Here is a 230686-nt window from a genome sequence, read left to right as displayed (position 1 = left end):
AGCTTCATCGGGAAGCCATATTTCGGCGGTAATATCGCGCCGTCGTAAGTCAGCGTCAGCTGGGTTTGCGGATGCAGCGCGGTCGGCATATCGATGCTGGTGTAGTAATCATCGCCACATTTAAAGCCGACATATTTAGCGCTCAGATCAGCCCCAATTTGCTTCAAAAAATAAGAGAATGGCACCCCGCCCCAGCGGCCGATGGCGCTCCATCCTTCTACACAGATATGGCGCGTAATCTGTTCGTTTTGCGGCAAACGATGCAAGGCGTCGAGTGTCCACGGACGCTTATTGCTGACCAGTCCGCTGACTTCCAGCTGATAGTCGGTGACGTCGATTTCAGGCACTTCGTCTTCGCTATAAAACGCATTAAACGGAAATGGTCGCGTGATCATCGAGGCCGGATAAGTCGGCGCTAATTTGTTTGGATCGAACAGCCACGCCTGCACGCCGTCATTCATCCGGGAAATTTTTGACAGCATCCGATTGACCGACGGCTCGTCGGTGATATTGCAGCCGGTAAGCAGGGTCAGGCCACCGAGGGTCAGCGCCCGCTTAGCGAACAGTCGGCGCGACGGCATTGACAACGCTAGCCGCGCATCTTTTAAGATCGACTCGGTATCGAGTTGCGTTGCGCCAGTGATCAGCCGGGATTTTTTGATCATGATGATTCTCCTTAGCGCCCACGCAGCATGGCCAGCAACGTGCGTGGCACGAGTGCGACCATGATCACGTGAACCAGAATAAATAAGACTAAAAAGCTCATTGCACAAAAGTGAACGACGCGGGCGTTATCAAATCCCCCCATCAGTTCGCGCAGAATCGGAAATTGCACGGATTTCCAAATTGCCAGGCCTGAAATTACGAGCAGTATTAAATCAAGAATGACGGATACATACGCCAGCTTTTGCACCGCGTTATATTTGTCCAGCGCATCGTGTTGCAGCTTGCCTGTGAGCGCTTTATGTAAGTCTTGGAACACCGCGCGCGGATACAATGGCAAAAATTTTTTCCATAGACGTCCGGTACCAGTATTGATCAGCAGATAAACCAGCCCATTAAAAAACAGCAACCACATCGCCGCAAAATGCCATTGCAATGCACCGCCTAGCCAACCGCCTAACGTCCAGTTGTTGGGAATGTGAAATGGGAATATCGGCGAGGCGTTATAAATGCGCCATCCACTCAATATCATCACGATCACCGCCAGTGCATTAAGCCAATGCGTGAGGCGTAACCAGACCGGATGGATAGTGACTTTATTAGTTGCGGAATTGTTCATTTCTGTCTCCCAACGTAAAAGAAGGTGAGGTCATCATGTTCATCATGCGCAATGATTTTCTGTTTTAAGGCTTTCATTTGCCGCGTCCAACATGCTTGAATGAAACATAGTCGTCGGGCGTAACGATTCCTTACACAGTAAATACATATGCTAGTACTTTTTTTGTAAAAGTATAAAAAGCATTTCTTTTGGGAAAGTTTTTGAGCGTTTTTCCGCCCTTAATCCATTCCACAGCCCGGACTAACAACGTCGACCGGTCAGCAACTGGCCGCATCAAAACCGATCAGGCCTGCACTGCTGATGGGAATGGTCAGCACGATAGGGATATCTGCCGTTGCAGTTCTGCTATCAGAGACTTATAAATATTGGCAGGACCCTGATGAGTTTGAGATTGACTTTGATGTAGCGCTCAACGAGAACGAATTTCAGGTTAAGACCGAGCCTATCGATTTGGGCTTGCCGGATCGCTATAAATTATCTTCTGCTTTAGCGAAGATCTGTTACGACCGTGGAGTAGTTGTATTTGATCAAGATGGGATTGCCACCGTCGGCATTATTGGTGCAATCGCAAGGACTGGGCCGCTTGTAAAGTTTCTACGGCCATCGAGAGGAGTTGGCTGATCTTGCAATGACGCAGTTTGCTAATTGCAAACTGCGCGCCGATTTGATGTCGAACGGTTTTATTCCGCCTCGGCGTAAGGGTTAGGCCACCCCAGCGCGGTCAGAATTTCAATTTCCAGACTTTCCATTTCAGTCGCTTCGTCGTCATCTTCATGGTCGTAACCTTGCGCGTGCAAAACACCATGGACGACCAGATGTGCAGTGTGTTCTTCGACTGACTTGTTTTGTTCCGCTGCTTCGCGTTGTAAAACATCGGTGCAGAGAATGATGTCGGCTTCGGTCGTTTCGGCGTCTTCATCTTCGGTATAGGCGAAGGTCAGGACGTTGGTGGCGTAATCTTTGCCGCGATAATCCCGGTTGAGTGTCTGGCCTTCTTCCGCATCGACAAAACGGATTGTCAGGTCCGCGGGCACTAGCAAGGCAGCTTTCACCCAGCGCCGTATTTGCGGGCGCAGGATGATTTCTTTCAAACGTGGATCGGGATATTGCACCGATAACGACAGCTTATTCGTGGCAGGTTTATTTTTTTGCGACATTGCGGCTGCGGGCTCGTTTGGTGATGCCCGTTTCGATAGGTTTAGGAAGTTTTACGGGTTTTGCAGGAACTGGTTCGTGATGGTCAATGACGCCGTGGGTCGATGCCACAGGCGTTGCCAGTTGCGCCGCTTCATATGCATCGACAATACGTGCGACCAATGGATGACGGACGACATCGGTACTGTTAAAGCGGGTAAAAGCGATGCCGCGCACGTCTTTCATAATGTTCATCGCATCGATCAAGCCGCTTTTTTGACCGCGTTGCAAGTCGATTTGGGTAACGTCGCCAGTAACCACGGCTTTGCTGCCAAAACCAATCCGCGTCAAAAACATCTTCATTTGTTCTGGCGTGGTGTTTTGCGCTTCATCGAGAATGATAAACGCGTGGTTTAAGGTGCGACCACGCATGTAGGCGAGCGGGGCGATTTCAATTGCCTGCTTTTCAAACATTTTTTGGGTGCGGTCAAAGCCCAGCAAATCGTATAGCGCATCGTAAAGAGGGCGCAGATAGGGATCAACTTTTTGCGCCAGATCGCCGGGCAGAAAGCCTAGCCGTTCGCCAGCCTCGACTGCCGGACGCGTCAATACAATACGCTTTACTGCGTCGCGTTCCAGCGCATCAACTGCGCAGGCGACGGCCAGATAGGTTTTGCCCGTACCGGCAGGGCCGATACCGAGCGTGACATCGTGTTCCAGAATCGCCCGGATGTATTCCATTTGATGCGGAGTACGTCCACGCAGATCGGCGCGCCGTGTTTTTAGGACCGGATTTTCGATCTCGGTACGCATGATGACATCGCTTGCCGCATGATTGTCGCCAACGCCATTGCCTGCCTCTGTCTGCACATGCGCTTGATTTGCCCGTTGCTCGACCAACGCTAATTGGATTTCATCGACTGAAATGACCCGATGCGCCAACGCATAAAACTGTTCGAGTATCTTGACAGCACGTTCGGCATTGGCCCCAGCGGCGATAAATTTCTCGCCACGACGAAAAAGGGTGACGTCTAACGCGGCTGAAATCTGTCGCAAGTTTTCATCCAGCGGCCCGCACAAATGTGCCAGTCGGGTATTGTCCAGCGGCTGAGGAATGAAGTATTGCGGTTGCGTGGGTGTTTTAGTTTTGGTTTTCAAACGAATGTTTGCTCGTCAGTTATTGCATCAAAAGTGTGGCAGATAAGCGTACCGCTTTTTGCCGCGAGGTGTGTCATGTTGCGTGTATAACTTATGCGCTCACTAAAATTTCGCCACGCAATGAATACTTGTAACTCTCGGTAATGGTGACGTCGATCAGTTGCCCGATCAGGCGTGCGCCTTGTTCTCCGGCTGCAAAATTGACGACCCGGTTATTCTCTGATCGGCCTTGCAATTCGTTGGCGTCTTTTTTAGATGGCCCTTCAACCAGTATCCGTTGCACAGTGCCGATCATCTCTTCGCTGATGCGAATCGTATTGGCTTCAATTACCGCTTGCAACTGTTGCAAACGCTGCAGTTTGACCTCATGCGGCGTATCGTCTTCGAGATTGGCTGCGGGTGTGCCGGGACGCGGACTAAAGATAAAGCTAAAACTGTTGTCGTAACCAATATCGTCGATCAATTTCATTGAGGCATTGAAATCTTCGTCAGTTTCGCCGGGGAAGCCAACAATGAAGTCGCTTGAGATACAAATATTCGGGCGTACTTTGCGCAGACGGCGGATCACCGATTTGTATTCGAGTACTGTATAACCGCGCTTCATCGCCGCCAGAATCCGGTCCGAACCATGCTGCGCTGGCAAATATAAATGATCGACCAGCTTTGGTACTTTGGCGTAAGTATCGATCAGGCGTTGCGTAAATTCTTTGGGATGACTAGTAACAAAACGGATGCGTTCGATGCCGGGCATCTCGGCAATATATTCGATCAGCAACGCAAAGTCGGCAATCTCGCCATCCGCCATTTCGCCACGGAAAGCATTCACGTTTTGGCCGAGCAGCGTAATTTCTTTTACGCCTTGCTCCGCCAGGCCGGCGACTTCGGTTAATACATCGTCAAAGCGGCGCGATACTTCTTCGCCACGGGTGTAGGGGACCACGCAATAGCTGCAATATTTGCTGCAACCTTCCATGATCGACACGAACGCTGTCGAACCGTCGACTTTGGCCGGTGGCATGTGATCGAATTTTTCGATTTCAGGAAAGCTGATATCGACTTGCGAATTGCCTGTCATGCGGCGTTGCTTGATCATTTCTGGCAAGCGATGCAGCGTTTGTGGGCCAAACACGATATCGACGTAAGGCGCACGTTTGACGATGGCCGCACCTTCTTGCGATGCCACGCAACCGCCGACGCCGATCAACAGATTAGGATTTTTGAATTTTAATTCGCGCAAACGGCCCAGATCGGAAAATACTTTCTCCTGTGCTTTTTCGCGCACCGAGCAGGTGTTCAGCAAGATGATGTCAGCGTCTTCCGGGCGATCGGTTTTGATCAAGCCGTCGGAGGCGTTCAGGACATCGACCATTTTGTCAGAGTCGTACTCATTCATCTGACAGCCGAATGTTTTGATGAAGATCTTCTTTTGTATCGTTTTTTCCATGACTACCATTTCAGATTGCTGCGTTGACTCTCGATCGACTGGCTTGCCTCTTCCGGCGTCAATATCCAGACCCGATCCACGTCACCTTGGGCATTTTGTGTGTAATTTACCAGATATTTAGCGCTGCCCAGCGACACTGGAATCTGGGTCAAATGGTTGGGACCCCAAATGCGAGAACCCGGGGAAAGCTGTAAATTAAATTTATCAATGGTGACTGCCGGATAAGCGGTAATCGTCATGTTTCCACGCAATACGGTGGACGGAAACGTGCGATTAAAAGCTAAAGCGGGCAGCGCCAGCAGCGCCAGTGTTAGTGCAATTAACCAGCGTTTAGTCCACTTCGTTGCCTGCATAGAAACTCCATTGCTTTGTTACGTGATGTCTAGTAGCGCCGGGCCCGTCGATGCGCGCAACGGGCGTTTGAGAAATATTGCTTTTTGTGACGGCGATCTCAAGGAAATAGTGTTTGCCTTAAACGCTGCTAAGAATGAAGAAAGCCAGCTTAAAAATAGCGCTTTAGATCACGGGCAGATACCAGAATAAGGGCCGGATTATAGCATTCTGGAATAAAAATTCCGCTTCAGGGCTTCTTTTCTGTGATAGAAATTTAATATAAAAGTTATTTTTTTAGTATCTTTGTGCCTAATTATTCTGTGAGAAATGCAGCCAAATACAGCAGCATGGAAATAAGAAAAGAAAGATTCACCATTCAAGGCATTTTTCTCCTGTTTCAGACGGCCTGAAAGATAGGGAATTATTCGCTATCCGGCACAGTCGAAACCGATTTTTGGGTGCAAAACATGCCGTACCGTATAGCATTATCGTCAAGCGCTGGCCTCTCATCGGCTATGCGTAGCAATCCAGAGAATCGCGTAGTTGGCGCGAAGGATGTAAAAGTTTTATCCGATGGCACGGTGAGTCTGTTAGCGCGTCAATTGCGCCGGGCTGAGAACCGCCTGATAGAAAGCCTGAATAAATACGGTGCAATCGATGTGCCGCAGAATACGCAGCCGTCACCCCGCGTGCGCCGACGCCTCGTGCGAGCGGTACCACAGGGTAGGTTGATCAAACCGACGGCATCGACGCAAATGACGACTGTTTCCATCGATGTGCCGCTGATTTCTGCCGTCGCGCATGAAGTGCGGGTCAAGACGGACTATACGTCAGGGCGCGTTTTAAACATATTTGGGACAGCGTTGAGCGAACCTTTTGCCGAGTTCTTTAAATCGGCGACAGAATTACATGACCGCCTTACCGGGCAGGAGACTTCTCCGGAGACGCTTGCCAAGATCGCGTTGGCGGGCGATATCGGTGATGGGCTGGTTAATGCTATCCCTAGTGTGCCGATCGCGATAAGGCAATTGCTGGGCGCGGCTGCTTTGGTGGGAGCCGATGCCGCTGATGGCAAAGATCCTTCGCTTCAGACGCTGAACAGTGCTGCTTCTAGTGGCGGCGTGTTAAGAGGTCTTGCCGGGCCTAAGCCGATAAATACCGTGGTGAAAAAAAGTCCGTCAAAGCTGGTTGAGCAGACGGTCAGGCAGCAATATCCTTTGGGTCAAATAAATCGTGACGGCACGTTTCCGTTGCGCGAATCTGTGATTTTCATCAAAGGGTCCTTTTATAACGTGCGAGTGCGTCCTGGGCCGCATGGGGGGTATGAGATATTTGGCAAAAATAATCGGGATATTCCGGGCATTCCGGTTCACTACGATCAAAAAATGGGGCAGTGGAAAAGTACGCTGAGAGAATATGCCGTTGCACCTTCGCATCAACATCCGTCTGCAGGGGACGATGGTCTGATGATGATGGGGGATAGACGGTATATCGAGATGAAGCAAAAAGTGTTTCCGGTAGTGCGAAACCATAAAACGCCGGCCGGATGGGAAATTGTGAATCCGCATAACGCTAACGCTGCCCATATTCCAATAGAGCGCAATCCGGCTACGAAAGTCTGGCAAAAAATTCGATTACCGCCGGAATACGCCGCCATCGAATTTGAGGGCGCGGCCAATCAAAATCAGCCAACGAATCAGGCAATCAATTACGTTGAAATGGATGGCCAAAAGTTTCCCGTTCGCTACGATGCAGCCAACAATACTTGGCGGATTTACAGACAGGATCGTCCGAGCGCGCCGGGAATACCGGTGAAATATGATCCCAAAAACGGCTGGCACATCCATATGAATGTCGGATTGCGCGGTGGTGGTGGGTTGCAGGCAAAGCAAGCGGAATTGGTGATTGTCGATCCTGGTCAAACGCGGACCGTCACCGGGGGCGAGGATCTGACGACTTGGGGCATGAGTGATTGCTCGACCGTGGTGCTGTTAAGTGGCTGGAATGCACAAAGCATGAAATGGGATGTGCGCCGGATGATGCACATATCTGGATCATATTTGAGGAGTCTGAACGCTGACGGCGTGACCCAGCAAGAGGCCGGAACAGTGCTGTTGGAGTGGAGCGACGGCGCGCAAGCTGGCGACTGCAAAGTGATTATCGGCTATGGCGTCAACAATTCCAGGCCGTACGGCAGATCGGCATTTTTAGCGCAGGAATATAAGAACCGTTATCCATTGCAGGAACTGATCAGCAAGGCGCAGGGCAAGGTTGAGATGTACAGCGATGGACCGAGTTTGACTGTATCGAAGAACGGCGAAGTAAGGCTGGATAAACATAGCGGCGATAAAATACATGTGCCATCTTCATTGAAAACGATGATGTGGTCGATGCTGCCGAATGGCGTGTAGAAAAGAGCGGCGGGTGCCACGCGATGAGAGGTTTGACGGCGAGTAAATGAAGGATGATTACTGCCGAACGCGCAGGTTCGGCAGTATTATTTTTGCGTTATCGTAACGCGCGATTTATTCGCAGATTACGGACTAAACCGTACAAACTGATGACGAACCAAAAGCATTCGATGACGAACGATGGCCAGTTGAAATCGAACAGCAACGAGAAGCCAATTAAGGCCGCGCCGGTGGCATTTGCCAGCGCATAGCGGGTGGAGTTACTTTTCCAGCGCTCGGTTTGCAACAAAAAATAGCCGCTGACGATCAGCGCCACGCCTACATATCCTACGATGTCGAACCATTGCATAACTTACCTCGTGAAGTCAGATCAAATGCTAGTACGTTCCTCAAAAAAAGAATGATGACGACGCAAGGATCGATGGTCCTCTGAAAAAAATGGTCACCGCGATGTGCACTTTTATCGCAAATCCGCTGCTGGTCGCGGGGGATCACGCACCCCGTTTGTGATCGATACATCTGTCGCGGGGTGGAACGAGTCTATCAAATAGTCTTTTAAAAAGCTGCAAAAAACGGGCAACGTTCATCTTCAGACGTCAAAACCGCAACAGCGGCAGGCTGGAAGCGGTTCCATATATGCAGAATTTTTCATGTAGGTTCGGTGTAAATCGACTTCGGCTTTCGACTGAAAATCTCGCGCACCATCGGCTCAAAGAAGGATAGCGGCAGCGTATCGTAATCGCGCATGAACGCCGGGCCATCGTACTTGGCGCAGAATTCTTCGGTGCGGTCGAACAGTGCTTGCTGGTCACGAAATTGATCGCGGGCATTGCGATCCAGGCCCAGATGATGGAAGAAATAATATCCCTGAAAAATGCCGTGATGCTGAATCATCCATAAGTTTTCTGCAGAAACGAAGGGTTTCAGGATAGCGGCGGCGATGTCGTAATGGTTGAAGCTTGCTAGCGTATCGCCGATATCGTGCAGCAACGCGCAGACGACATATTCGGTGTCTTTTCCTGCGCGATAGGCCAGTGTGGCGCATTGCAAACTGTGATCGAGCCGGTCAATCGGAAAGCCGCCAAATTCACCTTCGAGAAGTTTTAGATGGCTGATTACGCGCTCGCCGACTGAATAGTCGTAAGGCTTTGCCTCGCGGAGGATGACGTCCCAATCGTGCTGCGTGCTGTGGGCGATATCGGTGAAGAGTGTTCGTTCCCCTGTCGGTTTATCATCGTGCATGTTGCGTTATCCCTTGATTAATTAGTCGTTAAATGTGTTTGTTTAGTCCGTCAGCGCCAATGCAAAGTGAGGACATCACGGTGTTGTGAAAATGATCGCTGAATTATTAGTGTGTTTTTAGGTGGACTACTTTGCTTTGCTCTTGCATGTGCAGATGCGGGGTTAAGGCCGCGACGGTGGTTTCCTCGGTCTGATAACCAAAATAAGCTTTTTCCAGCGCCTGTCCGTCCAGTCCTTCTTCTGCAGACTGACTCAGAATGACGCGCCCATTACGCAACACGGTGATCTCGTCAGCCAAATCCAGCACGCGCGCGGTGGATTGTTCCACCACCAGCAGCGTCATTCCGCCTTCGTTGAGTTTTTTCAGGCTTGCATACACCTGATCGATCACCAAAGGGGCAAGGCCCAGCGACGGTTCATCAATCATCATCAGTTTTGGCTTCAGAAGAATGGCGCGTGCTATCGCCAGTTGTTGTTGCTCTCCGCCCGACAGATAGCCCGCCGCGCCTTTGAAGCGTTTGCCTAGAATCGGAAAAGTCTCGACCACCCAGGCGATATCTTTCTTAACCTCAGCGCTATCTTTTCGATGCATTGCCGCCAGTCGCAAATTTTCTTCTACAGAAAGTGTGCCGAAAATATGACGACCTTCAGGCACCAGCGCCAGTCCGCTGCGGCAGAGTCGTTCCGGCTGTTCCTTCAGAATTGATTTGCCGCAAAACGTAATCGTTCCCGAAGTAGGGCGCAGCAAACCGGACACGCACTTCAACAGCGTCGACTTGCCAGCACCATTTGGGCCGACCACGAACACGATTTCCCCCTCATTGACAGTGATATCAACGCCTTTTACGGCATTCAATTGCCCGTAAGAAGCATGTAGATTTTTGATCTCTAACATCGGTACTCCTCCTGTTTTACTGTGAGCCGCCCAGCAATCTGAGCCCTGTCAGACGTTTGCGCATGCCGCTAAAAACTCCTTGACACGAAAGATTATAGTTTTTATAGTTCGAACTGTCTACAGTCCACTGTCTTCAATTAAGCCAGATCAAGCGAACTGTGACAAGGCCGATAACGCCGCTAGTCATCTATACAAATAAAAGGAGACGAGACACATGCATCAGTTACTTAAGACGGGTTTGCGCGGACTTGCGCTATTCAGCCTTGCTGCGACGGTGGGGCTTTCCAGCGCCCGCGCAGCTGACGAACCGATCACGATCGGTTTTGCCATTGCGGAATCCGGTTGGCTGCAAAATTACGATTCCGCCCCTTTTAAGGCGGCTGTGCTAAAGATCGACGAAATCAATAAAGCCGGTGGATTGTTAGGCCGACAACTTAAATACCGTGTCATCGACACCAAAACCGAACGCGAACGCTCGGCCAGCGCGGGCGCTGAATTGATTCGATCCGGCGTGAATCTGTTAGTTGTCTCCTGTGATTACGATTTCGGCGCGCCTGCTGCACTGGCAGGACAAAAAGCCAAAGTCATCACGATGAGCTTGTGCGCAGCGGATCCAAAAATGGGCGTGCAAGGTGTTGGTGACTACGCCTTTACCGCCAATAGCGCAGCACAATCCGAGGGCGTTGCCATTGCGGAATATGCGCAAGAGAAATTGAAGTTAAAGACTACTTACGTGCTCGAAGACACCACTATCGAGTATTCAAAATCCGGTTGCGCCGGTTTCCGTGCAGCCTGGGCCAAGGGCGATGGTAAAGATTCAATTCTCGGCAATGACGTCTTCAAAAATAATGATCCGTCTATCGCCGCACAAATTACCCGCTTAAATAGTCTTTCCAAAAAACCAGACTCTGTATTTGTCTGTAGTTTCATGCCGGGCGGCGCTTCAGCCATCCGTCAATTGCGCGCAGCAGGCATCAATGTTCCGATTCTGGGCACGACAGCGATGGTCGATAACTATTGGTTAAACGCGGTCCCCAAGCTGAAAGATTTCTACGTGCCAGCCTTCATGTCCTTGTACGGCGATGATCCACGGCCTGCGATGAACACGTTTATCGCCAACTTTAAAGCGCGCTGGAAAGAGGCCCCGGTTTCTTCGTATTCGGTACTAGGCTATAGCCTGATTGAGCAGTGGGCCTACGCAGTGACGACCACGCACAGCACCGACTCCGACAAAAATCTCGCCGTGATGAACAGTTTCACCAATCAACCGTTTCTGGTCGGCCCGACGACTTATCGTAAAGACTTGCACATCCAGTTGAACCGGCCGTGGCTAATCTTGAAGGTAGAGAACGGCTCTTTCCACGCGGTAGAGATGTATCAAAACAAATTCACGCCAGACAAGAAACTCCTTTTCAGAATCGGTGGCTGACGCTAAACGCCCAGTAGAGAGCCACTTTTCAAGAATGGAAAAGAGATGAGAGCAATTCAAAATGCCAGTTTGGTCGTCGAAGACGTGCATGTGTCCTTTGGCGGTATCGCCGCCCTGACCGGCGTGAATCTCACGCTGAAGCAGGGCGAGATATTCGGCCTGATCGGCCCAAACGGCGCTGGCAAGACCACGATGGTGAACGTGTTAAGCGGATTTCAGCAGCCAACGCAGGGAAAAGTGCTGCTGAACGACGTCGCAGTTGCCGCCAAAGGTCCGCACAAAACTGCGCAAGCAGGTATCGGGCGGACCTTTCAGGCCGGGCGTTTATTCAAGGATCTGACCGTCGCCGAAAACCTGACGGTCGCCGCGATGGGCAGCGGGCTTAGCGCCCGTAAAGCAAAACAGCGTGCCGCCGAGATATTGGCATGGATGGATTGCGCAGCGATGAGCGACCAGCGCTGTAACAGCTTGTCATATGGCAACGAACGCCGCATCGGGATTGGCCGCGCATTAGCGCTTGATCCGGCTTTCGCACTGTTGGACGAGCCTGCATCGGGAATGAACGACAGTGAATGCGACGCCCTGATGCATTTGATTGCCGCGATCCCTGCCGACTTCGGTTGCGGTGTTCTTTTGATCGAACACAACATGGAAGTCGTCATGGGCGTATGTCAGCGAATTCATGTTCTGGATGGTGGCATTAGCATCGCCGAGGGCACGCCGGCTGAGATTCAACGCAATGAAACCGTGCTGCGTGCCTATCTCGGCAGCAAATCCGCCATCCAACCCAGCCTTTGCGAGGTCGCATAAATGTACTTCGTCCAAACTCTTGTAGACGCCGCCGCGCTGGGCAGTCTGTATGCGCTGGCCGCGTTGGCAATCGGCTTTGTGTTCGGCATCATGCGCCTGATCAACTTCGCGCAGGGTGATTACATTACGGTCGGCGCGTATTCGCTGATTATCCCCAGCGCCAGCGTGACACCAGCGTTGATGTTCGGTGCATTACCTGTGCCGCTAATGCTGGGCGCGGTCATTATATTTGTGGTCGTGGTGGCGTTGGTGACCGAACGGATTGCCTTTCGTCCGCTGCGGCAAACCAATCCCGCAACATTGCTAGTGTCGTCATTTGCGGTCAGCTATTTTTTGCAGCATTTGATCATGCTGGTCTACACCGGCAGGCCTAAGTCGATTGATATCAGCGGCGGTCTGAATGCATCGATCAGCTTTGGCGCACTGCGGATTCCCGGAACGCAATTGTTAACGATGGGCGTGTGTGCAGTCTTGCTGATCTCTTTAGTGTTCTTTCTGCGCCGTACGCCTATGGGCATTCAGATGCGTGCAGCCGCAGAAAATTTCCAGATGGCGCGGCTGGTCGGTGTGCCCGCCAATCGGGTTATCGCGGTTGCCTTTGCGATTAGCGGTGTCCTCTCCGGCGCGGTGTCTTTACTGTTTGTGATGCAGACCGGCACGCTGGATATCCGGATGGGAACGTTGCCGGTGATTTATGCCTTCTTCGCTACTGTCATCGGCGGAATGGGATCGTTGGTCGGCGCTGTGCTGGGTGGGTTCTTAGTCGGCTGCTTTGGCGTCTTTCTGCAAGCATATCTGCCGGTGGATCTGCGACCGTTTCGTGATGCGGGCGTATTTGGACTAGTTATTTTGATGTTGCTGGTCAGACCTAACGGACTAATCGCCAACAGCACCAATCGGGAGCGTGTGTGATGCTGAAAACAATGAAATCTCAAGACATCTGCGCCAACCGTACCATTACCCCCGCGAACGATGGCATGTTGCAGGCTTGGTGGCCGGTGATCGCGATTATTGTGCCGCTTCTTTTGATCGCTTTTGGCGTCGTCGCTTCTGGCAATCAAGAAGTCCAAAGCATGGTCACGCTAGCCCTGATCCGTATCGTCACGGTGGTTGGCCTGTATATATTCATCGGCAATTCAGGGATTGTTTCTTTCGGACATGTCGCTTTCATGGCAATTGCCGCTTATGCAACCGCCTGGCAAACCTGCTGCGAAGCACTAAAACCGATGGTGATGCCGGGGCTTCCCGCATTTTTGCTAGACAAAAGCATGCCGATCTGGAGTTCCGGCCTGGTCTCCGTCGCACTGGCCTGCATTGCAGCATTCATTGTCGGCCTGATATTAATGCGTTTGTCTGGCCTGGCAGCATCGATTTCGACGCTGGCGGCATTGTTTATCTTCAATACCGTGTATTCAAACTGGGATAGCGTCACGATGGGCACCGCTTCCATTGTCGGTTTGCCAGCGTTCGTGACCGCGCCGATTGCGGCGGGCGGCGCAGCGATTGCGGTGATCGTGGCGTTTGTCTACCAAAAGTCAAAATGGGGTCTTTTGCTCAGAGCCAGCCGTGAAGATGAAGTAGCTGCCAAGGCTGCCGGGGTATCGCTGTATTGGTCGCGTTTGATCGCCTTTACGCTCTCCGGCGCGGTCATGGGCATGGCGGGTGTGCTTCAGGCGCACTTTGTCGGCACCATTTCTACGGACTCCTTTTTCCTCGATTTGACGTTCATTACGCTGGCCATGCTGATCGTTGGCGGAATGCGCAGTCTGGCCGGGGCGGTGGTGGGGGTGGTCGTGGTGCAGAGTATTACTGAGATTTTTCGGCAACTTGAATCAGGCATCAGTGTGGCAGGAAACCAGTTTTCGTTACCCACTGGGGTGCAGGAATTGGTACTCGCAAGTGCTATGCTCTTGATTCTCATCTATCGACGCGATGGCCTGATGGCCGGGCGGGAATTTTCGATAGATCGAGTACTCCGAAAACTCCAGAGAATGAAGATATGACCAATCCTTTTTCCACTCCTTCCGATCAATCCAGCGGGCGCGTGATTGTCGATAGTCCGATGCTGTCCGAGCAGGTTGCCGAGCATCTATTCCGTGAATTAGTTAGCGGACGCTTGCGCGGCGGTCAGCGCGTCAACGAAGCCGAACTAGCACGCACGCTAGGCATCAGTCGTAACCCGATTCGGGAAGCAATCCGCATGTTGGAAGAACGCGGACTGCTCGTTTCATCGCCACGGCGCGGCACGTTTGTGCGGTCGTTTTCGAAGCAGGATATCGAAGATATTTTTTCGTTCCGCCAGCTGATTGAGGGCTTTGCCATCCGTCAGGCTTTGCCAAAGATGGAAGAAAAAGACCATGCCGGACTGGTAGCGATTGCCGAACGCATGGCAACGGCGGCCAAGGAGGGAAAAGAAATGGAATTGGTGCAGGCCGATATCGCCTTCCATCAACGTATTTGCGAACTGTCTGGTAACAGTCAGATTTTGCGGGCGTTTATGAATATTCATGCAGAAGTACAGATGTCGATCACGTTGGTCGAACATCGATTTGAAACGCTGGACGAGGCGGCGGCCGATCATTGGCCAATTGTTGAAGCCATCGCGACCAAAAATGCAGATATCGCAGCAGCAGCACTAGACGCACATATTAAGGATTCCTGGATGCGGATTTCTGCCGCATATCCAGACAATTAGTTGTTTTAACAGAAGGTTTGCTAAGGAGTGAGACAAATGCAGGGCATCGACATCATTGGCATTGACATTGGTGGTACTTTCACCGATTTTGTAGCGTACGACGCGGAAACAGGCACCATTAAAAACTGGAAAAACCTGACCACGCCGAAAGAGCCAATCGAAGGCGTTTTACAAGGGCTTGCGCAGCACGACAATCTTGCCGCAGTCAGCAAGATTCGGCTTGGCACCACTATCGCGACCAATGCGCTACTTACACGGCGCGGCGCTAAAGTGGCCTACGTCACCACCGCTGGTTTTCGGGATATCCCGTTTATCCAGCGCGGCGACCGCCGCAGTCACTACGACATTACCTGGATCAAAACCAAACCTTTGGTCAAGCGCGAAGACTGTTTCGAAATCCCGGAACGTCTGTCCGCAAAAGGTGAGGTTGTGCTGGCCCTTGACGAGAACGCTGTCGTCGAACTTGCCAAGAAAATCCGCGCAGACAAGTCGATAGAAGCCATCGCCATTTGTACACTTTTCTCCTACATCAATCCTGTGCATGAACGTCGTATCGGCGAAATTCTGAGTCAGGAATTGCCCGATATTCCGGTATCGATTTCTTACGACGTACTCCCTAAATGGAAAGAATACGATCGCGCATCGACCACGATTGCAGACGCGTATTTGAAACCCATCGTCTCGACCAATTTCAAGCGCATGCAAAAGCAGCTGGATGAACTTGGCGTCGGCAGCAGAGTCGGCGTTATCAAATCTAACGGCGGTGAATCGACCATGCGCGGCGCAGCGGAATCGCCGGTGCAAATGACCTTGTCCGGCCCGACCGGCGCGGTGGTCGCCACCCGTGCCGTCGCACAACTTACCGGCATTAAAAATCTGGTGACCTTTGACATGGGCGGCACCTCGACCGACTGTTCTACGGTCGTCGATAGCATGGAACACGTCACAACCGATTTCGAAATTGAATGGGGTTTGCCGATTCAGATTCCGATGATCGATATCCACACCATCGGTGCGGGCGGCGGTTCGATCGCATGGATCGACAAGGGTGGCATGTTGCGCATGGGACCGCAATCCGCCGGTGCCGATCCTGGCCCGGCTGCCTATGGCCGCGGTGGAAAGCACGCAACCGTGACAGATGCCAACGTCGTTTTGGGACGTATCAATCCTGAATACTTTCTTGGCGGCCGCATGAAATTGGATGGCGATGCAGCCCATCAGGCGGTTAAAGTAATTGCCGACCAATTAGGCATGGAAGTTGATGCGGCGGCCTACGCCATGATTCAGATTGCCAACAACAATATGTTAGGCGCATTGCGTGCGGTATTGCTGCAACGTGGACTTGATCCGCGTGACTTTACCGTCGTCGCCTCCGGTGGTGCTGGTCCGGTACATATTTGCGACATGATGGAAATCAGCGGGATTCCGCAAGGCATGGTGCCAAATTATCCGGGCCAGTTCTCCGCCTTCGGCTTCATCATGACCGATGCTCGCGTAGACCGGCATCGCACTGTGCAGCAAGTCTCGACCAACTTTGAATTTGAGCGCGTTTCTGCCGCAGCCAAAGAATTGGTCGAAGGCGCAGTTGCAGAGCTTAAAGAGCAGGGTCATGGCGCTAATATCGAGGTCTATCGCTCGGTCGAAGCACGCTATCTTGGCCAAAATCATGAGCTGGAAGTCATCGTCAACGGCGATGATTTCAACCCCGAATCGACGCAAGCGTTGTGGGCCAATTTTCATGAGCAGCACGAGGCACGCTTTGGTTTCGCCATCCCCGGCGAAACCATCGAGCTGGTCAATCTAAAAGTCATCGCCGTCGCGATTTCGGAAAAACCGCTATTGCGAAAGCTGCCCGAAGGCCAAGGCACGCCAGCGACCAGCGGTGCCCGCCGGGTTCGCTATGAAGACGGCTGGCTGGACACGCCGACGTACAACCGCGATACGTTTAAGCAGGGACAGGTAATCACCGGCCCGGCAATCATCGAAGAAAGCGCGTCTGTGACGATTCTTCGACCGAATCAAACACTCCGGGTTGACCAGTACGGCAATCTGATTATCACTGCTTGAGGGGAAATACATGGATATGGTCACTATGAACATTCTCGAATCGACGATGGTTTCCATCTGTCGTGAGATGGGCATCACCTTGATGAAAACGTCGTACTCCACCATTTTTAACGAAGCGCTGGATTTTACCTGCGGTCTGGCTAACGTTGAAGGCGACATGATTGCGGTTGCTGATTACTGCCCGGCACAAATCGGCGGTATGCCTTTGCTGGTCAAGTCCTGCCTAAAAGAAATCGATATGGCCGACCTCAGCGACGGCGACATTATTTTGCATAACGACCCCTATCGGGGCGGCTTGCATACGCCTGAGCATACCTTTTTCAAACCGATTTTTATCGATGGCGAAGTCATCGGCTGGGCGGTGGCCATCGGGCATCTTGCCGAAGTTGGCGGTATGGCCCCAGGCGGATTTTGCGGTGAGGCGACAGAAATCTTTCACGAAGGCCTGCGCATTCCGCCAGTAAAAATTAAGACTAAAGGCAAGGATAATCGGGATATCTGGAAACTGCTGTTAGCCAATGTGCGCACGCCAAGAACCAACTACGGCGACTTGCGTGCATTGATCGCCGCTGTGGATCTGGGTGAAAAACAGATGAAGATGGTGTTTGAAAAGTACGGCAAAGAAAAAGTACGCGAGACCGTAAACGATTTGCTGTTGTACTCAGAACGCCGCATGCGCGCAGAGTTGGAAGCGATTCCCGATGGCATTTATGCGTTCAAAGATTTCATCGAAAGCGATGGTATCGATGAGGGACGGATCCACGTCATTCAGGTTGAAGTGCATAAAACCGGCGGCGATGTCGTCATCGATTACACCGGCTCTTCTACGCAAGCGTCCGGCCCGATCAACGCGACATTGGGCGTCTCCACGTCGGCGGCATATAACGCGATTTTGCATATGACCGATCCGTCGATTCCGAGAAATAGCGGATGTTTCCGTCCGATCCGCATCGTCGCGCCACCGGGAACCATCGTCAACGTCGATTTTCCTGCACCTGAAGTCGGCGGCAATACCGAGACCCATCCACGTATCGTCGGCGCAATTCTCGGCGCAATGGCGGACGCTGTACCGATGCGCGTAATGGCCGCAGAAGGGGCGACCCATTGCAATTTCGTATTCGGCGGCGTCGCGGCCGATACCGGCGAATATTTCGCTTGCTACGATCTGGAAGCGGTTGGCTGGGGTGGTCGGGCATTTGCCGACGGCAATGACGCGGTTGATTCGATTAACGGTAACTGCCGGATTACACCGGTTGAAGTCTACGAAACGCGTTTTCCTTGGCGTATCGAAAGTCTGGCATTTAATCAGGATTCAGGCGGCGCTGGTGAATTCCGTGGCGGCGTCGGCTACTCTAAACAGATGCTGTGTCTGAATGAGAAAATTACCGCATCCCAAATGACCGATCGCCACGAACTGGCACCTTGGGGTTTGAATGGCGGCGAGGTAGGGGGACTGGGTGCGACGTTGGTGCAGAAGGCCGGTAAAACTGGCTGGGAAACCATGAAGGAAGCTTATGGAAAGCGTTCTTCAAGTCGCTATTCCAACGTCGAACTGTTGAAGGGCGACCGCGTAAGACTAGTCACCCCCGGTGGTGGCGGTTATGGCAAGCCTGCGGATCGCACCAAGGAAGCCGTTGCAGAAGATGTGCGTGAAGGTTACGTATCTATCGCTGCAGCGAAAAAATATTACCGTTATCAGGAAGTCTAATTATGAAATTCTCCCAGAATGGTCTTTACATAGAGCAGTACATCAAGTGCACCAACTGCGGCGCGCTGATTTACGAAAATGGCCCGGCGTCAACGCACGTAGATGGTCATGTATTTTGTTCGCAATGGTGCATCGACTGGTCGAAGGCACGCCAGGTACGCCGCGCGCAGCAAGAAGAACGCGCTAAAGCGTAGTCACTATTTATTGACGTTAATAGTGATAATCGGTTCGGGGAACATTTTCCCCGGGCCGACGCATAGGAGTTATCCCCTGTATTTCTAAAGCAGGTGGCGCAAACAGCCGTCACCTGCGAAGTCTTCAATTCAAGGAGAGTTTTGTGTATCAAAAAGATCGCGCGATCAGTTGCGACAGCGTGACCGACGAAGAATGGCGCACGCGCTGTGATTTAGCCGCCCTATACCGTTTGTTGGCGCATTTTCATATGACGGACCTCATCGATACACACATCTCGGCACGCATACCGGGCGAGCATGAACATTTTTTGATCAATCGCTACGGCGTGTTGTTTCATGAAATGCGCGCCTCCGATCTGATTAAAGTCGACCGCGAAGGGCACGTCGTTGGCGCAGAAGCTAACAGCAATAGCGTGAATAAAGCGGGCTTCAATATTCACTCAGCAATTCACACAGCGCGCGTTGATGTCGCCTGCATCGTGCATACGCACACTGCGGCAGGTATTGCCGTATCCGCGCAAGAAGAAGGTCTGCTGCCGATCAGCCAGCATGCGTTGAAATTCTATAACAGGCTTGGTTATCACGACTACGAAGGCATCGCACTGAACCGCTCGGAACAACAGCGGTTGGTCAACGATTTAGGGCCGCACATGGCGATGATTTTGCGCAATCACGGCCTGCTTGCGGTAGGACGCACGATACCCGAAGCCTTCAATCAAATCTATTTTCTGGAACGCGCTTGTCAGGCCCAAGTGCAGGCCGTCGCTGGCGGCAGAGAGTTGCGTTATCCGTTGGAACATGTGCGTGAATTGACCGCGCAACAGTCTGCGGATGAGATCGATCAGAACCTCGACGTGCTGGCATGGACCGCTGCTTTGCGCTTGATCACCAACACTGAATCCGATTTTCGTAGCTGATTTTCGACGCTAATTGCAGCGCCCATGATTCGGGCAATCTGCGAAATATGAGTGCGATAGACTGGCGCTGCGCCACGTCTACCGCGTTCACAAAATGTCTTTATGCGATTTCCGGTGGATTCAGATAAATTGTTTTTTCGCTCGCGAAGCTTTGCTTAACGGCTTTAGTGAAATCATCCACCAGTATCTCTTCCTTACCCTCTTCAATACCGGACAAGGCAGCCTGCGCGACATCCTGCGGGCTGGTTTTTTTCATCTCAAAGCCACTCGTCATATCGGTATCCATGAAGCTGACGTGCAGGCCTGATACTGCCGTATTCTGATTGCGCAATTCGATACGCAAGGCATTCGTAAAACTCCATACCGCAGATTTTGAGGCGGAATAGGCGGCCAGCATCGGACGCGAAAACCAGGTGGCGTCGGATAGCACATTAATGACTGCGCCGCCGCCATTTTTGGCTAGAATCGGCGCGAAGGCCTGACTAACCAAGATGGTTCCGTAATAATTGGTCTCGAAGATTTCTCGGCTAAGGTCGATCATTGATGCATCAAGACTGCTGCTGTTGAGGCGTGCAATACCTGCGTTGTTGATCAGCAAAGTTGTGTCGCCGCATTGTTTTGCCGCGGCAATGATCGATGCTGCATCGGTGACATCAAGTTTCACCTGCACGATGCCCGGCGTGTTGGTTTCAGTCGGATTGCGCACGCCCGCATAAACTTTTTTGGCACCGCGGCGAAGCGCTTCTTGTGCAAAGGCCAAACCAAGGCCGCGATTTGCGCCAGTAATAAACAGGACGGCGTTTTGAATTTCCATTTTTCTCTCTCTGATAAGCATAGCGCGTGGGGTTTCTGAAACGATCATAGGCGCACTTGCGTTGCGTCAGATGTCGTATACACGCCTTTTTAGGACATTAAGTCTGCAATTGGATGTTCATGCGGGTGGCCGTCATCAGAAAATAGTTGGGTCAGAGGTGATACTTTTTTTGATCTCGGCTGGCAAGGAGAGTGAACGGCTTTGCTTTTAGTACTGGCTTCGGGCTACCCATAATGCTCGCGGCAAGCAAAGATTCACGCTGAAGTCCCCACTGAAACACTGAAGGAAGTGCTGTCTATGAAAGCTGGTTTTGCTGTGCAGTTATGTACTCGCACCGTCGCTGCCGTATTTGGTGGCTACGCGCTGGCGTCGGCGATTGCCATATTTGCCGCTGGCGCTCTGCCGATACCGCGTGCCGAAGCTGTACTCAGCGGCACTTATCTTGGGTTTGTAGCTTATCCGGCGGTGGCGGTGTGGGCATTTGCGCCGCAATCGCAGCGCCGTATGTGGCAAGGCTTGCTGGCGCTGACAGTGTTGCTGGCGGCCGTAGGCTGGTTGTTATCAAAGCGAGGAATCTGAGATGGCGTCAAAGAAAACAGCGCCGTCTGCGATGGCGCGGGGTGGCATGCGGCAAGCCATGGCATGGCTGCATACTTGGTGCGGGCTGTGGTTTTCATGGTTATTGTTCGCCGTATTTCTGACCGGCTCGCTGGCGATATTTGACGATCCCATTACCGATTGGATGCGCCCCGTGACCGAGACTTCGACTCCGGCAGGGATGCCGACGTTGGAAGCTGCGAACGCGGAGCGCGGAAAGCGTCTGGCCCTAGGGATTGATTACATGCAGCAGGCACATGCTGGCGCGGATATGTGGGAACTCTGGCCGGTCAATCGTGATGCCGGGAATGCGCTCGACGTATTTTGGTTTAACAGCAATGGTGGCTATGAAGACATGCGGTTAGATCCGCGCACCGGGGCGGCGATTGTGCGCAAGAAAGCAGTCGGTAGCGAGACCCTTGGCGGTCATCATTTCGTAGATTTTCATTATGAGTTGCACGCTGGCACCATAGGACTCTGGATCATCGGCATCGCTGCCGTGGTCATGCTGGTGGCGCTGGTGTCGGGCGTGATTACTCATAGGCGCATCTTCAAGGATTTCTTCACTTTTCGGCCGAAGAAGGGGCAGCGCAGCTGGCTGGATGCGCACAACGCGGTGGCGGTGCTGACGCTGCCGTTTCAATGCATGATTGCGTTCACCGGTATTGCCATTTCAAGCCCGATTTTCATGCCAGCACCGATGCTGCTCAACTATGGCAGCGCCAAAGCCGATCAAGTCCAATTTACGAATGCACTTGATCAAACCGCCGGGATTGCGCGCAGCGGCCGTCCGCTGGTGGTGCCTGATTTGGAACCTTATGCTGCGCGTGCGCAAGCGATCATCGGGCAAACGGTGCGCGCGGTCGTCATCAATAACCCGGGCGATGCAACGATGCAAATTGGTGTTTATGGCTGGAATGAAGAGGCCGATCTGGTAAAACGCATCAACGGCACGACTGGCATGGTGTTATTTTCCGCTGCGAGTGGCGAGATATTGCGTGTGCGTCAGCCAGGTCAGGCGGATGGCGGCGTTGCATCACTGACTCGACGGGTGATCGGATCGTTGCACATGGCGACCTTTGGCGGTATTACGCTGAAGTGGTTGTATTTTGTTTGCGGACTAGCAGGCACCGCGATGATGGGTACCGGTGCCATTTTGTTTATGGTGAAACGACGTGGTAAGCACGGCACTGAATTTGGTAGAGTTACGCCGCGTATCTATGGTTTGATCGAAGCCCTGAATCTGGCGGCCATCGTAGGACTGCTGTTAGCTTGCATCAGCTATTTTTGGGCCAACCGTTTGCTGCCAGCAAGTGTAGAGCAGCGCGCAGTATGGGAATTGCGCGCCTTTTTCGGCGTCTGGCTGCTGACCCTGTTGCACGCCTGCGTGCGGTGTTCAGCCAATGCATGGCGCGAGCAATTGTGTGCACTGGCGACGCTATGTTTATTGTTGCCGCTGCTGAATTTGTTGACCAGCGGCGATTATCTGCTAGCGCAAATAGCGCGTGCCGATTGGGAACGTGCTGGCGTTGAGCTGATGGTGCTGACCTTGGGTGGGCTAACGTTGCTGACGCTGGTAATGCGCAATCGCAGGTCGGCGCGACCACTATGATGATCCTTCTGGTGGAGACTTTTTCCGCGACGTTGATCGCGCTGGGGCTAGCTTACGGCGGCATGACCAGTTTATGTCTGGCCATAGACCGGCATTATGGACAAGTATGGGGGCGGGCGCTGACCACCAAGCCGCGTCGATGTTTTCATGTGCTCGGCTGGTTGTTGCTGGCGCTGGCATTATGGCCTTGCATCGAAGCATGGAGCCCCACCGTCGGCGTTGTGGTGTGGATTGGCTGTCTGTCGGCGGCAGCGTTACTGCTGGCGCTGTTGTTGCCGTACGCACCGCGACTGGCGGTCCGGTTGGCGGTGGTCGCAGTCAGCGTTGCTGGCAGTTGTCTCTTATTCTTTAGTTATATGCCCTGATTTCAGTAGCTGGCAGTATCTCTCAGAAAACCCGCATTTCCTTTGGTGAAATGGGGGTTTTTTACGTTCCTGCACACTCAAAACGTCCGATGTCTGGTCCGATATCTACTAAGGCAGATTATCAAACGATGAACAACAACGCTTGTATCGTTCTATCAGAGCAACGATAAGTTGTAATTTCCCCTCTTTTCTTTGTATCGTTGCGAGAAGATAATTCACGCACGAAGCACTGCATTTCTATAAGAAATTATCCAGATTTTTTACCTAATTGAATTAAATGGGGCTATTGGCGCAGACAACAAAGTTGCACAGGGTTGTATGCAGTCGAATGATTATTTATGCATAAAAAACACCGCATTTCGAAGATTGTTGCTGGTCATGACATGCACATCGGTGCAGGATTTCAGGCGAAACATTTTGGCGAGAATTCTTTTGACGGTTTGGTCGATCCGCTTGTGATGCTGGACCATTTTCATATGCGCCAGCCGACTTTTGATCCACATCCCCACGCTGGTATATCCGCAGTCACATATATGTTTGAAGACTCGACCAGTCCGCATATCAACTATGACTCGCTAGGTAACACCGGTCCGATCAACCCCGGCGATTTGCATTGGATGGTTGCCGGCAGCGGGGTGGTGCATACCGAACAGCCTGAAGGAAAAAATCCTCTCGTACATGCATTGCAGATTTTCGTGAATTTGCCATCAAGCAAAAAGTTTATCGCGCCGCATGCGGTGCATGTCGATGCCGCTGACATTCCTGAATTTTCTGCACCTGGCCTCAGGGTAAGAGTTGTGACGGGGGAATTTCAGGGGTTGTGTTCGCCAGCAATACTACCCGAGCCGTATACGTTGTTGGATGGCTTTCTCGCCGCGGACGGAGTCTTTGAGCATACTCTGCAAGAAGGCTGGAATGCGATGGTTTATGTCGTGCAAGGCATCGTAAATCTGAACATCGGGGGCGAGCAGCTAGTGTTGACTGAAACCAATGCGATCGGTCTCAGCGGCGCGGCAACCGTAGTGCTAACAACGAACGATTCGGCCCATGTCGTGATTCTTTCTGGTCCTGCGCTAAACGAGCCCCTGATCAAGCACGGCCCTTTTGTGATGAGTACGACTGCTCAAATGCATGATCGTCTGCAAGCTTATCGAGACGGGAAATTCGGTGAATTGAATATGCCTGCGCCAGCTGTCGGGTGAACCTTTTCCCTGGACGAATGTCGATATTATTACTTTTAGATATTTGTCTAACTTAGGGGAATTACGTGGGGTATTCCAAAATCTTTTCTGGTACCGTTGCCAGCGCTATATTGTGTATGTCATTCGGTATTGCACACGCAGAAGGGATGCGGGTTTCCTCTACATCCTTCAAGGACAATGGCGTAATGCCATCGCTATATGCAGACAATACGGGCGGTTGTGGTGGTAGCGGTGTATCGCCGCAGGTTGCGTGGTCTAACTTGCCAGCGGGCACAAGATCCGTCGCCGTATTAATGGCGGACCCCGACGGAAGTAAAGGCTTGGGCGTGTCGCATTGGGTCGCCTACAATATCGACAGTAGCCTCGGCCAGCTAAAGCAAGGAGAGGCGCAGAATGACGGCGCGGGCGTTACCATCGGTAAGAATACCGCCGGTAAAAATGCCTACCACGGAATGTGTCCGCCAGTGGGCGATCAGCCGCATCATTACGTGCTCAGCGTGATCGCTTCCGACCTTGCACCTACAGTTCTGCCCAAGGGCCTGACGCGTGATGAACTGCTCGCAGCACTGAAAGGCCATGCCTTAGGTGGTCTGAGTGTCGTCGGCACATACGGACGCTAAAGAGACTGGAAGATAGCTAGATTATCACTGCCTGCTACCAAACAGGCAGTGATGTTGGTGCGTTGATCTGGACGCCAGCGTAGAGTTGAGTTGCGCTTGTTTCGTCACGCGGTTGATCCCGCCGCAGTAATCATCTCGACCCAAAAAACATACCGTTCTGCCCGGTCAGCGCCGCTATCCGCTCTACGTTGCAGAGGCCACGTTAATATGCAACATCATCCCAGAGTTTAGCCCCACTACAAAATATTTCTCCCCGTTGGTGCCAAGTCGCTGCGTCTTAATGCATTTTTAATTATTGGATGCCTATACTCCGTCTATGCGCGTAATTTGCCTGTCAGTTTATATGGCAGTTACCTTTTATTTAATCGATATTTTGGAGTGGTGGTGAGATGCATCTTAGTCAAACCCAACAGCTTCAAGGCACGAATGCGAAAGAAAATACGCGCTTATTCGCGCAGTTGCGTGCGCACGGATTACGTCCAACCAGCGCGCGTGTGTGGATTTTGCAAGTGCTATTAGATGCCGCACATTCTTCGCTCAGCGCAGAGCGGGTATTCCAGCAAATATTGAAGCATGGCGTGCGCGTAAGCCTCGCAACAATCTATCGCGTGCTGCAAGAACTTGTGCAATGCAAGTTGGCACAGCGCGAATGGCACGTTGTCGATTCGCTGGGAAAATCACTCTATCTGGTCGCACCCGCAGTTTTGCCACCATCATCGTATGCGTTTGCGTGCCGCATATGTCAGCGCCAGATTGTTGTCGCCGACCGCCAGCTTAATGATCATCTGCATCGACAAGCTAAAGCTGCTGATTTCGAACTGGAATTGGCAACGATCTCTATTCAGGTTACGTGTAATAACTGTGTTGCTGGGATGCCGGAATAGGTTGCGCGGTCTGTCTCTGTGAATAAAAATACCATCAACGCAGCACTGATCCCGGGGTTCGGTTTGCAGGTGTTTGTTTAACTACGATAACAATTTGCAACCGCCGCTTGCCCGCCGCAATCCTACTGCGTGTTGGAGGCGTTGCGCCTGGCTAAATCAGTAGAATTGACTGCCAAGCGGACAAGGCGGGTTACGGAGGTATAGCTTAGCTGGCCCCGGCGCGAATTGCTGCTATATGCGCCTCGCCGCCCTGCAATGCAGCAGACGTCGTATGCACCGAGTAATAACCGAGGACCAGATCAAACCACTCCCTTATCAGGCTGAAGCGGTCATACACCGCATCCTGAATTCTGCTCAGTGATGGTCAATTCTCAACTGGCAACGAGATTGCTTGTCCAGCGCCTTTGACTTCTTTCAGTACAAATGACGTATAGACTTCTTTGACGCCGGGTAACGAACCCAGCACGTGGCGAGTCAGTTCACCGAACGCTTCCAGATTGCGCGCAATCACGGTGAGTTGATGATCGTAGCGGCCAGAAATACAATGGCAAGACAGTACTTCGGGAACTTGCCTTACTGCATCCTCGAACTCACGGACGCTCTCCGCCCCCTTTTTATCCAGCGAAATATAGACGAAGGCGGTGACATCAAAGCCTAGTTTCTTGGGATTAATCTCCGCTCGGTATCCACGTATAACCCCTTCATCCTCCAGTCGTTTTACACGTCGCCAACAAGGTGACGGGGTGAGGGAAACACGTTCAGCCAATTCAGCACTGGAAAGGCGGCCATCAACTTGCAAGGCCGCCAAAATCTGCATATCGGTACGGTCGAAATTTTTACTTTGCACGATTATTCCAATAATTTTATATTTTTCAGATTTTCATTCCAAAATATTACATTTTACGACCAAAAAATCAAAGGAAATTTCTCTATTCTCCCTGTATCGTTGTGCTCATGTTAAGGGCTAATTAGATGTCGTCACGTGCCTTAAGCCTTTTGTCGCTATGGAGAAATCATGGGAAATGCAAACGTAATTAAACAAGCGCTGCTGGCTCTCGAACCTACCGAGGGATGCTGGCTGACCTTGGCCAGCCCCGCAGTGGCGGAAACCGTAGCTCACTGTGGATTTGACTGGTTAGTAGTCGACATGGAACACGCTCCCAATGACATAGGCAATCTGGTGGCGCAATTGCAAGCAATCGACGCGGCGCGGGTACATGGCGCATCGTCTAGCGCCGTAGTGCGGGTGACTAGTAATGACCCGGCACTGGTCAAGCGCGCCATGGATTGCGGTGTCCAGACGGTTATTTTCCCGAATATCGATAACGTCGAGGAAGCCCAGCGTGCCATTGCCTCTATGCGATTTCCATCAAACGGGAATGGCGGGACGCGCGGGGTGGCAGGTTTGGTACGTGCCGGTAACTATGGGCAAGATCCCGGTTTTGTCGCCATGGCGAACGATCAGGTTTGCGCAGTATTGCAAATCGAATCGGCTGAGGGATTAAAAAATGTAGAAGCTATCGCCGCGCTGCCGGGAGCTGATTGTTTGTTCATTGGTACGGCGGATATGGCGGCGAGTCTGGGACACCTCGGGGATACCGGTCATGCGGCAGTCCGTGAAGCCGTAGCCGCCGTCATCGCGGCTTGCCAGATAGCGAACAAAGCAGTTGGCATTTTTGCAGGCAGTCCTGATGAGGCGGCGGCCTATCGAAAGCAAGGTGTGCAGTTCATCGCGCTGCACTCTGACGTGGCATGGCTGGCCCGCGGCGCGCGTCAAGCACGTGCGCAATTCAAGGCTTTACTTTAATGCGTATGTACGTAGGTCTGTTCCCCACTCTTGTTAAGCAGGATAAGTATGACGTCAACTAACTCTCCGGATTGGCCCGGCCTGGGCGCACGGCCTGGCATACAGTCGCTGCGATCATCAAAGATTCGCGAGGTGGCCAATGCCGGTATGGGGCGCACTGATGTGCTGCCTTTCTGGTTTGGCGAACCCGATGAGCAAACACCTCAGGCATTCCGCGATGCCGCGATTGCGCACATCGCATCAGGCCAGACTTTTTATGTGCAAACGCTAGGCGTACCATCATTGCGCGAGCAGTTGGCCGCCTATGTCAGCGCCTTGCACGGCAAGCGTGAAGTGGACAATATCGCTATCACCAGTTCCGGTACTTCAGCGCTGATGACAGCGGTACAGGCGATCATTGGCAATGGCGACCATGTGGTCGCAATAACGCCGCTTTGGCCCAATCTTGTGGAGATGCCAAAGGTACTGGGAGCGCGGGTCAGCACCGTCGGCCTGACGTTTTCTGCATCGGGCTGGTGTCTGGATCTCGATGCTCTGTTAGCCGCGTTGACGCCCGGTACTCGGGCGTTGCTGGTTAATTCGCCGAACAATCCCACCGGATGGGTGATGTCTGCGGAAGAGCAGCGCACCGTTCTTGCGCATTGCCGATTGCACGGCATCTGGATTATTTCTGATGACGTCTACGAGCGTTATTACTATAACGGCGCGGTTGCACCAACATTTTTAGACATCGCCGAACCTGACGATCGGGTGATCAGTTGCAACTCTTTTTCGAAGGCATGGTTGATGACAGGCTGGCGCGTGGGTTGGCTGGTGGTGCCGCGCGACACGTTGCCGGAGATTGGAAAACTTATCGAATACAGCAATACTTGTACACCCGGATTTGTGCAATCTGCGGCGCAATGCGCGATTGAACAAGGTGAGCCAGTCATTGCGCGGACAGTATCCCGATTGCGTCTTGCACGCGACCACCTTGCTGAGCGACTGGCAGAAATACCCGCGGTCGAACTGGCGGGACCAGCGCCCGGCGCGATGTATACTTTTTTCCGCATCCACGGCGTTTCGGATAGTCTGCTCTTCTGCAAAGACCTGGTCGCTAATGGCGGTCTGGGTCTTGCTCCCGGTGTTGCCTTTGGGCCGGAAGGGGAGGGATACTTGCGCTGGTGTTACGCCAGTTCTCACGATCGTCTGGACGAAGGTGTCAAACGCCTTTCCCGGTTTTTGGCGAATACTTCCTTAAAAGTTGCTTGATTCGGTGCAAACTGCGCCGCAGTTTTTTCATTAGGAGTTTGACCAATGGATCTGATTGACAAGCCCGTGTCTCTGGACTGGATAGAACGGCTAGTGCGCTTCGATACGACCAGTCGTTTGTCCAACCTGGGTCTTATCGAAACCGTACGCGACCACCTGATAGCAGCAGGTCATTCCCCTTTGCTGATTTACGATGCCAGCGGGAAAAAGGCAAATCTCTTTGTCACGTTGCCTGCACACGATGGAAGCACCAAGGGTGGCGTTGTATTGTCTGGTCATACCGATGTGGTACCTGTGACAGGACAAGATTGGACAAGCGATCCATTTAATCCCACTGTCCGTGATGGTCGGCTGTACGGTCGCGGCACATGCGACATGAAGGGATTTCTCGGCGTGGCGCTTGCCATGTTGCCCGCTTTTGCAGCTACGCGCCTGCGCACGCCAGTGCATCTGGCGATGTCGTATGACGAGGAGGTGGGCTGCCTCGGCGCAGATGTCATGCTACGTGAACTGGCGCGCCAAGATATTCGTCCGGACAGTTGCATTGTCGGTGAACCGACTGATATGCGCGTGATTTCCGCCCACAAAAGCAGCAACCTGTATCGATGCACGGTGCATGGATGCGCCGCGCATTCCTCGCTTACGCCAGACGGCGTGAATGCAATTGAGTACGCTGCGCGAGCCATTTGTCATATCCGAGACATGGCAGATACGTACCGGGAAAACGGTCCGTTCGACAAAGATTTCGCGGTCCCTTTTACGACAGCTAATACGGGAACAATCTCTGGTGGACTATCCGTCAACACGGTTCCCGATCGGTGCCAATTCGATTTCGAATTCCGAACGATTCGAGGTGTGCTTGCACCGGATGTCATTGGTGGTTTGCGTCGTTATATCACTGGTGATTTGCGTGACCGTATTAAAGCCGAGAACCCTCTCGCCGATATCGTACTGGAAACGCTGGCCGAGGTGCCAGGATTTGATACCGCTGCATACGCTGAAATCGCCCAGCTGGCGCAGGCCCTGACAGGATCTCGCGGCACAGATAAGGTTGCTTATTGCACCGAGGCAGGTTTGTTTCAGAAGGCGGGTATGACCGCAGTCATTTGTGGCCCCGGCAGTCTCCAGCAAGCGCATCGCGCCGATGAGTACGTAGAGTTGTCTCAGATAAGCCAGTGCGAGCAGTTCATGAAAAAGCTGGCTACGCATCTGACTATTACCGAATAGCTAAACATTCGGAATAGTTCGGAAACAGTTCGACAATTAACCTTAAAACTTAAAATACAGGGGACAAAATGGGTTACATGAATAAATCTTTATTGGATAGCGGGGAGACCGCCACATCCCAAAAGGCCGATATCGCGTTGCGACGCGCCAAGGCCAGAAAAGCGGTGATTGCTGCGTCAATCGGCAATGCACTCGAATGGTTCGATATGATCACCTACGGCACCTTTGCTTTGGTCATTGCGAAGCTGTATTTTCCAACGACCAATGAAAATTTGTCGTTGCTGCTGGCCTTAGCCACGTTCGGGGTATCGTTTTTGATGCGGCCGCTGGGAGCAATTGTGATTGGTTCCTATGCTGACAGGGTCGGTCGCAAGGCTGCTTTATCGCTGTCGATCTTTTTGATGATGATCGGTACATTGATCATCGTGGTGGTGCCGACATATGCGCAAATCGGCGTCGCTGCTTCGGTGATAATTCTGATCGCCCGGCTAATTCAGGGGTTTTCCGCCGGTGGAGAATTCGGCAGCGCTACCGCATTTCTCATTGAGTATGCACCGGACCGGCGTGCCTACTATGCGAGTTGGCAAGTCGCCAGCCAAGGCGCTGCAATTCTGCTTGCTGCATTGTTCGGTGCCGTCCTCAATGCAACGCTTACCGGTGCCCAATTAGAGAGCTGGGGCTGGCGTATTCCTTTCATTTTCGGATTGCTCATCGCGCCGGTGGGCTATTACATTCGCCGTCATATGGAAGAAACACCTGAATTCAGTAAGGCCGAGATATCAGAGTCCCCATTAAGCGACATGTTTGCAGCGCAGAAGCTGCGTTTGCTGGTTACTGTCGGTTTCGTTGCGCTGGGTTCAGTGGGTAACTATCTTGCGTTATACATGCCGACTTATTCGATCCGCCAACTCGGGCTGCCGCCTACCGTTGGGTTCATAGCGACCTTAGTCACAGGCGTTATCATGACCGTCGCTTCGCCCTATGTCGGCAGCCTTGCAGACCGCAAAGGGCCTGCACGAGTGATGACGGTGGCGGCGGTATTGACTGCTCTGTTGTGTTATCCCTTGTTTGCGTTGCTGGTCGCGCATCCGACAATAGCTGTCCTCATGTTTGTGCAGGTTATTCTCGGCGCACTGGCGACCCTTTACTTCGCACCGATGCCAGCGCTAATGTCAGCAATTTTCCCGGTTCAAGTGCGAACGACCGGCCTTTCTCTGGGCTACAACATCGCTGTTACGATTTTCGGCGGTTTTGCACCATTCATCCTCACGTGGCTGATAGCAACTACCGGGTCCAAATTGTCGCCTAGCTATTATCTGTTGGCGATCGCTATTATGGCGCTATGTTCGCTCATCGTTGCACAAAGGAAATTCGGGCAGCGATAACATTTAATCCGGTTTCACACACTAGTAAATATCAGTTTTCAGGCGAGTAGAGTTCGGGGGGAAACCCCCCAATCTCTCTCGCAAAGTCATTAGTCCAGCAGTCTTATCAACGTGTCGTACTAGCGCTTCCGTCATCACGTTTTTTGCGCGATGCCTGATTGCGAAGCGCTAATGATTGATCTTCGCCCTCCATTGCCGCACCGTTCTGACTCCTTCAGGGCATCTCGCCCGCGATATCTGCAATGCGTTTAATGCTTAGCGGATTAGCTGTTGCCAACGCTGCAACAACGCTCCGCTATAGCAGCTTGCTCGCCGTCTTCATCCCCGCTGAATTTAATATAAAGATCATCATTCCTATTGGAAATTATTTCCTTTCGGATGCACGGTTTTGGGCGGTCACCCAAGCTATCGTCCAGCTATAGATCGCATACCCCGAAAAATGCGCCTGCCGATTACGCACGCTCATTTCAGTACAATTATTGCCATTTTTGCAATAAAGTGGCAGGAATTCAAGAGGGCCGTTTGGGTCAACTTTCTATTCCGTTTCAACAAAGCACCGCGTTTTTTCCCTATATATACTCGGTCGCGTCAACTCAAGAAATCAAGTCGACTATAAAAATTATTAAATATAAATGAAGCGAGGAGAGCGATGAATCACCAAAAAATGATGTATCTCGGCGGCCGTATTTTAGGCGCCTGTGTGGCCGCCGTTTTAGGCGTGGTTTCTCTATTAATTCCGTCCACTTCGAGTTGGGCCGCCGAAGTCAATCCGGGAGACTATGAACAATTTCCGGTGGGGGCCACGATTGGTGCAATGTATTACCAGCATGCCAGTACCAATGCTCTTTATAGTAACGGGAACAAGGCAAGTTCCGATTTCAATGTTCGTTCGGACGTAGGGATTGCGCGTCTGCTGCACGTCTATAAATTATCCGAGACGATGACGATTGATCCACAGTTTTTACTGCCGTTCGGACATATTAGCGGCAGCGGAAGCGCTGCGGTGCTAGGCAGTGCCTCCGGTGTCGGCGATCTGATTTTGACCGCACCGATCAAGGTCTTACTCAACAGTGCACGCGATACCCTTAGCGCCAATTTCTACGTGTACGTGCCGACTGGCACCTATAGCAATACCAGCGCCTTCAATCTTGGTGAGAATCGCTGGAAGCTGGATTTTCAGACTGCCTATATCAAGCATTTTTCGCCGCACTGGGCTGTTGATCTGGTAGCTGATGCCATTTGGTACGGCAAGAATACCCAGTACGGCGTAAACAATGCCACCTTGAAGCAAGACACCAGCTACGCCGGTCAGATTATGTTGCGTTATATGCCTGACCCGACCAGTTCACTGGCCATCGGCTTGGGTCAGCTATGGGGAGGAAGCGAGCGGGTCGACGGTGTCGATCGGAACAATGCCACCCGCTCCACGAACATGCGGCTGACGGCTTCGAAATTTATTACCGCTCAGGATCAAGTATTGCTGCAATTGGGACGCGACCTGTCGGTACAAAATGGTCCATCTGAAGACTTCCGCATGAATCTGCGTTACGTGCATATTTTCTAGTGCGTTTTCCATGCCGGTGATCGTCGCCAAACCGCATTGAATCCGCAGTCAATCTGCAACTAACTATGTGGCGCTGACCGGCTCTGTTCATCACTCATAGAAGCGCTATCCAGCTAACTCAGGAGAAATATATGGAATCTGCAATCGACAAGCATCTGATGTGTCCCCGCACGCGCACGCGCCGCATCGATGACGAATATCAACCGCCGTTCGAAGCATGGGTGGCGCGCGCCGATGCATCGGTCAAGCAAGTCGTTATGGGCTATTTTGGCGTACAGACACTGGGGCAGGCCAAGCTTGGCACCGCTTGCGCAACGTTGCGTCAGATAACCGAAAGTTTTATGGCAACGGATGGACCGGGCCACCACGATCTGGCGCATTACATCGATGCCGAAGGTTACGACAATATGGTCGCGACCGCGTACTGGGACGATCCAGAGCAATTTAAGCGCTGGGAAGCGCAACCAGAGATTGCCAACTGGTGGTTATCCGATGAACGTCTGAGCGATGGCGTTGGACATTTCCGCGAAATCATTCTGCCCAAAGTCGAGCAATTTGAAACCTTGCTAGCTTTTCCGGAGGGCATGGAGGGCGTTGCGGTGATTATGGGCGAACGTAGCGGCGAGATTCAGGAGCATGGCTATTGGGGTGGCATGCGCGACCGTATCGCCGACTCACAAACCGACGCCATGTTACCGCTGGGCGAGTTAAAAACGATCGCCCAGTCCGGACGTGTATTTGTGCAGGGACATGAAAATCTGACCGTGATCCGCTCCGGGCAGGACTGGAGTGAAACCGTAGACAAGGAACGCCATTTATATCTGACTCAGATGGAACCGACGCTACGTGCCGGTATGGATTTTTTACGTGACAAGGGTGCCGCAGTAGGTTGTTACAACAACCGCTACATGCAGCATGTCGATGCCATGGGTCAACGCATAGAGAAGGCTTTTTCTGTGAGTCATTGGCGTTCGCTGGGCCACCTTGAACGTTGGTCGGAATCGCACCCGACGCATATCGAAATCTTTGGTACTTTCATGCGGCTGGTGATGGAGCTTGGCGGTGAGCTCAAATGGAAGGGCTATCACGAAGTGTCTGTGCTGAAAGCGGATGAACAGCGCTATGAGTACATCAATTGCCATGCCAATACTGGCTTGTCGTACCAGATGCCGGGCTAACTATTTTTTCGGAGAATGACGATGTCTATGCAAGCAATTAAAGCTGTAGCTTCAGAGAGCGACCGTGCCTTTGCCTTGAATCAGGCGCTGGAAGAAAAGGCGCTGGTCCCGAATGGCTATGTTGAAAAATTCACGCATGTAATGGAAGAGGACTTCGACCCCACCAATGGCGCACGTGTCGTGGCGCGGGCCTGGGTCGATCCTGAATACCGCGCATTGCTGCTCAAAGACGGCACCGCAGCCTGTGATGTATTCGGCTATACCGGAGCGCAAGGCGAATATATCGTCGCGCTGGAAAATACCCCCACGCTGCAAAACGTCATCGTGTGTACGTTGTGTTCGTGCACCGCATGGCCGGTGCTGGGTTTGCCGCCCGATTGGTATAAGAGTTTCGAGTATCGCTCGCGGGTGGTGCGGGAGTCGCGCTCGGTATTGCGCGAGATGGGGCTGGATCTGCCAGAAAGCGTGGAGATCCGGGTTTGGGATACCTCTGCCGAGACGCGCTATATGGTGCTGCCGTTCCGGCCTGAAGGCACTGAAAAATGGAGCGAAGAACAACTGGCTGCCATCGTCACAAAAGATGTCCTGATCGGTATCGCCCGTCCTGAAATCGGCGTCACGAATCCGGCGCATTCCAGCTAAGTTAGCTTGCGGCATGTACTACGTCGAGATTCTGATGCGGCGGCATGCAGCAAGAATTTTACATTGCATCAATTTAAGTCAGGAGTATGCGTCATGGATGGAATTCACGATCTAGGTGGGGTTCAGGGCTTTGGCAGAGTACGGCATCGCAAGAATTCGGATACGTACACGCCAGTGTTTCATGCGCCTTGGGAACCTTTGGGATATAGCCTGTTATTTCTCGGCGCGGCGGAGTTGCAGTTGTTCACTATCGATGAACTGCGTCACGCCATTGAGCGAATGGTGCCACAGCAGTATTTGTCTTCCAGCTACTACGACCGTATCGTTGTCGGCGTAGCCTCGCTGTTTGTTGAGAAAGGCGCGATCACGCAGGCCCGCTTGGAAGAACTGGCCGGAGGCGCTTTCCCGCTGGCGCTACCGACCGGGCCGGGGCTGCCAGCAGAACCGGAGAAAGAGCCGCTTAATGTCGGTGACGCTGTCAGGGTACATAACGCATTCTTTTCCGGACATACCCGTATGCCAGGTTATGTCCGCGGCAAGCGCGGTGTGGTGGTGCATCGTACGACAGATAAATGGCCATTCCCTGAAGCCGCCGGACACGGTCTTTCATGCGAGCCGAAATCAACTTATCACGTGCAGTTTGATACCAAGGAGCTATGGGGTGAAGCCGCTGATGAGGCCACGGTAGTGGTCGATCTGTGGGGCGGATATCTCGACAAGGTCTGAGTTATCCCGACGCTTCCGCGCCACGTCCGGAAGCAATTTTGTACTCTTTTTTTGAAGGATTAATCATGGCTGTTGAGCGCCCAGGAAACGATGAAATCGCCGCAATCGCGACGGCCTTCGGCATGCATTTTTCGAAGACGAAAATTGATGAATATCGCCAAGCCTTGCAAGCGAATTTCGATGCTTACGACGTGATTGATGAATTGCCAGACTATATTCCCCCGGTGACTTATGCACGCCAACCGGGGGAGACCCCAGCGGAGCATGACAACAAGCTGGGTGCCTGGCACTACAAGTCGCGCATTCAGGGTGCCGCCAACGGCCGCTTAGCGGGTATGGAAGGGGTAATCAAGGACAATATTGCCGTCGCAGGATGGCCTATGGTGAATGGTTCTGCTACGTTGAAGGACTACGTGCCCGATGTTGATGCTACGGTTGTGACACGTCTGCTCGACGCCGGCGCGACGGTGGTTGGTAAGGCCGTGTGCGAAGGTTTTTGTTTTTCTGGTGGGTCCCATACTGCTGCCAGTGGCCCGGTGCACAATCCGCATCGGCAGGGATATTCGGCAGGGGGTTCCTCCTCCGGTTGCGCTGCGTTAGTCGGCGCTGGTGAAGTCCGGCTGGCGGTGGGCAGCGATCAGGGTGGATCGGTGCGTATTCCATCGTCGTTCTGCGGTACTTATGGCATGAAGCCGACGCACGGTCTGGTGCCGTACTCGGGGGCAATGCCAATTGAAACGACGCTTGATAATCTAGGGCCGATTACTGCCAATGTAGTCGACAATGCGCTAATGCTGGAGGTGTTGGCGGGTCCAGACGGCCTCGACCCTCGGCAGCTTCAGGGTGTCCTGCCAAGAGCCTATTCCGCCGGTTTGTCGCGCGGAGTCGCAGGCATGAAGATTGGTATTTTGCGCGAGGGTTTCGGTCATGCTAATTCGCAGCCAGACGTGGATCAGTCGGTCAGGGCTGCATGTGAAATACTGCGCAAAGCCGGCGCCTTGGTTGAAGAGGTCTCTATTCCCATGCACGCGCTGGGACCGGCTATTTGGTTGCCGATTGCTGCCGAAGGCGCGACCCAACAGATGATGAAAGGCAATAGTCACGGCTTCAACTGGCGGGGACTTTATCTGACCGGCATGATGGACCACCATGCCGGTTGGCGGCAGCATGCCGATCTTCTGCCGGATACCGTGAAACTGACAATGATTCTGGGGGAGTATTTTGTACAGCGCTATCAAGGGCGTTACTACGGTAAGGCGCAAAATCTCGCACGCAAGTTGCGCGCTGCATATGACGAAGCTTTACTTCGTTTCGATTTACTCGTGATGCCGACGTTGCCACTGAAGGCAACTAAATTGCCTGGCGCCGATGCGACGCTTGATGAGTATCTGGCGCGCGCTTTCGAAATGCTGTCCAATACTTGCGGCTTCAATGTCAGCGGCCATCCCGCCATGTCTATTCCTTGCGGTACAGGTGACGGCTTGCCTATCGGCATGCAACTGGTCGGCCGTTATTTCGAAGAGGCGGAAATTTATCGCGCTGCCTATGCTATCGAACAAATGGTTGATTGGCGGCGGGTGTAAATCGGGGCGACAAGTTCGGATCGGCCAGAGTTTATTTTCGGCAACTGTTTGTATGGCATCAAGTGTCTAGTGCTGCAACTACTGCAACTACTGCAACTGCGGCACTCTATCTGAGAAGAATGCTTCGGCGTATATTTGAGGCTGGCATCCGTTGTTAAAAACTGCTGGTACGAGATGCCACACCATGCAATATAAGTGCGACAAAAGGTGACCGTGTGGATAATTCGACTGATAGGGACCAGCGGGAATTGGCTTGTGACCATTCCCGCTTGACGCTGACGAGCGACTCTGATGCAACAAGCGTAGAGACAGACGCGAACCCGGACTGGAAAAGTCACTCTATCGAGCTCATGACTAAAAGTTGCTCGTTTGACGAACGCGTGGATTTTTGGCGTGAAATGGTGCTGCGTCTGTTTGCCGATGTTGATATCAGCGCCAAGCCTGCGTCCAATTTCTTCGGCAAGATGAAGTCGCAACATTGCAACGCTTTGCGACTCACCGACGCCAACGCAGCTGGTCAAATTGTCAATCGACGGCACCGGTACACCAGGTCTGAATACGAAGACCGTTATTTCGCCATTCTGATGCTGGAGGGAACCCAGTTCATGGAACAGGATGGCAACGAGGTACTGCTCAAGCCGGGAGATTTTGCACTATACGACGCTACCCGTCCGCATCATCTGACATTTCCGGCCGACTGGCGAGAGGTGATTGTTAGTGTTCCGCGCATCGCGCTTAACCAGCGGGTGACAGGGCTAGAAAAACGCATGGCAACGCGGATTCAGACCGACACCGGCGTTGGTCGTGTCCTGAGGGGTTTTTTTGAGGGGATGACCTCGCAAATCGGTACTTTCAATGCGATTGAAATGGAACGGTTGGCTGAAACCGCAACGAATCTGATTGCGCTGTCTTTGGGGACTATTCAGCCCGCTGATGCGACGTTGTCACGCACGCGCAATTTGGCGCTTATCCGGGTCAAAATATTTATCAATGAGCATCTTGGCGATCCAAATTTGAATACCCAGATGGTAGTGCAGGCGATGATGCTTTCTTCACGTTATATCAACAAGTTGTTTGAGGATGAGGGGTCGTCGTTGATGCGCTACATTCTCCGACGTCGACTCGAACGCTGCAGTGCGGATCTGCTGGACCCGGCCAATACGGTAATGCGGATATCGGATGTCGCACTGCGCTGGGGTTTCAATAATCTGTCTCATTTCAGCCGGGCATTTCGCGACCACTACGGAAGTTGTCCGAGGACGCTTAGGTATGAAGGTGCGGAAGCTTTATTGGCAGTTGTTAAAGGCGAGTTCACGGCACAGTAAATTGCCGCCGATGGGTTCCATCAATAAAAAATATAAAGGTAGGCGGTTACCGTTAGGCCGGAGGGCGAGATACATCTTCAGCCCCAGCTCTTCTGGGTGTCAGACGGGGTTATGCGTCAAACCGCACCCGTTCCGTGCCCTTATTCTTCGGTCGGACCACTACTGTCCCCGCCAACTTGTCATGCCATCCCTGTTTGCGCTTATCAATCCCAACCCAGATCAGGCCGAGGCAAAAGGGAATCGTCGAAATGAAATAACCCAAATATCTGATGAAATGTTGCTTGAAGCTGGGTGACCCACCAGTCTTTGCATCGACAATAGTCGCTCCTATCGCCATCTTCCCAGGCGTTGCATGCTTTGTAGTCCAAAATGCAATCACAGCGACCGCAGGCAATATATAGGAGAACAAAATATTTGTTGACCCGGTAAAAGTTACACCGGATGCCATTTCATCACTTCCATAAATGGCGAACATGACCGGAAAAATCACCATCATTACTAAGACAGTGTCAATGATGCTGGCCCAGACCCGCAACCAGAATCCTACGTATTCAAGTTCGGTCGATTCATCCGTTTGTAAATGTGTAAATTCCATACAGTCCCTACCTATCTAATTTGTTGAGCCTTGCAATGCGATCTTGCTGCGCAGCTCCAGTGGGTACAGGCAGGTTAGCCAAACCTATTTTTTGCTGGCCAGTACATTCCCAAGCGCATCAATCTTCCCATTGAGCACCTCTATTTTCTTCGCCATTGAAAGTAACAACGGTGAATCATTTTTCTCGCCGAAGCTTTACTGAATTCTGATGATCATCTCAAAGTTTAGGGACTGCCGCTTTGCTTTGCCGCATCAAGAATAAGGGCATGCAGCTACCGTGGAAGTCTGATTGCTGTCTTGAGGTAATCGTCTTGTTTTGCCATGACCGGATTGTATCTATAGAGCGGAAGGAGTGCCACTTAAAAAGCCTCAGAACATGGCCGAATAATTAATTCACAGCATGAAGAACCTACTTCGCTGACCGCTTACGCAGCGTTTGGTTAGCCGATCAAGTTGCGCTGTATCAACCCGGTATGGTCAATCCATTCGACTGAGCCTGCTGGCAGAGCAGAAACCGCGCACTAAGCCTGTTCGACAGTGCATCCTACGTTTTCATCAATTCCCTCACCGGTTGCCAGCCTCCTCGCGGTAGCGTTCAGCCTCATGAATAATCCATTGCAGGAATGCGGTGAGGACCGGATCGTCCGCCTTATGTTCGGGATAGATGAAATAATAGGACCGGTCGCTTGCCAGGCTGTGTCGCACCGGTTCCACCAGTCTGCCGTCTGCAAGTTCTGCTTCGACCAGGAAGCGCGGCACCAGTGCTGCACCAAGGCCGTGGATGGCCGCTTCGATGAGCATCGAGAATAACTCCATGCGCGCGCCGACAACATCGCGTTCGACGCTTAGGTTCAGCGAGCTGAACCACTGCCGCCAGACATAGGGCCGCGTGCCCTGTTGCAGTAAGGGCAGCAATGCCATCTGCGCTGGCGTCATCGTGCAATCCGGTACTAACGACGGACTACACACCGCGATCAGTGTTTCATGTAGCAATAGGCGCGCCCCGGTGCCCGGCCAACCCGCGCCCCCAGCCAGCAGCGCCGCGTCGAATGCCGTGTCGCTGAACATGAAGGGCCGCGTCTGCGGTGTCAGGTGCACGGTAATACCGGGATGGGCCTGCTGGAAGCGCGCAAGCCGGGGCACCAGCCAGCGCGTAGCGAAGGTTGGGACCACCGCCAGTTCCAGCGCACTGCTGGCACCGCCATTGGCCATGAAGGACAAGGTGTCGCGCTCCATGGCATCGAGTGTGGCGCGTACGGTTTTGCTGTAGCGCTCGCCCGCATTGGTCAGCAGCACGCCGCGACGCGAACGGCGAAACAGTTTTACGCCGAGAAACTCTTCCAGACTGTCGATCTGTCGGCATACCGCGCTTTGCGTGATCGAAAGCTCGGCCCCTGCATGTGTGAAGCTCTGGTGTCTGGCTGCCGCTTCGAACATCGTCAACGCGGCAGTGGAGGGAAGCTTGCGTCGCATGCTGATTTTTCCTTCATTATTACTACTTCGGAGTGCGTTTTTCACACAAGTGTGTGCAAACAAATCGTTTGTATGCAACGCATGAAAAATCTTAAAATATCAATCTCAGCATAGCATGGCCATAATCCACGCAGCAAGTGGAGCGACCCGCCAGGCAGCATAACTAATTGGAGATGTCATGACTTTATCGGACAACAGGACTGCTTTTCACTGGGATGACCCGCTGCTGCTGTCGGCGCAACTTACCGACGAGGAACGTATGGTGCGCGATGCCGCCCACACCTATGCTCAAGGGCGTCTCGCGCCGCGCGTGCTGGAAGCCTTCCGCCATGAAAAAATGGATATTTCGATTTTTCGCGAAATGGGCGACCTCGGCTTGCTCGGGGCCACCATCCCCGCCGAATATGGCGGCTCGGGCTTGAACTATGTTAGCTACGGCCTGATCGCACGCGAAGTCGAGCGGGTCGATTCTGGTTATCGCTCAATGATGAGCGTGCAAAGTTCGCTTGTGATGGTGCCGATTAATACCTTCGGCAGCGAAGCGCAAAAGCGTAAATACTTGCCGAAACTGGCGACCGGTGAATGGATCGGCTGCTTCGGCCTCACCGAACCCGACCATGGTTCTGATCCGGGCAGTATGATCACGCGGGCCAAAACGGTGGCCGGTGGCTATGCGCTGACCGGTACCAAAATGTGGATTACCAACAGCCCGGTCGCCGATGTATTCGTGGTCTGGGCTAAGACCGAGGATGACAAGATCCGCGGCTTCATCCTTGAAAAGAGCTGGGATGGCCTGAGCGCACCAGCGATTCACGGCAAGTTTGGCTTGCGCGCTTCGGTGACAGGTGAAATCGTGATGAACAATGTATTCGTCCCAGAAGAAAACCTGCTGCCGCATGTGACCGGTTTGAAAGGCCCGTTTACATGCCTTGATTCTGCGCGTTACGGGATTGCCTGGGGTGCGCTCGGTGCGGCCGAATTTTGCTGGCATGCGGCGCGCCAGTACACGCTCGACCGCAAGCAGTTCGGCCGGCCGTTGGCGGCCAACCAGTTGGTACAAAAGAAACTGGCCGATATGCAGACCGAAATCACGATGGCGTTGCAGGGTTGCTTGCGTCTGGGCCGGATGAAGGATGATGGCACGGCCTCGGTCGAAATTACCTCCATCATGAAGCGCAATTCATGTGGCAAATCGCTCGATATCGCGCGTATGGCACGCGACATGTTGGGCGGTAACGGGATTTCCGACGAGTTCGGCGTGATCCGTCATATGGTCAACCTTGAGGTGGTCAACACCTATGAAGGTACGCACGATGTACATGCGCTGATTCTGGGGCGCGCCATCACTGGCATCGCGGCGTTTTCCTGATGAGCGCCGCAACACCGGCATCGCGGCCCGCGCCGCTGACCGGCATCCGTGTGCTGGATTTGTCGCGCGTGCTGGCTGGACCTTGGGCGTCGCAACTGCTGGCCGATCTCGGCGCTGACGTGGTCAAGGTTGAGCGTCCGGGCGTTGGGGACGATACCCGTTCGTGGGGGCCGCCGTATTTGCGCGATAGTGCAGGCAATGACACCGCCGAAACCGCTTATTTCATCAGCGCCAATCGTAACAAGCGCTCGGTGACGATCGATCTGGCGCTGCCCGAAGGACAGGTGCTGGTAAAGCGCATGGCGATGGAGGCAGATGTTCTGCTCGAAAATTTCAAGTTCGAAGGCTTGAAGCAATACGGGCTGGACTATGCGGCGCTCGCCGCCAGCAACCCGCGCCTTGTGTATTGCTCAATCACCGGCTTCGGCCAGACCGGACCGTATGCGGCTCGGGCCGGCTATGATTTTCTGATCCAAGGCTTAGGTGGATTGATGAGTGTGACCGGGCGCGCGGATACCGAGGAGGGTGCCGGGCCGCAAAAGGTGGGCGTGGCGCTAACCGATATCATGACCGGCCTTTACGCCACCATCGCCGTGCAGGCCGCGCTGACCGAGCGCGAACGCTCCGGCCTGGGACAGCAAATCGACCTGGCGCTGCTGGATGTGCAGATCGCATCCCTAGCTAACCAGGCATCGAATTACTTGGCCAGTGGCATTGTGCCGCGCCGAATGGGCAATGCGCATCCAAGTATTGTGCCCTACCAGGACTTTCCAACCGCCGATGGCGACATGATCCTGGCGATCGGCAACGATAGCCAGTTCGCTAAATTTTGCGTCGCCGCGTCGCATCCCGAATGGGCGCAGGACAATCGATTTGCGACCAACCCGCAACGCGTGGCGAACCGGCTGATATTGATTCCCCTATTACGTCAGGCCACAGTCATGCGTACCACGCAAGAATGGAACGCGCTACTCGAAAGCGCCGGAGTGCCATGCGGCCCGATCAACCAGCTCGACGACGTGTTTGCCGATCCCCACGTGCAGGCGCGTGGCGTGCGAATCGAGTTGCCGCATCCGACAGCGGGAAGCGCGCCCATGGTGGCGAACCCGATCCGCCTATCCGCTTCGCCGGTGGAGTACCGCAACGCGCCGCCGACCCTCGGACAGCATACGGATGAAGTGCTGGCAGAGTGGCTGGCAATGGACGCAGACACGATCGCCGGGCTGCGTCGACAAGCCATTATTTGAAGTGGGCGAGTAGTGTTCTTCGGCGGTTTACCTTCGTCGCCCTGATTCGAAACACCTTGGCGGACGCTGGCTGCTTTGCCAGATGCGATCGCATATCTGCCCGAGTACCCGGCCGAACTGCGGTCGCTGGCTTGCCGACATCTTGCCGCTGACCCCTTCGTCCGAGAACCAAAAATCTACGTTATACCCGGCCCGTTCGATCTCGCTTTGTTGATTTTCCGTCGTCTGGTCTTTCGTGCTGACGCATCTATAAGCGAAGACTGCCATGTTCATCCCCCAGGTAGGTGTTAGAAAACGATGTCAGATATAACCTGGTGTCAGAAACTGATAACCCTAATTTATTAACATGGTTTGCTGGGCCTATCTGGCGTGTCAGAAATCGGTCGTTTTTGAACACGGCTGGGTAGTCATTTTTTGGCGGCAATCGATTGAATCATGTTATCCAGTAGTAATAGGTGGTACATTTTCTAAATACCAAAGTTTGTTGGATGAAAGGCCGATAAATTTGTTTAATTAGATGCTGGTCGAGACGTGCAGAGTGTAAGGATTAGAGAGGAGACCCCGTGCGTCGTGGTAAGCTATCGGGAATAAAGCGTGATGATCGCTAAAATATTTAGATACAATACCTTAGCTTTTGCTATATTATAGTGACACTTGACCAAGTTGATTCGCGCCTAAAAGGCGCGATATTTGCTTGTAAAGAACTTATATTGAAAGGGAAATTTTATGGGCGGAGATGCTTCGTAACAACACAACTTTCCACAATTTTTGAAGGCGCTATATGCGCCTTTTTTCTCGTCAAAACTAAAGCAAGGCAATTTATGTGGGCGTTTGTTGCAAATATTGCCGGACTCGCTGGGATACTTGGGATAAGTGTAACAAATTTTCTCACTGATAGTCTTAAGTCATGGATTGCGGTTGCTGCCTTCGTTGGTGTTTGCGCCTATTTAATCTGCCAAATTTTTATAATTTCCAAAAAAGTTTTAAGCCAAACTCATCCAAGTGGTTTTTTGCCATTATCATCGATTGCTAAATATGTAACATCAGATGGAAAAAATCTCGAATTTGAGACCCTTCGCCACCTTCAAATCAAAAGGCCTTTTCTACGGCATATTGATCACGCGTTCCATTGGACTGGGTCTAAAGAACCAAAGGTATCTTCAGAAATTCAAATAGTTCAGCCAGTGAAGAGGTCTCAAAATACAACCGCTAGTTCAGTAAAAATGATCTTCCCTAGGACGAGAATTTACAATGACGTCGAGGTTGTACATATAAAAATGTTGATTGATGACTCAGATGAAAAATCCGAAACTTATCTGTCCATGAGAGTTCAGGCACCAATCTGCCTAATATCCTTTCAAGTAGATCTATTGCACGTAACACAGCGCTACCATGGCGAGTCGGCAAAATTCACAAGATCCTTAATTGAAAATGGCAGTGCGGCAGTTATAGAAGATATTAAAATAATTCAGTTCAGCGCATCGACCAAATCATTTTTCCACATGGTGACAAACCCAGAACCAGGGTATGAGTACAAACTGTGGTGGCCAAGGCCTATGCTTACCAACGGTAAAGCGGCAGGAAAGCGTCAAGGGGTTAAAGTCCAATCTCCTTAGGCTAGCCTTCCAATCAGTGAGCTTTTTAGCGCTCGTCTTCCCGCCACAAACAACAGGTTTACCTCCGCGTTCAGGCCTTACTTGTCCGGACGAAGCCAGGTGCTCGGCGCTTATTCTGGCAAAGCTGAACGCAATTCTGTCTTTCATGTGGTGCCTTAATGCTGCCGTTATGCTGTAACGACACAACGCCAGTACAACGGCATTATGTCGTCCGTACAAACGTACCTGCAATGACCTTGCCGCTGACCACATTTGCCAAGCAAATTGGACGGGCCTCTTACCGGCTAGGAACGGCGTTTACCTCGTTCAATAGGCAAAGTCATCGCTATTTAAGCGATGTGAGCCGTAATGAACCTCATACTGTGAGCCTAACTTAGATGCAATTCTACGAGCATCTGTTTCCTCAGAATAAATACCGCCAAAATGCCAAGGCGAAGATTTAACTATGCCGAAACCAATTACATTTCCGCTGTTGTCTGGATCAACTGGAAGCAAGCCGAAGTCAGGCAATACCGAAATTGCGATACGCGTAAACGCTTCTTGTGCTTCTTCATGCGTAGCGAAATCAGGAGAGCTTGTGCGAAAAACCTGTGATGCATTTTCAGGATAAAAGACTTCGATAAAAACTCGGCCGGTCGCAGCGTCATCAACTGATTCGCATCGGTATTTCGTCATTTTTTACTCTCCACTTAGTATCGGCGTCCGGCCGGTTCGGGCGCGCGTGCGCGCTTTTTATTCACTTATTGACCAGCATACCAAATTGAAACAGATACTAAACTGTAAATAATATCAGGGCGTTGGGATTAGTAGTCATGAATCTATTTGGTATAAATGCTAGGCATCGGTCTTGCCACGGCGACAAAGTAACTAACGGTTACGAGCTCGGCAAAATCCTAAGCATTTATTTTTGACAGTACTTTTGACGGTACATTTTTACTTTCGAATATCTAGACCCTCTGTTTATAAGGATAAAAATGTGTTGTTATATTCCACCTATCCACAAAAGGGTTCTGTCGCGTTGAGCAAAGTCATCGAGCCGCTCAGGTAGACTACTGTCTTTGAAAAAAGGGCGAAGCGAGATGCTCAAAGCCAAAGGGATGCGATTTCCCATCGACGTGATTCTGGTCTGCATCCGTTGGTACGCAGCCTACCCATTGAGTTACCGTCACTTGGAAGAAATGATGGAAGAACGCGGCGTGGTTGTCGATCACTCATCGATCAATCGCTGGGCGATCCGGTTTCTGCCGTTACTTGAAAAGGCTTTCCGCAAACACAAGCGTCCGGATAGCGGAAGCTGGCGAATGGACGAGACCTATATAAAAGTCAAAGGCACCTGGAAGTATCTCTATCGGGCCGTGGACAAGGAAGGCAACACGGTCAATTTTCTATTAACGGCCAAGCGGGATAAGTGGGCTGCGAAACGTTTTTTCAACAAGGGCATGCAAGCTCATGGCATTCCTGAAAAAGTCACGATGGATAAAAGCGGCGCCAACAAGGCGGCGATTGATGAGAACAATGCCGGCATGGACATTCCGATGGTCGTTCGGCAGGTCAAATACCTCAACAATATCGTCGAACAGGACCACCGTGCCATCAAGCGCGTAACCAAGCCGATGCTCAACTTCAAATCATTTCGGTCCGCCAAACACATCTTGGCCGGCATTGAACTCATGCACCTGATCCGTAAAAGCCAGCTCATGGGGGAAGGCATTGATGAGATGACTTTTGCAGACCAATTTATGCATTAGCGGGAAAAATCCGTCGAGTTTGAAGGCCGGTGCACCCGCCAGCTAGAAATCCGACTTGTCCTTGCTAAAGCGACAGAACCCTATTTCTCATCGGAGGCAGCATTGGCGCTGATCATCTACTCCTTTTGTTGTTAAAACGATTGATTAATACCGACGTAAGAGCCAAGTTGCGTTCGTCCTGGAAGTGGGTTGTCCAGATTGTTATTGTTCAAACCAGGGTTGTTGGGTTCTAGCGAGAAAGTTGCATTTGCGCCGTTTTTCAGGTAACCAACGTTTGCGTATAGAAAGGTGCGTTTGGACAGGTTGTATGTGCCGCCAAGTTCAAACATCGTGGCGTGACCCTGACCGTCATGTGTCGCATTCGCATTACCCCTTCCGACGTCGATACGATAGACTCCTGCTGTCAATAACAGCGCTGGCGTCATGCCGTAATTAAAACCAAGCCAATAGTGATTTGCCGTTTTTGCAAGTCCAGTCGGCGTATCCGGTGCCACCATTCTGGTTACGGCGCCTTGAATTATAAATTTTTGAATGCGCAGATTGCCACCGATCACCAACTCCTTGGAGGAGGTAAATACGTTACTGAATTGACCATTGCTATCCCGCATTTCGTCATAAATAGCTCGGACGTCAAACAGCGCTGATTGATAGGTTAATTGGATACCGTCGGTTCGGCCGAATCCGCCCGGAGCGCCCGCATTGAAATTAGCTGTTTGGCCGGGCAGTGAATTTTGAAGGGCCACATCGAAGCCGTTATAGGATGGGCTTAAATAGGTGACGTTGCTATTTGTTTGCTGCCAGTTCCGGCCGCGCACTAGTGAAGCGGAGCCAAACAATTCCTGCACAAAAGGGTCGATCATCGTGACGCCGTTGCTGATGAAAAGATCGCGGCCAAGTTTTATGGTTCCCAAGTCGTTGCTTGAAAGGCCCACAAACGATTTTCGAAAAGAGGCACCCCCCATACCCGTCATGATTTTGACTGCATCGGATATGACGAAAATGGCCTTGTTTCCTCCCCCCAAGTTGTCCACGCCAGTGACATTTATCATGCCAACGCCCCAGTCTCCGTTTTGCGTACCAAACCGTGACGCAGTCACACCAGGGGATGTTTGCACCTGATTCAGGTACGCAAATCCTCCGTCAACGCGCCCTGAGAAGGTGACTGTTGATTGTGCTGCAGCGAGTCCCGTCGCTGAGGCAAGGGTCGCCAAGACTACAATTTTATTTATTTTCATGTCGTATGAATTGCAAGATTAGGGATAGGCAGGAATGCCGAAACTCTTTTCAATCACTGATTCTATTTGGAGTGCATGTTTGCGATGCGCCATAGATCAGTGTTTTTTCGAAATATATAGGTAGATATCTGACCTCTTATTTCTGAGTGAATACTAGCATTCGGAAAAAAGCACATGCAAGCATTTTTTATAAATTCATGTTGTTTTAGCGAGTTTTTTTGATTTTTGACAGCTATTTGTATAAATATAGCTATTTTTATGGAAAGAAAGTATCGCGCATGGCGCAATACAAAGTTGTCAAATCCACTTTGAAGTAAGATCACATAGCTAAAATTAAGCAGTTATCTTTCTGGCGTGGCATTGTCGTGGTGAGAAAACCCCTATGAAATAGCAATTTTTCACGCAAAATGTGTATTTTTTGAAAGAAGTGATCTATGTCGTTGTTATTGTAATTGATATTTTTTTATGGTTAATTCGATAATTCATATCATGTGGGTACAATTTTTATTTATTTAAATCGTTAATAATCAACTACTTAGTACTAAATATATGAATGGGAGGGATTGTTTAGTGGTCGTTTTGGTCACATGATGGGAATGGATTTCCATTAAATAATCATCGTTTAGATGTTTGACATCTGACGACTAAGGTGCAATACTTCGATTCAAGCTGACCGATTCAAGATCGGCGGCAATAGCAAGGTTGGGTGTAACGGTAAAGAGCGATTAAACGATGGGCTTACAAATAGTGTGTGATCAGGAGCTGAATAAAGACGTTGCATGGCCATCCTTTCCAGTGGTGTTGCGGGAGGCAGTTGGCGCGCAGGTAGGGACCGTGCTTTATGCTGGTTTGGGCACAGCCGGTCATGCGTGGTTTGGATTGGATATGCGTCTAGCGCCGAAATCATGGCAACGCCTAGCGGATTTTCCCGCTGCGGTACCCAGTGGTGCAGTGTCAGTAGTCGTCGAGGGTAAAGTTTACGTGTTTGGCGGGGCAGGGCGTATTAGTGCATCGGATAGTTTGGCGCAATTCGATGTTGTCCATTGTTATGATCCGCTATCCGATAGCTGGACCTGCCTGTCGACTCATTTACCGTGCGGTTTGTTGGGGGCATCTGCGGCGTGTGTGGACGATCGACATATTTTGTTTTTTGGCGGTTATAACGCCACGCAATTTAATGCATTATTTGCACGCTATAAGGCACTTGCGCCGTCGCAACAGCCGCAAGCGTTAGAGGCGTTCATGGCCCGGTCGGCGCAGGACTACGCGTGGAATGGAAGCGTCTGGCAATTTAACGTGGTTACGCTAAATTGGAAAAATCTCGGTGCTGTGGGGCATCTGCCAAATTGCGGCAGTAGCGTGATTCAGCATCAAGGTCAGATCTATTTATTGAGTGGTGAAGTGAAGCCTGGGTTGAGATCCGACTCTGTGAAGCGCGCGATGTTTGCCGATGGCAGTGTGAAGTGGATTGACGAGGCAAGGTTACCGCCCGTAAGTGCGCTAGCGCCGCAAGAAGGTGTTGCCTGTGGGTTTTCAGGTTGCTGGGGTACGTATCCAATTTTGGCCGGCGGCACCAATTTTCCGGGCGCAAGGAGACGTTACGATGCGGGGGAATTTTACGCTCATCAGGGTTTGCCGAAAACCTGGCGCAACGAAATATATGTTTTTCGGGATGATGTCTGGATAATGGCTGGCAGATTACCTGTTGCACGTGCAAACGGGCTTTCCTTTCAAGTTGCAGCGGGGCTGGTGTTTGTCGGTGGCGATACGCAGGATGGCGTTCCTTGTATGGACACCCTGTTTTTAGCACATCCGGATACAACAGCGCCGTCCACCGTTCCAGACTTTTTTCAGAGAGATTCAAGTGACAACTAAAGTTCCGGCATATCGCCAAGTGCAAATTGAAATCAAGAAATACATCAAAAGTAATCACTTGAAATTTGGAGATTGCTTACCTCCAGAGGCACAGCTCGCCAAAAACCTAGGAGTGAGTCGTCCTTCGTTGCGTGAAGCTGTTAAATCGCTGGAGTCGCTTGGTATCGTTGAGTCACGACATGGCGAGGGGATTTTTGTTAAAGAATTTTCATTCGATTCAATTGTAGAAAATCTGCCTTATTCAATGAATGAGGGAGACGAGAATGTTAAAAAGCTTTTGCACGTTCGCAAATACCTTGAACTTGGCGCGATACCCGCAGTGGTTGAGCGCATCGGGCCCGAGAGCATTCAGCGCCTGAGAGCGCTAGGCGAACGCATGTTGAGCAAAGCGCTGGATAAGCAGACTTTTGAGCAAGAAGATCGCGACTTTCATGCGGAGATGTATAGCTGCCTGAAGAATGACTTTCTCCTCTCATTGATCGATTTATTTTGGAAAGTATTTAATGAGATGAATCAGTCGGCTCGCTCCGTGGATCATTGGGCGCTGGAAGCGACCGCGAGAGATCATTTACGCGTTGTCAACATGCTGGAGAAGAAAGACGTTTTCGGCGTGTTATCCGCACATCGCGAGCATTTTCAGTCGATTGTAGATAGTTACCCTGAAGACGCTAGTAGTGAGTTGCAAGTTGCAGAAAAGATAAACGAATAGTTTTATAGCGCGTTTTTTTGAATTTTTCGAAAATAAGTTGATTGAAATATTTCGGGGTATTGCATGTTGAAATTCAATAACAAACTTCTGACGTTAGTAGCTGCATTAGCATTATTGGCTCAAAGCGGTGCTGCTTTTTCGGCGGAGAAGACGTTTGTTGGCGCTTTTGATGTGGGGCCAAGCGGTAATGCCCAAAAATTCAATCCTTTAACTGCGAGTGCCGGATTTAGTTTCTACAACAAATATTTTAGTACGCTAACTTTGTACGACGCGGCACTTGAAAAAATCAATGGCGACTTAGCTCAAAGTTGGTCTTTTTCAGCCGATGGCAAGAGCATGACAATCAAGTTGCGCAAAGGGGTGAAGTGGCATGACGGCGCGCTCTTCACGGCGAAGGACGTAAAGTTCACATTTGATTTAGTCAAAAACCCCGATATGGCGAGTAGCTTTTCTGCCCGATTGAATCATGTGACCGATATTCAGATCCCGGACGAATATACCGTCGTGTTGACGCTGGATACGCCGGATGCTTCGTTACCGGATGCGTTTACCAGCATCATGATTGTTCCCGTACATCTGCTGGGGAACATGCCGGTTAAAGAGTTGCGCAATGCTGACTGGTGGAAGCAGCCAGTTGGCACCGGCCCTTTTAAATGGCATGCGTACTTACCGGATCAATACGTTGAGCTGGATGCCAACAAAAACTTTTATCGTGGTCGGCCAAAGCTCGACAAGCTGATCAATCGTTATTTCAAGGACGGCAGTTCGGCATCAATTGCGTTACAGGCAGGGGAAATTCAGCATACTTATCTGACGCTGGATCAGGTCAAAGAGAGTCGGAACAATAACGTATTCAATGTTATTGCAGGCCCGTCCAACGTACTCAATTACATTGGGGTCAACAATAACGATCCGCGTTTTAAAGATGTGCGCGTTCGTCAGGCCATTCTGCTAGCCATTGATCGAAATGCCATCATTAAGTATATCTATGGCGGTCAGGCAAGCTTGAATAACTGTGTGTTATCGCTGCCTAAATACGTACCGGCGGATATCAATCAATATGCAATGAATGTGAAAGCAGCAAAACAACTACTGACAGACGCCGGTTGGCATAAACTGAATCATGATTTACCCATTGAGTTGCTGACTTATTATGGCGATCAAGTATCCAAAGATGTGGTCTCTTCCCTGCAAGCCATGTTAGGCGATATCGGCATCAATATCCGACCGCGTTTTGTTGATGTGGCGACATTCTCGCAAACGGTGGAGGCAGGAAAATTCAGCATGGTGTTTGCTGGTGGTGGGAATGGCCCCGATCCTAGCGTATTGGCACCGTTGATGGCGTCAACCGACGCGCCGCCAAAAGGGGCGAATCGAATGCGAGTAAATTTGCCGGAGCTTGATAGGTTGTTTCAGGCGGGTCAGATAGAAGCAGACGACGCCAAGCGCACGGAGATCTACAAAAACGTCTGTCGGTTAACTAATGCAAAGTTACCCTGGATTCCATTATGGATGACCAACCGTTTCGGTGGCGTCGCCAAGAATGCTGAAAATGTCATCTGGACGCCAGCGCCCAGCGGCGGACGATATCAGGACTTTCCGGAAAACTGGTCACTGCGTTAATCTTTAATCCTTAATTTGTCGTCATTAATCTGAAATAAATTACGCACCCTTAGGGGAGCGTCGGGGTAACACATGCTGAAATATTTATTTGGTCGGATTCTGGTGAATATTCCGACACTAATTGCCATATTAATCGCGATTTTTGTGATGATTAATATGGCTCCAGGAGATCCCGTTGATGCCTTCGTGCCTCCTACACAATCATTAACGAGCCAGCAAAAAGATATCTTGCGACACGACTTGGGGCTTGATGCGCCTATGCCCGTACGGTTTTTTGTCTGGATTAAAAAAGTCGTGCATGGGGATTTGGGGTATCGATATAAAGACGGACAAAAAGTAACGGACGCGATTGCCAGCCGTATTCCGGCGACGTTCATGCTGACGTTTATCGGTCTAACCTTAGGCTCAGTGCTCGGGATACTTGCCGGTATCGTTTCGGCGCGACATTACAATAAAAAGACTGATTATGTTTTGTCTGTCCTCGCCTATCTGGCGATCAGCTGCCCCGCCTTCTTGGTTGGCATTGCCGGGATGTATATTTTTTCGCTGAAATTGGGATGGTTTCCGGCGGGAGGTTATTCCATTCCCGGCGATGGCAGCTGGACTGATATTTTGCATCACCTGATATTGCCCTCGATCGTACTCGCGGTGCAATTCGTTGCGATCCTGATGCGTTATACCAGAGCCGGTTTGCTAGAAGTCATGACGCAAGATTATGTGCGCACAGCAACCGCCAAAGGATTGTCGCCGTATAAGGTGATGGTGCGACATGCGCTGCCGAATACGCTCATTCCGATTGTTACAGTGATTGCCGCCAATTTTGGTGCATTAATTGGCGGCGCGGTCTTTGTAGAAGTCGTGTTTTCCTGGCCCGGTATGGGGATGCTGTTTCTGGATGGCATTGAGAGCCGCGACTATCCGTTGATTATGGGCATCGCATTATTCATGGCGCTAGCAATATTAGCCATCAATATCATTACCGACATTATCTATTCGTGGATAGACCCTCGGATAACGCTCAAATAAATGCTTATTTTCCGAGCGTTGGAAGATGCACATTTTTCTGAACGGCCCATAACTTTTTTACTAATTCAAGAGTGATGACATGAGTGGTAACAATCTGAAAGCGAGTAAATGGCAGAAGTTTCGAGCTAATAGGATTGCCATGTTGGGTGTGTGCGTGTTTCTACTGGTAACCGTTATCTGCCTTTTTTCTCACTGGCTATTTCAATTTGATCCGAATGCGATCGATTTGAGCTCCTCGCTGCAAGGACCTTCGCGCATGCATTGGCTTGGTACCGACCAGACCGGCAGAGATATGCTGGCGCGAACCATGGCCGCCGGGCAGATTTCAATGTTGGTTGGTGCGTGCAGTGTCGTCCTCGCGGTGGTCATTGGTACGGTGCTGGGAGGACTTGCCGGTTATTTCGGCGGCTGGCTGGACAATCTGATCATGCGCTTTGTCGATATTGTCATGACATTTCCAACCATTATTGTGTTGATGACGCTGTCTGCAGTGATTGGGTCCGGTACTGGTAAGACCATCATGATTATCGGTTTGCTTTCCTGGCCGCTGGTGTGCCGTCTGGTACGAGCCCGCATATTGAGTGTGCGTGAGATGGAGTTTGTTGCCGCCGCTAAAACGTTAGGGGCAGGGCACGGCTATATCTTATTTAAACACTGTTTGCCAAACACGACCGATGTGTTGGTGGTGTTTTCATCTCTTGGATTTGTTAGCGCCATTATGGCCGAGGCTGGATTGAGCTTTCTGGGCCTTGGAGTGCAATTGCCCGATGCAAGCTGGGGGAGTCTGCTCAGCATCGCACGCGAAGCATCCATTCTTCAGCAATACCCCTGGATCTGGTTGCCATCCGGTGTGCTAATTGTGATCACTGCTCTTTCTGCAAATTTTATTGGCGACGGGTTACGCCAGGCTTTTGACCCTAAAACTATGAAGGAATGAATACGATGTCTACTTTGAAATTGCACGGCATTATCCCCCCGGTTGTTACGCCGCTGACCCATGATTATAAGGTCGATAAACCTAGCTTGCGGCGCGTTATCCGTCACCTGCTGGATGGCGGCGTGCATGGCCTGTTTTTGCTGGGCTCGACCAGTGAAGTGGTTTTTTTGAATGCGCAACAGCGCGCCGATGTCATGGAAGTTGCGGTGGCAGAAGCAGGTGGTCGTGTGCCTCTGGTCGCTGGGGTCATTGATCCAACGACTGATCGTACAATCGAGTATGCGCGTCAGGCTAAAGAGTTGGGTGTTGATGGTCTCGTTGTGACATCACAGTTTTATACCCGTACCAGTCAGGCTGAGACGGTCGATCACTTTTCATACATCAAAGACGCAGTAGATCTGCCGATCATTGCCTACGATATCCCGGTCTGTGTGCAACTCAAATTGGCACGCGAAACCATTCGTGAACTATATGATCGCAAGATTATTTGCGCGGTGAAAGATAGTAGCGGTGACGATGGCAATATGCGCATGCTGATGCGTGACTTTGCGGAGCAGCCGGATTTTGCGATTTTGACCGGTTCCGAAACGATGGTTGATTATGCTCTGCTGGGCGGCGCACACGGTAATGTACCAGGCTTGGGTAACGTTGATCCGGCCGGTTATGTCCGTTTGTATAACGCTGCGAAAGCAGGGGATTGGGAAACTGCGCGCGCCGAACAACATCGTCTGATTGCACTGTTCGATATTGTCTTCCAGGGTGTACCGCATACCAGTCCAAATGCCTCTGGCGTGGGTGGATTTAAAACAGCGATGCATTTGATGGGCCTGATTGAAAACCGCCACATGAGTCGTCCGAATCGCGTATTGCCTGATGCTGCGATTGAAAAAATACGCGCTATATTAGTCAGCGCCGGACTGCTATAACGCGTGATAGCGTGGTCTGCGAGTCACTCTGGGACCACGCATCTCTGGAAAATGTTGGCGATATGGTGCTAACTGAACGGCACGATGAATAGCATAAGAATAGGTGATGAATATGCTTGGTTCTGATGTAATCCTGGATGTAAAAGGGCTAACGACGACCTTCCGGACGCCCGCTGGCTTAGTGAATGCTGTCAATGATCTGGACTTTCAACTGCGGCGCGGGGAAACGCTGGCGATTGTCGGCGAATCCGGTTGCGGTAAATCGGTGACGTCATTTTCGCTCATGCGTTTATTGAGTGGGCAGGTCAGGATTGCTGGCGAGGTATGGCTGAAAGATCAGCAGGATCAACCGGTCGATCTATTGTGTCTTCCCACTAGTGACATGCAACGGGTTCGCGGTAATCGATTAGCAATGATTTTTCAGGAACCGATGACCTCGCTGAACCCTTTACATCGGATCGGGGATCAGATAGCCGAAGTCATGATGACGCACGGGCGGTGCTCCAAAGAAGAAGCGTATGAACATGCGTTAGCACTATTGACGTTGGTTGGCATCTCGGACCCGGAGATACGTGCCAGACAATATCCGCATCAAATGTCTGGTGGCATGCGGCAACGGGTGATGATTTCGATTGCGCTTGCTTGTAAGCCTGCGGTGTTGATTGCAGATGAGCCGACCACGGCGCTCGATGTCACTATTCAGGCCCAGATTTTACGTTTGATACGCAAGTTGCAGCGCGAAGTAGGAATGGGTGTTCTTTTTATTACCCATGATATGGGCGTCGTTGCACAGATTGCTGACCGTGTCGCAGTAATGTATGCAGGCCAGTTGGTCGAGCAAACCACAACCAGAACCTTGTTTAAGTATCCGCGACATCCTTATACCAAAGGCTTGCTCGCATCGATCCCAAATCCCAATGTGGAAGGACGTCTGTACGGCATTCCCGGACAGGTAGAACCTGTATTTGGAGAACCGGTTGGTTGTCGATTTGCGAATCGGTGTAATCAGGCAACTGACCTCTGCCAGACGACTAATCCACCGTTAATGGATATAGATGGTCACCTGGTCCGTTGCCATTTTGGGGACCAACCATGAATGTAAATGTAAGCCTGAACCCGAACAATCGGCAAACCACCGACAGTATTCTCTCCTTTGAAAATGTCGGTATCCAGTTTTCTATCAAAACCGGCATGTTTGGAAAAACGCGTTCGTTACACGCTGTGCAAGACGTTTCTTTCACCCTCAAGCCGGGCGAAATTCTGGGTATCGTCGGCGAGTCCGGTAGCGGAAAATCAACGCTGGGAAAGCTAGGTATGCGCCTGTTGAAGCCGACCACAGGGGCGATCAGATATCGGGGAAAATTGCTTCAGGATTATCGTGGTGCTGAACTCAAGCAATTATGCGGTGACGTGCAGATGGTGTTTCAGGACCCAAATGCCAGCCTGAACAGTCGCCTGACGATAGAGCAGAGTTTACGCGAGCCATTTGTCCTGCATAAGCGCGGTAGCAAGCAAGAGCAAGGTCAGGAAATTTTGCGTTTGCTGGATATTGTTGGTTTGCCAGCCAGTGTGTTGCATCGCTATCCACATGAGTTGTCCGGTGGCCAAAAGCAACGCGTCGTGATCGCTCGCGCATTGGCACTCAAGCCAAAGGTCATCATTGCCGATGAGGCTGTTGCAGCGCTGGATGCCTCGGTTAAAGCGCAAATTATCAATTTGCTGCTCGACCTGCAAAAAGAATTTAATCTCGCGATCATTTTTATATCGCACGATTTACCGATGGTGCAAGCCGTTTGTAACCGCGTATTGGTATTGTATCTGGGCCGCTTGATGGAATATGCACCGCGCGAAGTCATTGTTCAGGGCGGAAAGCATCCCTATACCCAGGCGCTTTGGAAAAGTTCGCCCATTGCCGATCCGGATCTGGTCTTCTCTGACGATGAGCCATTGCAGGGTGAAATCCCCAGTCCGTTAAATCCGCCCAGCGGTTGTGTGTTCCATACGCGCTGTCCGCAAGCGTTTCAGAAATGTTGTGAAAAGATCCCTGATCTGTATCAATTAGCCCCACAGCACAACGTCGCTTGCTTGCTGTATGAAAAACTACCTGCCGTTGAGGCGCTCTCCACTTCTTGATGTTCGTTGCAGATCGTCACCAGGTTCTTACAGATTACTTAAGTTTATATCTCCATATGAATATTGAACAACTTAGAAATAAGCTCGTCGTGTCTTGCCAGCCGGTACCAGATAGCCCAATGGACAGGCAAGACATCATCGTCGCGATGGCCTGCGCGGCGGTGGCTGCCGGAGCCGGTGGTCTGCGCATCGAAGGCGCTGACAATGTGCGTGCCGTGGTGGCTGCCGTCAATGTGCCGGTCATCGGCATTGTTAAGCGCGATTTGGCCGATAGCCCGGTGCGGATTACCCCCTATTTGCAAGACGTTGACGATTTGATTCATGCCGGTGCGGCGATCATCGCCTTCGACGGTACTCAGCGCATCCGTCCAGAAAGTGTCGCAAACCTCTTGGAGGCCGTCCACTTGGCGGGACGTTTGGCCATGGCGGATTGTTCGACAGAAGCAGATGGCCTGGCGGCGCTGGCGCTAGGTTGTGATTTGATCGGCACCACACTTTCCGGTTATACCGATGAAACCGCTGATCAGCCTTCAGATGCGCCAAATTTGGAGTTGGTACGGCGTTTGTCAGATGCCGGTGCACGGGTGGTGGCAGAGGGCCGTATTCGCACCGCCGCCGAGGCTGCAGACGCGCTTAGTCACGGTGCTTTTTCGGTCACCGTCGGTTCTGCTATTACCCGTATCGAACATATTACAGAATGGTTTATTGCGGCGATGCTGCAAACCGTGCGCAAGGGGTAATCAGGATGCCAATCAACAAGCCAATTGATATGCTTTTGGCGATTGATGTAGGCGGTACAAAAATTGCCGCTGCCTGGGTGAGTAAGGGACAGATTATCGAACGTCGCCAGCAACCGATGGCGACCGATCCGGCCGGTTTCTTGGAAGCCATCAATCAATTGGTATTGGGCTGGCCTGCACCAGAGCGCGTTGCGGTAGCGGCGACAGGCTATATCGATGGTGGCAAGGTGTATTCAGTGAATCAGCACATCATCGAATTTTGGGATGGCTTTCCATTGGGACGCCATCTGAATACGCGCTTCGCGTGCCCTGTAGTGCTAATGAACGATGGGCAGGCAGCGGCTTGGGGGGAGTACCTGATCCGTAAGACTTCCACATCGTCAATTGCTCCCGAGAGTCTGTTGTTTATCACCTTATCGACCGGAGTTGGTGGGGGACTGGTCTTGCATCAGCAACTGCGTATCGGACGGCAGGGTCTTGCCGGCCATGTAGGGCATACAACGATATCCCGTGGACCTGTTGATGGCGACGTGCAGTGCGGTTGCGGTCGGTGTGATTGCCTTGAAAAAGTGGCGTCTGGTACTGCGCTTGCGCGACAAGCAAGCGCGGTGTTTGGCCGCCGCATCGACAGTAAGGAGTTGTTTACGATGGCCCAGACTAACCCAGAGGCAGAAGCGATTATTGACAATGCGGCGATGGCGGTGGCGGAGGCAATCAGCAACTTTCAGATGATGCTGGATGTGGACGAGGTCGTGATCGGTGGCAGCGTCGGGCTGGCTGACGGCATGCTGCAACGCATACGTCAGGCGCTGGCACAGGCCCCTTCGTTGGCGCAGGTACCGGTGACTGCGGCGCTGCTGGGGGCAGATGCGGGTCTGGCTGGAATCATGCAATGGTCTCAAGACTAAACGCGTCATTTCCGAACTATTTTATTAAGAGAAAAAATGAACTTACAACTTGGCGGCAACATTCTGACGCCGGATGGTTGGATAGTTGGTGAGATCACCTTCGGCGATCGGATCGACGATATTGAAGGTGTACCGGTTAATCCTGCTGACAACGATGGTGATTTCATTCTTCCTGGATTTATAGATTTACACGTCCACGGTGGCGGTGGCGTCGATATCATGGAGGCTGATGGTGCTGGTGCCAAGGTAGCGCGTTTGCATGCCCGCCATGGAACGACGGCGTTTCTGGCAACTACGATGACAGCCCCTGGTGTTGAAATCGAGCGTGCGCTAAACGATCTGGCACCCATGCGTCAACAACGCACCGCAGGTGGCGCACGGATGCTGGGGATTCATCTGGAAGGTCCGTATATCAACGCAGGTAAACTCGGCGCACAACCGGATTTTGCGCGCTGCGGGGTCGCCCAAGAAGTGTCTCGCTACAACGATATCGTGCCGGTGAAACTGGTAACGATTGCCCCTGAAGTAAGCGGTCACGCTGCATTAATTGAAACTTTAGTAGCAAACGATATCCGGGTCCAGCTTGGACACACACTGGGCAGTTACGAAGATGGCGTGGAGGCATTGAGACGCGGTGCTGGCAGCTTTGCACATTTGTTTAATGCGATGACCGGTCTTCATCACCGCGAACCCGGCATGGTCGGCGCGGCGCTGGCGCATGCCGATTTTGCAGAGATTATTCCTGATCTGTTGCATGTACACCCCGGCGCAATTCGCACCGCTTTACGCTGTATTCCTCACCTGTATTGCGTGACCGATTCAACCGCTGCCGCCGGTATGCCCGACGGCAATTATTTGTTAGGCGGCCAGACTATTACCAAGTGTCTGGGCGGCGTCAGGCTGGCAGATGGCACGCTCGCCGGTAGCACGCTGACGATGGATCAGGCGCTGCGTAATCTGGTCGCTATCGGCTTGACGATCCATGACGCATCGAATCGTTTGTCAGCCAATCCCGCACGTTTTCTCGGCATTACAGACCGGGGGCATCTGGCACAAAATTGCTGGGCAGATCTGGTGGTATTCAATCGAGATTTACATCTTAAATCAGTTTATATAGAAGGAGAGTTAATTGACATCACTCATGCTTAAAGAGGCACGTGCAGCAGCCAATGCGGTCGCCGCCCAGTTTACCCAAAACACGGCGATCTACGCTGAGCTTGGAGCGAAACTACGTGCTCAGCCACCGCGCTCAGTAGTCACGATCGCGCGCGGGAGTTCTGACCACGCGTCGGCCTATTTCGCCTACCTGGTGATGGCCCAGTTGGGGAAATTGGTGACCTCATTACCGATGTCCCTGATCACCCTGTATCGCTCGCCTATTGAGGCTGCCGACGTACTGGCGGTCGCTGTCTCGCAATCGGGCCAGAGTCCTGATTTGATCGGACCGATGCGTTATCTGCGTGATGGCGGCGCTACAACGGTTGCCATGGTGAATGATCCTGCCTCCCCGTTAGCGGAGGCCAGTGAATGGGTGCTCCCGCTAGTCGCCGGGCCGGAAAAAAGTGTCGCCGCCACCAAGAGCTTTATTACCAGCCTGACTGCCAGTGCTGCATTAGTGGCGCATTGGGCCAATGACGAACCGATGCTGGCAGCCCTTAAGCAATTACCTGAGCAACTCGCGCTCGCATCCGTACAAGACTGGAGTACAGCATTTAAGATTTTTTGCGATGCTGATCGGATCATGGTTTTGGGACGCGGTTGGAGTCATTCGATAGCAATGGAGGCGGCACTAAAATTTAAGGAAACATGCGCAATTCAGGCGGAAGCGTTTTCGAGCGCGGAGGTCAAGCATGGCCCGATGGCACTCGTGGAGGAAGGTTATCCGATTCTAATATTTGCCACGCGCGGTCCAGCCCAGGAAGGCTTGATTACGACAGCCCAGGAAATGCGCGCGCGCGGTGCCCGTGTCATATTGGCGGCCCCGCCCGATGTGGCAGAACGTGATTTGACGTTGTTCACGGCAGATGTACCTGCGTTAGATCCTATTCTAGCTATTCAAAGTTTTTATATCATGGTGGAAGCGGTGGCGAGGCTGCGGGGTTTTGATCCCGATACGCCGCGTCATCTTTCTAAAGTGACTAAAACAAACTGAGTAAGCGTCCAATCAACCGGTTGTGCGCAGTGAAGATATTTTATAGGGTTTAATTCCGGTTCTGTCGCGTTAGCAAGGACAAGTCGGATTTCTAGCTAGCTGGTGCACCGGCCTTCAAACTGGACGGATTTTTCCCGCTAATGCATAAAATTGGTCCGCAAAAGTCATCTCATCGGTGCCTTCCATCATGAGCTGGCTTTTACGGATCAGGTGCATGAGTTCAATGCCGGCCAAGATGTGTTTGGCGGACCGAAATGATTTGAAGTTGAGCATCGGCTTGGTCACGCGCTTGATGGCACGGTGGTCCTGTTCGACGACATTGTTGAGGTATTTCACCTGACGAACCATGATCGGAATGTCCTTGCCGGCATTGATCTCATTAATCGCCGCCTTGTTGGCGCCGCTTTTATCCATCGTGACTTTTTCAGGAACGCCATGAGCTTGCATGGCCTTGTTGAAAAAACGTTTCACAGCCCACTTATCCCGCTTGGCTGTCGATAGAAAATCGACCGTGTTGCCTTCCTTGTCCACGGCCCGATAGAGATACTTCCAGGTGCCTTTGACTTTTATATAGGTCTCGTCCATTCGCCAGCTTCCGCTATCCGGACGCTTGTGTTTGCGGAAAGCCTTTTCAAGTAACGGCAGAAACCGGATCGCCCAGCGATTGATCGATGAGTGATCGACAACCACGCCGCGTTCTTCCATCATTTCTTCCAGGTGACGGTAACTCAATGGGTAGGCTGCGTACCAACGGATGCAGACCAGAATCACGTCGATGGGAAATCGCATTCCTTTGGTTTTGAGCATGTCGGTTCCCCTTTTTTCAAAGACAGTAGTCTACCTGAGCGGCTCGATGACTTTGCTTAACGCGACAGAACCCGTCGCGCTGCGGTTCGCGCCGGCATTCATAAGAATACAAGCTTCCATTGGCGCCATCGTTTCCTCACATTGTCTAATACAGACCGTGCGTCGTTTCTGCGGGTTATCGCTGAGGCTGATGAAATGTACTTGCTCGAGTCGGAAAAGGGAGCCCGCCAGCTAGAAAAGCAATTAGTTGGGCTGGCGTTTCAATTGAGGAATAGATGGGCAGCGGATTGCCACGCCGGAAAAATTGCTTAGCGCTGCCATCGGAGCGTGCCCACACGTCCCGGTGACATAGCCAATAAGTAATCCAGAAATACATGTGGGACGGGCTTGTTGTTCCGCCGAACCTTGATGCGAATTTGGCCCTTTATCCCTATATCGTCCCAAATACCGACGATCGCACCTCTGTCATCGCTGTCCAAAGGGCTGCTTACATTCCAATTATTGAATGTATCGCCGCACTTTTTCCATTTTTCATTTACCCAAACAGCGCAGATAATAATTTCATCGAAGTGCAGACCGACAACGGTGCACAAGCAACAAAAATATAAATGGAGAAAAACTATGAAGATCTATAGGCACAGCGTCATGAGCAATGGCAGTTGCACGTAAGCAGCCAGTCATCCAAATGCGCGCTCCGACGGCAGGCCGGATGACCAACCAGCCTTGACAGTAGTCCACTGCTCGAACTCCAAAATCTTTATGTAGGAACAAGCCATGTCAATTATCGCCCAACAAAAGAATTCAAACTTCGATGCTGACGTCGCCCGTTTGTCCAGCCGTGCTGAAGCCGTTGCTTGTGCAAAGCAGTTCGTCCCCACATTGCGAGAGCGTGCAGCGCATACCGAGGAACTGAGGCGCATTCCTGAAGAAACAATAGCGGAGCTGCGTGCTTCCGGCTTGCTGGGCATCCTGACGCCGAAGTGCTTCGGAGGTGCAGAGCTTGGCATTGCCACACTGGTCGAGGTGACATCGGAACTTGCACAGGGTTGTGTTTCTTCTGGCTGGGTTTTCGGCAACTTGATCGGCCATTACTGGTTGCTCGCGCAATTTCCACTGTCCATCTACGTTACGCTGTTCGCGCTCGGCCACAGCATGACGCTGCTCGGCGGCGTGCTCGGCAGTGTCAATGCAAACACCTGGCTGGTCGACGCCATCATCGGCCTATCGGTCGCCTACAAGGCCTTCGACAACCTCGACGGCTTCCGCACGCTGTTCGGCGTTACCCCCAACCGATGCTGGGCAGTACTCTTGTTCGGCCTGTGTCACGGCTTCGGTCGCGCCACCAAATTGCAAGAACTGCATCTTTCAGGCCAGGGACTGATTCCCAACTTGCTCGCGTTCCACGTTGGAATCGAGCTCGGCCAACTACTTGCCTTGTCGCTGATGATGGCATTGCTGCTCGCGTGGCGCCGCAGCGCGCGCTTCGACCGCCAGGCCATCTCCGCCAACGTGCTGATGCTCGGTGCGGGTTTCCTGTTGACCGGCTATCAGCTCGCCGGCTTCTGCTTGCAGCGAGGTGTCGTCCCATGAAACCAGGCCAGATCACCGTGCCGCCGTCGCGCCGGCAACTGATGATGATCGTGATTGGCAGCCTGCTGGGCGCCACCGCGATCCTGCTTGGCGTGATTCTGCCGGCCGAATTTCACCTCGATCCGCTGGGTACCGGCAAAGTCACCGGATTGCTGGGCCTGTCGGCACCGGCCAACACAGCTGCGGCGCCAGGCGTCGCGGCCGACGCCGGCGCCGCAGCCCATTTTTATGCCGAACCGCTGCGCAGCGATTCCATCGAGATAGCGCTGGCCGCCGGCGGCGACCCGCAACACCGTGACGAACTCGAATGGAAAGTTCGCCGAGCGGCTCGCCCGCACCCGCGTGCTGCCACAGCTTCTCGCCCTCCAGCAGGCAGCGGTTGTGCTGAGCGCGTACCAGCCAGTCGTCCGGCGTGCCCAATTCTTGCGCGCGCAACATCAACGGCACCAGATCGGCTTCGCGGTCGGCGACATATACCAGTCGCGTGCCGGGCAACGTCACCGCCATCTCGGCGAGTCGTTCGTACCCTTCAATCCAGCGCAGGCTTTCCTTCGGACCGCCACGGATGCCGAATTTGTCCTTCTTTTCGCGCGCCCACATCCATGCGTCAATGATGCTTAGCGGTTCGCGCCCGGGAGTGACCGCGTAGGTTGGGTGCAGGTACATGCCGCGCTGGGCTTCGTAGCTCAATGGTCCGAGACCGAACGTATCTTGGCCGTTGAAGTCCAGTTCGGTCGTGTCCTGCAAGCACAGCACTACCGGCTGTGCGGTCATGCGCTGTTCGGTGCACTGCCAATGCGGTGCCATGATCGCGCGGCAATCGATGGTGGCATTGTCAAAGAAACGGTAGGCTGCCATCGTTTCACCCCAGCCGTTACAAGCAGTCGGAATACTCGCGGTGGGCTTCTCGCCCAATCTTGCCAGCAAGGATTTTGACCGCTTGTTCAAGCGCTCATCACCCAGATTGATTTCCGACAACTCTTCCTCAGCCCAATTCTTTTCCATGGTGCCCCTGTGTCAAACTGTTGTGAGACAACTTCATCACTCTAATTAAGGAAGTTGAATACATGGACCCGACGATGACAACAGTTCTGCCACAAGATGATGTCCCCGCCCACCAACCGGAATTCGATTCCGAAGTTGTTGCTGTGGCTCGCAGGCGCACTTTTACAAAGAGCTACATGCGCCGCATCGTCCAGGAGGCGAACGCGTGCACGCAGACGGGTGCCATTGGTGCGCTGCTACGCCGCGAAGGACTGTACAGCTCGCATTTGAGCAAGTGGCGCGTAGAGATCACGGCCATGGACGCAGCAGGCCCCCAAAGCAAACAGCGTGGCCCTCAACCCGATCCAGCGAAGGCGATCGACCGCCGCATCGCCAATTTGGAACTGGAGAACGAAAAACTACGCAAGAAGCTTAATCGAGCCGAGCAGATTATCGATGTTCAAAAAAACTTTGCGAATTACTGGGCTTGCCCACGGCAGGGGAAGTCCCGTGATGAATGCCACCACGCATTTGGTGGCACAGCTTGGCGCAAGCGCCGTGTGCACCGGCATGGGCGTACCGCGCGCCAGCTACTATCGCGCCCAACAGGCACGTACCGAACAGCATACGGTGCGCAGGCCACGTCGCTCTCCAATGGCACTGAGCGCGGACGAACGCGGCGAGGTGCTGAAGGTATTGCATTCACCCGAATACGTCGATGTTGCGCCGCACACGGTCTACGCAATGCTGCTCGACACCGGCATCTACATGGCATCGGTGTCGACCTTCTATCGCATCCTTCGCGCCACCAGCGGCACGCGGCCCCGGCGCAATCAACTAGTTCACCCGGCCTATACGCGGCCCGAACTGCTGGCGACCAAACCATGCGAAGTATGGTCGTGGGACATCACAAAAATCAAGGGGCCGGTCAAGTCCGCGCACTTTCACTTGTATGTCATTTTGGATATCTTCAGCCGCTACGTCGTCGGCTGGATGATTGCCGATTGCGAATCGGACGCGTTGGCGGAGACACTCATCGGTCATACCTGCGACAACGAAGGCATCGGGCGCGACCAGTTGACCCTGCATGCCGATTGAGGTGCGGCGATGCGTTCGAAGCTGGTGGCCGACCTGCTGGTCGATTTGGGCGTTGTCAAAAGTCATAGTCATCCCTACACTTCCGACGACAATCCCTACTCGGAAGCGCAATTCAAGACGATGAAATATCGCCCCAATTTCCCGCACCGGTTTGATTCGTTAGCCGATGTACGCGCCTACTGCCAAACGTTCTTTGCCTGGTATAACTATGATCATCGCCATTCCGGCATCGTCTACATGACGCCAGCGGCCATGCACACCGGGGTTTCAACCATGATCCACGAACAGCGCGTATTGGTTCTGGAAGACGCCTTTACAAAGCATCCTAATCGATTCAAGCACCGACAGCCCCAGCCACCGATCTTACCCACGGAGGCTGGAATCAACATGCCAAAACAAGCATCAGGAGTTACAGACCAAGCCAAAATTGCTCACTAAACTATTTGCAAAAACTGTCTCAAATAGTTTGACACGCTCCGACCCCTCTCAAAATGGCTTCCTTGCGTTCTCCTGAATAACGTTTCACTTCACGACTTTGCTCCGCCCCCGATACAATTAATGAAAATTAAATGACGCGACATCTATCGTGACACAGGGGGCACAGAGGGCGGAGCTAATTTTTTAATTCATATTCTTTTTCTTAGCATTCGATCAAGAATAGTTAATTCTTAGAGGACCGGTTTTCATTAGAAAATATTTTGACGACTTCCAGAAACGATTTTAATATCGGGGACTGATCATCCTGCCGATAAACGCAACTTAAATCGACGACGGCATGCGGCGCGTTCTTTAAAGGCCGGTAGACAACGCCGGGCAATTGTAGTGAGGTAGCCGACTCGGCTACCATTGAAATCCCAAAACCACTTGCGACTAAGGCGAGGCCAGTGACAGCATCGCCAACAGCTTGCGAGACCACAGGAAGAAAACCTTCACCTCTACAAAGATCTACAACTTTGTCCATAAAGTTGGGGCGTGTGCCCGTTGGAAACATGACCATCGGCTCGTTTCTGAGTGCTTGTAAGGGAATGGCTTCTTCTACTGCCAATGGATGCTGCGCGTTCAGCGCAACTATAATCGCCTCTGTCACCACAAGTTCCGTCCCTAGGTCTGGATAAGGCTCCAGAAGGCGATTGAAACCAACCGTGATACGCCGCTGGCGGATCGCTGTAATTTGTTCACTTTTTGTCATCGTATGTAACACTACATTGACATCGGGGTAGGTGCTGCGAAAACGTAATAGTAGTTTTGGAATGACGTCTAGCGTACCCGAGCCGAAGATCCCAATGTCTATACGACCGAGTTTTCCTTGGCCTGCGCGGCGTGTTCGCTCAGTTGTTTGCTCTATTAGGGAGAGAATGTTCTGGCCTTCCTGAAGTAGCAATTCCCCTGCGGGTGTTAGCTCAACACCTTTAGGTGTTCGAATGAAAAGCTGTACACCTATTTCATCCTCTAATTGCTGAATTTGACGGGTCAAAGGAGGTTGTGAAATGTTGAGTGAAACTGACGCCCGCCCAAAATTTTTTTCCTGTGCAACTGCAATAAAATATTTTAGATGGCGAAATTCCATATCTATTTGATACTCCTGTAACTCAGATTAGTTGTGCAGATTAGTGATGCAAATTTATGAGGATAATGCATTATTTTGAACTATTATTAGTACCGTCTGAATGTTACCACCGCACAATAAAAAGGTGATGATGACAAAAAATGGTTAACTTATAGGTGTTATTTTGATTATTGCTGAAGGCAATTACCACCTCTTGTGGAAAATGTAAGGGCGCGAAACAACAGTTTCTCTCGGGAATTACCTTAGCGTGTCATGCGCTGATTTCTCCGCCACCATTGATGTGCCAGCGAAGAAGGAAGTCGCTATTGGCGTCAGGATGCCGCCGAATCAGGGGCCCTATCCGTGGGTAAATTATAAAAAATAAAGGAGATAGATTGAAAACCATGGACCTTATCGAGCGATTGAAATTGCGATCGCTGCTACGCTTTGATCCCGAAAATGGAGAAATTTGGCTTGATGAGGGCCGAATGTTGCTGCTTCATACCAAAGCGTTCGGTGCACTACGAAAGGAGTTGTTCGATTCGTTGGGGGTTGAACGAGCACGCGGGCTTTTGGTACGTATGGGATTTGAGTCTGGCAAAAAAGACGCCGAGCTCGTCAAAAAAATCGTTGGCAACAATTCGCTGGAAGATATTTTTTTGGTTGGTGCTGAAATGCACATGCTCGAGGGTATGGTAAAAGCCAAATTGGTCAATTCCGAAATCAGTCTTGCGCGAGGAACTTTTTATGGGGAATTCTTATGGGAGTATTCCTGGGAAGCTGAATCGCAGAGTCAGTTGTTCGGTATCGGCAAGGACCACGCGTGCTGGAGTCAGATAGGCTATGCCTCTGGTTATGCAACCGCCTTTATGAACCGGTTTGTTGTGTTCCGTGAAACGGAATGTAAAGCGTGTGGCGCAGCTAATTGCCGTATTGTGGGTAAGTTGGCCGAAGATTGGAACGACCCTGATTACTTACGTTACTTTCACCCAGACAATATTGTCAGGGAGTTGATGGAGTTACAGGAGGAAGTCGCGCAGTTGCGGGCCAGCTTATCGAACGAGCGCACTCCCGGTAGTTTGATCGGCGTATCGGCAGGATTTCGACAGGCTTTTGATCTTCTCAATAAAGCTTGCCCAAGCGCTATCAGCGTATTATTACTCGGCGAAACCGGGGTTGGAAAAGAGCGTTTCGCGCGTTGGCTGCACGACAATGGACCACGTGCCGACAAGCCGTTCGTGGCCATTAACTGCGCCGCTATTCCCCACGACCTGATCGAGTCCGAATTGTTTGGTGTGACCAAAGGTGCGTACACCGGCGCCGATCAATCACGGCCCGGCCGCTTTGAACGCGCGCACGGGGGAACCCTATTCCTTGACGAAATCGGGGAGATGAGTCAAGCGGCTCAAGTAAAGCTTCTGCGCGTATTGCAAACCGGAGAGGTGGAGCGATTAGGCGACAATCAGGTATGTAAAGTGGATGTCCGGCTTGTTGCGGCAACTAATGTCAATTTGCAACAGGCAATTGCAGATGGGCGTTTTCGCCCGGATCTCTATTACCGGCTTGCTACGTATCCGGTATTAATTCCACCGCTGCGAGAGCGGCGCGCGGATCTACCGCTATTGATTGATTCGTTGATTGAAAAACATAGTTTGCGTTACCACAAAAAAGTAAGAGGCGTAACGGACCGTGCACTGCTCATGCTGTCTAAATATCCATGGCCGGGCAATATTCGGGAACTCGAAAATGTCATTGAGCGGGGCGTACTTCTTGTCACGGCCGGTGGGTATATCGAGATCGATCATTTGTTCGCTAATATTGAAGAGCCACTGCGAAAAGGAGAGGAAATTGCCGGTGACGGCCACTTACATGAGGCGGACGACGGAAGTTATGGAATCGGTTATGAGGAACTGCTTAGCGAAGGTTTTAATCTCAATACGCATGAAGACCGGCTACTTAAATTTGCGGTAGGAAAATCCGGTGGCAATCTTACTCACGCTGCACGTATGCTCGGCATCACCCGGCGCCAACTCTCGTACAGATTATCCAAGCGCTCGGAAACCAACGCGCTCTCTTGGCCTGACTAGGCTGACCAATCCTGATAAATGCAGGCCGCACAAATTCTAGCAACCAGCAGAAGACCGGTCTGTAAACTAACCATACTCTTACGCGTAAAATTTTTCGTACAGTACGCATCTTCCTTTATTCGGAAGCATAGACACACTCCATTTGCATGGTGTCCGTCGCGTCATCTTTGTATTTCCCCCGTAGTCTCCTTCCGTACTCTCCTTTCCAATCAACCACGTTACCTTCCACCATCTGTCGTTCACCTTCCGTCGCTCAACCTTCCCCATCAATTGATTTACGTCATTTATTTATTCAAAGAGAGCTGCGTTCTTTGCAGCGTTTACCTGTCCATCCTACGCTCTACGGTTTAGTAACGCAGTCTCTGTTTAATTGACGAAAGCGTCACGTCATTGATTGCGCCATCCATTGAATATTTTATAAATCGCTATAAATCAATGAGTTATAGATTGGTACAGTTGTTGCTAAGCGTAGATAACATTCAAAGATGCGCCGCATGTTATTTGAGCGCTAAAGATAAAAATCAGGAGACGATATGCCCCATTTTTTCGCAAATGCGTGCAATAGACCATGAATGCAATGTCAGCGGAGGCTCCGCGTCAGTTTGAAGTCTTGTTAGTAAACAGTGGCGAATACGTCACGTGTAAAGCGAGCGAGACCCTGCTGGCGGCGCTCATACGTACCGGCAAAAAAGGTATTCCAGTCGGCTGTCGTGGAGGCGGTTGTGGGGTGTGCCGAATTGAAATCATTTCAGGTGAGGTTGCCACCAAGCGAATGAGTCGCAGTCAGGTTAGCGAGGAGGATGAGCGAGCGCAGCGTCTGCTCGCATGTAGCGTCTATCCACTTAGCGACCTGAAGGTCTACGCCATCGGTCGTCTGGGACGCGTGGTGGTGCCGCCTGTCCAGCATTTGCTGTCACCGCAACCGATCGATACGGGAAAAATTCATGACTAATACGCAAAAAAAGAGCGTCAGTGCGCTCCAATTCGATACCTCTCGTAAATATGTGCGCGTTTGCGGGTTCCGTGGCAAGCAATTCGTGGAGTTTGACTTCGCAGTAGGGGAACCGGAACTGTTTGCCGAATTGATCCTGGAACGATGGGCTTTCGAAGCATTTTGTACAGACAACAAGGTGACATTGCTGCTGGGTGATGAGCTGGTCGCGCCGGGAGAGCAAGATTGGGCGTGGCGTTTAAGCAATGCCACCACTGAACGATTTAAATCTGAACAATCAACAAAATAGCAACGCACATAGGCGCGCCATAGCCCTGCTAACAGCACCACTACATGCCGCGATAAAAAAGGAGAACGAATGAATATCGATTTACGCACCGTCAGTATTACGCCGCAAAGGCAGACTTTCGATCATATCGCTAAACGCTTCGGCGCTGACAAGCCAGCAACCCGCTATCAGGAAGGTACATACGACCTGCAGCCGACAGATAACTTTCATTACCGGCCGACGTGGGATCCCGATTACGCCCTTTACGACGTCCGTCGTACCCAGATTGTCATGAAGGATTGGTATGCGCTAAAAGACCCGCGCCAGTTTTACTATGCGACTTACACGATGGCCCGCGCGCGCCAGCATGAAGCCGTCGATGCCAGTTTTCATTTTGTTGAATCGCGTGATCTGACCGATTTGCTCAGTGACGATACGCGGCAACTTGCGCTCGATTTGCTGTTACCACTGCGCCATCTCGCTTGGGGAGGGAATCTCAACAACACCTATATTTGTGCCTATGGGTACGGCACCGCAATCACCCAACCCTGTACTTTTCATGCGATGGACCAACTTGGCATCGCACAATATTTGACCCGGATCGGTCTGCTAATAGCGGATGCGGATGCGCTTGATGTTGCGAAACAGGCCTGGATGCTGAATGCCAATTGGCAAGGACTGCGTAGATACACTGAAAATTTACTAGTGAAAAAAGATTGGTTTGAATTGTTCGTTGCGCAAAATTTCGTCCTCGACGGATTATTGTATCCACTGGTTTATCAAAAGGTTATCGACAAAAAAATTACCGCTGGTGGTGGTGCTCCGATTGCCATGCTGACGTCGTTTATGACCGATTGGCATATAGAAACCAGCAAATGGGTTGATGCCTGTATTAAAACCGCTGCCGCAGAATCAGCAGAAAACAAGGCGCTCCTCTCTGCGTGGGTCGTGTATTGGCGCGAGCGGGCAGTTGAAGCCTTGGTTCCGCTTGCATTGATGTCGTTGAAATCAGAGGCAAATGTCACCCTCAACATTATCGTAGACGCATTTAATGCCCGTGCCATTCGGCTTGGTCTGTCGATTTAAGGAACCAAAATGTATAACGTATTTATCGCGCTTCAGGCCAGTGACGAAAGCCGCGCAATTGTGGCCGCCATTGTTGATGATAACCCCGCGGCGGTGGTGAATGAACAGCCTGCCATGTTTAAGGTAGACGTGCCCGGCAGGATGGTGATCAAGCGCGATACCGTCGAGGAAAAAATGGGACGCAGTTTCGATTTGCAAGAGTTGCAACTGCACATGATCAGTATTTCCGGTCATGTCGACGAAACCGAAGAGCAATTTACTCTGTTCTGGAATTAACTATAACAGTCAACTAATTGGGAGATGCAGCATGGATATGCAGGTCAAGAAAAAGCTGGGACTAAAAGAAAAGTATGCGCTGATGACACGCGGCCTGGGATGGGAAACCACGTATGAGTCTATGGATGACGTATACCCCTTAATGAAGTTTGAGGGTATCAAGATTCACGATTGGGATAAATGGGAAGACCCATTTCGGCTAACCATGGATTCTTATTGGAAGTATCAGGCCGAAAAAGAAAAAAAACTGTACGCCATTATTGATGCGTTTTCACAAAATAATGGGCATCTCGGCGTTACCGATGCGCGGTATTTGAATGCATTGAAATTGATCATGTCCGCTTTCCCATCGCTGGAATACAACTCCCATCGCGGTTTCGCCCACATTGGCAGGCAGATGCGCGGAGTCGGACCGGCAGTGGCGTGTCAGATGCAATCATTGGACGAGATTCGTCATGCCCAAACCCAAATTCACGCCCTGTCGAATTACAACAAGTTCTATAACGGCTTGCACGACTGGCGCAATATGAACGACAAGATGTGGTACTTGTCGGTGTCGAAATCATTTTTCGAAGATGCGATGACGGCCGGGCCGTTCGAGTTTATAACTGCCATCGGATTTTCTTTTGAGTATGTGCTGACCAATCTTGTCTTCGTTCCATTCATTTCTGGGGCAGCGTATAACGGCGATATGTCAGCGATGGCATTCGGCTTCTCGGCGCAGTCCGACGAAGCACGCCACATGACCCTTGGATTGGAATTTATCAAGTTCATGCTGGAGCAGGACCCGGACAACTTGCCTATCGTGCAAGGCTGGATCGATAAGTGGACATGGCGTGGCGTCAGAGTATTGACCTTGGTCGCGATGATGATGGATTACATGCTTCCCAAGCGTGTGATGAGCTGGAAAGAAGCATGGGAAATCTATTTCGAAGAAAATGCGATGGGACTTTTCAATGACCTCGCACGTTACGGCATTAAAGTACCTGCCTGCGTCGAGCAAATTCGCAAAGAAAAAGACCATATTTCGCATCAAGCGTGGATGGCCTTCTACGGCGCGGGTGCGATGACTAATTTCCATACCTGGCTGCCAACCGAGGAAGAAAAAACGTGGTTGGCATCGAAATATCCAGACACGTTCGATCAGCATTATCGGCCACGGATTGATTTTTGGCAGCAACAAGCAGATAAGGGCGAGCGTTTCTACAGCCAGACTATGCCGATGCTATGCCAGACCTGCCAGATCCCGATGATGTTTACGGAGCCTGATGACCCGACTCAGATTGCTTATCACGAGTCCACTTACCTGGGCGACAAGTTTCATTTCTGTTCAAGCCATTGCAAGTGCATCTTTGAAAAGGAACCAGAAAAATATTCCCAGGCATGGCTGCCCGCGCACCAAATTGCGCAGGGCAATTGCTTCGCTGAAGGTGCAGACCCAAGCGCTCCCGATTTTGATCCGATCAAATCTGTCATGGAATATTGGAACGTTAAATTCGGCAAAGATAATTTGGATTTCGAAGGATCGGAAGATCAGAAAAATTTCGCGCAATGGCGTCAAGCATCTACAAAAAATTAAATAAGGAGCACATATGCCTGTCGTATCGATTAAACCTTATCCGGTGGATAGCAAGGATCGGAAAGAAAATTTTCATGGCGCGCAATTACTTTATGTTGGTTGGGATAAACATCTTTTGTTTTACGCCCCGACAGTATTTTGCCTGCCGCCAGAAACACCTTTCCGTGAACTTCTGGAGAAGCATCTAGCGTTAGCCTACGGTGTGCATCCTGATTTTTCGGCGATCGACTGGGGGTCGGTACGCTGGCTAAAATCGGGTCAACCGTGGACCCCGGATTGCACCAAGTCCATCGCTGAAAACGGATTGCAACATAAAGACGTGCTACGTCTCCAGACGCCCGGCAAAGAGGGAATGGCAGGGGTAGGGATATAGGATGCTGAACTTATGAGTTATCAACTGACGATCGAGCCATTGGGCCGCACGATTGAAGTAAAAGAAGGACAAACCATTCTGGACGCCAGTTTGCGGGCCGGATTGCACCTGCCGCATGCATGCTGCCACGGGGTGTGCGGCACGTGTAAGGTGCAGGTCATGGACGGCGAGATCGGGCATGGTGAAGCAACCATTTTTGCGCTCATGGATATCGAGCGGGAAGAGCAGAAATGCCTGGCTTGCTGCGCGACGCTGCTAAGTGATGTAACGATAGATGCCGATATCGAAGAAGATCCTGATGCTTTAGTGTTACCGGTGCAAGACTTCGAAGGTGTGGTGAGCCGGATAACCGATTTGACGCCGACAATAAAAGGGGTGTGGGTACGCCTCGATAACCCGCAAGGAATCGTTTTCCAAGCGGGGCAATATATCAATCTGAACATGCCGGACGGGCAAACGCGACGCGCATTTTCGCTTGCAAATTCGCCCTCTGAAAACGGCGAAATCGAACTGAATATCCGAAGTGTTCCCGGTGGCAAAGTTACTGGGTGGATCCATCAGGCATTAAAGGTGGGTGATCGGGTCGACTTTAGTGGCCCCTATGGACGCTTCTTCGTGCGCAAATCGGCACAATTGCCATCATTGTTTCTGGCTGGTGGGTCAGGGTTATCAAGTCCCAAATCGATGATTGCGGATTTGATTGCGGCAGGTTCCCTGCAGCCTTTGACATTGATCTACGGCGCACGCAGTCGCGACGAACTTTATTACCACGAGGAGTTTGAAAAGTTGGCGGCGTTGCATCCAAATTTTACTTACATTGCGGCGATATCCGGCGCGGTGGAAGGTGATGGCTGGAGCGGCGCCAGAGGTTTTGTTCATGAGGCGGCCAAGGCGCACTTCAATAATGATTTTCGTGGTCAAAAAGCGTATCTGTGCGGACCTCCGGTGATGATTGATGCGTGCATAACGACGCTGATGCAAGGCCGCTTATTTGAGCGCGACATCTATACAGAGAGATTCTTTTCTGCCGCGGATGCGCTCCAGGTTCGCAGCCCCTTATTCAAGACGATTTAAAACGCGCCAAGTCGTTGCTCCAGAGACGGTACGGTAGGCATACGCACATAGCTATTGCGGCGATTTAATACCGAAAAAGTATCGACATTCAGCAACAAAGGTATTTGACGGTATGAAGGTCCAAACATAAAATCCTTTTCACTGACCGACTCTTCACCCGTGCATGAGCGAATAAATTTCGTTCGGGAAGGGTGCAAAAACAACGAAGACGACTTCTCCGTAAGTGCCCGTTGTAGTGCCGAATGACATTTTAAAAGGCGACATTGTATGCATCAGATAGAGAACTTTATTAACGGCGAGTTCACCGCAGCACGCGGTGGAAAAAGATTCGAAAAGCGCTCACCACTTGATGGTCAAGTGATTGCCAGCGTAGCTGAAGCAGGGCGTGCCGAGATCGATGCCGCGGTAAAGGCCGCACGGGCGGCACTCCAGGGCGAATGGGGACGCTTAAGTATTGATCAACGGACTGAGTTGCTATACGAGGTCGCTAACGAAATCACGCGTCGCTTTGATGATTTTGTTGAAGCCGAGATGGCCGATACAGGGCAACCGCACCACGTCATGACGCATGCGTTTATTCCACGCGGAGCGGCGAACTTTAAGGTGTTTGCCGACGTAGTAAAAAACGTTGCATCCGAGTCGTTCCAAATGGCCACACCTGATGGCCGGGGTGCATTGAACTACGCCATCCGTTCTCCTAAAGGTGTCATTGGCGTAATTTGTCCGTGGAATGCACCCTTTTTGCTGATGACATGGAAAGTCGGACCAGCGCTGGCATGCGGTAATACCGTCATTGTGAAGCCGTCGGAAGAAACACCGTTGACAGCCACATTGCTGGGTGAGGTGATGAATAAAGTGGGCGTTCCAAAAGGGGTTTATAACGTCATACACGGTTTTGGGGCCGGGTCGGCAGGAGAGTATTTATCATTACACCAAGGGGTGAATGCGATTACTTTCACAGGTGAGACGCGCACAGGTACTGCGATCATGAAGGCCGCCGCTGAGGGAATGCGCGACGTCTCGTTTGAACTAGGCGGAAAGAATGCCGGGATAGTATTTGCCGATTGCGATTTCGATGCGGCGGTAGATGGCATCTTCCGCTCCTCTTTTCTAAATAGTGGACAAGTCTGCCTCGGGACCGAGCGGGTGTACGTTGAGCGTCCGATCTTTGAAAAGTTTGTGCAGGCGCTGAAACTTAAAGCAGAAGCTGTTCATTACGGACGACCTGAAGATCACGGGGTGACCTACGGACCACTCATTAGTTTGGAACATCAGCGCAAGGTGCTCTCCTATTACCAACAGGCAGTAGACGAGGGTGCCACAGTAGTAACCGGCGGTGGCGTGCCCAAATTACCGGGCGATTTAAAAGGTGGTGCCTGGGTGCAGCCGACCATCTGGACCGGTCTTGCGGATGATGCGACGGTGGTGCGCGAAGAAATATTCGGGCCATGTTGTCATATCCGTCCATTCGACACCGAAGACGAAGTGGTAAACCTTGCGAATGACACGCAATATGGACTTTCAACCACAATCTGGACTCAGAATCTCTCGCGTGCGCATCGCGTTGCTGCCCGTGTAGAAGTCGGTATCACGTGGGTGAATAGCTGGTTCCTGCGCGATCTCCGAACACCATTCGGCGGCTCGAAGCAGTCGGGTATCGGCCGTGAGGGAGGAGTGCATTCTTTGGAGTTTTACACTGAAACACGCAACGTTTGCATTAAACTTTAAAAAGGCCGGACGCAGAAATGGATACCCAAAAAATCCAGAATTACGGAGATGCATTATATGAAGCGCTGGTCACTTGTACGACGTTGCCACCGTTCCTGGAACGCGAACCAGAAATCACGTTGAATGACGCTTACCGGATTCAGCAGCGCATGGTCGACCGCCGAGTGCAGGCAGGAGAGACTATTGTTGGAAAAAAAATTGGTGTCACCAGCAAGGCGATTCAGGATTTTCTCGGTGTGTTCCAACCGGATTTCGGCCAATTGACTTCCGCCATGCAATATGAAGATGGCAGCACCATTGATCTCGGCACCCTGATCCAGCCAAAGGCCGAGGCCGAGCTGGCTTTTGTCCTCAAACATGATCTAATTGGCCCTGGCATTACTGCAATGGATGTGATCAGGGCAACCGATTACGTCGTGCCATGTTTTGAAATCGTTGATTCCCGGATCGCCGACTGGAAAATAAAAATCGAGGATACAGTCGCCGATAACGCCTCCTGCGGCGTATTTGTGTTGGGTAAAACGCGTGGTGACCCGCGCCAGCTGGACATAACGCTGGCAGGAATGATCGTAGAAAAAAATGGTGAATTGGTGTCCACAGGCGCGGGCGCTGCGGTACAAGGTTCTCCCGCAAATGCGGTCGCCTGGCTTGCCAACACCTTGGGAGCGCTCGGTATTTCGTTCAAGGCTGGTGAAGTGATTTTGTCGGGATCACAATCGTCGCTCATTCCAATTATCGGTGGCGACCGGCTGGAATGCACAATTGGTGGTTTAGGCAGTTGTAGCGTTGCCTTTTCCGGAAAGAGCGCCGTATGAACCAGTTTCAGACCCCCGCAAAAATGCAAACTTTAACCGACGCAGAGGTTTGTCTGATCGCAGAGCGTGTTGCCGATGCGCATACGCGGCATCAGGTGATTCCTTTACTCACTGAAGAATTTCCTGCGATGACCGTAGCCGACGCCTATAACGTCCAAAATGCGCTTCGACGAAGCTGGGTGGCACGCGGGAACAGATTGATCGGTTGGAAGATTGGGCTAACGTCAAAAGCAAAAATGCTGCAGATGAAAGTATATGAACCCGCAATTGGGTTTTTGACCCACGACATGTCCCGCCCGGAAAATGCCACTATTTTGACCGCCGAACTGATTCATCCACGGGTCGAATGCGAAGTCGCTTTTGTGACTAACAAGACGCTACGTGGTCCCGATTGTACGCGGGAGGATGTATTGGCAGCGACTGACTTTGTGCTGCCAGCGGTAGAAATCATCGATTCTCGTTTCGCCGCGTATAAATTCGATTTGCCGAGCGTCATTGCCGATAACAGTTCCAGTGCGCGCTTTGTAGCGGGCGGGCGAGCGCGTTATGCGCAGGATCTCGATCTCCGTACCTTAGGTGTGGTGATGGAGATCAACGGCGAAATTGTAGCAACCGGTGCTGCCGCAGCTGTGCTTGATCATCCGGCGGAGGCCATTGCACGGTTGGTCAACATCCTCCATACACAAGGGGAAGAACTGGCATCGGGCAGTTTTGTCATGAGCGGCGGTATTACGGAAGCGATTGCTGTCAAGGTGGGAGATCACGTGGTTGCGCGGTTTCAAGAGTTAGGAAGTGTCTCAATGCGTTTTATCTGATTGCGATCAGATGCTGGAATTTCATGTGACGTCGAGTAAGTTTATTGCAGTATAGAGACTGCGAAAATCTAAGAACGTCCAAGCGGTCGGGAATTAGATAGTCGCACCGCAATTAATAAAAAAGAGCTTCACCAGCCAATCGGGAAAATAATGCCAATTATCGAGATTCATCTTATGGAAGGACGCACTGTTCATCAAAAGCGCGCCCTCATCGCTGGAATTACTGACGCTGTTACCACGGCGCTTGACGTTAAACCGGAGCAAGTGCGGATATTGATTGACGAATTGTTGCCTGAGCATTTTGCCGTATCCGGTAAAACGACTGCAGAAAAACGCAGTATGGCGCAGGACCAGAATGCTGGCGTGGCTATCGAGATGAGATACGATGAAGAAAATTAAATGTGCGTTAATTGGGTCGGGCAATATCGGCACCGATCTCATTTATAAAATCATGCGAAGTGAGGTGTTGGCACCCGTGTGGATGGTGGGCATTGATCCCGATTCTGAAGGCCTCGCGCTTGCCAAAAAAATGGGATTGAAGACGACCGCTAAAGGAATCGATGGCTTACTTCCTCACATTATTGCAGACGGTATCCAGATTGCGTTTGACGCCACCTCGGCATATGTTCACGCCGAAAACTCACGTAAATTGAACGCGCTGGGCGTCATGATGATCGATCTGACACCCGCTGCGATTGGACCCTTGTGCGTGCCGCCGGTTAATCTCCGCTCGCTCGCCGGTCGCGGTGAAATGAACGTCAATATGATTTCTTGTGCAGGCCAAGCAACCATACCGATCGTATATGCCGTGTCAAGCGTACAGACGGTCGAATACGGCGAAATCATTGCCAGTATTTCATCCCGGACCGCAGGTCCCGGTACGCGGAAAAATCTGGATGAGTTTGCCAGTACCACCTCCAATGCCATTCAGAAGGTTGGCGGCGCTAAGGCGGGTAAGGCAATGGCGATCATCAATCCAGCCGAGCCAGCCATGATGATGCGTAATACGATTTACTGTGAAACTGAAGACGAGCCTGATCAGCCGGCAATTATTGCATCGGTGTTGGCGATGATTAAAGAGGTTCAAAAGTATGTGCCTGGCTATCGGCTGATTAATGGCCCTGTATTTGAGGGACGGCAGGTTTCGGTCTTTATGGAAGTAGCAGGCCTGGGCGACTACCTGCCTACTTACGCCGGTAATCTCGACATCATGACCGCCGCTGCAACCCGCACTGCTGAAATGTTTGCTGAAGAAATTCTTTCTGGAAAATTGACATTGATGCCTAAAAAAATGGAGGTCGCATGACATCCTTAAAAGGACGGAAAGTATTTCTGCACGATATGTGTTTGCGCGACGGTATGCATCCGAAGCGACACCAGATGACATTGGCTGAGATGGTGCGTGTGGCGACCGCGCTCGATGATGCCGGTGTGCCGTTGATTCAAGTGACTCACGGTGATGGGTTAGGTGGCCATTCGTTGAATCTGGGACGGGCGCTACATACCAATGAAGAATACTTGAACGCTGTCATCCCAATGCTCAAGCGGGCCAAGGTGTCAGTATTACTGGTGCCCGGTCTGGGTAGCATGGCGCAATTGCGTTCGGCTCGTGCCTGTGGCGCGCATAGCGTGCATGTTGCGACCCATTGCACCGAAGCCGATGTCTCTGAACAGCATATAGCCTGCGCCAGAAATCTTGACATGGATACGACCGGGTTCCTGATGATGGCCCACCTTAATTCACCGGAAGGCTTGGTTCAGCAAGGTTTGCTGATGGAATCTTATGGCGCGAATTGCATTTACGTCACTGACTCAGCTGGCTATATGCTGCCGGAAGACGTCAAGGCCCGTATTAGCCTTTTGCGTGGTGCATTAAAGCCCGAGACCGAACTCGGCTTTCATGGTCATCATAATTTGGGGATGGGAATTGCCAACTCGATCGCCGCTATTGAAGCCGGTGCCAACCGCATAGACGGTTCTGTCGGTGGTTTGGGTGCTGGCGCTGGGAATACGCCATTAGAAGTATTTGCAGCGGTCTGCGAGCGTATGGGTATCGAAACGGGCGTTGACTTGTTCAAAATGATGGATGTCGCTGAAGAAATCATCGTGCCGCTGATGGACACGTTGGTCCGCGTAGATCGAGAGTCACTCACGATTGGTTATGCCGGTGTGTACTCGACGTTTTTGCACCCTGCTAAAAAAGCTGCCGCAAAATATGGCGTACCGGCGCGTGACATTTTAATTGAAATCGCACGTAGAAATTTGATAGGCGGGCAGGAAGATATGATTGAAGACACCGCGATGACCATGGCAAAGGAGCGTGGCTTACTCAATGCAGTCGCTTAATAAAGTCAAAACAAGGCGGAAATCCGCACTGTAGTCGGTAGTCAGACATCACGCGTTGTTACTTTCCGTACTACATAATAATGAGGAGACAGAAATGGCATTACGAGGCGTTTTACGGTTAGGTGAAGTCTGCATCCGGGTGTTAGATATGGCGGCATCGCGTCGGCATTATGGTGATCACATGGGTTTAATTGAGGTGATGACCGATACTGCAGGAAGTGTTTATTACAAGGCATGGGATGAGCACGACCATCATTGTATTGTGCTGCGCGAGGCGGATTCAGCCGGCATGGATTACTTTGCGTTTAAAGTCTATGACGATAAAACTCTTTCCGACCTGGAGCGCCGGATCACTGCGTTTGGCCTGCCGGTTGAGCGCATCGCGGCAGGCGTCTATCCGAAAAGTGGGCGGCGATTGGCGTTTGTACTACCGAGCGGTCATCACATGCATCTATATGCTGAAAAGGAACAGATCGGTAATACACTTGGCACCACCAATCCTGGTGTGATGCCCGAGGAGGGGGTGATCCGTGGTTTCCGCATCAACAGAATTGACCATGTGTTGTTAGGTGGCGTAAATATTGATGAAAATGCGCGGCTTTTCCAGGAGGTATTTGAGTTCGATATGACAGAACGGCTTATCGATGCGGAGTCAAAAGCATCGCTTGCGTTGTTCGTCAGCTGTTCCACCAAGCCGCATGACATTGCTTTTGTATTGCAACCAGAGCCGAACAAATTTCATCACGTATCGTTTCTGCTGGAGTCTGTTACCGATCTGGTGCATGCGGCGGACCTGATTGGAAAATACCGGATACCGGTCGAGGTGAGTACCAATCGCCACGGTATTACACGTGGAGCGACGATATATTTTTTCGATCCGTCCGGTAATCGTAATGAGGTGTTCACTGGGGGCTATGTGCACTACCCGGATACGCCATTATTGACTTGGGATTCCAGTGAAGTTGCAGCGGCCGGGTTCTCTCAGGACAATACGATGCGAGAAACTTTTTTCACCGTTTTAACCTGATAAGTTAACGACGCACCACCGCAAGATTCAGATGTGAACAAGCCTCTGCTTCTCTGAAGCGGGGGGTGCGGAACATGCCGTTATCATAGGGCACCCACATGCCTTCCGGTTTCGCATCCTGAATTTTTTGCGGTACATGCCATCAACACCGCATTGGCATCGCAAAGAGGGGGTTGCTGCGGTGACGCCTCGCCGATTTGCGGGCGGTTGAATTTTTGCGCTGTTAAAAAAATTTAGTTCGATATAAATCGCGTGAAACGTGAACTGTACGCTGTGCCCTAACAATTCATACGCTTGAATGGCACGCATTCTTAACGTTCAAGATCTCTCAAAAAATCCACCACATCGTCATTGGCGTATTTTTTGCCCTAAATACTATTCGGGTGCGCCCGAGTTGCGTGTCCCTTGCGGTACCTGCGCATGTTTTTTGGCGCGTGAACCAGTCGTGGTGAAGATGCGGCGGTAGAGACATTACCTAAAAGGTATTGCGCATCGATTAATAAAGCATTGGACAGTAATGACTTCAAAAAATAGGATGTACTCAAAGTGGTCGCAATAAGGTGACAGCAATACGGCGCCTTACATGTGCAGTAATCAAAGTATTGTCACGATGAATATTTCGGTTCAAAAGTAGAAAGTAAAAGATGAAACCCGTTTTTAAAATATTCATGTCTACGCTCCCGCTTCTGATTGTAGGCGGGCTGTTATATGCAGCACTCTTTGTTAAGCCACATCCAAAAGGCGACGCAGTATCGCTCCCGGTCTTTGCCCGGGGAGAAGGATTCTATGGCGTCTCTGTTACGGGCGATTCCAAGGCTTGGGTGGTCGGCAGTAACGGCAAAATAGCTTTTACGGAAAATAGCGGCGACACCTGGCGCTTACAAACCACCAAAAGCACCGAGACTCTACAAGATATTTCCGCATGGGATACCCAGAGGGCCGTGGCCGTCGGAAACAGCGGCATCGTTGTGGTGACATCAGACGCAGGAAAATCCTGGCGCACGATAGAAATACCCGCATCCAAAATATCAAACAATTTATTACGCGTGAAGACTCTTGAAGGCGGAATAGCTTGGGCAATTGGAGAGGCCGGAAGTGTTTTACGGTCAACCGATTATGGCGATACGTGGAGTCAAGTCGGTATTGCTGAAGATGCGGCCTGGAACGATATTTCGTTTGGGCCAGGATGGGTCCTACTGGTAGGCGAGTTTGGGCAAATGTCCAAGTCTGAAGATGATGGTGTGACCTGGCATGGTGTATCCGACCCCGTTAAAAGTAGCCTTATGTCAGTGGCATTCAAGGATGCAAATAGTGGCATTGCTGTGGGTTTGGGTGGTGTCATTCTGCTAACGGAGGACGGAGGGCAAAGTTGGAAAGAAGAAAAATCGCCTTCGTCGGAACATCTCTTCAAAGTGATTTGGGATGGTAATCGCTGGTTGGCAGTTGGTAGTAGTGGCATCATTTTAATCGGAGATGCGGACGCGCATAACTGGAAATCGACGCGGCTATCGACGCTCGATAGAAGCTGGTACACCGCTATTGCCACGCAAGGAAATCATTATCTTTTATCTGGTGCCAGGGTGGCGATCGCTGCCGCCAGCGCACTATAAAAATTACATAAAGACCAATCAAGAGTCGGTCAATTATAAAAAGAGACGAATATGAAAGATAAAGTATTTAGCAAGCTCGCGTTTTTCGTCGACGCTTGTATTCAGCGGCGTGTAAGCGTAACGGTGGCATTCACAATAGCGACGCTGATAATGGCTTTTTTTGCGGTACAGATTAAGGTCAAGACTGTATTTGACGACTTACTCCCGCAAAACCATCCCTATGTACAGGTCAATAAGCAATTCCGTCAAGATTTTGGCGGCTCTAACATGGTCAGCATCAAGCTGGAAATCGACAAGGGTGATATTTTTCAAACGCCGGTGCTGGAGAAAATAAAAAAATTGACGAATGATCTGGCGCTGGTAGACGGCGTCAATCCATTTCAAATTCTTTCGCTGGCTTCTAGCAAGTTAAAAGAAATCAAGGCGACAACAGATTCCATCGAAACTAAGCCGGTGATGTTTCCCAACGTACCCCACACCGCAGCGGAGATGGAAGTACTCAAGAGCAAGGTGTTAAATAGTCCTTTGATCTACGGCTCATATGTGTCCCCAGACCTGAAAGCCGCGCTGATTACAGTCGATTTTTATGAAAATGCGATCGACTACAACAAAATTTTTCCACAGATTATGACTCTCGCTGATTCCTTCGTGGGCGATGGCGTGCGTGTCAGTGTCGTCGGTGAGCCGATATTATTCGGTTGGGTTAACCATTATGTGCCTGAAACCATCCGCATCTTTCTGACCACCCTGGCTTGCCTGCTGGCGCTGTTATTTCTGACTGCCCGCACTTGGCGTGGCACCCTCCTGCCTTTACTAGCAGGACTGACCAGTTCAGTTTGGGCATTGGGTGCGGCACAACTGATTGGATTTAATCTTGATCCGCTGGTGATCGTAATCGCATTTCTGATCACAGCGCGCTCGATATCGCACTCAGTACAATTGGTAACGCGATTTGGTGATGAGTTGGCGGCTGGCGTCCCTTCCACCAAGGCGGCAGCTAGTTCGGCAATGCTGCAGTTATTCAAACCAGGCATGTTGGGCGTCATCGCAGACGCCGGTTGCATGATAGTGGTGGTACTAACGCCAATTCCACTTATGCAAAAAATCGCATTGATTGGAACCATTTGGGTACTAACGATTTCGATTTGCGCTTGTGTGATGACACCTGTGTTGCTGTCTTGGGTCAACATTTCTAACGGTTATGCGCATCCTATTAATATCTCAAAGCTGCTCGAACGGGTATTGAGTTTTTGTATTTACGTGACCACGTCCGGCTGGCGCTATGTTGTCTTAGTGGGTGCGGCGGTGATTTTTATCGGCTCTGGCTTGTACGCGTTTAACTTGCAGGTTGGAGATGCCGATGCGGGATCGCCAATCCTTTGGCAGGACTCGCGTTATAACCGTGATGCGGCAGATATTAACCGTCAGTTTCAGGGCGCAGACCGCATGTACGTGGTTTTTTCGGGCGAGAAGCCCGGTGATGTCAAGGAACCTGCGGTACTAGCGAGCATGTCGTCGATGCAGCGATTCATGGGCGCGCAACCTCAGATTGGGGGCAGCCTGTCGGTTGCCGATGTTTTACCTATCGTCAATCAGGTTCTACGCGAAGATAACCCGCGCTATCGTCGGTCGGGCAAAACAGCAACCGAAAATGCCGAGTTATTTTATATGTGGGCGCCAGATTCTGGAGATGCCGCCCGGTTTATGACGCCGCAGCTTCAGTTCGCCCCGGTTACCTTTTTCTTCAAAGATCACCGCGGTGACACGATACGTACCGCAATTTCCCGACTAAAGAATTTTATCGCTGACAATCCGGTTGAGCATGGTAAATACGTGTTGGCGGGCGGATTGGTCGGCATTACCGCCGCCGTCAATGAAGTTATTTTTTCAGGTCAGATTGAGAGCATCGCATTTGCGCTGCTGGTGCTTGTTATCTGTTGCACTGTAGCCTACCGGTCAACGCGGGCCGGTATTTTTTTCCTGGTGCCGGTGCTTATTTCAAACACGATTACTTTCAGTGTTATGGCCTGGCACGGGATCGGTATGACGCTAAGTACGCTGCCGGTCGCCGCTCTGGGTATCGGTTTAGGTGTTGATTACGCGTTTTATGTCGTCGACGCGATCCGTGAAGAATTACACCACCATGATGATCTTAAAGCTGCGATTGCCCGTGCCTTGCGTACCGCAGGTAAGGGCGTGCTCATTACTTCTCTGACGCTGACGACCAGTGTCGTGCTGTGGTTTGCATCATCGTTGAGATTCCAGGCTGAAATGGGGATTTTGATGGCGATCTGGTTATTTATTTCGGCGTTTAGTGCTTTGTTCATTGTGCCAGCAATGGTTTACGTTTTCCGTCCTGAGTTTGTGGTTGGCAAAAGGAAGGCTGATGCTAAAGCTAATGCCTCGGATTCCCGTAGCGCTTTGGAAAGTCAGGTCGTGACGGCTATCGTCAATACACCCTAACGATTTGAAAAATCTCATTTTGGCAGTGGAGGCATGAGCGAGCGCATAAGGCGTTTGCTAAAGGTGTTTTTTTTAAAAATATACGAACAATAACGAGGTGGGAGACATAATGAAAATAGAAAGAAAAAAAAACCAGAAATACGCAACCGTTGAAAGTGATTTCAGCGTTGGCAATTTTACTGGGATCTGTGGGAACGAGTGCGCTGGCTGCCGATGAAAATACGTTGACGCCTGATAACAGTCCACTGGTTGCGGCTGCAACTACACCGAACGACACGATTAGTCAGAACTATTTCAAGATCGGCGGTTTCGTGCGGACTTGGTTGTCATGGAACTTACAAGATAATCGTGATCAGACCTCGCCTTTACCCGGCCAACCTGCATTTAGTGCTTTGGGTGGCAAAGGCAAGCTCATGATGGCTCGCGGTAGTATTGAACTTGCCGCGGATTTCAGGACCGGCCCCATCACTTGGCGTGCAGTCGGACGGGCTGATCGCGAGCTCATCACCTCCTATGAGAAGAATCTTCAAGATCGCTCTTGCTACAGCGCCACGATCGCCGGTTCACCAACCGGGCCCGGTTGCAGTGTGCGCGGCCAATACGACCAAGAGGAGTTGCGCGAATTTTATGCTGATTTCAAGGTGGGCGAACGCGTGACGGTAAGGCTGGGCAAACAGCAAGTTGTATTTGGGGAAACCGATTTTTTTCATCCAAACGACTTGCTGCACGGGTTTGATTATCGCTGGCGTTTATTTGGTGAACCTGAAAGTGACGAACTGCGGAAACCTCTGATTATGGCAAACGTCAAGATCGCCATCCCCGAGGCTCAGGGCACGCTACAGGTTGTGGTTCGGCCCGGTTGGGACCGTAACAAAGATATCGGAAATACCTACGATATTTACGGTGGCCGATGGAGTGGGTCGCCGAACATGGGCGTTGATTATCTCGCCTACGCTACCCAATTCAATTACGATCATCCTTCGGGGAGAGCCAAAGATGTTACCGGAGCACTTCGTTGGTCGGGAGAGGCGGGGAGTCTAAATTATGCAGTGGGTTATCAACGCGTATTTCAACCAGATTTTGTTCTTAATCCTTGCGGCGTATTCGCCGGAGCGGCCCAACGGGATTCAACTGGTTGCGTAAAGGGCTTGTATTACCAACAGGCACCGACTAATAAGGCATATGGCGATTGGATTTACCCGATCATTGACGTCCTGGGTTTCAGTGTTAGTGCTGAAAGTAAACCTCTGGATGCGATTCTTAATTTTGAACTGGCTTATCAGTTTGGTCGTTTATTCAATTCGAACTCAAATGTCAGCGGCACACCCAATACTGGAGGCTTTTTCCAGATACCGAATAATGCTGGAGTGATGGGGCCAATCGTTAAAAAAGATGTCATCCAAACGACGTTTCGCGTGGATAAGCAATTACGTTTGCAGAATTGGTTCGGTACCAACGGTCCTTCTTTCGCTTCGGCGCAAATTTTTGACACCTGGATTCAGAATTTTAACAATAATGACGATGCAGTCGCAGCGGTTAGTTCGGCGGCCAAACTGAGGAAGCACAGCACCATCGGAACAGCTTTTATTCAGTTTCCGTATATGAACTCGCGGTTAACATATCAAGTGGCGGCTGGAGCCGAGTTTCAGGCCCGAAATGCCTTTTTAATTCCTAGCGTCTCCTACAATATTGGCAACCATTGGCGTCTTTCAGCCGATGCAGTATTTTTCTATTCGCAAAATGCGCGCACCAATAATATCTCTGATCCTGGCAACCAAAGCTCTGGTTTTGCCGCGCTCAATAATCACAACTACGCCACCCTCCGTGCGACCTATCAGTTCTGATAAAGAAAAGGAAATCCGCAATGCATAACATCGCCCTGTTTGATTCATGCGTTTCAAAAAAGAGAACTAAAATAATGCCTATCCCTAATTTGCGATATCCCAAAGCCCTGTTGGTAGCTAGCTTGCTCGCAATGAGTTCGCCGCTATTTGCGGCAGAATTACCCGAGGGTACTGTCATTAGCAAAGCCAACATTGACAGTATCCAGAACGACACCTTTATGGGCCATAAGATTAGTGATCTTCTGACCGAAAAGATGGCGTGGTTTGTGCGTAATCACAACAAAAAATATCCCTTAGTAAAAAGCCCGCCGCTCGTGCTGGATGCAAAGTATTGGGAGGCCACAAAAAAATATTCAGGGCAGGTTAAATTTAATACTCAGACGCGAGAAGTAACCGGCTACGTGGCAGGCAAGCCGTTTCCAGACATCGATCCGGCAGATCCTTTTGCCGGCGATAAAGTCATCTGGAATTACTATTATGGCGCGTCAACCGGATCGGATATTAATCAAGATGTGATGTTCACATTGGCGAATAAAAGTGGTTATGAATCCAGTTCACGCTGGACCTATCAACGGATTTATAACAAGGGACGCTTGTGGGATGGCGATAGTGCGTTTTCCGATAAAGATGTGCTGAACAAGTTGGTTTTGGTTGCTTTAACGCCGCAAGATCTGAAGGGTGTCGGTACATTTACAACGCAATATGACATTGCCGGTAAACCGGATGATCAGTGGGCGTATATTAAATCTGCGCGACGCATTCGTCGACTATCGGGAAATGCGTGGATGGATAACGTCGGCGGTTTCGATTTTATTAATGACGATATCAACATCTGGAACTCGCGTCCTTCGAAATATAAATCCATCAAACTGCTCGGAAAACGCTGGATTCTTGCCAATATCGACTACTCAAAGGTCAATGCAGCGCGAGTGACATCTAAAGCCGGAACAGCTGGAGAATGGCCGCAAATTGACTACAGCGATCCGATTGCCCAATCAGTGCAAGGCGTGACGCCTGTTGAAGTGTGGGTCGTTGAGGGAACTCCACCTCCTGAGCATCCATACAGCAAGAAAATCGTGTATGAAGATGTGAATACCAATGTTATTTATTACGGCGAAGCTTACGATAAAAAAGGAGAATTTTGGCGTTGGCAGAACTATCACTTCGAGCAACGTCGCGGAGCCAAGTCGGGCATGAAATATATTTCAGTTGCCGGTGGTGAATACGCAGATCTTAAGGCCCAGCACGTGACGTTTTATATGACGCCAGGTGTCAATGATACCGGGCTGAACGCGACAACCTTCAACGCAGATATTCTCGAAACATTGCAGTAAAAGCGGATAAGCTCTGCGCCGATTTTTTTTGGTGGCGCAGAGTCCGTTCAGTATTCCTATTCGCGCGTGTCCCCCTGACGACCGAGTCAGTTTTATCACGATTGTAGTCATCCGATTTGGCCTGTGTGGTCTATAGCGCGATACAAACCTACACGACTTGAATTTTTCTGCGTTGATTTGATAGGGCTCGCAGATACACAAAATAATTAAATACCTACCATGACAATTCTCACTTCAAAACTATCCCCCCGCTCCTACGATTTCAACGCCAACAGTGCCGCTATGCAATTAATTGTCGACGATCTGCACGCTAAGGTTGCCCGGATTGCCGAAGGTGGCGGTGTCGCAGCCAGCGCTAAACACGTTGCACGTGGTAAATTGCTGCCGCGTGACCGGGTGCAGATGCTGCTTGACCCTGGCACGCCGTTTCTGGAATTCTCGCAGTTGGCGGCATATGCAATGTACGACAACGTAGCCCCATCAGCCGGTCTCATCACCGGTATCGGACGTGTCAGCGGGCTGGAATGCGTGATCGTCTGTAACGACGCCACTGTCAAGGGCGGTACTTATTATCCGATGACCGTCAAGAAGCATTTGCGGGCGCAAGAGATTGCTGATCAGAACAATTTGCCTTGTATTTATTTGGTGGATTCGGGCGGCGCTAATTTGCCGAACCAGGATAAGGTTTTTCCCGACCGCGATCATTTTGGACGGATTTTTTATAATCAGGCTAATTTGTCGGCCAAGGGCATTCCGCAAATTGCCGTGGTCATGGGATCGTGTACCGCAGGGGGCGCGTATGTGCCGGCGATGAGCGATGAATCGATTATCGTCAAGGAACAGGGCACCATCTTTCTGGCCGGACCGCCGTTGGTTAAGGCCGCAACCGGTGAGATCGTCAGCGCCGAAGAGTTGGGCGGTGGTGATGTGCACACGCGTTTATCCGGTGTGGCCGATCATCTGGCACAAAATGATTTGCACGCGCTGTCGCTGGCGCGCACCATCGTCTCGCATTTGAATCGTACTAAAGTATCGCAGATGGCATTGCGTGAACCGGTAGCACCATTGTTTGCCGCAGAGGAACTGTACGGCATCATTCCGACCGACGCCAGAAAACCATTTGATGTGCGCGAAGTCATTGCGCGGATTGTTGACGGTAGTGAATTCGATGAATTCAAAGCGCGCTATGGCACCACGCTGGTGTGCGGCTTTGCGCATATTCACGGCATTCCGGTCGGGATCATCGCCAACAACGGCATTTTATTTTCTGAGTCCGCGCTCAAAGGCACGCACTTTATCGAACTATGCTGCCAGCGCAAGATTCCGCTGGTGTTCCTGCAAAATATCAATGGTTTTATGGTCGGACAAAAATACGAGAACGAGGGCATTGCCCGCAACGGTGCCAAGATGGTCACCGCCGTTTCAACTGCTGCGGTGCCGAAATTCACTGTCATCATCGGTGGCAGTTTTGGTGCCGGTAACTACGGCATGTGCGGACGCGCTTTCGCGCCGCGTTTCTTATGGATGTGGCCGAATGCCCGGATTTCGGTCATGGGCGGCGAGCAGGCCGCCGGCGTATTGGCAACCGTAAAACGCGACGGCATCGAGGCCAAAGGCGGTAGCTGGAGTGCGGACCAAGAAGCCGTGTTCAAGCAACCGATCAAGGATCAGTACGAGGTGCAAGGTCATCCGTATTACGCCAGCGCACGCTTATGGGACGATGGCGTGATCGATCCGGCCGATACCCGGACGGTGCTGGGATTGGGACTGAGTGCGGCGTTAAATGCGCCAATTCGGAAGACGACATTTGGCGTATTTAGGATGTAGTGCGCGGATGTAAATCCGGAATTAATTCTCGGACCTCATCGCAGTTTAGCCATCCTTCGCCACCACGCCTATTCTTCTCGAAAGTACGCCATGTTCACCAAAATCCTAATCGCCAATCGTGGCGAAATCGCTTGCCGCGTCGCCGCCACCGCCCGTCGTTTGGGCATACAAACGGTCGCCGTTTACTCCGAAGCCGACGCCCACGCCAAGCATGTGGCGATGTGCGATGAGGCGGTACTGATCGGCCCGTCCGCGGCCCGCGATAGTTATTTGAAAGCGGACGTGATTCTGGCCGTGGCGTTAGCGACCGGCGCGCAGGCGATCCATCCCGGCTATGGCTTTCTGTCGGAAAACGCGGCCTTTGCCCGCTCTTGCGAAACCGCAGGTATCGTCTTTATCGGCCCGCCGGCATCGGCGATTGATGCGATGGGCTCCAAGTCCGCCGCTAAAACCTTGATGGAACAGGCCGATGTGCCATTGGTGCCGGGTTACCACGGCGAGAGGCAGGACGCGGACTTTTTGCACACGCAAGCTGACAGCATGGGCTATCCGGTCTTGCTCAAGGCCAGCGCTGGCGGTGGCGGCAAAGGCATGCGCATCGTTGAAAAAAGTGCTGACTTCAAGGACGCGTTGGTCTCTTGCAAGCGCGAAGCAATCAGCAGCTTTGGCGATGATAAGGTGTTGGTCGAAAAGTATTTGAACCGCCCCCGCCATATCGAAATTCAGGTATTTGCCGATCAGCAGGGTGAGTGTGTCTATCTGTTTGAACGCGATTGTTCGGTGCAGCGCCGCCATCAAAAAGTGCTTGAAGAAGCCCCGGCACCGGGTATGAGCGACCAACGCCGCAGTGCCATGGGTCACGCGGCGGTCACCGCAGCCAAGGCGGTCAGCTATGTCGGCGCGGGGACGGTGGAATTCATCGTCAATCAGGACGGCGCGTTCTACTTCATGGAAATGAACACGCGGTTACAAGTCGAGCATCCGGTGACCGAAATGATTTCCGGTACCGATCTGGTCGAGTGGCAATTACGGGTCGCAGCGGGCGAACCGCTGCCATTGACGCAAGCGCAATTGCAGATCAACGGTCATGCAATTGAAGCGCGGATTTATGCAGAAAATCCGGACAAAGGCTTTTTGCCGTCGATCGGCATTTTGCGCCATGTGCGCACGCCGTCAGCGGTCACTTTTACCCGCAACGACAATCCGGACAATAACCAGCCAGTGGCCGTTCGGATTGATTCCGGCGTGCGTGAAGGTGACACAATTTCACCTTTTTATGATCCGATGATCGCCAAGCTGATTGTTTGGGGCGCGACCCGCGCCGAAGCCTTGGCACGCATGGCGCAGGCACTGGCGGAATATCAAGTCGTCGGCGTGGCGACTAATATTGCGTTTCTGCAACGCTTGATCGGCAGCACCGCATTCTCAACAGCTGATCTGGATACCGGATTAATAGAGCGTAATCAGGAGGTCTTGTTTCCACCCACGCCGGTGGCCTCATTACCCGTGCTGGCGCTGGCAAGCGCCGCGTTGCTCGATGCCGAACAGCGCACCACCAACGCCGCGAATCCATGGTCCGCTACCACCGGTTGGCGTCTTAATAGCGTCTTGCAGCGTGCAGTCACCTACGCTAATGAAGCGCAACATTATGCGCTTCACATCGGTTATCACCGGACGCACTACACCATCAATACCAGTGCGAATAGCGCCGTAATACGCATCGTGGCCCAGAAGGAGAATGATCAAACGTCAGGCAATGCTGGCAAGAATTTCACCCTGACACTGGACGGTCAAACGGTACGCGGCACGGTGGTACGTGAAGCCGACACGTTTCATATCTTTACCGCAGGCACCCATACCACGCTGGTCTATACCGACCCAATGGCACATGCCGGGGAAGCCGAAATCGAAGGCGGTCGCCTGACTGCCCCGATGCCGGGCAAAATCGTCGCCATTCACGTCAGGAAAGGCAATACCGTCGAACAGGGTGCGCCGTTATTGGTGATGGAAGCGATGAAAATGGAACACACCATTTCAGCACCTGGCGCGGGCGTGATTGAGGAAATACTGTTTGAAGTGGGCGATCAGGTCGCGGATGGCACGCAGTTATTACGGCTGGTCGCGCAGTAAGTGAGGTTGAGACACTGCGGATAGCCAACCCGACGAATTCGTCATAGAGGCAGCAATTGACTGACGTAAGCGTCACGTATTGCACAAAAAAAAATCTTATATTAAAAAAAACCGAAAAAAATCAATGCCTTACTGGTTGGTATAGTTAATGCTAGCTTTGTCGTATAGTCACAAACGATTTGAAAAAAGTAACGTTGTTTGAGCAAATGGTAAGAACGGTTTGTGGAAGTGTGCAGGAATATGGGGTGTCTTTATGCGCCTTCAGAAAAATAAATATAGATCGATTGAAGATCAGTCATTTACGAGGAGACGATAACAATGTTGAATAGAGATTTATTGCACGCAGGTGCGGCCGAATCAAGGCCCGAAAATGCGGACCAGAAAAGCGTTAAATCAGGAAGTCTGTCAGGAGACGCTACGCGAATGTCGCGTCTGGTCGGTCGATGGATTGCCGAGATGCCGTGTTGCGACAAGGGGATTGAACGATGACTTCTCCTCAGCTTTTACCTGCAGGATTTGAAGACTTGGCGCCATTCGTTGCGTATTGGGTGCGCGACACGAATGACGAACGCTGGCAACAGCGCTCCAAGGCCTCGATGGAGGAAATTCAACATTTCTATGACCAGATGCTTGCGAGAGCGGAAGACGCGATCAGTTACCTCGATCAGTTTGCATTTGACGACATGCCGCAAGATGCCGCATGCCTCTTCAAGCTTGTTTTGGCTATTGCCCATGCTGCGATGGCTGTCGAGATGCACGGTCAGCCCCGGGCTCACCATGCGCAGTTACGGAGTGACTTGCATGTGTCTAAAGGACCGTGGCCGTATGGCGGTGGCGAACGCGCGCGGGATCGGCAAAAAATCATCAAGATAACGGAGAGACAGTTATGAACGACATGGTAATGGGGGCACATACGGGCGAAGCCGGTGCCAAGGACAGTTTTACGCTAGCGTCGGGCTTGGGAACCGGACCGGTCGCTGTAGATTCGTACATCTCGCCGGAATTTTTTGAACTGGAAAGAAAGCGCGTTTTTGGCAGATCTTGGTTGCACGTAGGCCGGATTGATCAACTTCCTCAAAAAGATAGTTATTTCGTTAAGGAAATTGAGATATGTAAAGCATCGGTGTTGGTCACACGCAATGAGGAAGGGAAAGTACAGGCCTTCCACAATGTGTGTTCTCATCGAGGCAACTTGGTTGTAACGGATGATTGTGGGGAAAGTAGTCGTTTTCGTTGTGCTTATCACGGCTGGACATATCAGAGCGATGGGAGTTTGGCGGGTGTGCCGGACCATAAAAATTTCTTTGATCTGAATAAAAAGAAATGTGGCCTGACAGCAATCGCGACCGACGTTTGGGAGGGCTGGATATTCGTTAATATGCAGCGCGAGCCCGAGATTAGTCTGAAAGATTTTTTAGGGTCTTACGGGGAATCATTCGCTGGAGTGCCCTATGGAAAAGATCATCAAACGCTCGTGATCGAGGCGCGCTTTGATGCCAATTGGAAATTGATTATGGACGCCTTCTCGGAGTCCTACCATGTGCCGGCAATTCACCCTGCCACGCTGGCACCGGGCTTCTCGCATGCAGTGCATAACAAATATGCAAGGCCTTTGAGCGGGCAAACCTTTGGTCTGCATTGTGCGTGGTCGGCTTACGGCAATCCGGAATATGCCCCTCCTCCCAACTCGGAAGTCGAGCGATTAGCTTGCAAGGTCGACACCGGTGGATTGCTGGGCAGTGATTTCAGCGAGGAAGTCCTGCAATTAAGAGCCCATCCGGCGGTGAATCCGACCAAAGAAGCCTGTTGGTCGGCAGACGTCACCGCGATTTTTCCGAATTTTAATATCGACTACTCGACAGGCGGCTACTGGACCCATGAATTTTGGCCCGTCGCCCACAATAAGACGCATTGGATTCTGACCATCCGCATACCAGCCGCAACCTCGGTACGGCACAGGTTGCAACTGGAGCATTACGCGGCACGTTGGGGTGAAATTGTATTGGAAGATGTGACCAACTGCGAGCGCATCCAGAAAGGGCTTGAATCTGGGGCCAAGGACGTGATGTATTTGCAGGACGGCGAATTCATGATTCGACATATGCAGGAAACCTTGCGCAAATGGGTCAATGCGGAAACGGTCGCTGAAGCGATGAAGTGATCGAGAATGTGTTGTCAATGACCTGATCGCATTCGTGCTGCAAAAAACCTGATCGTAATGTTGCGATCAGGTCCTCAAAAGTTTTAAAGTATCGAAGGTCAACATGACTAAATGGCAATGTGCAGTGTGTGGTTTTGAATATGATGAGCGAGAAGGGATGCCAGATCACGGAATCGTAGCTGGCACCCGTTGGAGTGACGTTCCAGAGAGTTGGGAGTGTCCCGATTGCGGTGTGGGGAAAGCAGACTTTGATATGGTGGAGATTGCATGAGCGCCTTCATTATGCTGTGCAACCTATGACGGACGGAGGGAGCTATTTATGCCGCCTATCATAATCGTTGGCAGCGGTCTGGCCGGATACACGTTTGCAAGGGAGTTTCGCAAGCTTGATACCGCCACCCGATTGACGATTGTTAGTCGGGATTGCGGCAGTTTTTACTCTAAACCGATGCTGTCTACGGCTTTACAGCAGAAAAAAGACCCCTCAGCACTTGCTAGTTTTTCTGCCATACAAATGGCCGAGCAGTTAGATGCTGAAATACTGCCCTTTAGCGCTGTGACAGAATTGGACCCGACGGGTCGGACCATCGAAGTTAATCAGCAGAAACGAGAATATCAGGCTTTGGTGCTAGCTTTAGGGGCCGACCAGCGCACATCAAATTTGTCAGGAACCGGTGTCGACGACATCGTGTCGGTGAACGATTTAGCGGATTACATCCGTTTCCACGGATTGCTTCGCAATGTCAGCCGGGTGGCGATTTTGGGCGCTGGTTTGATCGGATGTGAGTTCGCTAATGACCTGGCAATACATGGCATTAAAGTCGTATTGGTCGATCCTGCGCCATGGCCGTTGAGTCGATTTCTGCCGGAACAAGCGGGTCAATTAATGACCGACTCGCTCGCTGGCATCGGCGTCCAATTACGTATGGGCAGTGCGCCTGTAGCGGTTGATCGTATTGATAACGGATATCGTGTATCACTGCGCGGTGGTGATGTGATCGATGTAGGATTGGTTCTTTCGGCGATCGGATTGGTGCCGCGCACGGCGCTTGCTCACGCCGCCGGGCTTAACATTGGGCTTGGGATCGTTACCGATGCTTGTTTGCGCACTAGTGCGGAGCATATCTATGCATTGGGGGATTGTGTGGAGGTTGAAACCCTGCTGCTGCCGTATGTTATGCCTATCATGCATTGCGCTCGCGCATTGGCAAAAACGTTATCAGGAAATCTTAGCCCTGTGACCTATCCGATCATGCCCGTGGTTGTCAAGACACCGGCTTTGCCCACCATCTTGGCAGCTCCGTTAGAAAAAGGTGGAACGTGGGAGGTTAGTTATCCAGATGGCGGTCTGCGTGCGCTTTATCATAACGTCGACCATACACTGGGTGGATTTGCGCTGATGGGAAGCTGCGTCCATGAAAAAGGGGTGTTATCAAAGCAAATGGTAGCTTGAGGACTATCGGTAGTATGCGGTGGTTCTGTTGCATTAACACGCGAGAGGTAAGGTGAGGTTGCCGCTGGTTGGCCTTGGTGGGTTAATCTGTTGGTGCCGACGTCAAATTGTCCCCCCGCAGCACTCTCACCGGCACCATCCAGTGCAATGCTTATTTCTGATTTGGCAATTATTCCGATTGTTCCAGCCCCAGCCGATATGTGGGCGTCAGTTGCTGCAAAAAAAAAACTGGCATTAACGGCGCAAGTGACCAATGAAGAATTAATTATTCGAGTTCTCTCTGCTTGCCTCAAATACTTGCGAACTGTGTCGTCTGAGATACTCATGCCACGGTCAGTAACGGCTTTCGCTATCTCTTTAGGTATGCCACTTTTTTTGGCCGTTGGATCGTAGCCATATCCGTCTATCGCCATACCAATAACCATCTTTAGCAGATTATCCCATTCTTTAGGATGAGGCGTCGCATCCGGAGTTGCTGGTGCGCCGCTTATCGACTGCTCAAACTTCATCAGCACATCGGTGCGAACAACGAAGTCGCTATCTTTAGGTAAATGATATCTTGTCACACAAGTTTTTAGAATGTTCGATTTTTCTTGAAGTTGACACATCGTCCTCCCAGTAGGTGATTCCACGAGAGCTCCTACGAACCTTATTCTGGTTACAGGCGAGCCGCCAATGAGACGTCGGTAAGATTGCTCAACATCGAGCAGCTCTCCGCCGATCATGGGCAGGTCTCAAACTCCCTTAATCACTGCCAGTTGACCACTCAAGTTAAGGAATCGCTTGTCATTTGTATCCAAGCTCATCATGCTGGCTATGTGCTCGTCCTGTACCCATTCTGGAGTGGTTTCTATCACCTCTACCATTTCATGCGGAAACTCCTTCCACTCAGCATCTTCGCAACCGCCTTCTTCGCCGTCGACCACGCGCCGCACTCGGCTAGCGTGTGATTTACGAAATTAACTGACAATTTTAAATGCCCATCCAGTGCCAAGCACAGTACATCCGCCTCGGTTATTTCGCTGCCGCATACATTTGAGAGACGCCTCGCTGCCTCTTGAACTGTCAGCCATTTTTTTAAGTTGAATAATTTTCCCAATATCACGCTCCTTTGTAGCCGTTGCATTAGGCATGGCTAAACTTGTTTTGTAACTGCGGTAACCGCACGTATTTTGTGCGGTGACAAAAAATACGAATAACATCAATGATGTAACCGGCATAACCGATGTACCCGCAAAAAAGCAATGGTCTAGAATTTAAAGCAGTTTTCTGCGATTGGCAGATCGATCTATGCCGCCTTGCCGAATTTGCCGGCAATGACCTTCCCGCTGGCGACGGAACCTAAATAATCAGCATACTGTTGCATCATCACCTTGCGCTCATCAAGAAAAAGAGCGCGATCGTAGGCCTCTCCGTAGGTATCGCCAGAAGCATGTGATAGCTGACGATCAACGACCTCATGACGGTAGCCCAAGCGCTCTTTAATCACCCCCATGGCCAGTGACCTAAAGCCGTGTCCAGTCATGGCACCGCTGTACCCCATGCGCTTGATCGCTGCCAATATGCCGAAATTGGTTGCCGGCTTCTGGTGATCGCGCAGATTGTGGAATAGATACCTATTGTTACCGGTGTACTGATGAAGTTCTCTCAGCATGGCCCATCCCCGGCTTGGCAAAAATACGTGATGGTCTACCTTGCGCGGGTTGAGCTTCTTTTTACCCATTTTCATACGCTGCCAAGGGATAATCCAATATTCTTTTTCAAGATCGATTTCTTTCCACTCGGTTGTGGTCAATTCGCTTGTGCGTACGAAGATCAGCATCATTAGCCCGAACATGATTCTGGTCGGCGGGTACATTCGCCCTTCGATTTGCTCAAAGGCGCGAATAAATTCGGGAAGACCGTCCGCAGTAATAGCGGCATGGTGGCCCTTTGCGCCAGGTTTGAGCGCGCCACGTAGACTGGGAATCGGATCTATTCCTGCCTTGCCGGACGCAATTGCATATCGAAATATCTGGCCACAGACCTGGCTTTGTCGCTTCGCCATATCAAGGGCGCCACGTTTTTCGATCTGCCGCAATACGTCGAGCATGATGGGGGCTTTGACGTCAGTGATTGGCATCTTTCCGATTAACGGAAAAATAGCTTTTTCCAATCGATTGAGAACATTTTCTGCCGTCCGGGTTTCCCAAGATTCAATTTTGTTGGCGTGCCACTCCCGCGCTACCGCTTCGAAAGTGTTTGCATTTACTGATGCTTGGTTAAGCATTTTCAATGCGCTTGGCTTGAGAAGGGTCAATTCCTGCATTAATTTTGTCGCGCGCAGCAGATCTTGCTTTCCTGGCATCAGCAAGGGAAATTTGCGGGTACTTCCCGAAAGCAAGTAACCGCTCGGTACCCGCAAAGCGATAACCCATACGCCAATACTTGGAACCGCCGGGATTAACCAACAAATATAGGCCGCCGCCGTCCGCCAGCTTATAAGGCTTGTCCTTAGGTTTGGCCGTTCTTGGCTGTATATCGGTGAGTGGGGTGGCTAACTTTGGCATTTTGCGGGTATCTAGTTTGAGAGTATGGTCCGGTACCCTCAAAAATACCCGCAAAAATGTTGGATGCAAATGGACAACATCGGATGACATGAAACAAAAAACCCGCATCCTCATAGAGAGAAGTACGGGTTTCTATACGTCCTTGGACTGCTTAGGACATGTTCATGGTGGTGATAGGTGGACTTGAACCACCGACCCCAGCATTATGAGTGCTGTGCTCTAACCAACTGAGCTATATCACCAAAGAAGCCGACGATTATGATGTATTGGCCTAATTGTTGTCAAGCAAATTGGGCGGCAAAATCGGCCTTCTGTTCCTTCGATGTGCATTTTTGTTGTGCTAATGCTCAATCATCGCTTTTCCCGGGCATTTAGCACTGTTTCTAGCACTTTCGCGGCTACTGAATCCCCAATACAGTCGATAACGATACGTTCCGGCATGGCGCGCAGCCAGGTTAATTGCCGTTTAGCAAGTTGTCGCGTTGCGGCTAGGCCTTTTTCGCGCATTTCATTGAAATCGTAGTCGCCATCGAGGTATTCCCAGGTTTGGCGATAGCCTACGCAGCGCATCGACGGCAGGCCCAAATGCAGGTCGCCGCGGGCACGTAGGGATTCTACTTCTGCGATGAGGCCGCCTTCTTGGCTATTTAGCATCAAATCGAAGCGCTGCGCGATACGTTTATGTAAGACGCTGCGATCCGACGGTTCCAGCGCAATCGGTAATAGGTCGAACGGTAGTTGTGGAGGCGGACTGTTGGTCAGCAGCGATGACATGGTCTGACCGCTTAGTTCGATGATTTCCAGGGCGCGTTGAATGCGTTGGCTGTCGTTGGGTTTGAGGCGTTCTGCGGTGATCGGGTCGAGCAGCGCGAGTTTGGCGTGCATGCCCGGCACGCCGATCAGCGCGGCTTCGGCATCTAAGCGGGCGCGTAAGGCCGGGTCGGCTTGCGGCAGGGTATCCAGACCTTCTCGCAAGGCTTTGAAATACAGCATTGTGCCGCCGACCAGCAGCGCTAGTTTGCCGCGGGCGTGGATTTCTTCGATCAACGTTAGCGCGCTTTCGCGAAATTGCATGGCTGAATATGATTGCGTCGGTTCGATGATGTCAATCAAATGGTGTGGCGCGGCGGCGCGTTCTGCGGCGCTCGGTTTTGCGGTGCCGATGTCCATGCCGCGATAGACCAGCGCGGAATCCACCGAGATGATTTCTGAGGGGATATGGCGTGCAATCTCTAACGCGGCGGCAGTTTTGCCGGAGGCAGTGGGCCCCATGATGGCGACGACTAAGGGCAGTTTTGTTGCGGTTTGGCTCATGCGGGTAACGGGTAGTTTGGCTGGTGCCGGTTTGCGTACTGAAATGGTGGTGGGGCTGGATTGCTTAGCTTAGCGCAGCCCCGGCTTGCATTGCCGGTTACGGCAACCGACACGGTCTTCACTTGCAGTGTCGGTGATGGACGATTTGAGCGCTTTGTTCGTGTCGATTTGCTGATTATTGTCCGCGCAGGAACAGTTTATCCAGATCTGAGAGCGCCAGTTGGGTCCAGGTCGGACGGCCATGATTGCATTGGTCGGCGCGGTCGGTGGCCTCCATCTGGCGCAACAGCGCGTTCATTTCCGGCGCAGTCAGATTGCGGTTGGCGCGCACTGCCGTATGGCAGGCAAGCGTGCCTAGCATTTCGTTGCGGCGCTCTACCAATACGCGTGACCCGCCATATTCGCGCACATCGCGCAGTACGTCGCGTGCCAGCGTCTGGGCGTCGGCATTTTTGAGTAACGCGGGCACTGCTCGTACGGCTAAAGTAGTTGGCGACATGGCGGCGATGTCGAATCCCAATGCATGCAGGATTTCTTGATTTTCTTCTGCGGTGCCGACTTCTACGCCATCGGCATAAAACGTGACCGGGATCAAGAGCGGCTGGACTTGCATCGCATTTTCGTCGAGCGCATTTTTTAATTGCTCGTACAAAATCCGTTCATGCGCGGCATGCATATCGATTAATACTAATCCTTTGATATTCTGCGCGAGGATGTAAATGCCATGCAATTGGGCCAACGCAAAACCGAGTGGAAATTCACCGTTAGTCGGCAAGGTATCGGTGGTCGCGATACTACTATCTTGCGATGGGGCGACCGATATTGACGTGTCATTCGCAAATAACGCGCCATAGTTGGCGGCGGTCTGGCTAACGCCAAGGCCGCTGTTGCCGCCAAAGCGCGCGCCAAACGTGCCTTGCAATTGTGGCTGTTGCGGTTGCAAAATAGCTTGCAGATGTTCCTCGGACCCGCGCATCCACGGCATTGCACCGCTGGGTGATGGCAGTGGCGCTGGCGTTGTACCGAATGACGTTGCGGACGTATGCGCTAGTGCGCGGTTGACGGCGTGATAAATGAATTGATGAATCGAACGGCTATCTCTAAAACGCACTTCAATTTTAGAGGGGTGAACGTTGACATCGACCAGCGCCGGATCAAGATCGAGCGCCAAAACATAGGACGGAAAACGATCCCCGTGCAATACATCCTGGTAAGCGGCACGTACTGCATGCATTAGCACTTTGTCGCGCACAAAACGTCCATTGACGTAGAAATACTGGGCGTCGCCACGGGCTTTGGAGGCGGTCGGCAAGCCGACGAAGCCATGCAAGCGCAAAGGACCGGCGCTTTCGTCCAAGACTAATCTGGCTTCGGCAAATTCAGTACCGAGGATGCTGGCGCTGCGTTTGGCGCTTTCGGTGATATTCCAGTGATCGACGGCTTTGCCGTTGTGCGTCAGAGAAAACGCGACATCTGGCCGTGACAGCGCGATGCGGCGGACGACCTCGGCGCAATGGCCGTATTCGGTTTGATCTGACTTTAGAAACTTGCGCCGCGCTGGCGTGTTGAAATATAAATCCTGCACGTTCACCGTGCTGCCTTGCGCGCCAGAGGAGGGCGTCACGATCAGCGTGCTGCCATCGATTTCAGAAGCATGGGCGGCATCGGCGGTGCGCGATGTCAGTGTTAGCTGGGATACCGACGCAATGGAGGCCAGCGCCTCGCCGCGAAAACCCAGTGTTGCTACATTCTCAAGATCGTGCAGCGACGTGATTTTGGAGGTGGCGTGGCGGGCTAGCGCCAGTGGCAGCTGTTCTGGCAAGATACCGCGCCCATTGTCTGTAATCGCGATGCGTTTTATGCCGCCTTGTTCGAGTCGGACGGTGATCTGGGTCGCGCCCGCATCCAACGCGTTTTCTAGTAATTCTTTGACAACTGCGGACGGTCGCTCTACGACTTCGCCCGCGGCGATTTGAGAAATAAGATTATCAGGAAGCGGCTGAATTGGGCGAGGGGAGGGCAATGGTGCGTTCATTTGGCGATTATACCGAACCACGGGGACTGGTTACTGTCTGGATAGGGGATATGTTTTTTTGATCGCCGACATAGATTTCAGCAAACGCTGCATTTTGATCGGATCAAAGTGATGATTCTGTACCTTGTTTCTAGTCCGCTAGCATCTTATTTGTCGTGATAGGGTTTTCGGGCTGACGCGGTAGTGTATTATTTCGCGCAACCAATAGGAGAGTTATGGACTTTATGCAATTCCTCGACGTGATTCTGCACGTTGACAAAACCCTTGGATTTCTGATTAAGGAATACGGCACCTTAATCTATTTGGTCTTATTCCTGATTGTGTTTTGTGAAACTGGATTGGTGGTCATGCCATTTCTTCCCGGGGACACGCTATTGTTTATCGGCGGGGCATTTTGTGCCAGTGGCGAGATGAATATCTGGGCCTTGATGGGTTTGCTGATTATTGCAGCGACCACCGGTAATACGTTGAATTATTGGATAGGCAGCAAGATCGGCGATAAAGTATTTACGCACGACTATCGCTGGCTGGATCAAAAGTCATTGCAAAAAACACATGCATTTTACGAGCATCATGGCGGAAAAACAGTCATTTTGTCGCGTTTTATCCCTATCGTTCGAACCTTTGCGCCGTTTGTAGCAGGTGTTTCGAAGATGACGTTTTCAAAGTTTCAGTTTTTTAACATCACCGGCGCGCTTATCTGGGTAATTGGTTTGGTATCAGCTGGTTATTTTTTTGGCAATATTCCTATTATCCGCGACCATTTGAATACCATTGTATTAGTTGGCGTCGGCGCGGCATTAATACCGGTGGCATTAGGCGGTTGCTGGAAGTTGTTTCAGAAAATTCGTGGACGACGGGCTTAAGTTTCTCTCTTGGCATGGTTGATTAGTTAGTATTCACTGTCGGTATTCTCTTTATTGAGGTTATCGATAGCAAAAAAGGGCACGACGTAATTTGCGTCGTGCCCTTTTTTGTTGCTAGACTAATAATTTAGTCTGGCCACTGCTGCTTAGGTCATCCGATTTTTCGCCAGCGGTGGGTTATGCGAGAAATACTTCTTAATGCCGGTCAGTACCGCTTCGGCCATTTTGTCCTGATAGGCGTTATCGGTAAGCTTGGCTTCCTCTTCAGGATTCGAAATGAACGCTGTTTCAATCAAAATACTTGGAATATCGGGTGCTTTTAATACCGCGAATCCTGCCTGTTCAACTGAGCCTTTATGCAATTTATTGATCCCGCCGATTTCATTTAGAACAGCGCTTGCCAGTTTCATGCTGTCATTGATTTGGGCGGTGGTCGATAGATCGAGCAAGACGCTGGCGAGTTGGCGATCATGGCTTTTGATATTGACGCCACCGATCAAATCGGCCGCATTTTCTTTATTCGCCATCCAGCGGGCTGCCGTCGACGTGGCCCCTTTTTCAGATAAAGCAAACACTGAAGAGCCGCGCGCTGTCGGTGTGACGAAAGCATCGGCATGAATCGAGACGAACAAATCAGCTTGCACTTTGCGGGCCTTTTGTACGCGCATTCCTAGGGGTACAAAGAAATCGGCATCGCGGGTCAACATCACGCGCATGTTTGGTTGCTGCTCAATCTTGGCTTTGAGTCGTTTGGCGATGGCCAGTACGACATCTTTCTCGCGATTGCCGCCGCGACCAATCGCACCGGGATCTTCGCCGCCATGACCCGGGTCGAGGGCGATGGTGATCATGCGCGTCATAGTCGGGACTTTGTCGGCCTTGCTTTCGGGCTTGTTGTCCGGCCTGCTGTTATTGTCTGGCTTGGGATCAACCCTTGCCAGTGGCGGGTTTGGCGCTTGTTGTGCCGGCGTTGGCGTTGGCTTGGTCTGGGCCACGGGCGGGACAATTTCGCCCGGCTCGGCAGTCGGCCATTCACCTTTTTGGATCATGACCGCAATCGGATCTGGCGGATTGAGCGGGTACAAGTCAAAAACCAGACGATTTTTGTAGTTGCCAATCGGGTCCAGCGTAAATACCTGCGGATTAACCTGCTCTTTCAGATCAAATACCAGCCGGACCACATTAGGCCGATTCTGCCCAACCCGGACTTGTTTAATGTAAGGATCGTTCGATTGAATCTTGGCGACCAGTTCTTTCAAAGTCGGATTCAGTTCGATGCCTTCGATATCAACTACCAGACGGTCAGGATTTTGTATCAGGAAATGGGTGGCTTTTAATTCGGTATCATTTTCCAGCGTGACGCGGGTGTAATCATCGGCTGGCCAGACCCGCACCGCCAGAATTTGTGCAGCGCGGGCCGACATGGAAGTCAGCGGTGCGACGATCGAAATCAGCAGCGTTCCTCCGGCTTTGAGCACGGTTCGGCGGGTTTTGGATTTTACAGATTTGGTGCAAATTTCAGTCGAGCTAGACATTGACTACCCTTATCAGATACGCCGTGCAATTTTACATCACGCCCCTCTCCCGAAACACTGAGAGTGACGTTAATGTCTGGGGTTGGCAAAACATTTTCGGCTTTTTCTGGCCATTCGACGATGCAGATATTGGTTTCGTTGAAATGTTCGCGAAATCCTGCCTCAAGAAACTCTTCAGGACTCGCCATCCGATATAAATCAAAATGCATCACGTCGACTGCTTGTAGATTCAAATTTACGGTATAAGGTTCAACCAGAGTATAGGTCGGACTTTTGACGTGGCCGCTATACCCGGCTGCGTGCAGCAAGGCGCGGGTGAGGGCGGTTTTCCCGGCGCCAAGATCGCCGTGCAAATAAATCGTCAGGCCCGGTACTAAAGCCCGCGATAATGCTGCGCCCAAGGCGATAGTCCCAGCTTCGTCGTGCAGATGGAGGGTAAAGTCTTGCATCTCGTAAAATAGTCCTCTGTTCATTTATTGGAATCGATGTCCCGATGTCGCAGTCGTCTTTCACCGAGTCAGAAAATAATCCTGTCAATCCTGCACCATTGGCATTGACCGCACTCGCCGTCACCATTAAAGCCTGGGGCCGGGAGTTGGGGTTTGCCGATGTGCGGATTACGGATGTCGATTTGTCGCAGCAAGAAGCCGGATTTCAGGCTTGGCTTGCGCTCGGTTATCACGGTGAGATGGATTATATGGCAGCGCACGGTTTGAAGCGCGCCCGACCTGCCGAATTGGTGCCCGGCACCATCCGTTCGATCAGTGTACGCATGGATTATTTGCCGCAAGACACCGACGCTGCATGGCGAGCGTACGAGAAAAATCGTCTCAATCCAGAGGCTGCCGCTACAGCGACGGTCTCGTTATATGCCCGAGGGCGGGATTATCACAAAGTCTTGCGTTCGCGTTTGCAACAGTTGGCGGATCGCATCACGGCTGAAATCGGTCCTTTTGGCTATCGGGTATTTACCGACTCTGCCCCGGTGATGGAAGTCGCTCTGGCGCAAAAGGCCGGTCTGGGCTGGCGCGGAAAACATACATTATTGTTGAATCGAGAAGCCGGTTCGCTATTTTTCCTAGGCGAAATGCTCACCGATTTGCCGTTGCCTACCGATACGCCCATTACCCCGCATTGCGGTCAATGCAGCGCCTGCATCGACGTTTGTCCGACCAAGGCGATCATTGCGCCTTACACGCTGGATGCGCGGCGTTGCATTTCATATCTGACGATCGAGCTAAAAGGCAGTATTCCGTTGGAGTTTCGGCCGCTTATCGGTAATCGCGTCTATGGTTGCGATGATTGCCAGCTCTTCTGTCCGTGGAACAAGTTTGCGCAGCCGTCTACGCTCAGCGATTTTGATGTGCGCAACGGCCTGGATCAGGCCACGTTAGTGGAGTTATTTAGCTGGACCGAAGAACAGTTTAATCAACGCTTGCAAGGCAGCCCGATTCGTCGAATAGGACACGAACGCTGGTTGCGCAATATCGCCGTAGGACTGGGAAATGCCGCCACCAGCGCCACAGAGATTATCGCCGCGCTGAAAGCCCGCGCCGATGACCCTTCAGCGCTCATCCGTGAACACGTGGAATGGGCCTTGCAACAACACGGCTTACCACCGCTATAGCAACGTCGCTAGTTTCTGTCTGTGCGCTATTCTTTCTCCGCTCAAACTTCTTTTAAGCCCGATGTATTAAGCTCGATGTATTAAGTCCGATGTAATAACCACAACCAAAACGGCAAAGTAAGCGCCGATAATACTGTCCCAGCCGATACTAAAAACGCCACCAGCGGCCCATTTCCACCCAACCGCGCAGCCAAAATATACGCGCTAGAAGCTGTCGGCAACGCGCTAAACAACACCACGATTTGCAATTGACGTTCCCCCAGCCCAACCCAGCGACCAAGTAATAGCGCAACAGCAGGCAGCGCCAGCAATTTAACCGCAATAAAAAATCCCGACATCAGCTTAGCCCGCCGCATACCCGATAAGCGCAAGCCCGCGCCGACCAATAACAATCCAATCGCCAGCGAGGCGTTCCCCATTCGCGACAATACCGCCCCTGCCACATCGGGCAACGACAGCCCAAGCAAGCTGAATAACAAGCCGCAAGTCGTCGCAATCAACAAAGGATTGCGCGCCAACTCTTTCAACAAACCGCCGTTTTTATGCACCAAAGCGTGCACAGCCGCCAGATTGCACAACGGGACGCCAAAGCCAATCAGCAACGCCATCAGACCCGTGCCTTCATCCCCGGCCATGCGCGAGGCCAGCGCCAATGCCATATAAGAATTAAAGCGATAACCGGTTTGCATGCCCGACTCGTAATCCATCGGCGTCGCTTTCAAAAATGGTTTGCCCAGCCACGTCAGGACGATGGCGACGGACAGACTCGCCAAGCCAACCAACAACATTTTTCCGGTGGTATCGAACTTTAATGTGATGCGTGCAGTGGAATAAAAAAGCAGCGCCGGGAACAGCAGGAAATACACCATCTTTTCCATGCCAGTCCAAAACGCATCGCCCCAGTTCGTCGTTTTACGCAGAATGACGCCGATCAGAATCAGCGTGAAATCGGGGAGCAGCAGGTTGACTATATACATGTAAGAGGCGGTGTTTTTGCGGAAAGGCGGCAAAAGGATTGTAGGGAGGCGCAATGAATCGGAGAGAAAATGATGTCTTTAAGTGCGATTAATCCTTAATTTTGTGCATTTTTGGTGCTGTGTTTGAGGTGATAAACAAAGTCTGCATTTAACCGGATACCGATGCGTGGCGCTGAACTGGTTATTCGCCTAATTTAACAATCTAGCCAACTCCACAGCCGTCTTAACATGCATTTTGTCAAAAATATGGGCGCGGTGGACTTCGACTGTCCGCATGCTGATGCCGAGTTTGTCGGCGATGACCTTGTTCATTTTTCCTAGCAAAATTAATTCCAGCACGGCGCGTTCACGGGTGGAGAGATTTGCCAGTCGGCTGTCGATCACGGCGCGGGCTATTGCTGCGCGTGAGGAGGCCAGTGCCTCTTGTACACGATCCATCAATTTATTGTCATTGAATGGCTTTTCGAAGAAGTCGAAAGCGCCGCGTTTGAGTGTGTCGACGGCCATTGGTACATCCCCGTGACCGGTCAAAAAGATGACTGGAAAGCGTTGCGTTAATTTGCGCGCCGTTAACGCGTCAAAGAGTGCGACGCCGCTGATGCCGGGCATCCGCACGTCTAGCAGCAAACAATCGCCTTCTGTATGCTGGATGCTGCCTGATGCGGTTGGCGGGTTTGCTGTTGTGCCGGGGAAGGTGGAATTGCTGGTCTTCGCAGTGGCGTTTATCGCGTCTGATTCTGCTGCTATGAAGGCCAAAAACTCTTGCGCACTGGCGTAGGTCAGCAGGGGAATGCTGCGTGATTGGGCCAGCCAACTGAGGGAGTCGCGGATTACTTCGTCGTCATCAATGATATGTAGCATGGCGGGCTGATTGGTTATAAGTGTCGGGAGAAAGCTTCGGCGTGCAGAGTGAGCGTTCCTGATGGATTGCGTGAGCGGTCATCGCTGGCTATGCGGAAAGTTGGCTGGCAGCGAGAATTGGAAGATTGTACCGCCGCCGGGATTGTCGGTGTGACTGAGTGTGCCGCCGTGAAATTCGATGGCGGTGCGGCAGATGTTCAGGCCCATGCCCATGCCATGGGCTTTGGTGGAGTAGAACGGTGAGAATAACCGGTCCGCGACATCGGCTGGAATTCCGTGGCCCTGATCGATTACGGAGACGATGATCTGTGGCGACTCGGTGTCTATGGCGGCTGCCATGGCCGTGATGCGCAAAATGCGCCGGGTCGGGGTGTTGTCGGCCATTGATTCAATCGCGTTGCGGGTGAGGTTTAGCAGGACTTGCTCCAGCATCGTGCGGTCTGCGGATATCCACGGCAATGAAGGTGAAATGTCGACTTGCACGTTGACGTAAAAGGACTGCGCCTGCAATTCGACCAACGGCATGATGTTGTCGACGAGCGTGCGGATGGCTAGCGGCTCTCGGGTCGGATCACGTTTTTTGACGAACTCATGCACGCTGCGGATGATGTGACCGGCGCGTTGCGCTTGGGTGTTGACTTTGCCGAGGGCCAGTTTTAATTGCGCTGCGTTGATGGTGCCGTCTTGCAGCATGTTAATCGCGCCGGTGGTGTAGCTGGAAATGGCGGCTAACGGCTGATTTAATTCATGCGCCAGCGTGGAGGCAATTTCGCCCATGCTGGCAAGGCGGGCGCTGGATTGCAGTTTTTCTTGTTGCTGGCGATTGACTTCTTCGGCGCGTCGATTTTCTGAAATGTCTAGTATCGATCCCATCCAGCCGGTTTGCTGGCCGTTGGCGTCCACCAACGCGGATTCGAACACCAGCACCGGAAAACGCTCGCCGTCGGGACGTCGAAAAATGGTTTCGAATTGCGGCGTAACTTCGCCTTCCAATACTTTGGTAAAGCGATCCTGAAACTCTTCCATTGCCTCTGGTGCCCAGTAAGGCATAGGCGGGACTTTGCCCACTAATTGATCGGCGCTTAGTCCGACCATCGCGCAAAAAGCTGGATTGACGTAGGTTACCCGACCTTGCAAATCGCGGGCGCGTAAACCGGTGACTAGCGAGTTTTCCATCGCGCTACGGAACGCGACTTGTTGCCGTAATGCATCTTCGGCGGCTAAACGGCGACGAATATCACGCCATAAAGCCAGCAAGCTCCATAGCAAGCCTAGCGACAAAACGATGACCGATCCCACTAATAAATTGGGCAAGAATTTGGGTGCGCTTTTGGTGCTGTTGGTACGTAATATTAAAGACAGGCCGGGTAAATCGAGCGGGCGTCGATGGGTGTATACGTCGCGTCCTCTGCCGCCGGATGCGCGTTTAGCAATGACCACGTCATCGCTATCGGTTAGCGAGATTTCGTTATCTTGCGCAAACCACCAAGGGACTAACTCATCGAGAATACTGCTGACGGTGTAGGTGCTGACGAGGCTGCCAATATATTGCGTTCCAGCAATGAGTGGGACGCTGTAATCGATATAGATGGTATTTGGCGCATCGGCCAGTTTGTACGGCTGCGTGTATTGCGGAATGCGGGCGTCACGGACCTGTTGCGCGGATTTTTGTGCACGCTGGATATAGCCAGGCTCGGTGACCGGCAGCGCATCGGTTGCGGCAAGTATTTGATTGTCGGTCCCCAGCCATGCGACGCCGCGCAGTTCACGGCTATTCTTTAATAATGGCTTAAGGCGATCGGGAAATTGCGGGGTGCGCAAATGGTGGTTGGTAATCTCGGTGGCGATCAGGCGCACACTTTCTTCGTCCCGGCTTAGCTGAAAACTGATAGCCTGCTCCACCCAGAGCGTGTCGGCAATTAATTGATCCTGGCGATCATTGGCTTCCATTTGCTGGGATTGCCAGGGCAGCCACAGCAGAATGGCTAAGAATAGCAATACCAAAAGAATCGGAATCAGCCAGCGCCAGGTGCGCTGCGGTCCCCGTACGGTCAAATTAGCTAGTCGATTTATGGTGATGTTTGGCATGGAGAAATAGGCAGATGACGGCGCTAAAACGGCTGATTTGTGCCGCTTTCCGTGTCCAGCGCGATACATGAAGACCGTAGTGTAGCCGACGCTTCGTTCCGCGACGGTGAGATTGCGGTTATCCACAGTTGTGAGCTTGGCGCGGCTTGGGCACACTGCGGCCAGACTTGGCAAAAATTTGCAGTCGATCCTCAAGGGCTAGCATGAAGCGATTACAGCGTTTTCCATTTGTGTCACGTTGCAAAATACCATCGTCGTTGTCGGTGTTATCGGTGCTGCTTATGCTGGCGCTGACTATGCTGCCAGAGGGTAATGCTATGGCTCAAACGCCGATTATTATCAAATTCAGCCACGTTGTCGCCAACGATACCCCGAAAGGGAAAGCCGCATTGCGCTTTAAAGAGCTGGCGGAAAAGGCCACCAAAGGCCGTGTCAAGGTCGAAATCTATCCGAACAGCACCCTCTATAAAGACAAAGAAGAACTTGAAGCATTGCAACTAGGGGCGGTGCAAATGCTGGCGCCATCGTTGGCGAAATTTGCGCCCTTGGGCGTGAAGGAGTTTGAGGTATTTGATTTACCCTATATTTTTCCCAGTCTGGCGGTGGTGTATCGTGTGACGCAGGGGCAGATCGGTAAAAATTTGTTTAGTAAGCTGGAATCGAAGGGGATTACCGGTCTGGCGTATTGGGATAATGGTTTTAAGGTGATGTCAGCTAACCGGCCGTTGCATATGCCAGCTGACTTCAAAGGGTTGAAAATGCGGATTCAGTCATCGAAGGTGCTGGATTTGCAAATGCGCGCTCTCGGGGCAAATCCACAGGTGCTTGGCTTCTCGGAGGTGTATCAGGCCTTGCAGACCGGCGCGGTGGACGGGACCGAGAATCCGCCTTCAAATCTGTACACGCAGAAAATGTATGAGGTACAAAAGGACATCACGCTCTCGAACCATGGTTATTTAGGTTATGCCGTGATTGTTAACAAGAAATTTTGGGACGGTTTGCCCTGGGATATCCGTTCCGCGCTGACGCAGGCGATGGAAGAGGCAACCCAATATGCGAATAAAATTGCCCAGCAGGAGAATGATGCAGGGCTGGCGGGGATCAAGAAAACCGGGAAAACGACTATTTATCGCTTAACTGACAAAGAAACCGCCGCGTGGCGCGCAGCTTTGTTGCCAGTTCGCACACAGATGGAAGGGCGCATTGGCAAGGATTTGATTGATGCTGTGAATCGGGAATCGGCGGCGTTGGGCTACAAATAGGCAAGATGAGGCTATTTTGAACATTTTGGCGCTGTCTGGAATACCAGCTAGTAGTCAAAAGTATGCTGGTACGAGATTGGCGAGGAGATATTTATTTCTACATAAAATGTTGTGGATGTAAACCGTTTGTTTGCCCGGGGCCTTTAGGCTAAAACTATCTGTAGTTTATAGATCGATTCATTAAAATTATTTGTAAAAATAAGTTAACTCCTGTTAGAGTTCGTCACCTATTGAATATTGCAGATCAGCCCCAACAGGGCCGTATGTGACAAACAACCAATTTTGTCTTTTCAGTAAGTTTTGCAGCACAGAATGTAGATTTTTCAGCTTGATGGCGCTACGATGCGCCAAGGGTAGTGAATAAAGAGATTTATAGGTGGTGGTGCATAAGAACGGTATAGATACCGGGGATACTGAGGAGACAGTGCGTTTCAAATGAAGCTGTTTAAACGGCCGGGAACACACATAGAAGTATTTGGGGCGCATCTCACAGATGCGCCTTTTTTATTTTTAGGAGCTACGAGAAAGCGCCCCAGCGGCGTTGTGCTCTCCTAGCCGTACTAGCACTGTCTTCGTCGGCACGCCTTGCTGGGACACTTTCTCGTAACGCCTAAAATTTATTTGTGTGGTGGGATTCTTAAAACTTCTTTATTGTTTTTGGGACTGTGCATTGAAGAAAGTCGGTTTCGGGCAATGTGCTCCCCTAGCCGTACTAGCGTACTGTCTTCGTCGGCACGCCTTGTTGGGACACCGCCTAAAATTTATTTGCGTGGTGGGATTCTTAAAACTTCTTTATTGTTTTGGGGGCTGTGCGTTGAAGAAGATCGCTTCTTAGCGACTTGCTCTCTTGGGCGCTTCGCGGCCCGGTATCGCTTACTGTCTTCGTTGCACCACTATGCGTAAGTCCATATTTCATTAGCTTGCGGTTTGTAACTTGTCATCGTGAGGTCCGTATGAAAAGAAATGCTTCCCCTCAATTTGCCGGTATTAGTGGCAAAAATGACACAAATATATCTCCGTACCAATCCCCATCTGACCTGTTTTCCGCGATTGTTGCGGCGCCATTCGGCGCTGTGGGTGTTCGGATCGGGACGGAGGCCATGTCTGGCTATATTCGCGAATTGGTGTATCTGCCGCATTCATTTGCGGAAAAAGCGCCTGCTGATGCATTGTCGGAACGTGCTGCAGAGCAGATCGCTGCTTATTTGCAAAATCCTGATGTTCAGTTTTCGTTGCCGCTGGCGGCTATCGGCACGGTGTTTCAGCGTAAGGTTTGGGCGCAAATCTCTGCAATTGGGCGGGGGGACGTGCTGACTTATGGTGAGGTGGCGCGGCTGGTGCAGTCTGCACCGCGTGCGGTTGGGCAGGCTTGCGGGGCTAATTGGTTTCCGCTGGTGATCCCTTGCCATCGCGTGACTGCGGCTGGTGGGCTGGGTGGGTTTTCTCATAGTGATGCGGTGGATGGTTTTCATGTTGGCGTAAAGCGCTGGCTGTTGGCACATGAAGGCGTGGCGGATTTATGAAAAATATCTTGGGTTCCGATGGCGTAGAGCCGCAATCAAGCGTGCTAATCCCGCAAAGTCAGGCCGCTATTGACGAGTTTTGCGATACGTTGTGGCTGGAAGATGGTCTGGCAAAAAATTCTCTGGAAGCTTATCGACGCGATATGCGTTTGTTTGCGTTGTGGCTGGAGGCACATCGGCCGAAGTCGTTATTTGCCGTCGATGAACAGGATCTGACGGCGTATTTCGCGGCTAAAAGTGAGGGGAAAGCGACGTCATCCAATCGCCGTCTGGCGGTCTTGAAGCGCTTCTATTTTCTGGCGTTAAGACAAAATCTTATTGCTGTCGATCCTTGTCTGCATTTGCGTTCCGCCAAGCAGCCCGAGCGCTCGGTGAATACGCTGTCGGAGTCGCAAGTCGAAGCGTTGCTGGCGATGCCGGATGTGGCTACGCCGCTGGGTTTGCGCGATCGCACGATGCTGGAGCTGATGTACGCCAGTGGGCTGCGGGTGTCGGAGCTGGTGTTGTTAAAGTCGATTGAAGTGGGCATGAACGAGGGCGTGCTGCGGATTACCGGCAAGGGCGATAAAACGCGTCTGGTGCCGTTTGGCGAGGAGGCGCGCAGCTGGATCGTGCGGTATCTGGCAGACGCCCGTCCGGCGATCATGTCGGGTCAGATTGATGATGCTTTGTTTGTGACGGCGCGGGGCGGGCCGATGACGCGGCAGATGTTTTGGACGCTGATTAAGAAGTATGCAGTGCAGGGGGCGATTAATGCGCCGCTGTCGCCGCATACTTTACGCCATGCGTTTGCCACGCATTTGCTGAACCACGGCGCTGACTTGCGGGTGGTGCAGCTATTGTTAGGACATGCTGATATTTCGACTACGCAAATTTATACGCATATTGCCCGTGAACGGTTGAAAACACTTCATGCCGAACACCATCCAAGAGGACGTTAGGGTGGCGCGCAGCAACGATCAACTCTGGAATAAGTCGCATTTACAGAGTGAGTCGTGGCCCGAATTCTACTTCATGGCATTTGTTTCTCCTGTATCCTGTAAGCCATCATTTCAAGTCTATTAGGGCTGAGGCAAATCGCCCGGGCGGCGTTATGCTTACCTGGGTAAAGTGTCTTGGTTGTCAGACTGGTCGCGTCATACGTGCGTTGCGCTGCGGTCAATTTGGCGAAAGTACGGTCTATTAAAGTATTTATCGGTGTTTATTAGTGTTTATTTAGGGGGCCCAATTGGCAAAAACAAATTTTCAATACGAAAAGCGTCAGAAAGAGCTTGAAAAGAAGAAGAAAAAAGAAGAAAAGCTGAAGCGTAAATCCGAAAAAGGATCTGTCGGTGACGATGGGACTGATGTCACGGATGCAACTGAGGATGGCGCGGACGACGAGGCAAACGACGCGTCGGGCCAGGTTGGCGCAACGGAAACACCACCCGCAGCAACGCCGGGACCAAACTGACCAATGTAATCTGTGAAGCCATCGCAGCCTTCATTCAGGATGCGAAGAGTCGGTAGCACGCGGAAAAGGGTTGTGATCAGGATGATCTTCCCCTCGCGTTATTGTTTAACGATTCTGGTTTAACGATTTTTTATTGGCTTTGTCAGATGCTAGTCGCACTGTCGAAAATATGGTCGCCACAGCTGCATTACACTCTTTTTTAACGATGGTCCGAGCATTGCTGGTTCGGGCCATTTTTACGCTTTAGTACTAGTATGGCAAAAAAAGAACACATTTCTGAGACCCCGGCGACGCATTTCCTGCGCCAGCACGGTCTGGTTTTTTCAGAGCATCCCTATACTTACGAAGAGCATGGCGGCACCACTGCATCGGCCCAGGGATTGGGAGTGGATGAACATCAGGTGGTGAAGACGCTCGTCATGCAGGATGAAATGGCGCGACCGCTGATCGTACTGATGCATGGAGACTGTAAGGTCTCAACTAAAAATCTGGCGCGGCAAATCGGATGCAAGTCGGTCGAGCCGTGCAAGCCGGAGGTCGCACAGCGTCATTCCGGCTACATGATCGGCGGTACGTCTCCGTTTGGGACACGCAAAAGCATGCCGATTTATGTGGAGCAGAGCATTTTGCAATTGCCAACTATTTATATCAATGGCGGTCGTCGCGGTTTTCTGATCGGTATTGCGCCGCAAATTATCGTCGACGTGTTGCACGCACAGTCAGTGACTTGCGCGCTGAAAGATTAGGCGCAGCCGTTGCCGCGCTTCCCTACGAATTAATAAGAAAGAACATGCATGAACATGCTTTTATTTACGATTGCCGCGTATTTGATCGGCTCTGTTTCATTTGCCGTCATTGTGAGCAAGTTATTTGGGCTGGGCGATCCGCGTACTTATGGCTCGAAAAATCCCGGCGCAACAAATGTGTTGCGCAGTGGCAATAAAGTGGCGGCGGTCCTGACGTTGCTAGGCGACGGCTTCAAAGGGTGGCTGGCCGTTTGGCTGGCGCAAAAATTCGGTCCGCAATATGGTTTGGATGACGGCGGCATTGCGTTGGTGGCGATTGCCGTCTTTTTAGGACATTTGTGGCCGATATTTTTCCGTTTTGTCGGCGGCAAGGGTGTGGCAACGATGTTTGGCGTTCTGATCGGGATTCAGCCCTTGTTGGGATTGGGCGCGCTGGCAACCTGGGTGATTATTGCGTATGCGTTTCGCTATTCTTCGTTGGCCGCGTTGGTAACGTGTTTGTTCGCGCCATTCTTTTATACCCTGATGAAGGGCGCTGACGTGATTTTGCTGGCGATTGTGGTGATGAGCGCGTTGTTGGTTTATCGTCACGCCAAAAATATTGGTAATTTGTTGTCAGGTAAAGAAAGTCGGATCGGGGCCAAGAAAAACGGCAGTCCGGCTAAACCGAATTAGTTTTTTATATTTACGCAAAATTGTGCGTTGGGGCTGGTTCGCAGCGGTAGGGCGTTTGGCCTATTGAATGTCGCCGCGGTCGTGATTGTCCGGTTTTAACCTCGCTGAAGGATGGAACAATTTTGCGCGATTTTTCAGCTTTAAGATTTTATTGTTGTTTTTAAATATAGGCGTTTCTGTTCTGAACCGCCTTCTACGTGACGCATTGTTGCAATGCGTCACGATCTGATCTCACCCATTTTCTCTCTCTGCTATTCGAAGATTCTGTAGGTAGAATGCGTGCCTTTGCAGTTTAGGCTATGCAATGCTGCTTTGCGGCATATTTTCATAATATGAAAAGTCATATCACCATTTGAAAGTGTAAAAAGTCTCTGTTAGAATTCGCCGCATCGCCTATATTTATCGTCCGTAGGTGAGTATTTTTGCGGAATTGATGTCAGCCCGCTATTCCATTCGATCCCAAAATAGATCGGTATAAAGCGCTTAAATAACTCAGGAGACTCAACATGTCAGCCCAACTCGACCAGGTTTTGGCGCAAGCCACCAACGATCCAGACGTCATCGAAACAAAAGAATGGTTAGACGCGCTAGAAGCCGTCATCGAAACCGAAGGGCCTGAACGGGCGCATTATTTGATGGAACGCATGGTGGACCTGGCGCGTCGGCGCGGGGCACAGATTCCATTTTCGAGCAACACTGCTTACGTCAATACGATTCCTGCGCACATCGGCGAACATTGCCCCGGCAATCTCGAAATCGAAGAGCGTTTGCGTTCGTGGATGCGTTGGAATGCGATGGCGATGGTGGTCAAAGCGAATCGTCTGGATGGCGATTTGGGCGGCCATTTGTCGAGCTTTGCGTCGCTGGCGAATATGCTGGGTATCGGCTTTAACCATTTCTGGCACGCACCGTCTGAAAACCACGGCGGCGATCTGCTCTATATTCAAGGCCATTCATCCCCCGGCGTGTATGCCCGTGCTTTCCTTGAAGGCCGTCTGACCGAAGAGCAAATGCTGCATTTCCGTCGCGAAGTCGATGGCAAGGGTTTGTCTTCATATCCGCATCCAAAACTGATGCCGAACTTCTGGCAATTCCCGACCGTATCGATGGGTCTGGGACCGTTGATGGCGATTTATCAGGCACGTTTCCTCAAATATCTGCACGCACGTAGCATCGCCGATACCGCTAACCGCAAAGTGTGGGCGTTCTGTGGCGATGGTGAAATGGACGAACCGGAATCGATGGGCGCCATTGGTATGGCTGGCCGCGAAAAACTCGACAATCTGGTCATCGTTGTTAACTGTAACTTGCAACGTCTGGATGGCCCAGTACGCGGCAATGGCAAAATCATTCAAGAGCTAGAGTCCGATTTCCGTGGTGCTGGCTGGAACGTGGTCAAAGTCATTTGGGGCGCTGGTTGGGACGATCTGCTGGCACGCGACAAAGAAGGCATTTTGCAGCAAGTCATGATGGACACCGTTGACGGCGAATATCAGAACTATAAAGCCAAAGATGGCGCGTTTGTCCGTAAGAACTTCTTCGGAAAACACCCTAAATTGCTGGAATTAGTCAGCAAAATGTCGGATGACGACATCTGGCATCTGACCCGCGGCGGTCATGATCCACACAAAATTTACGCAGCATTCAAAGTAGCGCAAGAGCACAAAGGTCAACCGACCGTCTTGCTGGTTAAGAGTATCAAAGGCTACGGCTTCGGCAAGTCCGGTGAAGCGCGTAATACTGCGCATAACACCAAGAAACTCGATGACGAAGCGATCAAAGCGATGCGCGACCGTTTCCAATTGCCGATCCCCGACGATCAGTTAGCCGCTGTGCCATTCTTCAAGCCAGCCGATGACACCCCGGAAATGATCTATCTGCACGAGCGTCGTAAAGCGCTGGGCGGCTATCTGCCACAGCGTCGTATGAAAGCCGATGAAGAATTGATCGTACCGCCGCTAGAATCGTTTAAGGCCGTGCTGGAACCGACTGCTGAAGGCCGTGAAATCTCGACTACGCAAGCGTATGTGCGGATTTTGACGACTTTGCTGCGCGATCCTAGCCTGGGTCAACGCATCGTGCCGATCATGGTCGATGAGTCGCGTACTTTCGGGATGGAAGGTCTGTTCCGTCAAATCGGTATTTTCAGCCAAGTCGGTCAGTTGTACGAGCCAGTCGATAAAGACCAGGTCATGTACTACCGCGAAGATAAAGCCGGTCAGATTCTGCAAGAGGGGATCAACGAAGCGGGCGGTATGAGTTCGTGGATCGCTGCGGCGACATCGTACTCGACCAATAATCGCGTGATGATTCCGTTTTATACCTACTATTCGATGTTCGGTTTCCAACGCATCGGCGATCTGGCATGGGCAGCGGGTGATATGCGTGCACGCGGCTTCCTGATTGGCGGCACTGCCGGACGGACGACATTGAACGGCGAAGGTTTGCAACATGAAGACGGTCATAGCCACGTGATTGCGTCGACCATTCCAAATTGCGTTCCTTACGATCCGACTTTCTCGCACGAAGTAGCGGTCATCATGCATGACGGTTTGCGTCGCATGGTCACTGAGCAGGAAGACGTGTTTTATTACCTGACACTGATGAATGAGAATTACAGCCATCCGGGTCTTAAGGCGGGTAGCGAAGACGGCATCATCAAGGGTTTGTATCTGTTGCAAGAAGGCGGGAAAGAAGCCAAATTGCGCGTTCAACTGATGGGTTCAGGTACGATTTTGCGTGAAGTGATCGAAGGCGCTGCATTGCTGGAGAAAGATTGGGGCATCAATGCCGATATCTGGTCGGCCCCGTCGTTCACATTGCTGGCCCGCGACGGTCAGGACGTTGAGCGCTGGAATATGCTGCATCCTACCGACGCACCGCGCGTTGCCCACATCACGGCGTGCCTGCAAGATACCAGCGGCCCGATTATCGTCTCTACCGACTATATGCGTACTTATGCTGAGCAAGTCCGTGCGTTCGTACCGAACGGCCGTACTTACAAAGTATTGGGCACCGATGGTTTCGGTCGTTCCGATACCCGCGCTAAGTTGCGTGAATTCTTTGAAGTAAATCGCTACTTTGTGGTGATTTCCGCACTGAAAGCGCTGGCAGATGAAGGCAAGATCAAGGCCGCAGTTGTCGCCGAAGCCATTACCAAGTATGGTATTAATCCTGAAAAGCTTAATCCAGTCACACAATAAACCCTTCTTATATTCTCTAAGCAAATAGCCAGCCTGCAAGCTCTGGCAGTACCAAGTACTGTCAAATCTTGCAGCCGGTGAGTAGCTTGCAGGCGATAGGAAGAATGTCAGGCAAAACTAAAATTTACCTTGCAAGCATTGTGCGGGCCACTGATCTTTACGATCGGCGACGCGATGAATAGCGAGAAGACTAATGGAGCTAAGCGATGAGTATGGTGGAAATTAAAGTCCCGGATATTGGCGACGTTAAAGACGTTGAAGTGATTGAGGTGATGGTCAAGGTCGGCGATACGATCAAGATCGACCAATCCCTTGCGACCCTCGAAACTGATAAAGCAAGTATGGAAATCCCTTCGACCCAGGCCGGTGTCGTGAAGGAAGTAAAAATCAAGGTCGGTGACAAAGTCAGTGAAGGTTCGTTGATTTTGATTCTGGAAGGCGCAGCGGCAACAGCTGCACCAGCATCCGCTGCTGCACCGGCGGCATCCGCTGTAGCAACACCCGCCGCTGCTCCTGCGGCGGCAGCTCCATCAGCACCCTCCGCGCCAGCAGGATTGGTCGAGGTAAAAGTCCCCGATATCGGCGATGTCAAAGACGTTGAAGTGATTGAAGTAATGGTCAAGGTCGGCGATACGATCAAAGTCGATCAATCGCTGGCGACGCTCGAAACCGACAAAGCTAGCATGGAAATTCCTTCGACCCAAGCCGGTGTCGTGAAGGAAGTAAAGATTAAAGTAGGCGATAAAGTCAGCGAAGGTGCGTTGATTCTGATAGTGGAATCTAGTGGCGGCGCAGCAGCAGTTGCCCCGGCGGCTGCGGCACCAGCCAGCGCGCCAGCAGCGGCAACAGCTTCAGCGCCAGCGGCTGCACCAGCAGCACCCACGCCGGCAGCAGAAGCCGCGCCAGCCGCAGTTGCCAGCGCAAATGGCGCCGTTCCCCACGCCTCTCCATCGGTACGTAAATTTGCCCGCGAACTCGGCGTCGATTTAGGCCGTGTGACCGGTGCAGGTCCAAAGGGACGCATTTTGCAAGAAGACGTACAGAAATACGTCAAAGGTGTGGTCGCCGACGCGATTGCCAAGCCGAGCGGCGCTTCGCCAGCAGGCAAGGGCAGCGGCGTTGGATTGGACTTGTTGCCATGGCCATCGCTAGACTTTGCCAAATTCGGTACGACCGAATTACTGCCACTGTCGCGTATCAAGAAAATCAGCGGTCCTAATCTGCACCGCAACTGGGTCATGATTCCGCATGTGACCCAATTTGACGAAGCCGATGTCACGGATCTGGAAGAATTCCGCAAAGATGCTAACGCCGCCTACGCCAAATCCAAATCGACAGTCAAACTGACGATGTTGGCGTTTGTGATCAAGGCCAGCGTCGCTGCGCTGAAGAAATTCCCAGCGTTCAATGCCTCGCTGGATGCTAACGGTGAAAACCTGATTCTGAAGCAGTATTACAACATCGGTTTTGCTGCGGATACGCCGAATGGTCTGGTTGTGCCGGTCATCAAAAATGCTGATCAAAAAGGCATCGCACAAATCGCGCAAGAAATGGGCGATCTATCGGCGCAGGCACGCGACGGTAAATTGAAGGGGCAAGATATGCAAGGCGCCAGCTTCACTATTTCTTCGTTGGGCGGCATTGGCGGTACGGCATTCACGCCGATCATCAATGCGCCTGAAGTGGCAATTTTGGGCTTGTCCAAGGCTGCGATCAAACCGGTCTGGGATGGCAAACAATTTGTACCGCGCCTGATGATGCCGATGTCGCTTTCCTACGATCACCGTGTTGTCGATGGTGCGATGGGTGCGCGTTTTAGCGTTTATCTGGGCGAAGTGCTGGCGGATATGCGCAAAACGTTGTTGTAATATTTCCTGCCAGAGAGTGTGTGTTTAGCTAAGCGCTTACTCGGCAAGGACATGCGGATCGGAAGGTGAGGAACGGCAACGTTCTTCGTCATCCGATCATCTGCGCTCTTATCCAGATGGAGAACAGTCATGACTACTTGTGTTGTCGTTAAGAAAGATAACCAGATCGCGATTGCGTCGGATTCGCTAGTGACTTTCGGCGATACGCGTTTGTCGCATGCTTATGAAGCCAACAACAAGATTTTACAAGTTGGCAGTTCTTTCATCACTTTGGCCGGGTCTGCTGCGCATTTCCCTGTCATGCGCAAGCTGATGCTGGGCATGGGCGATGAATGCAAACTGGAAAGTCGGGAAGAAATTTTCGAGACCTTTTCGCGCATCCATACCATCCTCAAAGATCAATATTTCCTCAATACCAAAGAAGACGAAGACGATCCTTACGAGTCATCGCAAATCACCGCGCTGATCGCCAACCCTTTCGGGATTTTTGGCATTTACTCGTATCGTGAAGTGTTTAGCTTTGAGCGTTTTTGGGGAATAGGCAGCGGTCGTAATTTTGCGTTAGGCGGGATGTACGCGGTCTACGATCAAAATCTCAGCGCGCATCAGATTGCCGAGATTGGTGTCCAGGCTGGCGTGGAGTTCGACAAGAGTTCTGCTGCACCGATACGCATACACAGTTTTGCGATGCACCCTTAGTCGAATAAAGAAAATAGACCTGCGTAATATTGTCACAGCAAGGCATAACGCTGCTGCAAAACATTGCGCTAGCCCTGTAAATGATGTGCGAACATGCTCGGCTGAATACAGCGTAAACAGCGGAGCGACTATTACCACTCCCCCTGCGGGAAGATAAAAATGGAGCAAACCTTATGAGTATGGTCGAAGTCAAGGTCCCGGATATCGGCGACTTCAAGGAAGTCGAAATCATTGAGCTGTTGGTTAAAGTAGGCGACACAGTCAAAGTCGATCAGTCATTGATCACGGTTGAGTCCGACAAGGCCAGCATGGAAATTCCATCGAGCCATGCCGGTGTAGTTAAAGAAATCAAAGTCAAAGTTGGCGAAAAAATCGCTGAAGGTTCGATCATTCTGGCATTGGAAGCCGCTGGCGTGAGTGCTGCTCCTGCCGCTGCTCCTGCGGCAACACCGGCTGCGGTCGCACCAGCAGCACCGGTAGCAGCGCCTGCCGCAGCCAGTTTCTCCGGCAGTGCTGATATCGAATGCGATACCGTCGTTTTAGGCGCAGGGCCGGGCGGTTATACCGCTGCTTTCCGCGCTTCCGATTTAGGCCAAAAAGTCGTTTTGATTGAGCGTTATCCTGATCTTGGGGGTGTTTGTCTGAACGTTGGCTGTATTCCTTCCAAGGCATTGCTACACGCTGCCAAGGTGATTACAGAAGCCGAAGAAATGGCGCATTTTGGCGTCAAGATGTCTGCTCCGGAAATTGATATCAATGCGTTGCGCGGCTGGAAAGAAAGCATCATCAAAAAGCTGACCGGCGGTCTTACCGGTTTGTCGAAAGCCCGGAAAGTACAAATTGTGACCGGGAAGGGCGAATTTAGCTCGGCCAACACGATCGTTGTGCAGACCGCAGAGGGTGCAAAAGTCGTCGCGTTTAAAAATGCGATCATCGCCGCCGGATCATCGGTCGCTAAAATCCCAGGATTTCCTTACGACGATCCACGCCTGATCGACTCAACCGGCGCGTTGGAACTGCGTCAGATTCCAAAGACATTGCTGGTTATTGGCGGCGGGATTATTGGGCTGGAAATGGCCTGCGTCTACGATGCGCTCGGCTCTAAAGTCACAGTGGTGGAGTTTGCAGACGGTCTGATTCCTGCGGCTGACCGCGACATCGTCAAGCCACTTCAGAAGCGTATCGAAAAACGTTACGAAGCGATTTACCTGAAAACTAAAGTCACCAAACTGGAAGCGTTGCCTGAAGGATTGCGCGCGACATTTGAAGGCGCTGATGGTAATACTAAGGCCCCGACTGAGCCGCAATTGTTTGACATGGTATTAGTCGCAGTCGGTCGCCGCCCGAACGGCAAAGAAATCGCGGCTGAAAAGGCTGGCGTGATCGTCAATGATCGTGGCTTTATCCCGGCGGACAAACAACAGCGTACTAACGTCGCGCACATTTTTGCCATCGGCGACGTCTGCGGCGATCCAATGCTGGCGCATAAAGCGACCAACGAAGCCAAAGTGGCAGCCGAAGTTATCGGCGGTCACAAGGTTGCGTTCGACGCTATGACGATCCCTTCGGTAGCCTACACCGATCCAGAAATCGCCTGGATGGGATTGACCGAAACCGAGGCGAAAGCTAAAGGTATTCCGTTCGAAAAAGCCAATTTCCCATGGGCAGCCAGCGGCCGCGCATTGGCAATGGGCCGCGACGATGGCATGACTAAATTGTTGTGGGACCCAACTACCAAACGCATCATCGGCGCGGGTATCGTCGGCGTGAATGCCGGTGAATTACTGGCCGAAACCGTGCTGGCAATGGAAATGGGCGCTGACTTGGAAGATCTGGCCTTGACGATCCATGCGCATCCAACCTTGTCCGAGACGCCGATGTTTGCGGCTGAAATGGGCTTGGGTACGATTACTGATCTATTTATTCCGCCTAAGAAGAAGTAAACATTCATACGTAGCAGGTAAGTGAACATAAAAAGCGCAGCTATTTTTAGCTGCGCTTTTTTCATTTCGGAGAACGGTTGCGTAATGAGACGTACACTACGAAGGCGCTGGCATAAAAACTAAAGCTATACCAAGGCTCACTAAAGTAACGCCGATTATTCTATTGAGAGTTGATTGGGATTTCAGCATACGTAGGCGCAGTCGGGTATTCGAGAAGAATAGGGCTACCAGACTAAACCACAGGCCATGCGCAAAAGACATAAATAAGCCATATCCTATTTGTGCCGAAAGCGACGTATTTACGCCAACAACTTGCGTATAAACACTGACGACGAATAAGGTTGTTTTGGGATTGAATACATTGATCATGAAACCGGCTCTTAGCGAGCCGACTTTACTTGCTGGCGCTTTGGCAAGGGGATCGATGTCGATCACTGGGCGTGCGACAAAAGTTTTTCCCCCGATATAAACCAGATAAAGCGCCCCGACAATCTTGATCAGCGTAAATAAACCGGGCGAGTTGGTGATCAACAATCCGACGCCGAGCATGGTGTAAGTCACGTGCACTTGCACACCCAGTGCAATACCAATTGCGGCCAGCAGTCCGGCGTGGCGCCCATATAAATAACTATTTCTGGTCACTAAAGCAAAGTCTGCGCCGGGACTAATGACGGCTAGGATCGTGATGATGGCTACTGCGATTAACTCCGGCATTGTGCTACCTTATTGTGAGTATTTATTGGAAATGTCGGACAGTCTAAAATTTCCCTTGGTTGGGAAAATTGTGGGCACATTTTTTGCGAAACGTTACTACTAAAACGTCCCGATACGCATCTTTGTTGCAGTCCAATTGAATAAGCGGCGCAACACTGTGAAAAACTCGCTCGTCGTTGACAATTGCCATATCAAGGGGTGCCCTTAGCGTGAATTCGTTTAATCGTCGCTTTTCCAAATCATAAATAGAAGTGGCCCCGTTAGCTATATTGATCCGTTTGACCATCAGCATCATCACAAACCCTACACCGTCGCGATGTATCCCTTCAGGAGTTGGCGTTGCTGCCCCTCCTAATCCAGCTTCGATCCTGAATTGATGTATTTCTATATGCCACGAGGAATAGGGTGAGAGGCGGCCAAAAATGTCACATCCCAATCTAAGGATATTCGTGAGAATTTTGCTATCTAAGGTTGAGGAGGAAATGGGTCTATAAAGGCGCTTAACATCCCCATTTAAATTATTAAAATACAAGCTTTGAAAATGTGGTTGGTGTGCTTCCAAGTGAAAAAATTTACTTGATGGTGGTGCGCTCATCGTCGCATGACGACGCTTGCGATATGTGCCTTTATCCGCCATATACGCATCCGTATATAAATCAGACCAGCTTTGTGTAAATTCCTCCAAGTCTTCGAGAGCATCTGGCCTTTGTTGCTCAAGCAATGCTTTCGTTTTTTCTCCCGTCATAAATAAAAAGTCTTTATGCGCTATTAGATTGCATATTTTTTCTATATCAGATGTGGCTTCATTTATTGTTTTTTGCGCGGTCACAGGTGTCAACAATCCGCTCATAAAACTATATTCATAAGTGATATACCTAAATTTTTCGCTGTCATGGTGTGAGTCGGTAAATATTCATAATAATGAGATACCGATCATCTTCTATCGTGACGATAATGAATATCGATTTAAATTAACTTAAATAATGGAGATAAAATCACAGATGAGTGACCGTATTCCATCGCTGAATGCCATTAGGATATTTGAAGTAGCGGCGCGTCATTTGAGTTTAGTCAATGCAGCCCAAGAGCTTCACGTAACCCATGGTGCGGTAAGTCGCCAAATCATACAGTTGGAAGAAACGTTGGGCGTTGCGCTGTTTGAACGCAGAAATCGCGCAATCTTTCTGACCCGCGAAGGGGCGGCCTTTAAGGTGACCTGTGGGGATGTAATTAATCGTTTAAATATCGGGATTCGTCATGTGAGGAAAGCCGCGCCGGATCAACCGCTGGTGCTCTCTTGTGAGGCGACGATTTCAATGCGATGGTTGATACCCAGATTGAATAAATTCAAAGCGCGTTTCCCTTCCATTAATATTCATCTTTTTGCCGAAGGTGGAGCTATCGATTTCCAACATCGCCACGTTGATCTGGCACTGAGACGTAACGATTTTAATTGGGGAGCTGAGATATACGCTGAGCCAATTGCCATGGAGCGGGTTGGCCCTGTTTGTGCGCCGACATTGCTAAAGGCGGGCCAATTGCATCTTGACCACCAATGCTTATTACAAACATCTTCCCGATCTAACGCTTGGCAACGCTGGCAGATCGCCTCGGGGGTGCCGATTGCCACCCATCTGGTTGGACATTATGAGCATTTTTATCTCAGTCTTGAGGCTGCGTGTGCCGGTTTGGGAGTCGCGATCAGCTCAATCTACATGATCCAGGATGATATAAAAAGTGGGCGACTGGTCGCACCGTTCGGATTTCAAGAGGACGGCTCGACTTACTACTTACTATCCCCCGTTTCTTTCGATGAAGACCATCGACGTCGGAAATTTTTGAATTGGCTTTGTGAAGAATTGGACGGCACAGCTTTACATTTTGCGCATGATTGAAAAAAGGTAATGCAATATGCACTACCTTTCCTGCTTTTCAAGTTAGAGCCTATTCCCGATTACCAGTATGATGAAAAGGCTGAATTTGCATTAGCGCCACTATGCGCTCCGGATGACATTACCTTCGCTACAATCGTGTTGCTATTCTTCTCGCCTTTGTACTGTTTAAAATGCAGTTTTGCGAGCTTGTGCAAGCCCTTTAGCAGAAGATGGGCTTTGCCCGTTTAGTCATACATTTAATCAAAATATCGCCGCACCGACTCAAGCCTTTCCGCGTAATATTTAGTTTCCAGTCGATCAATCCTGACTTTGCCATTGGTCGATGGCGCGTTAATGAAACGGCCGTCGCCAATGTAAATACCGACATGCGAAAACGGGCGATTCATCGTATTGAAAAACACCAGATCGCCGGGCCGAATGTCACTTTTTGGTACTTCCCGGCCTTGCTTCGCGATCATGGCGGCGCTGCCGGTCACGCGCAGTCCCACGGCTTGTTTAAAAACGTAACTCACCATGCCGCTGCAATCTAGCCCTGCCTCTGGATTTTTACCGCCGAAGCGGTAATCCGTATCGATTAGCCCCATCGAGTAAATGACGATTTCGTTGCCGGTGTCGCTCGGTGGCACCTGTGAGTTTAAATAGCTTCCCATCGTCAGCGGCGTTTTGCGCACGTTATTACTGCCGCTGCCGCAAGCAGCCAGCAATAACGCGCAGCAACAGATCAAGAAGGTTCTTACCGTCATAGGGGCTCCGGCCGATCTTTCAAAGCGATGCCAACGCTGTTTCAGAGCAATCAAGCGTCATTTTCCTGCGGCGTCGATCTGATCCAGCACGCTCGATAACATACTGATCATCTGATCAATTTCATCGGTTGTGACATTTAACGCAGGCATAAAGCGTAGCAGATTAGGGCGCGGTGAATTTAGCAACAATCCGACTGGTTGCATCTCGCGGGCGATATCGACGATTTGCGGGCCGATATCTTTGCCTAATTTTAGGGCGCGTAGCAAGCCTTCGCCGCGCTCACCTTCCAGACCATGTTTCTCGGATAATTTGACCAGTTCAGCGCTAAGGTAGGCGCTCTTGTCATTCACTGCTTGCATAAAGCCGGGTGCCAGCAAGGTTTTTAGAACTGCTGTTCCTACCGCTGTCATCAATGGATTGCCGTTGTAGGTGCCACCTTGATCGCCAGGTTCAAAGCAAGATACTTCCTCACGCGCCAGCAGGGCTGCTAACGGCACGCCGCCGCCGATACCTTTGCCCAGCGTCATGATGTCCGGCGTGATATCGGCTAATTGATAGGCGAACAATTCGCCGGTGCGGCCCATACCTGATTGCACTTCGTCAACGATCAGCAACAGATTATGTTTTTTAGTTAAAGCGCGCAAATCGCGCATGAACTCACGCGTGGCTGGCAGGACGCCGCCTTCGCCTTGTACCGGCTCTAGCATCACCGCCACGGTGTTCTCATTGATCAGACGCTCTACGCTGGCCAGATCGTTGAGGTCGGCTTTAGGAAAGCCCGGCACTTGCGGTGCAAACATTGTGTCCCAGCCGGGTTTGCCACTGGCGGACATCGTTGCCAGCGTGCGGCCATGGAAACTATGGTCGAAAGTGATAATTTCAAAGCGGTTCTGACCAGCTTTATTCGGATTCTTTTTGCCCCATTTACGCGCCAGTTTAATCGCGCCTTCGTTGGCTTCAGCGCCGCTGTTGGCAAAGAATACCCGGTCGAAACAAGAATTCGCTGTCAGCAGCGATGCCAGTTCGATAGACGGGGCGTTAAAAAAGGCGGGCGATGGATTCAGCAGTTTTTTCGATTGCGCAACCAGCGCATCTTGGATGCATTGCGGCGAATGGCCCAGCGCATTCACAGCCCAACCTTGCAAGTAATCCAGATAGCGCTTGCCAGTGTGATCGGTCATCCACATGCCGTCGCCTTCGGTGAAGACCAGCGGTGGACGGTTGGTGATGTACATCAAATCATTGGTGGCAAATTGGTTGAATTCCATGGTCTGGCTCCGGGGTAAGGCGCTAAAGAGGCGCTGAAAACTGTCAACAAAAAGGTGAGCCGGAACACATTCGTGCAAGCTGCTCCGGCAAATGGAAATGGTTATTACGGTCAACAAAACAACGCAAAAAGACAAAAAAAAACCACAGGCATTGCCTGTGGCTTCGTGATCAAAAAACGTTCACTCGCACGGCATACCTGATGGGGGTAGCGGGGTACGGCGTCGCAAATGTTTAGTGATTGTGTTCATTGCGTTAATACTAGGGCCTTTTATGGCATGCGTCAAAAAGTTTTTTAAGACTTTTTGATGACAACGCTTATTGAGACAAGTCTGCTTCGGACGTAAACGCGTCTGCATAAAACTCTTCGGCAGGCAATTTGCACAGGGCAACAAAGTCGCGTTGTGCTGATTCCACAACGATGGGTGCACCGCAAGCATAGACTTGGTAGTCCGATAAATCGGCGAAGTCTGCTATGACAGCCTGATGCACGAAGCCGCTGCGGCCAGTCCATCGATCTTCTGGTTCGGCGTTCGATATCACTGGCGCATAGGTAAAGTTGGGGACGCTGCGCGCCCATTCTTCGCACTGCGCATCCATATACAGATCCTGGGGACGGCGTCCGCCCCAATATAGCGTCATTGGGCGCGCAGAGGCGTTATGGATCATTTGTTCGATGATGGCTTTGATCGGGGCGAAGCCGGTGCCCGAAGCTAGCAAAATAATCGGTTTGACCGAGTCTTCGCGTAGGAAAAAGGTGCCGAGCGGCCCTTCAAAGCGCAAAATATCGCGCTCTTTCAACGTCGAAAATACCTGATCGGTAAATAAGCCGCCCGGCATGTGGCGGATGTGCAACGTAATCTGCGCGTCGTTATGCGGCGCGTTTGCCATGCTATAACTACGGCGTTTGCCGTCGCGCAGCATAAATTCGATATATTGACCGGCCCGATATTGAAAGCGCTCGCTAGCGGGCAGTTGCAGCGATAAAACGATGACATCCTCGGTGACTTTGTCGATTTTGGCGATACGGGTGGGCATTTTGCGGATCGGAAATTCGCCAACACCGGCAACTTCGCGGGCTTCAATGGTGATGTCGGAATGCGGCGTAGCGCAGCAAAAGAGCGAGAAACCCAACGCTTCTTCGCTGGCTGGCAAGGCTTTTTCCTGATGGGCGCTATGGGTGACGCTGCCAGCAATCAGCTTGCCTTTGCATGAGCTACACGCGCCATTTTTGCAACCGTAAGGCAAGCCCACGTTAGCGCGTATCGCCGCGCTCAAAATGGTTTCGCTCTCGTCACAAGTGAATTGCCGACCACTCGGCTGAACAGTTACCTGAAAACTCATACAATCCTGACCATGAAAAAATTAATACAAAATTCGGTTGCCGATAAAACGGCTGGAATGGCGCCAATTAAACCTGCGCCAGTATTTGGTAAGCCGCGCGTATTGATACTTGGCTGCGGCGACGTTGGTATGCGATTGTTGCCATTGTTGCAGCATCGCTTCAGAGTCTTTGCGGTCACTAGCCAGACTGCCCGATTTGACGAGTTACGCGCCGCCGGTGCGCATCCGGTGCTGGCCGATCTCGATCAACCACATACTTTGGCGCGTTTGAGTCGGTTGGCGCAGATTGTTGTGCATCTGGCACCGCCGCAATCGACGGGTAGTAAAGATCAGCGCACGCGTAATCTGGCCGCTATTTTACCCGAGCGGACAACGCTTGTTTATATCAGTACAAGTGGCGTGTATGGCGACTGCGATGGACGCTTGATTGACGAGACCCATCCGGTCAATCCCCATAATCCCCGTGCCCAACGCCGCGTCGATGCGGAGCAAGTCTTGCGCGCTTGGGCAAAACGCCGTTCAGGGCGTTTGTCGATTCTGCGCGTGCCGGGAATTTATGCTGCTAACCGGTTGCCGATCGAACGGCTTAAAAAAGGTACTCCCGCGCTAATCGCTGAAGATGATGTGTATACCAACCATATTCATGCAGATGATCTGGCGCAGATTATCTTTTCAGTAATTTTTAAGGCCGCGCCATCGCGTGTGTATCATGCAGTCGATGATTCTGAGATAAAAATGGCCGCTTATTTTGATGCAGTAGCAGACGCTTACGGTTATCCACCTGCACCGCGTTTACCGCGTGCAGAACTGGCGCAGCAGGTGTCGCCGATGTTGCTGTCATTTATGTCAGAGTCACGCCGTTTGGAAAATCGGCGAATTAAAGCGGAGTTGGGCGTGCGTTTGCGTTATCCGAGTGTTCAGACAGCGCTGGTGCGGATGGCTGCGGATGCAATGGATAATGCTGTCGAATAAGCAAATTATTATTAAGTAAAAACTTAAAAAATGCTTAAGACGAGTCCGTTACGCGTTTTTTACATAAGTATAGAACCTAAAAGTTCTTGTCGATGCCGGTTATCGTGGATAAAGTGCTGTGAGTAAAAAAGCATTCCTTATATACTTGCCGCGCAGTAATTCAGGTTTAGGCCGAATAATAAAATCAATATCTCGCCACCTGTTTGTCCATTCACCGCTATCACAAAGTTAAATAATCGCTTATCACTGATGAAGTTATCTTTTAATCACGTTCATAAACAATATTCTGGCTTACCGGTCGTTGACGATTTCAATTGCGAGATCGAAGACGGTGAGTTGGTCGCATTGGTCGGCCCCTCCGGTTGTGGCAAATCAACGTTATTACATCTTGCGGCTGGTTTAGCTGAGGCCAGCAGCGGCAGCGTCTTGGCTGACGGTAAAAAAATAACCCGCCCGCATCCCGAGCGGATGTTGATGTTTCAAGAGAACGCGCTATACCCATGGCTAACGTTAGAGGCCAACGTTTCCTTGGCGTTAGAGTTGCAAAAAATGGGCAAAGCGGCCGCACGTACGCAAGCGCGCGCATGGCTGGAGAAGGTGAATTTACAAGGTTTTGAGGCTTACTATCCGCATCAGGTTTCCGGCGGCATGCGCCAACGTGCGGCGCTGGCGCGGGCTTTTATTACCAAACCGCAGGCGCTGTTATTAGACGAGCCTTTCGGCGCGCTCGATGCGCTGACCCGGATGACATTGCAAGACGCGCTGCGCCAATTGATTCGTGCCGAGCGGCCAACCGTACTGCTAGTGACGCACGATGTTGATGAAGCGTTGTTTCTGGCGGACCGAATTCTGGTGTTCAGCCCACGTCCCGCCAAAGTGCTGCGTGAGTTCAATCTGACTCACCACGAAAAGACCCACGATCTGTCCGAGTTTTCGACAGTGCGTCGAGAAATTTTATGCTTGCTCGGCATTCATGCCGATCAAGACGAACTGTCAAAAACCCTTGAAGGAGTTGGTGTATGAGCCTCAATCTGAATTTTAAGAAATTGTTATTAATCCCGGCTCTGTTGACATTGAGCATGGCGCTGACTAGTCAGGCCAATGCCGCTGAAAAATTCAAGATCGGCTATTTGCGGGTAATGGATGACGCCCAAGCAATTGCGGCATTTGAAGGTGGATTTTATAAAAAACATGGTCTTGAGGTCGAACTGGTTGAGTTTAAATCTGGCACCGATCTGATTAAAGCCATCGTCGGCGGTCAGATGGATACTGGCGTATTGGGTTTTACTAACGCTGTCGCTTGGGCCTCAAAAGGCGCGGATCTGAAAGTTATCGCCGGTGCGCAACACGGTTATCATGCGATAGTCGTGCGTGATGACAGCGGCATCAAGGATGTGGCTGGCCTCAAAGGAAAAACACTGGCATCGCAGGCTGAAGGCAGCACTGCCGACACCGTACTGAAAGGTGTAACGCTGAAAAATGCCGGTCTCAAAGCGGACGACATCAACATCGTCGGCGTCAGCCCGCAAGTGGCAGTGCAATCGCTGGTCGGCAAACGCGTCGACGCTGCATTTTTGTTCGAGCCGCAAGCCAGTATTGCCAAATTGGTCGCGCCGGTTACCCAGATTTATGAAGTTGGCGCAGTCTGGCCTTTCCCTTGCATGGTCGTGATTACTTCTGGCGAGACGTTGACCAAGCGCCGTGATGCAGTCTGGAAATCGCTGGATGCACAGCGTGAAGCGATTCAATTGCTGACGAAGGATCCGGTTGCGGGATCGAAATTGATCTCTAGTTATTTTATTGCAGAGCCAACGCTGAAAACATTGAAGCATGGCGACTTGCCACGCGATGTCGTGATTGCCGATGCGATTAAAACCCAGACTTTTAGCGCAGCGTTAACTTCGAAAGAATTATCGCGCATGCAGGAGTTGGCAAATATTTTGCAAGATCAGGGTTCGTTGAAAACCAAAGACGGTAAACCTTTTGACGTGAATGGCATTATTGATCTGGATTGGCAAAAGGCGCGTAAGTTGTAATTGTCTTAATGTTCGATAATCGCGGTGATTAATGTCATTGGTAAGGCAGACAATAGCGGCCAATAATATCGGCGCGAATATGATTTGTTTTTTCGTTGTTGTGTAAGTTTGTATATTTTTAATCACGATGGCCGGCAGTTAGCCGGCCATCGTACTTTGAAGCGTATTTGAATTAACTTATGAGTTCTCCGCATCGTGTTGCTGGTTATCGGAAAAAGTTGGCGATGGCGCTGGCGATTGTTTGTATTTTGTTTGGCTGGCAAATCGCCGCCTGGTCTTTGCCATCCTACTTAATGCCTGGCGTGTTGCCTGTGCTGCATCGGTTGTGGGAAGAAATACAGTCGCCTGAGTTTCGTACCGCGTTATGGGGAAGTCTGACCCGTTTAGGGATTGGCTACGCCTCCGCGTTGATTCTCGGTATTGGGTTTGGATTGATAGGCGCGGTATTGTTTTTCTTCCGCGAAGTATTGAAATCCGCGATCATTATTTTGCAGTCCATCCCCTCAATCGCCTGGGTGCCGTTATTCCTGATTTTGATGGGCTTCGGTAATTTGCCGATCATCGTTGTAGTGGCAATCGCAGCTTTTTTTCCCGCAGCGTTAAGTGTGATGAACGCCACAGAAAGTGTGCAGCAAGTACACGTCTCTGCTGCACGGGTGATGGGCGCAAACCGTTGGGATATGTTGAAACGGGTGTATCTGCCAGCTGTGATGCCGGAACTGATTACTGGTGCGCAACTGGCCTTTGGCAATGCGTGGCGCGCGCTGATATCGGCAGAAATGCTGATTGGTTTTGGCAAAGGACTGGGACGCGCATTGGCGTATTCCGGTGAAACCGCTGACATGATTGGTGTGATGACGAATATTCTGGTGATTGCGATTCTGGCTGCGCTGATCGATCAGTTTATTTTAGAGAAATTGAAGCATCGCTTATTGCGCTATCAATACGTATAAACTGCTGGAATCATGAAAACTCTGCTGCCCCGTTGGTGGATATTGCGTATTTTGTGTACGTCAATTTTTGCGCGTTTACCGACGTTGGCGGGGCGAATCTCTTCAGTAGGTGTAGGCCTCACTTCTATTTACATCGCAGCAGCAGTATCGCTGCAACCTGCCCATGCCAGCGACGTAATCGGTCGTATCAAACAACGGGGGCATGTGATCGTTGGCATTGCCTACGTTGGCCCAATCTACGCGGCTGGTCAGAAATTTCGAACACCGGAAAACGTCGATGGTGAGGTCGCCGAAGCCTTGGCTAAACGCCTGAATGTCAGCGTATCGACAGTGCGGGTAACGCCCAGGAATCGCCTTCAATTACTACAATCCGGCAAAGTCGATGGTTGGTTGTTGCGCTTGTCCGATGCCGAGATTGCCCGTGTGCGGCTGACCGCGAAGGTAGTAACGACGGGCTATCAGGCCCAACCCAAACTCATCATGCGTTCAGATACAGACATCAAACAGTGGTCGCACCTGAAAGGTCGCAGCGTTTGCGTTTCTGAGGGCAGTCCTTATCTCGGCATTTTGCAGACGCGTTATGGCGCGCGTGAAAAAGTGGTAAAAGCGCCAGCCGATGCATTATTGGCCCTACGCGTCGGCACTTGCGATGCTACCGTGCACGATGATGCAATGCTCGACGAGATGTTGAAACTGCCCGAATGGAAGAAGTTTTCGGCTAGTTTGCCGTTAGACGGGCCGGGCACAAGTCTGGTCTGGGTATCGCGCTCTGAAGATGACGGTCTGCGCAATGCGGTGTCAGGCTTGTTGCGCGAGTGGAACGTCAACGGAAATTGGGCTGCTACGCGTAAAAAATGGGTCAATGCAGTCGCTTTTGAGGTCTATTTGGATCAAAACGTCCCAGATTGCCATTAAATTTTAGCCATTCTTCCAAAATAATCCCTCCCGGACGCTGCTGTTTTTAGGTTGTGAAAAACAGTCTTATTTAGCTGTCCTAGCCCCTGTAAATCTCGTTAATCTTGCCACTTCACCATTTAATCTATGGAGAAGTTGTCGTACAAAAAAATTAAATGCGGCCTTTACCCTGCTAGGATTGCATTCTGAATTAGCTTATAACGAAAATGCATACACATAGGTTGTATGTGACTACTATAAAAATTAACATTCACAGACGGACGAAAGGAAAACCATGTACGCACGGACCAAATTAATGATGGTGATGTTAGCAGCGCTGCCAGCGCTGGCTATGGCGCAGGAGACACAAACAGTTCAGATCGGTTTTAGTAGCCCATTGACAGGCGCGCAAGCGCAAGCGGGTAAAGACAATCAAGGTGGGTTGCAGATGGCAATCGACAAGTTGAATACCCAAGGCATGGTCATCGGCGGTAAGAAAATCAAATTTGAAGCTGTCATGGAAGACGATCAGGCCGATCCACGTTCAGGCGTCGGCGTTGCCCAGAAACTGGTCGATATGCATGTCAAAGCGATCATCGGACCTTACAACTCTGGCGTGACTATTCCGGCCTCGCGGGTTTATAACGACGCGGGTCTGGTAATGGCGACAGTGGCTTCGAACCCCAAAATTACGCAGCAAGGCTTTAACAACGTGTTCCGCGTCGCAGCAAGCGATAGCCAACTCGGCGGCAAAATGGCGCTGTATGCAGCCAAAGAACTGAAGCTGAAGCAGGTATCGATCATTGATGACCGTACCGCCTACGGCCAGGGCGTTGCAGAAGAATTTGCAAAAGTCGCCAAAGCCAACGGCATCAAAGTTGTCAGCACTGATTTCACGAACGATAAAGCGACTGATTTCACCGCGATCCTGACCTCTATTAAATCGAAAAAACCAGACGGCATTTTCTACGGCGGCTATTCGCCACAAGGCGGCCCAATGAGCCGTCAAATGAAACAACTGGGCTTAAATGTCATATTTATGGGCGGTGATGGTATTTGCGCACCGGAAATGGGACGTTTGGGCGGCGATGCTGTCACGGATAAAGTGTATTGCACCCAAGGTGGCGCGATGCTCGATAAACTAGCTGCAGGTAAAGCTTTTGCAGCTGATTATCAGAAGCGTTTCAATCGTCCTGCTGAAACCTACGCAGCATCGTTTTACGACGGCATGATGGTCGTGGCGCAAGCCATGAAAGAAGCCAATTCAGTCGACCCGAAACAATACGTTGCAGCATTGGCCAAGATCAAATACAAAGGCGTTGCCGGTATGTATGAGTTCGATGCTAATCGCGATTTGAAACAATCGCCTGTGACCGTGTTCCGCTTCAAAGATGGTTTGCCAGTCGCATTGACCAGCTATTAATACACGTATGCACTTAAAAATGGACGACACCTGAACAGGTGTCGTCCTGAACTATAAAATGTCGTCACCGGAATCTCGGGGACGACATTTTCATTTAGAAAGCAACATTATGTTGAGCTATACACAAACCATTCATACCGTCGATGCGCATACCGGCGGCGAGCCTTTGCGGATCGTCATCTCCGGTCTTCCGCCAGTACCCGGCGCGACCATACTTGAGCGCCGTTCGTGGTTAGAGCAGAATCGCGACGATGTGCGGCAATTTTTGATGAATGAGCCACGCGGTCATGCCGATATGTATGGCGCGTATTTGTTGCCCGCAGTCACGCCACAGGCAGACTTTGGCGTGATCTTCATACACAACGAAGGCTATAGCGATATGTGCGGACACGGCATCATCGCGCTCGGGAAAGTATTGGTTGAATTGCATCACGTTGAACGCACGATTCCGTTGACCCGCGTTGGCTTTGATACGCCCGCCGGATTTATTGAAGCGCAGGTCGAATGGGATGGCACCCGCGTCGGCAATGTGACTTTCCGCAATGTCCCGGCATTTATCTATCAACGCGATCTGGAAGTAGAAACCCCCGGCTTTGGCAAAATCACCGGCGATATCGTCTTCGGTGGTGCTTTCTATTACTACATCAACGCCGATCAGGCCAAGGTCCAAATCAAGCCAGAACAAGTACGCACGTTAATTCAATTGGGTGCAGAAACCAAAGCAGCGGTAAAAGCCAAGGTGAGTATTCAGCATCCGATTGAATTAGGCCTGAATACGTTATATGGCACGATCGTCGATGGCGCACCCAACAATCCAGCGGCCGATCAAGCCAACGTTTGTATTTTTGCCGACCGCGAAGTAGATCGTTCGCCGACTGGCACTGGCACTTCTGGCCGCGCTGCACAATTATTTTTGAGAGGCCGATTGGCGCTGAATCAGCCGCTGGTAAATGAAAGTATTGTCGGCAGTTGTTTTAGCGTGCGCGTGATTGGCACGACTAAAGTTGGCGACTTTGATGCGGCAATAACTGAAGTGACCGGCAACGCGCACATCATGGGCTTTAATCAATGGGTGTTGGAAGATACCGATCCGTTTCCGGTCGGTTTCTTTTTACGATAGACAACCTCAGCGACATCGCTAATCCTCCTTCATCACACAGCTTCAAAAGCAGAGAAAAACATGCATATCCTTAACGCGCAACAGACCGCAGCAGCACTGCCTTATTCGGCGTTAGTGGCGGCCATCGCGCTGGCTGCAAAGCAACTACAAGAAGGTCAGATCAATGCGCCAGAACGCATGGTCGTAGAGATCGATCCGGCGAGTGTGTTGTTATGCATGCCCGCTATTGGTGCCGAGCTTAGTGTCACCAAACTGATCACCGTTCACGCCAACAATGCTGCGCACCAACTCCCTGCGATTCAGGGTGAGCTGGTGGTATTTGAAACTGGTACAGGTCGGCGACTGGCGTTGCTCGATGGTCCGGTGGTGTCGGCGCGACGCACGGCAGCAGTGACTTTGCTGGGCATCGAAACCTTGCTGCCACGCAAACCAACATCCGCATTATTGATCGGCACTGGCGTTCAGGCCGAAGCGCATGCAGATGCGTTGGTGGACTATTTTGGTGTCAAAACATTTTGGATTGCGGCGCGTGATCTGGCTAAAACACAGGAATTTTGTGCAGCGTTACAGCGTCGGTATCCACAAGTGACAGCGCATCCGATTGCTGCTGATACATTAAACACAGAATGCCCAGCTACCGATGTTGTGATTGCTTTAACGACGTCGCGCACAGCGGTAATTCCTGCGGATATCGGCGCCAATACGTTGGCAATCGGTGTCGGTGCGTTCAAGCCGGATATGGTCGAATTTCCGGCGGAACTGTTACATTCACGCACCGTTGTCGTAGATTATTTAGCCGGCGCCAAACACGAAGCAGGGGATTTATTGCAAGCGAAAATTGATTGGTCGGCGGTCCGTGAGTTGCCGGAAATCGTGCAACAACCGTGGCCTGAAACCACGCCGTTGCCGGTCTTTAAAACCGTCGGTCACGCCGCTTGGGATCTGGCTGCAGCACGTGTTGCGATTGCATCTCTGACGCGCTAAAAGCCCGCAAATCGGTGGTTATAAAACTTGCAAACCGGTAATCAAAACAACAGTGTTTTGTAGCCGAATGGCTACTGTATTGGGTTTGTAAGCAATTGTTTCTAATCACGTTTTTCAAATAAGCATTGAACTTTATTTTTTGAGGCGCGGTCTATCAGGAGCCTGTTTTGCATTTCTGCATACGCACGGCGTATTAGCCTGCCATCGCGGATTCTTGATTCTCCGTGTCCTGCATCCCTTATTTTGGAAGGCGATGCTTCATTTTTAAGGAGTTCTTATGCTAACGTTACGCAACCTATTACTGGCCTCTGCCATTGCAGTTTGTGCCACTGCCGCTGTAGCCCAGACAACGGCACCAGATCCGTCGAGTGATACTGCTCCAGGAATGGCGCCTATGGCACAACCAATGGCTCCCATGCCGCCTATGGATTCCACAGCACCGATGGATTCATCAGCACCAATGATGCCGTCTGCTGCACCTGTCATGATCCCTATCCCTGGCACCGACCAATCTATGATGAATCGTTATGATGACCCCTTAGTACAGGCACGGGTTGCCAGAAGTGAAGGCAAAACCCTGGATGCGTATAGACAAGCGCATCAAATGCGGACCGTGGATGACAGAGCTATAGGACACTAAGTAATTAATGTGCGCGCAGATGTGGATTAGCTGCACGCAAAATCCCGGTTTAAAGAGTTTACGACATTGCTTATCCGCATTCTCCTGCTTGCACGCGCTGACTGTTTAGCAGCTTTGCAATATGAACGTCGCCCTCGAAATTAGCGGGCGACGTTGTCATATAAGGCGAGTGTGTTTTATGCAGCTGACGGTTTAAAAGAATGCAGTTTAAGCGCCCGTCCAAGGCAAGCCCGCCTTGCACCATCCACCGACAGTTTTACGATGTCCGTCCGCATCTTTATTACCTTCAAATCCCTCCAGAATATCAAAACTGTTGCTATATCCGTGTTGGCTGGCCAGCGTCGCAGCATGTTGCGAGCGCACGCCAGAACGGCAAAGAAATACCAGAATCGTTCCTTTCTCAGCGATTTGCGCTAATTGGCTCAGAAAGTTAGGATTTGGCGCGCCGCCTGGATATTGCGTCCATTGCACTGCGGCGTGTTGTTTTTCGTTAATCGCGACGCGTCCGACCCAATCGCGTTCGGCATTGGTGCGCACATCGACCAATATTGCGCCTGGATTAGCTTGCAGAAGCGCGTAGGTTTCTGCAGGCGTGAGTGCCCCGGCGTAGGGCAATTTACCGGTTTGGCCACGTTGACGGCCAATCTCGAGCAGTTCTGCGGCAGTAGGCATATTGAATCTCCTGATAGAGGGGCGTTTTGAAGGTAAGCGATGAAATGTATTATAAGACCGAAAAAAGAAGTCGATAAAATTCGGATTAGTGTTGCGCACTAATATAGGGCAAATAAGTTATTGGAATTATTTATCGCACTAAATTGGTGCCTAAATCCTATCGCGCCCTACGATGGAGCGCTAAATAAACCATTCCTGCTCCCAAATTGGTACCTTGGGCCGCTTTATCGCTGCAATGTGCTGCTCAATCAAGCAAATACGCTCAGCGAATAAGCAATCGCGGAGTGGCGGATGGTGGCATGGATTCTGCTATCATTCCCCGTTGAATTCAGTTGGATTGTTTTCTTGTGGTATCGGTGGGTTGTTGGATCGCGCATGCGCGGCTAGCGTGTAATAGTCGGGTGTAAAATTCGGCGGTTCCCCGGTACACGTATTTGCACCAAAGACAGCAATATTTTGCATCTATTTAAACTTATCGACAACGGTAGCACTACTTTCTGATACTAGGAGTTTCACATGGCAATGACGGCCGCAGAAGTCTTGAAGATGGTCAAAGACAACGAAGTAAAGTTCGTTGATTTTCGCTTTGCTGATACCAGAGGCAAGGAGCAGCACGTAACTGTCCCTGTTTCCCATTTTGATATGGACAAGTTTGAGTCCGGTCATGCTTTTGATGGTTCTTCAATTGCTGGCTGGAAGGGTATCGAAGCATCAGACATGATCCTGATTCCAGATCCAAACACCGCCAATATCGATCCATTCATGGAAGAAACCACATTGTTCATGCAATGTGACGTCATCGAACCATCGGATGGCAAAGGTTACGACCGTGATCCACGCTCGATCGCCAAGCGCGCTGAAGCGTATCTGAAATCGTCCGGCATGGGCGACACTGCTTACTTCGGCCCAGAGCCAGAATTCTTCATTTTCGACAGCGTCCGTTGGGATGCATCCGACATGTCGGGTTCGTTCGTCAAGATCGGTTCGGAAGAAGCGTCATGGAGCACTGGTGCCAAGCTGCCAAACGGCAATACAGGTCATCGTCCAACAGTCAAAGGCGGTTACTTCCCAGTACCACCAGTCGACAGCTTCCAAGATATGCGTTCGGAAATGTGTCTGATCCTGGAATCCCTCGGTATCCCGGTTGAAGTGCATCACCACGAAGTCGCTGGCGCTGGTCAAAATGAAATCGGCACCAAGTTTTCGACATTGGTAGAGCGCGCTGACTGGACCCAAAATCTGAAATACGTGGTCTGGAACGTTGCGCACACCTATGGCAAAACGGCTACTTTCATGCCTAAGCCTATCGTTGGCGATAACGGCTCCGGTATGCACGTTCACCAATCCGTATGGAAAGATGGCAAGAACCTGTTCGCAGGCGACGGCTATGCAGGTTTGTCGGAATTCGCCCTGTACTACATTGGCGGTATCATCAAGCATGCAAAAGCACTGAACGCGATTACTAACCCAGGCACTAACTCTTACAAGCGTTTGGTTCCAGGTTACGAAGCACCGGTCAAGCTGGCTTACTCAGCGCGTAACCGTTCTGCTTCGATCCGTATTCCACACGTTTCGAACCCAAAAGGTCGTCGCGTTGAAGCCCGTTTCCCAGATCCACTGGCTAACCCATACCTGTGCTTCTCAGCATTGCTGATGGCTGGTTTGGATGGCGTGCAAAACAAAATCCATCCGGGCGAAGCAGCTTCGAAAGATTTGTACCATTTGCCGCCAGAAGAAGATAAATTGATCCCAACCGTCTGCGCCTCGTTGGAAGAAGCGTTGGAAGCCTTGGACAAGGATCGTGAGTTCCTGACACGCGGTGGTGTGTTCAGCGACAGCATGATCGATGCTTATCTGGAACTGAAAATGCAAGAAGTACAGCGTTTCCGTATGGCGACGCACCCGATTGAATTTGACATGTACTATTCGCTGTAAATTGCATTCATGCCTCAACGTATAGTCTGAGGCGAATTCAGATGCAAAAAGGACGGGAAAAGCCTGCTTTTCCCGTCCTTTTATTTTGTCGGGACGCTATAGAAACGACGGTAGTTTGTAAGAATACTTTGCTGGTTTGTCATGATCGCCATGTTTGACATAAACTAGTAACTTCATTGCATTGCGAAGAGAGTCTATGAAGCACCTCATTACGGGAATTCTGATAGTTGCTGCCATTAGTGCTATTAGTGGGACGGCCCAGGCCCAAAGCAATATCTATCTTTGCGTAGATGGAAATGGCACTAAAGAATATAAAAATACCGGCGATACCAAAGGCTGCAAGAAAGTTAATTTGCCGCCATTGACCGTGACGGCGCCGGTACTTCCTCCCGCTGCAAGTGGTGGCGCAGCATCAAAACCGCAGCCAGCGACACCGCCAAATTTTCCTAAAGTAGATGGCGGCACCCAAAAAGCGCGCGACAACGATCGCCGTCAGATTTTGCAAGACGAACTGCGCTCAGAGCAGCAGAAGTTGGCAGGTCAGGAAAAAGACTACAACAACGGCGTTCCAGAACGTCAGGGTAATGAGCGCAACTATGCCAAATATCAGGATCGGGTGGCATTAATGAAAGACGAACTGGCGCGTACCCAAAAAAATATTGAAGCCTTAAACCGCGAATTGTCGAATTTGAAGTAACAGCCCGGGATAGACAGTCCTTGGTATCAAGTTTGCTTATATAAAGCCGCCTATGCGGCTTTTGTTTTATGGCTATTATGGTGAGCATTAACAAGACGTGCACCCTAAAGCATCAAACTGCACCAAATTGTGGAGTAGATTGATCGCAGTGCACCCGGATAGGCCTTACAAAAAATGAACGATGCAATGCCAGATTTCACGTGATTTTCGACCAGGCGCTAGCCTTTTCAGAGAAACGCTGCCAAATGGCTTGTCGAGACATACTCCGTATCCAAAGATATCGATAGTGCGCAACAGGAAGACATCTTCTCTCAGCGTTACTTCATCGTCATCGTATTACTTAACAAGAGATTTTTAGCATGCCAATCAAAACTGCTGGACCCTCAGCGACCGACGGACTTGAATTATTAGCCTCGGCGGTCCTGTTATTGGACCGCGAAGGGCGCATTGTATATGCCAATCCGGCGGCAGAAATTCTGCTGGAAAGTTCGATCAAAGCGCTACGGCATCAAAAGTTGACCGAATTATTTTTGAATGGCGCCCAGCTTGCCGCCGTATTTCAGCAGGCGCTGGCCCATCAATTTGATGATTTACGGCAGGATTTAATCCTGGATCGCCTCGGTCGCGAACCGTTATGGGTCGATACCATTGCTACCGCGGTCGATAATCCTGCCACGCCAGTCCTGATTGAAATGCGTGAAAATACCCAGCAACTCAAGCTCGAAAGAGAAGAACGTTTGCTAGACCAAAGTCAGGTTAATAAAGAGTTGATTCGCAATCTTGCGCATGAAATTAAAAACCCCCTTGGCGGTATTCGTGGCGCGGCGCAATTGCTGGAACTGGAATTACCAGAGCGGCACCTGAAAGAGTTGCGCGAATACACACAAGTCATCATTAAAGAAGCGGATCGCCTGCAAACATTGGTAGATCGTTTACTGGCCCCGCATCGTCTGGCGCACATCGTTGGCGACGTCGATATTCACGAAGTATGTGAACGCGTGCGTAGTCTGATGGTCGCTGAATTTCCGCACGGCCTGACTATCAAACGCGATTACGATTTATCAATCCCGCAATTTCGTGGCGATAAAGAACAGCTGATTCAAGCGATATTAAATATCGCGCATAACGCGGCGCAAGCCTTAGTTGATCGCATTCGCAGCGGTGACGCCGATCTGACTTTTCAGACCAGAGTCGTGCGTCAGGTCACGTTAGCCAAGGTCCGATATCGGCTGGCATTAGACTTGCATATCACCGATAACGGACCGGGTATTCCAGCCGACATTCAGGAACGTATTTTTTATCCATTAGTATCAGGGCGTGATGGTGGCAGTGGTTTAGGACTGACACTGGCACAAACCTTTGTACAGCAGCACATGGGGGTAATTGAATGCGAAAGTCGGCCGGGGTACACCGATTTCAGAGTGTTAATACCGCTTCCTTAATGCTACGCGTGCATGCACGTGCAGTAAGGCAATATAAGCGGGAGAGTCGCGGTGCTCCCATATTACAGAATGCCAACTGCAAGATTATTGAAGCCGGGAATATATGAAACCAATCTGGATTGTTGACGACGACGAATCAATACGATGGGTGCTTGAAAAAGCCCTGGCACGTGAAAACCTGGTTACCAGAAGTTTTTCAAATGCACGCGATGCGATGGATGCATTGCAAACCAGTACACCGCAAGTATTGGTGTCCGACATCCGCATGCCTGGGGCCTCCGGACTAGAATTGTTGCAAACAATTAAAGCGCAGCACCCTGGCATTCCAGTCATCATTATTACTGCATTTTCTGATCTTGATTCTGCTGTCGCGGCGTTTCAGGGCGGTGCTTTTGAGTATCTTGCCAAGCCCTTTGATCTGGAAAAAGCGGTCGAACTTATTCGCCGTGCGCTAGAAGAAAGTCTGCGTGAAATCAATGTCGAACAAGCCACTGCCGAGACGCCGGAAATACTCGGTCAGGCTCCGGCAATGCAAGATGTTTTTCGCGCTATCGGAAGGCTATCTCAATCGCATGTCACGGTGCTGATCACCGGCGAATCAGGCACGGGAAAAGAACTCGTTGCACGCGCTTTACACAAGCACAGCCCACGCGCATCGCAACCTTTTATCGCATTAAACACCGCGGCGATTCCAAAAGATTTACTTGAGTCAGAATTGTTCGGTCATGAGCGCGGCGCGTTCACCGGCGCGCAAGCATCCCGACGCGGTCGCTTTGAACAAGCCGAAGGCGGCACGTTGTTTCTGGATGAAATTGGCGATATGCCATTTGATTTGCAGACACGTTTATTGCGGGTTTTGTCGGATGGACATTTTTATCGCGTCGGCGGTCATCAATCGATGAAAGCCAACGTTCGTGTAATTGCCGCTACCCATCAAAATCTGGAAACGCGCGTTCGCGAAGGCCTGTTCCGCGAAGACTTGTATCACCGCTTAAATGTTATTCGCCTGCGCTTGCCTAGTCTGCGTGAACGGCGCGAAGATATTCCAATTCTAACGCGCCATTTTCTCAGTCAAAGTGCCAAACAACTGGGCGTAGAAAGCAAGCGCGTCTCCGATGGTGCAATGCGTTTTATCAGCGGCCTGGATTTGCCCGGCAACGTGCGGCAACTAGAAAACCTCTGCAACTGGATCACCGTGATGGCCCCCGGACAAACGGTGGAAATCAAGGATCTGCCGCAAGAACTGCTCGAACAAAACGAGCGGCCATTAAGCGGTGATACGATCAGCTCCAGCCACCCAATCAATGTGGCCGCACCGGGATCGACAGCGTTCGATTCGCATTCTTCGCCACACGCGACGACTGCCGGTCACGACGAAACACGACGTTCGGTTGAGTCATCCGAAGCGGGGTCATTCATGACCGGTGCCGATGGTCGCACCTGGATTACGCTGCTGGAAGCCGAAGCTGCCACCATGTTGACCAGCGGTGACACCGATGTCATGGACGTGCTGGGACGGCAGTTCGAATCCGCGCTCATTAAAATTGCCCTGAAACATACGCATGGCCGTAAAAACGATGCGGCTATCCGACTCGGCATCGGCCGTAATACCATCACCCGCAAGATTCAGGAATTGGGGATAGCTGGCGCAAAGGATGATTAAGCTTCATTAATCACGTTATTGGTCGCACAGTTTTATCCATTCAACGGTGGAACCGGTCGGACAACAGTAAAATAGCAAGCTGTTCATTTGATAGAGTGAAAAATGCAACTTGCTATCTTGTCCGATTTGCACCTTACCGTCGCCGACATGGCCGCGCCTGTCACCAATGCCGATGTGGTGATTTTGGCAGGCGATATTGCCCGCCCACAGCAGGCAATCGCCTGGGCCAGCCAGTTCAGCGTCCCGGTAATCTATGTTCCCGGCAATCACGAATATTACGGCGGCAGTCTGACCGGCACGCTGGCTTCTTTGCGTGCATTGGCGGCTGGCACCAACGTGCATATTCTGGAGAAGGACGATATTATTCTGGATGGCGTACGCTTTCTTGGTTGCACGTTATGGACAGATTTTCGCTTATCATCAACTTCTGAAGAGCGTGAAGCCGCGATTAACATGGCCAGCGAATTGGTCCGCGATTTCAGTCGAATCAAAATGGATGAGGTTAACGATGCGTTATTTACGCCGCTGATGTCGCGACAGATTTTTGATGCATCACTCACGTGGCTGGAACAAAAATTTGCGCAGCCTTTTAGTGGCACTACCGTGGTCGTTTCGCATCATGCACCAACCACCAGCAGCATCCATCCGCGCTACGCCGGGTCGCCTCTTAATGCATGTTTTGTTTCCGATATCGCAGAAAGATTAGCCGAATGGTCGCCTGCATTATGGGTACACGGGCACCTACATGACAGCTCGGATTATCAGGTAAAAAACACCCGCGTTGTCTGCAATTCACGTGGTTATGCGCGTGACGGTACGCCAGAAAATCCCTTGTTCGATCCCAATCTATTGATCGCGATATGAGTGCAGCGATTTCTCATGTGAGCACTGCCGCGACGCTATATACGTTTCGCCGCTGCCCGTATGCCATTCGCGCCCGGCTGGCAGTCAAGGTCAGCGGCGTTGCCGTAAATATGCATGAGGTCAGCCTGCGCAATAAACCACAGAGTATGCTGGATTGTTCGCCGAAAGGAACGGTGCCGGTCTTGCAATTACTGGATGGTACCGTGATCGAAGAAAGTCTCGACATCATGCGGTGGGCGCTGGCGATCAATGATCCGCAAGGGTGGCTGGATCAACATGGCGCATTATCGGCAGAAGCGGCTGCGTTAATTGCAATTAATGATGGGGTGTTTAAACAGAACCTCGATCGCTATAAATATGCAGAACGCTTTCCCGCATTTCCCGCGCATTATTATCGCGAACAGGGCAGTTTATTTCTCACAACGTTAAACAATCGTTTGGCCTTGCATCACCATTTAATGCGCGATCAGATCAGCTTTGCGGACATCGCCATATTTCCGTTTGTACGACAATTTGCGCACGTTGATAAAGAATGGTTTTACGCTAATCCCAGTCCGCATGCGCACGTGATGCGTTGGCTCGACGACTTGCTGGCATCGCCATTGTTTCTCGCAGTGATGGAAAAAACGCCATCGTCGGGAACTTAAATCGCACGATAATTCGCCTGATGAGGAAAGCTCTGCGATGACACAAACCATGCAAAAAATAAGATTTTTTCGCACGCATATTCCCGCGTTTGAATGCGTTCCCGGCTGCCACGATTGCTGTGGGCCGGTCAAAGCGTCCTCCGAGGAAATTGCGAGATTGCCATACAAAAGTGATGCTGAACATGACATCGCGCTAGCCGATTTAAGTTGTCCGCATCTGGGCGATAACGGTTGTCAGGTCTATGAAGACCGGCCTTTGATTTGTCGTCTATTCGGCACCACGCCGCGATTGGTATGCCCGAATGGCAGGCGGCCAGAGGCAATGATCGATACCCGAATTGAAGCTAAAATCGATCAATTTTTTCGAGAAGTCCGGCACGTGTTGGTTTGATACGGCAACGGATATAACGTTGGCGTGCAACCGTCAGCGCGTCGCTACCACAATGCCTGACACCTCCGCAAAACAGGCAAGTTGACCACGTCAACGCTGCCATTTCTAAAATGCAATTCTTGCATTGTGAAGTTCTTTTGATAATACTAAAACCTCGGTTCGGGAAATTTTCTTAGACCATGGTTTACATCAACAGGTGGGAGAAAACCCCGAACTTTTCTTCTGTGCTTGAACGCAACTCCCAAGCAACAAATAAAGACAGTCCAGCTAATAAGCATTCCTGAAAACATCCGGATACACGCCGATGCTTCGACGCTAGTGTGTGTATTTCGTATTCGCCTGAAAGAGCATTATTGTGAGAGCACGCGTCTTACTTGTTACCTCAGAAGCGATTCCATTGGCAAAAACCGGCGGGCTGGCAGATGTCATTACTGCGTTGACGGATACGCTACGCAAGCAAGGTGTAGATGCCAGTATCTTAATGCCCGGTTATCCATCTGCGTTGCAGATTGCCCAAAATCGTAATGCGTATTGCGAGTGGTTGCTCAGCATCAGCATTTCTATCAAGAAAAAAAGAAAGCGGTTTGTAGGTGTTGGCTGTCAGGACTGACAGCCAGTTCTTACAGCTGAATCAGACCCCCGTGACGTAGAAAACTTTAGCGGGCGCTTCTAAGATGGTGAGGCGTTTCCGGTAAAGAGGCAGTCGTTTCTTTACTGAAAATGTTCAACCCTTTGGGCTTCTCTTTTAACTTTTAAAAGGAAATATGATGAGCACGCAAGATACTTCAAAAGGTTCGCAGGGCAACAAAAATACCGGAGGTTCCGATCAATCGCAAGGCACCCGTGGCGGCTCGCATGAGCAACACGTAAAAGCTGGTGAACAAAGCCACAAAAATACTGGATCGGGTTCTGGCTCGCGTTCAGATTCGGATCAGTCGCAAGGCGGCTCACGCGGCGGTTCGCAACAAGGCAACAAGAAGTAACGATGGTCATGGCCGTTGATGGTCGTTGATTGGTTGTTAGTGACGATTGATGAGCTGATTGATGACGGCTAGTGGCTTGGTTTAATGCCCCGCAGAATGTTCTGCGGGGCTTCTCATTAGGAAATATTAGGCGAGGGAACAGGTACTGCTGGATGCGCTTCAGCAAAGATACTGCAAAGAATGATGGTTATCCTCTTTCATGAAATGGAGTTCGTGATGTCTGACGCTACCTCTGCCTCTCCGCAGCAGGAACAACAACCGGGCATTCAAGCCCAGATGCAGCCGCAACCAACGTCCGAACCACGTGCGGACCCTTCAGGAAAAATGGCCCGTAAAATTGCCTTTATCACGGGCGGTGACAGCGGCATCGGACGGGCTGTCGCGCTGGCCTTCGCAAAAGAGGGCGCGCGCGTGGCAATCGGTTATTACGATGAACACGAGGATGCGCTGGAAACGCAACGTCTGATCGTTGAAGAAGGTGGTGAATGTCTTTTGATCGCGGGTGATATCGGTTCTGAAGATTTCTGCAGAGACGCTATAAAATCGGTGATTGCCGAATACGGAAGATTGGATGTCTTGGTCAACAATGCAGCGCAGCAATATCCTACGGAAAACATCGAGGATATTTCGCAAGTGCAGCTGGAAAAAACCTTCAGGACGAATATATTTTCGATGTTTTATCTGGTGAAAGCGGCTTTACCTTATTTAACTGCAGGTGCACGGATTATCAACACAGCGTCTGTCACCGCCTATCGCGGCAGCCCGCACTTGCTGGATTATGCAGCGACCAAAGGGGCGATTGTCGCGTTTACCCGGTCATTGGCACAGAAGCTGGTTAAGCGTGAAATTCACGTAAATGCGGTTGCGCCGGGACCGGTGTGGACGCCTTTAATTTCGGCGACTTTTTCGGAAGAAAAAATCAGAAAATTTGGTAAAGAGACGCCAATGGAAAGACCAGGACAACCTGATGAAATTGCGCCTTCCTACGTGTTTTTGGCAACTGAAGGAGCCTCGTATATGACGGGGCAGGTATTGCATCCGAATGGCGGAGAGATTATCAATGGGTAGATAGCGATAGCGTCGCGATTTAATAGCGGTAATCACGCCAGTAACGCAAGGGCATTCTCAATGTTTGTATACCGTTGAGAATACCCTTGCGTTATCACACGCGTGCATGCATACAGCGCTCACCGGCTGTCATTGGGGCTGGTCGTTATTATGTGATGATCTTTGATCGACTGGAATAACGGTAATTTCACCATTGCGCTCCAGCACGACTTTTTCTGCGCTGTCGATATCGGTGCTTCCGGTTTTCTTATGTATAGCCTCGCGTAAGTCAGTATTGGTGATCAGGCCTTCGCGCATTTGATGCCGATCAATTTTTCCTCGCATGACCAGCACTCGGGCCGATCCGCTGACCAGTTTGTCTAACAGCGGCGACCAAATGCTCAGCAGACCGATGAGGCGGTGCAGAACCACGATCACAACACCGGCGCATAGCGTGGGGACAAATGGTGATGCACCGACGATGGCGCGACTGAGCACTGCGCCCAGAAGCACCGTAATGCATAAATCGAACGCACTTCGATGACCGAGAGAGCGCCTGCCGCCAACGCGCAGCAGGACCAGCGTCAGCACAAAAATAACGAATGCTCTTGCTGACATGTGGAGTGCGTTCAGGTCACTGGATATACCAAACAATGTTCCCAAGATAGCCATTATCATTCTCCTTTTTTTGAGTTATCTTGCGCTTGCCTGACGTTTAGTGATTGGGCTGGCGTTGCACGATGGACCTGCCGACTGCACTGGTTATCTGACTATTTGTGATTGCGGCTACTTCAGGTTAGGCTACGCTTTACATTGCGCAACACTTCGAGGGATAAAATTATTCATCCGTCGGTGAATCAGCGGGGTCCAGAAGACTTAAAATTATTGCAATTGGCGAGCGAAATAAGCGTCCTGCATTTTTGGGATTGTTCTGAAAATAGGGAGCGGACGCAGCGATAGCCAATTACCCACACCCCTATTTTCAGGAGAAGTATATGAACATGCCAATAATTATAATTAACGCAACCAGTCGTCTGAATGCGAACGCCGCCATCGGGGCTAAGATGACAAAAATCGCCGCCATCTTAGCCTTGACAACGCTATTGGCATCTTGCGGATCGTCGGTGCCGCTGACTGAAACCCGCACCCCCGCAGAACAGTTGCCGATAGTTGGGGCTAGGTTGGCTGCGCCGGTGTTGACTGCCGGCGCATTCAATTGCGATATGGGAAATAGGGTTGATATCGAGGCGGATGCCAACAATGACGTTCGTCTGACCTGGAAAGGCACGAAGTATGCGATGACGCCGGTATCCACTACGACGGGTGCGGTACGTTTTGAAAATCAATCTAGCGGGCTGGTGTGGATACAGATTCCCGCTAAATCGATGTTGCTGAATACCCGCCAGGGCGCACAATTGGCGAACGAATGCAGAGTGCGTTAAGCGCTTATTCGATGGCATGCCATTACCAACCAGCAGGAGCATTAGCAGGATCAGTTAAAAAATAGCGTCATTCATCAAGAAGGAAAATAATGTCAGCGCCTATTTCCAACGTTCGCCCAAAATACGACAAGGTGCTAGTCGATATTGTTGATTACGTCACCAAATACAAAATTGTCTCGAAAGTAGCCTACGACACTGCGCGTAACTGTCTGATCGATACGCTGGGTTGTGGTTTGGAGGCGTTGGAATATCCTGCTTGCAAAAAATTGATGGGGCCTATCGTGCCGGGAACGGTCGTGCCGAACGGTGCCAAAGTACCGGGCACGCAGTTTCAGCTGGATCCCATTCAGGCGGCGTTCAATATCGGCATGATGATCCGCTGGCTGGATTTTAACGATACATGGCTGGCTGCTGAGTGGGGCCATCCTTCCGACAATCTGGGCGGCATTCTGGCAACTGCCGACTGGCTATCGCGCAACGCGGTTGCTGCTGGCAAAAAGCCGTTGACTATGAAAGACGTGTTGACCGGTATGATCAAGGCGCACGAAATTCAAGGGTGTATCGCGCTGGAAAATTCATTCAATAAAGTCGGTCTGGATCACGTTGTGTTGGTTAAGGTTGCCTCGACTGCGGTGGTGTCCGAAATGCTGGGTTTGAGCCGCGAAGAAACATTGAATGCGGTATCGCTGGCGTGGGTCGATGGACAAGCGCTGCGGACTTATCGCCATTCACCGAATACCGGCTCGCGCAAATCGTGGGCTGCAGGCGATGCAACTTCGCGCGCTGTGCGTCTGGCACTCATGGCAAAGACTGGCGAGATGGGTTATCCATCGGTATTAACGGCCAAGACCTGGGGTTTTTACGACGTGTTATTTAAAGGCCAGCCTTTCAAATTTCAGCGAAAATATGCTTCGTATGTGATGGAAAATATCTTATTCAAGATTTCTTTTCCCGCTGAGTTCCACGCGCAAACAGCGGTTGAGGCTGGCATGACCTTGCATCAGCAACTGGCTAAAGCCGGTAAGTCTGTCGAGGATATCCAAAAGATCACGATCAGAACGCACGAAGCCTGTATCCGCATCATCGACAAACAAGGTCCGCTGAACAATCCCGCTGACCGCGATCATTGCATTCAGTACATGGTTGCGGTGCCGCTGATTTATGGGCGTCTGACGGCGAGCGATTATGAGGACCATATCGCTGCTGATAAACGTATCGATATTTTGCGTAACAAGATCGTCTGCGTGGAAGATGCCGGGTTCACCAGGGATTATCATGATCCTGAGAAACGTTCGATTGCGAATGCGTTGACGGTTGAATTTAAAGACGGCAAGCCGTTGAAAGAAGTCGTAGTGGCGTATCCGATTGGACATGCGCGACGTCGCAAAGAAGGGATTCCGCTGCTGGAAGAAAAATTCAAGATCAATCTGGCGCGTCAGTTCCCGCTCAGGCAGCAGCAAAAAATTCTGGAAGTGTCGCTGGATCAGAAAAAGCTAGAGGCAATGGCGGTAAATGCGTACATGGATTTGTACGTTATTTAAGAAATTTTATTTTGATGTTGCCCGCCATTAATCCACATTAAGCTGAATTAACTATAGCGCTATAGGGTAATCTCTACCTTCTGGCGCTTTTCTTCGTCCGTACACTGTTTTGTTCATTATAAAAATATCAGCATCTTGGTCATAGATTTTCTAATAAGGATTTCTTCATAAGCGCTTGCGAGCCTATCGATGTTGGAATGCAAGCAATGCCGTCGCAAACGACGGCATTGCTTGCACCGTTTTGATTAGCGCGTAATGGCTTGCGGAGTCGTCCACATTCGGAGGAGACAGCATGAGTTACGCCAGCCTATATCAACGTTCCGTTGACGATCCAGAAGTTTTTTGGGCCGAACAAGCCAGAAGAATTGACTGGCATCAACCTTATACCCGGGTTCTCGATTACAGCAAGCCGCCTTTTACCAAATGGTTTGTCGGCGGCACCACTAATTTGTGTCACAACGCGGTGGATCGCTGGGTAGCGACACGCGGCGATCAAGCCGCATTGATCGCCATTTCGACCGAAACCAATACCGAACGCGTCTATACCTATCGCGATTTGCTGGCAGAGGTGAATCGTGCTGCAGCGACGTTGCAAGCGCTGGGCGTCGGGCAGGGCGACCGGGTATTGATTTACATGCCGATGATTGCCGAAGCTGCTTTTGTCATGCTGGCCTGCGCTCGGATTGGCGCGATTCATTCAGTGGTTTTTGGTGGTTTTGCCTCGCATAGTCTGGCGACGCGGATTGACGACGTTAAACCGACGTTAATCGTCTCGGCCGATGCGGGTTCACGTGGCGGCAAGGTGGTGCCTTACAAAGATTTGCTGGACGAGGCGATCAAATTGTCCCCGCATAAACCGGCGCATGTATTGCTGGTGAATCGCGGTCTGGCCGAGATGCCATTGACTGTCGGGCGGGATGTGGATTACGCGGAACAACGCGCGCTGCATATGGATGCGCACGTGCCAGTGGTCTGGCTAGAATCGAATGCGCTGTCGTATGTGCTGTACACCTCGGGCACCACTGGCAAGCCGAAGGGCGTGCAGCGTGATGTTGGCGGGCAGGCGGTAGCGCTGGCTGCATCCATCGACTATATTTTTTGCGGCAAAGCGGGCGGGACCTTTTTCAGTACGTCCGATATTGGCTGGGTGGTCGGGCATTCTTACATCGTCTATGGGCCGCTGATTGCCGGGATGGCGACGATTATGTACGAGGGATTGCCGATTTCTCCCGATGGCGGTATCTGGTGGAGCATCGTTGAAAAATACAAAGTTACGCAAATGTTTTCTGCGCCGACGGCGATCCGGGTATTAAAAAAGCAGCCGCCGGAGTTATTGCAGAAATACGACGTATCGTCGCTGCAAGCACTATATTTGGCTGGCGAGCCGCTGGATGAAACTACTTCCAGCTGGATTTCTGGGGCGTTGGGCGTGCCGGTATTCGATAATTACTGGCAAACTGAATCCGGCTGGCCGATGATGACAATTGCCAAAAATATCGAAGACAAACCAACCCGTCTCGGCAGCCCCGGGGTGCCCATGTATGGTTATAAAATCCAGCTCGTCAACGAAAACACCGGTGACTTGTGCGCTGCGAATGAAAAGGGCGTGTTAGTGGTCGAAGGACCGTTGCCGCCGGGTTGCCTGCAAACTATTTATGGCGACGATGATCGCTATGTCAGCACTTATTGGTCGAATTTTGAGCGGCAAGTCTATTCAACCTTCGACTGGGGCATTCGCGACGATGATGGTTATTATTTCATTCTGGGACGCACCGATGATGTGATCAATGTCGCCGGCCATCGGTTGGGTACGCGGGAAATTGAAGAGAGTATTTCCAGTCATGCCAATGTATCGGAAGTGGCGGTGGTCGGTATCGAAGATAAACTGAAGGGGCAGGTTGCAGTGGCGTTTGTGATTTTGAAGGATGCCAGCGTGCTGTCCGATGAGGCCGCCCGAGCGAAAATGGAAAAAGAAATCATGGGCGTGGTCGATAAGCAAATCGGCGCAGTGGGCCGCCCGGCAAGGGTTTATTTTGTGAGTTTGTTGCCGAAGACGCGCTCTGGCAAATTATTGCGACGGTCGATACAGGCAATCTGCGAAGGCCGGGACCCCGGCGACTTGACGACGATTGAAGACCCAAGTTCGCTGCAACAAATCCGCGGGGCATTGGCGGTGTAACGTAAAGACCTGCTGTTGCCATATTGATTGGCTGCGTGGTCTGTGAAAATGGGTGGATAGATGACAGTCGGACCTGAACGGCCTGGATGATTATCTATCCGCTCTCTCAGAGCAGCATAAATATGCGCTATGTATCGGCGGATTCATTTGCCCGATAGCTGATTTAGCTTACCGATGGTTTTTATTGCTTACGCGATTGGATAGGATAAGTTCTTTGCTATTGCTGGTTATCAATTTAGTAATAGTTTGATGTGTTCATTAAATTTTCTAAATATGTTGATTATTCACATTTTTTAAAAATATTGTTATTTTTATATCTATTGCGTCACGTTATTTTCCCGCTTCAGCCCGTCAAATTTTCAAATATGGTGTCTATGCCCAACTACTGGCGTCATGGCGCGCTATCATTGCGATAACCTAGTCCATTAACATAATCTCCTAACTTGCCGGGCAATTTGATTTCTTCGAAGTCCTCGAAGTCAGAAATATTTCCCCAACATTCATCACTATGACTTATATCATTCGTCCCGCGACGCCCAGCGACGCAGCAACTATCTGTGACATTTATAATCCTTACGTCCTGAATACCGCGATTACTTTTGAAACAATTCCTGTGACGCCACCTGAAATGGCGCAGCGTATTACCGACATTACGGCGCTGTTTCCATGGCTAGTCTGCATTGAAAAAACTACTGAGGGCGAGCAGATTCTTGGCTACGCTTACGCTACCAAATGGCGGACGCGGGCGGCCTATGCGCATTCGGTGGAAAGCTCGGTTTATTTGTCCGATGCGGCTGGTGGAAAAGGTCTTGGTACGCTGCTATACAAGGCGTTGTTGGCGGAACTCCGCAAGTTGTCGGTGCATGCCGTCATCGGCGGTATCGCTTTACCGAATCCCGGCAGCATCGCGCTGCACGAAAAAATGGGATTTGAAAAGGTCGGCGTGTTCCGTGAAGTTGGCAAAAAAACCGATACCTGGCTGGATGTCGGTTACTGGCAAATGTTTCTGTGATCAGCTCTCCATCATCGACTGCTGAGATGAGTGGGCCTAACGGGCAGGGTCATCCGCCATCGCCGCTGCCGATTGTCGATGGCGTGGCGCCCAGTTATGTCTGGCTGCCAGCGGGAGATTGGCCGGATATGCTGACATTTTTGGTGGAGCGTTTTCCGGCGATCAATAGCGCCACCTGGATTGCGCGGATGGCGCAGGGCGAAGTGGTGGATGACGCTGGCGTGCGACTCACACCGCAAGCACCTTACCGGCACGGCTGCCGTCTTTATTATTATCGTGCGCTGGAAGCGGAAACCCCGATTCCTTTTGAAGAAACGATTCTGTATCAGAACGAACGTTTACTAGTAGTCGATAAACCCCATTTTTTGCCTGTCATTCCGGCGGGACGATTTTTGCATGAAACCTTGCTGGTGCGGCTTAAAAAGAAGACCGGCCTGACAGCGCTAACGCCGATTCACCGGCTTGATCGCGAAACCGCAGGCGTGATGATTTTTTCGGTAGATATCGCCAGCCGGGGCGCGTATCAATCGCTGTTTCAGCAGCGTCTGGTGGATAAGGTTTATGAGGCGCTGGCCCCGACTATGCCGGAGTTGACTTTCCCATTGGTGCATCGCAGCCGAATGGTCGAGGGCACGCCGTTTTTTCGGATGCAGGAAGTGGCGGGCGAAGCGAATTCTGAGACCCTGATTGATCTGATTGAGCAGCGCCAGCAGCATAGTCTGTATCGCTTAAGCCCGTTGACCGGCAAAAAGCACCAGTTACGCGTGCATATGGCGTCACTTGGCATGCCGATCATCAACGATATTTTTTATCCTGATAACAGGCCATGCAAGGGGGACGACTGGTCATCGCCGCTGAAGTTGTTGGCGAAATCGATTGCATTCGAAGACCCGGTAACCGGTGAGCGCTTACGCTTTGAAACTGGTCTGACCCTCTAAAATAGCCTAAGCTAATAACATGCTTTTGTGATCACGCCGGACTAGCGCTGGCGATAAATTTTCGCGTTAAATATTGGATATCAGGAGCAATAAATGAGATCAACCCGTGCCACCTATGCTATCGAGCGGCTGAATGCACGTAGTCCCGAACTGCGGTATTCGATGCTGCGAACCGCGGAAGAGTTATTTATCCTCGCCCAAAATGCGGGTGATGCGATGCCGATCCGTGTCAGCGAGCCGCTGGAACTTGATGCATTCGTGAAGTTCGTCAATGCCTATGGCCCGCAAATTCCCAAACGCATCAGCAAGCTCGATGTTGCGTTTGAAAAACAATTGCAGAAACGCGAAAAATAAAGCCCATCATGGATGCCGAAGCCGTCATCGCCAACGAAAAAAACGATGAAACTGCCGAACCCGATCAGGTCATCCGCGCCATCCTGGTTCATGGCATGGGCCGCACGCCGCTGTCGATGCTGATTCTTGGGGCACGCTTGCGGGCCGCCGGTCTGCGTCCTATCGTATTTGGCTATTCGGCGGCCTTCGAGCGCTGGCATCCTTGCGTAACAAGGCTGCATCAATTTATTACCCGCAATACCAAAGGTCAGCGTTACGTCGTCATTGGGCATTCACTCGGTTGTGTGTTGTTGCTGGCGGTGTTGCCGACATTGGCGCAACAACCGGAAGCCTGTTTTTTTCTGGCCCCACCGATGCAAGCGAGTCGGATGGCGCGCACTTTTGCGCGTTGGCGTTTATTTCAGTTGATGACGGGCGAGATGGGTCAACTTCTGACGCAGCGCGAATGGATTGCCGAGTTACCGATGCCTACTATTCCCACCACCATTTATGCCGGAACCGCAGGCCCGCGCGGTCGCTGGTCGCCATTTGGCGATGAGCTGAATGACGGTATCCTGACCGTTGCTGAAACCCAATTGGGAGACATTCCTTTGGTCGTGGTGCCGTCGATTCACACCACGATCATGAACTCGCGCCGCATCAGTGACGATATTATCGCGACCGTAAAAAGAAATACTTGAGTAGGTATAGGCGGTCATTGAGCCACCTTTATCTTCGATCCCTTCAGGAGAAAAAATGACGATAGGCATACTCGCCGCGATGCACGACGAAGTCGCAGACCTGATCAACGCCATGATCGCGCAGAGCGGTAATCACGTGCAACGCATCGGCATGCGCGACTATCACGTTGGCACGTTTGAGGGGCAGCAATGCGTCGTTGTGCTTGCCAGAATCGGCAAGGTTGCAGCGGCGGCCACAGCAGTCACGTTGATTCGTGACTTCAATGTTGCCGAGATTGTTTTTACCGGTCTGGCTGGCGGTATCGGGCAACGCGTCGCGGTTGGCGATATCGTTATTGCCGATCGACTGGTGCAACACGATCTGGATGCCCGCCCACTTTTTCCGCATCACGAAGTGCCGCTGTTGGGGATGTCCGAATTTGTTCCGGATAATCGGCTATCGACTGAACTCACGGCCGCTGCTACGGCGTTTTTGCGTGAAGATTTACCGTATTCCGTTTCGCCGGAGAGTCGTAAAAATTTTGGGATTGCGCAGCCGGTCTTGCATATCGGGATGATCGTCAGTGGTGATCAATTCGTGGCCGATGGCGATAAGGCGAATGGAATTTTATCTGCGCTACCCGCTGCGCTGGCAGTTGAGATGGAGGGGGCCGCTGTCGCGCAAATATGTTTTGAATATGGCGTGCCTTGCGCGGTGTTGCGGACTATTTCAGATCGCGCTGATGCAAGCGCGCATACCGATTTCGGACAATTTTTGCGTGGTGTTGCCAGTCATTATTCCACGGGTATTTTGCGACGATTTTTTGCCGGACGCAGTTCAGATTCGCTGGCTGATCGATAGGGCGAAGCGCGCCGTGCGTGTACGCCAAGAAAAATAAGTCGGATAACATTGAGGGGACCAAGAATGATTTTGGTCCCCTCAGCGTCATTTCTTCTTGACCGTACTTTTTCGTACTTTTTTACTGCATGGCGGAGTAAGCCGTTGGCGTCAGAAACTGGTTTTCGATTCTCTCTACGATGATGGCTTGCGCTTCTGTCGCGGCGCGTTTTGCCAGCCATTCAGGATCGCTGGCAAACGCATTCCATTTTGTTTCGCGCTCAGCTAAGCTTTCCCATGCCAGCATATACGTCAATGTCTGGTTGGTCGATCCGACTAAAGTAGTCCAGAACCCGACTTGCTTGATGCCGTATTTTTCCCAAAATTTCAGCGTAATTGTCGAAAAACGCTCGTTCAGCGCAGGCAGACGGCCCGGTGCGCAATAGTAGGTTCGCATTTCGTAGATCATCAATTATTCTCCGTTGGCAGGTGGTTAATAGTGTTGCTAGCGTTACTTTGAAAGTGACTTAGCAGTTGCGGTGTTCGATCATAGCGCAGAGGCGAGATTGATGTGCGGTAACCCCAAATGGCACCTTAGTAACGGAAATGACAGAAAGCCTAACTCAGCACATCCGACCAAATATTCAATGCCCAATATTGCGCTTCCCGAAATTCTTGTGCCGATGCGTGCGCCGAAATGCCGCCACCTTCAGCCGGTTTCATTCGGTTTTCTGCCGCGTCATAGCGATACACACTTGTGACATGGATCGCCGCCTTGTCATCGACATAGCTATAGCAAGTGTTGGCAAATACCGGGCTAGGATCAGGAGCTTCGCCTGACATCAAAAATGCCAGCGCGTTGGCGCAGACTTTTGCTTGTGAAGTTGCCATATGTGCCGATTTTGGCAAGCCCGAATCGACCGCATCGCCAATCACGTGGATATTGGGAAAAACCTTTGATTCGTAAGTTCTAAAATCGACCTGGCACCATCGGTGACCGACATTGGCCAGACCGGATGCGACGGCCAGCGCGCCAGCGTTCTGCGGCGGAATGATGTTTAGTACATTCGATTTCACCGTGTCGAAATCTGTTTTTACAGTGCGGGTCGCCACATCGACTTCGAGCAAGTTGCTGCTAGGAAGATAGTCGATCATTCCTGGATACAAATCTTGCCATGCGCGTTCAAATAACGGTCGTTTAGAAGTGATGGCGGGGTTAGCATCCAGTACCACAATTTTAGATTTTGGTTTATGATTTTTGAGATAAAAAGCCACCTGACAAGCCCGTTCATACGGCCCTGGTGGACAGCGATACGGTAGCGCCGGAATCGTGACGGTGAAGACCCCGCCATCAGGCATCGCTTCCAACTGCTTACGCAGATTTTGGGTTTGTGGCCCAGCCTTCCATGCATGCGGAATCTGTTGTTGCGCGTCTTTATTATTCAGCATAGGAAGACCGTCATACATAAAACCTACGCCGGTCGCCACGATCAATCTGTCGTAAGAAAGTGTGCCTTTGCTTAGCCTGATCTCTGATCTTTCAGGATCAATCGCAGTGACGGTATCTTGTATCCACTGCACGCCGTGATGTTGCTTTAACAGATCGAAAGAAAAGGTAATATCCTCCAGCGTTTTCTCTCCACTCAGTACAAGATTGCTGACCGGACAGGAGACAAAATAGGCGTTCGGCTCGACCACGATGACTTCTATTTTTCCACGACTCCACATCCGTAAATACTTCGCGGCAGTTGCGCCGCCATAACCGCCACCGATGATGACTACCCGCCCTAGTTTTTTACTCGCAAGCACTTGCGACGGCATCGAAAACCATAACGCGCCACTTGCACCATATTTAAAAATATCCCGACGCTGCATTTTATTTGCCCTGCCTTGATTGCGGTGAATGTGGACGTTGGTGTGGCTTAGTGACTTAGTGATTATTGTCGCGTTTGACGTAAGGATTTCAGCTGAGATTGCGGTGAAAAATTCGGAGACGAACGCGGCTGTGCTGCAAAATATTTGCCTAACTGCACGATCTCGTCAGCCGTTAAACCGCGTGCTTGCTGTGGCATGACATCGGTGGACTCGGTTTGCTGTTGATACTCATGCATCCGCCTGACGAAATAGTCTGCGTCCAAACCTGCCAACACTGGCGTCCCGCCTTGACTTAAGCCATTGGTTCCGTGGCAGGCCGCACAAGAACCGGCTAGCGTAAGCGTATGTGGTAGCTGTGGCAGTTCTGCACCTGCGCGAGCAGAGGTCATACCGATACACAACATCCAACTGGCAACTAACACGGTATATTTTTTTATTAGCATGGCGTTTTCAGTCGTAATGGAAAGAAGGGCGACGGTGCCGATTGCGGTTTTATTCCCATTCCAAAACGGGATAAATCAGATTGACATTACGGCGGTTCACCGCATCAAACAGCACCCAGTGCGATTTTTCATCCTGCGCAGCGGTGCCCATTGCCTTGGTCATATCTTCGCCATTTTTGATGCTTGCTCTGACATCGCGTAGCAGTAAATCCAGATAGCGGCGTTCATTATCCAACGCTGTGTTTTTGTTTTTTGTCACTGGACCGTGTCCCGGAATCGCCAGATCAGCAGGCATATTTTTTAATCCCGCGATGGCGCTCAGCCATCCTTTAATATCGCCATCAATTGATGGCGCTCGTTCCACGAAAAGTAAATCGCCAGTCCAGAGTGTTTTGGTGCTGACATCGACAACGGTTAAATCGGTATTCGTATGCGCGGTGGGCCATGCCTTTAGTTGCAGTACACGCTTGCCCAGATCGATTTCCAGGTTCTTGCCGATGCTGACTGTAATGGTTGGCGCGATGACTGCGCTATTTTCTGCTGCAAGGCCGAGTTCGCTTTTCAGATTCCGTAAGTAGGCATCCTGTCGCAACGCCATAGTTTCGGGCAGTTTTTCATGTCCGATAAATGTCGGATGTTCATTGGTAAAAGCGGCATTGCCGAAGATGTGATCGGGATGAACGTGGGTATTAATCACATACCTGATGGGCAGTTTGCTGATGAGACGGATCGCTTCTTTTAACGAAGAACCTATTTTATAAGAGCCGCCGGTATCGATAACGGCAACCGCATCGGTGCCGATGACAAAGCCAATATTGGCGATATCGCCGTGATAGTTTTCGTTGAAATCCTCGTGCACGCCCTGATGCACGTACACGCCGTTGGCGACTTGTATTACTGGCAGCGGTTCGGCTTGTGCATTGAGCGAGATGCAGGTGCCAATCACTAATAGCGTCTTTATAAGTCGGCTAGAAAGCGGGGAATGCACTCAGCCTTCCTTAACGGGGATAGACGTATTAAACGTGCCGCCTTCGTTATCTTTGATGATCAGCTCAAGGGTTCCCGGTTTGTCCGGAATAAAGCCAAACTGAATATTCGGATCTTCGCTGATGCCGATAAATGTGGCTGCTTGCATCACCGTTTTGCCGTTATATTTCGCCTCGACACTATTGATAAAAAACGCAGGACGAAAACCCTGCGTGACCAGATCGCGCTGCAAGCCTGTAAACATCGGATGTTTGATCAACAGTTTGACGTGGCTAAAGCTGCCTATTTTTAGCGGCTTTTCCAGCGCAAGTTTCATTTTTCCGGCGGCCGCTTTAGCGACTGCTTCATCGCCACCCACTGCACCGCCGCAACCGCCTTCAGCGCGAACGGGAATAGTGCGCATATATAACTGGCCGTCATTTGCCTCCGCCACCACGCGCACCAAAGAATCACTTTCAAGGCGGATACGGGTTGAAATTTCTGCTTTGCCGCTGCTGGGATTAAAGTGGAAAATTGCTGCCAAAGGGACGGGATTGGCATCTACAAAGACCGATACCGATTTGATGTATTTTTCAGCCGTCATCGGATAGTCGATGCTGAAGGCGAACGGCACCTGCGCACCGCTGTCGGCACGGGATGGCGCAGTTAATTGAATGAACGCGCCGGAGGCTATTTTTTTGCCGGGATAGTACGTATTTTGCAGAGTGCCCCAATAAGTGTCGCTGACTTCAGCAAGGACGGGCTGGATCGCTAGTGTCAACGAAAGCGTAATTACCGCTAGCCCGACGCAAAATTTGCCCTGATATCTGGCGAGCATACGCAACCGGCTTTTCATCTTGCTAGTCCTATCGTCTTGGTGTTTAGCTGCGCGATAGCATCAACGGACCCCGTTAGCGCGATGGCGTGCTCGGGATGATCGGTTTGCATCAGCGCGCAACAACAATATGCATTAATTTGCCTATTGCTTGCAGGCGGAAATTGACCAGGCATTAACCACTGCGGCAATCGCATCGCACTTCTCCTGTGAACAGAACGGTTGACCCCGTTTGCAGCATGGCGCAATGAGAGGACGACGCTGCGCTGTCGTGGAAATCGGGTAGATAGGGGGAATGTCTCGCGTGCGAAATATTGTTTGTTTCGTTGGCGCATGCAAATTGGAGTATGTACTCAATTTTTTCAAGCTACAAGCAGCAATTGCCATGCGCCTTTTAATAAGGCGCAGTGCCGTTGTTGCATCATTCATACATGTATTTAATTGCATATAGAAAAATTTATTTCTTTGCCACTATTTTTGTGCTTGCCGACGGCAATATAATTGTTGCTGGTTAACTTTTGTAGAGATAAAAATGACAGCGGCGACTGTAGCTTTTCGTGCGACGATTATCGCGTCGATCTGTATTGCAAGCGGTACTCTACATGCGCAGTCTGTTGAGCGCCCGGTCCTGAAAGAAGGGGATAAGTGGGCCTACAGCGTCCGCGTTGATGAAAATAAAGCTGACATCATGCGTTCCTCCACACGCAATTGGGAAGCCTCGATCACCCGTGCTGGTTTGCAGACCATCATCCTTGCCAGTAAGCCGGTTGATAGCAATTTGCCGCCGACAGAAGCCAGTCTCAATGCAGATTGGAGCGTGACGCGTAGTCTTAATGGGAAAAATACGGTGACTTCGCGGCCCTATGATTTTCCGATGAAACCGGGTAAAACCTGGAAATTAGAGACTCTGGAAAACAAGCCGGATGCGCAAGCCAAAACCCAAAAAATCACGCTGCAATATACCGTTGTCGGCTGGGAAGATGTGAAAGTACCGGCTGGCACTTTCAAGGCACTAAAAATTGAAGCCGAAGGTGAGTGGCAAAAAGAATTTGAGACACGCGGCGCATCGGCGAACAGTGCAGTCGGTGCGGCGACGACAGGAGCAACTGTCGTGATCCAGTCGCATGCTGCATTTACGCCGCCTCCGGTGAGTGGGCGCATCTACAGAGCCTTTTGGTATTCGCCTGAAATTAAGCGCGATGTCAAACTTGTTACAGAGGATATGACGGGCAACGGCACGCTGAGTAAGCGCACGACAGAGGAGCTTGAGTCTTTTTCGGTGCAATAATAAAGAACGATGATGTATGAGATTCGGGCCGACTCTGCTGAGCGGCCCGACTATCTTCAATGACTGCCGGTCGAACGATTTACTCTTCCCCAATATCCTCATCCCATAACGCCGGACTGGCTTGAATAAAATCACGCATCAGGGCGATACATTCGGCATTCTCCAAAATTTCCAGCGTGACGCCGCGGCTGCGAAGATAGTCTTCCGGACCCTGAAAAGTTTGATTTTCGCCGATAACAATCTTCGGTATTTTGTATAGCAAGGCCGCGCCGCTGCACATATCGCAACAAGATAAAGTTGAATACATCACCGCACGTTGATAGTCGCTAGCCTTCAGTCGCCCAGCATTTTCCAGACAATCCATTTCGGCATGCAAAATAGCGCTGCTGTTTTGCACCCGCCGATTATGTCCGCGCCCGACGATTTTATCGTCAATCACTAATACGGAACCGATTGGAATGCCCCCTTCGTCCAATCCTCTTTTAGCCTCTTCAATGGCTGCTTGCATGAACTTATCGGTCATAGTGGTTCCTTATTTAGGATTAGCGTGAAAGTCCCATTTGCGCAGTTTTACGATTTCCATTGCATTCTCTTTCAGACACTCAACACCATAAACCAGTTATCCCGGCGGCGGTTGTTTAATAATGTCCATAGTGGATGTAATTCGTCAGTTGTCTTTCATTAATGCGCATATCCAGAAAGCGTGACTGAATTTGCCGGGAGATTAGCATTGTCGCCCCGATAAACTAGGGGATGCGGTAACATCTCTCCTCTGAATCCGCGGGCAGCTAATCTGGTGCTTAATTGCAAAGAATGGCGATAAACTGCCGCATACCCGCATCAATTAAGGCTCTAAAATATGTTGAAATTAGCAACGTGGAACGTTAACTCGCTGAAGGTTCGCTTGCCCCAAGTATTGCAGTGGCTTTCCGATAATCCGATGGATATTTTGGCGCTACAGGAAACCAAATTGACGGACGATAAATTTCCTCAGGCGGAAATTGAAGCGGCCGGTTATCACGTCGTGTTTAGCGGTCAGAAGACTTATAACGGCGTGGCCATCATTTCGCGTCATCCGATCACCGATGTCGTCAAAAATAATCCGATGTTTGAAGATGAACAGCAACGTTTGCTGACGGCGACGATCGCGGGGATACGGATTGTCTGCGCCTATATTCCGAACGGGCAATCGCTGGAATCGGATAAGTATCAATACAAGTTGAAGTGGCTGGATGCTTTGCACGACTATCTTGATGATGAGCGCAAACTGCATCCGCATCTGGCGTTGATGGGGGATTACAACATTGCACCGGAAGATCGCGATGTGTATGACCCGGCTGCGTGGATCGGAGAAAATCTGGTCTCGCCGCCAGAGCGTGCGGCGTTCGTTCGCTTGCAGCATCTGGAGCTGACCGACGCGTTTCGCCTGTTCGAGCAAGCGGAGAAGTTATACAGTTGGTGGGATTATCGTCGTATGGGATTCCGCCTGAATCGTGGCATGCGTATCGATCACATCCTGTTGTCGCCAGCGTTGACGGCGAAATGTACGGCCTGCGTGATTGACAAAGTGCCGCGTAAATGGGAGCAGCCGTCTGATCACGCCCCGGTGATTGCGACGTTGAGCGATTAATTTTGGCGTTGCCGTCCGCTGGCTGGGGCGCGATTTACAGCATCTATAGCAGCAATTGAAGCCGGTATTTTTAGATCGGCTTTTTTATATGTGCAGTAAGTAAAGGGCTTGCTTTTGTAGTCCATGGATTCCTGCAGCGTGGCACCGTTGGAGTAAGTCCTCGCATCCGAGAAAAGTGCCGTAATACAATGCAGCTAATGCATCGGGACGATGACTGAAATAAAAAAAGCGACCGCAGATGGTCGCTTTTTTATTAGCTATGCTGAGGCTAAACGGTCAACTCTCACTATTCTGCATCAGCCAACGATATTTGTTCGGGCCGCATTATTGCAGATGATTACTGACGCTTCTTTTCTTCTTTCTTCACTTTTTTGTCGGCCTTCTTTTCCTTCATTGTTTTAGCAGGCTCTTTCTTGACTGCTTTTTTCGAATCTTGATTCTTGCCCATGATTGTCGCTCCGTCGGTAAACATCGATACACCATCATTGATCAAATAATCGCAGTAATTGGTATCGTTACGTGATGATAATCCTTTGGATGCTGAATGTGATGGGTTACCGGCGATAACCAGGCATTTTGCGTAAAAAATATTGCGATGGCAGTGTATGGGGATAATCAAGGCAGTTATCGCGATCCTTCAGTGATGATCAAACGATCTGAAAAAAGCCCAAAATTCCGCTTAATTAAAATGATTTTATGGCTTCATGCGTTAAGGATGTCCGTTGCTCTGAATACCGTATTTTTTGGTTGAATATGGCGAGTCAATCGACTTAGGATAGTATGGGAACACTTTTCGTGTAAATGCAACTATTAAGTTGGGCAAGAAATAACAAAATGTTTATATTTTTTTCGGGTGTTTTTGTCCTTGCAGTCGAGCTCGATTTAACGGAAGTGCGCAGTAATGTCTGATTACAATCCGGAGCGCGCTTCACTCACCGATCAGGCGCATCAGCTAATTGAGGAAAAGATCGTCATGCTGATACTGGTGCCCGGCGAACTTGTGTCCGAATCTATCCTTAGCAATCTTATTGGTATTGGAACGTCGCCGATTCGAGAAGCGCTAAAACGTCTGGCGCGTGAACATCTGGTAGAAATTATTCCCCGTAGCGGTGTTGTTGTCGCCGCGCTGAATGCCGACAAACAACGTGATGTGCTGGAGACCCGTCGGGTGCTGGATTGCCTGATTGCAAAAGCGGCGGCGCGGCGAGCGACGATTGAGGAACGTCTGGCGATCGTGACGCTGGCGCGAGAAATGGATAAAACGGTCGTCGAAAACGATATAAAAGGCTTTTTGCAAATGGGTGTAGCGTTCCACGATTTATTGGCAAAAGCCGGGCGCAATGTCATCGCGGCAGAAACGGTGGCATCGCTGTTTTCAGTCTCGCGTCGCTTTTGGTATTTCCATACTGGACCGCAGGGTAATTTTTCAGAAACTGCTGTGCTGTATGGCGCCATAGCATCGGCGATCGCGGTGGGTGATGAGCGTGCTGCCAGCGATGCTAGCGAACATCTGATTGATTTTCTACTGACTTTTACATTACAGAGTTTGCCTGTCTGATGTGGCGGCTTTGCATAAGCCGCTCATTCTCACGCTATCAGAAGGGTTTATTTTTTAGGGTACATTGCTTTATAAAGGTATCCAAATCTTCATCATTTATACGCGGCCATTCGGCACGGCGTTTTCTATTTTTCGTTCTATCGCATAGCGCTATAGGTTGTTGTTTAGCCTGGCATGCTCGTTCAGATTTTTGTTTATTACTACGTGATCAGTTGCTGGTGACGGTGTGGATCTGTCGATTACAAAACAATTAAGAAGCTAGGAATTTATATGTCAGGGCAGGTGCAATACGATTTCTCAAACAAGGTTGTTGTCGTGACCGGTGGGTTGGGTGAGATTGGCGCGGCGATTTGTGCCCGGTTTTTGGCGTGCGGTGCGGTGGTGAGTATTTGGGATCAGGGTGTACATGAAGTTGCTGCTAACAGGCATTTTTTTGATGTTGAAGTCAGGAATTTAGCGGCGGTTCAGGATGCTTGTGATAGTACGATTCGGCATTTTGGAAAAATTGATATTGTGATTCAGGCAGCTGGTTTTGGTGGCGAGCTTGTATCGTTGGAGACGAGTTTTCCTGAAACCTGGCGGCGGGTGATTGAGGTGAATTTGTTGGGGACTTATCATGTATGTAGAACGATTGTTCCTTTTATGCGGGAGGTTGGTAGTGGGCGGATTATTAATATTGCTGCGCTTGCTGGTAAGGAGGGAGAAGCAAATGCATCTGCCTTTAGCGCTGCGGAAGCGGGGGTTATTGCGCTGACGAAGTCTTTGGGTAAGGAGCTGGGTGGGACTGGTATTTTGGTGAATGTTGTCGTGCCGGGGACGGTGGATACGATGCTTCTGAATCAGTTGGTTGGGGCGCAGGTGCAGGGCATGGTTAATAAGTGTCCCTTAGGGCGATTGGGGCGGGTGGCGGAAGTTGCTGAGATGATGTTGTGGCTGGCATCGGATGCGTGTACTTTTAATACCGGGGCGGTATTTGATCTTTCGGGTGGGCGGGCTACTTATTGAGTTTGTTGTTTTTGTTTAGAGTGAATGGTAATTTGTTGGGTTTTTGGGATGGTGGTTTTGGGTGCGTATTATTGTTAAATAACACGGATTTTTCTCCGTTGATGCAAGGCGGGGGCGGCCCGGCAGCCGGTCACTTTCTTTTGCTTCAGCTCGGCGCCCCCGCCAAAATAAAGTAACCCAAGAACAGGCGACCGCAAAGACGCTGCTCTTGGGTCCCCAGATTTTTTAGCCATCCCTCGGATCGAGAAACCAACTCGCTGCGCTCAAGCATGTTTCCCGCCTATTTCCGAGTGACAGCTAAATTAGAACGGGGGCATAACGCACGCATAGACAAATATTTTTGCGTCTATGCGTGTTTTTTCTCGCAGAAGCGCTTAAATTTTGACAGGCTGTTTTTAACAGGCGCCGGATTTTTCTTGCTCAATCAGTGACCAGTGCTGAAGATGGAATTTGCACTGAGACGCCTTATCGCTACTACATGTTCTTTCTGATCATCGGTTAACGTCAGCGTCGCGCCATCCTGCAAAATCCCGTCAACCGTGATGTCATTTTCTCCGTCAGTGTGTTGCGTTACGTCGATTTGATAAGTTGTGCTGCGGTAGCGGTAGCGTATTCCAAACCGTTGCCATTCCGGCGGCAGGAGCGGCCTGACCGAGAGTCGGTCGCCTTCTAATGTCAGTCCTAGCAGCGACTCGGTGATCAAACGATACATCCAGCCTGCCGAGCCGGTATACCAACTCCAGCCCCCACGCCCGATGTGGGGCGCAACGCCATACACATCGGCGGTCACGACATACGGTTCCACCTTGTAGATGGCAATTTTTTCTGCACTCAGACCGTGGTTGACTGGATTGATCAGGCCGAGCAATTCCCAGGCGCGGCGGTGGTCGCCTAAGCGGGCAAAGGCCATGACGGTCCAGATAGCACCGTGTGTGTATTGGCCGCCGTTTTCTCGCACACCGGGCGCGTAGCCGCGAATGTAGCCCGGATTCAATGGCGATTTGTCGAACGGTGGATCAAGTAATTGAATCAGCGCCGCATCACGTTTGACTAAACGGCGATCGACTGCTTCCATTCCTTGTTTTGCGCGCTCTGGATTACCCGCGCCGGAAAGGACGGCCCAACTTTGCGAGATTGCATCGATTTGACATTCGGGATTGCTGGCCGAGCCGAGTGGACTGCCATCGTCGAAATAGGCGCGACGATACCATTCGCCATCCCAGCTGTGGGCTTCGATGTTGGCTTGGAGTTTAGTGGCTTCGTTTTTGCAGAGTGCGGCGAAGGCGGCGTCGCCATGCGTGTTTGCTATGTCCACGAAGTTGGTTAATACGTCGTACAGGAACCAGCCTAGCCAGACGCTTTCGCCGCGCCCGTGTTCGCCGACTTTGTCCATGCCGTCGTTCCAGTCGCATGAGCCAATCAATGGCAAACCGTGGCTGCCGAAACGCAAGCCGTGGTTGATGGCGCGCGTGCAATGCTGATACAGGCTGGCGGATTTTGCGGAGCGGGTGGGCAGATCGTAATAAGAATCTTCGTCCTCGCCGACCAGTCGCCCTTCGATGAAATTGGCCGTTTCATCCAGCACGCTGGTGTCGCCGGTGGCGACGACATAACGGCAGGTTGCCAGCGGCAGCCACAGAAAATCATCCGAACATTTGGTGCGCACGCCGCGATCCGATGGCGGATGCCACCAATGCAATGCATCACCTTCGACAAATTGATGCGCAGCGCACAGCAATAAATGCTCACGCAGAAGTTGCGGCTGGGTATGCACCAGCGCCATCACATCTTGCAACTGATCGCGGAAACCAAATGCGCCGCCGGATTGATAGTAGCCAGTCCGGCCCCAAAGACGGCAGGCGATGGTTTGGTACATCAGCCAGCCATTGGCTAATACGTTTAGCGACGTATCCGGCGTATCGATCTGAACTGCGCCCAATGTTTGATCCCAATACCGATGGACAGCGTCAAGTGCACTTTGTGCGGTTGCGGTGCCGCGTAATTTACGGACCAGCGTGCTGGCATCTACGCTGCCGTTTTTGGATAAGCCCAGCATGAAGACAATTTGTCGGCCTTCGCCATCAGCCAATGTGAACGGTACTTGCAGGGCGGCGCAGGGGTCTAGTCCGGCACCGATTTTGCCGGATAAATGGGTCCGTTCCAACGCTTGCGGTTGTTGCAGCGAACCGTTGCGGCCGATAAATTCGCCGCGGTCGCAGGTCAGGGTGCGATTCGGATCGTCCACGTCGAAGAAGGCGGTGCGCTGGGTGAACTCGGTGTTATAGGCGTTTTGGGCAAAGATTGCGCCGCTGTTAGGATCAACCTCGGTGACGACATGCATCATGGATTTCTCGCGCAGATCGCCGAGTACCCATTCAACATAACCAGTGGCCGATAGTTTGCGGGTGCGGCCCGAATCATTGCGCAATTTGAGAACCGAAAACTTGACCGATGCATCAGTTGCGACATAGACCCAAAGTGCCGAGGCGATGCCGTTTTCGACATGCTCAAATACGCTATAGCCAAAGCCGTGACGGGTAACGTAGGGCGACGTCGGATAAATGGACGGACTGACGCCCAGTGCTGAAGTGGCCGACAGCAGCGGCGTTGGCGACCAGCATTCGGTGGTTTCTTCATCGCGCAGATAGAAGGCTTCGCCGCTGGCAGCGCTGACGGGATCGTTATGCCACGGTGTGAGCCTGAATTCGTGCGAGTTCTCGCCCCAAGTGTAGGCGATGCCGTTTTCTGAGACGACGGTGCCGAAGTCTGCATTGGCCAGCACATTGACCCACGGTGCAGGGGTTTGTTGGGTATGGTCGGTGGTGATGACGTATTCGCGACCATCGGGGGTAAAGCCGCCATACGGATTCGACAAAATCAGATCGGTGCGCCGAATCGGCGGCGCGTTGACAGGTATGGCGCGATCGGTTCTGGGCAGCAGTTGGGTTGGGCTTCTGCTTGGATTCAGACGCGGCACGCGGCTTTCCGGTGCGCCGCGTCGATTGATCTGTTCCGCCAGTGTGCCGCTGCTGTCGGTGAGTACGATACGGGCAACCGAGTACAGCAATATCCGGTCTTCGTTGGCAATCTGATCGCCGGGCCGGACAAAGATGCCGCCCGGACGATCGATTATATGGCCTTCGATACCGGCGGCGATCAGACCCATGATTTGGTCTTGCAGCAATTGTCGATAACCTGCGTGATCTTCGTTCCAGATAACTAAATCAACCGCCAGTCCTTTTTGTCGCCAATAGGAATGTGCTTGTACCAATTGCCTTACCAACTCGATATTGGCGACGTCGTTGATTTGTAATAGCACGATAGGCAAATCGCCGGAGATGGCGTAACTCCATAACCCCGATTGGCCGCGCGTATTTTTGATCAGGATGCTGGCATCGGCACGCAATACATTGTTGGCATAAATGATTGAGTTTGCCAGTCGGCCATACAGCTGCGCATCGGTTTCGGTGGCGTTGATCTGGCGCAAAATAACCTGACTGTGGGTCCAGGATAAATCGAATACCCGGTCGGCCAAATGACGGTCGTGATATTTGTCGATCAGGGTCAGGCAGTTTTCTCGGGTGTCGGTAACGCCGGTGACCATATCGATCGTCACTGCTTGTTCCGGGGCCAGTGTGATGCGATACCGGATTGCGACGATGGGATCGAGTACCGAGCCTTGGCTGCCGGAGAGCGGAGCCTGGCTGAGCATCGCTTGCGGCGTGGCGACGGTATGCCCGCGACCGATAAACTGCATACGATCAGTTTCGTAAGAAATGCTGTCGATATCGGCACCGTGGGCGGCCATCAAATGAAACATCCATGGCATTTTTTCGTCTATCGACCGCGGGCGGCGCGTGCATAAAATCGCCCGTTGATCCGGCAATATTTCGGTCTGGACGAATAGATTGCTGAAGGCTGGATGCGCGCTGTCGGCTGCGGCTGTTGCCAGCACGACTTCGGCATAGCTGGTGATATCGATGCTGCGACGACTGCGTGAACGGTTGGTGATACGGCTGCGGCGCAGCTCGATATCGTCTTCCGGTGAAACCACGATTTCGGTATGCATCTCGATATCATGACCATCGCCGGAATCGCGTCGACGAAATTCGGCGCGGCCTTCAGAAAAGATGACTTCGTAATCTTGCGCTGGTTTGCGGGTTGGCTGGAAGGTACTTGACCAGTAAATACCGCTGTTAAGGTCGCGCACGTAGCAGAACGTGCCCCAGTTGTCGCAGGTGGTGTCTTCGTGCCAGCGCGATACGGCCAGATCGCGCCATCGGCTGGAGCCGCCACCGGCGTTGCTCACCATGACGTGATAGCGTCCGTTTGAGAGTAATTGGACTTCGGGTATCGGCGTGTGGGCGCTGCCGAGTATCCGTACCGGGACGTCCTGCGTACTGGCCGCGACGGTACGGATTTCAGACAATTCATTGGTGTTCGAATAGAACGCGCTGGCTTTTGGCACACGCTCATGCAGCAGTAGCATGGTGGCCTGAAATAGCGGATCGGAGGCAAAGCGCCGTTGCATCGGTTGATCCAGCAATAAATAGGTGAGGGCGAGCAAACTCATGCCCTGATGATGCGCCATGAAGGACCGAATCAGCGCCAGAGACTGGCCGCGTGGCAACCGCGCCTTGGTGTAATCGATGGCTTCATACATGCCGAATTTTCCCTGAAATCCATCCGCTGCCAATCGTTGCAAATTCAGGCAAGCAGGCTCCGGGGCGACCATCAGCGCCAATACGGATGCATACGGGGCGATCACCATGTCGTCGGCCAGACCGCGTTTAAGACCTAAGCCTGGAACACCGAAAGCCCGATATTGATAGTTCAAATTGGCGTCAAAGGCGTTATAACCAGATTCTGAAATGCCCCACGGCAACCCGGTTTGTGCACCGTAATCAATCTGGCGTTTCACTGCGGAACGATAAGTTTGATCGAGCAGGGTATTGCCAAAGGTTGGCATGACCAGCAGCGGCATCAGGTACTCAAACATCGATCCGCTCCACGACAGCAGAATCGGTGCGCCGCCAGCGGTGGTCAGTTGACGTCCGAGCGAGAACCAGTTTTCTTGCGGAAGTTGGCCCTGCGCGATAGCGACGAAGCTGCACAGACGTGCTTCCGAGGCCAGCAGATCGTAATAACTGGCATCGCGCCGTCGTTCGCTGACGTTATAACCGATTGCTAGCAAGTGACTGGTGCGATCATATAGAAATTCATAGTCCATCTGCGCCATTTCACGCAGTTGCAAGCTTAATCGCGCAATTGATTTGATATACGTAGTGGCACGTTGAGCAGCAGTTCTGACGCAGGCGTGAATATCGATCAGTTGTGCATTTTGCTCGGCTGTGCGGGGTCTTGGCGCTGATTGGGCTTGTTGGGTTTGCTGCGCTTGTCGTGAGGATGAGGTTGAGGTTGAGTTTGCAGCGCCGTTAAGCTCAAATTGATCGTCGTTTGAGTTGGTGTTTTCATCGTCGGCATCTCCGCTATCACCGCCATCATCATAGGCATACGCGAATTTGGCCGCGTTAGACTGATGTGCCGATTGTTGCAATAGTGCTTCAAGAGCGATCAAATCACGCATCGTAGGAATGTGATTCAGGCGCGGTAACTCTGTCAGCCAGTGCGTATGTTGCGGCAACATCATCCACGGTGCCAACCATGCCAGCGTCGCGTGCGCTTCACGACAATGGTGTACCAGCGCGCGCGTCCACCAGCCGATTTCAGAACTCTGGCCGACATTTGCAGCGTGGGTGGCGTGCTCTATCTCCAGCGCGCCGTCGGTCAGACGCTCAATCAATTGCTGCAAGGCACTCAGGCTGATCGGAGGCGCACTACAGGCGGCTGCCAGCTCTTTGTGGAAGGCCGCGCGTTCATTAGCGGCGCTGACTGCGGGAATCGCGCCCGCGCTTTTTTCAGCCTCAATGGCTTCTCCCAGAATCGACAATGTGTCTCGCAGCCCGTGCAGCCATTGCTGACCAATAATCGGCTGCTCGCTAAGGTCATTCAAGCCCGCTTGTAACGTCAACAGATGACCGGCCAGATTGCCGCTATCCACCGTTGATACATACATCGGCTGTAGCGGTTTTAGATATTGGGTGTCATACCAGTTATAAAAATGACCGCGATAGCGCTCCAGCGTGGTGAGTGTGCGCACGGTATTTTCGGTGCGTTCGAGTAATTGCGCTGTCAGGATATAACCGAAATCATGCGCGGATAAATTGGCTAGCAGCGCCATCCCGATATTGGTTGGTGAGGTCCGGTGCGCTACCGCTGCGACGGGTTTTTCTTGCACATTATCGGGCGGTAGCCAGTTGTCTTCGGGGCCGACATAGGTCTCGAAAAAAGCCCATGTTTTGCGCGATAAATTGCGCAAAAAACGATGCTGATCCGCCGTCAGTTGCGACTCAGTCGGTTGCTGCGGCCGACTGATCCACCATGCCAGTGCGGGCGCATATAACCACAATATCAGCAGAGGTGCGGCGGTTGGCAATGCGGTTGGCGACAGACCGATAATCGCCACCGCAATCGCAATCGTCAGCGCGGGCGTTTGCCACATGGCGCGAAAACTGCTGAGCATATCGGTAGTGCTGTGGCGGCTGATTTCGCTCGACGGATTCCATTCCAGCATCCGTCGACGGGATATCAGCATGCGCCACATCGTACGCAGCATCGCGTCCAGGCTGAAACAGGCTTCATACGGCAAAAATGCCAATGTCAGCATCGCCTGCACCAGATAATTGCCACTGCTGCGCAGCACCGCCATCAGATGTTGTTGCAGCAAGACATCATCGGGCTTGCGCAACAGATCAAGCAGCGAACCGATCATGTACGGCAGGACGATAATTCCACCGACGGTGGCGCTCCAGAATAAGGGGGCTTTGAGCGCGGTCCAGCCTAACACCAGCAACAGGAACAGCGCGGGAGAGACCAAACTACGGCGCAGATTGTCGAATATTTTCCAATGCGACAGGGTCGATAATGCGTTGTGTTGACGTGATTTTTTGTTATCCGAAGCGGGGACACGCGGCAGTAACCAACCGGCAATTTGCCAGTCGCCCCGAATCCAGCGATGGCGGCGGCTAACGTCGGTGCCGTAACGATTCGGATATTCTTCGTAGAGCTGCACATCGGATAACAAGCCCGAACGCACATAACAGCCCTCTAGCAAGTCATGACTCAGAATTTGATTTTCGGGAAATTTACCCGCCAGCGCATGTTCAAAAGCATCGACGTCGTAAATCCCTTTGCCGATGAAAGAGCCTTCCTTAAATAAATCCTGATATACGTCTGACACGGCGCGGGTATAGGGATCAATGCCGGATTCGCCGCCATATAAACGTGCGTAATACGACGTATTGCTGCCCGGCAAACTGGTGGCGACACGCGGTTGCAAAATGGCGTAACCGGCGGTGACCCGCTGAAGTGCGGGATCGTAAAAAGGGGTGTTGAGCGGATGCGCCATCGCACCGGAAAGTTGCCATGCAACATCGCGCGGCAGCAGTGTATCGGTATCGAGCGTAATGACGAATTTGATATTCGACAGCACTTCCGGCTTGCCGACGATGCGCATGAAGGCGTCGCGTGCACCGCCACGCAGATAGGCATTTAGTTGCGCCAGTTTGCCGCGCTTGCGTTCATAGCCCATCCAGATATTTTCTTGCGGATTCCAGCGCCGGGGACGATGAAACAGAAAGAAAGTACTGCTGCGGTCGGGATTGTATTTCTGATTCAGTTCATTGATGCGTTCTTCGGCCAGTTCCAGCAGAATCGCATCTTCAGGTTGCGTTTCGGTGGAGGCGTCGCGGAAATCGGTGAGCAGGCAAAAGTGTAAATGCGGATCGCGATTCGCCAGAAAACGGACTTCCAATGCTTCACACAAATCGTCGACGTTATCGGCGTGAATCAACATACTGGGAACGACAACCAGCGTTCTGGCTTCCGACGGAATGCCATCGGAAAAATCCATGCGCGGCAATCGCTGCGGCTTGGCAACCATCGTCGCCAGCCAGTTCACCAGCGCCAGCGCCAGATGACTGGTGGCGATCAGCGCCAGTACGGCAATGACCGGCAGTTCCCATTCTGGCAGGCGGTGCGGGTAAGCGTGGGCGTAGCCGCGATATAGCAAGCTGCCTGTGAACAGCGTGGTCAACACGGCGATGGCGCCGAGATAAATGCGCAGTGGCATGCGGCTGGCGGATTGCAGAACGTGATCGATTACCGGGAGACGGATAGCGGCAATTTTTTCAAGTTGCGGTAAGCCTGCATCGATCAGATAGAAGCCGACGTGGGCCTGACGCGGATCGCCGTTGTCATTCCTGTGTGGGCCATGCGAAAGATGGGTGTCGGTGCTTTGCTGCGCCGGTTTACTGTCGTCGCCATTCAATCTTGTGGCCGCTTGCTGGGCCAGTATCAGCGCTTGTTGCGCGACTTCCAGCTCGCTTAAATCAGAATGTTTTGCGATACGTTCGACGCTATGACGATATTGATCGCGTGTGCCGAAATCCATTTTTCCGTAGACTTCGACCGGATCGCTTTGCAGCGTTTGCTCGACGATGCTCATGGTTTCGACAAACTCTCGCCAGTTCATCGTGGCGAGAAAGCGCAAGCTGCCGATACTGTTGCTGATCGATACCTGATCGGCGGCTTGTTGCTGGATTTCCGTCAGCACCAGCTGTTCGACCGTATCGCCCGATTGCAGCAAACGCTGTTCGATCCAGGTCAGCGGCAATGCCAGCGCAGGTCCCTGACCTTGCAGACGGCGTGCCAGTTCTGCGACGAATGAGCCGACCATCGGCGGATCGGATCGGGCCATATCGGCGATGACTAAAATCAGGCTGCTGGGATCGGTTTCCAGAATCTCGGTCATCTGATCGGCCCAGGAATCGGCCAGATTGCGGTGCTGGCTGCCGACTGCCAGCCGCGCAGCGACCCGGCGCAGATTATCGATCAGCGCCAGGCGCAGCATGATCGGAATCGCCCACAGTTCGCCCATCTTTAATGGCATGACTTTCTGATAGGCGGCGACAAAGCGGCTGAGGCTTTCTGGATCGACGCGGGCGTCGCCATGCGAAATGGTTTCTAGCGCGATGTCGTAGACGCGGGGAAAACCAGCCGACGGACCTTTCAGCAAGCGCGGTAATTCCAGGCTGTAGTTTTTGGGCAGATGGCGCTTGGCGGTGCGTATTTGTTCTTCTATCAGATAAAAATTGTCCAGTAGCCATTCCGCCGCCGGGGTGATCTGGCGTTTAACCTTAACTGACTCGATTAAAAGATTGCAGGCGTGCAGCAAGACCCGCTCGTTATCGGCCAGACGCGGCAGTAATTGATCGGGGATCGGTGCGGGATTGATCTGATGATCGGTCGCGAGGAGCTTGCCGTGCTGTTCCATTTGCAATGCGCTGAATAGTTCTGCACGCAAGGGGCGTTCTTCTGAAGCGGATTTGGAGAGCGTTGCATTGGCGTTAAAGCGCGTCAACAATTGATGCACTTTTTGATTCAGGTCACCTAGCAAGTTTTTGAGAGATGCTTTCAATTCCGGTATCCCTTTCTGTGTATCGTGGACGCTAAGGTGGGATGGTGTTCCCACTGCGACGTAACGCAGGCCAGAGTGATAAATTCATTATCAGTAGATCGATACAGATTGCTAAGAAAGTGTGCGTAGCGGCTACGGTAGAAGTGGCTTTATCAACTTTTAAACCAAATTGCACAGAAAATGCCCGGTTTTAGCCGACGTTGTGCAAGTCGTTTGTCGTCCCGATGCGACTGGTAAGCTAGCCGCGGATTGGTTTGTACGCGTTATTTGTCGCGATAGAAAGAGACGGTTACCTAAAAACTTTACCAGAAAATTTTACGGAAACAACCCAAAAGGAATTGGGCAAAATGGCCAGAGACGCCACTTTAAAATTGAAATGAATAGGTGTAATCGTACAGGGATTAAAAAGTAACGCAAGACAGGAATTGTGCAGCGATTGCGTAGATGGCAGGCAAAAATGGGGGAGCGAGAACGACGGGAGTATTGGGAGCGTTATCACTTGTATAAAAGAAAGCGCTGATCGGGCTTGATGACATAACTTCAATGCAAAACAGGCAGTCAATGTGCATTGACTGCCTGTTTTTTACTTGCCAAATGGAAATTAATCGCTGCAATATTGAAAAAAATGTATGCCGCGAAGCAATTTCAACTGTATTTACTTGACCGCCGCTGCCCGATTAATCAGGAAATTCGTCAGTAATGGCACCGGACGACCAGTTGCGCCCTTTGCCGCGCCGCTTTTCCACGCGGTGCCAGCGATGTCCAGATGCGCCCAAGTGTATTTCTTGGTATATCTTTCGAGGAAGCAGGCTGCGGTAATGCTGCCAGCAGGCGCGCCGCCAATATTTGCCATATCGGCAAAATTCGACTTCAACTGCTCTTGATAGCTGTCTTCGATCGGCATCCGCCACGCTGTGTCGCCGCTGGTTTTTCCTGCGCTGAGCAATTCATTTGCCAAACCGTCATGCGCGCTATCGTGGCGGGTGAACAAGCCGGAATTGTGATGGCCGAGTGCCGTAATGCAGGCACCGGTCAGGGTCGCAATATCGACTACAGCAGCAGGTTTGAAGCGCTCAACATACGTCAACGCATCGCACAACACCAGACGGCCTTCGGCATCGGTATTTAATACTTCGATGGTGAGGCCTGACATTGAGGTGACGATGTCGCCCGGTTTAGTGGCGCTGCCTGACGGCATATTTTCACTTGCGGGGATCACGCCGATGACGTTCAGCTTCAGCTTCATTTCAGCGATGGCGCGGAAAGTGCCTAATACTGAAGCCGCACCGCACATGTCGTATTTCATCTCATCCATGCTGCCGCCGGGTTTGAGCGAAATACCGCCGGAGTCGAAAGTAATGCCTTTGCCAACCAGCACGACGGGCGCATCTTTGGCTTTGCCGCCGAGATGTTTCAACACAATAAACTTGGGAGGTTGATCGCTGCCGCGGGCAACGGACAGAAAGCTGCCCATTTTCAGCGCTTCGAGTTGTTTGCGGTCCAGGACTTCTACGCCGAGTTTGAATTCTTTGGCGAGTTTCTTGGCGGTGTTGGCAAGGTAAGTCGGCGTACAAAAGTTGCCGGGCAGGTTGCCCAGATCTTTGGCCAGATCCATGCCGTTGGCTAAGGCGATTGCCTGTGCGACGGCTTCTTTAGCGGCGGCTGTTTGCGCTACTGTCGCGAGGAATATAAATTTCTTCACGCCCGCAGGTGCGGTGTCTTTTTTGCTTTTTAGTGTGTCGAAGCGATAGCTGTTATCGCGCAACGTTTGCACCGTGGTGCGAATAGCCCAGGCCTGGTCACGTTCTTTGATGGCTGTGAATGGCAATGCGATAACGGCGTCATTGGCACCGAGGGTCGCAGCGATGCGGGCGACGCATACGGCGGCCAGAGAAATAACTTTGTCGCTGATGTCGCCTTCTGGGCCCAGACCAATCAGCAAAACGCGCTCAGCAGCTGTGTCTGAGACTGCGCGTAATAGTAAAGTGGAGCCCGGCTTCCCCGAAATATCGCCTGACTTCAGCGCAGCAGTAATTTCACCGGTTTTGTCAAGTGCTTGTGCTTGGGGTGATAGTTTTTTGTTTTCGAAGACCCCGACTGCGATACAGCCGGATTTGAGGGTGGAAATTGAGGTTTTTGCGTCGTGTGTTTTTATGCTAAAGTCCATCAGTTACTCCTTATCGATCTCCAATTATAGTCCCCCCATGATTTTTCAGCGCGCACTTCGACGCGAATTGTTGAGTACGGCAGGCGCCGTGTTCACCACGCTTTTTACCATTACCATCACAGTGATGTTGATCAAAATTCTCGGCCAGGCGGCGGGAGGTAAGATCGCGTCCTCGGATGTGATCGCGCTGATCGGCTTTCAGGCGTTGAATTACTTGCCTATCATTTTGATCCTGACCGGTTATATTTCCGTGCTGCTCGTGGTGACGCGTAGCTATCAGGATTCCGAAATGGTGGTCTGGTTCGCCTCTGGCCTCAGTCTGACCAGATGGATCGCGCCGGTACTGTGGTTTGGCCTTCCCATTGTTGTGTTGACCGCGATTCTCAGTTTCGTGGCGACGCCGTGGGCCAATACGCAGAGCGCCGAATATCGCGAACGCTTTGAAAAACGTGAGGATTTATCGAAAGTCGCGCCGGGTAAGTTTCAGGAATCCGCTAGCGCGAATCGAATTTTTTTCGTCGAGGGCCTGTCGGGCGATAGCAACAAAGTCAAAAACGTTTTTATCAATACGCAAACTCCAGGCAAAAATAGCATCGTGATCGCTAAAGAAGGCATGGTTGAGCAGGATGATAAAGGCGATAAATTTCTGATTCTGTCCCAAGGTCGTCGCTATGACAGCACGCTGAACGACGCAAGCAAGACGCAGAGCGATTTCCGGATTATGGAATTTGAGCGCTATGGCACCTTGGTTGCCACGCAATCGCAAGCGTTAAGTGGCGACAAGTCGTCGCGCGCGTTGCCAACCAGCGAATTACTAAAAACCCCGAATAATTTTAATATGGGCGAATTGTTGTGGCGGATGTCATTGCCCATGATGGCGCTATGCTTGATGTTGCTGGCGATCCCGTTGAGTTTTGTTAATCCGCGTGTCGGTCGCTCTGCCAGTCTGATTATCGCGTTGTTGTTATTTGTGACATATAGCAATATGGTCAGCTTTTTCCAGGCGACGGTTGTGCAGGGCCGGATGTCTTTCCTGATGGCGTGGTGGCCGGTCCATTTGGTGGTTCTGGGGATTACCCTGTTTCTGTTCTCATGGCGGTTGAAAGTGAACAGTCGCTATCATCCTCTGGTCGTGTGGTCGGCGATCAAGCATGCGCGTCTCATTAAAAAATCGGCGGCGGCAGCATGAAAGTATTACAACGTTATTTCACCGCCGAGATTGTGCGCTCGGTTTTATTTGCCCTTGCCGCATTTTTGGCCCTGTTTGCCTTTTTCGATTTAATGGGAGAGTTGCAATCGGTCGGTCGCGGTGGTTATAAATTACAGCATGCGTTTGGCTTTGTTTTGTTGGGTTTGCCCAGCTATGCGTATGAATTGATGCCGATTGCGGTGCTGATCGGGACGATTTATACGTTGGCGCAGTTTGCGGCACATTCCGAATTTACGATCATGCGGGTTTCTAGCATGTCGACTCGGATGGCGGCAATGATGCTGTTCAAAATCGGTCTGTTGTTTGTGGTTGCGACTGTTTTAATTGGTGAATTCGTTGCGCCAAAAAGTGCTGAATTTGCCGAAAAACTTAAATTACAAGCCAAGGGTGCATCGCTTTCGCAAGAATTTCGGTCAGGTTTGTGGAGTAAGGACGTGATTAAGAAAGATGGCCTGACTGGTGAGGTGATCGGGTCACGCTTTATTAACATACGTGAAATTCGTCCAGATGGGGAGCTAAGAGGTCTGAAGGTATATGAATTTGACCATAACTTTCATCTTACTTCGATCATTTTGGCAGACCATAGCGTTTATGCCGGTGCCCATGTCTGGCGTTTAAGCGATGTGGTACAGACGGATTTCGTTGACGGTACGACGGTTGATAATATTAATACGGCGATTGCGACGCACAATAAGCCCGAGATGAATATGGTGTCAGAAATCACGCCGGAGATTCTGTCGGTGTTATTCGCTGATCCTGATCGGATGTCGGCTTTTGATTTGAGGGCATACACCAAGCATCTGGCGGAGAATAATCAGCATACCGAGCGTTATGAAATTGCGTTTTGGAAGAAGGTGGTTTATCCGTTATCGATATTTGTGATGATGGCGCTGGCGTTGCCTTTTGCGTATCTGCATTTCCGTGCTGGTGGCGTTAGTTTGAAGATATTCACCGGGATTATGATTGGGTTGAGTTTTCAATTGGTGAATAGCTTGTTCTCGCATTTGGGATTGTTGAATACGTGGCCGCCGTTTATTACGGCAGTGGTGCCAAGTGGATTGTTTCTGGTGGCGGCGCTTGGGGTGCTTTGGCGGGTTGAGCGGCGGTGATGTGTTGCTTTCATCGGGAACTGGGACCGGGTCTGCGGCAGATGTGAATATCAACATTACTCAGTATTAATCGGCATCCTCAGCATTAATAGGCACAAATAAGTAAATGCAAACGCAAACAAATAAGAAAGCAATGATTCTGTTCGCGCATGGAGCGCGTGCGGCTAGTTGGGTGGAACCGTTTGAGCGTCTTCAAAAAATCACTCAGGAACGATTGCCTGATGTGCGGGTTGTGTTGGCGTTTCTGGAGTTGATGACGCCGCAGTTGCCGGAGGTTTTAGGTGGATTTGCTGCGGATGGTGTGACTGAAATCACGATTGTGCCGGTGTTTTTGGGGCAGGGTGGGCATGTTAAGCGGGACTTGCCGTTGTTGGTTTTAGAAGCGCAGGAGCGGTATCCGGGGATGGTGATTAATGTGGTGGAGGCTGTAGGAGAGCAGGTTGGGGTTTTGGATGCTATTGCGGGGTACTGTGTTGGGAGTGTTCGGTTGTAATTGAAACGGTTTTTTCTCCCGTTGATGCAAGCCGGGCCGCACTCGGCTTGCGTCAACGGAGCCCTAACCGTATTAGCCTTTTTATTTTACTCACTACGCCAGATTACTCAGCCGGAATTGTGTACTTCACGGCAAGGCTTTTCTGAGAGATTTTTTTAGGTGGGCAATGTGGGCAGGATTGTCCGACAACATATTCTGGTGACAATTGTTCGCGCGGGGTAACTACGGTGCGGCAAACAAAACATTGCACAGCTGCTGTTTCTTGCAGTTGGGGATTCAGCGCCGTCCGATAATCGAATACAAAGCAATCGCCTTTATAGTGTGCGCCGCCACATTCTTCAAAATACTTCAGAATTCCGCCGTCCAATTGATAAACGCTGTCAAAGCCGATTTCCTGCATATGAATAGCGGCTTTTTCGCAACGAATGCCACCGGTGCAGAATGTGACAACTGTTTTGTCTGCCAGCGCATCCTTATGGGTGGCGATCACCTCGGGAAACTCGCTAAATTTATCAATCCGATAATCAATCGTATTATCGAATGTTCCTACGTCCACCTCAAATCCATTACGCGTATCCAACATTACTACTTCACGACCGTTATCATCATGCCCTTGATCCAACCAGCGCTTCAGTGTTTTTGGCGGTACGGATGGCGCGCGGCCTAGTTCTGGCTTAATCAGCGGATGTTTCATCGTAATGATTTCGGCTTTGAGCTTGACCAGCATGCGCGTGAACGGTTGGTTTTTTGAATAACTCTCTTTTACTTCCAGATCAGAAAAGCGTGCATCAGCGCGTAACCATGTCAAAAACTGATCAATTTGTTCACGCAAACCCGCCAGAAACAGATTAATGCCTTCCGGGCTAAGTAAAATCGTTCCTTTTAATTGCAGTTGCGTGCACGTTGTCAGAAATTCTGCGCGTTTGTCCGCAGTATCGTCGAAAGTGATAAATTTATATGCTGCGATGTTGACGTAAATAGGTGTGGACGACATAAGATTGGGTGTGTGTGGTTTCACTGTAAGTCATTGATTTCACAGTATTATAAACGCGTGTCGGCTTTTCAACGCGATTTACACGCATGAATGGCGATTCGGATCGAGGGCCGATGTAAAATACGGCCCATGACGACACCGCAATTCACCCATCTCCGCCTGCATTCCGAATACTCAATTGTCGATGGCTTAGTCCGCATCGATGACGTAATTAAAGCCGCCGCGAACGATCAGCAAGCGGCGCTAGGGATCTCCGATCTTGCCAACCTGTTTGGCATGGTTAAATTCTACAAGGCTGCCCGCAGTAAAGGCGTGAAGCCGATCATTGGTTGCGACGTCTGGATTACCAATAACGAGACGCGCGATAAACCATCCCGGCTGCTGTTATTGGTCAAGAATCGCGCTGGTTATTTGCAATTATGTGAATTGTTATCTAAGGCATGGCTGGAAAATTTGCATCGTGGCCGCGCTGAAATTCGCCAGGAATGGTTAGAGGATCTTCAGCATCAACCTAACGGTAACGGTCTGATTGCGTTGTCCGGGGCGCATTTTGGTGACGTCGGCATCGCCATTGACAATAGCAATCTGGCGGCGGCGAAACGCTGCGCCGAGCGCTGGATGACGATTTTTCCGGATAATTTTTACATCGAAGTGCAGCGTGCTGATCAGCCGAATATGGAGCCGCACGTTCGTCAGGCGGTCGCACTGGCCTCTGAGTTGCAATTGCCAGTAGTCGCGACCCATCCGATTCAATTTCTGGATAAAGAAGAATTTATCGCCCACGAGGCGCGCACCTGTATTTCTGAAGGCGAAATGCTGGCCAACGCCCGGCGGGTGCGGCGTTTCAACGATCAGCAATGCTTTAAAACCCAGGCAGAAATGGCTGCGCTGTTCGCCGACATGCCAGCGGCATTGCAAAACTCCGTTGAAATTGCCAAACGTTGTAATTTATCGCTGCAACTTGGTAAGCCCCAGTTACCGGATTTTCCAACGCCGGATGGGATGTCGATTGGCGATTTTCTGGATCAGCAGTCGAAAGATGGTTTGGAAATGCGGATGCTGCATTTGTTTCCGGATGAAGAGAAGCGCGAACAAAATCGGCAACGCTATCAGGATCGGTTGAAGTTTGAAATCGATACGATCATCAAAATGGGTTTTCCCGGCTACTTTTTGATCGTTGCTGAGTTTATTCGCTGGGCGAAAGAAAATGGCGTGCCGGTCGGACCGGGGCGGGGTTCTGGTGCTGGTTCATTGGTCGCTTATTCGCTGCAAATTACTGATCTTGATCCGCTGCGATATAACCTGCTGTTTGAGCGCTTTCTTAATCCTGAGCGGGTCTCGATGCCCGACTTCGATATCGACTTTTGCCAGGAAGGCCGTGACCGTGTGATTCAACACGTCAAGGATTTATACGGCAAAGATGCGGTGTCGCAGATTGCGACCTTCGGAACGATGGCCGCCAAGGGCGCGATTCGCGATGTCGGTCGGGTGCTGGATTTTGGCTATAACTTCTGTGATGGTATTTCCAAGCTGATCCCTTTCAAGCCGGGCAAGCACGTCACAATTGCCGATGCGATCAAAGAAGAGCCGATGCTGGCGGAGCGGCTGGAAAATGAAGAAGAGGTCAAGCAACTGTTAAGTCTGGCCCAGCAGGTTGAGGGGATCGCGCGGAATATCGGTATGCATGCCGGTGGCGTACTGATTGCACCCGGAAAACTGACCGATTTTTGTCCGCTCTACACGCAGGGCGGCGATGCCGGCGTGGTATCGCAATACGATAAAGATGATGTCGAGGCCGTTGGTCTGGTCAAGTTCGACTTTTTGGGTTTGACCACGCTGACTATTCTTGATCGCGCTGTGCGGTATATAAAGCATCTCGATCCGGCGATGGCGGACTTCAGTCTGGAGAAATTGCCGCTGAATGATCGCGCTTCGTATCAATTGCTGACCGCTGCTAAAACAGTCGCCGTATTTCAGCTGGAAAGCCGCGGCATGCAAGGGATGCTGAAGGATGCACGTCCCGATCGCTTCGAAGATATTATCGCGCTGGTGGCGCTATATCGTCCGGGTCCGATGGATCTGATTCCGGATTTCTGCAAACGTAAACACGGTGAACGTTTCGACTATCCCGATCCGCGTACCGAAGGTATTTTGTCTGAGACCTACGGCATCATGGTGTATCAGGAGCAGGTAATGCAGATGGCGCAGGTCGTCGGCGGCTACTCGCTCGGCGGCGCGGATTTGCTGCGTCGTGCGATGGGTAAGAAAAAAGCGGAGGAGATGGCAGAGCATCGTCAGATATTCCGTGACGGTGCTGCCAAAGATGGTTTGAGCGAAGCCAAAGCGGATGAAATTTTCGATTTGATGGAAAAATTCGCGGGCTACGGTTTCAACAAATCGCACGCCGCCGCCTACGCTTTATTGTCGTATCACACCGCCTATTTAAAAGCCCATCATCCGGCGGCCTTCATGGCAGCCAACTTATCGCTGGCGATGGATGACACCGAGAAAGTTAAAATTCTGGTTGAGGATGCGTTAGATGTTTGCAAGCTGACGCTGCTGCCGCCAGATATCAATCTGTCGGAATATCGCTTTACGCCTGAGGCCGAAGCGGGGAAAAAAGCGGCCTTCATTCGTTATGGTCTTGGGGCTGTAAAAGGCTCTGGCCAAAATGCGATTGAGGCTATTGTTGTTGCACGGAAAGAAAAACATTTCGTTGATTTGTTTGATTTTTGCGTACGCGTCGATAAACGCCAGATCAATCGGCGCACGATCGAATCCTTGATTCGCGCCGGTGCATTCGATAGTTTCAACGTGGATCGCGGTATTTTGATCGCTTCCGTGCCGCTGGCGATGGAAGCCGCAGATCAGAAACTGGCAGCGGCAAATCAGGTCAGTCTGTTCGGCGGCGATGATAGCGATCTGGAGCCGCCGCCAGAATATGTCAAGGCCACGCCATGGACCGATAAGCAAAAGCTCACCGAAGAAAAATCCGCGCTTGGATTTTATTTGTCGGGCCACTTATTTCATGCCTACGCGCCCGAAGCCCGTCGTTTTGCCCGCACGCCGTTAGGCAATCTGGAACCATCGCGTGATCCAAGAACACTAGCCGGAATCATTTCAGGATTGCGCACGCAAATGACTCAGCGCGGGAAAATGATCATTGTCACGCTCGACGATGGCAGCGCGACCGTGGATGTCACTGTCTATAGCGAGCAATTCGAGCCAAATAAAGCCTTCTTCAAGGAGGACGAATTTCTGGTCGTGCAAGGCAAAGTCTCGGAAGATCGATTTAACGGCGGCTTGCGCGTATCGGCCGAAAAAGTAATGGATATCGCCGCGGCGCGGATTCATTATGGGCGGCAATTTGTATTGTCGCTAACAACAGCAACCCCGCAGATCGGCGTTACTGAGCTGAAAGAAATGCTGTCGTCGCATCGCTCTGAAACCGGGCTGCCATTGACGGTTCACTATACCGGTCAAGAGATTGGATGCGATATTGTATTGGGTGATGCCTGGCGTATTTCGCCGAATGATGGTTTGCAGGCATCTTTGACTGCGAGATTAGGCAAGGATGCTGTCATGGTTGAGTATTGATTTTGGGTTACGACATTACACGAGCAAGCAATTAACGTCAGTGCGTAATGTAACGCTCATAACGTTCTTATCCCGATTATTAATATTAGGTGCCGCTGATAAAAGCTACAAGCACCTACTTTTTTTGTAAGCAATTTGGAGTATGAATTTGTCCTACTACACGTGGCCGGTATTTATTGCCATCATGCTTTTCCCGGCTTTTTCACTGGGACTACATAACGCCGGTAATATTTGTTTTTTTCTGGTTTTAATATTTAGTCTTATCGCCGGAATCAGTCGGTATAAACCGATGCAGATGCGGTTTGCGCAGCTACTCAGAGAGTATTGGCAGCTTCATCTTGCGATGGCTTCCCTGGTCATCGCAGTATTTTTGAATCAATTAGCTACAGGTCAGTTTGCCGTTAAATATTACGACACGGCGCTTCGGATTGCCCTCTTTTCGCCTGTGTTGTGGATCGTATTGGCTATACCGCTGAATTACTTAAAGAAAATGCAATGGGCATTTATTCTTGGCGTAGTCGGAGCGCTGGCAAAAACATACCTCATTACAAAAGGCGGCTCTGTCCGCCCGCTTAATATTGGTTTTTTGGCGACCATACCATTTTCCGGTATGGCCTTATTGTTTAGTGCAATAGTTGTCGTGTCGATAGGCTGGACCGAGCCGCGTAATAAATGGGTAATCGGACTTAAAGTTTTTGCTGGCTTGCTCGGGGTCTACGTCACTGTTTTGACGCAAACCAGAGGTAGTTGGATCGCCATTCCATTTTTTATCATCGGTATTTTTATTTCCGCTAAGAGCGTTCGTCTACGTCATCGCCTGACGATATTAATTTTTACGCTTGCTTTAATTGGTGTAGTTGCAACGTTTAGTACCGTTGTACAAACGAGATTTGCGGAGGCTAAATCTGACATATCGCTGTATGTTAACAAAGGAAATGAAGATACCTCGATCGGATTACGGTTACAGCTATGGGATGCATCGCTGCAATTATTTAAAGAGCATCCAATTTTTGGTGTTGGCAGAGCGAATTTTGATACAGGATTAGAAGATCTTGCCACGCGCAAATTGATTAGCGTCGAGACGGCTTCTTATTCCCACTCGCACAATGAAATATTGTTCAATATGGCGATTCTGGGGATGTTTGGGTTGCTAGGGATACTATCGATCTATTTTGTTCCCGCATATTATTTTGCGCGTGAACTTAACCATCCTGATCGAGAATTAAGGACGTCTGCTGGAATGGGATTAACAGTGTGTCTTGGATTTTTGATTCTGGGGCTGACTGATATGATGTTTTTTTGGAACGTTACTGGCGGTATCTATAGTATGAGCGTGGCGACGTTTTTTGCGTGTGTCATAAAACGAAAAAAAGAACTTGAACGGATTGCGTCATGACGGTTTCATCGTATTCAGGGTATTTCAAGCGGCTCGCCGTATTACATCGACCGTATAAAAAACGCTTGGCATTAGCGTTTCTCGGTATGGTGGTGACCGCAGCGACTGAACCATTAGTTGCCTATATTTTTAAGGTGTTGCTGGATCATGGCTTTGTAGAAAAACCCTCATTCCCTTTATGGCTGGTTCCGGTAGCAGTGATCGGCGCATTCGTTGCACGTGGCGCCTCCACCTTCTTGACCACATATATGATGAATTGGGTATCGACTAGAGTGCTCAATACCCTTCGGCGCCAGATGTTTACGCGTATGTTAGGCGTACCCATAGATTTTCACGCTACCCATACTGTTGGGCGCGTGATTAATTCTATTATGTTTGAAGTACAGCAAATCATCGAAATGATTACCAAGCTATTTACGTCTATTGTTCGCTGTACGCTGACCGTGCTTGGATTGTTGGGATATATGTTGTATATCAGCTGGACCTTAACGCTGGTCGCATTTGTTTTAATGCCATTGATGATGATCGTGGTGCGTCTGACAGCAAAGCGGTTAAAGAAGTTGAATAAAGATGCGCTTACCGTAAATGCAGAACTGACTCAAGTAATAGAAGAAACAACGCGGGCGCAACAAGTCGTCAAGATTTTTGGTGGGCAGGATTATGAAAAGCGTCGTTTCGAGGAGCGTGCCGATCATCTCCGCAGCTATAGCATGCGATTAACCAGCACTTTTGCCGCGACCGTTCCTGTGACGCAAATCATGACGGCTTGCGCAATGTCGGTAATGATCATGATGGCATTGATTCAGTCTAGTCATAATCAAATTACTGTTGGTGGCTTTATATCGTTTTTTACAGCAATGATTGCATTGCTCGCACCGCTGAAACAATTAGCCGAAGTAAATGGGCCACTACAGCGTGGAATGGCAGCTGCCGAAGCGGTTTTTACATTAATCGATAGCCCCATTGAGCGCACTACAGGTAAACAGCTGCATCAACGCGTACGGGGAAAAATAGTATTTGAAGGTGTCCATTTCTCTTACCCAGGCCAAGAGAAGTCCGCACTATTTGACATTAACTTAACCGTAGCGCCGGGTGAAACTATTGCGTTTGTTGGAATGTCAGGTGGCGGCAAATCTACTTTAGTGAATTTAATACCTGGATTTTATACAGTCACTCGCGGGCGCATATTATTGGATGATGATCCGATTGAAGATATCGCGCTCGATAGTTTGCGCCAGCAAATAGCGATGGTGAGTCAACATGTTGTTTTATTCAACGATACGATTGCAGCAAATATTGCCTATGGGGACAGCACGCCAAATCGTGCCCGTATTGAGGCTGCAGCCAAAGCCGCTTATCTGACTGAAATGATAGCCGGTTTGCCGGAGGGGCTGGAGTCTCCGGTTGGGGATAACGGTTCACGTTTATCGGGAGGGCAGCGTCAGCGACTTGCAATGGCTCGGGCAATATATAAAGATGCGCCTGTCTTGATTCTCGATGAGGCAACTTCCGCGCTGGACAGTGAATCGGAGCGTGCGGTACAAGCTGCCTTGGATACGCTAATGCAAGGACGAACTACATTCGTGATTGCGCATAGATTGTCTACGATTGAACGTGCGAGTCGTATCGTAGTCCTATCTGGCGGAAAGATTGTTGAAATCGGGACCCATCACGAACTATTGGAAAAAAGAGGCGCGTATGCCAATTTACATCGTCTGCAATTTTCAAAAGATGAGGCCAGCGTAGAAATGTAGAAGCCATTGTTTGGCTTGTTGATTGAATGTCTTAATTCAATTTCGATCATCCCCTCATTTTAGAATTGTATATGGCCACACAACTGGTTCCTCAAGAAGTATTAAGCAAAGTCGATAAAGTATTATTTATAGCCCATCTTGCTTTAGGTGATTTTACTTACCTACAAAATTGTTTTAAAACCTTTTCCGAGGCTAATCCTTCCATCAAAATACATATCTGGGTAGACGAGGTGCGCCGTACTAATAAGGCGGCAGATTGGGGCCACCTTAAAAAGTACGCACTGTATGATTGGCTCGCGGAATGCCCGTTCGTTGAAAAAGTCTATAACCAGACCTATAGCCCGGCTCTGTTCGAACAGTCCATTCTTGAAGCCAAGCAACAAAACTATCCATGTGTAGTATCGCTGTCGACATTAAGACCGCCGATGTATGCAAGACTTGCGCGTCAAATTGCGCCGAACGGCTTTGTCGTCGGCATGAAAAAACCTGTTGGATTGTTGGCTTTTAAACAGCGATTGGCGTATCGTCAGTTGGACGCAGCTTTGGATCCGGATTCTGTTGTAAAGCCAGGAATGCATATTAGCGATGTATATGCAGCTTGGTTTCAACAACTATTTGGTCTTGTCAGTGCGCCAGCATCACGATTGCCGTTTGTAGAGATTCCTGCACATTGGCGGGGTCAGGCTAAAGATCAATTACGACGATGGGGGTTTGATCTGGGTGAAAACAGCCCAGAAAAAGTAGGCAAGCTATTGTTTATCAATCCATACGCCAAGAATAATAAAAGATGTTGGCCGCTGGAACGGGTTGTTGAATTGGTGCATAGCGTAAGTCAGAATGATGCATGGCAAGGAACGCGCTTTATCGTCAATGTCGTGCCAGAAGAAATGGCGACTGCTAAGCAATTTTTTGACAAAAATTCAATCGACAAAGTACGGTTGTTTAGCGCCGAAGACAATTTTTTTCAGCTCCCGGCAATTCTGCTTGAATGTGATTTGATTATTTCTGTTGAAACCGCGGTAATGCATTTGGCCAATGCTGTTCATGTGCCAGTTATCGCTTTAATGCGGCAAAAAAATCCTGAATGGGCACCAATTGATAAACAAAATAGCATAGTCATCACTGCTGCTAATCGGCGGGATTGGGTTAAGGCGATAACAGTCGCCCAAGTGATGGCCGTATTGACAAACTGATCGGCGATGATGACGAACACAACAGTTGTGGACAATATTCGTCCGGTCTTACACGTCGCGTTCGGCGTTGATGCTAATTATTTTATGGGGATGGGTGTTGCGATTGTTTCGGTATTAGAAAATAATCGCCTTCAACCTTTTATTTTTCATGTTTTTATACCCTCAATATCGACTGAACAGGCAGAAAAATTACGAGAAATTGAATCGCTTTATTCAACGATCATCGAAGTAAACATAATTGATCATGCCATTTTTGATGAGTTTGCTGATTTTTCTACTTTTGCGCAATATTCGTCCGCTATATTCACGCGACTATTGATTGCCGGGACATTAAAAGGCATCACTGATAAAGTACTTTATCTCGATGCTGATATTGTTTGCCAAGGCGACTTGACCGAGTTGTTGTCGATCGATATGGACGAATGTGTCGCAGCAGTGGTGGGCGATGTGGGCAGCATTGCAGAGATGCAAGTCAATACCATGCGTCTTGCGGGCCAGAAATATTTTAATTCAGGCATGTTGTACATCAACGTAGATAAATGGGTTGATGAGAACGTTTGGCACAGATCAGTAAAGGAAATTCTTGCCAGTGATAAAACTTTTTTATTTCCTGATCAAGATGCGCTAAACATTGTTTTGGACCAGAAAACAAAGTTTATAGATGCAAGATTTAATTTTATCTATGATCTATTTAGTGAAACGCCCACCGGCAAGAAAATTCCGACAGATGCTGTTTTCATTCACTTCGTTGGCCGACTAAAGCCTTGGCATAATTGGTGTTGCAATCCTGCTAACGCACTTTTTCTGAAATATAAGGCGTTATCACCTTGGGCAAATGCCGATTTGCACCCTCCGAAGAACTACAAGGAAATGCGCATGTATGCCCAAGGATTATCGAAAATTGGTCGACATAAAGAGGGTGCAATCTGGTATTGCAAATTCATTGTCAACAAATTCTTCCCGTGACGTCCTCCGTCGATCCTTATATAAACTTATGCTTTAAAGCGCAGCATATTTTTCGCTGACCCACTTCGACACGATACTTGCGACCAGGTCGGGGGAAATGTTTTTCATGCACTCACAAGTGAGTGCATTTTTTGTTTTGCAACCCGCGCATCCTTTTTTTGGTGCCAGAGATTGCGCTCGGATTCCTAAGGCTCCCCATCGCATCGGATTCATTGTGCGTGCACCGGGGAACAGACCTAACGTTCGTTGGCCAAAAGCGGCAGACATGTGGAGAGGCCCTGTGCCGCTTGCTATTAATCCGTCGGCTGCTTGAATAAACGACGTCAATTGTTTCAGGGTAAATTTTCCACACACATCTGTAACGTTGGGCAACGCGAATAATTCTGGCGCATGTGCGGAGATCCACTTTCCTTCTGTCAAACTTCCCGTAACCCACAATGCAATATTGGGATTGTTACTGAGTACCTGTGCGAGCGTGACATAGTGAGAAATGGGCCATTCTCTGCCATGCCCATTTGATTTTGGATGAATGATCAGATTAAATCGATCTTGCGCTAATAATCGGTCGATCGATGGATCGGTGGGAATATCGAATTGATATAGTGCCGGAATGTCTTGAATTTTGGGTATGTAATCTATACCCAGAGGACGCAAGTATTTAAAATTTGACTGCGCCTCATGGTTGTTAGATCGACCTTTTGTAAAGTGAATGCGTCGATTGCAATGCAGCCAATTAAAGAGGCCACGATGAACGTTGCCTATGCGATTGGGAATACCGGCTTTATGTGCCGCTATGGCAAGCGTCTTTTCCGGTTGTGCAAAGATGACGGTATCAATATCCGATTTTAAAAAAAAGTCGACCGGATCATTGATGCTTTCAAATTCGATAACGTTATCGACAGTGCCACAGCACGCAACAATTGGTGCTGCATACGCGCGGCATAGAAAGCTGATCTTTATCGTGGGAAATCGTTGCTTTAGATATGCCGTAATAGGTAATGTCAGTATGACGTCACCAATATTGTCGGTGCGACATATCAATATATGAGCGCTATTTAATGCCATTTTTAATCGTGGAAGAGTTGATGCCTATTTAGTATTTCACGCAAACCAACGCGGTATGGTTGGTTTTTTTGAATACCTACTTAAATTTTCTGGTAATAATTAACTTATAGAATAGTTTGGCTGATGTAGCGATTTCACCGCGCAGAAAGATATTTCATATACCACTTAAAGCTATCCAAAACCTTTCCCCGTTTCATCAAGAAACGAGAAAACATCCGCATCTCTTTATAGTTTCTCGGTGCTGCATCAAGTGCCATATCGGCCCAAGGAGACATCGCGTGGTACTTTGCGAACAGGTCTCTAGACCCATGTAAACACCAATTGTTCCAAGGTTTTACCGCGCCCGCAAAATGGATGAATACAACCTCGCCGATGTTTCGCATCTGCCGGTTATCTTTTTCCAGATCATGGATAAGGTCATATAAAAAATTCCATTTTCTATCGATGTACTGAATTTTGCCTTCCAGTACAACATTCAACGCATCTTGATCAGGGAAGCGGTAATCTTTACCGTTTTGCAAAATCGCGTGTATGGTTTTTTCGGTGATTTCCTGTGATTCCCATTCTTCGACGTTCATATACATGACGCCAGAATTGAAATAGCGCTGCGACGAAAGTTTTAATGCTGCACAGCGTCTGCGCGTGGTTTCATCGGCATCGGGAACCACAATTGCAGCGCTATCCCCGAAATCCATGGGTAGCAGCTCGGCGAGGCTTCCGACGCATAAAATATCTGCATCCAGATACAGCACCTTGTCCGTGATGCCGCGCAAAGTCGATGGAATTAACAAGCGCGTGAAAATAGTAGGCGAGTAGTAAGAAAACTGTGAGATATGCGCAAATGGTTGAAAGATCGCCGGATCGATAATGTGAATATGCGTCGCGACGTTATATTTGCTGCTTATCTGACTAAAGCGCTGACGATTATCGTCTGAGATCGAAAATGCAAATACGTGAAATGTGAATGCAATACCGGGATTGTTATCGATGATAGAGGTGATGGTTGCCCCCATGCTGCGGCAATAATGATCATCTACACAAAACGCGATATGAAACGGATGCGATTGTTCAGGCGCTTCAGAAGGTTTATTTAAAGAGGTGAGCATGGATTCATCCGGAAAGCCGTAAAATAATGCAGCATTACTGCCGTATTGTTCAATTGTTATTATATTGCCGCGAGCATGAGTCTGATCGATAAGTCATTGATTAATTGTGATATTCAGGCAATTTCACGCTTTGTTTATAGTGCGATGTCGCATTATAGTTTGTCGTTGGTCAGATAGCGCTTTTTGTCTTCGCTCAGTTTGCGATTTGGCCTTCGCATGGCAAAAGTGACATAAAGCTGAGTCGTTCAGCCATCATCCTCATGTCACTTTGACGGCCTTTCCGATATAGAGCACCGGGCCACTCGGCTTGCCTGTCAAGGAGCCGGTAGGTGGTTCAAGCGTAATTTCAAATAATTGATTTGGCTGCAGAGGAGGTAACTTATCCAGCGCCAGCTGTTGAGAGTTGCCCGGTTTGATCAATCCTAGCGATACGGGGCCTTTCCAGTCAGTTCCTTTGGTCCAGAATTGTAATGCCTTTTCCTGTGGAACCACAATTGGTCCCAACGGAATCAGATTGAGCTGACGCCGATTGCTGATCTGTATTACCCAACCTGGGGATTTCTGTTGTGGCTCCATGAGCACGACCATAAACGTCGGCGGCGGTGCTGATGCTGTGAATTGGTTTACGACGAATGTAATCAGTAGCGCCATGCAGGCAAAACTACCGGCCGCCAGCCAGCGCCAGAATGACAGGCTGCTCCACCAGGCAGGCCAACCTCCGGCTTGTCTGACACGGCGTGGCATCGGCAAACTTTGCTCGATGCGCCGCCATAACTGTGTCGATGGTTGTTGCGGTTCGGCCAGCGCTGTTAAGGGCAGCAAGCGCTGCTCCCAATCGTCCACCGCTGCACGCAGCGCGGCTTCTTGCGGCAAACGGCGCTCCACTTCCTGGCGACGCGACAGACTTAATGTGCCGAGTACATATTCACCCGCCAAATCATGCAAGTCATCGAAAGATTCATTCATGCCATGCACTCCCGCAATGCGTTCAGGCCACGCTTGATCCAGGCTTTGACCGAACCCAGCGGTGCCTTAAGCCGTTGTGCTATTTCGCTGTGCGAACATCCGTCTACATAGGCGTAAAGTATGCTGGCGCGCTTGGCTGCGTCCAGATGGGAAAGGCAGTCATTGAGCTTGCCCAAACTGACATGTAATTCAAAGGCATCGATTGTTTCATGCCCAGCGCTGTCGTTCTGTAAGGTGTCGACAGTTTCGTCGTCCACCATTACTTCGTGCTCACGCGCGCGTATGACATTGAGTGCCTGATGGCGCACCACACTATAGATCCAGCCACGTCCTGCCCCACGGCTGGCGTCGAAACTGCTGGCTCGCGTCCAGATACTGATGAAGGCATCATGCAAAACATCTTCCGCCAGTTGCCGTTCGCGCACGATGCGCATTGCTACGCCGAGTAAGTAGCGGCTTTCCTGTCGATACAGGCGTTGCAACGCGTGGCGATCTCCCGCCGCGCATTCTTGTAGGGCGGCATCGTAGTCGAAAGAAGCAGAGGCTGTAGACAAAATGGTCGTGGTATAAGAAAACGGATCGGCCGGTCAACGCTACATGACCCTTTGGCAATAGTGCCAGCTATTATAGCTAACATCACGCCGAATCCGTCTATCTGAGACGCTATCTGCGCTGAAGAAACCAACCGGCTCCAACTGTGCAAATAGCGTTGCAAACGATAACGCTGTTGATTAGCTAGCTTTCCAGAAAATATAGTCCGCCTGGTATTTGACGGTTTGCTTGGTGCCGAGGTTGCTGCTGGCGCAGGCTGTGGCTGGCGGGACGCCGCCGACGGTCGCTACGCGTTGAATGTAGGTGACGCCGCTCATGGCACCGCTTCCCATCGCCGGATTTGCCTTGACTAGCTGGAACGGGATATTACCGGCGCTGGCAGGGGCTACTGCAACTTGCGTACCGGTGATTTTAGAGCCGTCCATGTTTTCCCAGGTCGCCGGAGGGCCGTAGTATTTCCCGATCTTCGCACCGCTGCGATCATTGAGCGCCGCGTCAGGTCCTACGAATGCCCATTCAAATTGCCCTGCCATGTCTTTCTTTGCCCGGCACTCGTAGGTAATGTCGCCGACGCCGACGGTTTGCATCGCCACGCGGTTATTGGTGGGTACTTTGACGGTTTCAGGCAATTTATCCTGTGAGTACGATGTCATCGATGACATCGGGGCGCAGGCAGTCAGCAACGCTGCTGCGCAGATGACAGTTAAGGTAACTAGTTGCGGTGCGGAAGTGAACGGGCTGTATTTCATGAAAGGCTCCTGAGAAGTGATGAAGTACCGGTCTTAAAGACCGATACTTGTACTACCCCTCAGATGCCGCTTTGGATGCAGTCAGGAGAAAATAATTTTCACACGCCAGATATCGCTGTGAATTTGTATGCAGCTACATCAAAATAATGTCGTACTGTTCCTGCGGATAAACGGTTTCGACCTGCAATGAAATCGGCTTGCAAATGAAATCACCGAGCATGGCGAGATGTTGTGATTCTTCTTCTAGAAACATATCCACTACCGCTTGCGATGCCAGAATCCGGAATTCACGTGGGTTGAATTGTTTGGCTTCACGCAGGACTTCGCGCAAAATTTCATAGCAGAGGGTACGCGCAGTTTTGACCTGGCCTTTGCCGTCGCAAACCGGGCAGGTTTCACACAAGATATGCGCCAACGATTCACGCGTGCGTTTGCGGGTCATCTCGACCAAGCCAAGCGCCGAAAAGTCGGACACTGATTTTTTGGTGCGGTCGCGTAGCAAGGCTTTGTTTAGTTCGGATAAGACCGCTGTTTTATGCTCGACATTTTCCATGTCGATGAAGTCAAGAATGATGATGCCGCCCAGATTGCGCAGTCTGAGCTGGCGCGCGATGGCGTGCGCGGCTTCCAGATTGGTTTTGAAAATGGTGTCGTCAAAATTGCGACCATTTACAAAACTGCCGGTATTCACATCAATAGTCGTCATCGCCTCGGTTTGATCGACAATCAGATAACCACCGGATTTGAGCGGCACGCGACGACTCAACGCATTCAGAATTTCTTCTTCAACACCATACAAATCAAATAACGGTCTTTCGCCGGTGTAGTGGATTAAACGCGCTGTGACCGAGGGCGTATAGGTAGCGGCAAACTCTTGCAGCTTCTGAAAATTCTCTCGTGAATCGACTTGGATGCTGGTGGTTTTGTCGTCGACAAAGTCACGCAATACCCGTTGCGCCAGACTCAAATCCTGATGTAGCAGGGTGGGCGCTGGACGACTTTTGGCTAGCAGCGTGATTGATGACCATGTTTTACGCAGGTATTCGATGTCCATTTGCAGATCGGTATCCGATGCGTCTTCGGCCATGGTGCGGATAATGAAGCCGCCTTTTTCTTCGGGCGGAAGCAACTGCTGGACTTTGGAACGCAATAATTCGCGTTCGGCTTCATTCTCGATTCGTTGAGAAATACCGATATGACTATCTTGCGGCAAATAGACCAGCATGCGCCCAGCGATCGAAATCTGGGTGGAGAGACGCGCCCCTTTGGTGCCGATCGGGTCTTTAACGACTTGCACCATCAACGGCTGACCGTCGAACAGCAATTTTTCAATCGGAGTCTGAATGGCTGCCTGATTATCGTTAGGCGCAGTACCGCGTGCACGCGATTCCCATATATCGGCAACGTGCAGAAAAGCAGCGCGTTCCAGGCCGATGTCGATAAATGCGGATTGCATGCCGGGCAGCACGCGCACGACTTTACCCAGATAGATATTTCCCGCCAGGCCGCGCGATAAGGTCCGCTCGATATGCAGCTCTTGCACAGCGCCTTGAAAAATCAGCGCAACCCGGGTTTCTTGGGGAGTAATGTTGACGAGTATGTCTTCGCTCATAGAATGCGGATTCCTGCCTGTTGTAGTAGTTGGGCGGTCTCAAATAGGGGTAAGCCCATGATGCCGGAATGACTGCCGTTGATACGTTGGATGAAGACCGCAGCAGGGCCTTGAATCCCATACGCGCCCGCCTTGTCATACGGTTCAGGCGTGGTGCAATAAGCGCTAATGGTTTGTTCGCTAAGGGTTTGAAAGACGACTTCTGAAGTTTGCGTAATTTGCCACGATTGCTCTTTGTGTATCATGACGATGTTGGTGAGAACGTGATGCGTGCGTCCTGATAGTCGTTGCAGCATTGCGGTAGCTTCTGCCAGATCAACGGGTTTGCCAAGTATCAGGCCATCGATGGTAACGGTAGTATCTGCCGCCAGAATAGGGCGTGACGGGAGTCTGCGCCAGTGCATCGTCTTGAACGCAAAGGCAGCTTTTTCTAGCGTCACCCTTGCGACATAGGCAGCAGGCTGTTCGTGTTCCAACGCCACTTCATCGACATCTGGTCCGCGCGGTGTGTTATCGCGCAGTAGTAGTAATTCAAAGTCGACACCGATCTGACGTAATAATTCGCGTCTGCGAGGACTTTTGGACGCAAGATAGATTTTCTGATGCGCGTTTTTCATTGCCTGGGCTGCGATATTTTCCAAGTGCACCGATCAAATTCAGGGATAAGTCAGGCACAAGCTAAATACAAACCAAGTCCGCGCCAGATAGCCTAATTTACATCATTTTTGATCGAAGTCATACTCGGTGATAGGGATGATTTTGTGTGATCGACCAGGCACGATAAAGCTGTTCGGCCAGAAGTACGCGCACCATTCCGTGTGGCAGCGTCAGACTGGAAACGCGCAGCAGCGTATCGGCCTTTGCTTTGAAGCCGGGATCAAGCCCATCGGCACCGCCAATAATGAAGGCGACATCGCGACCATCGTGCTGCCATTGGATGAGTTGTTGCGATAACTGCACTGAGGTGAGGTCTTTGCCGTGTTCATCCAGGGCGACAATCCTTGCCCCTTTTGGCAAAACTGCTTCGATGCGACTGCGTTCGAGTGCCATGGCGGTCTCGGCAGTCTTGCTGCCAGAACGTTCGACTGGTTTGATTTCTTTGAGGATGATCCTGCAATCCGGCGGCATGCGCTTGGCATACTCGCCGAATCCGGTCTCAATCCAGGCCGGCATTTTATGGCCGACCGCAGCGATAACGAGCTGCATGACGTGCGAAGCTTACGCCGCGTCTTTAGGTTTTGCCGGTGCGCGCTTAGTCGTTGTCGGCGCTTTTCTTACTGGCGCTTTTTTCGGCGTGGTGGCGGCTTTGTGCGCAGCGTTTTTGGTCGTCACGCTTTTCGATGCAGATACCTTGATGGTTTTGCCGACGGCTTTTTTAGCGCCATCAGTTTTTACCGTTCTCTTGCGCGGTGCAGCTTTGACCGGTGCATCTACTTCAGGTGCCAATGCTTGCGATACGGTCAGATGACGGGATATCTTTTTCGCCGGTGCGCTGTCGTCATCATCTGGGCCGATGCGTTGCGTAATCCGTTTGGCAGCGCCAAATTTGACTTCTTTTTCGCCCCAGATTTCTTCCAGACGATAGTAAGCGCGGATCGCTGGCTGCATGATGTGTACTACCATGTCGCCTAAGTCAACCAACACCCATTCGCCCGTGCCTTCGCCTTCGACGCTCAGGATATTGCCGCCGTTTTCTTTCACTTTATCGCGCACGGATGCAGCAAGTGATTTGGTTTGGCGGTTTGAAGTACCCGAAGCAACCACGATGCGATCAAACAGGCTGGTCAGATGGGAGGTATCAAAGACGCGGATTTCTTGCGCTTTAACGTCTTCGAGAGCATCGATAACGAGGCTTTGCAGTTTTTTAATTTCCATTTAATTCTTATAAAGATGGTGTTGTTCAATATAGTCTAGCACTGCCGCCGGGATCAGCGAATCTGGTCTATTGCCAGTGTGCAATGCAGCACGAATGTTTGTTGCCGATATGTCTACAAATAAGTTCTCCGCCAGATAAGTCAAACCATGCGGACTCTGGCGAATCTGCTCCGGGGTCGCTGCGCGGCGCGTAAATTCGCGCGTGACCTCGGGCGGTACTTGTGATGCATCTAGCGCAAAGCCGGGCCGGGAGGCAACTCCCAGATGCGCATAATTGAACAGTTTGTCCCAACCCTGCCAAGTATTCAGATGTTGCAACTGGTCTGCGCCCATCAAAAAGATGATGGATACATCCGGACCCAGTTCAGTCCGTAAAGATTGCAGCGTGTCGATGGTAAATGTCGCTGTTTTTCGTTCTATTTCCTGCTGATCGATAAAGACCTCAACGGCTTGTCCGCTGAAAGCCCGTCTGACCATTTCAACCCGATCCGCCGCACTGGCTTCCAGCCCGTGCTTTTGCCAGGGATTACCTGTCGGGATGACACGTAATAAGTCAGGCGTTAATAGTGTTACAAAGTATTTTGCCAGTGCCACATGACCATTGTGAACCGGATCAAAACTGCCGCCTAGTACGGCGATGCAGCGACGTGATGGTTGATCGGGCCGCATATCAGACCCAATCCCGATGAATCAAAAAGTCAGAATAGAGCTTTGCTTCCGCACTGCCGACTGCCGGTTGCCAGTTATAACGCCACTTGACTACGGGTGGCATCGACATCAGGATCGATTCAGTGCGACCACCGGATTGCAAGCCGAACAAAGTGCCGCGATCATACACTAGATTGAATTCGACATAGCGGCCACGGCGATAAGCTTGAAAATCCCGTTGTTCTTCGGTGAATGGAATATCTTTGCGATTTATCAAAATCGGGGCATACGCGGGAATAAAGGCATTACCGACACTTTGCATCATGGCGAAGCTTTGTGCAAAGTCGAATTGATTGAAATCATCAAAGAAAATGCCGCCTACACCGCGTGGTTCTTGCCGGTGCTTTAAATAAAAATAATCATCACACCATTTCTTGAAGCGCGGGTATAACGCCTGATGTGTATCTGCATCCGTATCGAACGGTGTCAATGCATCGCGGCAAGTACGATGAAAATGGCGGGTGTCTTCCTCTGAGCCGTAATAAGGCGTCAGATCCATGCCGCCGCCAAACCACCAGACTGGCTCCTGACCTTCTGCTGTTGCTGTAAAAAAGCGCACATTCATATGCACGGTAGGGGCATGGGGATTGCGCGGATGCATCACCAGCGATACGCCCATTGCTTCCCATTGACGCCCTGCCAGTTCGGGTCGATTCGCTGCTGCGGAAGGGGGCAGGGTCTTTCCCATGACGTGAGAGAAACCAACGCCGCCACGTTCAAAGACATTTCCTTCTTCAATGATGCGCGAAATGCCGCCGCCGCCTTCTGCACGTTCCCAGCTATCGGTGCCGAACGCTTTTCCGTCGATCTGTTCCAGCGCTGTGACGATCTGTGCTTGTAAAGCTAGCAAGTAGGATTTCACCGCGCTTGCGGCAGGGGTATTTGATGTCATTACGTCAGTGTACAAAGGGCGCACAAATTGCGGAAAAAACGCGCATCGTTGAGCGCGCATCACAGAGATTACGGGGTAGGGACGGATTGTACCTTGCCAAGGCGGTCCACGATAGCGGAATGGCATCGTCTGGCAGATTACCAACTCTTATTACAGTGCCGCGTGCCAAGATCGCCAAAAATACACATTTAATTTATAAAAATACATCTTTAAATGTGCGGCAGTTATTAATCATCACTATATTTATATTTGGTGGATTATTCCGCTGCCTATCTAAGTCATGACCCGAATCGGATAAAAGCCTGACCGGTGAAATTTTTCGGTAATAGATTTTTATCCGATTCGAAAACATAAAAACAACGTTATTGCAGGCAATTAATGTCGCTTTATCGCACGCCAGCCAATGTCACGGCGAAATTGTGCACCGCTAAAATGGATAGTATCGACGACGTTATAAGCGTGCTTTTGCGCAACTTTGACGCTGTCGCCCAAGCCGACCACGCACAATACCCGACCTCCAGATGTTGTGAGTCTGGTGCCGGTCAATGTCGTTCCAGCATGAAAAGTAACGGTATCTGCGGTTTCCGGTGGAATGCCGGAAATCAGATCGTCCTTGCGCGGATCATCCGGATAACCTGCTGCTGCCATCACAACGCCCAATGCCGTGCGACGATCCCATTCCAGTTCGATGGTATCTAGCGTGTTATTGACCGCGTGTTCCATCACCACTAAAAGATCGGTTTTCAGGCGCGCCATGATCGGCTGCGTTTCTGGGTCGCCCATCCGGCAATTAAATTCGATCGTCTTAGGCATGCCTTTGTCATCGATCATCAGACCGGCATACAGAAAGCCGGTGAACGGAATTCCTTCTTTTGCCATGCCCTGAATAGTCGGCGTGATGATGTCGCGCATGACGCGTGCATGGACCGCCGGGGTCACGATAGGGGCGGGCGAATACGCGCCCATGCCGCCGGTATTCGGTCCTTGATCGTCATCTTTCAGGCGTTTGTGGTCCTGACTGGTCGCCAACGCCAGAATATTTCTGCCATCGACCATGACGATGAAACTGGCTTCTTCGCCGGTCAAAAAGTCTTCGATCACGACCCGCGCCCCTGCGGAGCCGAATTTGTTGTCAGCCAGCATCATATCGACGGCCGCGTGCGCTTCTTCTGGCGTCATCGCAACGACGACGCCCTTACCAGCAGCCAGGCCATCGGCTTTGATCACAATCGGAGCGCCTTTTTGGTCCAGATAGCGGTGGGCGGCCTCGACATCGGTAAATGTCTGGTATTCGGCGGTGGGGATATGGTGACGTTGCATGAAGGCTTTAGCAAAATCCTTCGAGCTTTCGAGTTGTGCTGCTTCTTTGGTCGGGCCAAAGATTTTCAGGCCACGATCGCGGAAAACATTCACGATGCCGCCAGCTAAGGGGGTTTCCGGGCCGACTACGGTCAACGCGATTTTTTCTTGCTCGACGAAATCGGCTAAGGCCGAATAGTCGGTAATGTCAACATTCTGCAATCGGGAATCGAGTGCAGTGCCGCCGTTGCCAGGGGCAAGAAAGACGGTTTGGATACGCGGCGACTGGGCGATTTTCCAGGCCAGTGCATGTTCACGGCCACCAGAGCCAACGACGAGAATTTTCATGGAATGTCCGCTTTTATACTGAATGTTGCTAGATTGTTACTAAGTTGAGGCTTGAGGCCGCCCGGCGCTTTTGCGTAATTATTTGTTGCGCCTCTAAAAAATAAGTTGATCAGCGGCAATGTTTGAAACGTCCGCGATCCGGCTTAACCGAGGCAACAACAGCATTGCCGATTTTTTAGAGGTGCTAATGAAATTTATGATTGATCTTCGATAATGGCGTTGCTGAATATCTCCTGAACGTCATCAAGATTTTCCAGCGCATCCAGTAATTTTTGCATTTTGACGGCATCTTCGCCTGAAAAAACGGTTTCGGTGGCCGGTTTCATGATGATTTCTGCCATTTCCGCCTTAAAGCCCGCTTTTTCAAGTGTCGTTTTAACGGTAGAGAAATCGAACGGGGCGCATAACACTTCCATGCCGCCTTCATCGTCGGTAATCACGTCGTCAGCGCCCGCTTCGAGTGCGGCTTCCATTAGCGCATCTTCGTTAGTGCCCGGTGCAAACAGCAATTGACCGCAATGTTTGAACATGAAAGCGACCGAACCTTCGGCACCCATATTGCCGCCATGCTTGGAAAACGCATGGCGAACTTCAGCTACAGTACGGATTTTGTTATCGGTCATACATTCGACGATGATGGCGGCACCATTGATGCCATAACCTTCATAGCGGACTTCTTCGTAGTTGACACCATCCAGTTCGCCAGCGCCGCGCTGGGTAGCACGGACCACGTTATCTTTGGGCATATTGGCGTCACCGGCTTTGTCAACCGCCAGGCGCAGACGTGGATTCGTGTCGGGGTCACTACCGCCCATGCGGGCCGCAACGGTGATTTCTTTGATCAAGCGGGTCCAGATTTTGCCGCGTTTGGCGTCTGTGGCAGCCTTTTTATGCTTGATATTGGCCCATTTACTGTGTCCAGCCATGATAGTTCTTTCTTGCTGTAGTTAGCTATAATCAGAGGCGCATTTTATCATATTGCACCTTCTCAAAATCTGACTTTACAGCCGTTCACGGCAAACAAACCTATGCCAATGCCCCTCCTGATTGCAAAAAATGCACAGCATCAACTGACGTTGCTGCCTGCTCTGATTAATCGCCACGGCTGCATCACTGGCGCGACCGGAACTGGCAAGACCGTCACGCTGCAAGTGCTGGCGCAGGCCTTGTCCGATATCGGGGTGCCAGTGTTCATGGCGGATGTAAAGGGCGATTTGTCGGGTATTGCCAAGGCTGGCGCAACCTCCGATAAGTTGAAAGAACGTCTGGCAACCCTGGCGATGGATGCCCCGCAATGGGCGGCTGTGCCGGTAACGTTCTGGGATGTCTTCGGTGAGCAGGGGCATCCGTTGCGGGCGACGATTTCCGATCTGGGGCCATTGTTGCTGGCGCGGATGCTGAATCTGAACGATACCCAGCAAGGCGTATTGCAATTGGTATTTAAGATCGCCGATGACAACGGTTTGCTGCTACTGGATACCAAGGATTTGCGGGCGATGCTGCAACACGTCGGCAATAATGCTACCGATTTTAAAACCGAATACGGAAATATTTCGGCAGCCAGTATCGGCGCGATCCAGCGTGGCTTGATCGGTATTGAAGAGCAGGGCGGTGACGCCTTTTTCGGCGAGCCGATGCTGAATATTGACGACTTGTTGCAGACCGATGGCAAAGGCAAGGGCATCGTGAATATTTTGGCGGCCGATAAACTGATGCATTCGCCGACGCTGTATTCGACTTTTTTATTATGGTTATTGTCTGAGTTGTACGAGCAATTGCCGGAAGTCGGCGATCTGGATAAGCCGAAGCTGGTCTTTTTCTTCGATGAAGCCCATCTGTTGTTTACCGAAGCGCCCAAACCGTTACTGCAGAAAATCGAACAAGTTGTGCGTCTGATTCGCTCCAAAGGCGTTGGCGTCTATTTTGTGACCCAAAACCCGCTGGATATTCCTGACACCGTGCTGGGTCAACTGGGCAATCGTGTCCAACATGCGTTACGCGCTTACACGCCACGCGATCAAAAGGCGGTCCAAGCCGCCGCAGATACTTTCCGTCCTAATCCCGACTTGAATACTTCGCAGGTGATTAGTGAGCTTGGCGTCGGTGAGGCGCTGATCTCCTTTCTTGATGAAAAAGGGCGGCCCAACATTGTTGAGCGTGCTTATGTTTTACCGCCCGCCTCGCAAATAGGGCCGATTACGCCAGATGAACGCAAGCAGTTGATCGCCAATTCCATCGTCGCTGGCGTGTATGAAAAAGCGGTTGACCGGGAATCTGCCTATGAAAAGCTGAAGGGCCGTACCGCAGCTAATTTGTCGCCTAGCGCACAGTCGACGACGGAGACTGGCGCAACTACAGGCGGCACAACTGGTTCTTGGACTGAAGCATTAGGCGGTTTGTTGGGCGGAAGAAGTGGCGGTGCCAGATCCAGCAGCAAGGATACCGTGGTCGAAGCGATGGTGAAGTCGGCCGCGCGATCGATTGGTTCCCAACTTGGTCGCCAGATTATTCGCGGCGTGCTGGGGTCAATTTTCAAAAGCAAGTAAACCCAACGGTTTTTATGCGCTGCTGGCGACCGATGTCGCCAGTATTTTCATGCGGCGCACTCCAGGTAATTTTTTGCCAATTTTGCTTAAAATGCCTGTCGACAACGCAATCTGTTTATACCAATTACAATTCCGCTATGACATCTATACCGCTGCAGTCAGTTGATCGCAAGATTTACCTTAGTGGCTTAGCCATTGGGATTGTTGGTGCGATTCTTTTTTCGGCCAAGGCGATCGTTGCAAAACTGATTTATCGCTACGACGTTGACGCGGTAACGCTCATTATGTTTCGCATGTTGTTTGCCTTCCCGTTGTTCGCCGCGGTGGCAGTCTGGAAGGCGAAAACCGAACTGCCGTTGTCGCGTGCAGATCGGATTCGGATAGTGTTTCTTGGATTGATTGGATATTACTTATCTAGTTTTCTGGATTTTCTCGGCTTGCAATATATTTCCGCGGGCTTGGAACGTCTGATTTTATTTCTAACGCCGTCGTTTGTTTTATTGCTGTCATTTTTCTTTTACAAGCGCCGTATCACCATGCTGGAATGGGGCGCGCTGGGGCTGTCTTATCTGGGCACGGTGCTGGTATTTTTGCATGATGTCCGACTCGGCGGCACTAACATCGGATTAGGCAGTGTGCTGGTGTTGGGGGCGGCGATCAGCTATTCGCTGTATTTGTTGTTATCGGGCGAGTTGGTCAGTCGGGTCGGGGCGCTGCGATTGGTGGCGTATGCAATGTGTGTTTCCTGTGTCGCGTGTATCGTGCAATTCTTTATGCTGCGTCCGGCGTCAACGTTGTTACAGCCAGCAGCGGTGTATGGGTTGTCAATGATTAATGCCGTGCTGTGTACTGTTTTGCCGGTATTTTTGACGATGATTGCGGTGGCGCGCATCGGTGCCGCAACTTCTGCGCAAGCCGGGATGGTGGGGCCTGTTTCAACCTTGTTTCTGGGTGCGCTGATTTTGCAAGAACCGATTACCGGGATTCAACTGACCGGGACGACTCTGGTATTGACCGGTATTTATTTAATTTCGAAAAAGAAGGTATAGAAATGGATCTGGGAATTCGTGGCATGCAAGCGCTGGTGTGCGGCGCCAGCAAAGGGTTAGGGCGCGGATGTGCTGAAGCCTTAGCGGCAGACGGCGTGAATCTGACATTGGTGGCGCGTACGGCTGAAGCGTTGGAGCAAACCGCGCAACAATTACGCACTACCTATGGCGTTAACGTGATCGCCATTGCCTGCGATATTACGACGCCCGAAGGTCGCGCCGCAGCGCTGGCAGCGTGCCCGCAACCGGATATTCTGGTGACGAATGCAGGCGGTCCGCCGATGGGTGATTTCCGCGATTGGCAACGCGAAGACTGGATCAAAGCGCTGGACGCTAATATGTTAACCCCGATTGAATTAATCAAGGCGACAGTGGATGGCATGATTTCGCGCCGTTTTGGACGCATCGTGAACATCACGTCAAGCGCGGTCAAAGCCCCGATTGATATTCTGGGTTTGTCTAACGGCGCACGTTCAGGCCTGACAGGATTCGTGGCCGGTCTGGCACGCAAAACCGTGGCGCATAATGTGACCATCAATAATTTATTGCCGGGTGCGTTTGACACCGACCGTTTACGTTCGATGCAAGCGCTTTCTGCCACTGCCAATGGCACCAGCATCGAGCAGGTGCAGCAGGCGCGGGCGGCGCAAATCCCGGCCAAACGTTTTGGTAGTGCCGCGGAATTTGGCGCGGTGTGCGCATTTATGTGTAGCGCACACGCGGGGTATTTGACCGGGCAAAATATTTTGCTGGATGGTGGTGCATATCCGGGTACGTTTTAAATCCAGGCAAGTTTTGGCAGCGCTTTGGCAGAACAATTTCCGTAAGCTTACAATGAAGCTCTCAATTTTGAATCGAGAAAAATGATGGTAAAAGCAATCAGAATCAACAGGACCGGTGGCCCAGAAGTAATGGAATATGTCGATGTTGAAGTCGGCGATCCGGGACCGGGCGAAGTCAGGATTCGGCATGCTGCATGCGGACTGAATTTTATTGACATCTATTTCCGCACCGGCTTGTATCCACAACCGTTGCCGGGCGGTTTGGGGCAAGAAGCTGCAGGTGTCATTGAGGCTGTCGGCCCGAATGTGCAAGGCTTTAAAGCGGGTGATCGCGTCGCTTATGCAGGTCGTCCAAATGGTGCTTATTCAGAGGCGCGTGTGATGCCAGCGGCGTTGTTAGTCAGGTTGCCTGACGCGATTTCTTTCGATATTGCTGCGGCAGCAATGTTACAAGGATTGACTGCGCAATATTTGTTTCGACGGACATTTCCGTTGCACGGCGGCGAGACCATCTTATTCCACGCAGCCGCTGGTGGCGTCGGTTTGATCGCCGCGCAATGGGCCCGTTCGTTGGGTGTTAACATGATCGGTACGGTCAGTTCAGACGAAAAAGGCGCGTTGGCATTGGCCGCAGGTTGCACTCACGTGATCAATTCTAAAACGCAAAATATTGTTGAGCGCGTCAAAGAAATTACCGATGGAAAAGGCGTGCCGGTAGTGTTTGATTCGGTTGGTAAGGATACCTTTATTGGCTCGCTGGATTGCCTCTCGCCGCTGGGAACGATGGTCAGTTTTGGTAGTGCTTCAGGACCGGTCCCGCCGTTCAGCCTGAACGAACTGGTCTCACGCGGATCTTTATATATTACGCGTCCATCGCTGCCGAATTACATCTCCACACGGACTGATCTGGATGCTGCTGCGGCTGATTTATTTCAGATGATCGCCAGCCAAAAAATCACTATCGATATTAATCAGCGTTACGCGCTGAAAGATGTGGCACAGGCGCATAGTGATCTGGAGTCGCGTAAAACGACTGGCTCGACCATTTTGCACCCTTAATTATTTCACAATGAAGCAAACTATGAGCGACACAAAAGATCACCAGGAAAGTGTCAACGAAGACAATCCGATGGGCCATCCGGAAGAACAGCCGACCGGCACTGACGGCACGCCGAAATTTGGCCGCTTGTTAATAGTGCTGGTTTTGATGGTGATATTGATTGGTTTTATTACCTTCGCCAGTGAGTGGCTTTACACCTAAAGAAACATCCGGCGCAGAGACTTCGCTGCACAACAAAAAAGCTAATCCCACGTGTAAACGCGTGTGATTAGCTTTTTTAACTTTGCCAAATCAACCCGGTCTGAAACGGATGCGGCAGTGTCAGAAAGAGTTGCCTGAATTGAATTTCTGCATCTTATGTCTTCTTACGCATGGCTTATTCTTTTATTTTAAGCTCAACGCGCCGTGGAACGCCGCTTTGTCCAGGGAAATCGGTGAACGCGCTTTGAATCAGATACGGCATGACCTTCGCCAGTGAATTGATTTTGCCTTCACTAATCACCGTAACGTCATACAATTTTTGGGCATTGCTGGCGCGGGCAATACGTACATTTAGCTGGCGAGTAAATAGCTGGAAATTCGATTCGCGCTCGGCTACGACTGGTGAGTTGTACCAAAAGGGATCGCTATACGGTCCGTAAAAACCACGGTTACCCCAGCCCGGTCCATAAAATGGCGATCCATAAAATCCGGTGTCAATCACGACTGGTTCCACGACGTGCACGTCGCGAGAGGTTACGCCATACGCCAATGACACCTTTAATTGTGGCTGAGCGCCATTCGCAGCGATGGTAAAGCCTAACTGTTGTAGTGCGGTGCGCACCAGATTTTCATAGTGACGATATTCCAGATCATTATTCTGTTCAGGGGTATGCGCGAATACGAACGATTTATCGGGCAAATCGGCTGGCCATTCGTTGAATGTGGTGACGTCGCTACGGATGACGGAGGCACAACCCGCTACTAATAAACACATCGCAGCTAGGCAAAGCGTCAAGAAGTGGCTTAAGTAGCGATTGGGGTAACGATCCATGTGATTCCTCGATCCGAGTTGGTTATGTGCACTTTTGAGCAAGATATTGCGGCATAGTTCATTCAGCAACGGTTGACACCATAATGGCGCGGCGAATGCATCCTGTCGCCCAAATCGCATGGAGATTTTGCGGTTGCTTGGTAGAATCGTGGTTTCCACGACTTTCTTCGCCCCCACCTCCTATGCGCAACGATAAGCCTGCATCGCCATCTACGATTTACCGTAAAGATTACACCGCTCCTTCGTATTGGGTTGATACGGTGGATATGGGTTTTGATCTTGATCCTGCTGCGACGCGTGTTGCGACCCGTATCGTGATGCGGCGCAATCCGGCCAGCGCTGACAAAGCGATTGTACTATTTGGTGAAGAACTGGAATTGGTGCAACTGCGTTTGAATGGAAAACAGTTAAAACCGAGCCAATATCAGTTAGACGCTGGCACGTTGCGGATTCCTGTTGCGCCTGCCAAAGTCGTTCTGGAAATTGAAACGTTGACCCAGCCAGAGAAAAATACCTCGCTGATGGGTTTGTATGTTTCTAACGGGAATTTTTTCACGCAGTGTGAGGCGGAAGGTTTCCGTAAGATCACCTATTTCCCTGATCGTCCGGACGTGATGGCCAAATACACCGTTATGCTGCGGGCCAACAAGAAAAAATATCCTGTATTGCTATCAAACGGCAATCTGATCGAAAAGGGCGATCTTGGCGATGGCCGTCATTTTGCAAAATGGGAAGATCCGTTCAAGAAGCCCTCTTATTTGTTCGCTTTGGTGGCTGGAAAACTGGTTTGCCAGCAAGAAAAATACATACTGAAATCAGGCCGCAAAGTTCTGCTTCAGGTCTGGGTAGAAAAAGGTAATCTGGATAAAACGCAGCACGCGATGGATTCACTGAAAAACAGTATCCGCTGGGATGAAGAGCGTTTTGGTTTAGAGCTGGATCTGGACCGTTTCATGATTGTTGCCGTTGGCGATTTCAACATGGGCGCGATGGAAAACAAAGGTTTGAACATTTTTAATACCAAATTTGTTCTGGCCAATCCGCATCTGGCAACTGACGTTGATTACGCGAATATCGAAGCGGTCGTCGGCCATGAATATTTTCATAACTGGACTGGTAATCGCGTCACTTGCCGCGACTGGTTCCAGCTGTCGTTGAAAGAAGGATTGACGGTTTTTCGCGATCAGGAATTCTCCGCCGATATGGTCGGCACCGACAGTGGTCGTGCGGTCAAACGTATCGATGATGTGCGCGTATTGCGCCAGGCGCAATTCCCGGAAGATGCAGGACCGATGGCGCATTCAGTCCGTCCTGATGCTTACGTAGAAATCAATAATTTCTACACCGTCACCATTTATGAAAAAGGCGCAGAAGTTGTGCGCATGTATCAAACCTTGCTAGGCCGCGACGGTTTTCGTAAAGGCATGGATCTCTACTTCAAACGCCATGATGGACAAGCTGTTGCCTGTGACGATTTCCGTGCTGCGATGGTGGATGCCAATGGTCGCGATCTGACGCAGTTTGAACGTTGGTATAGCCAAGCCGGAACGCCAAGGGTTGCTGTTAAAACGCAGTACGACGCGACTAAAAAAACCTACGACATTACCTTGTCGCAAACATGCGCACCGACTCCGGGCCAGAAGAAAAAATTGCCATTTCATATTCCGGTGGCAGTAGGTCTGCTGGACGGCAATGGCAGCGATATGGCATTGCGTCTGAAGACTGACAACAAAGATCAGGCAGCTGAGACTACGCGTGTGTTGGAATTAACAAAAGCGCAGCAAAGCTTCCGTTTCGTCGGCGTTACCGAAGCGCCGGTTCTTTCAATATTGCGTAATTTCTCTGCGCCGGTCGTGGTGGATATTGTTTACACCGATGCCGAGTTGGCATTCTTGCTGGCGCATGACAGCGATCCATTTAACCGCTGGGAAGCAGGCCAACGCCTTGCTACTCGCAGCTTGCTGACATTAACAGCGGCCGTAAAAAATGCTAACGAAGGCGGTGACGAGAGCGGTCATGTCACCTCTATCGCGTCAGTATTAGAGGGTGCAGCATCGAATAGCGAGGCACTAGGAAATGCGTTTAAAGTGACCTTAAATGATGCTAGCTTAGATGCGGCTTTCCGGGAACTCGCTATTACGTTGCCATCGGAAACCGTGCTGGCAGAACAAACCGATGTGATCGATCCACAAGCCATCCACGCTGCGCGCCAGTTCTTGCGGTCCAATCTGGCACTGTCGCTGAAAGACGATTTATTAGCCGCGTATCACGCCAACCAAACGCCCGGTGCTTATAGCGCCGATGCGCAATCGGCTGGTAAGCGCGCGCTGAAAAACGTTGCGCTGTCGTATTTGATGGAGGGCGAAAACGGCGATGATTCAGCGGCCCATGTTTTGGCGCAGAAACAGTATGACGAAGCAAATAACATGACAGACCGGTTTGCTGCGTTGGTGGCGCTGACCAACAGCAGCGCGCCCGGAAAGGCCGCCGCGCTATCGCAGTTTTATACTGATTTTGAAAAAGAAGCCTTGGTCATCGATAAATGGTTTGCGTTGCAAGCGATGGCGCGTACCAGCGATGTGAATACCATTCGTACGTTACAAGAACATCCGGCTTTCACACTGAATAATCCGAACCGTGCACGCAGTTTGATTTTCAGTTTCTGTAATAGTAATCCGGCCAATTTTCACGCGGCAGACGGCAGCGGTTATGCATTCTGGGCAGATCAGGTGATCACGCTTAATAGCGTGAATCCGCAAGTCGCCGCCCGCTTGGCGCGGACGCTGGATCGCTGGCGTAAATATGCTCCTGCATTACAGGAAAAAATGCGCAATGCGTTAGAGCGCATTGTTGCCACACCTAATTTATCCAAAGATGTGCTGGAAGTTATCTCCAAAGCACTTGCTCATTAATCGTTAAGGGAAAAAACATGAAACGTGTCAGTCTGACGCAACATCTGATCGAACAACAACGTTTACACAACAGCATTCCTTCCGAATTGCGCTTGCTTATCGAAGTCGTTGGTCGTGCCTGCAAGACCATCAGTCACGCGGTTGGCAAGGGCGCGCTGGGCGAAGTGCTCGGCAGCGCGGGTATTGAAAACGTGCAAGGCGAAGTGCAAAAGAAACTAGATATTATTTCTAACGAAATTTTGCTGGAAGCCAACGAATGGGGCGGTCATCTTGCCGCGATGGCATCCGAAGAAATGGAATCCATTCACCCGATTCCAAACCGCTATCCGCAAGGCGAATATCTGCTGTTGTTTGATCCGTTGGACGGCTCCAGCAACATTGATGTGAATGTCTCCATCGGGACTATTTTCTCGGTATTGAAAGCGCCGGATGGCATGACAACGCCATCAGAAAAAGATTTCATGCAATCCGGTCGCCAGCAGGTCGCCGCCGGTTATGCCGTGTACGGTCCGCAAACCATGCTGGTATTGACTACCGGCAATGGCGTTCATTGCTTTACGCTGGATCGTGAAATGGGCGCTTGGGTGCTGACGCAACGCGATATTCAAATCCCGACTGAGACGAAAGAATTCGCGATTAACGCCTCTAATACACGTCATTGGTATCCACCGGTCACGCGTTATGTGAACGAGATGCTGGCGGGCGTTTCAGGCCCCTTGGAGAAGGATTTCAACATGCGCTGGGTCGCGTCGATGGTGGCCGATGTGCATCGTATTCTTAGTCGTGGCGGGATTTTCATGTATCCGGCGGATTCTCGCGATACCAGCATGCCCGGTAAATTGCGTCTGATGTACGAAGCAAATCCAATGGCAATGATCGTCGAGCAGGCGGGCGGAGCTGCTACTGACGGCAAGCAGGCAATTCTGGATATCGCACCACAAAAATTGCATCAGCGTGTGCCGGTATTTTTGGGATCGAAGACTGAAGTTGAGCGGATTACTGCTTATCATCAGGATTAATATTTGCGATTTTTTGCAAAACAGTCGAGACGGTGCTTTTGCAGGCCGTCCGGCGAACATTCAGGCCGCCCCTTGGCGGCCTGAATATATTCTGCTATCGCATGCCGGTTTGTTTTGTAGATTGGTTGTGATTTAACCGGCTTGAACTTTTACGCAGCAACTGTCATTCTTCCTTGCTGCAAGTCATCTTGATGAAATTATCTGCAGGTAAGATAGCCGACTGGCAAAAGAACGTCGTCGCCGCCTTTTAATATGTGTGCTGAACCAACCAAGACCAACGATGTTATTAAAAAAAATTCATACATTGAGTGGGTCCGCGCTGTTGATGTGTTTGCATTCAGCTTTTGCCGCGCATCCTCTGGTGACCGACGACACCGGGACACAGGATATGGGCAACCAGCAGTTGGAAGCCAATACTGACTGGACCCGGCGTAGCGGCATTGCCGGTCATGTCGCAGACTTTACTTATACCTATGGTCTGCTATCGAATGTGGATGTTTTTAGTGATTTACCGGTCACTGCGTCATCGCCAAGTGGCATAAATGATGCGTCGCTCGGGGTTAAGTGGCGTTTCTACGAACGCGGCGCAACCAGCTTTGCTATCAAGCCTGTGTTGGTGCTGCCCACCGGTAATCAAAACGTTGGCTTGGGGACAGGCCGTAGCAGCGCTGCAATGACCTTGATTGCAAGCATTGATAATGCGCCGTGGGCGTTTCACGGTAATCTTGGCATCGCTGTGAATCGTTATGCCCTGGCAGTCGATCAGCAAGAAAATCGTAGACTTCTATGGCGCGCATCCAGCGCGGTTACCTATAGCTTGACGCAGCAATGGCGGCTGCTGGGTGATATCGGCATAGCGCGTAATCAAGACGTTGGCAGCACGGTTAATCCCGCGTATTTCTTAACCGGCGCTATTTATTCACCAAATCAAAATGTCGACCTGGATGCGGGTATCAGGTTCGGATTGAATAAGACCGAAGTAGATCGGCAATTTGGCGTCGGACTGACGTTGCGGTTTTAATTTTCCACAATGTTAATCAATGTTAACGCCGCACCAAAGAATGAAAATAAAAAGCCGCAGCGATGCGGATTTTTATTTTGGTGGACTGTGATGAACGTCATGTTCACCGGTATGAAAAAATTATGCCGTCTTACCTTACTATGGCCGAATCCCTTTGCGATATTCGGTGGGCGAGGGCCACATCTGTTTGCGGAATAATTTCGCGACATGCGCGCCGCTAAACAAGCCGCAGCGTCGGGCAATTTTGTCGACGGGTAAATCGGTTTCAGATAATTGCTGGCGCACCGCTTCCAGTCGCAAATTGACCAAAAAATCATGCGGTGTTTGCCCGGTTTCGCGCTTGAATTGCCGCACGAAATTGCGCTCGCTCATAAACACAAAATTGGCAGCATCAATCACAGAAATAGGATCGCTAAGATGTTCTACGAACCACAGCGATGCTTTATGAATTTTGCTGTTGATGATGGATTCGACCGGACGTGACGGATTATTTGCTGGTGATGTGTCGCGGCGACGCTGGCAAACTACCAGATTTTGAGCAATCCGCTGCGCTACCGCCGGGCCTAGATCTATTTCTAAAAGCCGTAATGCAAGATCGGTTGCCATGCCAACATCGCACGACGTAAAGATATCGTTATCTTCAACAATTTGCGCTTCCCGATCAATATTAATTTTTGGGAATTCGCGTGACATTTTATCGGCTAGCGCCCAATGCGTCGTCGCACGGCGATTGTTCAGAAATCCAGCTGCGCCGATGACGAATACGCCGGTGCAAATGGCGGCAATCCGCCGGACCTGACTGCGCTTTTTCTGAAGCCATGCGATCAGCACAGGATCGTGATACGCATCAAAGTTGCCGGTGCCGCTGGCAATCAATAACGTATCAAACGCACAGTCATCAAATTGCGTGAGTGGTGCAGTTAAAATTTGGACTGATGCAGAGGACATGACCATGCCGCCTGCAATCGACATAATCGATACCTGATATCGCGTGGTGCCGGGAAACACGGTCGAGATGAGTTTGTCGCCGATCCCAAATACATCAGCTGCACCCACTACATCTGCCAGTATTACGCCATCGAAAACCATGATGCCAATATGCTTGATTGCGCAGTGTTGATCGAGCGCATCAAGTTTGTCTAAGCCGCCGTTATTCATGAAGCTCCCCTACGACGAATATTTTATTTAAGTTTGCCTGATAGCAATTTAACGTTAGTAAATAATCATCTTTCATGCTCCTACTAATTCACGCGCGCTCGTTGACATAGGTCAAAGAAGAGATGAAAAGAGATAAAAATGCGACAAAATCGCCACGATAATTTACCAATTTTTGCTGCTTGGAATGAAGCTCCGAGACAACATTTCCTTTCGGAACGGCGGCTTTATTTCCCCTCGAAAAAAGCCCGCCATGGTGGTGACGTTGCGCATATTTTAGGTCTCCGTTTGTCTGTATTTTCTGCCTTGTATTTTGGTGATTTTTTAACCGGTTTGCAACCAGCATGCTATCTGGCTGCGATGCTTTTCTGCCATACCGCCATCCTTTCATGACGGTTCCGGTGGCTATTGCAGCGGTCGTTTTTCTACCTTGCTGCAAGCCCCTGTTTAGCGGTTTTTTTAACCACATTAATGCATATTAGTGGCTGAGATGTTTATCCTCCAGTGCATCCTCAAGACGTGAATTTTCAAGTGTTAACTCCGCTACAATTTGCTTCAGCTTGGTGTTCTCGTCTTGCAAGCATTTCAGACGTTCTGGATACTCCTGGAGGCCACCGTACTGCTTTTTCCAACTTTGAAAAGTACGTTCTGTAATCCCGGCTTGTCGAATTACGTCAGCTACCGGCATACCAAGCTCTTCTTGTTTGAGAGCTGCAGCAATTCGATCGCGGGAAGGTGGCGTCCGCTTCATGGCATGTCCTCGACCTTCTATATTTAGTCACAGCTATGGTGAGACTGTGATTATTTCGCTGCAGTTTCATCTTGTAGTGGTTCCAGACCAAGGCGACGACGTACATAAGGATCGCGGTATTCGCTATTATCAGGGGTGCTTACACTACTGACGACTGCCGCACTCGGAGGAGGCGTTGTATCCACAACACGGGCGCTATCAACGCGGGAGACTACCGGTTGTTGCACGACTGTCGTGTTCGCGGTTGCTACTGCCGGTCTTGCCATACCTGGACAATCGTGGCCAGTGGCCTCCACTGCTTTCCGATTTGCATCGCTTTGACACAACAGCGCCAGCGCTACGTCATTGAGCCCCATCGCACGGAATTCACGCGAATCCAGACGCCGCACGCAGGCCTGATCGACCATGGTTGAAGCAGCGGTGGCACCGAAACCGGTCAGCGACAAGCCAAACGATACCGAGCCCATGCAAGTGTCGGACAAAGTCGTTGTCAGCGATGGTGCAGTGATGGGAGGCGCGCTTTTTACGGTGTAGGTTCCGCCGTATTCGACTGTCGCTTTGGTGTTGAAGGCACTTGTGCCAGGATCACCGGCGGCGGCAGTCGTCCCGGCTGGATCGCCGGTGCCGGTGCCACTTCCAGATCCTGCAGTGCTAGGGATGGATACCGACACGCTGACGGTTGAATTATTGCCGTTGGCGCTGGTGCCTGTAATTGAATTGCTTGCGGCGCCCCCGGTTGCAACGCCGCCAGTGGCCGTCCCGCCAGTTGCACTACCACCAGTAGCCGCACCGCCGCTGGCCGATCCACCGGCCCCGCCAGCGCCGCCGTTTGCGGTGGAAGTAGATGCCGAAGTAGGTGACACCGGGGTGGATGGATTCGCTGCTGCTATCACTGGTACTGTGAATATCGAGGCTACCAGGATACCTAGAAGTTTATGTTTCATGGCTTCTCCGTTATTTTTCTTCATGTTACAAAGGAGAGGGAAAGTTTCCTTTCCCTCTTCCCCTTTCCCTTTTTCAACAAACCTTCAGCATTGATCAGCTGCCGGATCCGGCTGTAGCAGTAGCACCGCCGCCGTTTCCGCCGTTCCCACCGCTGGCTGAACCGCTATGGGTGTTGCCACCTTTAACGAGAGAGAAGGCCGAGCCACCTTGGTTGTAGTTGCCGCTAACTGAACTATCTGCGGAACCAGTGCTGGAGGTTGTTGTGCCACCGATTGCAAACGAATTGCCATTTGCAAATTGGGCGTCGCCGGAGGTGAGAGTACCAGCGCTGCCGCCAGTAGCGCCGCCGCCATTAGCTGTAGCGCCGCCACCATTCCCGCCGGTAGTATTGCCAGTTGCTGTCGAATTTGCAGATGCTGAAGTTGCGCCACCGCCACCAGGCATACTAGGCATGCTAGGCATATGGCCCATGTTGCCCCAACCGCCACCACCGCCACCACCAGATCCCGAGCCGGAACCCGCTGCGCCGCTGGCTGTTGCAGTAGCACCGCCCGATGTATTACCAGTTGCACCGCCACCCATACCACCGTTAGCATTTGCACCGCCACCAGCAGCAGCGCCAGCATTAGCAGCAGCACCGGAAGTTGCACCGGCGGAAGTTGCGCCGCCAGCCGAAGTAGCACCACCTGCGCCAGTCCAGTTGCCGCCAGTGTTTGCTACACCGCTAGCGTTGGTTTGATTGGCATTTCCGGCAGATGTAGCACCGCCAGTTGTTGCGCCGCCAGCAGCAGCACCACTAGTAGCGGCACCACCTGCGCCGCCAGCACCAGCTGTAGCTGTGGCAGTTGCAGCGTTGGATACAGTTGTTGTTATCGAAGGATCCGATGGCATTGATCCGTGGCCGCCATTACCACCGCCATATCCTCCGCCCCCACCACCATAACCGCCACCACCTGCGTATGCTGCGACTGCAAACAGTGACGCTATGGATGCGGCAATAAGTTGCTTTTTCATTTTTGTATCTCCTGAGAGTGTAGGGCGCTAATTTCCTGAGGGTCTCGTCTATATACGCCCCTAATTAACAGACAAGATTTCGCTATTCACGCAGCAGTAAAAGTAGGCAATGATTCGAAAATCGTGCAGAAAAAATCCAGATTATCGAGATTCTTTACAGCAAAATTTCAACCTGAAAAATTGCCACCTTATTTTGTGGAAGTGAAAATATCGCTTCTCCAGGATCAACGCATCAACACATCAACGAATTACGCGCTGACAAGAGATATGTGCATTGCGATGACTTGATCATAGAACTGTCGATAACAGTGTTTACGACAAAACTTTGTCAAGTTCGGACAGCACAAATGGCGGCTTTGGATGGCTTTCTGTAAGGCACCACCGGGCTTTGCCAACGATCGCAGCGATTTCGAAGAAGCCTACGGATGCATCGCGATATTTTTATGCGAGGCGATCGTGAGAGAAAATGCAGTGCAGAATTTTTTTGCGCAGAGCTGATCATGATGCTTGTCAAAAAACGCCAGAATAGGTTCGTCTTTATTTTGAAAATGTAAGGGAGGTGGAGATTAGGCTGGTTATTTTTTCGACCGGGAATAGCAGTCGGAACACCGCTGCAAGTCGAAATAGGCAAAAAAAGACGCAAACACATGGCGTGTTTGCGTCTTAAAATTAACAATGCTTGATCAGGTCGCAGTTAAGTTGCGCCCTTTGATCTGCGTCAGGCGCGCTTGACCAATCGCAATATCACCAGCAGCACCACGGCACCCAGGGTTGCAACAACAATGGATGCAATCATGCCACCGCTGACGCCGATGCGCAGTACGCTAGCCAACCAACCGCCGATGAACGCACCAACAATGCCGACGATGATGTCGACCAGCACGCCAAAACCACCGCCTTTCACTAAAACACCTGCCAGCCAGCCTGCAATGGCACCGATAATAAGCCAGGCAAGAATTCCATGTTCCATGGTATTTCCTTTCAAAAGTTAAGCGGCGAATAAACGCGTGGATGCAATTGCTTGCGGGGTGGAACTAAATGGTCCGAATTTGCGCCCGAAGCCAGCGGCAAAAAGATCAATGGCACTTTGGCAGGGACGACGTTTTGTATTATATTACCGGCTCCTAAAATGGCTATAGATTGCCGTCTAAAGAATCAATTGACGGTTTAAAGACTATATTTGACTTCAGCAACGATGCGCATATTTTTTTCTTGTTTTTACAAATGTTCACAGATTTAAAAAAATAGGCCAACGGGCATGCAACCTGTCGGCCATTAAATTCAAGTATCGCGATACGCCAACGGCTTATAAACGATTATCGATCAGTTGTTGCCCACGTTTAGCGCCTTCCAGACCGACTTCTTCCAGTGTGCCAACGAAGGTATCTTGATCGACCCACTCAATGCCGTTCTCCAAGTTTACTTTTATCAACCATCCAGATGTATAGCTACGCGTATAGATGTAAATTTTTTGGCCTTTGTATTCTTTAATGATAGTGACGTTCATGATTGAGTCGTACCACTTATTTATGATGGATTGCATCATAGTGGAAAGACACTTATCTGAATGTCCGCGATTGTCAGTTTTTGATGTAGGACAACAGGAAGTCGGGCGTTATCCCAGAATGGGAAAACGGGAGAAATATTGACCCGCCACGCGTTGCGCGGCAGGGCGAACCGAATCGTTAAAATCGCGAATTAAATATCGCTAAAAGTCTTGTCAAGCGCAGCTAGTTCTTTTAGCAAAGGTGCGGGCCTCCATGCCTCGCCGTGCAAACCTTGCGCATATTTTTCGATTGCCCCGATTACATTTTGCAAGCCCACGGTATCGGCATAGAACAAGGGGCCGCCGCGAAATAGCGGGAAGCCGTAACCGTTCAGGTACACCATATCGACATCGGATGCTTGTTGCGCGATGCCTTCGTCAAGGAGAAGGGCGGCTTCGTTAATCAATGAGTAGACCAGTCGCTCGACGATTTCCTGATCGTCGATCTGACGCCGTGTGACACCGATATCGGCAGAATGTTTTACGATCATCGCATTGATTAGTTCTGATGGATAAGCGGTGCGATCGCCCGTCTTATAGTCGTACCAACCGGCGCCGACTTTTTGGCCGAAGCGATCCATCTCGCATATTAAATCTGCGGTGCAGGAATACGTCATGTCAGGCGCTTCAACTGCGCGGCGTTTGCGGATGTGCCAGCCGATATCGTTACCCGCCAGATCGCTCATGCGGAACGGACCCATTGCAAAGCCAAACGCTTCAATCGCCTTATCGACCTGCGCTGGCAAACAACCTTCGTCAAGTAAAAATCCGGCCTGACGCACATATTGTTCGATCATTCGATTGCCGATAAAACCATCACAAACGCTCGACATAACGCCCAGTTTGCGCATTTTTTTGGAGAGCGCCATGACCGTTGCCAATACATCTTTGGCGGTTTGTTCGCCACGCACTATTTCTAGCAATCGCATGACATTGGCAGGACTGAAGAAATGCATGCCAATCACGTCTTCCGGTCGTTTGGTCGCTGCTGCGATTTCGTTGAGATCAAGTGTTGACGTGTTCGAGGCCAGAATCGCACCTTTTTTCATGACCTCATCCAGCTTTATAAAGACAGATTTCTTGATCGCCATGTCTTCAAATACTGCCTCGACCACGATATCTGCGTGAGCAATTTCGGCGTAGCCCAGCGTACCCGTGATCAGGGCAACACGTTGGTCACATTTATCTTGCGTCAGAGTGCCTTTTTTGAGTGCTCTATCGTAGTTTTTTCGAATCCCCGCGAGACCTTTTTCCAATGCCTCTGAGCCGGTTTCCAATAGCATCACTGGAATTCCCGCGTTGGCAAAACTCATAGCAATGCCGGCGCCCATCGTGCCAGCGCCAACAACTGCCGCAAACTTGATAGTGCGGCGTGGGTTATCGGCTGGAACATCCTTTATTTTATTTGCGGCGCGTTCACCGAAGAAAGCATGACGCAGTGCTTTCGACTCAGTTGTCTGCAACAAAGCCATAAATAATTCGCCCTCATAACGCAGCCCATCGTCAAAATTTCTGGTGATAGACGCCTCAATCGCATCAAGACATTTTAGCGGCGCAGGGAACCGCGTCGCCGTCGCAATGATGGCATCGCGGGCGGACTGAAAAAATGTTTCATACTCGGGATAGTCCACTGTCAGATCGCGTATTTTAGGCAGCGGTCTGCGGTCCGCAACTTCATTGGCGAAGGTAAAGACTTGCGGTAACCAGTCGCTCAGCAAAGCTCCGTTGCCGCCGCCGTTTTTGCCGAGATTCAGCAGCGCATCGATCAGTCTGGTTTTGCAGAGCTTTTCGGCGGTGATCGCATTGCCGTGGACGATCATTTCTGTGGCTAACGCCAGGCCGACAGCGCGCGGCAAGCGTTGGGTACCACCTGCACCCGGTAGCAAGCCCAGTTTGACCTCTGGCAGCCCGATGAGGGCGGTTGGCGTGGCAACGCGATAATGGCATGCCAGCGATAATTCCAGACCGCCGCCCATACAGGCGCTGTGGATTGCTGCGATCACTGGTTTATGGGCATTTTCGACGACGCTGATCAACGTATGCAGCGATGGTTCAGCCAACGCTTTTGGTGAGTTAAATTCTTTGATATCTGCGCCGCCAGAAAATGTATTGCCAGCGCCGGTAATGACAATCGCCTTGACCGCATCATCGCTGAGTGCTCTGTTAATGCCATCCACCATTGCCGTGCGTGTCGCCAATCCCATCCCATTGACGGGAGGGTTGTTTATCGTGATGAGGGCGATCGAGTCATAGCATTGATATTCGGCAGTCATGTCTTGTTCCTGAAGTGAGAGTGAACGCCTGTGTCAAGGCAAAAAAGCGTGGCAATCTACAGACCGCGCAGAAAAACCTAAGGAGAAATGTTTTGAGCATGGCGTTTGCGCCAGATCTGTGACACCAGATAAGCGACAACCGCGATGTTGCCGATCAGGACCGCGGCGTTAATAAAGGATGGATGCAAAATAAGATGGCGAATTTCGATCGGGACATAGATGGCACCGGATACCGCGCCTAGCCAGGTCGCCCACGGGCGATTGCGCCAGAGGCCAACACTTTCGATGAAGCGCAGCGAGATATAGGCGACGCCGATGAAGACAATGTTGCGACGGTTTTCGTCATTCAGGATATCTGCGTAGTGCAGAAAAACGGATGGATAGTGCGCCATGGGATCCAGGCCAAAATGGCCGATTAATGCGATAGCGAGATGGCGAATATCGTGATGCAGCAGGCTGAGCAAGCCAAGCATGGCGGCCAGTGCGGCGACGCCTTTGCAGCCTTCAAAAGTCGCAATGGCCTTTAAGGCAGGGTGTGGCTCGGACGGCGGCGCAGATTGTTTGGCGCGCGATTGGGCGGTGGGCTGAAGTGTGGGTTGCATCTGCGAACCATGTGTAAATTGGATGTGCCAATTCTACTGTTGTTCGGGACGGCCGCCTATCAGGTATCGCTAGAGAGTGTGCTCGGAAGGGGGTAAAAAACTTACATGCTTCCGCGCCCAGCTTGGCGCGGTGACTGTTTTAGATATGAATTTAAGTATTAAGCGTAACTTTTCCAGAACGACGCCTCATTCACGCATTTTCGTGTAATCCGCACTGCAGCGGCAGTTGCGCCAATTGATCAAACTCGTCATCGCTGAAGAGTCGCGAACGCGTGAGAAAACGACGGCCTGAGCCATTGTCCAGCGAAAACATACCGCCATTGCCGTTGACAACGTCAATAATTAATTGGGTGTGTTTCCAGTATTCGTACTGCTCGGCGCCGATATAAAATGGCTCGCCATCCAGATCGCCCAAATAGATGTCGGCGTCGCCAACCTGAAAATCGCCACGGGCGTAACACATCGGTGCACTGCCATCGCAGCAGCCGCCGGATTGAAACAACATCAGCGCGCCGTGTTTTTTTCGCAGCGTCTGGAGTAATTCCAGTGCGGCCTCAGTCGCCGTAACGCGGGCAGGAATGGTAGACATTGCTAACCTTTCAGATGGAGAAGTAAACTCTGCTTCCCGTGGTGGCGAAGCAGAGAACAACAACGAACGCTAAGTTACGTTACTAAGTTACATTAATTAACGATAATCATGGTGCGTATTACCATTGCTTAACGCTGTGTTCGAAACGCTTGTTTAGAAAAATCCTAAAGCGTTCGGGCTATAGCTGACCAGCAAGTTTTTAGTTTGTTGGTAGTGATCCAGCATCATTTTATGGTTTTCACGTCCGATACCGGATTGCTTGTAACCACCGAATGCTGCATGGGCAGGGTAAAGGTGATAACAATTCGTCCAGACCCGGCCAGCTTGAATTTCACGTCCCATACGGAAAGCACGTGAACCGTCGCGTGTCCACAATCCTGCGCCCAGACCATACAAAGTATCGTTGGCAATTTCCAGCGCTTCTTCTTCGTCCTTGAAGGTCGTTACCGACAATACTGGGCCAAAGATTTCTTCCTGGAAAATACGCATTTTGTTATTACCTTCGAACACAGTTGGTTCCATGTAATAACCTGCATCCAGATCGCCGCCATGTTGCGTGCGTGCGCCACCGGTCAGCAATTTTGCGCCTTCTTGTTTGCCGATATCGATATAAGACAGGATTTTTTCCAGTTGTTCCTGGGATGCCTGTGCGCCGATCATGGTGCTCATTTCCAGCGGATTGCCTTGTTTAATGGCTTTTACGCGTTTCAATGCACGTTCCATAAAGCGGTCGTAGATCGACTCTTGAATCAGTGCCCGTGATGGACAAGTGCAGACTTCACCCTGATTCAGCGCAAACATGGCAAAGCCTTCCAGGCATTTGTCAAAGAACGCATCGTCTTGATCCATCACATCGGCAAAGAAAATGTTCGGCGATTTTCCGCCTAGTTCCAGTGTTACCGGAATGATGTTTTGCGAGGCGTATTGCATGATCAGGCGACCAGTCGTGGTTTCGCCGGTAAATGCAATCTTGGCAATGCGCTTGCTGGATGCCAAGGGCTTGCCAGCTTCCAGACCGAAGCCCTGGACGATATTAAGTACGCCTGGTGGCAACAAATCGTGCACCAGTTCAATCCAGACCATGATCGAGGCTGGGGTTTGTTCAGCAGGTTTCAGCACGATGCAGTTACCTGCAGCCAATGCCGGTGCCATTTTCCAGACTGCCATCAGAATCGGGAAATTCCACGGAATGATCTGACCGACTACGCCCAAAGGCTCATGGAAGTGATAAGCGTAAGTTTCAGCATCAATTGTTGCTACGGAACCTTCCTGTGCCCGGATGCAACCGGCAAAATAGCGGAAATGATCAATTGCCAGTGGAATGTCGGCCAGTGTGGTTTCGCGCAGCGGTTTGCCGTTGTCGATGGTTTCAGCGATGGCCAGCAGTTCCAGATTGGCTTCCATCCGGTCAGCGATTTTGAGCAAGATGTTGGCGCGGTCGGTTGGCGAAGTGCGGCCCCATGCGCGTTTCGCGGCATGCGCGGCATCCAATGCCAGATCGACATCTTCTGCGGTGGAACGGGCTACTTCGCAGAAAGTTTTACCGAGGACCGGGCTGACATTCTCAAAATACTCACCCTTTACCGGCGGTACAAATTTGCCACCGATGAAATTGTCGTAACGCTGTTTGAAGGGGTTTTTAATGCCTAATTTGCTGATATCTGCGAGATTCATGTCGTCCTCCGAAAGGGATTTTGATTGATTAATTACCAAGTTGGCTTTGAGCCAGGTGCAACAGGCACGAACAGGTAATTGCAAGGTGCGTGCCAATCATCGGGTGTAACCTGATTAAGACCAGAGAGCACCGCCGAAAGTGCCTGAAAAATGTATCGGAGCCGCATGGGGATTGGGTGTAATGCATGTAAGCGTTGTTGCCATGGATGCATTGGGACGCTGTAGATCGGCGTATTTGAAACACCTGTCAAAACTTGTATGTTGAGTTTTGGAACACTGTTAGAGAAAGAGTGTTCCGTATTTGCGCTGGCACTAAAATTGATTCGATAGCGCAACATCGCCGTTGGTGACTTCCGTGTTAAAAAATTTCTAAAAAGTCTTCGCTAAAATCACAAAATGCAACTTAGTTGCACTATAATTCTGCGAGCTGCAACTATGTTGCATTGCGTTTTTCGTTTCAGTCGATCTTGATGAGCCTGAAGCGGGATGATCCTGTTTTCAACCCTGCGTTGTGAATGTAAAAAGATGCCGATCCACTCTTCTCCCCTTAACAAAAGACGCAGCAGCATGCTGGCGCGCTCGGCGTGGTTTCGCCTGATGCTGGTGCTGCCCGTCTGCGCCTTATTCTGGCTTGGTGTCTGGTGGGCATTAGCAGGGGCGACAGGATGAAGCCCGCACTGGCAGCCACCGCCGTGAGCGCGGTCACATTACATAACCTGACGGTAGCGTATCGTCAGCATCCGGCGTTGCATCATATTAGCGGCAGTTTTGAATCCGGTTCACTGACCGCGATCATCGGGCCGAACGGTGCCGGTAAAAGTACTCTGCTAAAAAGCTTGCTTGGGTTGGTACGTATCGATGGCGGCCATGTCGATATCAGCGTGCCGCGTAAGCGGATTGCGTATTTGCCGCAGCAAGCTGAGATTGATCGCGGCTTTCCGATTTCGGTATTGGATTGTGTGTTGCTGGGGTACTGGCAGCGTGCAGGGTTGTTTGGCGGTATTACGCAGGCAATGGCAGTCAAGGCCGATGCGGCGCTGCACGCGGTTGGTCTGGAAGGCTTCGCTGATCGCTCGATTGGCAGTTTGTCTGCGGGGCAGTTTCAGCGCGTATTGTTTGCCCGGATTTTGTTGCAGGATGCAGAATTGATTTTGTTGGATGAGCCATTTAATGCGGTCGACGCAAAAACGACCGAAGATTTGCTGGTGATTGTGCAATCGTGGCACGCGCAACAGCGCACGGTCATTGCGGTGCTGCACGACAACGAACAAGTACGCAGATATTTTCCGCAAGCGGTCATGTTGGCGCGGCGTTTGGTGGCTTGGGGCGATACTGCAACAGTCTTGACCGATGAACATCTGCGGCTGGCTAAAAATATGCCCGAAGCGCAGGATCCGAATGCACCGTTCTGTCAGCCTGAGGTGGCTGCATGAGTAGCGGGATGAGCATTTTTTCGTTCCATTGGCTGACGACTTTTTATCAATTCGCACTGGCGCCGTTTCAAGAATTCGCCTTCATGCGACGCGCCTTGATCGGGATTCTGGCGCTGGCGCTCAGCAGCGCACCGTTGGGCGTATTACTGACGTTGCGTCGCATGAGTTTGTTTGGCGATGCGCTTAGTCACGCTGTGCTGCCGGGCGTGGCCGTTGGTTTTATGCTGTTTGGCTTATCGCTTCCGGCATTGAGTATCGGTGGCTTTTTAGCTGGCGTGATCGTGGTGGCCATTGCTGCACTGATCAGCCGTCATACGGATTTAAAAGAGGATGCAAGCCTCGCTTCTGTGTATCTGGTGGCGCTGGCGTTAGGCGTGATGCTGATATCGGTCAATGGCTCCAAACTGGATTTGTTGCATATCCTGTTTGGCAACGTGCTTGGCGTGGATCGCGAAGGACTGTTTTTGGTAGCCGGTGTAACGACTGCCAGTCTGATCGTCGGAGCGATGATGTATCGCGGACTAGTGCTAGAGAGTTTTGATGCCTCTTTTCTGGCCGCATGCGGTGCCAAAGGCGCGCGTGGTGCGTTATTCCAACAATTATTTTTAATGCTGGTTGTGCTTAATCTGGTCGCCTCTTTTCAGACCTTAGGGACGCTGATGGCGGTGGGCTTGATGATGCTGCCTGCGGTCTCGGCACGTCTCTGGCATGACACTTTGCCAGCACAATTGCTGAACAGCGCATTGCAAGCGGCCGCGGCTGGCTATATCGGTTTGTTGTTATCGTATTACACCTCCACGCCGTCGGGCCCGACCATCATTGTCTGCGCCGGTGGACTGTATCTGCTGTCGTTGCTGATTGCCCCGCGTGGCTGGTTGCCGAAATTATTGAAACGACCGCATCGGGCGGGTTGATGCGGTGGTGCGAATGACGCATGACAAACGGTTGATGATGTTGCCGTAAATTCATGCTTAGTTACGCTTAGATTCTTGCTGGCGATGTCCATGCCAGCATCTCATTATTACAGTGTGCTTTGGGCTAACAACGTTCGCTCAGGCTACGCTGTGCCCGATTTTAATGTGCAAGGAGTGTCGCATGACCCGTTTCAAAAAAGCTTTATTGATGGCCTTGATGATTGCCAGCAGCACTACAATAAAATCAGCTCTGGCAGCTACCGCCGCCACTAAAATTCCCGTAGTCGCCAGCTTTAGCATACTCAGCGATATTGTCAGCAATATTGGCGGTGATCGGGTAGTCGTATCCACTTTGGTCGGGCCGGATCAGGATGCGCATGTATTTGCGCCAACGCCGAAAGATGTCAGAACGCTGGCGCAGGCTAAAGTCGTGGTGGTCAACGGGCTTGGTTTCGAGGGCTGGATCGCGCGTCTTTCCGATGCTGCGAATTACAAAGGAGCCTTGGTGATTGCCAGCGATGGTATTCATCCACGACAGCGGGAGGAGAGCGGCGATACTCACTCACATGACTCACCCGATAATCACTCAGCAACGCATCCTGACCCGCATGCGTGGCAAGATCCGACCAATGTCATGGTCTACACCCGCAATATTGTTGCCGCGCTGAGCAAGGTCGATCCTGCCGGGGCTGCGGTATATAAAAAGAATGGTGATGACTACACCCGGTCGCTGGTAGAGCTTGATAGTTGGGCACAAGCGCAGTTCGCGAAAATTCCTGATGCGCGCCGTAATGTGATTACATCGCACGATGCATTCGGCTATTTTGGTGCGCATTTCAAAGTGCGTTTTCTGGCACCGCAAGGCGTATCGACCGAAAGCGAGCCTAGCGCCAAAGATGTGGCGATGCTGATCCGGCAGATCCGTCAGGAAAATAGCAAAGCCATCTTCTTTGAAAATATGAGTAATCCGAAACTGCTGCAACAAATCAGTAACGAAGTCGGCGTTACGCCGGGCGGTAAGTTATACGCCGATGCGCTGTCGCAAGCGAATGGCGATGCGCCGACCTACATCCGCATGATGCGGTTTAACGTGTCGCAAATTATGGGTCGATTGCAACAAAAGTAAGCGTTGGCAGCGATGCGCCATGCGTAATCTGGCATGGCGTAGTGCCCTCAAGCAGATTCGGCGATTGAACGGTAACATGACGACTTTCGTCAACTACACGATTATTACCGCTACCATGAAGCCTAATCTGCTCATCCTCAATCATCTTTCCGATCACCATCTGGAACAGATTCAACAGGCTTTTCACATTTTTTATGCGCCGACTCCCGCCAAACGGGCCGAGGCAGCCATCGCTCACGGTGCTGAGATTCAGGCGGTATTGACGATCGGCAGCATAGGATTCACCGCCAACGAAATCGCCGCAATGCCGCAGTTGTCATTGATTTGTGCATTGGGTGCAGGTTATGAAAATATCGACGTTGCAGCAGCGCGTCTGCGCGGTATTGTGGTGGCAAATGGTGCTGGTACGAATGACGCCTGTGTCGCCGATCACGCGATGGGATTGTTGCTGGCGGCGGTACGTGGGATTCCGCAACTGGGTGTGGCGGTACATCAAGGCATTTGGCGCACTGCATTGCCGTTCCCGGCTGCTGTATCGTACAAGCGGCTTGGGATTGTTGGTCTGGGCACGATAGGTCAGCAAATTGCCAAACGTGCGTTGGGCTTCGATATGGAGATTGCGTATCATGGCCGTTCGGCACGCAGCGGTGTGGCGTTCACTTATTTTGAATCGTTGCTGGGTCTGGCTAAGTGGGCCGATTTTCTGGTGATCGCCACACCGGGCGGCGCCGCGACTAAACATTTGATCAATCGAGAAGTATTGGATGCGCTGGGACCAAATGGCGTCCTGGTCAATATTGCACGCGGCAGTGTGGTGGATACCGAAGCGTTGGCGCAAGCTTTGCGGCAAAATCGTATCGCCGCCGCTGGTTTGGATGTGTACGAAAGCGAGCCGGAGCCGCCACAGCAATTAATGCATTTGCCGAATGTCGTTCTGACGCCGCACGTGGCGGGTTGGTCACCGGAATCGGTGGATGCGACGGTGCGCATGTTTTTGGATAATGGGGGGCGGCATTTTTCCGGGCAGGCGGTGTTGACGCCGGTTTAACTATTATTTTCTGCGCATCCGGCGTTCTTGTTTTGCCTGTTATCCGGACTTCGGGTAAACATCTCGACAGATTTCAGTCGAAAAAATGAACGATGACATCGCAAAACGGAGAGCCAAAGCACGACGATAGGTTTTGATACAAATGTCTTAGTGCGTTATATCGCGCAAGATGACACAAAGCAGTCACCGCGAGCCACATCCTTAATTTTTACCCTAACCATTGATAACCCAGGATTCATCCCTCTGATCGCGTTGATTGAATTGGCCTGAGTAATGCAAGAGTGCTACGATGCCACCAGACAAGAAGTCGTGGCTATTCTTGAAACGTTGCTACAGACGAAAGAATTGATCGTCGAAAATGCTGAAATTGGGCTCAAAGCTCTCCCTATCTTTATCGCCTCAAAGGCGGATTTTTCGGATTGCATTATTGAGCGTTTTGCACATAAAGCCGGATGCGAATGTATTTTTACATTTGATAAAGATGCTGCCAAAAACGCTGGCATGCGGATGATGAATTGAAATATTTTGATCTGGTTTGGTCTCAGCTTAACTCAATGACAACCCCCGCCATGACTCCCCAAATTGGCTGGCGCATCATCCTCCATATTCGCTAACCCCTGCAAAATCCCACAATCCTTGGCTGCCTGCACGCTATGACATTGCTTGCGCAATTGTTTTAGCTGCGATTGCAGCGCCTTTAATTCCGTAATGCGACTGGCAACATGATCGATATGGTGATCCAGCAGTGTATTGATTTGCGCGCAATTTTCTTCCGGCAGGTCGCGAAATTGCAACAAACTCCGTACTTCATCTAGCGTCATATCGAGCGATCGGCAATGCCGAATAAATTGCAAACGTTCAATATGGGTCGGGCCATACAGTCGGTAATTGCCTTGTGATCGTGCCGCTGCCGGTAATAAACCTTCACGTTCGTAATACCGAATCGTTTCGACCGGGCAACCTGCGTGGCTGGATAGTTCGCCTATTTTCAGTGGTGTTGTCATTTTTTCCTCCGCTTTGCAATAGATATTGGGCATTGATGCGATTTTTTAAAGCTTACGCTTGACTCTATAGTAGCTACAGGGTTTTAAATAGGCAAGCTGCGAGAAAGATGCGCCAATACTAAGGGAGGATAGTTGCATGGGAAGTTGTCAACACGATCACAAGCATGATCAAACGCACGCTAAAGCGCATAGACCTACGCATGACCATCCGCATGATCATGCCACTGAGCACGCGCCAGAGCCGGCTCACAAGCATGACCACGCGCATCCTCAACAGGTCCACGCTCACGAATGCTGCCACGCTCACGATCACGATCACGATCACGGCCATCACCCAGAATCTGATAGCGCCAGTACGGCTGCTGTCGCCGCGCCATTCCCGCCGGTGGCCGTAGCCGATGG

The 230686-nt window shown here is 51.0% G+C and carries 209 protein-coding genes, 1 tRNA gene and 4 pseudogenes (2 of these 214 cut by a window edge); 141 read left to right on the top strand and 73 right to left on the bottom strand.

Features of this window, described 5'->3' with window-relative positions:
• Positions 1-665, bottom strand: the 5' portion of a protein-coding gene (locus C7W93_RS11860; RefSeq protein ID WP_108440184.1) for a molybdopterin-dependent oxidoreductase. The gene continues 121 nt to the left of window position 1, outside the view; only the first 665 of its 786 coding nucleotides appear in the window; it begins with the start codon at positions 663-665; its stop codon lies beyond the left edge, outside the window.
• Positions 666-676: 11 nt separating this feature from the next.
• The gene (locus tag C7W93_RS11855; protein ID WP_108440183.1) at positions 677-1282 is read right to left on the bottom strand and encodes a cytochrome b/b6 domain-containing protein; all 606 of its coding nucleotides are present in this window, start codon (positions 1280-1282) and stop codon (positions 677-679) included.
• 300 nt (positions 1283-1582) lie between these two features.
• Here C7W93_RS11855 and C7W93_RS11850 point away from each other — a divergent pair, with 300 nt between their 5' ends.
• Positions 1583-1903, top strand: a complete 321-nt coding sequence (locus C7W93_RS11850) for a hypothetical protein (RefSeq protein ID WP_108440182.1) — start codon at positions 1583-1585, stop codon at positions 1901-1903.
• 59 nt (positions 1904-1962) lie between these two features.
• Here the strand turns inward: C7W93_RS11850 and ybeY are convergent, their stop codons facing one another.
• The 4 genes from ybeY to C7W93_RS11830 all read right to left on the bottom strand — a co-directional run bounded on the left by ybeY (position 1963) and on the right by C7W93_RS11830 (position 5257).
• On the bottom strand, positions 1963-2439 hold the full coding sequence (gene ybeY / locus C7W93_RS11845) for an rRNA maturation RNase YbeY (RefSeq protein ID WP_108440181.1): 477 nt from the start codon (positions 2437-2439) through the stop codon (positions 1963-1965).
• Positions 2423-3574, bottom strand: coding sequence for a PhoH family protein (locus C7W93_RS11840; protein WP_108440180.1), 1152 nt, complete (start codon positions 3572-3574; stop codon positions 2423-2425). The genes ybeY and C7W93_RS11840 overlap by 17 nt, the downstream gene beginning before the upstream one ends.
• Before the next feature lie 91 nt (positions 3575-3665).
• On the bottom strand, positions 3666-5006 hold the full coding sequence (miaB, locus tag C7W93_RS11835; RefSeq protein ID WP_108440637.1) for a tRNA (N6-isopentenyl adenosine(37)-C2)-methylthiotransferase MiaB: 1341 nt from the start codon (positions 5004-5006) through the stop codon (positions 3666-3668).
• A 14-nt stretch (positions 5007-5020) separates the two neighbouring features.
• Positions 5021-5257, bottom strand: a complete 237-nt coding sequence (locus tag C7W93_RS11830) for a hypothetical protein (protein ID WP_225869817.1) — start codon at positions 5255-5257, stop codon at positions 5021-5023.
• On the opposite strand from C7W93_RS11830, the gene C7W93_RS24835 reads away from it, so the two are divergent.
• Together C7W93_RS24835 and C7W93_RS11825 are read left to right on the top strand one after the other, a co-directional pair.
• Positions 5256-5561, top strand: a complete 306-nt coding sequence (locus C7W93_RS24835) for a hypothetical protein (protein WP_201747258.1) — start codon at positions 5256-5258, stop codon at positions 5559-5561. The two genes, C7W93_RS11830 and C7W93_RS24835, sit on opposite strands and share 2 nt — an antisense overlap.
• 257 nt (positions 5562-5818) lie before the next feature.
• Complete coding sequence (locus tag C7W93_RS11825; protein ID WP_146177552.1) at positions 5819-7762, top strand: hypothetical protein; 1944 nt, start codon at positions 5819-5821, stop codon at positions 7760-7762.
• 97 nt (positions 7763-7859) lie between these two features.
• Here the strand turns inward: C7W93_RS11825 and C7W93_RS11820 are convergent, their stop codons facing one another.
• The 3 genes from C7W93_RS11820 to C7W93_RS11810 form a co-directional block, all read right to left on the bottom strand.
• On the bottom strand, positions 7860-8111 hold the full coding sequence (locus C7W93_RS11820; protein ID WP_108440177.1) for a hypothetical protein: 252 nt from the start codon (positions 8109-8111) through the stop codon (positions 7860-7862).
• 299 nt (positions 8112-8410) lie between these two features.
• Entirely contained in the window at positions 8411-9004 is a 594-nt protein-coding gene (locus tag C7W93_RS11815; protein ID WP_108440176.1) for an HD domain-containing protein, read from the bottom strand.
• Between the two features lie 106 nt (positions 9005-9110).
• On the bottom strand, positions 9111-9899 hold the full coding sequence (locus C7W93_RS11810; protein ID WP_108440175.1) for an ABC transporter ATP-binding protein: 789 nt from the start codon (positions 9897-9899) through the stop codon (positions 9111-9113).
• Between the two features lie 214 nt (positions 9900-10113).
• Between C7W93_RS11810 and C7W93_RS11805 the strand changes: the two genes are divergently transcribed.
• The 9 genes from C7W93_RS11805 (at position 10114) to C7W93_RS11765 (ending at position 19719) form a co-directional block, all read left to right on the top strand.
• Positions 10114-11328 carry an ABC transporter substrate-binding protein gene (locus C7W93_RS11805; protein WP_108440174.1) on the top strand — a complete coding sequence of 405 codons (1215 nt, stop codon included), beginning with the start codon at positions 10114-10116 and terminating at the stop codon, positions 11326-11328.
• Between the two features lie 45 nt (positions 11329-11373).
• Complete coding sequence (locus tag C7W93_RS11800) at positions 11374-12138, top strand: ABC transporter ATP-binding protein (protein WP_108440173.1); 765 nt, start codon at positions 11374-11376, stop codon at positions 12136-12138.
• Entirely contained in the window at positions 12139-13050 is a 912-nt protein-coding gene (locus C7W93_RS11795; RefSeq protein ID WP_108440172.1) for a branched-chain amino acid ABC transporter permease, read from the top strand.
• An 11-nt stretch (positions 13051-13061) separates the two neighbouring features.
• Entirely contained in the window at positions 13062-14141 is a 1080-nt protein-coding gene (locus tag C7W93_RS11790; protein ID WP_201747205.1) for a branched-chain amino acid ABC transporter permease, read from the top strand.
• Positions 14138-14833: a GntR family transcriptional regulator gene (locus tag C7W93_RS11785; RefSeq protein WP_108440171.1), complete on the top strand. Its 696-nt coding sequence runs from the start codon at positions 14138-14140 to the stop codon at positions 14831-14833. The genes C7W93_RS11790 and C7W93_RS11785 overlap by 4 nt, the downstream gene beginning before the upstream one ends.
• Positions 14834-14869: 36 nt before the next feature.
• Complete coding sequence (locus C7W93_RS11780; RefSeq protein WP_108440170.1) at positions 14870-16900, top strand: hydantoinase/oxoprolinase family protein; 2031 nt, start codon at positions 14870-14872, stop codon at positions 16898-16900.
• Between the two features lie 10 nt (positions 16901-16910).
• Positions 16911-18608: a hydantoinase B/oxoprolinase family protein gene (locus C7W93_RS11775; protein WP_108440169.1), complete on the top strand. Its 1698-nt coding sequence runs from the start codon at positions 16911-16913 to the stop codon at positions 18606-18608.
• Positions 18609-18610: 2 nt separating this feature from the next.
• On the top strand, positions 18611-18802 hold the full coding sequence (locus C7W93_RS11770; protein WP_108440168.1) for a hypothetical protein: 192 nt from the start codon (positions 18611-18613) through the stop codon (positions 18800-18802).
• Between the two features lie 143 nt (positions 18803-18945).
• Positions 18946-19719 (top strand): class II aldolase/adducin family protein, encoded by a 774-nt coding sequence (locus C7W93_RS11765; RefSeq protein ID WP_108440167.1) that lies wholly within the window; start codon positions 18946-18948, stop codon positions 19717-19719.
• 100 nt (positions 19720-19819) lie between these two features.
• Here the strand turns inward: C7W93_RS11765 and C7W93_RS11760 are convergent, their stop codons facing one another.
• Positions 19820-20533: an SDR family oxidoreductase gene (locus tag C7W93_RS11760; protein WP_108440166.1), complete on the bottom strand. Its 714-nt coding sequence runs from the start codon at positions 20531-20533 to the stop codon at positions 19820-19822.
• A gap of 297 nt (positions 20534-20830) precedes the next feature.
• Here C7W93_RS11760 and C7W93_RS11755 point away from each other — a divergent pair, with 297 nt between their 5' ends.
• The 6 genes from C7W93_RS11755 to C7W93_RS11730 all read left to right on the top strand — a co-directional run bounded on the left by C7W93_RS11755 (position 20831) and on the right by C7W93_RS11730 (position 25813).
• Positions 20831-21112 (top strand): DUF3649 domain-containing protein, encoded by a 282-nt coding sequence (locus C7W93_RS11755; RefSeq protein ID WP_108440165.1) that lies wholly within the window; start codon positions 20831-20833, stop codon positions 21110-21112.
• Position 21113: 1 nt separating this feature from the next.
• Positions 21114-22742, top strand: coding sequence for a PepSY domain-containing protein (locus tag C7W93_RS11750; protein WP_108440164.1), 1629 nt, complete (start codon positions 21114-21116; stop codon positions 22740-22742).
• Positions 22739-23107 (top strand): DUF3325 domain-containing protein, encoded by a 369-nt coding sequence (locus C7W93_RS11745; protein WP_225869816.1) that lies wholly within the window; start codon positions 22739-22741, stop codon positions 23105-23107. The genes C7W93_RS11750 and C7W93_RS11745 overlap by 4 nt, the downstream gene beginning before the upstream one ends.
• 338 nt (positions 23108-23445) lie before the next feature.
• The gene (locus C7W93_RS11740; protein ID WP_108440163.1) at positions 23446-24309 is read left to right on the top strand and encodes a pirin family protein; all 864 of its coding nucleotides are present in this window, start codon (positions 23446-23448) and stop codon (positions 24307-24309) included.
• Positions 24310-24374: 65 nt separating this feature from the next.
• Positions 24375-24929, top strand: coding sequence for a YbhB/YbcL family Raf kinase inhibitor-like protein (locus tag C7W93_RS11735; RefSeq protein ID WP_370446425.1), 555 nt, complete (start codon positions 24375-24377; stop codon positions 24927-24929).
• A 389-nt stretch (positions 24930-25318) separates the two neighbouring features.
• Positions 25319-25813 carry a Fur family transcriptional regulator gene (locus C7W93_RS11730; RefSeq protein WP_108440161.1) on the top strand — a complete coding sequence of 165 codons (495 nt, stop codon included), beginning with the start codon at positions 25319-25321 and terminating at the stop codon, positions 25811-25813.
• A 205-nt stretch (positions 25814-26018) separates the two neighbouring features.
• Here C7W93_RS11730 and C7W93_RS25265 read toward each other — a convergent pair whose 3' ends face one another.
• Positions 26019-26150 (bottom strand): hypothetical protein, encoded by a 132-nt coding sequence (locus C7W93_RS25265; protein ID WP_255419134.1) that lies wholly within the window; start codon positions 26148-26150, stop codon positions 26019-26021.
• Between the two features lie 27 nt (positions 26151-26177).
• Entirely contained in the window at positions 26178-26660 is a 483-nt protein-coding gene (locus C7W93_RS11725; protein WP_201747204.1) for an Lrp/AsnC family transcriptional regulator, read from the bottom strand.
• Positions 26661-26828: 168 nt separating this feature from the next.
• On the opposite strand from C7W93_RS11725, the gene C7W93_RS11720 reads away from it, so the two are divergent.
• The 10 genes from C7W93_RS11720 to C7W93_RS11675 all read left to right on the top strand — a co-directional run bounded on the left by C7W93_RS11720 (position 26829) and on the right by C7W93_RS11675 (position 38501).
• Positions 26829-27620, top strand: a complete 792-nt coding sequence (locus tag C7W93_RS11720; protein ID WP_108440160.1) for an HpcH/HpaI aldolase/citrate lyase family protein — start codon at positions 26829-26831, stop codon at positions 27618-27620.
• A gap of 48 nt (positions 27621-27668) precedes the next feature.
• The gene (locus C7W93_RS11715; RefSeq protein WP_108440159.1) at positions 27669-28871 is read left to right on the top strand and encodes a pyridoxal phosphate-dependent aminotransferase; all 1203 of its coding nucleotides are present in this window, start codon (positions 27669-27671) and stop codon (positions 28869-28871) included.
• Between the two features lie 45 nt (positions 28872-28916).
• Complete coding sequence (gene argE / locus C7W93_RS11710; RefSeq protein ID WP_108440158.1) at positions 28917-30098, top strand: acetylornithine deacetylase; 1182 nt, start codon at positions 28917-28919, stop codon at positions 30096-30098.
• 77 nt (positions 30099-30175) lie between these two features.
• Positions 30176-31483 carry an MFS transporter gene (locus C7W93_RS11705; RefSeq protein WP_108440633.1) on the top strand — a complete coding sequence of 436 codons (1308 nt, stop codon included), beginning with the start codon at positions 30176-30178 and terminating at the stop codon, positions 31481-31483.
• Positions 31484-32132: 649 nt separating this feature from the next.
• Positions 32133-33047 carry a transporter gene (locus C7W93_RS11700; RefSeq protein WP_225869815.1) on the top strand — a complete coding sequence of 305 codons (915 nt, stop codon included), beginning with the start codon at positions 32133-32135 and terminating at the stop codon, positions 33045-33047.
• Positions 33048-33178: 131 nt separating this feature from the next.
• Positions 33179-34225 (top strand): phenylacetaldoxime dehydratase family protein, encoded by a 1047-nt coding sequence (locus C7W93_RS11695; protein WP_108440157.1) that lies wholly within the window; start codon positions 33179-33181, stop codon positions 34223-34225.
• Between the two features lie 21 nt (positions 34226-34246).
• A complete protein-coding gene (gene nthA, locus C7W93_RS11690; RefSeq protein WP_108440156.1) occupies positions 34247-34867 on the top strand; it encodes a nitrile hydratase subunit alpha in 621 nt (206 codons plus the stop codon).
• 93 nt (positions 34868-34960) lie between these two features.
• Positions 34961-35593: a nitrile hydratase subunit beta gene (gene nthB, locus C7W93_RS11685; RefSeq protein ID WP_108440155.1), complete on the top strand. Its 633-nt coding sequence runs from the start codon at positions 34961-34963 to the stop codon at positions 35591-35593.
• Positions 35594-35658: 65 nt separating this feature from the next.
• The gene (locus C7W93_RS11680) at positions 35659-37176 is read left to right on the top strand and encodes an amidase (RefSeq protein WP_108440154.1); all 1518 of its coding nucleotides are present in this window, start codon (positions 35659-35661) and stop codon (positions 37174-37176) included.
• 350 nt (positions 37177-37526) lie between these two features.
• Positions 37527-38501: a helix-turn-helix domain-containing protein gene (locus C7W93_RS11675; protein WP_201747203.1), complete on the top strand. Its 975-nt coding sequence runs from the start codon at positions 37527-37529 to the stop codon at positions 38499-38501.
• Between the two features lie 109 nt (positions 38502-38610).
• Here C7W93_RS11675 and C7W93_RS11670 read toward each other — a convergent pair whose 3' ends face one another.
• Positions 38611-39096: an RDD family protein gene (locus tag C7W93_RS11670; protein ID WP_108440153.1), complete on the bottom strand. Its 486-nt coding sequence runs from the start codon at positions 39094-39096 to the stop codon at positions 38611-38613.
• A 564-nt stretch (positions 39097-39660) separates the two neighbouring features.
• A complete protein-coding gene (locus tag C7W93_RS11665; protein ID WP_108440152.1) occupies positions 39661-40569 on the bottom strand; it encodes a LysR substrate-binding domain-containing protein in 909 nt (302 codons plus the stop codon).
• Between the two features lie 178 nt (positions 40570-40747).
• Here C7W93_RS11665 and C7W93_RS11660 point away from each other — a divergent pair, with 178 nt between their 5' ends.
• Positions 40748-41938 (top strand): acyl-CoA dehydrogenase, encoded by a 1191-nt coding sequence (locus tag C7W93_RS11660; RefSeq protein WP_108440151.1) that lies wholly within the window; start codon positions 40748-40750, stop codon positions 41936-41938.
• Positions 41938-43185: a CaiB/BaiF CoA-transferase family protein gene (locus C7W93_RS11655; protein ID WP_108440150.1), complete on the top strand. Its 1248-nt coding sequence runs from the start codon at positions 41938-41940 to the stop codon at positions 43183-43185. Before C7W93_RS11660 ends, C7W93_RS11655 begins: the two co-directional genes overlap by 1 nt.
• A gap of 27 nt (positions 43186-43212) precedes the next feature.
• Here C7W93_RS11655 and C7W93_RS11650 read toward each other — a convergent pair whose 3' ends face one another.
• Positions 43213-43452 carry a recombinase family protein gene (locus C7W93_RS11650; RefSeq protein WP_225869814.1) on the bottom strand — a complete coding sequence of 80 codons (240 nt, stop codon included), beginning with the start codon at positions 43450-43452 and terminating at the stop codon, positions 43213-43215.
• 380 nt (positions 43453-43832) lie between these two features.
• Here C7W93_RS11650 and C7W93_RS11645 point away from each other — a divergent pair, with 380 nt between their 5' ends.
• Positions 43833-44801: a hypothetical protein gene (locus C7W93_RS11645; protein ID WP_146177551.1), complete on the top strand. Its 969-nt coding sequence runs from the start codon at positions 43833-43835 to the stop codon at positions 44799-44801.
• A gap of 306 nt (positions 44802-45107) precedes the next feature.
• Here the strand turns inward: C7W93_RS11645 and C7W93_RS24830 are convergent, their stop codons facing one another.
• A complete protein-coding gene (locus C7W93_RS24830) occupies positions 45108-45476 on the bottom strand; it encodes a hypothetical protein (RefSeq protein ID WP_201747202.1) in 369 nt (122 codons plus the stop codon).
• A 404-nt stretch (positions 45477-45880) separates the two neighbouring features.
• On the opposite strand from C7W93_RS24830, the gene C7W93_RS11635 reads away from it, so the two are divergent.
• Positions 45881-46549 carry an IS6 family transposase gene (locus tag C7W93_RS11635; RefSeq protein WP_108440147.1) on the top strand — a complete coding sequence of 223 codons (669 nt, stop codon included), beginning with the start codon at positions 45881-45883 and terminating at the stop codon, positions 46547-46549.
• 131 nt (positions 46550-46680) lie between these two features.
• On the opposite strand, the gene C7W93_RS11630 is transcribed toward C7W93_RS11635, so the two are convergent.
• Positions 46681-47784 (bottom strand): porin, encoded by a 1104-nt coding sequence (locus C7W93_RS11630; protein ID WP_108440146.1) that lies wholly within the window; start codon positions 47782-47784, stop codon positions 46681-46683.
• 732 nt (positions 47785-48516) lie between these two features.
• Here C7W93_RS11630 and C7W93_RS11625 point away from each other — a divergent pair.
• The 12 genes from C7W93_RS11625 to C7W93_RS11570 all read left to right on the top strand — a co-directional run bounded on the left by C7W93_RS11625 (position 48517) and on the right by C7W93_RS11570 (position 60813).
• A complete protein-coding gene (locus C7W93_RS11625; protein ID WP_108440145.1) occupies positions 48517-49659 on the top strand; it encodes a YjhT family mutarotase in 1143 nt (380 codons plus the stop codon).
• On the top strand, positions 49649-50368 hold the full coding sequence (locus C7W93_RS11620) for a FadR/GntR family transcriptional regulator (RefSeq protein WP_108440144.1): 720 nt from the start codon (positions 49649-49651) through the stop codon (positions 50366-50368). Before C7W93_RS11625 ends, C7W93_RS11620 begins: the two co-directional genes overlap by 11 nt.
• Before the next feature lie 63 nt (positions 50369-50431).
• Positions 50432-51991 (top strand): ABC transporter substrate-binding protein, encoded by a 1560-nt coding sequence (locus C7W93_RS11615; RefSeq protein WP_108440143.1) that lies wholly within the window; start codon positions 50432-50434, stop codon positions 51989-51991.
• A 72-nt stretch (positions 51992-52063) separates the two neighbouring features.
• On the top strand, positions 52064-53017 hold the full coding sequence (locus tag C7W93_RS11610; RefSeq protein WP_108440142.1) for an ABC transporter permease: 954 nt from the start codon (positions 52064-52066) through the stop codon (positions 53015-53017).
• A 79-nt stretch (positions 53018-53096) separates the two neighbouring features.
• Positions 53097-53954, top strand: a complete 858-nt coding sequence (locus tag C7W93_RS11605; protein WP_108440141.1) for an ABC transporter permease — start codon at positions 53097-53099, stop codon at positions 53952-53954.
• A 5-nt stretch (positions 53955-53959) separates the two neighbouring features.
• Positions 53960-54880, top strand: coding sequence for a dihydrodipicolinate synthase family protein (locus tag C7W93_RS11600; RefSeq protein WP_108440140.1), 921 nt, complete (start codon positions 53960-53962; stop codon positions 54878-54880).
• Positions 54881-54992: 112 nt separating this feature from the next.
• Positions 54993-55976 carry an ABC transporter ATP-binding protein gene (locus C7W93_RS11595; protein ID WP_108440629.1) on the top strand — a complete coding sequence of 328 codons (984 nt, stop codon included), beginning with the start codon at positions 54993-54995 and terminating at the stop codon, positions 55974-55976.
• Positions 55973-57013: an ABC transporter ATP-binding protein gene (locus tag C7W93_RS11590; RefSeq protein WP_108440139.1), complete on the top strand. Its 1041-nt coding sequence runs from the start codon at positions 55973-55975 to the stop codon at positions 57011-57013. The genes C7W93_RS11595 and C7W93_RS11590 overlap by 4 nt, the downstream gene beginning before the upstream one ends.
• Complete coding sequence (locus C7W93_RS11585; protein ID WP_370446423.1) at positions 57013-57753, top strand: N-acetylmannosamine-6-phosphate 2-epimerase; 741 nt, start codon at positions 57013-57015, stop codon at positions 57751-57753. The genes C7W93_RS11590 and C7W93_RS11585 overlap by 1 nt, the downstream gene beginning before the upstream one ends.
• Positions 57754-57758: 5 nt before the next feature.
• A complete protein-coding gene (locus C7W93_RS11580) occupies positions 57759-58661 on the top strand; it encodes an ROK family protein (protein ID WP_161539920.1) in 903 nt (300 codons plus the stop codon).
• A 36-nt stretch (positions 58662-58697) separates the two neighbouring features.
• A complete protein-coding gene (gene nagA, locus C7W93_RS11575; protein ID WP_108440137.1) occupies positions 58698-59810 on the top strand; it encodes an N-acetylglucosamine-6-phosphate deacetylase in 1113 nt (370 codons plus the stop codon).
• Positions 59791-60813, top strand: coding sequence for an SIS domain-containing protein (locus C7W93_RS11570; RefSeq protein WP_225869813.1), 1023 nt, complete (start codon positions 59791-59793; stop codon positions 60811-60813). The genes nagA and C7W93_RS11570 overlap by 20 nt, the downstream gene beginning before the upstream one ends.
• Positions 60814-60927: 114 nt before the next feature.
• On the opposite strand, the gene C7W93_RS11565 is transcribed toward C7W93_RS11570, so the two are convergent.
• On the bottom strand, positions 60928-61620 hold the full coding sequence (locus tag C7W93_RS11565) for an IS6 family transposase (RefSeq protein ID WP_108440135.1): 693 nt from the start codon (positions 61618-61620) through the stop codon (positions 60928-60930).
• Between the two features lie 72 nt (positions 61621-61692).
• Between C7W93_RS11565 and C7W93_RS25065 the strand changes: the two are divergent.
• The 3 genes and pseudogenes from C7W93_RS25065 to C7W93_RS11555 form a co-directional block, all read left to right on the top strand.
• A pseudogene (locus C7W93_RS25065) lies at positions 61693-61860 on the top strand (IS1595 family transposase); the annotation flags it as partial.
• Positions 61861-61994: 134 nt separating this feature from the next.
• The gene (locus C7W93_RS11560; protein ID WP_108440134.1) at positions 61995-62228 is read left to right on the top strand and encodes a hypothetical protein; all 234 of its coding nucleotides are present in this window, start codon (positions 61995-61997) and stop codon (positions 62226-62228) included.
• 166 nt (positions 62229-62394) lie between these two features.
• A complete protein-coding gene (locus C7W93_RS11555; protein WP_108440133.1) occupies positions 62395-63210 on the top strand; it encodes a HupE/UreJ family protein in 816 nt (271 codons plus the stop codon).
• A gap of 246 nt (positions 63211-63456) precedes the next feature.
• Here C7W93_RS11555 and C7W93_RS11550 read toward each other — a convergent pair.
• Positions 63457-64215, bottom strand: a pseudogene (locus C7W93_RS11550) (transposase DNA-binding-containing protein); the annotation flags it as partial.
• A gap of 74 nt (positions 64216-64289) precedes the next feature.
• Here C7W93_RS11550 and C7W93_RS11545 point away from each other — a divergent pair.
• Positions 64290-65730 (top strand): annotated as a pseudogene (locus C7W93_RS11545) (IS3 family transposase).
• A 223-nt stretch (positions 65731-65953) separates the two neighbouring features.
• On the opposite strand, the gene C7W93_RS11540 reads toward C7W93_RS11545, so the two are convergent.
• Positions 65954-66859: a LysR substrate-binding domain-containing protein gene (locus C7W93_RS11540; protein ID WP_108440131.1), complete on the bottom strand. Its 906-nt coding sequence runs from the start codon at positions 66857-66859 to the stop codon at positions 65954-65956.
• Positions 66860-67242: 383 nt separating this feature from the next.
• On the opposite strand from C7W93_RS11540, the gene C7W93_RS11535 reads away from it, so the two are divergent.
• From C7W93_RS11535 to C7W93_RS11500, 8 genes are all read left to right on the top strand, one after another.
• Complete coding sequence (locus C7W93_RS11535; protein ID WP_108440130.1) at positions 67243-68925, top strand: sigma-54-dependent Fis family transcriptional regulator; 1683 nt, start codon at positions 67243-67245, stop codon at positions 68923-68925.
• A 568-nt stretch (positions 68926-69493) separates the two neighbouring features.
• Positions 69494-69877: a 2Fe-2S iron-sulfur cluster-binding protein gene (locus C7W93_RS11530; protein ID WP_201747200.1), complete on the top strand. Its 384-nt coding sequence runs from the start codon at positions 69494-69496 to the stop codon at positions 69875-69877.
• A complete protein-coding gene (locus tag C7W93_RS11525; RefSeq protein WP_108440129.1) occupies positions 69870-70166 on the top strand; it encodes a phenol hydroxylase subunit in 297 nt (98 codons plus the stop codon). The genes C7W93_RS11530 and C7W93_RS11525 overlap by 8 nt, the downstream gene beginning before the upstream one ends.
• A gap of 69 nt (positions 70167-70235) precedes the next feature.
• The gene (locus C7W93_RS11520) at positions 70236-71231 is read left to right on the top strand and encodes an aromatic/alkene monooxygenase hydroxylase subunit beta (protein ID WP_108440128.1); all 996 of its coding nucleotides are present in this window, start codon (positions 70236-70238) and stop codon (positions 71229-71231) included.
• Between the two features lie 9 nt (positions 71232-71240).
• Positions 71241-71507 carry an MmoB/DmpM family protein gene (locus C7W93_RS11515; protein WP_108440127.1) on the top strand — a complete coding sequence of 89 codons (267 nt, stop codon included), beginning with the start codon at positions 71241-71243 and terminating at the stop codon, positions 71505-71507.
• A gap of 31 nt (positions 71508-71538) precedes the next feature.
• On the top strand, positions 71539-73086 hold the full coding sequence (locus C7W93_RS11510) for a YHS domain-containing protein (RefSeq protein ID WP_108440126.1): 1548 nt from the start codon (positions 71539-71541) through the stop codon (positions 73084-73086).
• A 13-nt stretch (positions 73087-73099) separates the two neighbouring features.
• The gene (locus tag C7W93_RS11505; protein WP_108440125.1) at positions 73100-73459 is read left to right on the top strand and encodes a phenol hydroxylase subunit P4; all 360 of its coding nucleotides are present in this window, start codon (positions 73100-73102) and stop codon (positions 73457-73459) included.
• Positions 73460-73471: 12 nt separating this feature from the next.
• Positions 73472-74533, top strand: coding sequence for an NADH:ubiquinone reductase (Na(+)-transporting) subunit F (locus tag C7W93_RS11500; RefSeq protein WP_108440124.1), 1062 nt, complete (start codon positions 73472-73474; stop codon positions 74531-74533).
• Here the strand turns inward: C7W93_RS11500 and C7W93_RS25260 are convergent.
• Positions 74530-74661 (bottom strand): hypothetical protein, encoded by a 132-nt coding sequence (locus tag C7W93_RS25260; protein WP_255419133.1) that lies wholly within the window; start codon positions 74659-74661, stop codon positions 74530-74532. The genes C7W93_RS11500 and C7W93_RS25260 overlap by 4 nt on opposite strands.
• 139 nt (positions 74662-74800) lie before the next feature.
• Here C7W93_RS25260 and C7W93_RS11495 point away from each other — a divergent pair, with 139 nt between their 5' ends.
• The 18 genes and pseudogenes from C7W93_RS11495 to C7W93_RS25060 all read left to right on the top strand — a co-directional run.
• Positions 74801-76261: a 2-hydroxymuconic semialdehyde dehydrogenase gene (locus C7W93_RS11495; RefSeq protein WP_108440123.1), complete on the top strand. Its 1461-nt coding sequence runs from the start codon at positions 74801-74803 to the stop codon at positions 76259-76261.
• Between the two features lie 17 nt (positions 76262-76278).
• On the top strand, positions 76279-77076 hold the full coding sequence (gene dmpE, locus C7W93_RS11490) for a 2-oxopent-4-enoate hydratase (protein WP_108440122.1): 798 nt from the start codon (positions 76279-76281) through the stop codon (positions 77074-77076).
• Positions 77073-77891, top strand: coding sequence for a 2-oxo-3-hexenedioate decarboxylase (gene dmpH / locus C7W93_RS11485; RefSeq protein WP_225869812.1), 819 nt, complete (start codon positions 77073-77075; stop codon positions 77889-77891). Before dmpE ends, dmpH begins: the two co-directional genes overlap by 4 nt.
• A 150-nt stretch (positions 77892-78041) precedes the next feature.
• On the top strand, positions 78042-78290 hold the full coding sequence (locus tag C7W93_RS11480; RefSeq protein ID WP_108440121.1) for a 2-hydroxymuconate tautomerase family protein: 249 nt from the start codon (positions 78042-78044) through the stop codon (positions 78288-78290).
• Positions 78277-79197: an acetaldehyde dehydrogenase (acetylating) gene (locus C7W93_RS11475; RefSeq protein ID WP_108440120.1), complete on the top strand. Its 921-nt coding sequence runs from the start codon at positions 78277-78279 to the stop codon at positions 79195-79197. The genes C7W93_RS11480 and C7W93_RS11475 overlap by 14 nt, the downstream gene beginning before the upstream one ends.
• Complete coding sequence (gene dmpG, locus C7W93_RS11470; RefSeq protein WP_108440119.1) at positions 79194-80237, top strand: 4-hydroxy-2-oxovalerate aldolase; 1044 nt, start codon at positions 79194-79196, stop codon at positions 80235-80237. Before C7W93_RS11475 ends, dmpG begins: the two co-directional genes overlap by 4 nt.
• A 94-nt stretch (positions 80238-80331) precedes the next feature.
• Complete coding sequence (locus C7W93_RS11465) at positions 80332-81264, top strand: catechol 2,3-dioxygenase (RefSeq protein WP_108440118.1); 933 nt, start codon at positions 80332-80334, stop codon at positions 81262-81264.
• Positions 81265-81932: 668 nt separating this feature from the next.
• A complete protein-coding gene (locus C7W93_RS11460; RefSeq protein ID WP_201747199.1) occupies positions 81933-82874 on the top strand; it encodes a YCF48-related protein in 942 nt (313 codons plus the stop codon).
• Between the two features lie 51 nt (positions 82875-82925).
• Positions 82926-85337: an RND family transporter gene (locus C7W93_RS11455; RefSeq protein ID WP_108440116.1), complete on the top strand. Its 2412-nt coding sequence runs from the start codon at positions 82926-82928 to the stop codon at positions 85335-85337.
• 392 nt (positions 85338-85729) lie between these two features.
• Positions 85730-87181, top strand: coding sequence for a DUF1302 family protein (locus tag C7W93_RS11450; RefSeq protein WP_201747198.1), 1452 nt, complete (start codon positions 85730-85732; stop codon positions 87179-87181).
• Between the two features lie 74 nt (positions 87182-87255).
• On the top strand, positions 87256-88515 hold the full coding sequence (locus tag C7W93_RS11445) for a DUF1329 domain-containing protein (RefSeq protein WP_108440625.1): 1260 nt from the start codon (positions 87256-87258) through the stop codon (positions 88513-88515).
• Positions 88516-88734: 219 nt separating this feature from the next.
• The gene (locus tag C7W93_RS11440) at positions 88735-90342 is read left to right on the top strand and encodes a carboxyl transferase domain-containing protein (protein WP_108440115.1); all 1608 of its coding nucleotides are present in this window, start codon (positions 88735-88737) and stop codon (positions 90340-90342) included.
• A gap of 90 nt (positions 90343-90432) precedes the next feature.
• Positions 90433-92472: an acetyl/propionyl/methylcrotonyl-CoA carboxylase subunit alpha gene (locus tag C7W93_RS11435; protein ID WP_108440114.1), complete on the top strand. Its 2040-nt coding sequence runs from the start codon at positions 90433-90435 to the stop codon at positions 92470-92472.
• 485 nt (positions 92473-92957) lie between these two features.
• The gene (locus tag C7W93_RS11430; protein WP_201747197.1) at positions 92958-93362 is read left to right on the top strand and encodes a hypothetical protein; all 405 of its coding nucleotides are present in this window, start codon (positions 92958-92960) and stop codon (positions 93360-93362) included.
• On the top strand, positions 93359-94633 hold the full coding sequence (locus C7W93_RS11425) for an aromatic ring-hydroxylating dioxygenase subunit alpha (protein ID WP_201747196.1): 1275 nt from the start codon (positions 93359-93361) through the stop codon (positions 94631-94633). The genes C7W93_RS11430 and C7W93_RS11425 overlap by 4 nt, the downstream gene beginning before the upstream one ends.
• Before the next feature lie 103 nt (positions 94634-94736).
• The gene (locus C7W93_RS11420; protein ID WP_108440113.1) at positions 94737-94904 is read left to right on the top strand and encodes a rubredoxin; all 168 of its coding nucleotides are present in this window, start codon (positions 94737-94739) and stop codon (positions 94902-94904) included.
• A gap of 48 nt (positions 94905-94952) precedes the next feature.
• Complete coding sequence (locus C7W93_RS11415; RefSeq protein WP_108440112.1) at positions 94953-96086, top strand: NAD(P)/FAD-dependent oxidoreductase; 1134 nt, start codon at positions 94953-94955, stop codon at positions 96084-96086.
• A 105-nt stretch (positions 96087-96191) separates the two neighbouring features.
• Positions 96192-96368 (top strand): annotated as a pseudogene (locus C7W93_RS25060) (ParA family protein); the annotation flags it as partial.
• A gap of 452 nt (positions 96369-96820) precedes the next feature.
• On the opposite strand, the gene C7W93_RS24445 reads toward C7W93_RS25060, so the two are convergent.
• From C7W93_RS24445 to mutL, 6 genes are all read right to left on the bottom strand, one after another.
• Complete coding sequence (locus C7W93_RS24445) at positions 96821-97012, bottom strand: hypothetical protein (protein ID WP_146177549.1); 192 nt, start codon at positions 97010-97012, stop codon at positions 96821-96823.
• Positions 97013-97374: 362 nt separating this feature from the next.
• Complete coding sequence (locus C7W93_RS11405; protein WP_225869811.1) at positions 97375-98394, bottom strand: tyrosine-type recombinase/integrase; 1020 nt, start codon at positions 98392-98394, stop codon at positions 97375-97377.
• On the bottom strand, positions 98348-98725 hold the full coding sequence (locus tag C7W93_RS25055) for an Arm DNA-binding domain-containing protein (protein ID WP_225869810.1): 378 nt from the start codon (positions 98723-98725) through the stop codon (positions 98348-98350). The genes C7W93_RS11405 and C7W93_RS25055 overlap by 47 nt, the downstream gene beginning before the upstream one ends.
• A 75-nt stretch (positions 98726-98800) precedes the next feature.
• A tRNA-Met gene (locus tag C7W93_RS11395) sits at positions 98801-98877 on the bottom strand.
• A 109-nt stretch (positions 98878-98986) separates the two neighbouring features.
• A complete protein-coding gene (gene miaA / locus C7W93_RS11390) occupies positions 98987-99949 on the bottom strand; it encodes a tRNA (adenosine(37)-N6)-dimethylallyltransferase MiaA (protein WP_108440109.1) in 963 nt (320 codons plus the stop codon).
• Positions 99950-100124: 175 nt separating this feature from the next.
• Positions 100125-101984 carry a DNA mismatch repair endonuclease MutL gene (mutL, locus tag C7W93_RS11385; RefSeq protein WP_108440108.1) on the bottom strand — a complete coding sequence of 620 codons (1860 nt, stop codon included), beginning with the start codon at positions 101982-101984 and terminating at the stop codon, positions 100125-100127.
• Between the two features lie 215 nt (positions 101985-102199).
• Between mutL and C7W93_RS11380 the strand changes: the two genes are divergently transcribed.
• Positions 102200-102850 carry a VTT domain-containing protein gene (locus C7W93_RS11380; protein WP_108440107.1) on the top strand — a complete coding sequence of 217 codons (651 nt, stop codon included), beginning with the start codon at positions 102200-102202 and terminating at the stop codon, positions 102848-102850.
• 146 nt (positions 102851-102996) lie between these two features.
• Here C7W93_RS11380 and C7W93_RS11375 read toward each other — a convergent pair whose 3' ends face one another.
• Both C7W93_RS11375 and tsaE read right to left on the bottom strand, forming a co-directional pair.
• Positions 102997-104385: an N-acetylmuramoyl-L-alanine amidase gene (locus C7W93_RS11375; RefSeq protein WP_108440106.1), complete on the bottom strand. Its 1389-nt coding sequence runs from the start codon at positions 104383-104385 to the stop codon at positions 102997-102999.
• A complete protein-coding gene (gene tsaE / locus C7W93_RS11370) occupies positions 104349-104834 on the bottom strand; it encodes a tRNA (adenosine(37)-N6)-threonylcarbamoyltransferase complex ATPase subunit type 1 TsaE (RefSeq protein ID WP_108440105.1) in 486 nt (161 codons plus the stop codon). Before tsaE ends, C7W93_RS11375 begins: the two co-directional genes overlap by 37 nt.
• A 44-nt stretch (positions 104835-104878) precedes the next feature.
• Between tsaE and queG the strand changes: the two genes are divergently transcribed.
• The gene (gene queG / locus C7W93_RS11365) at positions 104879-106012 is read left to right on the top strand and encodes a tRNA epoxyqueuosine(34) reductase QueG (RefSeq protein ID WP_108440104.1); all 1134 of its coding nucleotides are present in this window, start codon (positions 104879-104881) and stop codon (positions 106010-106012) included.
• Positions 106013-106092: 80 nt separating this feature from the next.
• On the opposite strand, the gene C7W93_RS11360 is transcribed toward queG, so the two are convergent.
• From C7W93_RS11360 to C7W93_RS11350, 3 genes are all read right to left on the bottom strand, one after another.
• A complete protein-coding gene (locus tag C7W93_RS11360) occupies positions 106093-106989 on the bottom strand; it encodes an AEC family transporter (RefSeq protein WP_108440103.1) in 897 nt (298 codons plus the stop codon).
• A 189-nt stretch (positions 106990-107178) separates the two neighbouring features.
• A complete protein-coding gene (locus C7W93_RS11355; protein WP_108440102.1) occupies positions 107179-107850 on the bottom strand; it encodes a response regulator transcription factor in 672 nt (223 codons plus the stop codon).
• A gap of 78 nt (positions 107851-107928) precedes the next feature.
• Positions 107929-109938 carry a PAS domain S-box protein gene (locus C7W93_RS11350; RefSeq protein ID WP_108440622.1) on the bottom strand — a complete coding sequence of 670 codons (2010 nt, stop codon included), beginning with the start codon at positions 109936-109938 and terminating at the stop codon, positions 107929-107931.
• Between the two features lie 281 nt (positions 109939-110219).
• Between C7W93_RS11350 and C7W93_RS11345 the strand changes: the two genes are divergently transcribed.
• The 10 genes from C7W93_RS11345 to lpdA all read left to right on the top strand — a co-directional run bounded on the left by C7W93_RS11345 (position 110220) and on the right by lpdA (position 123310).
• On the top strand, positions 110220-111200 hold the full coding sequence (locus C7W93_RS11345; protein ID WP_108440621.1) for a TRAP transporter substrate-binding protein: 981 nt from the start codon (positions 110220-110222) through the stop codon (positions 111198-111200).
• A 953-nt stretch (positions 111201-112153) separates the two neighbouring features.
• Positions 112154-112723: a methylated-DNA--[protein]-cysteine S-methyltransferase gene (locus C7W93_RS11340; protein ID WP_108440101.1), complete on the top strand. Its 570-nt coding sequence runs from the start codon at positions 112154-112156 to the stop codon at positions 112721-112723.
• Positions 112720-113664, top strand: a complete 945-nt coding sequence (gene xerD, locus C7W93_RS11335; RefSeq protein ID WP_108440100.1) for a site-specific tyrosine recombinase XerD — start codon at positions 112720-112722, stop codon at positions 113662-113664. Before C7W93_RS11340 ends, xerD begins: the two co-directional genes overlap by 4 nt.
• A gap of 287 nt (positions 113665-113951) precedes the next feature.
• Positions 113952-114176 (top strand): hypothetical protein, encoded by a 225-nt coding sequence (locus tag C7W93_RS11330; protein ID WP_108440099.1) that lies wholly within the window; start codon positions 113952-113954, stop codon positions 114174-114176.
• Positions 114177-114430: 254 nt separating this feature from the next.
• Complete coding sequence (ybaK, locus tag C7W93_RS11325) at positions 114431-114922, top strand: Cys-tRNA(Pro) deacylase (RefSeq protein WP_108440098.1); 492 nt, start codon at positions 114431-114433, stop codon at positions 114920-114922.
• 48 nt (positions 114923-114970) lie between these two features.
• Positions 114971-115597: a glycerol-3-phosphate 1-O-acyltransferase PlsY gene (gene plsY / locus C7W93_RS11320; protein ID WP_108440097.1), complete on the top strand. Its 627-nt coding sequence runs from the start codon at positions 114971-114973 to the stop codon at positions 115595-115597.
• A gap of 506 nt (positions 115598-116103) precedes the next feature.
• Entirely contained in the window at positions 116104-118800 is a 2697-nt protein-coding gene (gene aceE / locus C7W93_RS11315) for a pyruvate dehydrogenase (acetyl-transferring), homodimeric type (RefSeq protein ID WP_108440096.1), read from the top strand.
• A 206-nt stretch (positions 118801-119006) separates the two neighbouring features.
• Entirely contained in the window at positions 119007-120668 is a 1662-nt protein-coding gene (aceF, locus tag C7W93_RS11310) for a dihydrolipoyllysine-residue acetyltransferase (protein ID WP_108440095.1), read from the top strand.
• A 129-nt stretch (positions 120669-120797) separates the two neighbouring features.
• A complete protein-coding gene (locus C7W93_RS11305; protein WP_108440094.1) occupies positions 120798-121367 on the top strand; it encodes an MFS transporter in 570 nt (189 codons plus the stop codon).
• 173 nt (positions 121368-121540) lie between these two features.
• Positions 121541-123310 carry a dihydrolipoyl dehydrogenase gene (lpdA, locus tag C7W93_RS11300; protein ID WP_201747195.1) on the top strand — a complete coding sequence of 590 codons (1770 nt, stop codon included), beginning with the start codon at positions 121541-121543 and terminating at the stop codon, positions 123308-123310.
• Between the two features lie 96 nt (positions 123311-123406).
• On the opposite strand, the gene C7W93_RS11295 is transcribed toward lpdA, so the two are convergent.
• Positions 123407-124024, bottom strand: coding sequence for a LysE family translocator (locus C7W93_RS11295; protein WP_108440093.1), 618 nt, complete (start codon positions 124022-124024; stop codon positions 123407-123409).
• A gap of 43 nt (positions 124025-124067) precedes the next feature.
• Positions 124068-124874, bottom strand: a complete 807-nt coding sequence (locus tag C7W93_RS11290; protein ID WP_108440092.1) for a 2OG-Fe dioxygenase family protein — start codon at positions 124872-124874, stop codon at positions 124068-124070.
• A 133-nt stretch (positions 124875-125007) separates the two neighbouring features.
• On the opposite strand from C7W93_RS11290, the gene C7W93_RS11285 reads away from it, so the two are divergent.
• Positions 125008-125919: a LysR substrate-binding domain-containing protein gene (locus C7W93_RS11285; protein WP_225869809.1), complete on the top strand. Its 912-nt coding sequence runs from the start codon at positions 125008-125010 to the stop codon at positions 125917-125919.
• A 236-nt stretch (positions 125920-126155) separates the two neighbouring features.
• Here C7W93_RS11285 and C7W93_RS11280 read toward each other — a convergent pair whose 3' ends face one another.
• The 3 genes from C7W93_RS11280 to C7W93_RS11270 all read right to left on the bottom strand — a co-directional run bounded on the left by C7W93_RS11280 (position 126156) and on the right by C7W93_RS11270 (position 129273).
• On the bottom strand, positions 126156-126662 hold the full coding sequence (locus C7W93_RS11280) for a C40 family peptidase (protein WP_108440090.1): 507 nt from the start codon (positions 126660-126662) through the stop codon (positions 126156-126158).
• Between the two features lie 57 nt (positions 126663-126719).
• Positions 126720-127931: an acetylornithine transaminase gene (locus C7W93_RS11275; protein ID WP_108440089.1), complete on the bottom strand. Its 1212-nt coding sequence runs from the start codon at positions 127929-127931 to the stop codon at positions 126720-126722.
• A 316-nt stretch (positions 127932-128247) separates the two neighbouring features.
• Positions 128248-129273, bottom strand: a complete 1026-nt coding sequence (locus tag C7W93_RS11270; protein ID WP_108440088.1) for a CDP-6-deoxy-delta-3,4-glucoseen reductase — start codon at positions 129271-129273, stop codon at positions 128248-128250.
• Between the two features lie 57 nt (positions 129274-129330).
• Between C7W93_RS11270 and C7W93_RS11265 the strand changes: the two genes are divergently transcribed.
• From C7W93_RS11265 to C7W93_RS11230, 8 genes are all read left to right on the top strand, one after another.
• Positions 129331-130245 (top strand): SDR family oxidoreductase, encoded by a 915-nt coding sequence (locus C7W93_RS11265; protein ID WP_108440619.1) that lies wholly within the window; start codon positions 129331-129333, stop codon positions 130243-130245.
• Between the two features lie 249 nt (positions 130246-130494).
• Positions 130495-131268, top strand: a complete 774-nt coding sequence (locus C7W93_RS11260) for an ABC transporter ATP-binding protein (RefSeq protein ID WP_108440087.1) — start codon at positions 130495-130497, stop codon at positions 131266-131268.
• 56 nt (positions 131269-131324) lie between these two features.
• Positions 131325-132281, top strand: a complete 957-nt coding sequence (locus C7W93_RS11255; RefSeq protein ID WP_225869876.1) for an ABC transporter substrate-binding protein — start codon at positions 131325-131327, stop codon at positions 132279-132281.
• Positions 132282-132460: 179 nt separating this feature from the next.
• Entirely contained in the window at positions 132461-133234 is a 774-nt protein-coding gene (locus C7W93_RS11250) for an ABC transporter permease (RefSeq protein WP_108440085.1), read from the top strand.
• A 12-nt stretch (positions 133235-133246) separates the two neighbouring features.
• The gene (locus C7W93_RS11245) at positions 133247-134149 is read left to right on the top strand and encodes a transporter substrate-binding domain-containing protein (RefSeq protein ID WP_108440084.1); all 903 of its coding nucleotides are present in this window, start codon (positions 133247-133249) and stop codon (positions 134147-134149) included.
• 274 nt (positions 134150-134423) lie between these two features.
• Positions 134424-135551 carry a branched-chain amino acid ABC transporter substrate-binding protein gene (locus C7W93_RS11240; protein ID WP_108440083.1) on the top strand — a complete coding sequence of 376 codons (1128 nt, stop codon included), beginning with the start codon at positions 134424-134426 and terminating at the stop codon, positions 135549-135551.
• Between the two features lie 109 nt (positions 135552-135660).
• Positions 135661-136671, top strand: coding sequence for a trans-3-hydroxy-L-proline dehydratase (gene lhpH / locus C7W93_RS11235; protein WP_108440082.1), 1011 nt, complete (start codon positions 135661-135663; stop codon positions 136669-136671).
• A gap of 60 nt (positions 136672-136731) precedes the next feature.
• A complete protein-coding gene (locus C7W93_RS11230) occupies positions 136732-137655 on the top strand; it encodes a delta(1)-pyrroline-2-carboxylate reductase family protein (protein ID WP_108440081.1) in 924 nt (307 codons plus the stop codon).
• Positions 137656-138502: 847 nt separating this feature from the next.
• On the opposite strand, the gene C7W93_RS11220 is transcribed toward C7W93_RS11230, so the two are convergent.
• Positions 138503-138967 (bottom strand): rhodanese-like domain-containing protein, encoded by a 465-nt coding sequence (locus C7W93_RS11220; RefSeq protein WP_108440079.1) that lies wholly within the window; start codon positions 138965-138967, stop codon positions 138503-138505.
• Positions 138968-139483: 516 nt separating this feature from the next.
• Here C7W93_RS11220 and glnA point away from each other — a divergent pair.
• The 10 genes from glnA (at position 139484) to C7W93_RS11170 (ending at position 148657) form a co-directional block, all read left to right on the top strand.
• The gene (gene glnA / locus C7W93_RS11215) at positions 139484-140902 is read left to right on the top strand and encodes a type I glutamate--ammonia ligase (RefSeq protein ID WP_108440078.1); all 1419 of its coding nucleotides are present in this window, start codon (positions 139484-139486) and stop codon (positions 140900-140902) included.
• Between the two features lie 196 nt (positions 140903-141098).
• Complete coding sequence (locus C7W93_RS11210) at positions 141099-141599, top strand: DUF4124 domain-containing protein (RefSeq protein WP_108440077.1); 501 nt, start codon at positions 141099-141101, stop codon at positions 141597-141599.
• A gap of 359 nt (positions 141600-141958) precedes the next feature.
• Positions 141959-143041: a nitrogen regulation protein NR(II) gene (gene glnL / locus C7W93_RS11205; protein ID WP_201747194.1), complete on the top strand. Its 1083-nt coding sequence runs from the start codon at positions 141959-141961 to the stop codon at positions 143039-143041.
• Between the two features lie 103 nt (positions 143042-143144).
• Complete coding sequence (gene ntrC, locus C7W93_RS11200; protein WP_108440076.1) at positions 143145-144704, top strand: nitrogen regulation protein NR(I); 1560 nt, start codon at positions 143145-143147, stop codon at positions 144702-144704.
• Between the two features lie 102 nt (positions 144705-144806).
• Positions 144807-145568, top strand: a complete 762-nt coding sequence (locus C7W93_RS11195; protein WP_108440075.1) for a metallophosphoesterase family protein — start codon at positions 144807-144809, stop codon at positions 145566-145568.
• Positions 145565-146215 carry a glutathione S-transferase gene (locus C7W93_RS11190; protein WP_108440074.1) on the top strand — a complete coding sequence of 217 codons (651 nt, stop codon included), beginning with the start codon at positions 145565-145567 and terminating at the stop codon, positions 146213-146215. Before C7W93_RS11195 ends, C7W93_RS11190 begins: the two co-directional genes overlap by 4 nt.
• Positions 146216-146252: 37 nt before the next feature.
• Positions 146253-146606: a YkgJ family cysteine cluster protein gene (locus C7W93_RS11185; protein WP_108440073.1), complete on the top strand. Its 354-nt coding sequence runs from the start codon at positions 146253-146255 to the stop codon at positions 146604-146606.
• Positions 146607-146961: 355 nt separating this feature from the next.
• The gene (locus C7W93_RS11180; protein WP_108440072.1) at positions 146962-147216 is read left to right on the top strand and encodes a glycogen/starch synthase; all 255 of its coding nucleotides are present in this window, start codon (positions 146962-146964) and stop codon (positions 147214-147216) included.
• 157 nt (positions 147217-147373) lie between these two features.
• Positions 147374-147589, top strand: coding sequence for a hypothetical protein (locus C7W93_RS11175; RefSeq protein ID WP_108440071.1), 216 nt, complete (start codon positions 147374-147376; stop codon positions 147587-147589).
• Positions 147590-147805: 216 nt separating this feature from the next.
• The gene (locus C7W93_RS11170) at positions 147806-148657 is read left to right on the top strand and encodes an SDR family oxidoreductase (RefSeq protein ID WP_108440070.1); all 852 of its coding nucleotides are present in this window, start codon (positions 147806-147808) and stop codon (positions 148655-148657) included.
• Positions 148658-148786: 129 nt separating this feature from the next.
• Here C7W93_RS11170 and C7W93_RS11165 read toward each other — a convergent pair whose 3' ends face one another.
• A complete protein-coding gene (locus C7W93_RS11165) occupies positions 148787-149308 on the bottom strand; it encodes a DUF421 domain-containing protein (protein WP_108440069.1) in 522 nt (173 codons plus the stop codon).
• A gap of 329 nt (positions 149309-149637) precedes the next feature.
• On the opposite strand from C7W93_RS11165, the gene C7W93_RS11160 reads away from it, so the two are divergent.
• From C7W93_RS11160 to C7W93_RS11125, 8 genes are all read left to right on the top strand, one after another.
• Positions 149638-150078, top strand: coding sequence for a hypothetical protein (locus C7W93_RS11160; protein ID WP_225869808.1), 441 nt, complete (start codon positions 149638-149640; stop codon positions 150076-150078).
• An 89-nt stretch (positions 150079-150167) separates the two neighbouring features.
• Positions 150168-151619, top strand: coding sequence for a bifunctional 2-methylcitrate dehydratase/aconitate hydratase (locus C7W93_RS11155; RefSeq protein WP_108440068.1), 1452 nt, complete (start codon positions 150168-150170; stop codon positions 151617-151619).
• Between the two features lie 292 nt (positions 151620-151911).
• Positions 151912-153798, top strand: a complete 1887-nt coding sequence (locus tag C7W93_RS11150) for a propionate--CoA ligase (protein WP_108440067.1) — start codon at positions 151912-151914, stop codon at positions 153796-153798.
• A gap of 508 nt (positions 153799-154306) precedes the next feature.
• On the top strand, positions 154307-154810 hold the full coding sequence (locus tag C7W93_RS11145; protein ID WP_108440066.1) for an arsinothricin resistance N-acetyltransferase ArsN1 family B: 504 nt from the start codon (positions 154307-154309) through the stop codon (positions 154808-154810).
• Positions 154811-154836: 26 nt separating this feature from the next.
• A complete protein-coding gene (locus C7W93_RS11140; RefSeq protein ID WP_108440616.1) occupies positions 154837-155748 on the top strand; it encodes an RluA family pseudouridine synthase in 912 nt (303 codons plus the stop codon).
• A 93-nt stretch (positions 155749-155841) separates the two neighbouring features.
• Positions 155842-156102: a hypothetical protein gene (locus C7W93_RS11135; protein WP_108440065.1), complete on the top strand. Its 261-nt coding sequence runs from the start codon at positions 155842-155844 to the stop codon at positions 156100-156102.
• A gap of 8 nt (positions 156103-156110) precedes the next feature.
• A complete protein-coding gene (locus C7W93_RS11130; RefSeq protein WP_108440064.1) occupies positions 156111-156782 on the top strand; it encodes an alpha/beta hydrolase in 672 nt (223 codons plus the stop codon).
• A gap of 55 nt (positions 156783-156837) precedes the next feature.
• A complete protein-coding gene (locus C7W93_RS11125) occupies positions 156838-157623 on the top strand; it encodes a 5'-methylthioadenosine/adenosylhomocysteine nucleosidase (RefSeq protein WP_108440063.1) in 786 nt (261 codons plus the stop codon).
• A 118-nt stretch (positions 157624-157741) separates the two neighbouring features.
• On the opposite strand, the gene C7W93_RS11120 is transcribed toward C7W93_RS11125, so the two are convergent.
• The 5 genes from C7W93_RS11120 to C7W93_RS11100 form a co-directional block, all read right to left on the bottom strand.
• A complete protein-coding gene (locus C7W93_RS11120; RefSeq protein ID WP_108440062.1) occupies positions 157742-158068 on the bottom strand; it encodes an NIPSNAP family protein in 327 nt (108 codons plus the stop codon).
• Positions 158069-158217: 149 nt separating this feature from the next.
• A complete protein-coding gene (locus tag C7W93_RS11115; protein WP_108440061.1) occupies positions 158218-159474 on the bottom strand; it encodes an NAD(P)/FAD-dependent oxidoreductase in 1257 nt (418 codons plus the stop codon).
• Between the two features lie 62 nt (positions 159475-159536).
• Entirely contained in the window at positions 159537-159917 is a 381-nt protein-coding gene (locus C7W93_RS11110) for a c-type cytochrome (RefSeq protein WP_201747192.1), read from the bottom strand.
• A gap of 49 nt (positions 159918-159966) precedes the next feature.
• A complete protein-coding gene (locus tag C7W93_RS11105; protein WP_108440060.1) occupies positions 159967-160905 on the bottom strand; it encodes a quinoprotein relay system zinc metallohydrolase 2 in 939 nt (312 codons plus the stop codon).
• Entirely contained in the window at positions 160906-161739 is an 834-nt protein-coding gene (locus C7W93_RS11100) for a quinoprotein dehydrogenase-associated SoxYZ-like carrier (protein WP_201747191.1), read from the bottom strand.
• Between the two features lie 511 nt (positions 161740-162250).
• Here C7W93_RS11100 and C7W93_RS11090 point away from each other — a divergent pair.
• A complete protein-coding gene (locus tag C7W93_RS11090) occupies positions 162251-163006 on the top strand; it encodes a hypothetical protein (RefSeq protein ID WP_108440058.1) in 756 nt (251 codons plus the stop codon).
• 79 nt (positions 163007-163085) lie between these two features.
• Here the strand turns inward: C7W93_RS11090 and C7W93_RS11085 are convergent, their stop codons facing one another.
• Positions 163086-163529, bottom strand: a complete 444-nt coding sequence (locus C7W93_RS11085; RefSeq protein WP_108440057.1) for a nucleoside deaminase — start codon at positions 163527-163529, stop codon at positions 163086-163088.
• Positions 163530-163868: 339 nt separating this feature from the next.
• Between C7W93_RS11085 and xth the strand changes: the two genes are divergently transcribed.
• The 3 genes from xth to C7W93_RS11070 all read left to right on the top strand — a co-directional run bounded on the left by xth (position 163869) and on the right by C7W93_RS11070 (position 167199).
• Positions 163869-164636, top strand: a complete 768-nt coding sequence (gene xth / locus C7W93_RS11080; protein ID WP_108440613.1) for an exodeoxyribonuclease III — start codon at positions 163869-163871, stop codon at positions 164634-164636.
• A 901-nt stretch (positions 164637-165537) separates the two neighbouring features.
• Positions 165538-166194: a GntR family transcriptional regulator gene (locus tag C7W93_RS11075; protein WP_108440056.1), complete on the top strand. Its 657-nt coding sequence runs from the start codon at positions 165538-165540 to the stop codon at positions 166192-166194.
• 270 nt (positions 166195-166464) lie between these two features.
• Positions 166465-167199: an SDR family NAD(P)-dependent oxidoreductase gene (locus tag C7W93_RS11070; RefSeq protein ID WP_108440055.1), complete on the top strand. Its 735-nt coding sequence runs from the start codon at positions 166465-166467 to the stop codon at positions 167197-167199.
• 424 nt (positions 167200-167623) lie between these two features.
• Here C7W93_RS11070 and C7W93_RS25050 read toward each other — a convergent pair whose 3' ends face one another.
• Both C7W93_RS25050 and C7W93_RS11060 read right to left on the bottom strand, forming a co-directional pair.
• Positions 167624-176737 carry a glycoside hydrolase family 94 protein gene (locus tag C7W93_RS25050; protein ID WP_225869807.1) on the bottom strand — a complete coding sequence of 3038 codons (9114 nt, stop codon included), beginning with the start codon at positions 176735-176737 and terminating at the stop codon, positions 167624-167626.
• A 655-nt stretch (positions 176738-177392) separates the two neighbouring features.
• Complete coding sequence (locus tag C7W93_RS11060) at positions 177393-178904, bottom strand: leucyl aminopeptidase (RefSeq protein ID WP_108440054.1); 1512 nt, start codon at positions 178902-178904, stop codon at positions 177393-177395.
• 37 nt (positions 178905-178941) lie between these two features.
• Here C7W93_RS11060 and lptF point away from each other — a divergent pair, with 37 nt between their 5' ends.
• The 3 genes from lptF (at position 178942) to C7W93_RS11045 (ending at position 181716) form a co-directional block, all read left to right on the top strand.
• Positions 178942-180093, top strand: a complete 1152-nt coding sequence (lptF, locus tag C7W93_RS11055) for an LPS export ABC transporter permease LptF (protein ID WP_108440053.1) — start codon at positions 178942-178944, stop codon at positions 180091-180093.
• Positions 180090-181223, top strand: coding sequence for an LPS export ABC transporter permease LptG (lptG, locus tag C7W93_RS11050; protein WP_108440052.1), 1134 nt, complete (start codon positions 180090-180092; stop codon positions 181221-181223). Before lptF ends, lptG begins: the two co-directional genes overlap by 4 nt.
• 106 nt (positions 181224-181329) lie before the next feature.
• Entirely contained in the window at positions 181330-181716 is a 387-nt protein-coding gene (locus C7W93_RS11045; RefSeq protein ID WP_108440051.1) for a sirohydrochlorin chelatase, read from the top strand.
• Positions 181717-181819: 103 nt separating this feature from the next.
• Here the strand turns inward: C7W93_RS11045 and C7W93_RS11040 are convergent, their stop codons facing one another.
• On the bottom strand, positions 181820-182710 hold the full coding sequence (locus C7W93_RS11040) for a sulfurtransferase (RefSeq protein ID WP_108440050.1): 891 nt from the start codon (positions 182708-182710) through the stop codon (positions 181820-181822).
• A 129-nt stretch (positions 182711-182839) separates the two neighbouring features.
• Between C7W93_RS11040 and dnaE the strand changes: the two genes are divergently transcribed.
• From dnaE to C7W93_RS11015, 5 genes are all read left to right on the top strand, one after another.
• Complete coding sequence (gene dnaE, locus C7W93_RS11035) at positions 182840-186307, top strand: DNA polymerase III subunit alpha (RefSeq protein WP_108440049.1); 3468 nt, start codon at positions 182840-182842, stop codon at positions 186305-186307.
• A gap of 142 nt (positions 186308-186449) precedes the next feature.
• Positions 186450-187703 carry an O-antigen ligase gene (locus C7W93_RS11030; protein ID WP_108440048.1) on the top strand — a complete coding sequence of 418 codons (1254 nt, stop codon included), beginning with the start codon at positions 186450-186452 and terminating at the stop codon, positions 187701-187703.
• A complete protein-coding gene (gene msbA / locus C7W93_RS11025; RefSeq protein ID WP_108440047.1) occupies positions 187700-189457 on the top strand; it encodes a lipid A export permease/ATP-binding protein MsbA in 1758 nt (585 codons plus the stop codon). The genes C7W93_RS11030 and msbA overlap by 4 nt, the downstream gene beginning before the upstream one ends.
• A 71-nt stretch (positions 189458-189528) precedes the next feature.
• Complete coding sequence (locus C7W93_RS11020; protein WP_108440046.1) at positions 189529-190650, top strand: glycosyltransferase family 9 protein; 1122 nt, start codon at positions 189529-189531, stop codon at positions 190648-190650.
• A 6-nt stretch (positions 190651-190656) separates the two neighbouring features.
• A complete protein-coding gene (locus C7W93_RS11015; RefSeq protein ID WP_108440045.1) occupies positions 190657-191616 on the top strand; it encodes a glycosyltransferase family 8 protein in 960 nt (319 codons plus the stop codon).
• A gap of 33 nt (positions 191617-191649) precedes the next feature.
• Here the strand turns inward: C7W93_RS11015 and C7W93_RS11010 are convergent, their stop codons facing one another.
• The 13 genes from C7W93_RS11010 to C7W93_RS10950 all read right to left on the bottom strand — a co-directional run bounded on the left by C7W93_RS11010 (position 191650) and on the right by C7W93_RS10950 (position 203714).
• The gene (locus C7W93_RS11010) at positions 191650-192681 is read right to left on the bottom strand and encodes a glycosyltransferase family 9 protein (RefSeq protein ID WP_108440044.1); all 1032 of its coding nucleotides are present in this window, start codon (positions 192679-192681) and stop codon (positions 191650-191652) included.
• Between the two features lie 134 nt (positions 192682-192815).
• On the bottom strand, positions 192816-193787 hold the full coding sequence (locus C7W93_RS11005) for a glycosyltransferase family 8 protein (protein ID WP_108440043.1): 972 nt from the start codon (positions 193785-193787) through the stop codon (positions 192816-192818).
• Between the two features lie 258 nt (positions 193788-194045).
• Positions 194046-194753 carry an anti-sigma factor domain-containing protein gene (locus C7W93_RS11000; RefSeq protein WP_108440042.1) on the bottom strand — a complete coding sequence of 236 codons (708 nt, stop codon included), beginning with the start codon at positions 194751-194753 and terminating at the stop codon, positions 194046-194048.
• Positions 194750-195307, bottom strand: a complete 558-nt coding sequence (locus tag C7W93_RS10995) for a sigma-70 family RNA polymerase sigma factor (protein ID WP_108440041.1) — start codon at positions 195305-195307, stop codon at positions 194750-194752. The genes C7W93_RS11000 and C7W93_RS10995 overlap by 4 nt, the downstream gene beginning before the upstream one ends.
• A 177-nt stretch (positions 195308-195484) precedes the next feature.
• Positions 195485-196054 (bottom strand): DUF3455 domain-containing protein, encoded by a 570-nt coding sequence (locus tag C7W93_RS10990; protein WP_108440040.1) that lies wholly within the window; start codon positions 196052-196054, stop codon positions 195485-195487.
• A 133-nt stretch (positions 196055-196187) separates the two neighbouring features.
• Positions 196188-197666 carry a ribonuclease G gene (rng, locus tag C7W93_RS10985; RefSeq protein WP_108440039.1) on the bottom strand — a complete coding sequence of 493 codons (1479 nt, stop codon included), beginning with the start codon at positions 197664-197666 and terminating at the stop codon, positions 196188-196190.
• Entirely contained in the window at positions 197663-198283 is a 621-nt protein-coding gene (locus C7W93_RS10980) for a nucleoside triphosphate pyrophosphatase (RefSeq protein WP_108440038.1), read from the bottom strand. The genes rng and C7W93_RS10980 overlap by 4 nt, the downstream gene beginning before the upstream one ends.
• A 118-nt stretch (positions 198284-198401) precedes the next feature.
• Complete coding sequence (rlmH, locus tag C7W93_RS10975) at positions 198402-198872, bottom strand: 23S rRNA (pseudouridine(1915)-N(3))-methyltransferase RlmH (RefSeq protein WP_108440037.1); 471 nt, start codon at positions 198870-198872, stop codon at positions 198402-198404.
• Between the two features lie 12 nt (positions 198873-198884).
• A complete protein-coding gene (gene rsfS, locus C7W93_RS10970; RefSeq protein WP_108440036.1) occupies positions 198885-199541 on the bottom strand; it encodes a ribosome silencing factor in 657 nt (218 codons plus the stop codon).
• A complete protein-coding gene (locus C7W93_RS10965; RefSeq protein WP_108440035.1) occupies positions 199542-200210 on the bottom strand; it encodes a nicotinate-nucleotide adenylyltransferase in 669 nt (222 codons plus the stop codon).
• 1 nt (position 200211) lies between these two features.
• A complete protein-coding gene (hemF, locus tag C7W93_RS10960) occupies positions 200212-201141 on the bottom strand; it encodes an oxygen-dependent coproporphyrinogen oxidase (protein WP_108440611.1) in 930 nt (309 codons plus the stop codon).
• 375 nt (positions 201142-201516) lie between these two features.
• Entirely contained in the window at positions 201517-202788 is a 1272-nt protein-coding gene (gene purD / locus C7W93_RS10955; protein ID WP_108440034.1) for a phosphoribosylamine--glycine ligase, read from the bottom strand.
• A gap of 194 nt (positions 202789-202982) precedes the next feature.
• Positions 202983-203714 (bottom strand): YebC/PmpR family DNA-binding transcriptional regulator, encoded by a 732-nt coding sequence (locus C7W93_RS10950; protein ID WP_108440033.1) that lies wholly within the window; start codon positions 203712-203714, stop codon positions 202983-202985.
• 102 nt (positions 203715-203816) lie between these two features.
• On the opposite strand from C7W93_RS10950, the gene C7W93_RS10945 reads away from it, so the two are divergent.
• The 5 genes from C7W93_RS10945 (at position 203817) to C7W93_RS10925 (ending at position 208426) form a co-directional block, all read left to right on the top strand.
• Complete coding sequence (locus tag C7W93_RS10945) at positions 203817-205334, top strand: helicase HerA-like C-terminal domain-containing protein (RefSeq protein ID WP_108440032.1); 1518 nt, start codon at positions 203817-203819, stop codon at positions 205332-205334.
• Positions 205335-205471: 137 nt separating this feature from the next.
• Positions 205472-206383: a DMT family transporter gene (locus tag C7W93_RS10940; RefSeq protein WP_108440610.1), complete on the top strand. Its 912-nt coding sequence runs from the start codon at positions 205472-205474 to the stop codon at positions 206381-206383.
• Positions 206384-206385: 2 nt separating this feature from the next.
• Entirely contained in the window at positions 206386-207165 is a 780-nt protein-coding gene (locus tag C7W93_RS10935) for an SDR family oxidoreductase (protein WP_108440031.1), read from the top strand.
• 84 nt (positions 207166-207249) lie between these two features.
• Positions 207250-208224: a quinone oxidoreductase gene (locus C7W93_RS10930; protein ID WP_108440609.1), complete on the top strand. Its 975-nt coding sequence runs from the start codon at positions 207250-207252 to the stop codon at positions 208222-208224.
• A 22-nt stretch (positions 208225-208246) separates the two neighbouring features.
• Positions 208247-208426, top strand: a complete 180-nt coding sequence (locus C7W93_RS10925) for a hypothetical protein (RefSeq protein ID WP_108440030.1) — start codon at positions 208247-208249, stop codon at positions 208424-208426.
• A 175-nt stretch (positions 208427-208601) separates the two neighbouring features.
• On the opposite strand, the gene C7W93_RS10920 is transcribed toward C7W93_RS10925, so the two are convergent.
• Positions 208602-209258: a DUF4136 domain-containing protein gene (locus C7W93_RS10920; RefSeq protein ID WP_108440029.1), complete on the bottom strand. Its 657-nt coding sequence runs from the start codon at positions 209256-209258 to the stop codon at positions 208602-208604.
• 182 nt (positions 209259-209440) lie between these two features.
• Between C7W93_RS10920 and pepN the strand changes: the two genes are divergently transcribed.
• From pepN to C7W93_RS10905, 3 genes are all read left to right on the top strand, one after another.
• Complete coding sequence (gene pepN / locus C7W93_RS10915; protein ID WP_108440028.1) at positions 209441-212170, top strand: aminopeptidase N; 2730 nt, start codon at positions 209441-209443, stop codon at positions 212168-212170.
• A 17-nt stretch (positions 212171-212187) separates the two neighbouring features.
• Entirely contained in the window at positions 212188-213189 is a 1002-nt protein-coding gene (locus tag C7W93_RS10910) for a class 1 fructose-bisphosphatase (protein WP_108440027.1), read from the top strand.
• A 280-nt stretch (positions 213190-213469) separates the two neighbouring features.
• On the top strand, positions 213470-214210 hold the full coding sequence (locus C7W93_RS10905; RefSeq protein ID WP_108440026.1) for a transporter: 741 nt from the start codon (positions 213470-213472) through the stop codon (positions 214208-214210).
• A gap of 138 nt (positions 214211-214348) precedes the next feature.
• Here C7W93_RS10905 and C7W93_RS10900 read toward each other — a convergent pair whose 3' ends face one another.
• Positions 214349-215368 (bottom strand): GlxA family transcriptional regulator, encoded by a 1020-nt coding sequence (locus C7W93_RS10900; protein ID WP_108440025.1) that lies wholly within the window; start codon positions 215366-215368, stop codon positions 214349-214351.
• Between the two features lie 138 nt (positions 215369-215506).
• Here C7W93_RS10900 and C7W93_RS24435 point away from each other — a divergent pair, with 138 nt between their 5' ends.
• Entirely contained in the window at positions 215507-215758 is a 252-nt protein-coding gene (locus C7W93_RS24435) for a hypothetical protein (protein WP_146177547.1), read from the top strand.
• A gap of 85 nt (positions 215759-215843) precedes the next feature.
• Here C7W93_RS24435 and C7W93_RS10890 read toward each other — a convergent pair whose 3' ends face one another.
• From C7W93_RS10890 to adh, 9 genes are all read right to left on the bottom strand, one after another.
• Positions 215844-216116 (bottom strand): transposase, encoded by a 273-nt coding sequence (locus tag C7W93_RS10890; RefSeq protein ID WP_108440023.1) that lies wholly within the window; start codon positions 216114-216116, stop codon positions 215844-215846.
• A gap of 50 nt (positions 216117-216166) precedes the next feature.
• A complete protein-coding gene (locus tag C7W93_RS10885; protein ID WP_161539919.1) occupies positions 216167-217060 on the bottom strand; it encodes a hypothetical protein in 894 nt (297 codons plus the stop codon).
• Between the two features lie 94 nt (positions 217061-217154).
• Positions 217155-218075: a hypothetical protein gene (locus C7W93_RS25365; RefSeq protein WP_108440020.1), complete on the bottom strand. Its 921-nt coding sequence runs from the start codon at positions 218073-218075 to the stop codon at positions 217155-217157.
• 718 nt (positions 218076-218793) lie between these two features.
• Positions 218794-219045: a GlsB/YeaQ/YmgE family stress response membrane protein gene (locus C7W93_RS10870; protein WP_108440019.1), complete on the bottom strand. Its 252-nt coding sequence runs from the start codon at positions 219043-219045 to the stop codon at positions 218794-218796.
• Positions 219046-219381: 336 nt separating this feature from the next.
• Positions 219382-219582, bottom strand: coding sequence for a hypothetical protein (locus tag C7W93_RS10865; RefSeq protein WP_108440018.1), 201 nt, complete (start codon positions 219580-219582; stop codon positions 219382-219384).
• A gap of 191 nt (positions 219583-219773) precedes the next feature.
• Positions 219774-221894 carry a 3-hydroxyacyl-CoA dehydrogenase NAD-binding domain-containing protein gene (locus C7W93_RS10860; RefSeq protein ID WP_108440017.1) on the bottom strand — a complete coding sequence of 707 codons (2121 nt, stop codon included), beginning with the start codon at positions 221892-221894 and terminating at the stop codon, positions 219774-219776.
• Positions 221895-221971: 77 nt separating this feature from the next.
• A complete protein-coding gene (locus C7W93_RS10855) occupies positions 221972-222496 on the bottom strand; it encodes a DUF2127 domain-containing protein (protein WP_108440016.1) in 525 nt (174 codons plus the stop codon).
• Between the two features lie 190 nt (positions 222497-222686).
• Positions 222687-223085 (bottom strand): DUF779 domain-containing protein, encoded by a 399-nt coding sequence (locus C7W93_RS10850; RefSeq protein WP_108440015.1) that lies wholly within the window; start codon positions 223083-223085, stop codon positions 222687-222689.
• A 153-nt stretch (positions 223086-223238) separates the two neighbouring features.
• A complete protein-coding gene (gene adh, locus C7W93_RS10845; RefSeq protein ID WP_108440014.1) occupies positions 223239-224759 on the bottom strand; it encodes an aldehyde dehydrogenase in 1521 nt (506 codons plus the stop codon).
• A 525-nt stretch (positions 224760-225284) separates the two neighbouring features.
• On the opposite strand from adh, the gene C7W93_RS24820 reads away from it, so the two are divergent.
• From C7W93_RS24820 to C7W93_RS25035, 6 genes are all read left to right on the top strand, one after another.
• The gene (locus C7W93_RS24820) at positions 225285-225428 is read left to right on the top strand and encodes a hypothetical protein (protein ID WP_201747190.1); all 144 of its coding nucleotides are present in this window, start codon (positions 225285-225287) and stop codon (positions 225426-225428) included.
• Positions 225425-226192 carry a metal ABC transporter ATP-binding protein gene (locus C7W93_RS10835; protein ID WP_108440012.1) on the top strand — a complete coding sequence of 256 codons (768 nt, stop codon included), beginning with the start codon at positions 225425-225427 and terminating at the stop codon, positions 226190-226192. Before C7W93_RS24820 ends, C7W93_RS10835 begins: the two co-directional genes overlap by 4 nt.
• Positions 226193-226200: 8 nt before the next feature.
• Positions 226201-227106 carry a metal ABC transporter permease gene (locus C7W93_RS10830; RefSeq protein WP_108440011.1) on the top strand — a complete coding sequence of 302 codons (906 nt, stop codon included), beginning with the start codon at positions 226201-226203 and terminating at the stop codon, positions 227104-227106.
• Positions 227107-227287: 181 nt separating this feature from the next.
• Entirely contained in the window at positions 227288-228232 is a 945-nt protein-coding gene (locus C7W93_RS10825; protein ID WP_108440010.1) for a metal ABC transporter substrate-binding protein, read from the top strand.
• Between the two features lie 115 nt (positions 228233-228347).
• On the top strand, positions 228348-229280 hold the full coding sequence (locus C7W93_RS10820) for a 2-hydroxyacid dehydrogenase (RefSeq protein ID WP_108440608.1): 933 nt from the start codon (positions 228348-228350) through the stop codon (positions 229278-229280).
• A gap of 273 nt (positions 229281-229553) precedes the next feature.
• Entirely contained in the window at positions 229554-229799 is a 246-nt protein-coding gene (locus C7W93_RS25035) for a PIN domain-containing protein (RefSeq protein WP_225869805.1), read from the top strand.
• A gap of 32 nt (positions 229800-229831) precedes the next feature.
• On the opposite strand, the gene cadR is transcribed toward C7W93_RS25035, so the two are convergent.
• Positions 229832-230284 (bottom strand): Cd(II)/Pb(II)-responsive transcriptional regulator, encoded by a 453-nt coding sequence (gene cadR / locus C7W93_RS10810; RefSeq protein WP_108440009.1) that lies wholly within the window; start codon positions 230282-230284, stop codon positions 229832-229834.
• A 136-nt stretch (positions 230285-230420) separates the two neighbouring features.
• Here cadR and C7W93_RS10805 point away from each other — a divergent pair, with 136 nt between their 5' ends.
• Positions 230421-230686: the beginning of a heavy metal translocating P-type ATPase gene (locus tag C7W93_RS10805; protein ID WP_108440008.1), read on the top strand. The gene runs 2155 nt beyond the window's last position; the window shows 266 of its 2421 coding nt (coding positions 1-266); the start codon lies at positions 230421-230423; its stop codon lies beyond the right edge, outside the window.

The organism is Glaciimonas sp. PCH181 (genome assembly GCF_003056055.1).
Taxonomy (GTDB): domain Bacteria; phylum Pseudomonadota; class Gammaproteobacteria; order Burkholderiales; family Burkholderiaceae_D; genus Glaciimonas.
Note: the sequence above shows the minus strand (reverse complement) of the source record. Positions and strands in the feature narration are given on the sequence as shown.

Bases quoted from the DNA above. Each gene is read 5' to 3' on its own strand.
- dnaE (WP_108440049.1), top strand. From the start codon at position 182,840: ATGACGACACCGCAATTCACCCATCTCCGCCTGCATTCCGAATACTCA.
- C7W93_RS11745 (WP_225869816.1), top strand. From the start codon at position 22,739: ATGATGATCCTTCTGGTGGAGACTTTTTCCGCGACGTTGATCGCGCTG.
- C7W93_RS11380 (WP_108440107.1), top strand. From the start codon at position 102,200: ATGGACTTTATGCAATTCCTCGACGTGATTCTGCACGTTGACAAAACC.
- C7W93_RS11010 (WP_108440044.1), bottom strand. From the start codon at position 192,681: ATGGCATTAAATAGCGCTCATATATTGATATGTCGCACCGACAATATT.
- C7W93_RS11170 (WP_108440070.1), top strand. From the start codon at position 147,806: ATGTCTGACGCTACCTCTGCCTCTCCGCAGCAGGAACAACAACCGGGC.
- C7W93_RS11455 (WP_108440116.1), top strand. From the start codon at position 82,926: ATGAAAGATAAAGTATTTAGCAAGCTCGCGTTTTTCGTCGACGCTTGT.
- C7W93_RS11670 (WP_108440153.1), bottom strand. From the start codon at position 39,096: ATGGAATTTACACATTTACAAACGGATGAATCGACCGAACTTGAATAC.
- C7W93_RS11625 (WP_108440145.1), top strand. From the start codon at position 48,517: ATGGGCTTACAAATAGTGTGTGATCAGGAGCTGAATAAAGACGTTGCA.
- C7W93_RS11655 (WP_108440150.1), top strand. From the start codon at position 41,938: ATGAGCGCCGCAACACCGGCATCGCGGCCCGCGCCGCTGACCGGCATC.
- C7W93_RS25055 (WP_225869810.1), bottom strand. From the start codon at position 98,725: ATGTCATCCGATGTTGTCCATTTGCATCCAACATTTTTGCGGGTATTT.
- C7W93_RS10945 (WP_108440032.1), top strand. From the start codon at position 203,817: ATGCCAATGCCCCTCCTGATTGCAAAAAATGCACAGCATCAACTGACG.
- C7W93_RS11375 (WP_108440106.1), bottom strand. From the start codon at position 104,385: ATGTCTAGCTCGACTGAAATTTGCACCAAATCTGTAAAATCCAAAACC.
- C7W93_RS11805 (WP_108440174.1), top strand. From the start codon at position 10,114: ATGCATCAGTTACTTAAGACGGGTTTGCGCGGACTTGCGCTATTCAGC.
- ybeY (WP_108440181.1), bottom strand. From the start codon at position 2,439: ATGTCGCAAAAAAATAAACCTGCCACGAATAAGCTGTCGTTATCGGTG.
- C7W93_RS11635 (WP_108440147.1), top strand. From the start codon at position 45,881: ATGCTCAAAGCCAAAGGGATGCGATTTCCCATCGACGTGATTCTGGTC.
- C7W93_RS10980 (WP_108440038.1), bottom strand. From the start codon at position 198,283: ATGAAAAACGCGCATCAGAAAATCTATCTTGCGTCCAAAAGTCCTCGC.
- C7W93_RS11660 (WP_108440151.1), top strand. From the start codon at position 40,748: ATGACTTTATCGGACAACAGGACTGCTTTTCACTGGGATGACCCGCTG.
- rsfS (WP_108440036.1), bottom strand. From the start codon at position 199,541: ATGGAAATTAAAAAACTGCAAAGCCTCGTTATCGATGCTCTCGAAGAC.
- rlmH (WP_108440037.1), bottom strand. From the start codon at position 198,872: ATGCAGCTCGTTATCGCTGCGGTCGGCCATAAAATGCCGGCCTGGATT.
- C7W93_RS11185 (WP_108440073.1), top strand. From the start codon at position 146,253: ATGACACAAACCATGCAAAAAATAAGATTTTTTCGCACGCATATTCCC.
- C7W93_RS11290 (WP_108440092.1), bottom strand. From the start codon at position 124,874: ATGAGCGGATTGTTGACACCTGTGACCGCGCAAAAAACAATAAATGAA.
- C7W93_RS11045 (WP_108440051.1), top strand. From the start codon at position 181,330: ATGCAAACGCAAACAAATAAGAAAGCAATGATTCTGTTCGCGCATGGA.
- C7W93_RS11145 (WP_108440066.1), top strand. From the start codon at position 154,307: ATGACTTATATCATTCGTCCCGCGACGCCCAGCGACGCAGCAACTATC.
- C7W93_RS11515 (WP_108440127.1), top strand. From the start codon at position 71,241: ATGTATAACGTATTTATCGCGCTTCAGGCCAGTGACGAAAGCCGCGCA.
- C7W93_RS11500 (WP_108440124.1), top strand. From the start codon at position 73,472: ATGAGTTATCAACTGACGATCGAGCCATTGGGCCGCACGATTGAAGTA.
- C7W93_RS10885 (WP_161539919.1), bottom strand. From the start codon at position 217,060: ATGAAACATAAACTTCTAGGTATCCTGGTAGCCTCGATATTCACAGTA.
- C7W93_RS11275 (WP_108440089.1), bottom strand. From the start codon at position 127,931: ATGGAATTCAACCAATTTGCCACCAATGATTTGATGTACATCACCAAC.
- C7W93_RS11245 (WP_108440084.1), top strand. From the start codon at position 133,247: ATGAAAACTCTGCTGCCCCGTTGGTGGATATTGCGTATTTTGTGTACG.
- C7W93_RS11505 (WP_108440125.1), top strand. From the start codon at position 73,100: ATGCCTGTCGTATCGATTAAACCTTATCCGGTGGATAGCAAGGATCGG.
- C7W93_RS11265 (WP_108440619.1), top strand. From the start codon at position 129,331: ATGGCGCCAATTAAACCTGCGCCAGTATTTGGTAAGCCGCGCGTATTG.
- C7W93_RS11525 (WP_108440129.1), top strand. From the start codon at position 69,870: ATGACTAATACGCAAAAAAAGAGCGTCAGTGCGCTCCAATTCGATACC.
- C7W93_RS11520 (WP_108440128.1), top strand. From the start codon at position 70,236: ATGAATATCGATTTACGCACCGTCAGTATTACGCCGCAAAGGCAGACT.
- queG (WP_108440104.1), top strand. From the start codon at position 104,879: ATGTCGCAGTCGTCTTTCACCGAGTCAGAAAATAATCCTGTCAATCCT.
- C7W93_RS11040 (WP_108440050.1), bottom strand. From the start codon at position 182,710: ATGTCGTCCACACCTATTTACGTCAACATCGCAGCATATAAATTTATC.
- C7W93_RS11605 (WP_108440141.1), top strand. From the start codon at position 53,097: ATGAGTGGTAACAATCTGAAAGCGAGTAAATGGCAGAAGTTTCGAGCT.
- C7W93_RS11700 (WP_225869815.1), top strand. From the start codon at position 32,133: ATGAATCACCAAAAAATGATGTATCTCGGCGGCCGTATTTTAGGCGCC.
- C7W93_RS11650 (WP_225869814.1), bottom strand. From the start codon at position 43,452: ATGGCAGTCTTCGCTTATAGATGCGTCAGCACGAAAGACCAGACGACG.
- C7W93_RS10825 (WP_108440010.1), top strand. From the start codon at position 227,288: ATGACCCGTTTCAAAAAAGCTTTATTGATGGCCTTGATGATTGCCAGC.
- C7W93_RS11160 (WP_225869808.1), top strand. From the start codon at position 149,638: ATGCCAATAATTATAATTAACGCAACCAGTCGTCTGAATGCGAACGCC.
- C7W93_RS10910 (WP_108440027.1), top strand. From the start codon at position 212,188: ATGAAACGTGTCAGTCTGACGCAACATCTGATCGAACAACAACGTTTA.
- C7W93_RS10820 (WP_108440608.1), top strand. From the start codon at position 228,348: ATGAAGCCTAATCTGCTCATCCTCAATCATCTTTCCGATCACCATCTG.
- nagA (WP_108440137.1), top strand. From the start codon at position 58,698: ATGAACTTACAACTTGGCGGCAACATTCTGACGCCGGATGGTTGGATA.
- C7W93_RS11015 (WP_108440045.1), top strand. From the start codon at position 190,657: ATGATGACGAACACAACAGTTGTGGACAATATTCGTCCGGTCTTACAC.
- C7W93_RS11030 (WP_108440048.1), top strand. From the start codon at position 186,450: ATGAATTTGTCCTACTACACGTGGCCGGTATTTATTGCCATCATGCTT.
- plsY (WP_108440097.1), top strand. From the start codon at position 114,971: ATGAACATGCTTTTATTTACGATTGCCGCGTATTTGATCGGCTCTGTT.
- C7W93_RS11405 (WP_225869811.1), bottom strand. From the start codon at position 98,394: ATGCAGGAATTGACCCTTCTCAAGCCAAGCGCATTGAAAATGCTTAAC.
- C7W93_RS11665 (WP_108440152.1), bottom strand. From the start codon at position 40,569: ATGCGACGCAAGCTTCCCTCCACTGCCGCGTTGACGATGTTCGAAGCG.
- C7W93_RS11680 (WP_108440154.1), top strand. From the start codon at position 35,659: ATGGCTGTTGAGCGCCCAGGAAACGATGAAATCGCCGCAATCGCGACG.
- C7W93_RS11695 (WP_108440157.1), top strand. From the start codon at position 33,179: ATGGAATCTGCAATCGACAAGCATCTGATGTGTCCCCGCACGCGCACG.
- C7W93_RS11730 (WP_108440161.1), top strand. From the start codon at position 25,319: ATGCATCTTAGTCAAACCCAACAGCTTCAAGGCACGAATGCGAAAGAA.
- dmpE (WP_108440122.1), top strand. From the start codon at position 76,279: ATGGATACCCAAAAAATCCAGAATTACGGAGATGCATTATATGAAGCG.
- C7W93_RS24820 (WP_201747190.1), top strand. From the start codon at position 225,285: ATGCCGATCCACTCTTCTCCCCTTAACAAAAGACGCAGCAGCATGCTG.
- lptF (WP_108440053.1), top strand. From the start codon at position 178,942: ATGATTTTTCAGCGCGCACTTCGACGCGAATTGTTGAGTACGGCAGGC.
- C7W93_RS11190 (WP_108440074.1), top strand. From the start codon at position 145,565: ATGAGTGCAGCGATTTCTCATGTGAGCACTGCCGCGACGCTATATACG.
- C7W93_RS11345 (WP_108440621.1), top strand. From the start codon at position 110,220: ATGCTGGCGCTGACTATGCTGCCAGAGGGTAATGCTATGGCTCAAACG.
- pepN (WP_108440028.1), top strand. From the start codon at position 209,441: ATGCGCAACGATAAGCCTGCATCGCCATCTACGATTTACCGTAAAGAT.
- C7W93_RS11075 (WP_108440056.1), top strand. From the start codon at position 165,538: ATGTCTGATTACAATCCGGAGCGCGCTTCACTCACCGATCAGGCGCAT.
- C7W93_RS24835 (WP_201747258.1), top strand. From the start codon at position 5,256: ATGTTTCCACGCAATACGGTGGACGGAAACGTGCGATTAAAAGCTAAA.
- C7W93_RS11750 (WP_108440164.1), top strand. From the start codon at position 21,114: ATGGCGTCAAAGAAAACAGCGCCGTCTGCGATGGCGCGGGGTGGCATG.
- C7W93_RS10855 (WP_108440016.1), bottom strand. From the start codon at position 222,496: ATGCAACCCACACTTCAGCCCACCGCCCAATCGCGCGCCAAACAATCT.
- C7W93_RS11220 (WP_108440079.1), bottom strand. From the start codon at position 138,967: ATGCCTACTGCCGCAGAACTGCTCGAGATTGGCCGTCAACGTGGCCAA.
- dmpH (WP_225869812.1), top strand. From the start codon at position 77,073: ATGAACCAGTTTCAGACCCCCGCAAAAATGCAAACTTTAACCGACGCA.
- C7W93_RS10860 (WP_108440017.1), bottom strand. From the start codon at position 221,894: ATGACTGCCGAATATCAATGCTATGACTCGATCGCCCTCATCACGATA.
- lptG (WP_108440052.1), top strand. From the start codon at position 180,090: ATGAAAGTATTACAACGTTATTTCACCGCCGAGATTGTGCGCTCGGTT.
- C7W93_RS25365 (WP_108440020.1), bottom strand. From the start codon at position 218,075: ATGAAAAAGCAACTTATTGCCGCATCCATAGCGTCACTGTTTGCAGTC.
- C7W93_RS11790 (WP_201747205.1), top strand. From the start codon at position 13,062: ATGAAATCTCAAGACATCTGCGCCAACCGTACCATTACCCCCGCGAAC.
- C7W93_RS11720 (WP_108440160.1), top strand. From the start codon at position 26,829: ATGGGAAATGCAAACGTAATTAAACAAGCGCTGCTGGCTCTCGAACCT.
- C7W93_RS10935 (WP_108440031.1), top strand. From the start codon at position 206,386: ATGGATCTGGGAATTCGTGGCATGCAAGCGCTGGTGTGCGGCGCCAGC.
- C7W93_RS11510 (WP_108440126.1), top strand. From the start codon at position 71,539: ATGGATATGCAGGTCAAGAAAAAGCTGGGACTAAAAGAAAAGTATGCG.
- C7W93_RS11460 (WP_201747199.1), top strand. From the start codon at position 81,933: ATGTCTACGCTCCCGCTTCTGATTGTAGGCGGGCTGTTATATGCAGCA.
- C7W93_RS11110 (WP_201747192.1), bottom strand. From the start codon at position 159,917: ATGCTAATAAAAAAATATACCGTGTTAGTTGCCAGTTGGATGTTGTGT.
- C7W93_RS11630 (WP_108440146.1), bottom strand. From the start codon at position 47,784: ATGAAAATAAATAAAATTGTAGTCTTGGCGACCCTTGCCTCAGCGACG.
- C7W93_RS11255 (WP_225869876.1), top strand. From the start codon at position 131,325: ATGGCGCTGACTAGTCAGGCCAATGCCGCTGAAAAATTCAAGATCGGC.
- C7W93_RS11000 (WP_108440042.1), bottom strand. From the start codon at position 194,753: ATGAATGAATCTTTCGATGACTTGCATGATTTGGCGGGTGAATATGTA.
- C7W93_RS11480 (WP_108440121.1), top strand. From the start codon at position 78,042: ATGCCAATTATCGAGATTCATCTTATGGAAGGACGCACTGTTCATCAA.
- C7W93_RS11580 (WP_161539920.1), top strand. From the start codon at position 57,759: ATGCCAATCAACAAGCCAATTGATATGCTTTTGGCGATTGATGTAGGC.
- C7W93_RS11150 (WP_108440067.1), top strand. From the start codon at position 151,912: ATGAGTTACGCCAGCCTATATCAACGTTCCGTTGACGATCCAGAAGTT.
- C7W93_RS11825 (WP_146177552.1), top strand. From the start codon at position 5,819: ATGCCGTACCGTATAGCATTATCGTCAAGCGCTGGCCTCTCATCGGCT.
- C7W93_RS11435 (WP_108440114.1), top strand. From the start codon at position 90,433: ATGTTCACCAAAATCCTAATCGCCAATCGTGGCGAAATCGCTTGCCGC.
- aceE (WP_108440096.1), top strand. From the start codon at position 116,104: ATGTCAGCCCAACTCGACCAGGTTTTGGCGCAAGCCACCAACGATCCA.
- tsaE (WP_108440105.1), bottom strand. From the start codon at position 104,834: ATGCAAGACTTTACCCTCCATCTGCACGACGAAGCTGGGACTATCGCC.
- glnA (WP_108440078.1), top strand. From the start codon at position 139,484: ATGGCAATGACGGCCGCAGAAGTCTTGAAGATGGTCAAAGACAACGAA.
- C7W93_RS10835 (WP_108440012.1), top strand. From the start codon at position 225,425: ATGAAGCCCGCACTGGCAGCCACCGCCGTGAGCGCGGTCACATTACAT.
- C7W93_RS11445 (WP_108440625.1), top strand. From the start codon at position 87,256: ATGCCTATCCCTAATTTGCGATATCCCAAAGCCCTGTTGGTAGCTAGC.
- C7W93_RS11495 (WP_108440123.1), top strand. From the start codon at position 74,801: ATGCATCAGATAGAGAACTTTATTAACGGCGAGTTCACCGCAGCACGC.
- purD (WP_108440034.1), bottom strand. From the start codon at position 202,788: ATGAAAATTCTCGTCGTTGGCTCTGGTGGCCGTGAACATGCACTGGCC.
- C7W93_RS11815 (WP_108440176.1), bottom strand. From the start codon at position 9,004: ATGCACGATGATAAACCGACAGGGGAACGAACACTCTTCACCGATATC.
- adh (WP_108440014.1), bottom strand. From the start codon at position 224,759: ATGAATCTCGCAGATATCAGCAAATTAGGCATTAAAAACCCCTTCAAA.
- C7W93_RS11775 (WP_108440169.1), top strand. From the start codon at position 16,911: ATGGATATGGTCACTATGAACATTCTCGAATCGACGATGGTTTCCATC.
- C7W93_RS10930 (WP_108440609.1), top strand. From the start codon at position 207,250: ATGGTAAAAGCAATCAGAATCAACAGGACCGGTGGCCCAGAAGTAATG.
- C7W93_RS11740 (WP_108440163.1), top strand. From the start codon at position 23,446: ATGCATAAAAAACACCGCATTTCGAAGATTGTTGCTGGTCATGACATG.
- ntrC (WP_108440076.1), top strand. From the start codon at position 143,145: ATGAAACCAATCTGGATTGTTGACGACGACGAATCAATACGATGGGTG.
- C7W93_RS11540 (WP_108440131.1), bottom strand. From the start codon at position 66,859: ATGGAATTTCGCCATCTAAAATATTTTATTGCAGTTGCACAGGAAAAA.
- C7W93_RS11820 (WP_108440177.1), bottom strand. From the start codon at position 8,111: ATGCAATGGTTCGACATCGTAGGATATGTAGGCGTGGCGCTGATCGTC.
- C7W93_RS10965 (WP_108440035.1), bottom strand. From the start codon at position 200,210: ATGCGGCCCGATCAACCATCACGTCGCTGCATCGCCGTACTAGGCGGC.
- C7W93_RS11115 (WP_108440061.1), bottom strand. From the start codon at position 159,474: ATGCAGCGTCGGGATATTTTTAAATATGGTGCAAGTGGCGCGTTATGG.
- C7W93_RS11230 (WP_108440081.1), top strand. From the start codon at position 136,732: ATGCATATCCTTAACGCGCAACAGACCGCAGCAGCACTGCCTTATTCG.
- C7W93_RS10870 (WP_108440019.1), bottom strand. From the start codon at position 219,045: ATGGAACATGGAATTCTTGCCTGGCTTATTATCGGTGCCATTGCAGGC.
- C7W93_RS11530 (WP_201747200.1), top strand. From the start codon at position 69,494: ATGAATGCAATGTCAGCGGAGGCTCCGCGTCAGTTTGAAGTCTTGTTA.
- C7W93_RS11240 (WP_108440083.1), top strand. From the start codon at position 134,424: ATGTACGCACGGACCAAATTAATGATGGTGATGTTAGCAGCGCTGCCA.
- C7W93_RS10850 (WP_108440015.1), bottom strand. From the start codon at position 223,085: ATGTCTACCATTCCTGCCCGCGTTACGGCGACTGAGGCCGCACTGGAA.
- C7W93_RS11130 (WP_108440064.1), top strand. From the start codon at position 156,111: ATGGATGCCGAAGCCGTCATCGCCAACGAAAAAAACGATGAAACTGCC.
- C7W93_RS11595 (WP_108440629.1), top strand. From the start codon at position 54,993: ATGCTTGGTTCTGATGTAATCCTGGATGTAAAAGGGCTAACGACGACC.
- C7W93_RS11780 (WP_108440170.1), top strand. From the start codon at position 14,870: ATGCAGGGCATCGACATCATTGGCATTGACATTGGTGGTACTTTCACC.
- glnL (WP_201747194.1), top strand. From the start codon at position 141,959: ATGCCAATCAAAACTGCTGGACCCTCAGCGACCGACGGACTTGAATTA.
- C7W93_RS11855 (WP_108440183.1), bottom strand. From the start codon at position 1,282: ATGAACAATTCCGCAACTAATAAAGTCACTATCCATCCGGTCTGGTTA.
- C7W93_RS11340 (WP_108440101.1), top strand. From the start codon at position 112,154: ATGAAAAGAAATGCTTCCCCTCAATTTGCCGGTATTAGTGGCAAAAAT.
- C7W93_RS11800 (WP_108440173.1), top strand. From the start codon at position 11,374: ATGAGAGCAATTCAAAATGCCAGTTTGGTCGTCGAAGACGTGCATGTG.
- C7W93_RS11250 (WP_108440085.1), top strand. From the start codon at position 132,461: ATGAGTTCTCCGCATCGTGTTGCTGGTTATCGGAAAAAGTTGGCGATG.
- C7W93_RS11195 (WP_108440075.1), top strand. From the start codon at position 144,807: ATGCAACTTGCTATCTTGTCCGATTTGCACCTTACCGTCGCCGACATG.
- C7W93_RS11005 (WP_108440043.1), bottom strand. From the start codon at position 193,787: ATGCTCACCTCTTTAAATAAACCTTCTGAAGCGCCTGAACAATCGCAT.
- C7W93_RS11420 (WP_108440113.1), top strand. From the start codon at position 94,737: ATGACTAAATGGCAATGTGCAGTGTGTGGTTTTGAATATGATGAGCGA.
- C7W93_RS11415 (WP_108440112.1), top strand. From the start codon at position 94,953: ATGCCGCCTATCATAATCGTTGGCAGCGGTCTGGCCGGATACACGTTT.
- C7W93_RS11260 (WP_108440087.1), top strand. From the start codon at position 130,495: ATGAAGTTATCTTTTAATCACGTTCATAAACAATATTCTGGCTTACCG.
- C7W93_RS11285 (WP_225869809.1), top strand. From the start codon at position 125,008: ATGGAGATAAAATCACAGATGAGTGACCGTATTCCATCGCTGAATGCC.
- C7W93_RS11140 (WP_108440616.1), top strand. From the start codon at position 154,837: ATGAGTGGGCCTAACGGGCAGGGTCATCCGCCATCGCCGCTGCCGATT.
- xerD (WP_108440100.1), top strand. From the start codon at position 112,720: ATGAAAAATATCTTGGGTTCCGATGGCGTAGAGCCGCAATCAAGCGTG.
- C7W93_RS11810 (WP_108440175.1), bottom strand. From the start codon at position 9,899: ATGTTAGAGATCAAAAATCTACATGCTTCTTACGGGCAATTGAATGCC.
- C7W93_RS11425 (WP_201747196.1), top strand. From the start codon at position 93,359: ATGAACGACATGGTAATGGGGGCACATACGGGCGAAGCCGGTGCCAAG.
- C7W93_RS11555 (WP_108440133.1), top strand. From the start codon at position 62,395: ATGTCAATTATCGCCCAACAAAAGAATTCAAACTTCGATGCTGACGTC.
- C7W93_RS11135 (WP_108440065.1), top strand. From the start codon at position 155,842: ATGAGATCAACCCGTGCCACCTATGCTATCGAGCGGCTGAATGCACGT.
- C7W93_RS10990 (WP_108440040.1), bottom strand. From the start codon at position 196,054: ATGAAATACAGCCCGTTCACTTCCGCACCGCAACTAGTTACCTTAACT.
- hemF (WP_108440611.1), bottom strand. From the start codon at position 201,141: ATGACATCAAATACCCCTGCCGCAAGCGCGGTGAAATCCTACTTGCTA.
- C7W93_RS11705 (WP_108440633.1), top strand. From the start codon at position 30,176: ATGAATAAATCTTTATTGGATAGCGGGGAGACCGCCACATCCCAAAAG.
- rng (WP_108440039.1), bottom strand. From the start codon at position 197,666: ATGAGCGAAGACATACTCGTCAACATTACTCCCCAAGAAACCCGGGTT.
- C7W93_RS11085 (WP_108440057.1), bottom strand. From the start codon at position 163,529: ATGACCGATAAGTTCATGCAAGCAGCCATTGAAGAGGCTAAAAGAGGA.
- C7W93_RS11120 (WP_108440062.1), bottom strand. From the start codon at position 158,068: ATGATCTACGAAATGCGAACCTACTATTGCGCACCGGGCCGTCTGCCT.
- C7W93_RS11590 (WP_108440139.1), top strand. From the start codon at position 55,973: ATGAATGTAAATGTAAGCCTGAACCCGAACAATCGGCAAACCACCGAC.
- cadR (WP_108440009.1), bottom strand. From the start codon at position 230,284: ATGACAACACCACTGAAAATAGGCGAACTATCCAGCCACGCAGGTTGC.
- C7W93_RS10925 (WP_108440030.1), top strand. From the start codon at position 208,247: ATGAGCGACACAAAAGATCACCAGGAAAGTGTCAACGAAGACAATCCG.
- C7W93_RS11165 (WP_108440069.1), bottom strand. From the start codon at position 149,308: ATGGCTATCTTGGGAACATTGTTTGGTATATCCAGTGACCTGAACGCA.
- C7W93_RS11755 (WP_108440165.1), top strand. From the start codon at position 20,831: ATGAAAGCTGGTTTTGCTGTGCAGTTATGTACTCGCACCGTCGCTGCC.
- C7W93_RS11610 (WP_108440142.1), top strand. From the start codon at position 52,064: ATGCTGAAATATTTATTTGGTCGGATTCTGGTGAATATTCCGACACTA.
- C7W93_RS10865 (WP_108440018.1), bottom strand. From the start codon at position 219,582: ATGAACGTCACTATCATTAAAGAATACAAAGGCCAAAAAATTTACATC.
- lpdA (WP_201747195.1), top strand. From the start codon at position 121,541: ATGAGTATGGTCGAAGTCAAGGTCCCGGATATCGGCGACTTCAAGGAA.
- C7W93_RS10900 (WP_108440025.1), bottom strand. From the start codon at position 215,368: ATGAATAACGGCGGCTTAGACAAACTTGATGCGCTCGATCAACACTGC.
- C7W93_RS11535 (WP_108440130.1), top strand. From the start codon at position 67,243: ATGGACCTTATCGAGCGATTGAAATTGCGATCGCTGCTACGCTTTGAT.
- argE (WP_108440158.1), top strand. From the start codon at position 28,917: ATGGATCTGATTGACAAGCCCGTGTCTCTGGACTGGATAGAACGGCTA.
- C7W93_RS25260 (WP_255419133.1), bottom strand. From the start codon at position 74,661: ATGTTTGGACCTTCATACCGTCAAATACCTTTGTTGCTGAATGTCGAT.
- C7W93_RS11465 (WP_108440118.1), top strand. From the start codon at position 80,332: ATGGCATTACGAGGCGTTTTACGGTTAGGTGAAGTCTGCATCCGGGTG.
- miaA (WP_108440109.1), bottom strand. From the start codon at position 99,949: ATGAGCCAAACCGCAACAAAACTGCCCTTAGTCGTCGCCATCATGGGG.
- C7W93_RS11770 (WP_108440168.1), top strand. From the start codon at position 18,611: ATGAAATTCTCCCAGAATGGTCTTTACATAGAGCAGTACATCAAGTGC.
- C7W93_RS11715 (WP_108440159.1), top strand. From the start codon at position 27,669: ATGACGTCAACTAACTCTCCGGATTGGCCCGGCCTGGGCGCACGGCCT.
- C7W93_RS11020 (WP_108440046.1), top strand. From the start codon at position 189,529: ATGGCCACACAACTGGTTCCTCAAGAAGTATTAAGCAAAGTCGATAAA.
- C7W93_RS11475 (WP_108440120.1), top strand. From the start codon at position 78,277: ATGAAGAAAATTAAATGTGCGTTAATTGGGTCGGGCAATATCGGCACC.
- C7W93_RS11280 (WP_108440090.1), bottom strand. From the start codon at position 126,662: ATGACGGTAAGAACCTTCTTGATCTGTTGCTGCGCGTTATTGCTGGCT.
- C7W93_RS11295 (WP_108440093.1), bottom strand. From the start codon at position 124,024: ATGCCGGAGTTAATCGCAGTAGCCATCATCACGATCCTAGCCGTCATT.
- C7W93_RS11615 (WP_108440143.1), top strand. From the start codon at position 50,432: ATGTTGAAATTCAATAACAAACTTCTGACGTTAGTAGCTGCATTAGCA.
- nthB (WP_108440155.1), top strand. From the start codon at position 34,961: ATGGATGGAATTCACGATCTAGGTGGGGTTCAGGGCTTTGGCAGAGTA.
- C7W93_RS11090 (WP_108440058.1), top strand. From the start codon at position 162,251: ATGACAGCGGCGACTGTAGCTTTTCGTGCGACGATTATCGCGTCGATC.
- C7W93_RS11350 (WP_108440622.1), bottom strand. From the start codon at position 109,938: ATGCCAAACATCACCATAAATCGACTAGCTAATTTGACCGTACGGGGA.
- C7W93_RS11760 (WP_108440166.1), bottom strand. From the start codon at position 20,533: ATGGAAATTCAAAACGCCGTCCTGTTTATTACTGGCGCAAATCGCGGC.
- C7W93_RS11175 (WP_108440071.1), top strand. From the start codon at position 147,374: ATGAGCACGCAAGATACTTCAAAAGGTTCGCAGGGCAACAAAAATACC.
- C7W93_RS11060 (WP_108440054.1), bottom strand. From the start codon at position 178,904: ATGGACTTTAGCATAAAAACACACGACGCAAAAACCTCAATTTCCACC.
- msbA (WP_108440047.1), top strand. From the start codon at position 187,700: ATGACGGTTTCATCGTATTCAGGGTATTTCAAGCGGCTCGCCGTATTA.
- lhpH (WP_108440082.1), top strand. From the start codon at position 135,661: ATGTTGAGCTATACACAAACCATTCATACCGTCGATGCGCATACCGGC.
- C7W93_RS11430 (WP_201747197.1), top strand. From the start codon at position 92,958: ATGACTTCTCCTCAGCTTTTACCTGCAGGATTTGAAGACTTGGCGCCA.
- C7W93_RS11210 (WP_108440077.1), top strand. From the start codon at position 141,099: ATGAAGCACCTCATTACGGGAATTCTGATAGTTGCTGCCATTAGTGCT.
- aceF (WP_108440095.1), top strand. From the start codon at position 119,007: ATGAGTATGGTGGAAATTAAAGTCCCGGATATTGGCGACGTTAAAGAC.
- C7W93_RS10905 (WP_108440026.1), top strand. From the start codon at position 213,470: ATGTTATTAAAAAAAATTCATACATTGAGTGGGTCCGCGCTGTTGATG.
- C7W93_RS11675 (WP_201747203.1), top strand. From the start codon at position 37,527: ATGACTAAAAGTTGCTCGTTTGACGAACGCGTGGATTTTTGGCGTGAA.
- C7W93_RS25035 (WP_225869805.1), top strand. From the start codon at position 229,554: ATGCAAGAGTGCTACGATGCCACCAGACAAGAAGTCGTGGCTATTCTT.
- C7W93_RS10950 (WP_108440033.1), bottom strand. From the start codon at position 203,714: ATGGCTGGACACAGTAAATGGGCCAATATCAAGCATAAAAAGGCTGCC.
- nthA (WP_108440156.1), top strand. From the start codon at position 34,247: ATGTCTATGCAAGCAATTAAAGCTGTAGCTTCAGAGAGCGACCGTGCC.
- C7W93_RS11795 (WP_108440172.1), top strand. From the start codon at position 12,139: ATGTACTTCGTCCAAACTCTTGTAGACGCCGCCGCGCTGGGCAGTCTG.
- C7W93_RS10940 (WP_108440610.1), top strand. From the start codon at position 205,472: ATGACATCTATACCGCTGCAGTCAGTTGATCGCAAGATTTACCTTAGT.
- C7W93_RS11850 (WP_108440182.1), top strand. From the start codon at position 1,583: ATGGGAATGGTCAGCACGATAGGGATATCTGCCGTTGCAGTTCTGCTA.
- C7W93_RS11440 (WP_108440115.1), top strand. From the start codon at position 88,735: ATGACAATTCTCACTTCAAAACTATCCCCCCGCTCCTACGATTTCAAC.
- C7W93_RS11155 (WP_108440068.1), top strand. From the start codon at position 150,168: ATGTCAGCGCCTATTTCCAACGTTCGCCCAAAATACGACAAGGTGCTA.
- C7W93_RS24435 (WP_146177547.1), top strand. From the start codon at position 215,507: ATGCGACAAAATCGCCACGATAATTTACCAATTTTTGCTGCTTGGAAT.
- mutL (WP_108440108.1), bottom strand. From the start codon at position 101,984: ATGAACGCACCATTGCCCTCCCCTCGCCCAATTCAGCCGCTTCCTGAT.
- C7W93_RS11125 (WP_108440063.1), top strand. From the start codon at position 156,838: ATGACGATAGGCATACTCGCCGCGATGCACGACGAAGTCGCAGACCTG.
- dmpG (WP_108440119.1), top strand. From the start codon at position 79,194: ATGACATCCTTAAAAGGACGGAAAGTATTTCTGCACGATATGTGTTTG.
- C7W93_RS24830 (WP_201747202.1), bottom strand. From the start codon at position 45,476: ATGACGAAATACCGATGCGAATCAGTTGATGACGCTGCGACCGGCCGA.
- C7W93_RS11560 (WP_108440134.1), top strand. From the start codon at position 61,995: ATGTGGGACGGGCTTGTTGTTCCGCCGAACCTTGATGCGAATTTGGCC.
- C7W93_RS11830 (WP_225869817.1), bottom strand. From the start codon at position 5,257: ATGACGATTACCGCTTATCCGGCAGTCACCATTGATAAATTTAATTTA.
- C7W93_RS11600 (WP_108440140.1), top strand. From the start codon at position 53,960: ATGTCTACTTTGAAATTGCACGGCATTATCCCCCCGGTTGTTACGCCG.
- C7W93_RS11565 (WP_108440135.1), bottom strand. From the start codon at position 61,620: ATGCTCAAAACCAAAGGAATGCGATTTCCCATCGACGTGATTCTGGTC.
- C7W93_RS11100 (WP_201747191.1), bottom strand. From the start codon at position 161,739: ATGAAAAGCCGGTTGCGTATGCTCGCCAGATATCAGGGCAAATTTTGC.
- C7W93_RS11360 (WP_108440103.1), bottom strand. From the start codon at position 106,989: ATGTATATAGTCAACCTGCTGCTCCCCGATTTCACGCTGATTCTGATC.
- C7W93_RS11355 (WP_108440102.1), bottom strand. From the start codon at position 107,850: ATGCTACATATCATTGATGACGACGAAGTAATCCGCGACTCCCTCAGT.
- C7W93_RS11070 (WP_108440055.1), top strand. From the start codon at position 166,465: ATGTCAGGGCAGGTGCAATACGATTTCTCAAACAAGGTTGTTGTCGTG.
- C7W93_RS11785 (WP_108440171.1), top strand. From the start codon at position 14,138: ATGACCAATCCTTTTTCCACTCCTTCCGATCAATCCAGCGGGCGCGTG.
- C7W93_RS10920 (WP_108440029.1), bottom strand. From the start codon at position 209,258: ATGGATCGTTACCCCAATCGCTACTTAAGCCACTTCTTGACGCTTTGC.
- C7W93_RS10890 (WP_108440023.1), bottom strand. From the start codon at position 216,116: ATGAAGCGGACGCCACCTTCCCGCGATCGAATTGCTGCAGCTCTCAAA.
- C7W93_RS10830 (WP_108440011.1), top strand. From the start codon at position 226,201: ATGAGCATTTTTTCGTTCCATTGGCTGACGACTTTTTATCAATTCGCA.
- C7W93_RS11270 (WP_108440088.1), bottom strand. From the start codon at position 129,273: ATGAGTTTTCAGGTAACTGTTCAGCCGAGTGGTCGGCAATTCACTTGT.
- ybaK (WP_108440098.1), top strand. From the start codon at position 114,431: ATGGCAAAAAAAGAACACATTTCTGAGACCCCGGCGACGCATTTCCTG.
- C7W93_RS11585 (WP_370446423.1), top strand. From the start codon at position 57,013: ATGTTCGTTGCAGATCGTCACCAGGTTCTTACAGATTACTTAAGTTTA.
- C7W93_RS11305 (WP_108440094.1), top strand. From the start codon at position 120,798: ATGACTACTTGTGTTGTCGTTAAGAAAGATAACCAGATCGCGATTGCG.